At 51.6% G+C, this 230,686-nt stretch carries 239 protein-coding genes, 8 tRNA genes, 1 rRNA gene, 2 pseudogenes and 2 riboswitches (2 of these 252 only partly in view); of the genes and pseudogenes, 33 read left to right on the top strand and 217 right to left on the bottom strand.

The features are described from left to right. Window positions 1-608, top strand: the 3' portion of a protein-coding gene (locus L1F29_RS05635; RefSeq protein ID WP_258387382.1) for a hypothetical protein. 61 nt of this gene lie to the left of the window's left edge; 608 of the gene's 669 nt are visible here — the last part of the coding sequence; its start codon lies beyond the left edge, outside the window; the stop codon is at window positions 606-608. Window positions 609-779: 171 nt separating this feature from the next. Here L1F29_RS05635 and L1F29_RS05630 read toward each other — a convergent pair whose 3' ends face one another. From L1F29_RS05630 to L1F29_RS05525, 22 genes are all read right to left on the bottom strand, one after another. After that, window positions 780-1,019 (bottom strand): hypothetical protein, encoded by a 240-nt coding sequence (locus L1F29_RS05630; protein WP_258387381.1) that lies wholly within the window; start codon window positions 1,017-1,019, stop codon window positions 780-782. Between the two features lie 17 nt (window positions 1,020-1,036). After that, on the bottom strand, window positions 1,037-2,209 hold the full coding sequence (locus L1F29_RS05625) for a DUF4062 domain-containing protein (RefSeq protein WP_258387380.1): 1,173 nt from the start codon (window positions 2,207-2,209) through the stop codon (window positions 1,037-1,039). Between the two features lie 173 nt (window positions 2,210-2,382). Continuing rightward, window positions 2,383-3,594, bottom strand: a complete 1,212-nt coding sequence (locus L1F29_RS05620) for a M24 family metallopeptidase (RefSeq protein WP_258389616.1) — start codon at window positions 3,592-3,594, stop codon at window positions 2,383-2,385. A gap of 90 nt (window positions 3,595-3,684) precedes the next feature. Then, window positions 3,685-4,170 (bottom strand): hypothetical protein, encoded by a 486-nt coding sequence (locus L1F29_RS05615; RefSeq protein ID WP_258387379.1) that lies wholly within the window; start codon window positions 4,168-4,170, stop codon window positions 3,685-3,687. Between the two features lie 95 nt (window positions 4,171-4,265). Further along, a complete protein-coding gene (locus tag L1F29_RS05610) occupies window positions 4,266-4,691 on the bottom strand; it encodes a hypothetical protein (protein WP_258387378.1) in 426 nt (141 codons plus the stop codon). Then, complete coding sequence (locus L1F29_RS05605) at window positions 4,688-4,834, bottom strand: hypothetical protein (protein ID WP_258387377.1); 147 nt, start codon at window positions 4,832-4,834, stop codon at window positions 4,688-4,690. Before L1F29_RS05605 ends, L1F29_RS05610 begins: the two co-directional genes overlap by 4 nt. A 28-nt stretch (window positions 4,835-4,862) precedes the next feature. Beyond that, window positions 4,863-5,015, bottom strand: a complete 153-nt coding sequence (locus tag L1F29_RS05600; protein WP_258387376.1) for a hypothetical protein — start codon at window positions 5,013-5,015, stop codon at window positions 4,863-4,865. 30 nt (window positions 5,016-5,045) lie between these two features. Then, window positions 5,046-5,936, bottom strand: coding sequence for a hypothetical protein (locus L1F29_RS05595; protein ID WP_258387375.1), 891 nt, complete (start codon window positions 5,934-5,936; stop codon window positions 5,046-5,048). A gap of 17 nt (window positions 5,937-5,953) precedes the next feature. Next, window positions 5,954-6,889 carry a type II secretion system F family protein gene (locus tag L1F29_RS05590; protein ID WP_258387374.1) on the bottom strand — a complete coding sequence of 312 codons (936 nt, stop codon included), beginning with the start codon at window positions 6,887-6,889 and terminating at the stop codon, window positions 5,954-5,956. Further along, on the bottom strand, window positions 6,883-8,283 hold the full coding sequence (locus L1F29_RS05585) for an ATPase, T2SS/T4P/T4SS family (RefSeq protein WP_258387373.1): 1,401 nt from the start codon (window positions 8,281-8,283) through the stop codon (window positions 6,883-6,885). Before L1F29_RS05585 ends, L1F29_RS05590 begins: the two co-directional genes overlap by 7 nt. Next, the gene (locus tag L1F29_RS05580; RefSeq protein WP_258387372.1) at window positions 8,283-9,125 is read right to left on the bottom strand and encodes a CpaE/TadZ family protein; all 843 of its coding nucleotides are present in this window, start codon (window positions 9,123-9,125) and stop codon (window positions 8,283-8,285) included. Before L1F29_RS05580 ends, L1F29_RS05585 begins: the two co-directional genes overlap by 1 nt. Further along, window positions 9,122-9,853 (bottom strand): SAF domain-containing protein, encoded by a 732-nt coding sequence (locus L1F29_RS05575; protein WP_258387371.1) that lies wholly within the window; start codon window positions 9,851-9,853, stop codon window positions 9,122-9,124. The genes L1F29_RS05580 and L1F29_RS05575 overlap by 4 nt, the downstream gene beginning before the upstream one ends. 306 nt (window positions 9,854-10,159) lie before the next feature. After that, on the bottom strand, window positions 10,160-10,768 hold the full coding sequence (locus L1F29_RS05570) for a TetR family transcriptional regulator (RefSeq protein ID WP_258387370.1): 609 nt from the start codon (window positions 10,766-10,768) through the stop codon (window positions 10,160-10,162). A gap of 58 nt (window positions 10,769-10,826) precedes the next feature. Then, window positions 10,827-11,987, bottom strand: coding sequence for a YhgE/Pip domain-containing protein (locus L1F29_RS05565; RefSeq protein WP_258387369.1), 1,161 nt, complete (start codon window positions 11,985-11,987; stop codon window positions 10,827-10,829). 414 nt (window positions 11,988-12,401) lie between these two features. Continuing rightward, the gene (locus L1F29_RS05560; protein ID WP_258389615.1) at window positions 12,402-13,961 is read right to left on the bottom strand and encodes an MDR family MFS transporter; all 1,560 of its coding nucleotides are present in this window, start codon (window positions 13,959-13,961) and stop codon (window positions 12,402-12,404) included. 36 nt (window positions 13,962-13,997) lie between these two features. After that, window positions 13,998-14,669, bottom strand: a complete 672-nt coding sequence (locus L1F29_RS05555; protein WP_258387368.1) for a bactofilin — start codon at window positions 14,667-14,669, stop codon at window positions 13,998-14,000. Between the two features lie 42 nt (window positions 14,670-14,711). Further along, window positions 14,712-15,392, bottom strand: coding sequence for a polymer-forming cytoskeletal protein (locus L1F29_RS05550; RefSeq protein ID WP_258387367.1), 681 nt, complete (start codon window positions 15,390-15,392; stop codon window positions 14,712-14,714). Window positions 15,393-15,404: 12 nt separating this feature from the next. Beyond that, a complete protein-coding gene (locus tag L1F29_RS05545; RefSeq protein WP_258387366.1) occupies window positions 15,405-16,028 on the bottom strand; it encodes a YhbD family protein in 624 nt (207 codons plus the stop codon). Between the two features lie 287 nt (window positions 16,029-16,315). Further along, a complete protein-coding gene (locus tag L1F29_RS05540; RefSeq protein WP_090581240.1) occupies window positions 16,316-16,666 on the bottom strand; it encodes a type II toxin-antitoxin system PemK/MazF family toxin in 351 nt (116 codons plus the stop codon). Between the two features lie 3 nt (window positions 16,667-16,669). Beyond that, window positions 16,670-16,951 (bottom strand): CopG family ribbon-helix-helix protein, encoded by a 282-nt coding sequence (locus L1F29_RS05535; RefSeq protein ID WP_204821574.1) that lies wholly within the window; start codon window positions 16,949-16,951, stop codon window positions 16,670-16,672. 337 nt (window positions 16,952-17,288) lie between these two features. After that, the gene (gene alr / locus L1F29_RS05530; protein WP_258387365.1) at window positions 17,289-18,473 is read right to left on the bottom strand and encodes an alanine racemase; all 1,185 of its coding nucleotides are present in this window, start codon (window positions 18,471-18,473) and stop codon (window positions 17,289-17,291) included. A 274-nt stretch (window positions 18,474-18,747) separates the two neighbouring features. Further along, entirely contained in the window at window positions 18,748-19,989 is a 1,242-nt protein-coding gene (locus L1F29_RS05525) for a DUF4367 domain-containing protein (RefSeq protein WP_258387364.1), read from the bottom strand. Window positions 19,990-20,072: 83 nt separating this feature from the next. On the opposite strand from L1F29_RS05525, the gene L1F29_RS05520 reads away from it, so the two are divergent. Then, on the top strand, window positions 20,073-20,228 hold the full coding sequence (locus tag L1F29_RS05520; RefSeq protein WP_258387363.1) for a hypothetical protein: 156 nt from the start codon (window positions 20,073-20,075) through the stop codon (window positions 20,226-20,228). Window positions 20,229-20,443: 215 nt separating this feature from the next. Here the strand turns inward: L1F29_RS05520 and L1F29_RS05515 are convergent, their stop codons facing one another. After that, window positions 20,444-21,040, bottom strand: coding sequence for a TetR/AcrR family transcriptional regulator (locus L1F29_RS05515; protein WP_258387362.1), 597 nt, complete (start codon window positions 21,038-21,040; stop codon window positions 20,444-20,446). Window positions 21,041-21,139: 99 nt separating this feature from the next. Between L1F29_RS05515 and L1F29_RS05510 the strand changes: the two genes are divergently transcribed. Together L1F29_RS05510 and L1F29_RS05505 are read left to right on the top strand one after the other, a co-directional pair. After that, window positions 21,140-22,288 carry a DUF418 domain-containing protein gene (locus L1F29_RS05510; protein ID WP_258387361.1) on the top strand — a complete coding sequence of 383 codons (1,149 nt, stop codon included), beginning with the start codon at window positions 21,140-21,142 and terminating at the stop codon, window positions 22,286-22,288. A 366-nt stretch (window positions 22,289-22,654) separates the two neighbouring features. Further along, window positions 22,655-23,787, top strand: a pseudogene (locus tag L1F29_RS05505) (aminopeptidase). 111 nt (window positions 23,788-23,898) lie between these two features. Here the strand turns inward: L1F29_RS05505 and L1F29_RS05500 are convergent. From L1F29_RS05500 to L1F29_RS05490, 3 genes are all read right to left on the bottom strand, one after another. Continuing rightward, window positions 23,899-24,609: a M50 family metallopeptidase gene (locus L1F29_RS05500; RefSeq protein ID WP_258387360.1), complete on the bottom strand. Its 711-nt coding sequence runs from the start codon at window positions 24,607-24,609 to the stop codon at window positions 23,899-23,901. A 227-nt stretch (window positions 24,610-24,836) separates the two neighbouring features. After that, window positions 24,837-25,304, bottom strand: a complete 468-nt coding sequence (locus L1F29_RS05495; RefSeq protein ID WP_258387359.1) for a hypothetical protein — start codon at window positions 25,302-25,304, stop codon at window positions 24,837-24,839. Window positions 25,305-25,391: 87 nt separating this feature from the next. Further along, window positions 25,392-26,516: a CobW family GTP-binding protein gene (locus L1F29_RS05490; RefSeq protein WP_258387358.1), complete on the bottom strand. Its 1,125-nt coding sequence runs from the start codon at window positions 26,514-26,516 to the stop codon at window positions 25,392-25,394. Window positions 26,517-26,605: 89 nt separating this feature from the next. Between L1F29_RS05490 and L1F29_RS05485 the strand changes: the two genes are divergently transcribed. Both L1F29_RS05485 and L1F29_RS05480 read left to right on the top strand, forming a co-directional pair. After that, on the top strand, window positions 26,606-26,794 hold the full coding sequence (locus tag L1F29_RS05485) for a Ger(x)C family spore germination C-terminal domain-containing protein (protein ID WP_258387357.1): 189 nt from the start codon (window positions 26,606-26,608) through the stop codon (window positions 26,792-26,794). A gap of 187 nt (window positions 26,795-26,981) precedes the next feature. Further along, window positions 26,982-28,118: a CobW family GTP-binding protein gene (locus L1F29_RS05480; protein ID WP_258387356.1), complete on the top strand. Its 1,137-nt coding sequence runs from the start codon at window positions 26,982-26,984 to the stop codon at window positions 28,116-28,118. A 211-nt stretch (window positions 28,119-28,329) separates the two neighbouring features. On the opposite strand, the gene L1F29_RS05475 is transcribed toward L1F29_RS05480, so the two are convergent. From L1F29_RS05475 to L1F29_RS05270, 42 genes are all read right to left on the bottom strand, one after another. Then, window positions 28,330-29,736: an MATE family efflux transporter gene (locus L1F29_RS05475; protein ID WP_258387355.1), complete on the bottom strand. Its 1,407-nt coding sequence runs from the start codon at window positions 29,734-29,736 to the stop codon at window positions 28,330-28,332. Window positions 29,737-29,756: 20 nt separating this feature from the next. Further along, window positions 29,757-30,584 (bottom strand): histidinol-phosphatase HisJ family protein, encoded by an 828-nt coding sequence (locus L1F29_RS05470; protein ID WP_258387354.1) that lies wholly within the window; start codon window positions 30,582-30,584, stop codon window positions 29,757-29,759. 15 nt (window positions 30,585-30,599) lie between these two features. After that, complete coding sequence (locus tag L1F29_RS05465) at window positions 30,600-31,376, bottom strand: DeoR/GlpR family DNA-binding transcription regulator (RefSeq protein WP_258387353.1); 777 nt, start codon at window positions 31,374-31,376, stop codon at window positions 30,600-30,602. A 79-nt stretch (window positions 31,377-31,455) separates the two neighbouring features. Continuing rightward, window positions 31,456-32,409, bottom strand: coding sequence for a CehA/McbA family metallohydrolase (locus tag L1F29_RS05460; RefSeq protein ID WP_258387352.1), 954 nt, complete (start codon window positions 32,407-32,409; stop codon window positions 31,456-31,458). Between the two features lie 30 nt (window positions 32,410-32,439). Then, entirely contained in the window at window positions 32,440-33,771 is a 1,332-nt protein-coding gene (locus L1F29_RS05455; protein ID WP_258387351.1) for an ABC transporter substrate-binding protein, read from the bottom strand. 112 nt (window positions 33,772-33,883) lie between these two features. Beyond that, a complete protein-coding gene (locus L1F29_RS05450) occupies window positions 33,884-34,705 on the bottom strand; it encodes a carbohydrate ABC transporter permease (RefSeq protein WP_258387350.1) in 822 nt (273 codons plus the stop codon). Window positions 34,706-34,730: 25 nt separating this feature from the next. Then, window positions 34,731-35,684 (bottom strand): carbohydrate ABC transporter permease, encoded by a 954-nt coding sequence (locus L1F29_RS05445; RefSeq protein WP_258387349.1) that lies wholly within the window; start codon window positions 35,682-35,684, stop codon window positions 34,731-34,733. Further along, complete coding sequence (locus L1F29_RS05440; RefSeq protein ID WP_258387348.1) at window positions 35,647-36,732, bottom strand: ABC transporter ATP-binding protein; 1,086 nt, start codon at window positions 36,730-36,732, stop codon at window positions 35,647-35,649. Before L1F29_RS05440 ends, L1F29_RS05445 begins: the two co-directional genes overlap by 38 nt. A gap of 239 nt (window positions 36,733-36,971) precedes the next feature. Continuing rightward, window positions 36,972-37,862 carry an MBL fold metallo-hydrolase gene (locus L1F29_RS05435; protein WP_258387347.1) on the bottom strand — a complete coding sequence of 297 codons (891 nt, stop codon included), beginning with the start codon at window positions 37,860-37,862 and terminating at the stop codon, window positions 36,972-36,974. Between the two features lie 384 nt (window positions 37,863-38,246). Further along, a complete protein-coding gene (locus L1F29_RS05430; protein WP_258387346.1) occupies window positions 38,247-40,337 on the bottom strand; it encodes a hypothetical protein in 2,091 nt (696 codons plus the stop codon). Window positions 40,338-40,514: 177 nt separating this feature from the next. Next, window positions 40,515-41,453 carry a carbohydrate ABC transporter permease gene (locus L1F29_RS05425; protein ID WP_258387345.1) on the bottom strand — a complete coding sequence of 313 codons (939 nt, stop codon included), beginning with the start codon at window positions 41,451-41,453 and terminating at the stop codon, window positions 40,515-40,517. Between the two features lie 22 nt (window positions 41,454-41,475). Beyond that, window positions 41,476-42,393, bottom strand: a complete 918-nt coding sequence (locus L1F29_RS05420) for an ABC transporter permease (RefSeq protein WP_258387344.1) — start codon at window positions 42,391-42,393, stop codon at window positions 41,476-41,478. Window positions 42,394-42,851: 458 nt separating this feature from the next. Next, window positions 42,852-44,366, bottom strand: coding sequence for an extracellular solute-binding protein (locus tag L1F29_RS05415; protein ID WP_258387343.1), 1,515 nt, complete (start codon window positions 44,364-44,366; stop codon window positions 42,852-42,854). 218 nt (window positions 44,367-44,584) lie between these two features. Further along, window positions 44,585-46,861 carry a helix-turn-helix domain-containing protein gene (locus L1F29_RS05410; RefSeq protein ID WP_258387342.1) on the bottom strand — a complete coding sequence of 759 codons (2,277 nt, stop codon included), beginning with the start codon at window positions 46,859-46,861 and terminating at the stop codon, window positions 44,585-44,587. A 309-nt stretch (window positions 46,862-47,170) separates the two neighbouring features. Then, entirely contained in the window at window positions 47,171-47,320 is a 150-nt protein-coding gene (locus L1F29_RS05405) for a hypothetical protein (RefSeq protein WP_258387341.1), read from the bottom strand. A gap of 77 nt (window positions 47,321-47,397) precedes the next feature. After that, window positions 47,398-49,581 (bottom strand): beta-glucosidase BglX, encoded by a 2,184-nt coding sequence (gene bglX / locus L1F29_RS05400; protein WP_258387340.1) that lies wholly within the window; start codon window positions 49,579-49,581, stop codon window positions 47,398-47,400. After that, window positions 49,582-50,388 (bottom strand): sugar phosphate isomerase/epimerase family protein, encoded by an 807-nt coding sequence (locus tag L1F29_RS05395; protein WP_258387339.1) that lies wholly within the window; start codon window positions 50,386-50,388, stop codon window positions 49,582-49,584. A 2-nt stretch (window positions 50,389-50,390) separates the two neighbouring features. Beyond that, window positions 50,391-51,377: an NAD-dependent epimerase/dehydratase family protein gene (locus L1F29_RS05390; protein WP_258387338.1), complete on the bottom strand. Its 987-nt coding sequence runs from the start codon at window positions 51,375-51,377 to the stop codon at window positions 50,391-50,393. 39 nt (window positions 51,378-51,416) lie between these two features. Continuing rightward, window positions 51,417-52,499 (bottom strand): Gfo/Idh/MocA family protein, encoded by a 1,083-nt coding sequence (locus L1F29_RS05385; protein ID WP_258387337.1) that lies wholly within the window; start codon window positions 52,497-52,499, stop codon window positions 51,417-51,419. Window positions 52,500-52,511: 12 nt separating this feature from the next. After that, on the bottom strand, window positions 52,512-53,345 hold the full coding sequence (locus tag L1F29_RS05380) for a phytanoyl-CoA dioxygenase family protein (RefSeq protein WP_258387336.1): 834 nt from the start codon (window positions 53,343-53,345) through the stop codon (window positions 52,512-52,514). 196 nt (window positions 53,346-53,541) lie between these two features. After that, a complete protein-coding gene (locus L1F29_RS05375) occupies window positions 53,542-54,429 on the bottom strand; it encodes a carbohydrate ABC transporter permease (protein ID WP_258387335.1) in 888 nt (295 codons plus the stop codon). Between the two features lie 21 nt (window positions 54,430-54,450). Then, a complete protein-coding gene (locus L1F29_RS05370; protein ID WP_258387334.1) occupies window positions 54,451-55,341 on the bottom strand; it encodes an ABC transporter permease in 891 nt (296 codons plus the stop codon). A gap of 86 nt (window positions 55,342-55,427) precedes the next feature. Next, window positions 55,428-57,044, bottom strand: a complete 1,617-nt coding sequence (locus L1F29_RS05365) for an extracellular solute-binding protein (RefSeq protein ID WP_258387333.1) — start codon at window positions 57,042-57,044, stop codon at window positions 55,428-55,430. A 168-nt stretch (window positions 57,045-57,212) separates the two neighbouring features. Next, window positions 57,213-58,652, bottom strand: coding sequence for a response regulator transcription factor (locus tag L1F29_RS05360; protein ID WP_258387332.1), 1,440 nt, complete (start codon window positions 58,650-58,652; stop codon window positions 57,213-57,215). A gap of 1 nt (window position 58,653) precedes the next feature. After that, window positions 58,654-60,378, bottom strand: coding sequence for a sensor histidine kinase (locus L1F29_RS05355; RefSeq protein ID WP_258387331.1), 1,725 nt, complete (start codon window positions 60,376-60,378; stop codon window positions 58,654-58,656). Between the two features lie 507 nt (window positions 60,379-60,885). Beyond that, window positions 60,886-62,190, bottom strand: a complete 1,305-nt coding sequence (locus L1F29_RS05350) for a CehA/McbA family metallohydrolase (protein WP_258387330.1) — start codon at window positions 62,188-62,190, stop codon at window positions 60,886-60,888. Beyond that, a complete protein-coding gene (locus tag L1F29_RS05345) occupies window positions 62,187-63,035 on the bottom strand; it encodes a Cof-type HAD-IIB family hydrolase (protein WP_258387329.1) in 849 nt (282 codons plus the stop codon). The genes L1F29_RS05350 and L1F29_RS05345 overlap by 4 nt, the downstream gene beginning before the upstream one ends. 65 nt (window positions 63,036-63,100) lie before the next feature. Then, window positions 63,101-63,973 carry a carbohydrate ABC transporter permease gene (locus tag L1F29_RS05340; protein ID WP_258387328.1) on the bottom strand — a complete coding sequence of 291 codons (873 nt, stop codon included), beginning with the start codon at window positions 63,971-63,973 and terminating at the stop codon, window positions 63,101-63,103. A gap of 9 nt (window positions 63,974-63,982) precedes the next feature. Further along, window positions 63,983-64,855, bottom strand: a complete 873-nt coding sequence (locus L1F29_RS05335; protein WP_258389614.1) for an ABC transporter permease subunit — start codon at window positions 64,853-64,855, stop codon at window positions 63,983-63,985. 74 nt (window positions 64,856-64,929) lie between these two features. Continuing rightward, window positions 64,930-66,330 (bottom strand): extracellular solute-binding protein, encoded by a 1,401-nt coding sequence (locus tag L1F29_RS05330; protein ID WP_258387327.1) that lies wholly within the window; start codon window positions 66,328-66,330, stop codon window positions 64,930-64,932. A gap of 1 nt (window position 66,331) precedes the next feature. After that, entirely contained in the window at window positions 66,332-67,369 is a 1,038-nt protein-coding gene (locus L1F29_RS05325; RefSeq protein ID WP_258387326.1) for a LacI family DNA-binding transcriptional regulator, read from the bottom strand. A gap of 314 nt (window positions 67,370-67,683) precedes the next feature. Continuing rightward, window positions 67,684-68,364, bottom strand: a complete 681-nt coding sequence (locus L1F29_RS05320) for a DUF4956 domain-containing protein (protein WP_258387325.1) — start codon at window positions 68,362-68,364, stop codon at window positions 67,684-67,686. 18 nt (window positions 68,365-68,382) lie between these two features. Next, window positions 68,383-69,090, bottom strand: coding sequence for a polyphosphate polymerase domain-containing protein (locus tag L1F29_RS05315; RefSeq protein WP_258387324.1), 708 nt, complete (start codon window positions 69,088-69,090; stop codon window positions 68,383-68,385). Window position 69,091: 1 nt separating this feature from the next. Further along, entirely contained in the window at window positions 69,092-72,205 is a 3,114-nt protein-coding gene (pelG, locus tag L1F29_RS05310) for an exopolysaccharide Pel transporter PelG (protein WP_258387323.1), read from the bottom strand. Next, a complete protein-coding gene (pelF, locus tag L1F29_RS05305; RefSeq protein WP_258387322.1) occupies window positions 72,206-73,621 on the bottom strand; it encodes a GT4 family glycosyltransferase PelF in 1,416 nt (471 codons plus the stop codon). It lies immediately after the preceding gene. Window positions 73,622-73,625: 4 nt separating this feature from the next. After that, window positions 73,626-75,461 (bottom strand): DUF2194 domain-containing protein, encoded by a 1,836-nt coding sequence (locus L1F29_RS05300; protein WP_258387321.1) that lies wholly within the window; start codon window positions 75,459-75,461, stop codon window positions 73,626-73,628. A 1-nt stretch (window position 75,462) separates the two neighbouring features. Beyond that, window positions 75,463-76,356, bottom strand: a complete 894-nt coding sequence (locus L1F29_RS05295; protein WP_258387320.1) for a hypothetical protein — start codon at window positions 76,354-76,356, stop codon at window positions 75,463-75,465. Next, on the bottom strand, window positions 76,349-78,529 hold the full coding sequence (locus tag L1F29_RS05290) for an NAD-dependent epimerase/dehydratase family protein (protein ID WP_258387319.1): 2,181 nt from the start codon (window positions 78,527-78,529) through the stop codon (window positions 76,349-76,351). Before L1F29_RS05290 ends, L1F29_RS05295 begins: the two co-directional genes overlap by 8 nt. A gap of 265 nt (window positions 78,530-78,794) precedes the next feature. Further along, window positions 78,795-81,377 (bottom strand): right-handed parallel beta-helix repeat-containing protein, encoded by a 2,583-nt coding sequence (locus L1F29_RS05285; protein ID WP_258387318.1) that lies wholly within the window; start codon window positions 81,375-81,377, stop codon window positions 78,795-78,797. A gap of 184 nt (window positions 81,378-81,561) precedes the next feature. Next, window positions 81,562-83,160, bottom strand: coding sequence for a methyl-accepting chemotaxis protein (locus L1F29_RS05280; RefSeq protein WP_258387317.1), 1,599 nt, complete (start codon window positions 83,158-83,160; stop codon window positions 81,562-81,564). 36 nt (window positions 83,161-83,196) lie between these two features. After that, complete coding sequence (locus tag L1F29_RS05275) at window positions 83,197-85,227, bottom strand: chemotaxis protein CheA (RefSeq protein ID WP_258387316.1); 2,031 nt, start codon at window positions 85,225-85,227, stop codon at window positions 83,197-83,199. Between the two features lie 14 nt (window positions 85,228-85,241). Next, window positions 85,242-85,670 carry a chemotaxis protein CheW gene (locus L1F29_RS05270; protein WP_258387315.1) on the bottom strand — a complete coding sequence of 143 codons (429 nt, stop codon included), beginning with the start codon at window positions 85,668-85,670 and terminating at the stop codon, window positions 85,242-85,244. Window positions 85,671-86,244: 574 nt separating this feature from the next. On the opposite strand from L1F29_RS05270, the gene L1F29_RS05265 reads away from it, so the two are divergent. Next, window positions 86,245-86,802: an NADPH-dependent FMN reductase gene (locus L1F29_RS05265; protein ID WP_258387314.1), complete on the top strand. Its 558-nt coding sequence runs from the start codon at window positions 86,245-86,247 to the stop codon at window positions 86,800-86,802. Between the two features lie 152 nt (window positions 86,803-86,954). On the opposite strand, the gene L1F29_RS05260 is transcribed toward L1F29_RS05265, so the two are convergent. From L1F29_RS05260 to L1F29_RS05195, 14 genes are all read right to left on the bottom strand, one after another. Further along, entirely contained in the window at window positions 86,955-87,551 is a 597-nt protein-coding gene (locus L1F29_RS05260) for a phage shock protein B (RefSeq protein ID WP_258387313.1), read from the bottom strand. A 135-nt stretch (window positions 87,552-87,686) separates the two neighbouring features. Beyond that, complete coding sequence (locus L1F29_RS05255) at window positions 87,687-88,685, bottom strand: alpha-amylase family protein (RefSeq protein WP_258387312.1); 999 nt, start codon at window positions 88,683-88,685, stop codon at window positions 87,687-87,689. A 353-nt stretch (window positions 88,686-89,038) separates the two neighbouring features. Further along, window positions 89,039-90,298, bottom strand: a complete 1,260-nt coding sequence (locus tag L1F29_RS05250) for an alpha-L-fucosidase (RefSeq protein WP_258387311.1) — start codon at window positions 90,296-90,298, stop codon at window positions 89,039-89,041. Window positions 90,299-90,524: 226 nt separating this feature from the next. Next, window positions 90,525-91,424: a carbohydrate ABC transporter permease gene (locus L1F29_RS05245; RefSeq protein WP_258387310.1), complete on the bottom strand. Its 900-nt coding sequence runs from the start codon at window positions 91,422-91,424 to the stop codon at window positions 90,525-90,527. A 16-nt stretch (window positions 91,425-91,440) separates the two neighbouring features. Further along, the gene (locus L1F29_RS05240) at window positions 91,441-92,331 is read right to left on the bottom strand and encodes a carbohydrate ABC transporter permease (RefSeq protein WP_258387309.1); all 891 of its coding nucleotides are present in this window, start codon (window positions 92,329-92,331) and stop codon (window positions 91,441-91,443) included. Window positions 92,332-92,406: 75 nt separating this feature from the next. Beyond that, window positions 92,407-93,804 carry an ABC transporter substrate-binding protein gene (locus L1F29_RS05235; RefSeq protein WP_258387308.1) on the bottom strand — a complete coding sequence of 466 codons (1,398 nt, stop codon included), beginning with the start codon at window positions 93,802-93,804 and terminating at the stop codon, window positions 92,407-92,409. Between the two features lie 223 nt (window positions 93,805-94,027). Then, entirely contained in the window at window positions 94,028-94,924 is an 897-nt protein-coding gene (locus tag L1F29_RS05230) for an AraC family transcriptional regulator (RefSeq protein ID WP_258387307.1), read from the bottom strand. Between the two features lie 229 nt (window positions 94,925-95,153). Then, a complete protein-coding gene (locus L1F29_RS05225) occupies window positions 95,154-96,002 on the bottom strand; it encodes a phytanoyl-CoA dioxygenase family protein (protein ID WP_258387306.1) in 849 nt (282 codons plus the stop codon). A 216-nt stretch (window positions 96,003-96,218) separates the two neighbouring features. Further along, window positions 96,219-96,914, bottom strand: a complete 696-nt coding sequence (locus tag L1F29_RS05220; protein WP_258387305.1) for a histidine phosphatase family protein — start codon at window positions 96,912-96,914, stop codon at window positions 96,219-96,221. A gap of 19 nt (window positions 96,915-96,933) precedes the next feature. Continuing rightward, a complete protein-coding gene (locus tag L1F29_RS05215; protein ID WP_258387304.1) occupies window positions 96,934-97,794 on the bottom strand; it encodes a sugar phosphate isomerase/epimerase family protein in 861 nt (286 codons plus the stop codon). Window positions 97,795-97,881: 87 nt separating this feature from the next. Beyond that, complete coding sequence (locus L1F29_RS05210; RefSeq protein WP_258387303.1) at window positions 97,882-99,474, bottom strand: extracellular solute-binding protein; 1,593 nt, start codon at window positions 99,472-99,474, stop codon at window positions 97,882-97,884. Window positions 99,475-99,507: 33 nt separating this feature from the next. Beyond that, window positions 99,508-100,410, bottom strand: a complete 903-nt coding sequence (locus L1F29_RS05205) for a carbohydrate ABC transporter permease (RefSeq protein ID WP_258387302.1) — start codon at window positions 100,408-100,410, stop codon at window positions 99,508-99,510. Further along, window positions 100,404-101,348, bottom strand: a complete 945-nt coding sequence (locus tag L1F29_RS05200; protein WP_258387301.1) for an ABC transporter permease — start codon at window positions 101,346-101,348, stop codon at window positions 100,404-100,406. The genes L1F29_RS05205 and L1F29_RS05200 overlap by 7 nt, the downstream gene beginning before the upstream one ends. Window positions 101,349-101,650: 302 nt before the next feature. Next, window positions 101,651-103,333: a helix-turn-helix domain-containing protein gene (locus L1F29_RS05195; protein ID WP_258387300.1), complete on the bottom strand. Its 1,683-nt coding sequence runs from the start codon at window positions 103,331-103,333 to the stop codon at window positions 101,651-101,653. A gap of 947 nt (window positions 103,334-104,280) precedes the next feature. On the opposite strand from L1F29_RS05195, the gene L1F29_RS34345 reads away from it, so the two are divergent. The 4 genes and pseudogenes from L1F29_RS34345 (at window position 104,281) to L1F29_RS05175 (ending at window position 106,291) form a co-directional block, all read left to right on the top strand. Then, window positions 104,281-104,382 carry a MerR family DNA-binding transcriptional regulator gene (locus tag L1F29_RS34345; protein WP_373876476.1) on the top strand — a complete coding sequence of 34 codons (102 nt, stop codon included), beginning with the start codon at window positions 104,281-104,283 and terminating at the stop codon, window positions 104,380-104,382. Between the two features lie 196 nt (window positions 104,383-104,578). Next, window positions 104,579-104,704: pseudogene (locus tag L1F29_RS05185) on the top strand (polyketide cyclase); the annotation flags it as partial. A 30-nt stretch (window positions 104,705-104,734) separates the two neighbouring features. Beyond that, window positions 104,735-105,205, top strand: coding sequence for an SRPBCC family protein (locus L1F29_RS05180; protein WP_258387299.1), 471 nt, complete (start codon window positions 104,735-104,737; stop codon window positions 105,203-105,205). Between the two features lie 270 nt (window positions 105,206-105,475). After that, entirely contained in the window at window positions 105,476-106,291 is an 816-nt protein-coding gene (locus L1F29_RS05175) for a hypothetical protein (RefSeq protein ID WP_258387298.1), read from the top strand. Between the two features lie 394 nt (window positions 106,292-106,685). Here L1F29_RS05175 and L1F29_RS05170 read toward each other — a convergent pair whose 3' ends face one another. From L1F29_RS05170 to L1F29_RS05155, 4 genes are all read right to left on the bottom strand, one after another. Beyond that, window positions 106,686-107,081, bottom strand: coding sequence for a hypothetical protein (locus tag L1F29_RS05170; RefSeq protein ID WP_258387297.1), 396 nt, complete (start codon window positions 107,079-107,081; stop codon window positions 106,686-106,688). Further along, window positions 107,065-108,297, bottom strand: a complete 1,233-nt coding sequence (locus tag L1F29_RS05165; protein ID WP_258387296.1) for a hypothetical protein — start codon at window positions 108,295-108,297, stop codon at window positions 107,065-107,067. Before L1F29_RS05165 ends, L1F29_RS05170 begins: the two co-directional genes overlap by 17 nt. Before the next feature lie 127 nt (window positions 108,298-108,424). Continuing rightward, the gene (locus L1F29_RS05160; protein WP_258387295.1) at window positions 108,425-108,691 is read right to left on the bottom strand and encodes a hypothetical protein; all 267 of its coding nucleotides are present in this window, start codon (window positions 108,689-108,691) and stop codon (window positions 108,425-108,427) included. Then, entirely contained in the window at window positions 108,688-108,861 is a 174-nt protein-coding gene (locus L1F29_RS05155; RefSeq protein WP_258387294.1) for a hypothetical protein, read from the bottom strand. The genes L1F29_RS05160 and L1F29_RS05155 overlap by 4 nt, the downstream gene beginning before the upstream one ends. 130 nt (window positions 108,862-108,991) lie before the next feature. Between L1F29_RS05155 and L1F29_RS05150 the strand changes: the two genes are divergently transcribed. After that, entirely contained in the window at window positions 108,992-109,195 is a 204-nt protein-coding gene (locus L1F29_RS05150) for a helix-turn-helix transcriptional regulator (RefSeq protein WP_258387293.1), read from the top strand. A 40-nt stretch (window positions 109,196-109,235) separates the two neighbouring features. Further along, window positions 109,236-109,607, top strand: coding sequence for a YhjD family protein (locus tag L1F29_RS05145; RefSeq protein WP_258387292.1), 372 nt, complete (start codon window positions 109,236-109,238; stop codon window positions 109,605-109,607). Window positions 109,608-109,707: 100 nt separating this feature from the next. Here the strand turns inward: L1F29_RS05145 and L1F29_RS05140 are convergent, their stop codons facing one another. From L1F29_RS05140 to L1F29_RS04860, 57 genes are all read right to left on the bottom strand, one after another. Beyond that, window positions 109,708-110,655 (bottom strand): DUF3800 domain-containing protein, encoded by a 948-nt coding sequence (locus L1F29_RS05140; RefSeq protein ID WP_258387291.1) that lies wholly within the window; start codon window positions 110,653-110,655, stop codon window positions 109,708-109,710. Then, window positions 110,652-111,362 (bottom strand): peptidoglycan recognition protein family protein, encoded by a 711-nt coding sequence (locus L1F29_RS05135; protein ID WP_258387290.1) that lies wholly within the window; start codon window positions 111,360-111,362, stop codon window positions 110,652-110,654. The genes L1F29_RS05140 and L1F29_RS05135 overlap by 4 nt, the downstream gene beginning before the upstream one ends. A 64-nt stretch (window positions 111,363-111,426) precedes the next feature. Beyond that, the gene (locus tag L1F29_RS05130) at window positions 111,427-111,864 is read right to left on the bottom strand and encodes a hypothetical protein (protein ID WP_258387289.1); all 438 of its coding nucleotides are present in this window, start codon (window positions 111,862-111,864) and stop codon (window positions 111,427-111,429) included. Continuing rightward, on the bottom strand, window positions 111,861-112,124 hold the full coding sequence (locus L1F29_RS05125) for a hypothetical protein (RefSeq protein WP_258387288.1): 264 nt from the start codon (window positions 112,122-112,124) through the stop codon (window positions 111,861-111,863). Before L1F29_RS05125 ends, L1F29_RS05130 begins: the two co-directional genes overlap by 4 nt. An 81-nt stretch (window positions 112,125-112,205) precedes the next feature. Beyond that, window positions 112,206-112,436, bottom strand: a complete 231-nt coding sequence (locus tag L1F29_RS05120) for a hypothetical protein (protein WP_258387287.1) — start codon at window positions 112,434-112,436, stop codon at window positions 112,206-112,208. A gap of 5 nt (window positions 112,437-112,441) precedes the next feature. Then, window positions 112,442-116,287, bottom strand: coding sequence for an LPD38 domain-containing protein (locus tag L1F29_RS05115; protein ID WP_258387286.1), 3,846 nt, complete (start codon window positions 116,285-116,287; stop codon window positions 112,442-112,444). Continuing rightward, complete coding sequence (locus L1F29_RS05110; RefSeq protein WP_258389613.1) at window positions 116,284-116,730, bottom strand: glucosaminidase domain-containing protein; 447 nt, start codon at window positions 116,728-116,730, stop codon at window positions 116,284-116,286. Before L1F29_RS05110 ends, L1F29_RS05115 begins: the two co-directional genes overlap by 4 nt. Beyond that, a complete protein-coding gene (locus L1F29_RS05105) occupies window positions 116,700-118,124 on the bottom strand; it encodes a hypothetical protein (protein WP_258387285.1) in 1,425 nt (474 codons plus the stop codon). The genes L1F29_RS05110 and L1F29_RS05105 overlap by 31 nt, the downstream gene beginning before the upstream one ends. A gap of 11 nt (window positions 118,125-118,135) precedes the next feature. Then, window positions 118,136-118,288 carry an XkdX family protein gene (locus tag L1F29_RS05100; protein ID WP_258387284.1) on the bottom strand — a complete coding sequence of 51 codons (153 nt, stop codon included), beginning with the start codon at window positions 118,286-118,288 and terminating at the stop codon, window positions 118,136-118,138. A 1-nt stretch (window position 118,289) separates the two neighbouring features. After that, a complete protein-coding gene (locus L1F29_RS05095; RefSeq protein ID WP_258387283.1) occupies window positions 118,290-118,610 on the bottom strand; it encodes a hypothetical protein in 321 nt (106 codons plus the stop codon). A 12-nt stretch (window positions 118,611-118,622) separates the two neighbouring features. Beyond that, on the bottom strand, window positions 118,623-118,919 hold the full coding sequence (locus tag L1F29_RS05090; RefSeq protein WP_258387282.1) for a hypothetical protein: 297 nt from the start codon (window positions 118,917-118,919) through the stop codon (window positions 118,623-118,625). A 13-nt stretch (window positions 118,920-118,932) separates the two neighbouring features. After that, a complete protein-coding gene (locus L1F29_RS05085) occupies window positions 118,933-119,361 on the bottom strand; it encodes a hypothetical protein (protein WP_258387281.1) in 429 nt (142 codons plus the stop codon). Between the two features lie 3 nt (window positions 119,362-119,364). Further along, window positions 119,365-119,688: a hypothetical protein gene (locus L1F29_RS05080; RefSeq protein WP_258387280.1), complete on the bottom strand. Its 324-nt coding sequence runs from the start codon at window positions 119,686-119,688 to the stop codon at window positions 119,365-119,367. 5 nt (window positions 119,689-119,693) lie between these two features. Beyond that, complete coding sequence (locus L1F29_RS05075; protein WP_258387279.1) at window positions 119,694-121,253, bottom strand: hypothetical protein; 1,560 nt, start codon at window positions 121,251-121,253, stop codon at window positions 119,694-119,696. Next, entirely contained in the window at window positions 121,250-121,804 is a 555-nt protein-coding gene (locus L1F29_RS05070; protein ID WP_258387278.1) for a phage adaptor protein, read from the bottom strand. The genes L1F29_RS05075 and L1F29_RS05070 overlap by 4 nt, the downstream gene beginning before the upstream one ends. Before the next feature lie 32 nt (window positions 121,805-121,836). After that, entirely contained in the window at window positions 121,837-122,115 is a 279-nt protein-coding gene (locus tag L1F29_RS05065; RefSeq protein ID WP_258387277.1) for a hypothetical protein, read from the bottom strand. Between the two features lie 48 nt (window positions 122,116-122,163). Beyond that, on the bottom strand, window positions 122,164-123,096 hold the full coding sequence (locus L1F29_RS05060) for a N4-gp56 family major capsid protein (protein WP_258387276.1): 933 nt from the start codon (window positions 123,094-123,096) through the stop codon (window positions 122,164-122,166). 15 nt (window positions 123,097-123,111) lie between these two features. After that, window positions 123,112-123,966, bottom strand: a complete 855-nt coding sequence (locus L1F29_RS05055) for a hypothetical protein (protein WP_258387275.1) — start codon at window positions 123,964-123,966, stop codon at window positions 123,112-123,114. Between the two features lie 91 nt (window positions 123,967-124,057). Further along, window positions 124,058-125,794, bottom strand: a complete 1,737-nt coding sequence (locus L1F29_RS05050) for a portal protein (RefSeq protein WP_258387274.1) — start codon at window positions 125,792-125,794, stop codon at window positions 124,058-124,060. Between the two features lie 29 nt (window positions 125,795-125,823). Continuing rightward, entirely contained in the window at window positions 125,824-127,644 is a 1,821-nt protein-coding gene (locus tag L1F29_RS05045; protein ID WP_258387273.1) for a glycoside hydrolase family protein, read from the bottom strand. 12 nt (window positions 127,645-127,656) lie between these two features. Further along, a complete protein-coding gene (locus tag L1F29_RS05040; protein WP_258387272.1) occupies window positions 127,657-129,045 on the bottom strand; it encodes a terminase large subunit domain-containing protein in 1,389 nt (462 codons plus the stop codon). Further along, complete coding sequence (locus tag L1F29_RS05035; protein ID WP_258387271.1) at window positions 129,033-129,452, bottom strand: helix-turn-helix domain-containing protein; 420 nt, start codon at window positions 129,450-129,452, stop codon at window positions 129,033-129,035. The genes L1F29_RS05040 and L1F29_RS05035 overlap by 13 nt, the downstream gene beginning before the upstream one ends. A gap of 11 nt (window positions 129,453-129,463) precedes the next feature. Beyond that, a complete protein-coding gene (locus L1F29_RS05030) occupies window positions 129,464-129,694 on the bottom strand; it encodes a hypothetical protein (RefSeq protein WP_258387270.1) in 231 nt (76 codons plus the stop codon). A gap of 107 nt (window positions 129,695-129,801) precedes the next feature. Beyond that, on the bottom strand, window positions 129,802-130,056 hold the full coding sequence (locus L1F29_RS05025) for a hypothetical protein (RefSeq protein ID WP_258387269.1): 255 nt from the start codon (window positions 130,054-130,056) through the stop codon (window positions 129,802-129,804). Window positions 130,057-130,060: 4 nt separating this feature from the next. Then, window positions 130,061-130,219 (bottom strand): hypothetical protein, encoded by a 159-nt coding sequence (locus L1F29_RS05020; RefSeq protein WP_258387268.1) that lies wholly within the window; start codon window positions 130,217-130,219, stop codon window positions 130,061-130,063. A 586-nt stretch (window positions 130,220-130,805) separates the two neighbouring features. Beyond that, window positions 130,806-131,228: a sigma factor-like helix-turn-helix DNA-binding protein gene (locus L1F29_RS05015; RefSeq protein ID WP_258387267.1), complete on the bottom strand. Its 423-nt coding sequence runs from the start codon at window positions 131,226-131,228 to the stop codon at window positions 130,806-130,808. A 15-nt stretch (window positions 131,229-131,243) separates the two neighbouring features. Then, window positions 131,244-131,405, bottom strand: coding sequence for a LytTR family transcriptional regulator DNA-binding domain-containing protein (locus tag L1F29_RS05010; protein ID WP_258387266.1), 162 nt, complete (start codon window positions 131,403-131,405; stop codon window positions 131,244-131,246). 27 nt (window positions 131,406-131,432) lie between these two features. After that, on the bottom strand, window positions 131,433-132,521 hold the full coding sequence (locus tag L1F29_RS05005; protein WP_258387265.1) for a coiled-coil domain-containing protein: 1,089 nt from the start codon (window positions 132,519-132,521) through the stop codon (window positions 131,433-131,435). Window positions 132,522-132,762: 241 nt separating this feature from the next. Continuing rightward, entirely contained in the window at window positions 132,763-132,912 is a 150-nt protein-coding gene (locus L1F29_RS05000) for a hypothetical protein (RefSeq protein ID WP_258387264.1), read from the bottom strand. A gap of 14 nt (window positions 132,913-132,926) precedes the next feature. Beyond that, window positions 132,927-133,349 carry a RusA family crossover junction endodeoxyribonuclease gene (locus L1F29_RS04995; protein WP_258387263.1) on the bottom strand — a complete coding sequence of 141 codons (423 nt, stop codon included), beginning with the start codon at window positions 133,347-133,349 and terminating at the stop codon, window positions 132,927-132,929. Beyond that, entirely contained in the window at window positions 133,349-133,900 is a 552-nt protein-coding gene (locus L1F29_RS04990; protein ID WP_258387262.1) for an HNH endonuclease, read from the bottom strand. The genes L1F29_RS04995 and L1F29_RS04990 overlap by 1 nt, the downstream gene beginning before the upstream one ends. A 220-nt stretch (window positions 133,901-134,120) precedes the next feature. Then, window positions 134,121-134,498 carry a BC1872 family protein gene (locus L1F29_RS04985; protein WP_258387261.1) on the bottom strand — a complete coding sequence of 126 codons (378 nt, stop codon included), beginning with the start codon at window positions 134,496-134,498 and terminating at the stop codon, window positions 134,121-134,123. Window positions 134,499-134,501: 3 nt separating this feature from the next. Next, window positions 134,502-134,930 carry a YopX family protein gene (locus L1F29_RS04980; protein ID WP_258387260.1) on the bottom strand — a complete coding sequence of 143 codons (429 nt, stop codon included), beginning with the start codon at window positions 134,928-134,930 and terminating at the stop codon, window positions 134,502-134,504. A 47-nt stretch (window positions 134,931-134,977) separates the two neighbouring features. Next, the gene (locus L1F29_RS04975; RefSeq protein WP_258387259.1) at window positions 134,978-135,130 is read right to left on the bottom strand and encodes a hypothetical protein; all 153 of its coding nucleotides are present in this window, start codon (window positions 135,128-135,130) and stop codon (window positions 134,978-134,980) included. Window positions 135,131-135,133: 3 nt separating this feature from the next. Further along, window positions 135,134-135,364, bottom strand: coding sequence for a hypothetical protein (locus L1F29_RS04970; protein ID WP_258387258.1), 231 nt, complete (start codon window positions 135,362-135,364; stop codon window positions 135,134-135,136). Further along, window positions 135,361-135,483, bottom strand: coding sequence for a hypothetical protein (locus L1F29_RS04965; protein WP_258387257.1), 123 nt, complete (start codon window positions 135,481-135,483; stop codon window positions 135,361-135,363). The genes L1F29_RS04970 and L1F29_RS04965 overlap by 4 nt, the downstream gene beginning before the upstream one ends. Before the next feature lie 166 nt (window positions 135,484-135,649). After that, a complete protein-coding gene (locus L1F29_RS04960; RefSeq protein ID WP_258387256.1) occupies window positions 135,650-136,546 on the bottom strand; it encodes a DnaA ATPase domain-containing protein in 897 nt (298 codons plus the stop codon). Beyond that, on the bottom strand, window positions 136,431-137,285 hold the full coding sequence (locus tag L1F29_RS04955) for a conserved phage C-terminal domain-containing protein (RefSeq protein WP_258387255.1): 855 nt from the start codon (window positions 137,283-137,285) through the stop codon (window positions 136,431-136,433). Before L1F29_RS04955 ends, L1F29_RS04960 begins: the two co-directional genes overlap by 116 nt. A gap of 119 nt (window positions 137,286-137,404) precedes the next feature. Further along, complete coding sequence (locus tag L1F29_RS04950) at window positions 137,405-137,611, bottom strand: hypothetical protein (RefSeq protein WP_258387254.1); 207 nt, start codon at window positions 137,609-137,611, stop codon at window positions 137,405-137,407. Window positions 137,612-137,776: 165 nt separating this feature from the next. Then, on the bottom strand, window positions 137,777-137,959 hold the full coding sequence (locus tag L1F29_RS04945) for a hypothetical protein (protein ID WP_258387253.1): 183 nt from the start codon (window positions 137,957-137,959) through the stop codon (window positions 137,777-137,779). Window positions 137,960-138,123: 164 nt separating this feature from the next. Then, window positions 138,124-138,351: a hypothetical protein gene (locus L1F29_RS04940; RefSeq protein WP_258387252.1), complete on the bottom strand. Its 228-nt coding sequence runs from the start codon at window positions 138,349-138,351 to the stop codon at window positions 138,124-138,126. A gap of 58 nt (window positions 138,352-138,409) precedes the next feature. Further along, window positions 138,410-138,808 (bottom strand): hypothetical protein, encoded by a 399-nt coding sequence (locus L1F29_RS04935; RefSeq protein WP_258387251.1) that lies wholly within the window; start codon window positions 138,806-138,808, stop codon window positions 138,410-138,412. Window positions 138,809-138,911: 103 nt separating this feature from the next. Continuing rightward, window positions 138,912-139,592: an ERF family protein gene (locus L1F29_RS04930; protein ID WP_258387250.1), complete on the bottom strand. Its 681-nt coding sequence runs from the start codon at window positions 139,590-139,592 to the stop codon at window positions 138,912-138,914. A 2-nt stretch (window positions 139,593-139,594) separates the two neighbouring features. After that, window positions 139,595-139,804 carry a hypothetical protein gene (locus L1F29_RS04925; RefSeq protein WP_258387249.1) on the bottom strand — a complete coding sequence of 70 codons (210 nt, stop codon included), beginning with the start codon at window positions 139,802-139,804 and terminating at the stop codon, window positions 139,595-139,597. 15 nt (window positions 139,805-139,819) lie between these two features. Next, window positions 139,820-139,978: a hypothetical protein gene (locus tag L1F29_RS04920; RefSeq protein ID WP_258387248.1), complete on the bottom strand. Its 159-nt coding sequence runs from the start codon at window positions 139,976-139,978 to the stop codon at window positions 139,820-139,822. After that, a complete protein-coding gene (locus L1F29_RS04915; protein WP_258387247.1) occupies window positions 139,975-140,115 on the bottom strand; it encodes a hypothetical protein in 141 nt (46 codons plus the stop codon). Before L1F29_RS04915 ends, L1F29_RS04920 begins: the two co-directional genes overlap by 4 nt. Next, a complete protein-coding gene (locus L1F29_RS04910; protein WP_258387246.1) occupies window positions 140,112-140,408 on the bottom strand; it encodes a hypothetical protein in 297 nt (98 codons plus the stop codon). The genes L1F29_RS04915 and L1F29_RS04910 overlap by 4 nt, the downstream gene beginning before the upstream one ends. Continuing rightward, window positions 140,405-140,644: a hypothetical protein gene (locus tag L1F29_RS04905; protein ID WP_258387245.1), complete on the bottom strand. Its 240-nt coding sequence runs from the start codon at window positions 140,642-140,644 to the stop codon at window positions 140,405-140,407. Before L1F29_RS04905 ends, L1F29_RS04910 begins: the two co-directional genes overlap by 4 nt. After that, complete coding sequence (locus L1F29_RS04900) at window positions 140,644-140,991, bottom strand: hypothetical protein (protein ID WP_258387244.1); 348 nt, start codon at window positions 140,989-140,991, stop codon at window positions 140,644-140,646. Before L1F29_RS04900 ends, L1F29_RS04905 begins: the two co-directional genes overlap by 1 nt. A 2-nt stretch (window positions 140,992-140,993) precedes the next feature. Further along, on the bottom strand, window positions 140,994-141,197 hold the full coding sequence (locus L1F29_RS04895) for a hypothetical protein (RefSeq protein WP_258387243.1): 204 nt from the start codon (window positions 141,195-141,197) through the stop codon (window positions 140,994-140,996). After that, window positions 141,181-141,360, bottom strand: a complete 180-nt coding sequence (locus L1F29_RS04890) for a hypothetical protein (protein ID WP_258387242.1) — start codon at window positions 141,358-141,360, stop codon at window positions 141,181-141,183. Before L1F29_RS04890 ends, L1F29_RS04895 begins: the two co-directional genes overlap by 17 nt. Window position 141,361: 1 nt before the next feature. Beyond that, a complete protein-coding gene (locus L1F29_RS04885) occupies window positions 141,362-141,634 on the bottom strand; it encodes a hypothetical protein (RefSeq protein ID WP_258387241.1) in 273 nt (90 codons plus the stop codon). A 3-nt stretch (window positions 141,635-141,637) separates the two neighbouring features. Next, the gene (locus tag L1F29_RS04880; RefSeq protein WP_258387240.1) at window positions 141,638-141,829 is read right to left on the bottom strand and encodes a helix-turn-helix domain-containing protein; all 192 of its coding nucleotides are present in this window, start codon (window positions 141,827-141,829) and stop codon (window positions 141,638-141,640) included. After that, window positions 141,826-142,008 (bottom strand): hypothetical protein, encoded by a 183-nt coding sequence (locus L1F29_RS04875; RefSeq protein WP_258387239.1) that lies wholly within the window; start codon window positions 142,006-142,008, stop codon window positions 141,826-141,828. The genes L1F29_RS04880 and L1F29_RS04875 overlap by 4 nt, the downstream gene beginning before the upstream one ends. A 23-nt stretch (window positions 142,009-142,031) precedes the next feature. After that, window positions 142,032-142,265: a hypothetical protein gene (locus L1F29_RS04870; protein ID WP_258387238.1), complete on the bottom strand. Its 234-nt coding sequence runs from the start codon at window positions 142,263-142,265 to the stop codon at window positions 142,032-142,034. Then, window positions 142,262-143,020: a phage antirepressor gene (locus L1F29_RS04865; RefSeq protein WP_258387237.1), complete on the bottom strand. Its 759-nt coding sequence runs from the start codon at window positions 143,018-143,020 to the stop codon at window positions 142,262-142,264. Before L1F29_RS04865 ends, L1F29_RS04870 begins: the two co-directional genes overlap by 4 nt. A 47-nt stretch (window positions 143,021-143,067) precedes the next feature. Further along, window positions 143,068-143,310 carry a helix-turn-helix domain-containing protein gene (locus L1F29_RS04860; RefSeq protein WP_258387236.1) on the bottom strand — a complete coding sequence of 81 codons (243 nt, stop codon included), beginning with the start codon at window positions 143,308-143,310 and terminating at the stop codon, window positions 143,068-143,070. A 141-nt stretch (window positions 143,311-143,451) separates the two neighbouring features. Between L1F29_RS04860 and L1F29_RS34175 the strand changes: the two genes are divergently transcribed. Further along, the gene (locus tag L1F29_RS34175; RefSeq protein ID WP_309252380.1) at window positions 143,452-144,120 is read left to right on the top strand and encodes a LexA family protein; all 669 of its coding nucleotides are present in this window, start codon (window positions 143,452-143,454) and stop codon (window positions 144,118-144,120) included. 423 nt (window positions 144,121-144,543) lie between these two features. Continuing rightward, window positions 144,544-145,128 carry a hypothetical protein gene (locus L1F29_RS04845; RefSeq protein ID WP_258387235.1) on the top strand — a complete coding sequence of 195 codons (585 nt, stop codon included), beginning with the start codon at window positions 144,544-144,546 and terminating at the stop codon, window positions 145,126-145,128. Between the two features lie 187 nt (window positions 145,129-145,315). Here the strand turns inward: L1F29_RS04845 and L1F29_RS34340 are convergent, their stop codons facing one another. Continuing rightward, window positions 145,316-145,372, bottom strand: coding sequence for a hypothetical protein (locus L1F29_RS34340; protein ID WP_373876527.1), 57 nt, complete (start codon window positions 145,370-145,372; stop codon window positions 145,316-145,318). A gap of 25 nt (window positions 145,373-145,397) precedes the next feature. Between L1F29_RS34340 and L1F29_RS04840 the strand changes: the two genes are divergently transcribed. Then, on the top strand, window positions 145,398-146,750 hold the full coding sequence (locus tag L1F29_RS04840; protein ID WP_373876526.1) for a site-specific integrase: 1,353 nt from the start codon (window positions 145,398-145,400) through the stop codon (window positions 146,748-146,750). Window positions 146,751-146,851: 101 nt separating this feature from the next. Here the strand turns inward: L1F29_RS04840 and groL are convergent, their stop codons facing one another. From groL to L1F29_RS04795, 9 genes are all read right to left on the bottom strand, one after another. After that, window positions 146,852-148,480: a chaperonin GroEL gene (gene groL, locus L1F29_RS04835; RefSeq protein WP_258387233.1), complete on the bottom strand. Its 1,629-nt coding sequence runs from the start codon at window positions 148,478-148,480 to the stop codon at window positions 146,852-146,854. Window positions 148,481-148,581: 101 nt separating this feature from the next. Further along, window positions 148,582-148,863 carry a co-chaperone GroES gene (groES, locus tag L1F29_RS04830; RefSeq protein WP_204821517.1) on the bottom strand — a complete coding sequence of 94 codons (282 nt, stop codon included), beginning with the start codon at window positions 148,861-148,863 and terminating at the stop codon, window positions 148,582-148,584. 107 nt (window positions 148,864-148,970) lie between these two features. Continuing rightward, a complete protein-coding gene (locus L1F29_RS04825; RefSeq protein WP_258387232.1) occupies window positions 148,971-149,327 on the bottom strand; it encodes a GyrI-like domain-containing protein in 357 nt (118 codons plus the stop codon). Between the two features lie 215 nt (window positions 149,328-149,542). Then, window positions 149,543-150,334, bottom strand: a complete 792-nt coding sequence (gene tatC, locus L1F29_RS04820) for a twin-arginine translocase subunit TatC (protein WP_258387231.1) — start codon at window positions 150,332-150,334, stop codon at window positions 149,543-149,545. Between the two features lie 97 nt (window positions 150,335-150,431). Beyond that, window positions 150,432-150,668, bottom strand: coding sequence for a twin-arginine translocase TatA/TatE family subunit (locus L1F29_RS04815; RefSeq protein ID WP_258387230.1), 237 nt, complete (start codon window positions 150,666-150,668; stop codon window positions 150,432-150,434). Window positions 150,669-150,778: 110 nt separating this feature from the next. Further along, window positions 150,779-151,807, bottom strand: a complete 1,029-nt coding sequence (locus L1F29_RS04810; protein WP_258387229.1) for a molybdopterin-binding protein — start codon at window positions 151,805-151,807, stop codon at window positions 150,779-150,781. Then, window positions 151,804-152,298, bottom strand: a complete 495-nt coding sequence (locus L1F29_RS04805; protein WP_258387228.1) for a MogA/MoaB family molybdenum cofactor biosynthesis protein — start codon at window positions 152,296-152,298, stop codon at window positions 151,804-151,806. The genes L1F29_RS04810 and L1F29_RS04805 overlap by 4 nt, the downstream gene beginning before the upstream one ends. A 33-nt stretch (window positions 152,299-152,331) precedes the next feature. Next, on the bottom strand, window positions 152,332-152,805 hold the full coding sequence (gene moaC, locus L1F29_RS04800) for a cyclic pyranopterin monophosphate synthase MoaC (protein WP_309252379.1): 474 nt from the start codon (window positions 152,803-152,805) through the stop codon (window positions 152,332-152,334). A 35-nt stretch (window positions 152,806-152,840) separates the two neighbouring features. Next, a complete protein-coding gene (locus L1F29_RS04795) occupies window positions 152,841-153,449 on the bottom strand; it encodes a 5-formyltetrahydrofolate cyclo-ligase (protein WP_258387227.1) in 609 nt (202 codons plus the stop codon). A gap of 220 nt (window positions 153,450-153,669) precedes the next feature. On the opposite strand from L1F29_RS04795, the gene L1F29_RS04790 reads away from it, so the two are divergent. Then, window positions 153,670-155,610, top strand: a complete 1,941-nt coding sequence (locus L1F29_RS04790) for an ABC-F family ATP-binding cassette domain-containing protein (protein WP_258387226.1) — start codon at window positions 153,670-153,672, stop codon at window positions 155,608-155,610. 962 nt (window positions 155,611-156,572) lie between these two features. Here L1F29_RS04790 and L1F29_RS04785 read toward each other — a convergent pair. From L1F29_RS04785 to L1F29_RS04745, 9 genes are all read right to left on the bottom strand, one after another. Further along, on the bottom strand, window positions 156,573-157,394 hold the full coding sequence (locus L1F29_RS04785; protein WP_258387225.1) for a class I SAM-dependent methyltransferase: 822 nt from the start codon (window positions 157,392-157,394) through the stop codon (window positions 156,573-156,575). Between the two features lie 65 nt (window positions 157,395-157,459). Next, window positions 157,460-159,055: a 2-isopropylmalate synthase gene (locus L1F29_RS04780; RefSeq protein ID WP_258387224.1), complete on the bottom strand. Its 1,596-nt coding sequence runs from the start codon at window positions 159,053-159,055 to the stop codon at window positions 157,460-157,462. Between the two features lie 1,106 nt (window positions 159,056-160,161). Next, window positions 160,162-161,190 carry a tRNA (adenosine(37)-N6)-threonylcarbamoyltransferase complex transferase subunit TsaD gene (gene tsaD / locus L1F29_RS04775; RefSeq protein ID WP_258387223.1) on the bottom strand — a complete coding sequence of 343 codons (1,029 nt, stop codon included), beginning with the start codon at window positions 161,188-161,190 and terminating at the stop codon, window positions 160,162-160,164. Beyond that, a complete protein-coding gene (gene rimI / locus L1F29_RS04770) occupies window positions 161,177-161,635 on the bottom strand; it encodes a ribosomal protein S18-alanine N-acetyltransferase (RefSeq protein ID WP_258389610.1) in 459 nt (152 codons plus the stop codon). The genes tsaD and rimI overlap by 14 nt, the downstream gene beginning before the upstream one ends. Window positions 161,636-161,657: 22 nt before the next feature. After that, window positions 161,658-162,602: a tRNA (adenosine(37)-N6)-threonylcarbamoyltransferase complex dimerization subunit type 1 TsaB gene (gene tsaB / locus L1F29_RS04765; protein WP_258387222.1), complete on the bottom strand. Its 945-nt coding sequence runs from the start codon at window positions 162,600-162,602 to the stop codon at window positions 161,658-161,660. Then, the gene (tsaE, locus tag L1F29_RS04760) at window positions 162,599-163,087 is read right to left on the bottom strand and encodes a tRNA (adenosine(37)-N6)-threonylcarbamoyltransferase complex ATPase subunit type 1 TsaE (protein ID WP_258387221.1); all 489 of its coding nucleotides are present in this window, start codon (window positions 163,085-163,087) and stop codon (window positions 162,599-162,601) included. The genes tsaB and tsaE overlap by 4 nt, the downstream gene beginning before the upstream one ends. 12 nt (window positions 163,088-163,099) lie before the next feature. After that, window positions 163,100-164,176, bottom strand: a complete 1,077-nt coding sequence (gene thiL / locus L1F29_RS04755) for a thiamine-phosphate kinase (RefSeq protein WP_258387220.1) — start codon at window positions 164,174-164,176, stop codon at window positions 163,100-163,102. A 383-nt stretch (window positions 164,177-164,559) separates the two neighbouring features. Then, on the bottom strand, window positions 164,560-165,429 hold the full coding sequence (locus tag L1F29_RS04750) for a YitT family protein (protein ID WP_258387219.1): 870 nt from the start codon (window positions 165,427-165,429) through the stop codon (window positions 164,560-164,562). A gap of 412 nt (window positions 165,430-165,841) precedes the next feature. Beyond that, window positions 165,842-166,036: a hypothetical protein gene (locus tag L1F29_RS04745; RefSeq protein ID WP_258387218.1), complete on the bottom strand. Its 195-nt coding sequence runs from the start codon at window positions 166,034-166,036 to the stop codon at window positions 165,842-165,844. 153 nt (window positions 166,037-166,189) lie between these two features. On the opposite strand from L1F29_RS04745, the gene ku reads away from it, so the two are divergent. Beyond that, window positions 166,190-167,140: a non-homologous end joining protein Ku gene (gene ku / locus L1F29_RS04740; protein WP_258389609.1), complete on the top strand. Its 951-nt coding sequence runs from the start codon at window positions 166,190-166,192 to the stop codon at window positions 167,138-167,140. 260 nt (window positions 167,141-167,400) lie between these two features. Here the strand turns inward: ku and L1F29_RS04735 are convergent, their stop codons facing one another. Then, window positions 167,401-168,330: a F510_1955 family glycosylhydrolase gene (locus L1F29_RS04735; protein WP_258387217.1), complete on the bottom strand. Its 930-nt coding sequence runs from the start codon at window positions 168,328-168,330 to the stop codon at window positions 167,401-167,403. A 97-nt stretch (window positions 168,331-168,427) separates the two neighbouring features. Then, window positions 168,428-168,676: a hypothetical protein gene (locus tag L1F29_RS04730; protein WP_258387216.1), complete on the bottom strand. Its 249-nt coding sequence runs from the start codon at window positions 168,674-168,676 to the stop codon at window positions 168,428-168,430. A gap of 261 nt (window positions 168,677-168,937) precedes the next feature. Here L1F29_RS04730 and L1F29_RS04725 point away from each other — a divergent pair, with 261 nt between their 5' ends. Then, window positions 168,938-170,605: a multicopper oxidase family protein gene (locus tag L1F29_RS04725; RefSeq protein WP_373876475.1), complete on the top strand. Its 1,668-nt coding sequence runs from the start codon at window positions 168,938-168,940 to the stop codon at window positions 170,603-170,605. A gap of 52 nt (window positions 170,606-170,657) precedes the next feature. Here the strand turns inward: L1F29_RS04725 and L1F29_RS04720 are convergent, their stop codons facing one another. The 6 genes from L1F29_RS04720 to L1F29_RS04695 all read right to left on the bottom strand — a co-directional run bounded on the left by L1F29_RS04720 (window position 170,658) and on the right by L1F29_RS04695 (window position 174,963). Further along, a complete protein-coding gene (locus L1F29_RS04720; protein WP_258387215.1) occupies window positions 170,658-171,290 on the bottom strand; it encodes a TraX family protein in 633 nt (210 codons plus the stop codon). Window positions 171,291-171,314: 24 nt separating this feature from the next. Further along, the gene (locus L1F29_RS04715) at window positions 171,315-172,058 is read right to left on the bottom strand and encodes an urease accessory protein UreH domain-containing protein (protein WP_258387214.1); all 744 of its coding nucleotides are present in this window, start codon (window positions 172,056-172,058) and stop codon (window positions 171,315-171,317) included. A 13-nt stretch (window positions 172,059-172,071) separates the two neighbouring features. Beyond that, a complete protein-coding gene (locus tag L1F29_RS04710) occupies window positions 172,072-172,785 on the bottom strand; it encodes a cytochrome c biogenesis CcdA family protein (RefSeq protein ID WP_258387213.1) in 714 nt (237 codons plus the stop codon). Window positions 172,786-172,942: 157 nt separating this feature from the next. Further along, entirely contained in the window at window positions 172,943-173,809 is an 867-nt protein-coding gene (locus L1F29_RS04705; RefSeq protein ID WP_258387212.1) for a M56 family metallopeptidase, read from the bottom strand. Beyond that, window positions 173,788-174,210, bottom strand: coding sequence for a BlaI/MecI/CopY family transcriptional regulator (locus tag L1F29_RS04700; protein ID WP_258387211.1), 423 nt, complete (start codon window positions 174,208-174,210; stop codon window positions 173,788-173,790). Before L1F29_RS04700 ends, L1F29_RS04705 begins: the two co-directional genes overlap by 22 nt. 279 nt (window positions 174,211-174,489) lie before the next feature. Further along, entirely contained in the window at window positions 174,490-174,963 is a 474-nt protein-coding gene (locus tag L1F29_RS04695; protein WP_258387210.1) for a C40 family peptidase, read from the bottom strand. Between the two features lies 1 nt (window position 174,964). Then, window positions 174,965-175,099, bottom strand: a riboswitch (cyclic di-AMP (ydaO/yuaA leader). Window positions 175,100-175,327: 228 nt separating this feature from the next. Between L1F29_RS04695 and L1F29_RS04690 the strand changes: the two genes are divergently transcribed. Further along, window positions 175,328-176,266 carry an ATP-dependent DNA ligase gene (locus L1F29_RS04690; RefSeq protein ID WP_258387209.1) on the top strand — a complete coding sequence of 313 codons (939 nt, stop codon included), beginning with the start codon at window positions 175,328-175,330 and terminating at the stop codon, window positions 176,264-176,266. Window positions 176,267-176,344: 78 nt separating this feature from the next. After that, a complete protein-coding gene (ligD, locus tag L1F29_RS04685; protein ID WP_258387208.1) occupies window positions 176,345-177,244 on the top strand; it encodes a non-homologous end-joining DNA ligase in 900 nt (299 codons plus the stop codon). A 357-nt stretch (window positions 177,245-177,601) separates the two neighbouring features. On the opposite strand, the gene L1F29_RS04680 is transcribed toward ligD, so the two are convergent. After that, entirely contained in the window at window positions 177,602-178,120 is a 519-nt protein-coding gene (locus L1F29_RS04680; protein ID WP_258387207.1) for a general stress protein, read from the bottom strand. A gap of 250 nt (window positions 178,121-178,370) precedes the next feature. Between L1F29_RS04680 and L1F29_RS04675 the strand changes: the two genes are divergently transcribed. From L1F29_RS04675 to L1F29_RS04655, 5 genes are all read left to right on the top strand, one after another. Beyond that, complete coding sequence (locus tag L1F29_RS04675) at window positions 178,371-178,697, top strand: STAS domain-containing protein (RefSeq protein WP_258387206.1); 327 nt, start codon at window positions 178,371-178,373, stop codon at window positions 178,695-178,697. A gap of 30 nt (window positions 178,698-178,727) precedes the next feature. Next, window positions 178,728-179,207 (top strand): anti-sigma B factor RsbW, encoded by a 480-nt coding sequence (gene rsbW, locus L1F29_RS04670; protein WP_258387205.1) that lies wholly within the window; start codon window positions 178,728-178,730, stop codon window positions 179,205-179,207. Then, window positions 179,204-179,989 carry a sigma-70 family RNA polymerase sigma factor gene (locus L1F29_RS04665; RefSeq protein ID WP_258387204.1) on the top strand — a complete coding sequence of 262 codons (786 nt, stop codon included), beginning with the start codon at window positions 179,204-179,206 and terminating at the stop codon, window positions 179,987-179,989. Before rsbW ends, L1F29_RS04665 begins: the two co-directional genes overlap by 4 nt. A gap of 146 nt (window positions 179,990-180,135) precedes the next feature. Further along, a complete protein-coding gene (locus L1F29_RS04660; RefSeq protein WP_258387203.1) occupies window positions 180,136-181,341 on the top strand; it encodes a magnesium transporter CorA family protein in 1,206 nt (401 codons plus the stop codon). Further along, complete coding sequence (locus L1F29_RS04655) at window positions 181,338-181,469, top strand: hypothetical protein (protein ID WP_258387202.1); 132 nt, start codon at window positions 181,338-181,340, stop codon at window positions 181,467-181,469. Before L1F29_RS04660 ends, L1F29_RS04655 begins: the two co-directional genes overlap by 4 nt. A gap of 119 nt (window positions 181,470-181,588) precedes the next feature. Here L1F29_RS04655 and L1F29_RS04650 read toward each other — a convergent pair whose 3' ends face one another. After that, entirely contained in the window at window positions 181,589-182,749 is a 1,161-nt protein-coding gene (locus L1F29_RS04650) for a PP2C family protein-serine/threonine phosphatase (protein ID WP_258387201.1), read from the bottom strand. An 87-nt stretch (window positions 182,750-182,836) separates the two neighbouring features. Then, window positions 182,837-183,412 (bottom strand): DUF948 domain-containing protein, encoded by a 576-nt coding sequence (locus L1F29_RS04645; protein WP_258387200.1) that lies wholly within the window; start codon window positions 183,410-183,412, stop codon window positions 182,837-182,839. Window positions 183,413-183,618: 206 nt separating this feature from the next. Between L1F29_RS04645 and L1F29_RS04640 the strand changes: the two genes are divergently transcribed. Continuing rightward, on the top strand, window positions 183,619-183,786 hold the full coding sequence (locus L1F29_RS04640; RefSeq protein WP_258389607.1) for a DUF1328 domain-containing protein: 168 nt from the start codon (window positions 183,619-183,621) through the stop codon (window positions 183,784-183,786). Between the two features lie 219 nt (window positions 183,787-184,005). Continuing rightward, window positions 184,006-184,788, top strand: a complete 783-nt coding sequence (locus L1F29_RS04635) for a lipase family protein (RefSeq protein ID WP_258387199.1) — start codon at window positions 184,006-184,008, stop codon at window positions 184,786-184,788. A gap of 84 nt (window positions 184,789-184,872) precedes the next feature. Here L1F29_RS04635 and L1F29_RS04630 read toward each other — a convergent pair whose 3' ends face one another. Together L1F29_RS04630 and L1F29_RS04625 are read right to left on the bottom strand one after the other, a co-directional pair. Then, window positions 184,873-185,223 carry an MmcQ/YjbR family DNA-binding protein gene (locus L1F29_RS04630; protein ID WP_258387198.1) on the bottom strand — a complete coding sequence of 117 codons (351 nt, stop codon included), beginning with the start codon at window positions 185,221-185,223 and terminating at the stop codon, window positions 184,873-184,875. Between the two features lie 26 nt (window positions 185,224-185,249). Beyond that, window positions 185,250-185,768 carry an MmcQ/YjbR family DNA-binding protein gene (locus L1F29_RS04625; RefSeq protein WP_258387197.1) on the bottom strand — a complete coding sequence of 173 codons (519 nt, stop codon included), beginning with the start codon at window positions 185,766-185,768 and terminating at the stop codon, window positions 185,250-185,252. Window positions 185,769-185,959: 191 nt separating this feature from the next. On the opposite strand from L1F29_RS04625, the gene L1F29_RS04620 reads away from it, so the two are divergent. Next, complete coding sequence (locus L1F29_RS04620) at window positions 185,960-186,283, top strand: helix-turn-helix domain-containing protein (RefSeq protein ID WP_258387196.1); 324 nt, start codon at window positions 185,960-185,962, stop codon at window positions 186,281-186,283. On the opposite strand, the gene L1F29_RS04615 is transcribed toward L1F29_RS04620, so the two are convergent. The 9 genes from L1F29_RS04615 to L1F29_RS04575 form a co-directional block, all read right to left on the bottom strand. Further along, the gene (locus tag L1F29_RS04615; RefSeq protein ID WP_258387195.1) at window positions 186,280-187,521 is read right to left on the bottom strand and encodes a GIY-YIG nuclease family protein; all 1,242 of its coding nucleotides are present in this window, start codon (window positions 187,519-187,521) and stop codon (window positions 186,280-186,282) included. The genes L1F29_RS04620 and L1F29_RS04615 overlap by 4 nt on opposite strands. Window positions 187,522-187,684: 163 nt before the next feature. Continuing rightward, a complete protein-coding gene (locus L1F29_RS04610; protein ID WP_258387194.1) occupies window positions 187,685-191,884 on the bottom strand; it encodes a SwmB domain-containing protein in 4,200 nt (1,399 codons plus the stop codon). A 189-nt stretch (window positions 191,885-192,073) separates the two neighbouring features. Next, complete coding sequence (locus L1F29_RS04605; protein ID WP_258387193.1) at window positions 192,074-192,625, bottom strand: MEKHLA domain-containing protein; 552 nt, start codon at window positions 192,623-192,625, stop codon at window positions 192,074-192,076. 77 nt (window positions 192,626-192,702) lie between these two features. Beyond that, window positions 192,703-192,924, bottom strand: a complete 222-nt coding sequence (locus L1F29_RS04600) for a hypothetical protein (RefSeq protein WP_258387192.1) — start codon at window positions 192,922-192,924, stop codon at window positions 192,703-192,705. A 403-nt stretch (window positions 192,925-193,327) separates the two neighbouring features. Next, window positions 193,328-194,794 (bottom strand): MDR family MFS transporter, encoded by a 1,467-nt coding sequence (locus L1F29_RS04595; RefSeq protein ID WP_258387191.1) that lies wholly within the window; start codon window positions 194,792-194,794, stop codon window positions 193,328-193,330. Between the two features lie 30 nt (window positions 194,795-194,824). Further along, the gene (locus L1F29_RS04590) at window positions 194,825-195,262 is read right to left on the bottom strand and encodes a MerR family transcriptional regulator (protein ID WP_258387190.1); all 438 of its coding nucleotides are present in this window, start codon (window positions 195,260-195,262) and stop codon (window positions 194,825-194,827) included. Window positions 195,263-195,725: 463 nt separating this feature from the next. Beyond that, on the bottom strand, window positions 195,726-196,538 hold the full coding sequence (locus L1F29_RS04585; protein WP_258387189.1) for a nucleotidyltransferase domain-containing protein: 813 nt from the start codon (window positions 196,536-196,538) through the stop codon (window positions 195,726-195,728). Window positions 196,539-196,590: 52 nt separating this feature from the next. Beyond that, window positions 196,591-196,764, bottom strand: coding sequence for a hypothetical protein (locus tag L1F29_RS04580; RefSeq protein WP_258387188.1), 174 nt, complete (start codon window positions 196,762-196,764; stop codon window positions 196,591-196,593). Between the two features lie 146 nt (window positions 196,765-196,910). Further along, window positions 196,911-198,536, bottom strand: a complete 1,626-nt coding sequence (locus L1F29_RS04575; RefSeq protein WP_258387187.1) for a glycoside hydrolase family 26 protein — start codon at window positions 198,534-198,536, stop codon at window positions 196,911-196,913. A gap of 238 nt (window positions 198,537-198,774) precedes the next feature. Between L1F29_RS04575 and L1F29_RS04570 the strand changes: the two genes are divergently transcribed. After that, window positions 198,775-199,716 (top strand): hypothetical protein, encoded by a 942-nt coding sequence (locus tag L1F29_RS04570; RefSeq protein WP_258387186.1) that lies wholly within the window; start codon window positions 198,775-198,777, stop codon window positions 199,714-199,716. A gap of 70 nt (window positions 199,717-199,786) precedes the next feature. After that, window positions 199,787-200,005 carry an NHLP leader peptide family RiPP precursor gene (locus L1F29_RS04565; protein ID WP_258387185.1) on the top strand — a complete coding sequence of 73 codons (219 nt, stop codon included), beginning with the start codon at window positions 199,787-199,789 and terminating at the stop codon, window positions 200,003-200,005. Window positions 200,006-200,038: 33 nt separating this feature from the next. Here the strand turns inward: L1F29_RS04565 and L1F29_RS04560 are convergent, their stop codons facing one another. Then, window positions 200,039-201,952, bottom strand: coding sequence for an ATP-binding protein (locus tag L1F29_RS04560; protein WP_258387184.1), 1,914 nt, complete (start codon window positions 201,950-201,952; stop codon window positions 200,039-200,041). A 216-nt stretch (window positions 201,953-202,168) separates the two neighbouring features. Here L1F29_RS04560 and L1F29_RS04555 point away from each other — a divergent pair, with 216 nt between their 5' ends. Next, window positions 202,169-202,987 (top strand): M15 family metallopeptidase, encoded by an 819-nt coding sequence (locus L1F29_RS04555; protein ID WP_258387183.1) that lies wholly within the window; start codon window positions 202,169-202,171, stop codon window positions 202,985-202,987. 77 nt (window positions 202,988-203,064) lie between these two features. Here the strand turns inward: L1F29_RS04555 and L1F29_RS04550 are convergent, their stop codons facing one another. The 15 genes from L1F29_RS04550 to L1F29_RS04480 all read right to left on the bottom strand — a co-directional run bounded on the left by L1F29_RS04550 (window position 203,065) and on the right by L1F29_RS04480 (window position 217,153). Further along, window positions 203,065-204,504: a nicotinate phosphoribosyltransferase gene (locus L1F29_RS04550; protein WP_258387182.1), complete on the bottom strand. Its 1,440-nt coding sequence runs from the start codon at window positions 204,502-204,504 to the stop codon at window positions 203,065-203,067. A 172-nt stretch (window positions 204,505-204,676) separates the two neighbouring features. After that, window positions 204,677-205,219 (bottom strand): cysteine hydrolase family protein, encoded by a 543-nt coding sequence (locus L1F29_RS04545; RefSeq protein ID WP_258387181.1) that lies wholly within the window; start codon window positions 205,217-205,219, stop codon window positions 204,677-204,679. A gap of 56 nt (window positions 205,220-205,275) precedes the next feature. After that, a complete protein-coding gene (locus L1F29_RS04540; RefSeq protein WP_373876474.1) occupies window positions 205,276-206,025 on the bottom strand; it encodes an NUDIX domain-containing protein in 750 nt (249 codons plus the stop codon). Window positions 206,026-206,385: 360 nt separating this feature from the next. After that, on the bottom strand, window positions 206,386-206,718 hold the full coding sequence (locus L1F29_RS04535) for a DUF1904 family protein (protein ID WP_258387179.1): 333 nt from the start codon (window positions 206,716-206,718) through the stop codon (window positions 206,386-206,388). Window positions 206,719-206,748: 30 nt separating this feature from the next. Next, complete coding sequence (locus tag L1F29_RS04530; RefSeq protein WP_258387178.1) at window positions 206,749-206,913, bottom strand: hypothetical protein; 165 nt, start codon at window positions 206,911-206,913, stop codon at window positions 206,749-206,751. Window positions 206,914-207,168: 255 nt separating this feature from the next. Beyond that, a complete protein-coding gene (locus L1F29_RS04525) occupies window positions 207,169-207,954 on the bottom strand; it encodes a DeoR/GlpR family DNA-binding transcription regulator (protein WP_258387177.1) in 786 nt (261 codons plus the stop codon). Between the two features lie 30 nt (window positions 207,955-207,984). After that, on the bottom strand, window positions 207,985-209,016 hold the full coding sequence (locus L1F29_RS04520) for an aldose 1-epimerase family protein (RefSeq protein WP_258387176.1): 1,032 nt from the start codon (window positions 209,014-209,016) through the stop codon (window positions 207,985-207,987). 21 nt (window positions 209,017-209,037) lie between these two features. Beyond that, window positions 209,038-209,586, bottom strand: a complete 549-nt coding sequence (locus tag L1F29_RS04515; RefSeq protein WP_258387175.1) for a D-lyxose/D-mannose family sugar isomerase — start codon at window positions 209,584-209,586, stop codon at window positions 209,038-209,040. 124 nt (window positions 209,587-209,710) lie between these two features. Next, window positions 209,711-210,961: a carbohydrate kinase family protein gene (locus tag L1F29_RS04510; protein ID WP_258387174.1), complete on the bottom strand. Its 1,251-nt coding sequence runs from the start codon at window positions 210,959-210,961 to the stop codon at window positions 209,711-209,713. 1 nt (window position 210,962) lies between these two features. Then, window positions 210,963-212,135 (bottom strand): Gfo/Idh/MocA family protein, encoded by a 1,173-nt coding sequence (locus L1F29_RS04505; protein ID WP_258387173.1) that lies wholly within the window; start codon window positions 212,133-212,135, stop codon window positions 210,963-210,965. Then, window positions 212,132-212,977 carry a class I fructose-bisphosphate aldolase gene (locus tag L1F29_RS04500; RefSeq protein WP_258387172.1) on the bottom strand — a complete coding sequence of 282 codons (846 nt, stop codon included), beginning with the start codon at window positions 212,975-212,977 and terminating at the stop codon, window positions 212,132-212,134. Before L1F29_RS04500 ends, L1F29_RS04505 begins: the two co-directional genes overlap by 4 nt. 376 nt (window positions 212,978-213,353) lie before the next feature. Continuing rightward, window positions 213,354-214,052 carry an NPCBM/NEW2 domain-containing protein gene (locus L1F29_RS04495; RefSeq protein WP_258389606.1) on the bottom strand — a complete coding sequence of 233 codons (699 nt, stop codon included), beginning with the start codon at window positions 214,050-214,052 and terminating at the stop codon, window positions 213,354-213,356. Between the two features lie 90 nt (window positions 214,053-214,142). Further along, complete coding sequence (locus L1F29_RS04490) at window positions 214,143-215,945, bottom strand: NPCBM/NEW2 domain-containing protein (protein ID WP_258387171.1); 1,803 nt, start codon at window positions 215,943-215,945, stop codon at window positions 214,143-214,145. Continuing rightward, window positions 215,938-216,645 carry a hypothetical protein gene (locus L1F29_RS04485; protein ID WP_258387170.1) on the bottom strand — a complete coding sequence of 236 codons (708 nt, stop codon included), beginning with the start codon at window positions 216,643-216,645 and terminating at the stop codon, window positions 215,938-215,940. The genes L1F29_RS04490 and L1F29_RS04485 overlap by 8 nt, the downstream gene beginning before the upstream one ends. Before the next feature lie 31 nt (window positions 216,646-216,676). Further along, window positions 216,677-217,153, bottom strand: a complete 477-nt coding sequence (locus L1F29_RS04480) for a DUF3574 domain-containing protein (protein ID WP_258387169.1) — start codon at window positions 217,151-217,153, stop codon at window positions 216,677-216,679. A 157-nt stretch (window positions 217,154-217,310) separates the two neighbouring features. Between L1F29_RS04480 and L1F29_RS04475 the strand changes: the two genes are divergently transcribed. Beyond that, the gene (locus L1F29_RS04475; protein WP_258387168.1) at window positions 217,311-217,913 is read left to right on the top strand and encodes a TetR/AcrR family transcriptional regulator; all 603 of its coding nucleotides are present in this window, start codon (window positions 217,311-217,313) and stop codon (window positions 217,911-217,913) included. Between the two features lie 233 nt (window positions 217,914-218,146). On the opposite strand, the gene L1F29_RS04470 is transcribed toward L1F29_RS04475, so the two are convergent. The 17 genes from L1F29_RS04470 to L1F29_RS04390 all read right to left on the bottom strand — a co-directional run. Next, entirely contained in the window at window positions 218,147-218,878 is a 732-nt protein-coding gene (locus L1F29_RS04470; RefSeq protein ID WP_258387167.1) for an MgtC/SapB family protein, read from the bottom strand. Window positions 218,879-218,884: 6 nt separating this feature from the next. Continuing rightward, window positions 218,885-219,886, bottom strand: a complete 1,002-nt coding sequence (locus L1F29_RS04465) for a PHP domain-containing protein (protein ID WP_258387166.1) — start codon at window positions 219,884-219,886, stop codon at window positions 218,885-218,887. Continuing rightward, window positions 219,883-220,662 (bottom strand): DeoR/GlpR family DNA-binding transcription regulator, encoded by a 780-nt coding sequence (locus L1F29_RS04460; protein ID WP_258387165.1) that lies wholly within the window; start codon window positions 220,660-220,662, stop codon window positions 219,883-219,885. The genes L1F29_RS04465 and L1F29_RS04460 overlap by 4 nt, the downstream gene beginning before the upstream one ends. A gap of 369 nt (window positions 220,663-221,031) precedes the next feature. Next, the gene (locus tag L1F29_RS04455; protein ID WP_258387164.1) at window positions 221,032-221,904 is read right to left on the bottom strand and encodes an MBL fold metallo-hydrolase; all 873 of its coding nucleotides are present in this window, start codon (window positions 221,902-221,904) and stop codon (window positions 221,032-221,034) included. Between the two features lie 91 nt (window positions 221,905-221,995). Further along, window positions 221,996-223,102 (bottom strand): PQQ-dependent sugar dehydrogenase, encoded by a 1,107-nt coding sequence (locus L1F29_RS04450; protein WP_258387163.1) that lies wholly within the window; start codon window positions 223,100-223,102, stop codon window positions 221,996-221,998. Between the two features lie 117 nt (window positions 223,103-223,219). Beyond that, complete coding sequence (queF, locus tag L1F29_RS04445) at window positions 223,220-223,717, bottom strand: preQ(1) synthase (RefSeq protein WP_258389605.1); 498 nt, start codon at window positions 223,715-223,717, stop codon at window positions 223,220-223,222. A gap of 256 nt (window positions 223,718-223,973) precedes the next feature. Then, window positions 223,974-224,019, bottom strand: a riboswitch (PreQ1 riboswitch). Between the two features lie 133 nt (window positions 224,020-224,152). Further along, window positions 224,153-226,105, bottom strand: coding sequence for a S41 family peptidase (locus tag L1F29_RS04440; RefSeq protein ID WP_258387162.1), 1,953 nt, complete (start codon window positions 226,103-226,105; stop codon window positions 224,153-224,155). A 347-nt stretch (window positions 226,106-226,452) separates the two neighbouring features. After that, window positions 226,453-227,010, bottom strand: a complete 558-nt coding sequence (locus L1F29_RS04435; RefSeq protein ID WP_258387161.1) for an SLOG family protein — start codon at window positions 227,008-227,010, stop codon at window positions 226,453-226,455. Between the two features lie 97 nt (window positions 227,011-227,107). Next, window positions 227,108-227,184: transfer RNA gene (locus tag L1F29_RS04430), tRNA-Pro, on the bottom strand. 9 nt (window positions 227,185-227,193) lie between these two features. Further along, window positions 227,194-227,270: transfer RNA gene (locus tag L1F29_RS04425), tRNA-Arg, on the bottom strand. Between the two features lie 3 nt (window positions 227,271-227,273). Then, window positions 227,274-227,348: transfer RNA gene (locus L1F29_RS04420), tRNA-Gly, on the bottom strand. A 2-nt stretch (window positions 227,349-227,350) separates the two neighbouring features. Further along, a tRNA-Leu gene (locus tag L1F29_RS04415) sits at window positions 227,351-227,437 on the bottom strand. 13 nt (window positions 227,438-227,450) lie between these two features. Further along, window positions 227,451-227,526: transfer RNA gene (locus L1F29_RS04410), tRNA-Thr, on the bottom strand. 17 nt (window positions 227,527-227,543) lie between these two features. Continuing rightward, window positions 227,544-227,620, bottom strand: a tRNA-Asp gene (locus L1F29_RS04405). A 35-nt stretch (window positions 227,621-227,655) separates the two neighbouring features. Then, window positions 227,656-227,732, bottom strand: a tRNA-Met gene (locus tag L1F29_RS04400). A gap of 7 nt (window positions 227,733-227,739) precedes the next feature. Continuing rightward, window positions 227,740-227,814: transfer RNA gene (locus L1F29_RS04395), tRNA-Glu, on the bottom strand. 162 nt (window positions 227,815-227,976) lie between these two features. Beyond that, window positions 227,977-230,686: ribosomal RNA gene (locus L1F29_RS04390) — 23S ribosomal RNA — on the bottom strand; it runs 221 nt beyond the window's last position.

Below are 230,686 nucleotides of genomic sequence, written 5' to 3'. Positions count from 1 at the left end.
GAATCGCGATTGGTTTTTATGTTTACAATCAAGCGGATTACAGGCATGAATCGAAGGCGGACTTAGGACCGTTGGACAAGCGGCTGCACATCGTTATCGAATCCGCCAAAAAGAGCAAATCCTTCGAAATTGTTCATTATGAGGATGTGGAGGACGGTATGATGGTTTTCACCAAAAATACCGGCGGGAATGCACCGGCCAATTTAAGCGCGAATCATATAACGGTAAATGCAGAGGATAAGCTGGAGTGGTCGTGGGGCGGCGATTATAGCGCTAGCGCCGGTACGGAGACTGCGGATATCTACTTCCAATACATAGGCAAGAACGAGAACGGTCCCGAGACCGCCAAACCGTCGCCCTTCCCGCTTCTATACGGTGAACTGTTCAATCCCGCGATTACGGACATTGTCGTCTCGAATGGAGACGGACTCCGCCAACCGGCCAAAATAATAACCACGGGGAAGGACAAGCGCATATGGGTCGCTTATTTGCCGGATTCAGCGGAAGGCACTTCGTTCACGATTGAGGGGCTGGACCGCAGCGGCAGCCTGATCGCCGCCGGAGAATTGAAGGATGGGACGATGGGGATGTCGAAGCCGGCGCCTTGATGGTCATGAAACGTACGTTTCATGATCGAGTCGAGTGTCTTGCTCTTCAATAGCTCAGCTTCATATCTAACTTTATCGGTCTAGCGAACAAAAACTCCCTGCCGGCTCAAGTTCATCCGGAGGGAGTTTCTTATCGTTTTTTATTCATCTGCTTTGAGTAGAGGGCAAGTGTCAGTAATCGCTTGTCAGTTTCCTTACACCGCGGAACGGAGCGAGCGGCTGAACGCGGTTCATCCATGTCCGGCCTGCGGAGCGTTCCTGATCCCTCCGTTCATCCCGGGCAGGCGGCTGTTCAACGGTCAGAAGGGAGGCAATACCGGCATAAGCGGACGCCAGCTGGTGCTGCTGCTCACGGATCACATCGTCAATCGTCAGATTCACCTGCGCATGATGCTTGGCTTGATTACTCATATAATCGCCTCCTGCTGTTACAATATATATCGGATTAAGTTCAGAATATCACCGTTGGCGCGTATTTTCAACAATCCGGCGTACAGCTCGTCCACTCTCTCGTCGAACAGAGCGCTGTCCACCGACTGCTCCTCAATCGGAAAATGAACCGTAAGCACATAGCTGCCGAACACGTGGCACAGGTAGATCGTCCTGTCCGTATAGAACACGCCGGATGACGTGAGCTTCCCCTCCTCCGGCTGGGAAGATGCAATCGCTTCCCTATAAGCCAGCGCCACATATGAAGTCGCATCCTCCTGCGGAATGCGAGTCTGCCGAGGATTCGTCAAACCGGACCTGGCGATAAGATCAAACGCGCCGCTGCCGTCATATAGATAGAGAGAAGTGCCGTCGCTGTTCCCCACCTTGACCAGCTCCGAAATAATGCCCGCGCCTTCGTCAAAGTAAATCGTGCCGCCCTTCAGGCTCCTCTGGGCTTTGCGGAGCAGATCGTCGTAGCGGACCATCTTGATCTCGTCGATTAAGGGGAAGAACTCATCCAGAAACCGATTGTACAGCTGGAACCTCTCGGAGGCCGTAATGACGCTGTCCAGCGACTGAAGCTGCCGGTTATTGCGGAGCGTAATATGATCCTCGAGCGTCGCGCTCAGCTCCTTCTTCAATACGCGGATAATATCGTCCGAGCTTTGAAATCCGAATATCCAAGGCACGACTTGATAAGCATCGTTCAGGATGGCGAGCACTTCGCGCTTCACGGATAAATTCCCCATCCTTGCTATGACCTCATCGAATGCCGGCGCCGCCGCGCTTCCGTCATCGGAATCGCGCGTACGCAGCTGGCGGAAGATACGCAAATATTCTTTGAAGTAAATATTCTTAATGTAATCCTCTACAAAGACATATAGGGTTTTGTTCGTCGCGATGGCCTTCTTCAATTCGAGGTGCGTGACGCTTTTATTTTGCTCGGGTACGACATACCCTACTTCATAGCCGATGATAAGGATGTAGATGTGCGACTGCTCGACCGCCCGCAGGCAGGTGGCGAGCATCGATGCCGATTGGTTCTTCGCGAAGGCATCGGCTTCGAACAGTACCGGCTCATGCCCGGCTTGCCCGATGAATGCGCCGACCTGCTGGCGAATCTCCTCGAACCCGCTGGATACCGAGCTGACAAACAATTTGGTCGCCAATCGCTCTCGCCTCCGATTTCATATAGGAAAGATGGGATTCTTAATTGAAAAAAGAAACCAAACCATCCCGTTCCATCGACGATGTGCGCCGGGAACAGAGAAACGCTCTCGAATCTGCCTGTCATGCGCTCGCTAAGCTAAAGCGCGCGGCTGTGCGCCGTCCTTAGGCAGGCTCAAGGCACAACAATGAGCTTCTCGGGCGACTTCGTAAGCTGGCGCGGGCCCCGATCCGTGACGACATAGCTGTTCTCGATGCCGACGACGCCCCGCCCGGGAAACGTAAACTTCGGCTCGACCGCAATGGTCATGCCGGGCTCGAGCGGATCCGCGAAGCCGCGCGCCAAGACCGGCCATTCGTCGACCTCCAGCCCGATGCCGTGACCGAGAAATTTCACCTGATTCATGCCATGCCCCATAAAGTTGGCGGATAATCCCGCTTTCGCCGCTTGTTCAATCGCCGCGGCGTAGAGCAATTCGCTTGGCGTTCCCGGCATCATGAGCCGCTCGGCCTCGCGGATTATCGCTACCGACTGCTCATAGGCGGCAGCCAGGCCGTCCGGCAAGCTGCCGATTACCGCCGTACGGGTCTGATCGATTACATACCCGTCGATGCAGCAGCCGATATCGATCAGTATCGGCTCCCCGCGGCTGATTAACCGCCTGCTGACGCTTTGGGGCGCAGCCGGCCCGAGCCCCCGGCCCCCGGCCGGACCGTCGAAGGCGCTCGGCTCGGCTGCGGCTTCTCCCGCTCCCACCATGCCGGTCATAATCTCCATATTATAGCTGCGCGTACGCATGAGTCCGATATGGCCGCGCATGCGAAGCCCATACTCGATACGAGCCATTAACGCCAGCTCGCTCATCCCTTCCTTCAGTTCGGCCGTCGCCTCCTCCAGCGCTTCCGCCGTGGCGGCAGCTGCCGCTTCGATTCGGCCGATTTCATACGGCGACTTGATCATGCGCAGCCGTCTGATCATCGCGGAACCGTCGGTCAAGACGCTTCCGTCCCCGCCGGCTATCAATTGGGCAAGCTTCGCGTAGGTTTGCGCAGGGAGCACATCCATCTCGGTCGCGATCGTTGCCGCCCGCCCGGAAGCGAACAGCTGCGGATAATCCCGCTCGAGCATCGGCCTGAATGCGCGCAGGGTAGGAAGCGGTTCCACGCGAACGGCCGATTCGTCTTGGGCCCGGTCAACGCTTCGCCTCACATAGAATGTCGCGTCTCCCGCTGTGGGTACGAACGCGAAGCCGGCTTGCATGGAACCGGTCAGATAATAAAGCGCAATATGCTGCGTCACCAGAAAACCGTCCGACCCTTGGGTACGTAAGGACTGCTGGAGCCGATCAATCCGCGAAAGAAATTCATTCTTGCCGGGCACCTGCATATTCACTAATGAATGGTCATCCACCTTCATACTCCACCACTTCCACAATTAACGTATTCTTCCTAATTAGAACAAAGAGCGGCTGGCTCGTCAATGTGCAACAAGCTCGGCCGCTCCTTTTATTTGCCATTCGATCGGTTCCAGGACGGTAAAGATCCGTGGATACGTCAGCTTGAGAATCATGATGACGCCGGGACGGTACAAGGTCACCTCATAGTCATACCGATCGTTCCGGTATGTGTAGGGGAATGTCCTGTCGTCGTTAATAACCTCGAAAACAGCCACCTCCGCACGATCCCGCCAGTAGGTGCCTGGCAGCGGCTGTCCCGTCTCATCCAGCAGCAGGTTCGCCTGCAAGTAGAGGGCGGCCGCATTCGAAGCCGCTATCTCGTCGATGTGCAGCCGCCCGTCCGCAACCGCCTCCTTCTCCAGCTGCTGCGCGGCTGCGTGAGCCGCCCGGTTAACCGCATGCTTGCCTTGAAATAATGCCGCCATCGCCATCTCCTCATCGGTCTGCAGCGCATGCATGAGCATCCAGACCACCATCATCAAGACCGTCAACACAAGCTTGTACATCTCCCTACCGCCCTCATTGCCGCATTCTTTGAACTAACCGCCTTCCAAGCCAAGTAGACCTCTTCGTATTGACTTTCGCACTGCGCGCATCTCCATTACGGCACATATTCACTCATCTTAAGCCCGGTTGCCCGCATGCGGGCATCGGCCGGAACGGGTTCCACGCCTATGAGCCGGTCAATCTCGAACAGCCCTTCCACCGGATAGCTAAGCGTTAATGAAAGCCCCACGCCCCGCGGCAGCGGCGCAGCCGCATTCGTTGCGTCGGAGCCGTTCGTCGACGTCACGACATATTCAACCTGATCCGGCTGCATGCCGAACCGGGCAAGACGCTGTTTCGATTGCTCCACCATGTGTCCATCGATATATCCGTGATCGCCGTTCGCTGCAACTTCGAGCATATAGTCCACTTCCTGCTGAAGCACCGCTTGCCGGACGATCAGCACGTGCTTGTATATTGGAGAGAACATGAACCAACACATCATCGCGGCAAATAATATAAACACCAACAGGCCTTTCACGGGCTCATCCTCCGAATCGATTCGCTCATATGTTTGCCCGAAGACTTCAGCTGCTCCTTCGTTCCCTGCTCGCCGCCCGTCACGTTGGTGTAGATGACGATGACAACGACGACCATTAAGAGCGACATTAATATGGCCCTCATACGCACCACCTCTTCTGCTGTGCTGCTCCTAGTCCAGCGTCAATGAACCGATCTTCGTATTGGCCGAAGTGCCCTGAGACTCGATTTGAGCCTTCGTGCCAGTCGTATCCTTCGAAATAATCGTGTTAAACAGCAGAACGACTACGACCAGCATCATGACAGTCATTAGAATATTTCGCATTCTCTCACCTCCCTGACCCGAATATGTCAATCAATTCAATGACTCGAACAGCTTCTGCCCTTCCCGTACCCAGGGATAGATGAAAATTTGGAACGTGTACAGAATGGGAATACCGGCCAGCACGAATAGAATATAGGATGCCGATTCCTTCCGGCTTTCTTTGGCGAGCTCCAGCTTCTCCTTATAGTCTTGAATCCGCTCGCGCAGCAGATCGTAATAATGCTCGCTCTCATGCAGACGAAGCGAATCGATCGTCTCCGCAAAGCTGAGCCCCTCCTCCGTTCCGATCCGGAGCTTGAACCGGCGAAGCGCGCCCTCCGCATCGTGGTACCATTCACCGAGCAGCAGCTGCAGGTCCGTACGCATCGCTTTGGTGAAGGATAAGCATCGCATTAATTTGGCATGGATATGTAGAGAGGAGCCGGCCAAGTACAACAGCTGATTGCTGACCATGTAAATTTCCTTCGTCATCCGCTCCGTCCGAACCCGTCGATAGGCGTCAAGCCATGGCCTGTCCCATAACAGCATCATAATTGACACGGCTAATACCAGAGGGGCAGATAAGGGCGGTACCGGTCCAACGGTTACTTGCGATAATCCGTATGCCGCTGCGGCAAGCAGGGGAGACGCAATGAAGAAGAGCCGGCGTATCACCGCATACCAGCCCGCATCCCAAGTAATTCCGCAGCCGGCCAGCAATCGTTCCCGTTCTTTGAATGAGGGCTCATTCCTCGTTAGCCGCACGAAGCGAAGCCACGCCTCCGGAACCTGCTTGCTCCGCCATCGCCCCATCATCAGGTGGGCGAAGCGCGGCCTCCGCTCCAGCAGAGCCCGCAGCAAATAAACGGCAATTATAAATCCAAGAATATATTGGCCGGCCATAGCCGCCCATATAACGATACGGGCTGCGGAGTTATCCATTCGGCCTCACCTCCTCCTTACATTTTTTTGCGGGACAGCCAGAGCCCCATAAGAAAGGAAACAAAAATGAGCACGACCGCATTCAGCAGCAAATCCCGCCCCTTCGGATCCACCGCGTAATACAGATAAGCATTCTCCGGGTTATAGCGGAAATTAATGCCGATGAACAGGGCGAGGAATAGAACCGGCGAGAAGTTCGCCAGCCGGATCTCGAGCAGCTTGTTGCGCTCCTGCTGGTTAGCCCTGCGGGCTTTTCGCATATCGGTGATGAGCTCCTTCAGGTTGTCATGAATCGGATGACCCTCGGAGAGCCCTGCACGGACTATGTTGACAAAGTAATCGGCCCACACATGCCCGAGCGATGCCGCGAAAATCCGCAGACTCGCATCGTCGTCGCCGCGTACCGACAAATTACGGTAGAGCTGTTCGAATACCGATTGCATCGGACCGAGCAGACGTTTCTCTTCGACGGTGCGCTGCAGCGCGGTCCGGATCTGACGGCCGCCGCTGACGAGGCAGCATTGGTAGAACAGCTCCACGGCCGGCAAAAAATCAATGCGCGTCTGCAGCTGCCGGTGAAGAAGCAGCATGCGAAGGAGCGCATAGGGCATCGATGACAATATACCGCCTAGCAGCAAGGTGCCTTTGACGCTTTGAAACAGCAGCGCCCCGGCCGACATCCCGGACAGCAGCAGCAGTGCGGTGGAAACAACCACGGCTCCCGGGCGAAACGGAATGTCCAGCGACTCCAACAATTCGGCCAGATGGCGATAAGGACGTTCATATCGCGCAAGCAGCCGGGCGAGCCGGTTCGGCAGCCGATTATCCTGGCGGTAATCGAGACGGCCGGCGAGCATCCGCCGTGACGACCATAGCTGCAGCAGATGCCGGAAAGCGACAAACAGCGATACAAACAAAGCCGCAGCGCATAGGATAATCGCTAGCTTCAGCATGAACGCAGATCGCTCCTTTCTGTAACGAAGGCTGTGGCTGCATTCGCAGCAGCCAATCTGGACATCGCTTGGGATGACGGAGGATTCGGATACTTCCAATCCCCGGCAGCCTCATTAAAGGCAGCCCAGTCGCGGACCGTCACTCCCCCGCTCTGCCAGCCGATCTCGGCAATACGAACGACTCGCCTGCGGCCTGCCATATAGCGCATCTCAATGCCGATTTCCGTTACATATTCGGCGATCCGCTTCGTCAGCCGTTCCGGATTCATGCCGCGGCCATCCAGCATGCACATATCCGTAATCGCCTCCGGCACATCTTCGAGCGCATTGGCGTGTACGGTCGTCATACTACCGGAATGTCCGCGCGTACAAGCACGAACATATACATTCGCATCCGCGTCGCGAATTTCGGCATGTACGATACGCTGCGGCGATTGCCTCAGCGCCAGCTTGAAGGCCTGCGTCGAATGATGCAGCTCATCCTCGTCATCCGTCTCGTATTCAATCGCATTCTTATTGGGAAAATCGCGAGCGAGCATCAGCTCGCGCCGGCTCTCGATCGTGACGATCCGTTCCCCGTCCGGCAGTTCGCCGATAAGCGCCTTCATGAGATGCGTCTTGCCCGAGTTGGTCGGGCCGATCAGAACCAGATTGAATCTTGCCGCAAGAACGGCGAGCAGCATCTCGCGAAGCGTTCCGTTAATTGTTCCGTATTCGCCTTCACTCAAAGCTTGCAGTCCGAACCGCCGGACCGTGTAGAACCGCAGCGTCAACGTCGGCTGGGCCGTAAACCCGAAGCCTGTCATTGTAACGCGCGTCCCATCGCTCAGCATGACCTCCGCCCAACGCTTGCGCGGGTTGATCCGGTCGTTGTTATACAGCACTAAATTCTGCTGGATGCGTTCCACTTCTCGCTCCGTCTCGAAAGCATAGGACGAAGGTCTGCAGCAGCCGTCCCGGACCTCGAATATGCGCGTACCAACCACTTGTATTTCCTCGAGCCCTTCGCGGTTCCGGAGCACAAGCTCTAGGACGCTCATCCCGATTACCTCGGCAAACAACGCTTCGGAAAGCGATGCATACGGATGCTTGTATCCTGCAATGTCGTGAATACGCTGGCGGAGCAGCCGGTCCGAAATAACCGCGAGCAGATGCTCCCGATCCTCCTTGTATCCAAGCACCGCACGGTTCAAGCGCTCATTATATGAGCGCCGCTCCTCCTCCGTCGCCCCCCTCGGCATGGCCAGATAGGTGCGGACATCTTCCGCGAGGCGTCCGAAATCCCGCTGGGCCTCTTCCTCCATTCCCTCCTCGGGTCCGTTACTCCCCATTGCTTCCATTATTCGCAGCTGAGCGGAGAACGCAGCGGGCGAGAATCTTCCGCCGGCCGGCATTATGAAATTCTCCCGCCCCGGTGTGTCATCAGCTTCTTATACCAGGGCTGAACCGCCATGACCGGCCGCCGCTGCAATCCGTAGCGCTTCATAATTCGCTGTGCCGGTTCCGTCATCGCTTGTTTGCCCTGCTCGTCATAAGCCAGCCATTCATCTATCGTTCCGCTGTCCAGCTGGGGCAGCAGCTTTTCACTTAATCTCAGCTCACCCATTAAAGTCACATCCATTTCTTTGCATATGTCTTTGGTTTGGTAAACACATGTTCGGTGCGGGGGGTGAATGACAATCAATTCATAGGCATCGCCCGGAATGCCGAACAAAGGCGACATTTGCTTCATCCAGCGTCTCCCGTCCTCCTGGAAGTGGGATAAAGCCGGCGTCGTAACGAGCAATCTCGCGTCAGCCCGCCTCAGAGCGCAAACGGTTGCTGCATTATCCCAGTAGGCGCCTACGTCCGCGATGACGATATCGAAGGTCCGCTGCGCCGTATCGAGCAGATGCTCGATCTCCGGCGGAGTGAAGTACTCCGCCTGATCGCGCATCATATTGCCGAAGAGCACCTTTAGCGACTCGTTCCCGCTGACCGCTTGCATGGCATGCAGCAGCTTATCCGTGTTTAACGATCCGGTTGCAAGCTCCGGCCGAAGCGAGTCGAGCATCGTCTCCGGTTTATCGTTGCCCAGGTAACGGTGCGTCTTCGCGCTTTTCAGATTAAGGCATAAATATCCGACCGATCCGGTACCCTGACTGGCCAGACGATAGGCAAGCGCGAATGCGGCTACCGTCGTGCCGATATTCGGGGTCGTCCCGACTATGGCAAGCAAGGGTGCGGGCGCACTCACGGCGCGGCTCCCGTCCCGGCAGCCGTTTCGACGATATCAAGCGATTCCGGGGAATAAGCGATAACCAGCTTGCTCTGGCCGTCCTTGCAAAGCGTATCCAGCTTCAGCCATTGTTCTTCGGTCAAATTCAGATTAATATAGTCGATCATGCCGTTGGCATCCCTTCTGGAAGCGTACATTCTTTCTTTATCGCCGCTGGCGAGCGACAGCAGATTCGGATTATCGGCATCATCGATCTCCACATTGGCCGATGTTTTCACCGATGCGACCGTAACCGGTTTCACGAACAACCGCTCAGAGGCCGCGTTCTTTCCCGATATGTACAGGATGACCTTGTCGCCTGCCCGGATTCCGTTGGACACCGACAGCACATAATCCCGCGGTACCTGGAAGGTCGATTGCTGCCGGTCCGGCAGCAGCCGGTACCGGTCAACCTTCCAGTTCAGCAGCGGCTCGCTGGAACCAAGCGGCACAACCGTCTCCATTCCGACCGCTTCCTTCGGATCAATCAGCATGTCCGGAACATACGCGGCCCGGGAAATTTGCTTCAGCTCGAGCATATCCGGCGCCAGCTGCTCCCCCGCAGGAATGAACCGCTTCGGAACGACCACTCCGATCGTTTCCTGAAACCGGACGTGCCGCAGCTGAAGAACGTAAACCCCATACACGAGCAAGGCAGACATAAGAGCCGCCGCGATGCTAATATACACATTGCGCTTTCTGTTCATCGCCACTCCCTTCCGCAGCGCCAAGCGTCTGACAGAAAAAAAAGAACGCAGCTGGGGCATAATGCCCAAGCATGCGTTCTTCGCATAGCCGACGCTATTCAACTGCTCGATAATATTGACCTTATATTAGCAGACACCCTAAAGTTTGTCTATAAAAAATATTCTCTTTCGAACGACGGAACTCCAATCGCACGGTTGTGGCGCTGTATGAAGGTGCAGATTAAGCGAAGGATTCGAACGCAGACTCTACTCCGTCATAACGTCTGTACGATCTCACCATTACTCCTCAAACATTGCGTTATCAGCTTAGCTTATACTGCCCGCATCATAACACAATCCCCGCATGACAAATTCGAATAGATCCTCGATGAACGTATCCAAGTTATCCGGCTCTTGCTCGAGCAGCGGAGCAAAATAATAGGTCTGCTTGTGGAAGAGCATCACGCCGATTACCGACATGAAGGTACTATTCAACGAACGGAATCGAAACAACCCCTGCTCGCGCCCATCCCGCAGCAAATCGCGGAGCTGTCTCCATACCGGAAACGCATGGTCTTGTATCAAGGCAATACGGGGGGAGTTCAACGCGATTTCCTGCTGCAGCAGCGCGATCATCTCCGGCTCCTTCAAACGGAACATCGTCACGCCCCGAATGATTTCTCTGATCCCTTCAACCGGTTCGTAATGCTGAAGCAAATATGCCTCCATCTCCTGATTCGGAAAATAAGTCTCGAACAGCGCTTGGAACATATTTTCTTTCCCGCCGAAATAATAAGATACCAACGCGACGTTCGCGCCTGCCGCTTCGCATATTTGCCTTACGCTGGTGCCATCGTAGCCTTGTGTGGCAAAGAGCCGTTTGGCTGCTTGCAGCAGCCTCACCTTAACATCCGGATCATTAGGTTCCTTATGCATAGCCGCCTCCTCATGTTATAAGTATGGCCGGGCTAAGATCAAAAGGCAAATCTTTGTTTCACTGAGCGCTCGAGAGCAATGAAGGCTGAGCGATACGGTTCTTCCGCAGCCCAACGGCGACGGCTCCAAGCGCCAAGGAGGCGGCCATGATCAGGAGCAATCCCGTAACGGCGCCCCCGTTGCCCGCTCCGCCGAAGAGAAGGTTCATGTCTCCTTCCACGGCGTAGGTGGCGGGCAGCACTTTGCTTAATCCCAGATAGAAATCGGAGAGCAGCTCACGCGGCACCATAGCGCCGGAAGAAACCAGCTGAGCCGACAGCACAATAATATTGAGCAGCATCCCGCCTATGCCGAACAGGAGCAGGAACAGCTGCGATAGAAACATGAAGGTCAGAACGAACAGCGCCTGGAAGCCCCACACCGCCAGGAATCCATGCTCCAATTGCCCGCCTAGCGCAAGAACGAGCGATGATCCGACAAGCGACACGATTACGGCAGCTGCTATATTGATGACATTGCGCGCGGCGAACCGCCGCCACTTGCCAATCCCGGAGGCTGCAACCGCTATGGACGACTGCTCCAGATTCATCCCCATAATCATGGCGCCGACATAAGAAGCAAGCACCATCATCATCGGCACCATCTGATTATTCATCCCTTGGACAGGATTCGAATAAGCAAAATCGGAGGTTACGCGTTCGGAGAGCGAAGCCGCCGCGCCTGCCGCTTGCTCTGTGGGAAGCTTCGCTTGCGTCAAGAGAACTTGAACGCCTTGGCCGACCGCTTCCTTGTTCGCCGCTGCGGTCACTTGCGCCGCAATGGAGCTCATCAAGCTCTTAATCAAAGCCGGATTCGATTCATTAATACTGTAGCGGATGGAGGCCGTCCCTTCCTGGGACTTCAGCGATTCGGTAAAATTCTGCGGAATCGTTATAACCATTTGGAGCTCGCGCTTATTCAGCAGCTGCTGCGCTTCATCCTCTTCCAGACGATGCGTCTGAACAGGCAGCGATTGCGCCAGCTTCTGGGCAATGGCAGGTCCCGACTGCGAATCAAGCGTCACAATGCCGACATGGAGCTTCTTGAGCCGCTCCGCATCCGTAATCCCGTCATAACCGGACATCCATATGACCGAAAAAATGACTTGAAACATAAGTGCCGTTAAAACACCCACAATCGTTGTCGGCCGTTTCAGAAAAGCCCGCAAAGCATGACTCATCTCTCTCCACTCCTTGATTTTCTCTTTTTAAACAAATGTTTTAATCAACTGTTTAAAATATAGAGCGGAGACTCTCGTCCTGTCAAGACTCTCCCGAAAATAAGCTCCAGCCTCTTCGGCTTTTCAACGGCTAGGGCGCTTCTGTTTGGAGCATTTGGAGCAGTCCGTAGCCCGTCGCGTATCCTCTGAACGTTACAATACGATCATTCTAAGCAGGCTCACATATTGATAGGTACAAGAAACAACGGCTCGCGCCGTTATTATCGGCGGAGACCGTCCCTTACACAGACCTTATTGAAATCGGCAGGCATGAAACTTAGATAAGGATAGCAAAAAGACTCCCCATATGGCACCTATGGGAAGCCTCCTCGCTATAAATTTACCGCTCGACCAAGATTACGGCATTGGTGCAGCTTATTCCGTCTGCGCCCCTGGCTTCACTTTCGCGCCCTTGGCAGCTTTGCTTGGTATCAATAGCCTTGCATCGCCCATGTACATGACCGAGACGAACGCCAGTGCAGCCGGTATAAGCGCCCACATAAACATGGTCGAAATCGAGCTTGACAGCGCGTCAACGATTTTGTCCATGACTTCCTTCGGGATGCCTGCTCTTCCTTCGGGCGTCAGGATCTCTCGGATATTGCCGAGCGATTCGCCCGCAGGCATACCCGCCCCGACTCCGGATCCTCCGCCGGCGAACGCTTCCTTCATGTTGTCCGTCAGCAGATTCCGCTGAAGGATACCGAACACCGTCAGACCGATCGTCATCCCAAGCGAGCGGACGAATGCCAAGGTTGAGTTGGCCGAGCCCCGCTGCCGCATGTCGAAGTGGTGAATTCCGGCCATGCCAAGCACGGAGAACGAGAAACCGACACCTAAACCGGCAACCGCCATATAAACCGACAGCATCAGTCTTGTGGTATCAGGCGTGATCGTGCTGAGCAGGTAGGTCCCGAGCACGAACACGACCGCTGAGAAAATCATGATGTTCCGATAAGACGTTCTCGTCGACATGATACCGCCGATTTGCGCAGCAAGAACCGAACCGAGTGTCATCGGAAGCAGAATAAGGCCGGAATTCGTAGCGGTCCCTCCCGTAACGCCCTGTACATACATCGGAATGTACATCGCGAACGTTATGAATGCAGCCCCGTAGAACAAAGCCGTTAACGTGCTGGCCGCGAACAATCTCTTGCGGAACATGTCATAGGAGATTATCGGCTCGGCAGCCTTCGTTTCCACGAACAGGAATACCGCAAGCAGCACCGCTGCTGCCGCAAACAAGCCGAGGATGACACCCGAATCCCACGCATATTCCTGGCCGCCGAGCTCGAGCGCAAACATGAGGCTGACGACTGCTCCGACAAGCGTGGCAGCCCCCCACCAGTCGATCCGCTGCTTCGAATGCTCCATCGACTCTTTATAGAACAGGAATACGAGCCCGAATGCGATCAGGCCGATCGGCAGATTGATGTAGAAAATCCACCGCCAGTCAATATGATCCGTAATATACGCACCGAGCAAAGGACCGAACAAGCTCGACGTGCCGAAGACGGCGCCGAACAATCCGCCCATCTTACCCCGCTTCTCCGGCGGAAAGATATCGAACACAATCGTGAAGGCAATCGGGACGAGCGCGCCGCCCCCGATTCCTTGAATCGCCCGGTAAATACTCAACTCGACGATCGATGTCGCCGTGCCGCATAGTACCGATCCGAGCAGGAATAAAAATATGCCGAGGACAAAAAACCGTTTTCGGCCGTACATATCGGACAGCTTGCCGAATATCGGCATGGCCGCCATCTCGGTAACCAAATAGGCCGACGTCACCCATACAAACTTATCGATGCCGCCCAGATCGGCCACAATCGTCCCCATTGCGGTTGCGACGATCGTATTGTCGACGGCCGCTACGAATATGCCGAGAAGCAGCCCGACGACTACGAATCCTAATCTGCTTTTCTGTTGTACCATCATCCGTTTGAACCCCTTCTCCAGCAAGTAAAAACTCTATATTATAGACTCATGGCGCACGATAGCGCTCTTGCTTTTTTTAAGCGTATTCCTGTACTCCACTCGGCCAATCTTGCATCCGGGACCGATGACGACATGGTTCCCCCGGACACGCTCCGCATGGGTATGTTCAATGTATATGTTGTCGCCTTCAATCGATTCCGCCGTCAGCTCCATCGGACCTTTCCCGGAGAACCACCGCTTGATTCCCAAGACCCGGCTGCGGCGCACGTGAATCCGGCCGCCCCCGATTTCTCGGGCTACGCAAGGTCCGAATAGACTCACATCGATTTGATCGGCGCTTAGCAAGCCTTGGATCGTGAAGCCTCCCTTTGCCTGAAAGGAATCCGCCCCGCAGCCTCCATCTACTTCCAGATGCCCGTGAATTTTGAGCGTGCTGCCGTGGACATGTCCGCGCACATTCAATTGGCCGAGCGCCTTCAGCTGCTTCACCTGCATATCGCCCTCCACGATCCCTTCGCCCTGAAGCCGGTATTCTCCCGTCTTCAGGTTGCCCTTCACGATGCAGTTGCCCATGCATTTGAACGACTCCGCTTCCGTTGCGCCATATAGCTGGCCCTCGCCCATAATGTGAATGCTATCGAATACGCCGCCTGACGACTGGCCCGAGCCCGTAATCCTCACTTTCGGCTTCGCCACTTGATCCATCCGTTCATCCCTCCATTTTTATCCCGGGCTATACCGCTTCGTTCAATTCTTGAGCTTCTCCGTCACCTTGGCATCCGGATGCACGATTAGCTCCGTCCGGTATTCCACCCGGCCGATCTTGCAGCCTGCACCGATATAAACGCGGTTTCCGCGTACAATCTCAGCTGTCGTAGCTTCCAGTTGGACCTCGTCCCCTTCGATCGTCCCGGTCGTTAAATGGGGATTAAAAGCAGGGATAAGCCGTTTAAGGAGTCCCCTTCCGGACTGACGGTCCATCCGCTGGACATGAATCGTTTCGCCGCCGATTTCCGACGCTTCACCGCGGCCTTTCAAACCGATATCGATCGTCCCGGCATTGAGCAGGCCTTGTATGGCAAATCCGCCATGAGCGGTAAACCGCTCCGCTTCGCAATCGCCCTGAAGCTTGAGAACCCCATGTACCGTGATGTCGTCTCCCTGCAGCCTGCCGCGCAGATTGGCATGACCTTCAATGGCGGCCGTATCCGCACGGAGACTGCCGATCCCGGTAAATTTGCCATGCATCTCGAACTTGGCCGCGTTTATGCTTCCCTGAACCGTCACAAGGCCGCTAACATGAATCGTTTCGCATGACAAATCGCCCCGCACCTTGGCAGTTCCCTCAATCATCACCTTTCCGTATTCCCCGCCGGATGCGCTTCCCATGCCGCTAATGACCAGGTCCGGACGAACCTGCTCCGTCATGTCACATTCCTCCTACGCCAGCTTCATTTTCAACTCTTCCAGACATGCCGTCATGGATAGCCGCGCGATTAATTTGACCTTCGATTCGTAGTAAAGCTCGCTCGATGCCGTTATGAGGGCGAATGCGGAGATCCCCATCTTGCGCGTAAACACGAGGTCGCAGCTCCTGCCATCGAACTTCGAGAAATGCTCCCGAAGCGTCTGCACCAGCTGCCCGCCTTCCTCCAGATTCATCTCTCCGGTCTGCAGCAGCTTATCCGCCGTGAACAAAATGAGCATCCGCTCGAAGGAATACATGCCGTCCTCGTCGGCACGGTTGCCCAGCCGGTCCATCACCATGCTCGAAACAATGTTACGACCGATAATTTCTTCTCTTCGCAAACGAAGGTCGTACAGCAGCGGCGACAGCTTGCCGGCCACCTCGTCGAGCGACAAGTCATCCTTCATCGCAATGATTTTCCCGATACGGGACAGAATTTGCGCCTTCGGAAAGAACGTCTCCTGACCGGTGAAGGTCGACTTCCGGATAAACCACTCTTCCGGAATGAGCTGCTTTCGTTTCCAACGGTAGAGCTGTCCGTATGAGATATTCATCTGATCAAGCAGGTCCTTCTTCGAAATCAATTCCGTATCCATCGTCATCTCCTCCGCCCCAAACGTAACATTGTTACGTTATAAAGCCAGAAGTATCCATACCCCATGGATTGCTTCGCCCCTTAGTATATACGCGATCCGTCGCCGCCGACAGAGACGCTGGAAGTAGATCCTTCTCCGTCTAGAGACGTAAGACCACCACTAGAACGGCTTAGCAGCCTTCACCGGCCCATCCGCCCCTCCTGCTCGCAACGGATAAACAACAAACCCGCCAACTGCCCAGGAAGCAGCTGGCGGGCGTAAAAAATATTACACATGCCGTTCTACGATTAGAAATCGATTAGCCCAACGCTTATTTGAAGAGCTTCATCCACTTTACGCATCGTTTCGTCGTCCAAATGCGTAATTTTATCGGTAAGCCGCTGTTTATCGATCGTTCGAATCTGCTCCAGAAGAAGCACCGAGTCGCGGTCGAAACCGTGCAGAGCCGCATCGATCTCAACATGAGTCGGCAGTTTGGCCTTCTGAATTTGCGCCGTTATGGCAGCCACGATCACCGTCGGACTGAACCTGTTACCGATATCATTCTGAATGACCAGTACCGGGCGAACGCCCCCCTGCTCCGAACCGACGACCGGGGATAAGTCCGCAAAAAACACATCGCCGCGTTTAACGATCAAGCTTTACACCCCGCTTACGAGTCGGCCGAGCGTGTCGCCCGCGTCTTCCTCCGCTTGAAAAGCTTCCGATGCCATGCCTAGATTAATCATCGCCATCTCTAAATATCCGCGCTGCATCGATTCGCGAATTTGGCGTTTCTTACGCTCCACTAAATACAACTTCATCGCTTGTCGAATAAATTCACTCCGGTTCGAGTTTTCCCTGGCGACGATTCCGTCAACTTCCTCCAGCAAATGATCCGGTAAACTGATCATAATCCTCTTGGTGTTCTGCATATTGGCCACCGAACTCGCACCCCCAAAACATTTCACCGGCGTAAACGGATACTGCTCCGCTAAGCGGCAGCCGTTTATATCGCCTTGATTCAGCTGCACGCACCTGCGTCAAGCCGGACACACTGAATCCTATGAAACACGCACTAACAGTATTTCATCGTTTTCATTGAATTATACTCCATCATTTGTATGCAGCGCGCATGTCATCTATGCTGTTTGCTTCGATAGACGTGCCATTTGCTGCCTAAACCTATCTCTACTTATTCGCGGCAAAACGTCAAATTCCTCTTTAAAGCGATTATCCACATACAACAAAATATTCCACGAACAGCGGGCAAAACCGGCATTATATGAGCGGATTCGTCACGGCCGTAACCCGGCCGTCCCGCACATACACCCGCGGGACGCGAGCGGCGATCATGCAGATCACTTCATAATTGATCGTACCCAGCTTATCGGCGACCTCTCCGGCAGTAATGACGGAGCCTTCCTGTGCTCCGATAAGGACGACTTCTTCGCCGGTACCGACGGGATTCCCCTCCGTACCTGCCGGATCCAGCGCGATCATACATTGATCCATGCAGATCGTTCCGCGCACCGGGACGCGCTTTCCTCGCACAAGCACCTCCGCTTTTCCGGTCAGCATTCGGCTGAACCCGTCCGCATAACCGACCGGCAGCGTACCGATCCGTTCCTCGCCGCGGGTCACATATCGCGTTCCGTAGCTGATTCCCCAGTCCGGCGGCGTTTGCTTGGTCATTACGACCTCCGTCTTCAAGGAAAGCACCGGTTCAAGCTCAACCCGCTGCCGGTTGACTTCCTCCGAAGGATAAAGGCCGTACATGCTAATGCCAAGGCGCAGCATGCCGCCTCCCCATTCAGGCGTATCGATGCCGGCCGCGCTGTTGGCGGCATGGATAATCGGGATCTCAATCCCTCTGCGCCGGACTTCTTCCTCAACTGAGGCGAAGCGCTCATGCTGTTTGGACGTATACTGCTTGTCGGCCTCATCCGCGCAGGCGTAATGCGTAAACATGCCCTCGACGTATAGACGCGGCTCCCTCGCCGCCCGTTCGATAAAGGACAGTGCTTCCGGGCCCGGAAGCAGTCCCAACCGGCCCATGCCGGTATCGATTTTGATATGAACGTTAAGCTTCTCGCCATCTCTTCCTTCAGGCAATGCCGCAGCCGCCAATAGCGTATCCTCGCGGAATAAAGCGATCGTAATCCGAAGCTCCCGAGCGATCGCGAGGCCTTCCGGAGGCACATAGCCCAGCACGAGAATCGGGGTGGCAATGCCGGCTTTGCGCAGCTGGACCGCTTCATCCAGAAAAGCGACGCCCAAATAATCGACTCCGCAGGCTTCGGCTTCGCGCGCTGTTTCCACGGCTCCGTGGCCATAAGCGTTGGCCTTCACGGAAGCCATCAATCGCATGCCTTGCGGTATTATAGAACGAAAGGCTTGTATATTGCGGCGCAGCGCATCCAGAGAGATTTCCGCCCTGGTCGGGCGATAATATGCTTGATCCAACCGTCTCCACCTTCTCCTCTTTCCCTACATAAACATAAGGCAGGTCCAGCGCATGAACGAGCACGGCGCGGGTGATCGTATCCCGCGCCAGGCCGAATATGGCGTTCAATCGCGACCATTGCCATCGTTATGTCTATCGGAGCCAGAGGTCTGTTAAGCTCTGACTCGTTAACAACACATAACCTTTATGTTATACGTTCGGGCTTTCGAATGTCAATGAAATGGAGAGCTGGAAGAGAGGTTTCCAGGCTGGAAAATATTCCGCTGCCCTTGTTTACTTGCCTACTTCATCCTGAACGGACTGGGCGATCTTCACCATCTCCGTTTCCGGCAGCGTACCGCTCGTCAGACGGTATTCCATGCCGTTATAGGTCCAGGTTAATGTTTTTTGAATGCCCTCCTCGTCACCGCTGAGCGAACCCAATGTGTGGCCGAGGTCCACCATAAGGCCAGGCATCATGGATACGGCAACATCGCTTGGCTGCGTCTCGATCAAGGTATATTCATAGGTGCCGGAATAGCGGAACATGACCCCTTTATTGCCCCCGAACTCAATATCCTGTGAATCCAGCTGCGCTACGCCTTCCGGCAGATAGGAAGGCTCCATCGCCGTAAAGCCTGCCGGGGCCGCTTTCTGCCCTTCATCCGCTGGAGCTAACGTGTCCTCGGCGGGCTCGCCGGAGGAAGGCTCTTCTTCGCCCGATGCTCCGTCAGCCCCCTTGTCGGCGTCATCGCCGGCCGGCTTCTCCGCATCCGTATCGGCATTTGCGTTATTACCCTGCACATCCGAATCGCCGCTTGGCGTTACAGCCGCATCCTCGCTCGCCGGATCGCCGTTGCCCTCGTCGAGGCCGCCCATCGTCGGCTGCTCGGCCTTGCCGCTGCTGCCCATGTTGCGCTGGGTATCGAATACGCTCTTGTCGAGCTTTGAATCGAATTGGAACTGATTGAATTTCACCTCTACCATAACGGCGGCATTCGCATCGCTTACTTCCACTTGAAGCGGCCGGTAATTGGATTTATCGAGCCATATCTTTTGACGTGCCAGCGAGCCGTTCTGGTAATTCGCCATGACATCGAACACATATGAGTCCTTATCCACGGCAAACTGGCGCGTACTGTCGTTCAGAATGCTTTGGATGAGCGTCTGATACAGGTACACCTGGCCTTGATTAGCAGGCCAATCGCTTTGGAAGCGGAATACTTTGTTGAGGCGCGGCGTCAGGACGAACACGCCTTCATCGTTCCGCAGCACGATTTGCGTAATATCCTTCTTGGCATTCGTAAGCTTGATCCGGTAATACTGCGGTTTCTGATATGAGACCTCCACCTGGTACTCAAGCGGCTGCTGTCCGGTATGAAGCGTCATCGTACCCTTGCCTTGATAGCTCTCCATACTGCTGACGACTTTGTCCAGTTCCTTGACAACCGATTCCGCGTCCTTCGTGCCGCAAGCGGCGAGCAACGCCGTGACACACATAAGAATGGCCGCAATTAGACTGATTCGACGACGCATGAAATCCACCCCTCATCACATGGTATTTGATGTAGCCGTGTACACTCGACTGCTAACATGTCTATGAGGGGACTTGGACATTTATGCAGACTAGCATGACAAGCCAAGATGAGCGTCGTTCGATCCGGAGGCTGCCATCCCTTCACGCGCCCGGACTCATTCCTGTTTCGGTCATTATCGATCACGGTAGTGAATACGGCCTTCTCGGGCATATGAAGAAAAAATCCGTTACGGTGTAACCGAGGGATATGCCACGGGGATATAAACGGAATTCGGGGAATTCCAGCGAAGCGCATCTGCACGTTCAGGTGTCGGATGGCAAAGACATATTTAATTCGCGTTAAAATCCAGTGGAAGGATGGAGTCAGCCCTGTCCGAGGGGAGAACCTGAAGGCCGGCTAACCATGCTGGTCCGCACAGCCCAAGGGCGAGAGACCAGCATGATTGCATATCGCTATTCCTCCGTACATAGTGTATTCAAGTGATGCTCGAGCAGAATGCTTATCCGCTCCGCCGGCATCTCGTCCGGACGCATCAGGCAGTGAATAGCCAGACCGTCCACCAAAGCATAGAGCCGCTCAACTTCAATTTCCGCGTTCAAACCGGGCCGTGCCAGCCGGTAATGATACAAGGCGTCGACAGCTTGCTGACAGGCTCCCTTCAAACCATCGTACATCTCGCCGCTCAGCGCCTTCAGCTCCGGATAATACAACGCTTTTGTTACAAAAGAAAGCCACACCTCCATCTCCATTCTTCGTTCCTCATCCATTGGAATGAACTGCATCAGCAGCCGCTTGACGGCATCCAAGGGAGGACCCGAAAAGTCGATTCCCGCAATCCGCTCTTCGATTCTGTCCAGAAACAGCTGCATAACGAAAGAGAACAGCTGCGCCTGGCTGGAAAAATAGTGCCGCATCGAGCCTACGGACAATCCCGTTTCCTCGGCGATTTTGCGTACTGTCGCATGCTCCAGCCCATCCTTTCGAATGACGCGCAGCGCCGCCTCGGCGACCCGCTTTCTTTGTTTTTCATGATCTACGATTTTTGGCATGGACAAATTATAGCATATTGATTTTTTTAATACGATGTGCTAAATTGTTTATCATACATTGTACTAAATAAAATCGTGAACCAACAGGAGGCATCCTTCATGAATGCAGGCACGGCAAGAATCCCATTGATCGATATATTGCGCGGGTTCGCAATATTGGGAACGCTAGGCACGAATATATGGCTGTTCGCCTATCTGGGGGATCTTAACTACATCGTGACGTTTCAGCAGCATGAATGGTGGGGTTCCGCCGATACGTTCCTGCGGACGCTCTTCCTGTCGCTCATCAACGGCAAGTTTCTCGGCCTGCTTGCCATCTTGTTCGGCGTCGGACTTGAAATGAAATATAAGCAGGCGCTTCGCAACGGGCGCGCATGGCCCGGCACTTATTTATGGGTTTCTCTCGTTCTTATGCTGGAGGGACTGCTCCATTTTCTACTTGTAATGGAATACGATATTCTGATGGGCTATGCCGCCGCAGCCATAATTGTCGCGTTGATCGTCAAAGCCGGAGATCGGGCGATTAAACGCTCGCTCCTGATCATCGGCAGCCTGCATATTCTCCTTATCGCCTTGATTTTTATCGCGATGACCGCACTGCGCATGTCGGGAGGCTCGATCTCGATGGGCGACATGGCCCCTGTCGTAGAGCTGTATAAACATGGCAGCTGGTGGGAGCAGGTGACCGCCAGGGCGGCCGGCTTCATCGCCCTGCGGATCGAGGTCATGTTTACCATCCCGCTGAACATCTGCCTGCTGTTAACCGGCCTTCTTCTGTTGAGGTCGGGCGCCTTCTCTCCGGATGAGCGGGGCCGGAAGCTTCGCAGCCGCCTGCTGAGAATCGGGCTGTCCGCCGGACTTCCGCTTAATCTATTACTGCTCGTTCCCGGGGGCTTGTTCGATCTTCCGGTCCGTTACTTGTTCGCCCCGCTGCTGTCTCTCGGGTACCTGGGTTTGATCGCGCTGGCAATCGAGAAGCGGAGCACGCTGCGGCTCTGGGGGTGGCTTGCGAATACCGGGAAAATGTCATTAAGCTGCTACGTCGCGCAGAACGTGATCTGCTCCGTCATCTTTTACGGATGGGGGCTGGACTTGGGCGGCAAGCTAGGCGCCATAGGCGTCATCGGCATGTGGCTGCTCATAAGCGTGATGCAAATCTTGCTCGCTTCCCTCTGGCTCAGCAGGTTCAAATTCGGGCCTATGGAGGCTTCCCGCCAGAAGGTGCTCCGCCTATTCACATCTGCATGAGATTTAAGACAAGGGACCGCCCTCAACCTGGCCAATAAGGCAGGCTGCGGGCGGTCCCTTGTTACATATGGTGTATTGCGTTTTGAACGGCTTGAACGAACATCATTATTGATTATATAGTAAGAACCGCTTATATTTATATTATTAGGGATATATGGGAGGTTTTTCATTCATGCCGTTGTTCCAGTAATGGTAAGGGAATTGTACGATTTATCCTGTATTATTAGACGGGATTCGTGCGCCCTTTTTTGACCGTTACCAAGGAATGCGGTACGAATAACCTTTGTTGTGCATGTAACAAGGATTAGTCGGGGCTGCCTTTTTTGGCAGCTCCTTTTTAATTTTCCATATCCCTAATACGCATGAATGAACATAGGAATAATCAACCCCGGGAGGGATCCTCATGAAAGACCCGAGAATCGAACAGCTGGCCAGGAACGTCGTCCGCTACTCTGTCAGGGAGAGAAGCTGCTCATTGAAGTAGAGGGCCATGATACCGTATTAGCAAAAGCTATCGCATTGGAAGCCTATCATGCGGGAGCATATCCTTTTGTCGTGTTCACGGATAAAGATATTCTTCGAACCCAACTGCTGCACAGCCCGCCGGAACAATTGGAATGTCTGGCATCCTATGATTTTGTCCGGATGAATGACATGGACGCCTATGTCCTCATTCGAGCAGATGCCAATGATAGCGAGCTATCCGATGTTCCGCCAGAAAAAATCCATCAATACTGGAAAGTATATTATCACCATGTGCACGGGCCTAGGTGGGAAAAAACAAAATGGTGCATTCTGAGATACCCCAACGCCGCTGCGGCGCAGCGCGCGAAGATGTCGACGGAAAAATTCGAGGAGCTGTATTTTAGCGTATGCAATCTGGATTATTCCAAGCTCTCCGGGCAAATGGATGCCTTGGTGCGACTGCTAAACCAAACCGATAAAGTGAGGATTACGGGGGAAGGGACTGATCTGACCCTGTCGATCAAAGGAATGCCCGTCCGAAAAGATGCAGGCCTGCAAAATCTGCCCGACGTCGAGGTGTACTGCGTTCCGATAAAGGACTCCGTCCATGGATCGATCTCCTTCAACACGCCCGTTAATTTTAGAGGGACTACATTCGATAATATCGCATTAACCTTTGAACATGGAAAATCGTCGATGCGCAAGCAAACGACACGGCAAAGCTCCTGGAAATTCTGGAAATCGACGAAGGAGCACGATATATCGGTGAATTCGGCATTGGTCTGAACCCGTACATATGGGAGCCCATGAACGATATCTTGTTCGATGAGAAAATTTGGGGCAGCATTCACTTGGCTATCGGCAGCGCCCCCGTCCAATGTCAGCATTCCAATCTGTCTTCGATCCATTGGGATATCGTCTGCAACCAGCGTGCCGAATACGGCGGCGGGCAACTATGGCTCGATGATGTCTTGATACGGGATAACGGTTACTTCGTTACGGAAGAGCTTGATGGATTGAATCCTCAATTATAAAATCCAGTCTATCCCGTATACCGCATAGATAGCGTCCAGAATTCGCTCAGTAAGGACAGGCCTTCTAAAATCGCCACCTTTCGAACAACCTAATAGGTGCAGTCCCTCGATTTAGGAGGAGACTGTACTTTTTTTATGCGGAACCGCTCCCCGTCTTCCGAACCCGCCTCTGAACAGCAGTCCGGTAGACAGCTTCGCGCACCATAGCGAGAAGGCCGTGAAGAAAAGCCCCCAGACGAAGGCCGGCACGAATGTAACCCGGCTTAGATTAGCCGCATCGCCGGCAGCACCCGGATCGAGAATCGAAATCGTCAGAATGACGAAGGAGCTGATCACGGATTCGACCAGGCAAATGAACGAAATAAGCAAATAATAGCCGGTTCGCAGCCAAGGAGGAGCTATCGCGCAGATCAGCGCGGTCAGGGCGGCAAACCCGGCACACCAGACCATGCCGTACCCGTTGCGGACGAACAGCGCCAGCCCGACCGCCGCCAGAACAGTCACGACGATCAATCCGGCCCGCTCCCGCCTGTAGGCATGAAGGAGAAACAGCAGCAGCGCGAACAAGGCAGAACCCATATAGCCGGCAAGCGAGATCGGGATCGCCATCCAAGCGTCGGTATATGCCGACAGCGTTACCCCGCTTTGATTGCCGAACAGATGAATATACATGACGCTGCCCGACAGCAGCAGCGTAGCCAGTGCGTGTGCCAGCTCATGAACCAGCGTATCTACACTGCGGAAAAACGAAGAGAACGGGATGAATCGGGTCAGAATGGCGGTGACGGCAACGATTCCCGCCATCTTCAGCCAATCGCGCATAACAATCCCTTCTTTCTGACTTTTAGTGTACTATACGTGGACCTGAGAATTGCGTTACGACGATCATATCACACTGCGGGAAGCTGCAGGTTTCCTTGCTCATGAGGCGGCGCCGTTCCCCCTGAACGATTCCGTGAATAAAACGGCGACCTCTTCCCGGTGGAGTACCGAGAGAAGATCGCCGCAACTAAGTCCATCCTCTAATAGGCTTACAGCACCTGGAAAACTTACTTGGACGCTGCCGCCCCGTCTTTCCCTTTGCTCTTGCCCGCGCGCGCATCATGGATTTCCTGGCAAAGCTGCTTCATGGATTTGCCTTCGGTGGAGATGCCAAGACTCTTCGCCTTCTCCTGCAGCTTGGCCATGCGCATTGCTTTATGCTCAGCCTTGAACTGCTCCCACTTGGCCTTGTCCTTCGTACGGGCCGCCTTCAGCTCCTCATGAAGCTGCTGAGCGGTCTTGCCTTCCGTGGAAATGCCAAAGTACTTGGCCGCTTCCTTCAAATGCTCCAGCTTGCGCGCCTTATGCTCCTCGCTGCCCGCCTTCCCCTTGTCGCGATCCATGTGGTGGTGCTCGGCTTGCGACGGCTCACCGGAAGGCGGATGGGTACCGTTCTGGGCGAATGCCGGTACAACCGATAGCAGAAGCGCTCCTGCAGCGGTTAGTACGATCGAATTGATCCAAGTTCTCTTCATCCACTGTCACTCCTTCATTCATTCGTTCGTAACAGTTGGACAGTTTATCCAGAATGGATGCATTCTATCCGGACGACACCCGTTTTTCTATTCTTCCTCCGGATCTCCCGGCTGCTGCCTGCCCTGCCGCTGAAGCCGCTCCAGCTCCTGGAGGAGCTCTCCTTTGGCAAAATGCTCTCCTATGAAGACCGCAACATCATTGACATGGGACTGCGGGGTAATGCGCATGAAATCCAGCTCGCGATAAGCGTATTGGAACAGAAACCGGCTGTTCGTATCCGCAAAGGTCAGAATCCCCTTCGCCCGGTAGACTTCCTTCGGCAGCTTGGCCATGAATTGCTCGAAATCATGACTGTCGACCGGCCCCGTCAAATAGTGCGTCAGCGCCATGACATGCTCGTGAGACGCATGGGGGTGGGTCCCAGCGGCGTCATGATCAGCATCGGTATTGTGTTCATCTCCGGCATGATCGCCATGGGAACAGTTCGCTCCGCATACATGCCCGCTATGCCCGGCGGGAACGATCCTCTTACCGTTAGCCGATTCCCGGCCGGGGTCGAAGATGCTCATCTCCGTCACGCAGCGCACGGTGACGGTCAGCGGCGCGTATTCATTGAGCTCCCGGACGAGCTGCTCCACCTCGATCAGCTCTTCAGGCGCGAGCTTGTCCGCTTTATTGACGATCAGATCGGTCGCGCAGCGGATCTGCTCCTGCATGAGCCTGAAGGTCCGTCCCCCCTTGCGTCTGCGGCTGAGCAGCTCGGGCCCGTCCACGACCGTGACGACGGTACGCAGGTCGACGAGCGCATACATGGCCGTCTCCGTTACCGCATCCATAATCTCCATCGGATTGGCGGCTCCGGTCGATTCGATCAGAACCACATCCGGCTTGTATTCGTCCAGAAGCGATTTCAGCTCCAGACTTAAATCGCCGCGTATGGTGCAGCACAGGCAGCCGCCCAGCATCTCCGCCATCGGCACGTCGTCGCCGATGATTTGTCCGTCCAAATTCACGTCGCCCAGCTCGTTCATAATGACAGCCGCCTTGACGTCGGCCGCTTTATAATAATCGATCACCTGATTGAGCAGCGTCGTCTTGCCGCTTCCCAAAAAACCGGAGAGCAGGTGGACCGGCACTGTTGTTCTCTGTTGATCCTGTTGATCCTGTTGATCTTGTTGAATCTGTTGATCCTGCTGATTCTCTATCGTCATCTCGCTCTTGCCCTCCCGCGCCGGTAAACCGGTCTCGAATGCTTCATTTACGATTGTAACGTACTTATTCCCTATTTAACAGGCCGGGGGTGCGAGAGACAGCCGAGCAAATCAAGCTGGAACGCAGCTTGGACCGGTATGTGGAGCAGAAAGCCGAGGGGTTCATCTGCAAGCTGCAAGCCGTGAAGTCCGATCCGATCGGGCTCGGATTATATGCGCGCACCAAGATGAGTTATACAGATTCGCCCGCGCCAGCATTCATGTTAAAGCGGATGTAAAGATCAAGGATATCGGCAAGCTTCAGCAGTAACGGCTCGTACCGTTTTGACCGGCTATCGCAGTCCCTTCGTGGAGGGGTTCTCCACACTCGCGATGACATACCATTCATTTCCCTCAAGGCGCAAAAGTCCGGTTCAGTTTTTGGAATCGGCGCATACACTTACGAGGATGAAAGGAGTGTTGGCGATGATGGAGAAGTCCCCCATCCCGGTCATTGTGATCAGCGGGTTTCTCGGCAGCGGCAAGACGACGCTGCTGCTTCGGCTGCTGAATGGAGCCCGAACGAGCGGGCTTCGCGCCTGCGTGGTCATGAACGAAATGGGCGCCGTCGATGTAGACGGCAAAGTGGTAGGCGGCGAGGCGGCTAGCCAGATGCTGGAGCGCGTAACGGAAGGCTGCCTCTGCTGCACGAAGAAGAGCGAGCTCGCCCACTGTCTGGAGCGGCTGGTCCTGCGGCAGCCTGACGTGATCTTCATGGAGCTGACGGGCGTAGCGAATCCTGAAGAGATCGCCGAAGCGATGAGCGAACCGTCCGTAATCGGCAAGGTGAAGCTCCGTCATATCGTGACCGTCCTGGATGCCGAGCATGCCTTGGATTACAACAGCATCTTCTCGACGGATCGTGAGCTCGTACATACATTAAGGCGGCAGATTGAAACAGCCGACCTGCTGCTCTCCAATAAAGCGGATTTGGTCTCGAACAAAACCGCAGTTAGGGTGGAGCAGATGGTCATGGCCCGCAACCCCCACTGCCGGTTTATCGCAACGGAACGCTGCGATATTGACCCAATGCTGGTCTTGCGCGGCATCCCTTCCCGCGGCGTGCAACCCGCACCTGTTGGCCGGATTCGCGGAGCGGTACCCGTGAAGGTGAACGGCTCAGCCTTAGCCGATAGCGCGGGCCGCGGCGCAGGCGGCGCTGCTGTTCCGCCAACCGTACGCATTCGCGACAGCAGCTCCGCTGCCCTGTCGCCGGCGTCTCAACCGGGCGGTACGCCGATGGTCGCCAGCCCTTCCCGCTCCTACACCCGCATCCAGACCGTGGCAATATATCCGGACATAGCGCCGCATGTAACCCGCCGCGCCTTCGAAGCGTTCTTCAGCGGACGAGGCCAGGCATGCCTGCGGGCCAAGGGCTACATGCCCTATGGCACGAACGGCGCGATGCTCCTCTTCCAATTAGCGGGCAAGCGAATCGAATGGCATCCGACCGATTATTCGGGGGCGCCCTACTTCGTCATGATCGGCATCGACCTGGATGAAGACCAAACGGTGAAAGAATGGCAGAAGCTCATGCGGCGGCAGCCGCACGCCCATTTTTGATAGGCAAGGATCACCGTCCATTAGGAAGCAAGGCGGTTAGCATCACATTAAAGGCATGGCGGCATCGTTCGATGGCCTTGCTCCTAGCGTTTAAGACCCCTCTCCAATGCATGGCAGAAGAACCTTCCCTACCACTCGAATAGGAGCGGTAGAGAAGGTTCTTATCGATTCAAGGGCTTGTTCATTTCCTTGTTCGAGCCATGGAAGAAACTTACCCGGTCAAGCCTTCGCGCCCGCGAGCCGGCTGGTGTTCCGCTTCGCTCTCCACCAGGTTGTTCTGCCACCGGTTCGACCGGTAGCGGGTATACCCGATGACGGCTTTGGCGATCTCCTCGGTCGTGTACAAGCCGTATACGACTTCAATCGGCCAATTCATTACCCCTGCCCCGATAAACGTGAGCGGAATCCCGATCAGCCAGGTCGAAGAGAGAACCATCCAAAGCGAGAACCGGGTGTCGCCGCCGCTCCGGAATACGCCGACAATCCATATATTATTGAGAAAGTTGAAGACAAGCGTCAGCGACATGATCCGTATGACTTGCACCGCCTGCTCATGAAGGTCCGGACTGATCTGGAACAGACGGATCACAAACGGCGCGAGCATAAACAGCAGCAGGCCGACGATGCCTGCCGAAGCCGTCCCGATGATCGTGAACCGCTTCGCATAAAGCTGTGCCTGCATAGGCTTCCCTAGTCCGATTCGCTCGCCGATCATGACGGTTGCCGCCTGGGAAAAGCCCTGAATGCCAGTGCTGACAAAATTGCCGATCATCTTCGAAACCTGGACGATCGCCAGCGCGGACGTGCCCAGTAAGCCGAAGGCTACCATGTACATCGTCATCCCCAGCCCCCAGAACGATTCATGAATGATGATCGGCAGCGTAACCCGCGAGACCTTCGCCATCAGAGGCCGGTCGAACCGGAACAGATCGGCGAAGGAGATCGCGATCTTCTTCTCCCTCACGTACACGAAGATCAGAATGAGCAGCATCGCCACCGCCTTCGAACAGAGCGTTGCAGCAGCCGCGCCGTTCACACCCATGGCGTCAAAGCCGAAATGGCCATAAATGAGCGCATAATTCAATAACGTATTCAACAAAAGCGCCAGGATGGTGATGTACATGATCTCTTTCACGATGCCGACGCACTTCAAGCTCAGCGAGAAGGCCATCGTAACAGCCGATGCCACGAAGCCGTAACTGACGATCGACATAAAGGATGCGGTCATGTCCAATAGCTGGTCGTCATTGGTAAACGGCATGAATACATAAGGAGAAAACACGTTGACGATCAGAACGTACAGCGAACTGATCGCAAGGGCACAGAACACGGTCATGCCGATCAACTTCTTTATTTGAGCGTAATTCCGCAAGCCGTAATATTGCGCCATGAATACGGCCGGACCGCTTAAGACCCCGGCCAGAATCATGCCCAGCAGAAATTCAAGCTGTCCCGCAATTCCAACGGCGGCTATCGCCTTCTCGCCCAGACTGGCCACCATGAGCGAATCGATCAGAGAAAAAGAGGATGTGAATAGAAATTGCAGCGTCAGCGGAATCGCCAGCCGGTATAATTGGGGATAAAAATCATCCTGAACCCGTAGTGTCTGTTTGCTCATGCTGATGATAGACGCTCCTTCTAAATGGCAACCAGCTGCGGAACGCGGTTCTTAAACTGGACGATCTCCCGGATATTGAAGGATTTCAACAGCTCGATTGCCTCGCTGAAGCCTTTCTCATAATGGCTTAACCGATGCGCGTCCGATCCGAGCGAGAACAGCTTGCCGCCCATATCGATATACATCTTGAGCAAATAAGAATGCGGGTGTATCCAGCCCTGGCGGAACAGTCCGGCCGTGTTCAGCTCCAATGCCTTATCCTTGCTTATAATGACCTTCATAATGTCATAGAGGATCGAATGCGCTTGTTCATAATGCTCCACGCCGATGGTACGCTTGGCGTATCTGACGAAATAATCGAGATGTGCCACGACATCGTAATTGTCCATTTCATTAACCGCATGGAACACATGCGTGAAATAATCGGCAAATACGCGCTCCAGCGGCTGTTCGTGGTAGGCGTCCTCCGCGAAATCCAGCACGCCGTTATTGTGGACGGAGAGCAGGACCAGGTCGAACGAATATTGCCGTAAGTAGGCGTTGATTTCATTGAAGTAATCCTGACGGTACCCGACCTCGATACCTTGCCGGATATCGATATCGTATTTGCTGCGCAAAAGGGCCGTTTCCCGCTCGTATTCCGGCATGTCAATCAGAACGTCTTTCTTGAAAAACTTGCAGTCATAATCAAAATGATCGGTCGTGACGACAAACGGCTTTCCCAGCGATTGTGCGTGACGGACGATCGCCTCCAGCTCCTCGGTCGAATCGGGGGAATACCGGGAATGGACGTGTTGGTCTACGATGTTCGGCGATACTTGCATGGTTAGATCCTTCCTGCATCTCATATTGGGCTTCCTTCATCATGCTTTGGTCCATTGAACCCCTTCGCTTTCCAGCTGCTTGATCCAGTCGCTCGGCGGTTCGCTGTCGCATATGACATGATTCACATCATTGAATTCGGTATATTTGTACATCGATTTCGCATCGATCTTCGTATGATCGACGACAAGGTACACTTCGCTCGAGCGCAGAATCATCCGCTTCAGAAAATTCCCCTCGTCGATATTGTAGGTGGTGATGCCGTTGACGATGGAATAGCCGTTCGCGCCGATGAAGGCTTTGTCGATATTCAACCTATCCAGCATATCCATCATTACGGTTCCGGTTGCGAACATCTGATCCGTATCGATTTCGCCGCCCAGGAAAATGATTTTGCCGGTGAAGAAGCCGGATTTCTTCCGTTCGATCAACTGGTTCAGGATCGAGACGCATCCGACGATAATGGTCAAATTATGCTTGTTCTGCAGATGCTTCGCGATCTGGAGCGTCGTCGTGCCTACGCCGAACGCGACGACATCGTAATCCTGAATAAATTCCGCCGCTTTCTGCCCGACCTGCTTCTTCTCATCGATGTTGATGTCATGTCTTTGATTGAAGGGCGCTTCATATAATCTGAAGTTCGGCTTGATCGCGCCGCCATGAACGATAAGCAGCTTGTTCTCCTGATTGAGAAGCTCCAGGTCTCTGCGGATCGTGACCTTCGATACCATCAGCCTCTCCGCCAGTCCGTTCACCGTCACTCTGCCGTTCGCGTTCAATTCGGCCAAAATCAGACTCATCCGCTCGACTTGCAGCATTCGTTACTCCACGCCCTCTCAAATTCATTCGGTGAGGCCGGAAAACCACGCGCGGACGCGCCGTTCCCCGGCCTGACGATTACCTTTCATCCAGATAGATCGGATTGGTATAAGCACTCTTGCCGTACTTGTCGATGCACTCGATCCGGATATATTTCTCCGTCCCCTGCAGCTTCTTTCTAAACTTCGTTACATTCTCGCCGATCTCGCTTTGATATTGGTGGCGGTCCCCGTTCACATAAATCCGCTGAACAGGCGAGCACTCGAAGATGACCTCGTCATTGACGATCCGGAAATCATAAATTTCGGGACCGGTCGAGGAATAGAAGCTGCCTTGAAGCAGCGCTTCGATAATCGCATTGCGGGACAGCTCCTTCGCCTTGACGACGACCCAGCCGCCGAAGGAATCGTTGTACGGCGAATCGAGCGGAATCCGGTTATGATTGTCGTCCGTAGCCGTGCCGTACAGCCGCTTGCCTCTGCGGAGCAGGCTGTCCCACAGAATCTTCGCATTGCCCATATTCTCCTGCCATTCAGAGCAGTGGTTATAAATCTCGATGGCGAACAGATTGTCCAGCTCGATCAAATCCTGCCACTCGACGATGGACCAGTGCGGATGGTTGAACATGACGATGTTGCCTCTGGCGACCATGTCGTCGATGAATGCCTGCACCGTGGAGTAGTCCTGCCATTTCTCCCACTTGATCGTCTGCATATGCTTCAGCGGCTCAAGCGTCGCATTCCGGATATGATCGTCGGTTCCCATAATAACATGCAAATGGTAGACGCGATAGTCGCCGGCCGGCATGCGGATGCCCACCTCGCTGGCAGGAAGCGTAATAAAGTCCGCTTCATTCTGATCCTCGAAATTGGTGAAGAAATCATGCTCGGAGTGAGCCAGAAAATGATAGCCTTTGTCTTTATAAGCTGCCCGAAGCTGATCGGTTGTCAAATCCCCGTCGGAAAGTGTGGAGTGACAATGCAAATTCCCTTTGTACCAGCTGCCTTCGTTAAATCCGTTTACTGTTCTCAATTCGCTTTGCCTCCTGATCGCCTGGCTTGCTTATTTGTTTTCGTCCATAATTTGCTGGGACTTCTCCGCTGCCTTCTGAATCAACTGCTTCGGATCCTGGTTCGTGTCGATCAAAGCAAGACGAAGATCCTCGACGATTGTCGTATACATCGCCCGCCAGTTTTTCTGCCATGGACGCTTATGGGCATACTGCAGCTGATCAATGCCTACTTTGTACTGCGGGAATTCTTTATACAAGGCTTGTATCGCTTCGGTTTCGAGCGACGACTTCGTAATCGGGAAGTAGCCGGAATTTTTGAAGAACGAAACGACGAATTCATCATTGGCCAGAAATTCGAAAAATTTGCCTGCCGCTTTCTTCTGCTCTTCCGTCGCTTTGTCCAGAATGATCATGTTGGCTCCGCCGGTCACCATCGAATGCTTCTCGCCCGCCGGCTGGAATGCGACCTGCAGATCGAACGACTTCGTTTCTTTCAGCAGCGGCCCGAGCGAACCGGTGGAATCCAGCATCATCGCCGCTTTGCCTTCTATAAACTTCTGTTTGACCAGATCGGACTGGCTGTCCTGCGAGCCATAAGGGCTGAACATAACCTTTTCCTTGACCATCTTCTGCCACAGCTCCACGATCTTCCAGCCCTTCTCATTGCCGAACTCAACCTTGGAGCCATCCTCGCTTACAATCTCGCCGCCGTACGAATAGACCGCCGACTCCCAGAACCAGGCATCGCTGTCCCAATGGGAGGCGAATCCGTAGATTTCTTGATCCGGCTTGGCGACTTTCTTCGCAAATTCATAGAGCTCGTCCCATGTTTTGGGGCCTTCCGCCGGCAAGCCGGCCGCTTTGAGCAAATCTGCGTTCAAGTACAGGATTGGCGTGCTCCGGTTCATCGGCGCCGCTTTGAATACGCCGTCCACATAGCTGGAGCGGGTCAAGCCTTCAATATAGTTGTCGATCGTTTCTTTGGACATATATTTGCTCAAATCGGCTGCGACCGGATGATAGCGGGTAAGGAACGATTCTTCGATTTGCGCGATAACCGGGGTCTTCTTGGCGACCAAAGCCGCCTCCAGCTTCTCGGCAACGCCGTCGTATCCGCCTTGGCCCGAAACGACGATCTCAATCCCCGGATTCGCATCATTGAACTGCTTCGCGGCGTCAAAGAGGAATTTGCCGTTCGCATTGCTGGAATCCCAAATCGACCACATATCGACGACGACCTTCTCTTGCTTGCCGCCATCGGCGCTTCCCTCTTTCCCCGCATTGTTTGCCTTCGGATCGGTACTGCCGCATCCAGCCAATAAACCTACCGCCATTGCGCCTATTAAGGCAAGTGAAGACATTTTCTTTACAGTTGGTCTCATCGATTATTTCCCCTCCGTTGATAGATGCCCTTCTTACACGCTTTTTCCGCCAAATCATTCCATGAATATTCCCTTTGCCGCAATGACCGCTAGCAAACACCTCCTTAATAAACTATTTAATTCCGCCGTATACGAACGCATTCTTGATGAAGCGGTTCGCGATTAAATAGAGGACGAGTACGGGAGCCATCAGCAGCACATTGCCCGCCATCGATATATTCCACTGATTGACTCCGTCGCCGACATCCAGCAAGCCTTTCACCGCAATCGGCAGCGTCCGTACCGATTCGGAGTTCGTCAGAATGAGCGTCCAGAAATAGTCGTTCCACTTCCCGATGGCCGTGAACAGCATGACGGTGATAATGTACGGCTTGGCGATCGGCAGCATGATCCGGACCATGATTTTCAGCTCGGTCGCCTTGTCCAGCCTGGCCGCGTCCAACAGCTCGCTGTTGATTTGCTTAAACGCCTGCGTCATGAAGAAGATCGTGAAGGACGAGAATGTGAACGGAACAATGAGTCCCTGATACGTATCGATCCATCCGAAATCGCTGAGCAGCACGTAGATCGGAACGAAGGTGACTTGAGCCGGCAGCATCAAGTCGACCAGGACCAGCGCGAAGAAGAACCCTGACAGTGCGAACTTCTTCCTGGCGAATGCGTACGCAGCGGGCACGCAGACGAAGAGCTGGCCAATCATCGTCAGAACCGTAACGATAATGGAATTCATGCCGAAGTGGAAAAATCTCACTCTCTCCCATGCCTCGGCATAGTTGCTGAACTGCAGCGACTTCGGCAGCATCGCCGGCGGAAATTGAATGGATTCGATATAGGTTTTGAGCGATGTACTGATCATCCAAAAGAATGGAAAGATAAAAATAAGCGTCAGTACAATCATGAGCAGGTAACGTAGTAAACGGATCGTCAGTTTCATCGCTTGCTTCTCTTCCTCCGTTCGATTAATAATGAACTTTCTTGGAGAAGAACATAAAGTTCATCAAAGAAATAAATCCGATCAGAATGAGAAAGAGTACGGATGCCGCCATTGCCTTGCCAAGCTGGAATTTCAAGAACCCGATCTGATAGATCCAATGCACGATCAAATTGGATGAGCCTTGCGGGCCCCCGCCGGTCATCAGGTTCACGACATCAAACGAACTGAATGCGCCGATCGTGGACGTAATCAGCATGAAGAACAGCGTCGGTGACAATAACGGAATCGTAATCCGGAACAGCGTACTCCATCTGCCCGACCGGTCCAATTTCGCGGCTTCGTAAATATATTTCGGAATGCCCTGCAGCCCCGCGATAACGAGCATCGCGCTAAAGCCGATTCCTTTCCAGATCGAGACGATCACGATCGACAGCAGCGATGTCTTCGGACCCATCATCCACAGCTGGGGCTCGAAGCCGAGCATCTTGAGCAAGTAATTCACAATGCCCATCTGCGGGTCCAGCAGCCACATCCACATGATTGTGACCGATACGAACGAGACGATATGGGGCGTAAAGATAACGCTCTGCACGAGATTGGTCAAGAAAGTGCTCTTCTGCAGCAGAATGCCGATGGCCACGGCGAATACCAAGCCGAAGCATACGGTAAAGAACGCGTAGATCAGCGTATTCTTCAACACCTGTATGGCATCGGGATCGGCGAATATGGACCGGTAATTGTCAAGACCGGCGAAGCTCTGCTCGCCCGTAACCACGTCCCAATTCATAAAGCTGACTTTGACGGCGAACAAGATCGGGTATACGGAGAAGAGCGACGCCAGGATGACCGCCGGCGCGATAAGCACATAAGGATTCTGCAGCACCTTGTTCAGCGCGCGGGACAGCAGTCTGCCGGGCTTATTCAGCGAAGGGCCGCCCTTCCTATAGTGCAGCTGCTTCGACGGAATGTTCTCTTGCAACGTACACGCCCTCTTTCACTAGAATGGATTGCGTCAACTGCAGAATGCGCCCGGCATCCCGGATGCGCTGCTCATGCATATCGAAGAAAAACATGTCCTGCTCCGCCACATATACACTCACGTTATCTCCAAACTCGCGCTCTTCCTCGGACTTCACGAGGATGATGCCCATATTGGTTCTCACATGGTACAAGCTGTCCAATCCAAGCGTTTCGCGCGTCACGATCTCACCCGGGAAGACAACCCCCTGGAATCGTTCCGGCATCGTAAACTTTGCCTTCTGCGGCCTGAACCCCAATTGACAAGTCATCCGCAACGGAATGATGTTCATGCCCGGATCTCCGATGAAGGTCGCGACGAATACATTCTCAGGATCGTTATAGACCTCTTTCGGCGTACCCGTCTGCATCACTTTGCCTTCGTTGAAGATGACGATATCCGTGCCCATCGTCATCGCTTCGATCTGGTCATGGGTAACGAACACGAACGTAGCCTGCAGCTTCTGATGGAGCTGGATCAGTTCGCTTCTCATCTGATTACGCAGCTTCGCGTCGAGATTGGACAACGGTTCGTCCATCAGGAAGACGCCTGTCTGCTTGGAAATCGCCCTCGCAAGCGCGATCCGCTGCCTTTGTCCCCCGGACAGCATGGATGGCATCGCATTGGTATATGATTCCAAGCCAACCTGTCTAATGACATGGTCCAGACGCCGTACGATCTCTTCCTTTGACAGCCCCTGATTCTTCAGGCCGAATTCGATGTTTCGCTTCACGGTCATATGCGGGTATATCGCATAATTCTGAAAGACCATGGCAACATCGCGATCTCCCGGCTCCAGCTTCGTAACGTTGGAACCTCCGATGCGGATCGTACCGCCTGTCACGTCCTCGAGTCCTGCAATCATGCGCAGCGCGGTCGTTTTCCCGCAGCCCGACGGCCCGACAAGCACCGTAAACGAGCTGTCGCGTATTTCCAGATTCAACTGTTCAATGACTGTTTTGCCATTCGGATACGTCTTCCGTACGTTTTCGAATTGAATCGCAGACATGTTTTATTCCCTCCTGCTTCGATGAAGTGAGCCATTCGTTTATCTCCCTCACATAACCAAAGCTTACGCGAGATTCGTAAACGGAAGATTAACGATGAATGTTTATTTTGTTAAGATTACTTTTTTGTTCCTTTTTGTTCTTTTCAACTGTCTGAGCACATGTAATACAAAAAAACAGCACCCCCGGCCAAGATGAGCCAGAGGTGCTATTTCTATACAGGGAGAGATGATGTCCGTTCCTATTCGATCGCCATCCCATCGAATGCTACGATGACGGAAACCGGCGACGTGCGGTCGAAAGCTTCCTGCAGCTGATCATGATGCAGCGGATGCTTGTGGTTAATATGCGTCGCATATACCTTCGTATCCTGGTCTATCGTGCCGTTTGCGAGCAGCCGGTCCAGGACAAGATTGAAGTTTTTCAAATCCAGATGCCCCATCACGTAATCTCCCCGGGATTCGTCTCCGCCGAAGGTACATTCCATGACTAGAATATCGAGCTTGACCTCCTCCAAATACGCGAAGGTTTCCTCAAAGTAATAGCCGGTATCCGAAGCATAGTAGAACATGCGGTTATCCGGCAGCGCGATCAGATAATTCGCGGCGATCTCGCCCTCGCCATATCCGCCGTGCGAGCCTTTGAGCGGCGTAACGGTGTAGTCCGCGACCGTGACCGGCTCGTAATAGGGCAGCGCGATGATCGGGAATCGCTGCTGCCACTGCTGGTATACCTCCTCATTATTGGCATAGTCGCCCATCACGCATTGCCGGAACATATTCGTCGCCCACGTATAGGCGGTTTCCGATACATAGATCCGGATCGGCTTGTTGCCATTCGTGACGACCGCGCAATCCTTCAGCAGCATCTCAAAGAAATTCAAATGATCCGAATGCGTATGTGTAATCAAGACATCCGTCAAGTCATGCACATCCAAGCCCGTTTTCACCAATTGGTGAAACAGATCCGGTCCCAGATCGATATGCACGTTCTCATCCAGCCGGAATGCGGAACGGGAACGGATATCCTTCCCTCCGTGCTTCCTGGCATGCTCGCAATACTCGCACCGGCAGAAGAAAGCAGGTATGGCCTCCGCGGCGCCCGTTCCCAGAAAAATAAGTCGATCGTTCATATTCCCACTCCCGATGGCAGTATCCATTCTCACGGCTTTAAGCCGCGGCATGGCAAGTATAGGCGTCCACGATAAGCCTTACATTAAACCGTTATGAAGGTTGTGTAAAGACTCGCTAGGCTAAGGAGCCATGAGCCCATACTTTATTTTGATGCGGTCCAGCTTCTCCAGCATGGGCCGCGACAGGATGAAGAGGAAGACCACCGTAGCCATCGCATGTACCATGTCGAACCAGAATCGAAATATAAGCGGCCAGCAGCGCCTTCCACGACAATGAGGACGTAAACATCAGTAAGGATCCGATATTAATGTCCCAAAAAGCCATTCCGGGTGGCTTTTCACCCGGATGGCTTTCAGGAAAGCTCTCTTTTCCGGCTTTCGGGCTTATCCCCCGTTCTCGTGAATCGCTTCCAGACCGGTATTGACGGTTTTCATGATTTGGACCATTTCCGTATACGGTTGATCCTGTTGGTTGACGAGACCGAGATTGAAATTTTCGTTGTCTCTCCGCCCGGTAACGGCTTGATCGTAATAAGAAAACCAACCCGAGCCGACAAATAGCGGGTGCGCCGCCTGACCTTCGACGAAGCCTTCGAATGCAAGCCCTCTCTCCTTGATGCTGGATACGCTGGTCAATGCGTTGACCGGCGATATGCCGCGCTGCGGCGTGCTGAACGTAAATTCCAAGTTGAGAAGCGGCTTGTTGAACGATTCATACCGGGTGATCCAGTTTGGATCGTTCGTATAGTTATCGACGGAGAACGCATCCACAATGTCCATCGCCGCGGAGTCCCAGTCGAGGCTGGTCCTCCAGGTCGGCACGACCGACGAGCCGAGAAACAGATGGTTCGAATCGTATTTTTTGATAATGCCTTTAACCGTCGAGAAGTAGGTGCGGGAAGCGAGCCGAATGTAGTCCGACACCTCTTCTGCCGGCACGTTTGCGATATTAATGGACGTATCCTTTAATGCGTCGAACGATTCGGCGCTGGTGCCGAGAACCTCGTTGACGGCGGCGATGTCGTTATTGTATTTGGCGGCGATATGGTCGACAAAAGCGACTTTCGCCGCGGAGTCCGACCCATAGGTCAAGACGGTCTTGACGATATCGGCGTTCCAGCCCGCTTCATTGTCGTACGTATAACCGATCAGCCACCGGTCGTTCTTTTTTTCTTTTAGCCGCGGCGCAAGCGCTTGTTCGATGATGGACGGCGCTTGCGGATCGAATACATCATAGGTCCATTGAATCCGCTTTAAATTTATCGGATCCTGCAGCAGATCGATATACGGAAAATCGCTTATAAATCTCGGTTTGGTCCATTTGGTGAAGGCATTGAACCCCCAATCGATCAGCCGTTTTTTCGTGATGTTCTCCCACTTCGTCTCGAAGCTGCTGCCGTATTTTTTCATGACGTTAGCTATGAGGAAGCTGACCCTTTTGCCGTTGATATCGTCGGCATAGGCCGGAGCATACGTGCCGGGATCGGGAAGCTCCTCGAAAACCCGCCTCGGCGTGCCGTCCGCTTTATGATACGGCGTACCGTATCCCCATTCCCATATGCTCGCGGCATCTACCCCCTTCAGGAAAAATTTGTATCCTTCCGGCGTAATGAACCACCATTTTCCGCCGATTTGCTGCAGCCTGAAATAATCGGTGCTTGCAAATTTCCCGCCGCTCTTGATCCCGCCGTACTGGTCGTACTTTCTCCGGTCCGGCTTTACATTCGCCAGCGCGCCGGCCTCCGCCGCGTATTCCTGCCGCAGCTGATCGTCGGACGTCACCTTGCCGTCCCACGTTTCATAAATCCATTGTCCGTACTTATCCACCATCATGGCGTCCTTCTTCAGCTCGGCCTGCATTTGCTCTACCGTATAGGGGGGACTCGGTAACGTCCCCTCTTCGCCCGTCCCTTTATAAATTTGAACTTCCGTCAGCGGGATATGCTGATAGGAATGCGCACGTCTCATATCGATCATGATAAACCGGGCCGTCTTGTTGCCCACCGGCAGGTTGATCGAATTATTCAAGGAGGTTCCTATCCTCACATACTTGCCGGCGATATAATAATAGTCCGGCGTCTCTTCGTTCCGATATTTGACCGTAATTTCTTTGAACCCCCAATAGCTGTTAGGCGCGTTCATGACGACGTTGATAGAGTCAATCGGATAATCCTTCAGCAAGTCGATGACGACTTGAACAGTTCCGACGGCGGTCGCGCTCCCAAGCCATCCGGCATAGGTTGTCATTAAACCGTCCATAATGACGCCGTTCTCCGAAGATACGAGCCCCGTGGCTCCTTTATCCGGTAGTTGGCCCGCATCCGGAGCAATGCTGTAGTAATAGTTTCCGGTTTTCAGCAGCTCGCCTGCCGCTTTCGCATCTTCCCATTTAACCGAAACAGCCGGCACCAACATGACGAGCACCACTATCAGCATTCCTACCCATCCCGCATACCACTTCTTCCCGCTTCGCATCGCGGACTCCCCCTTTCATGATCCGAGACAAAACAAGACAAAATGATGCGTTAATCTCTCCCTAAATCATATGGATTCCCCCTTTCCCCGCGATCCATGAGCGAATCGGCTTGCGAACGATTGCGCTTCGTCCACCGGATCCAGCACCCGGTGCCGCAGTGACATGATCATTCCCTCCTATCCTTTAACCGCTCCGATCGTTATCCCTTTTATGAAATACCGCTGCAAGAACGGGTACAAAAAGATGATCGGCCCAATCGTAATAACGACTGCCGAAAGCTGCACGCCTGTAGCGGAGACGGGAATGTTCACGTTCGTGTTCAAATAGTCCAGATTTTGCGAATTGGATACGATTCTGCGGAGCATCATCTGCAGCGGCTGGTTATGCGGATCGTCGATGAACATGAGCGCGTTAAACCAGTCGTTCCAGTACGAAAGCGCGTAGAACAACGCGATCGTCGCAATAACGGGCATGGAGACCGGCCAAATAATCCGGAAAAAAATATACAGCTCGTGCGCGCCGTCCACCGTTGCCGCTTCATTAAGTTCAAAGGGCAGCGTGCGGAAATACGAGGTCATGAGAAACGAATTGAAGGCGGAGAACAACAGCGGCAGCAGCAATGCGAGCAGCGAATCCCGAAGGCCCAGCCAGTTGGAAATAAGCAAATAATAGCCAACCAGGCCTGGCGGGAACAGCATCGTGAAATAGATATAGAATGACAGCACATAGCGGTATTTGACTTTCGGATGAGCGGCCACGTAGGCGAACATAGATGTAATGAGCACCGCTCCGGCGGTACCGACAACCGTAATGAAAACCGAGACGAAGCCGCTTTGATATACTTGGCTGCCCTGCAGCAGGAAGCGGTAAGCGTCGAGCGTAAATTTCGTCGGAAGCATTCGGAACCCTTGCACAATTTGGCTTTCCGCCGTGAACGAACCGATATAGACAAGCCAGAACGGAATGAAGCAAAACAAGGCAAACGCGCCGATAAAAACATAAGCGACCAATGAAACGGCAAGCTGAGACGTATCCCGCTGCTTCGCCAGCTTTATTTGCTTCGATCGCTCCGATTGCCTCGCCAGGCTAGTCAGCTTCGTTTGATTTGCAGTCATAGGCGGACCTCCTTTTCCGGAACTAAAACAGCTTCGAATCGTTGTCGACCCGGCGGACGACCCAGTTGAAGAACAGAATCGTAATTAAGCCCATAACGGATTGAAACAGCGCGACCGCGGCAGCATTGCTGTAGCTGTTCATATTCGTCGACCGGAGCGAACGGTACGTGTACGTATCGATGACGTCCGTTGAATTGAAGAGCAGCGAGTTGTCGCCGATAATGCCGTAAATCAAGCCGAAATCGCCGTAAAAGATACGTCCCAGCCCCAGCAGCGTCAGCACGATGATCGTTGGCCGCAGCAGCGGGAGCGTAATGTACCATATTTGCTGCAATCGTTTGGCGCCATCGATTCTGGCGCTTTCAAAGTATTCCTCGGAGAAGCCGGTCAAGGTGGCCAGGTAGATGATCGAGCCCCATCCGGCGCCTTTCCAGACAAATATTATCGTCAGCAGGCAGGGCCAAACAGCCGGCGTCTGAAACCAATTAACCGGCTCGAAACCGAGCTGGCTGAATATCCGATTAATCATGCCGTCTTGGCCGTTGAAGAAATTTATGACCATCAGGTTCACGATCACAATGGAAATGAAATGCGGTAATATAACCAGCGATTGCGATACCTTCTTGAAATAGGCATGACGGATTTCATTCAGCAGCAGCGCAATGCATAAGGAGCAGATCGTGCCGGCTGCAATGAACAGCAGGTTCAGATAGATCGTGTTAACCGTCACACCTAGCCAGTCAGGGCCGGTGAAAAAAAATGTGAGATTGTCGAGTCCTATCCACTCGCTGCCCCACAGCCCTTTTCCCGGGCTAAACTGCTTGAAGGCCAACAGATGGGCTGACATCGGCACATAGGAAAAAATAAAGACGTATACGACAACGGGAAGCGACATTGCGTAAAGCCATTTGTTTTTGCGGAGCTCTCGCCATATTCTCATGATCGGTTCCCACCTTTCGTTAAGGATGTACCTGAATGTTATGCTTAATCCGCTTCGAACGTACAGTCTTGTTTTTATCAATGAGTATGAACGGCCATACGCTCCGGCGGTATGAATTTTATTAACGGCGGGAGTACGGATTTTACCGCAGAAACTCCGCTCCGTTTGCGCCATGGGCCGATCGCCTTCATCCCCAAATCACTCCTGTAATTGAAATGGATGCAGTCATGTACCCTCAGAGTAAAACCCGGTTTGGGACTCAGAGTGATGATCTACCAAAAAAAAGTCTCGGCCTGTGACCTGCAGTTCCTGTATGGAACAAACAGACTCACAGGCCAAGACATTTCCGTTCATGATGGTGACCGTCAGGCCCTGTTAGTACGGGACAGTCCTATGTGACGGTTGACCGTCAAAGAGCGCCGTCTGCATGCCGAGGGATGCGCACGTTGGATGATCGCCTACTTCTTCTTGCTTGCCAGATAAGCGTTCAGTTGCTTCTGAAACTCCGCTTGCACCTTTTTCACATTGTCGTATGCCGCTTTTTTAAACTTCGCGAGCCCTTCGTTCGGTTCCGTCACACCCATTACGAGCGGGTCGTAAAACTCGCTCCCCGCATTGTTCAGCTGCGCCACCTCGTTGGCTACCGGGCTCGGATCGAACGTAAAGCCCGCCAGAATGTCCGGCGTAAAATAGCTCGGATCCCGCTGCCACTGGTTCAACGCGATAACATCCTTGGGCAAGCTGGCATCGATGCGATCCAGCTTCGGATTCCAGCCCCAAGCGAACGGAATGCCCGCATAAGGATTCGCCTGAATCGGTTTATAGAGCCCTTCGCCTGAATCCTCCCAGTTTTTACCTTTTATCCCATACGCCAGCAGATCGTAATTATCCTTCTGGTTCAGCCAGTTCAGAAACTGAACGGCGCGCTCCTTGTTTTTACTGACGACCGGTACCGCGATGAAATTGCCCGCTTTGTAGGTCGAATTCAGTTTCATGTCCGGGCTATAAAGCGTGAACGCTTCCGCAGCCGCTCCCGGAACCGACTTTTCAAGCGTGGTGCGGGTGCTGAGATTGACCCCGAAATCATTGAAGGTGGATACCGCCGCCTTGCCTTTAGTGAACTCCGAATTGCGCAGCGTCAGGGCGTCTTTGGCCAATATGCCGTCCTTGTACAGCTTGTAGTTCTGCTCCAGAGTGCTCATGATGAGCGGGTCCATGTCGTCGAAAATATTGTAAACTTTACCGTCGTTCCCTTTCGTGTACAAGCCGGGGTAGTTAAGCACGGCCGCCAGATTGGCCGACGGGTCGAGCATCCCTGCCAGCTTTAAGCCGATATGTTCGCTGCCGTTAGGAATATACGGCGTCAAGCCCGGCTCCTTCTCTTTCACCAAATACATAAAGTCGATCAGTTCGTCATAGCTGGTGATCGGTTTGACGCCAAGCTTCTCCCGAATATCTTTGCGGATAACGAACGTCCACGGACGTATGAAGTTCACCTCTAGCGGAACCGCGTACAGCTTGCCGTTCACTTTGTTCGATTCCATCAGCTCCTTCGAGCGGACGGCCTTAATGTCGGGACCGTATTGATCGATCAATTCGTCCAGCGGCTCGTATAGGCCTGCGGCGATATTTTGCACCGGGTTGTTGTCCCAGATCAGATCGTAGTCCTCCGCGGAGGACAGCGAAACCTGACGCTTCTGGCGGACATCGGACCACGGGATAAACACGACGTTCAGCTTCACGTTCAGCGAGCCGGCCATTCGGTTCTCCGTCTCCGTCTTTACTTCGTCCCAGTTCGCTGGCGGATCTCCGGGAAACATGATTTTGAGCGTTACCGGTTTTAAAGTTCCGGCCCCGGAAGCTGACGGATCGCCGCTTTCAGAAGGCCGTGTTGTCCCACCTGTACTGCAGGCGGACAAAGCCGCCGCGAGAATAAACGATGCTAGCAAGAACCCTTTTCTACCGAATCTCATAGCCTAGCCCTCCCCATTGATCCACCGGACAGCGGTTGCGGCATGCGGCAGATGAAGCTTCATGATCCGCTTGCCCGGCTCATGGGTTCGATCATACCCGGCTGCTAGGCATTCCGTACAGTACGGTATTCATCAAACGGTACGGAAATTGACAATGAAGACAGTAGCGATTTTGCGGATGCATCCGGTACGTCCACTCTCGCTTCGCTAAGTCTGCTCTACAGCTTCGCTTTCTCCAGGCGGTATTGGCCTGGCGTCATGCCGGTCGCACGCTTGAATAACGAGAAAAATGTGCTTTTTGTTTGAAATCCGGACTGCTCCGTAATATCCGCTACCGTCCAATCGGTCGTCGTAAGCAGGTGAATCGCATATTTAATTCGCTGATCCGTTATATAATCGGATAGAGAAAGCTGATAATGCTCCTTGAAGATTTGCCGGGCATAGTTGACGGATATGCTCACGTGCTCTGCAATATCGTCTACGGAAAGCATCGGATTGTGCAGATGATTGCGCACGAATTCCATCATTTCGGAGACGAACTCTTCCTTACGGCCTGAACCGCTTCGCGGACGCTGCCGATCCATCATCTGCAGAAGCTCTTGCAGCAGCCAGATCTTCACTTCGCCTATGGTGGAAAACCGCTCAAGGAAAGCATGGATGCTCTTCATCCCTTGAAACGTCTTGCCGTTTTTGAAGCTTTTCATAAGCGAATAAATGATATGAGTCAGCTGCAGCTTGCATTCTTCGTAGCTTAGCCCCTGCATATGCCGGGTCAGGCTGTCCAGATCGGCGCCTAGCGCGTCTGCGTTCCGAAGGCGGACGGTATGAATGGCTTGCTTCAGCAACTGTTCGTCTGGAACGCTTCCTTCACCTGCCTGATACCGCTCCAAATCGCCCATGGTGAATACCCGATCGTCATCGCAAAGAAAAGCCAGCAGCGTCAGTTCGTAAATACGGTCATAGACCGGTTGGAGATTGGACCCTTCGTCAAGCTCGGGACTGACTGCCGCCTGCAGCTCCAGCTTCAGCCAGCGCCTGATTTGAACGCGCACGTCTTCCATTGCTTCCAGGACGCGGGCCTCCTCATCATCCGAAGCAGAAGAGGAGATTAGCGCCACGATATGATCGGAGCCGAAATCGACCGTTTCCGCGGCGAATTCGTGGTTTGCCAGCACCTCCGCCATCATGTTCCCGAGCGCATATCGCAGCAGCTTGCGCGACGTGAAATCGTAGTATTCTGTGAACCGCCCGTACGATTCCAGACGGATAACCGCGATACGGAACGTTCCCGTCCGAAGGATAACGGTCTGCTTTCTTATAAACTGCTCTGCAGGGCCGGAAGCTTTCGAGCTGAGGATCCATTGCCGCAGCAGATCGTCCTTGATAAGTGCCTTGCTGCTCTTCAGGGACATGTCCAACTGCTCAAGCCTGCCTACCAGCCTATCAAAGCTGGAATCGAGCCAGGCGATCTCGTTGTCGGCATGCGCCGAATCCGCAATCGGCTCCTTGAGCCCAAGCTTGGATTGAAGCCGAGCAGTCAAGTCGCTTATCGGCTTCAAACGTCGATACGATTGCCAGAACAGAAACAACAGCAGCGCAAGGACAAGGACGACGGAAGAGACGATAATGTCGATCCGGATACGATCGATTTTAGCTTGCCATGCCGAGATAGGCGACAAAAGGTAAACCTTCCACCCTTCGATCGGCAACTCTGCCGTCTGAATCGACCAGGTTCCTTCGTCAGTGGCCCATTCCCAGCGCGACGAAGCCGATGCAGGCTTCTCTGCCTTCGCCAGCTCCGACGCCAGCTCCGCATCGGCATTGCCGAGAATGAACGCTTTGTTCGGGCCTTCGACGATCATTTTCTTCTGGTCCTGCCCGGAGATTTGCAGCATATGCTCATTTAGCAGCGGCTTGCTGAAGAGAATCGTCACGTACCCGCTATAGTTCCGGTTCGGCCCGGCTGCCGGCACGACAAGCACGAGATACGATTTGCCCTGCACGTTATGATCGAAAAATTGCAAGTATGGCGTCGTCCCTTTGCTTTTTATTGCGTTCAACATGGATTGGTCGTAGTAATCTTGCGGTGTATAGAGACCGGCTTCAGAGGAGGAGTAAATTTGATTCATCTTGAAGTTGAACAAACATATGCTATGGATAAAAGGTTCGCTGTGCACAAATTCCCGCACGCTTGCAGCCGCTTTATACAACGACAACGGGGAGTAATTGTCCCGGTTCATGTTCAGCCACAGCGCAATATTTTCTTCTGAATATACCCTAAGCGCGAACTGGCGTAATTTCTGCAACGTAAATTCCGACGTTTGCACGACCTGCTGCATTTTGTCCTGATTGGATGTATTGATTTCCTCCATGGTGCTTTGCACGAACAGCCGGCTTAAGTACATCGTGAACGCCAAAGTAAGCAAGCATACGGCTATGCAGGAGTATAAAAACAGGCGGGAATACATCTTCCGTGGCTTAATCCGACTCCACATTCTTTTCTCCCCCGCTTCCCGCGTTCCGTTTTTAATCTGATAGCCTCCTCCGACTTGTCCAATATGAAATCTATTCCTAAAGTACGGATACTATTACACTGCAACGCTTACGATCATGCGCGGAAAGCACACGGAAACCGGCCCTCCACCTAGAAAGGAGGGCTTCCGAGGAACAAACCGCCCTCCGAAGCCCTGCAGCAGAACCGAAAACGAAAAAGAAACCCAATGTTTAAAAAAACGTGGGTTTCTCTACAACCTGACGGGAAGAGCTAGTATAGCCCTTCCCGTAAAGGAGCTTTTGCCGCATGATTAATTCGAATAGACATCTTGACCGGGGCCTTCTCCCAGCCATAACGATTTGAGCGGCACCATCGAATCCTCGGGGACGTAATACTTGAGGCAGTTGCTGCTAATATCGCCAAGCAGCTGGCGCCGGATAGGCGAAGCGTCTTCAAGCATTTTGGCCGAGGCCTTAGTAATAGATTTTGCTTCCCCTTTATAGGCTTTTAACTATCCTACAAAGAAAAAAGACTCCATTAAGGAGTCTTTACAACCTCATTTACAGCCTCATTTACAACCTCGTTTACAATCTCGAATTGCCCTTCCAGTCCGTCATCGCTGTTCGGTCCCACCCAAACACGGAATGAGCCCGGCTCGACAACAAACTGATGATCGTTATTAATGAAGCCCAGCTGCTTCGCCGTCAGCTCAAACTCGACGACTTGCGTTTCGCCGGCTTTTAGCGCGATTTTCCGGAAGCCCTTCAGCTCTTTCACCGGTCTCGTTACCGACGCCGCTTCGTCGCGGATATAGAGCTGCACGACTTCCTCGCCGTCCATACCTCCCGCATTGCGTATGCATGCCTGGACCGTCAGCCCTTCTTCAAGGGTAGCCGCAGACTTGCTCAACGTAAGGCCGGTATATTCGAATTGGGTATAGCTCAGCCCATAGCCGAACGGATACAGCGGCGTGATCTGCTCATCCACATACCGCTTCATATGCGGTCGGCCGGTATTCTTGTAATTGTAATAGATCGGAACCTGTCCTACGCTGCGCGGGAACGTAACAGGGAGCTTCCCGCTTGGATTGTAGCGGCCAAACAGAATATCGGCCGTCGCCATGCCGGCTTGAATGCCCAGATGCCACGTTTCCACAATGGACGGTATATGCTGCTGCGCCCATTCGATGGAGAGCGGCCTGCCATTGGCGAGTACCAGAACGACCGGAACGCCTGTCTCATGGATAGCTTTCAGCAGCGTTAATTGGCTGTCGGGGAGCTCCAGCGATACGCGGCTGTTGTTCTCGCCGCTCATATACGCCGTTTCGCCCAATACGACAATGGCAACCTCGCACTGCCTCGCTACGGCTGCCGCGTCCTTCCGTTCCTGTTCCGCGCCTTCCGTTACATCGCAGCCCTTCGCATACAAGATCTCCGTGCCCGGCTCGGCCAGCGACCGTATGCCTTCGAGAACCGTAACGACATCGGCGCTTCTGCCTTGACCGCCCCAGCATCCGAGAAGCGCATCGCGGTCATCCGCCAGCGGACCGATCACGGCCAGCTTGCGAACCTCCGGCTTGATCGGAAGAAGCGCATCCTCATTCTTCAAGAGCACGATGGACTGTCGCGCCATCTCGCGTGCCGTTTGGATATGATCCGGAGCGAGCATCATCGAGGAAGCAAGCTTCGCATCGACATAAGGCTGGTCGAATAAGCCCAGATGAAACTTGATACGCAGAATACGGGCAACCGCATCGTCGATGAGCGATTCGGATATCGTTCCCTTCTCGATCAAATTGATCAGATGCTCGTGATAGACAAGGGCGTGCATGTCCATGTGCATGCCGGACTCGATGGCAATGAGAGCCGCTTCTTCCCGTGATGCCGCGAAGCCATGCTGCTTCAGCTCATCGACGGATTCCCAGTCGCTGAGCACCACTCCTTCGAATCCCCATTCCTGCTGCAGCACATCGCGAAGCAGAAAGCGGTTGCCCGAGCACGGAACGCCGTTCAGCTCGTTGAACGCTGCCATAATCGTGCCTGCACCGGCTTCAAGCGCCGCTTGAAATGGCGGAAAAACAAGCTCTCTTATCCGCGTTTCGGACATATCGACCGTATTATAGTCTCTTCCCGCCTCCGCAAACCCGTATCCGGCAAAGTGCTTCGGACAGGCCATCATATGCGGGCGGTCGTTCCAATCATTCCGTTGGATGCCCTTCACCCGCGCACGCGCGACCTCGGCGCCCAGAAACGGATCTTCCCCCGCACCTTCGGCAATCCTTCCCCATCTTGGATCATGGGTAATGTCCACCATCGGAGCGAGAATCCATTGGATGCCTTCTGTCGACGCTTCCCGCGCTGCGATTGCGGACGTCTCCTCGATTAAAGGCGAATTCCAGCTGCAAGCCTCCGCAAGCGGGATCGGAAAGGTAGAGCGGTAGCCATGAATAACATCGTCCGCGATAAGGAGCGGTATGCCCAGCCGGGATTGCTCCACCGCTATGCGCTGAAGCGCATTAACCGACTCCGCGCCTCTTACGCCGAGCAAAGAACCGATCATCCCCTCGCTGATCAGTTCTTCGTCGGATTCGTCGAACGTTCCAAGCTGCGTCATCTGACCGATTTTTTCCTGCAGGGTCATCTTGGACAGCAGATCGCTTATTTTTTTCTCCGTTTCCGGGTTGCTTCGAAATGGTTGTACTTCCTGCGACGACAAGCCCATTTACAGACTCCTTTCGATGTTGAGCAGCGACTTCAAATAATCGACCGATCTCCGGACATCTTCAACCATGGTCCGGACAGGACGGTTCTCTTCGCTGTGGAGCAGCTCGAAGGCCAGCCAGCCGTTATACCCGATATCCTTCAGCGCTTGAACCAGCTTCGGCATATCGATCTCGCCTTCAAGGAGATCCTCCGTCGGAATCCGGCCCGCTTGATTTCTCAAGTGGAAGGCATAGATGCGTTCCGGATAGGTCCGGATCCACTCGATCGGGTCATATCCGGCTACATGCGCCCAGCCGGTGTCTACGCACAGGCCGACATCGGAACTCGCGTACTCGATGACGCTGCGCAGATCGCCTTCCGCATTATGCTTCTCGTCCGCATGGTTATGCATGCTGACCTTCAGCCCCCGCTCCCGTGCAGCTGCCGCAATGCGGGTCAAATGCTCCCCTTGACGCTTGAATTCATCCTCCGTCTTCGGGAGCGAGACGCCCCAGCCCCCTTTGGGATCCGCATTCACGATCAGATCGCTGGCTCCGGCCTCCGCCAAGCCATTGATCAGCGGAAGAACGCTCTCCTCGAAAGGAATGGTCTCTTCATGCAGATTAAGCCCGATGTAACCGCCGGATACCGCTAATCCGTAACGCTTAGCCAGAAGCATCAGCTCCGGCGTCGGTTCGATTTCAACGGCATTCATTCCGGCTTCCGCGCACTCTCTGAAGATGTCGCCCAGCGAATCTTCCCTTTGGTCAAGACGATAACTTTCATGCCAGCCGTACATCCCTGTCGAAAATCCTTTTATCCTCATTGTTAACGCTCCTTACGCATCCCGATATATCGGTCTATGATGGCGTCTTCCCATGTCTCCTGATCCGAATCAGGGATCCGTCCGCTTTGTTCCATGGCTTCAATGACCTGCCGCATTCCTTCTTCCAAGGATACGGTCGGAACAAATTCCGGCACATCGCGGCGTAATTTCGCAGAACTGTAATACGTGTTATTCCCGAAAATTTCACGGCAAATATCGAACCTCTGCGGATCGATTGCGAGCAGCGTTTGCAGCGGTACGCCAACAAGCTCCACTTCCCGGTTCAACACCTTCATGGCGGTACGATGATAATCCTCCCATGTTATGAAGGCCTGTGGAACCAGATGATAGACTTGTCCGATACAGCCCGGCTTGCCGAGAACGCCGGCAAATCCTTTGGCCGCGTCGGATACATGCAGGAAGGAATGAAGCGCCTTGCCGTCCCCGCTTATAAGGATCGGCTTCCCCTTGCGAATCCGGTCGATCCAGGAAAAGTCCCACGCCACTTGGCGAAGCATGCCCGACCGCGGTCCGTAGGTCGTCGACGGCTTGATGATCGTGACCGGGAACCCTTCCTTGTGATAAGCGGCAAGCAGCGCATGGTCCGCCGCAGCCTTATCTCTCCCGTAACCCGAGATCGGCCGCAGCGGGTGATCCTCGGTTACGGGGAACCAGTCGTAATCGATGCCATACGTGCATACGGTCGAGCATTGAACGAATTGACTGACCCCGCGGAAAGCCTCGATGCTGGTCAGAGCATCCTCTTCCGTAAAGCTGATCATATCGATCGCCGCATCGAACTTCTCCCGCTGCATCGTTTGAATGAACGTATCCTTGTCATGCCGGTCGCCAACGATCACGTTGACGCCGGCAGGAACCTCGCCGCTCTTGCCGCGGTTATAGCACGTAACTTCATGTCCCAGCTCCAGCAGCCGGGTTACGATGCTCTCGCTAATATTACCGGTGCCGCCTAATACGATTACCTTCATAGCTACTCCACGCTTCCCGTATATAATAGGATGGATTCGTTAAGCACGCAACTTGGAAACCGTCTTCGATGATCCCGATTCCGCGCATTCATAGATCGCCTGCATGCACAAGAAATTAAACACAGCCTGCTCGTTAATGATCGCACGCGTTTCCTTGCCTTTCACTTGCAAATAGAAATAGTATATCGGATGGTCCATGATATTATATAGTCCCGTATAAGGCAGCTGACTCTCTTTCGCATCCACTTGCCCTTCTTTATCCTGCTTAAAAACAATCTCGTCGGATTCAAAATACGGCGACCATTTCACGGCGCCGAGCGTGCCTTCCACCTCGACATGATGGTAGGCTTCCCCATGCGTGCATGTTGCCCGCTCATACTGAAGCCATACGGATTTGCCATCAGCCAGGTTATATTTGATCGTCGCGCCGACATGGCCTTCAACATCGTACTTCGTATCCGTCGGGTCGATCTGCGTCTTTGGCTGGCTCATCCAAGCCGCGACGACATCGACCGACTCCGGCTGCAAGAGGTCATTCAACACCGTGAAGTCATAAGGACCCCAATCGATCAAGATCCCGCCTCCGCCCTTGGAACGGTCCAGAAACCACTTGCTCTCCGGCTGATATTCCACGCCCGAACGGCCGCGTTGAACCCGGTAAACGAAGGAGATTTTGTATACGTCGCCCAAAGCTTGCGACTGGAGCAGCGATTTGACTTCTTCTGTCTTGGGCAGGCCAAGGAAGCGGTCGCTGCAGCAGCCCAGCAAGCGGTTCTGCCGTTTCGCGATTTCCAGCAGCGTCTTGGCTTCTTCGGCGTTCATGACAAGCGGCTTCTCGCACAGCACGTGACGGCCCGTCTCCAGCGCCATCCGCGCCAATTCGAAATGGGTGAACGGAGGCGTGCCGACCACGACGATATCGTCTTCATTGGCTTCTTCAGCCAGCATCGCCTGCGCGTCGGAATAAGCGGTCGCCTCCGGATAAGCTTCTACGAAAGCGGCAAGCGCCTTCGGGTTCGGATCCGCAACCTTCACTTCAATGGCATCCTCGGCAGGAAGCTTCCGAATCGCTTCCGCATGAGCTTTTCCTATTACGCCAGCACCAATTAGATATATTCTCATGATCTTCTCTCCTTATTCCCAAGGCATCTTGGCTGGGAAGCCGATTTTTTCCGTACGGAAGGCTTCCTTGGCCTTCTGCGGCAGCTGGTCATACGTCTCCTGCGGAATTTGAATGTAAGAGCCTCCGCCATACCAGCCTCTATTGAAGATCATAGCCAGGTTCGTGCGGCGGTCGTCGGACTTGTTCGGCGTGCCGCGATGCCACATGCGGATATCGCGGATCACGATCGATCCGGCGGACATGAGCACCTTCTCGGAAAGCATATGTTCAGCCGCACGGACAATATGAAGATGCGGATTTACGCTGCCGTCGAGCGTATCGTGATTCGCCATATCCGGGTTAAGATGCGTACCGCCTGGCCATATTTCAAGCGGTCCGTTCTCTTCGGTAACGTCGACAAGCGGTATGTTGACGACGAGGCCGTAGATCGGCAGCGGAACCGACAGCTCCGGGAAGAGCGGCATAATGTCGCAGTGCACGTTCTGATAATCCGAGCCCGGCATTGGCGTATCGGAAGCAAAATAGGTGCAGCGGTTTCCGGCGCCAAGAATTTTATCGATCACGGCGGTTGCGATCGGGTTGCAAATGACGTCCTCGTCTATGAACGGCTGCATGAAAGGCAAGAACATCTGCGCCCGGTTCGTCCCGGTATTGTATCCTTTGCGCTCAATGAATTCATCGAACAACGGGTCGAAGGACTTGCGGATCGTTTTGATTTTCTCTTCGCTCAATACTTTATCGAACAGGATATATCCGTTGGTCTTCACTTGCTCCACCGCGATTTCCAACGTTTCCGGATTTAACTGCTTGGAAGCCAATTCTTGCTCTGTCAGTTGAATTTTCATTTTGAAATCCTCCCTTAATCTTTTTTAGTATATCGATTGAACGAGTAGGAAGAATAATTCTGGAGAAGCGATAGTTCCCGGATTTCATCCTTTAATTCGATTTCAAAGAAATCCGGGAGCAACAGCGATCGGAATAACATTCTGCCTGCGCAGCGGTAAGTGTTTTAACCATTCATTCAATCGATATAAACGTGCGCTATTCCTTAACCGAACCGAGCATGATGCCTTGAATGAAAAACCGCTGCAGGAACGGATAGATAACGAGAATAGGCAGCATGCCGATCACGATTTTCGCCGCATTCAAGGTCTGATTGGACAGATTCTTGAACATCTCGATTCTTTCCTGCGATGATATATTTTGCATGTTCGTCTGCACGACAAACTGCTGGATATACGTTTGGAGCGGATAGTTCTCCATGCTTCGCATGAAGATCAGACCGTCGAAGAAGGAATTCCAATGGGTGACGATACTGAACAGCGTTACGGTCGCCAGCGCCGGAGCGGAGAGCGGGATGAAGATCTTCACCAGCATGTACCACGGTCCCGCTCCGTCGATATGACCGGCTTCCGAAAGCTCTTTCGGAAGGCTTCGGAAGAAGTTGATCAGCAGGATGACGTTAAAGACGGGTACTGCAGTCGGGAGAACCAACGCCCAGATCGTATCGAACAGACCCAGATACTTCATTAGGATATAGAGAGGAATAATCCCTCCGCTGAAGAGCATAGTCACAATAATGGTCCACATGTAATAGTCGCGGAAACGGAATTCCGAAACTTGACGGGATAGCGGATATGCCATTAATACGGTCATCAGAAAGTTGATTAAGCCCCCCAGGAGAACCCGCTTAACCGATACGAAGAATGCATTAAGAAAATTTTCGTCGCTTAGAATCGTGCTGTATGCCGCCGTATTGAAGCCGACGGGCCACAGCGTTACCTTGCCGGCCGCAGCTGCAGCTTTATCGCTGAAGGATACCGCGACCGTATATATGATCGGAGCCAAAGAAAGGAAAGCGATCACTGACATTAAGACATATAAGCTTCCCATTGCAATGCGCGCCGTCATCGATTTGTTCTGAACCATATGAGTACTCCCCCTTTCCGGTTAAAAAATGCGATAATTGGCAAATCTAGCAGCCAATCGGTACGAGATCACGATCAAGATCAGCCCGATCACCGATTTCATCAATCCGACCGCAGTTGCCAAACCGAATTGGGCTTGAACGATACCGACACGGTACACGTACGTATCAATAATATCGCCGGACTCATAGACAAGCGGATTGTACAAGTTGAAGATTTGATCGAACCCGGCATTCAGAATGTTGCCGATGCTGAGCGTTCCAAGAAGCACGATGGTCGGTGCGATACCTGGAAGCGTAACGTATCTCAGCTTTTGCAGCCATGTAGCGCCATCGATTTCCGCCGCTTCATACAAGGTCATGTTGATGCCGGTCAGTGCCGCCAGATATATAATTGCGTTAAACCCGAATTCTTTCCACACATCGCTGGATACGATAATCCACGGGAATAAGCTATTGCTGCCAAGAAACATGATCGGCTCCATCCCGAAGGCTTGAAGCGCATTGTTCACTACTCCATCGAGCGAGAGCAGGTCGATAATAATGCCGGATAGAATAACCCAGGACAAGAAGTGAGGCAAGTAGACGATCGTCTGCACCCAACGCTTGAAGGCGAACTTCCGTACTTCATTTAATAAAATGGCAAACGTTAATGGAACAAGGCTGTTCGCGATAATTTTCCAAAAAGCAATGTTAATCGTGTTGAAGAAGATGGTTTTGCTGTCCTTCATTTCGAACATATACTTGAAGTTATCAAAGCCAACCCATGGAGATTTCGTAATGCCTAGTCCCATCTTGAAATCCTGGAACGCAAGCACAATGCCGACCATCGGAATGATGCTGAATATTAAGAGCAGGATCATGCCCGGCAATAACATTAGATGGTAGTGCTTTTGAAACATCTTATGCTTCATTAATTTGGCGCCTCATTTCTGAAAGAAACAAGCCATGGACATAAAGCGCCATAGGCTTGCTGTGGCGCTTTATGCATTCCATTGCATTATTTCTTTATTTCGTCCTCAATTTCTTGAATAATCGTACTGCCGCCTTCAGCCTTCCAGTCTTCGACGAACTTGTCGAACGCATTCAAGTCCAAGCTTCCGAGCACGATCTTGTAGAACGTTTCATTCTCCATCTTCTGCAGGTTGGCCCAGCGGCGCTCCATCGTTTTGGTCGTCGCGCCGAATGCCGGATCGATCGCGTTCATCTCTTGCTTCAGTACGCCGGCGCCGATCAAGTAAGCGGCAGGTCCAGCCCACTCGTCCGCATTCGCTCTTGGATTGGCTTTATCCTTAAGCGCCTGATCGTATACGATCTGCATTTCTCCGTCCAGCTCTTCTTTCTTCACCTTGCCTGCGAGCGCATCGACGAGCATGGTGTGCTTCTTCGAAGCCGCATCCGGGTAATCCGTAATCATCGTCAATGGCCATAGGGAATGACCGTTGATCAGCTTCTTGGCTTCATCATCCGGCGTATGCGTAATTTTGTCGTACAGGTTCGCGTACACGGCAGCCGCCTCCGGATGCTCGAAGCCTTTCTTCACGACAAGGTAAGACGACGCTGCAGGCAGCGATGCAATGTTAACCTTGCCTTCTTTGTCCTTAATCATATAAGCCTGCCAGTCCGCTTTCGGATCGTTCTTGACCGATCCGGTCAATGCCCAAGGCGTCCACCATGGTCCGAAGAACGCACCCGCTTTGCCGCTGGCTACAAGCTCGTCCGGACTCTTGCGCAGCGCAAATTCTTTGTCGATGAGTCCTTCCTTGTACATATCGCGGATAACGCCAAGCGCTTCCTTCGTTCCAGGCATCGTCGAACCGTATACGACTTTACCGTTTTCGTCCTTCACCCAAGTTCCCGGATAGGCATTGAAGGCGTTGAAAATGCCTTTGAAATCATGCAAGCCCCCGCCGACAGCGGAGAGATTCTGGTTGTTGCCGGTTAAGCCGATCGTATTGGCTTGACCGTCGCCGTCAGGATCCTTCTCGATAAACGCCTTCAGCACGTTCTTCAATTCCCCGACATTCGTCGGAGGCTGAAGACCCAGCTTGTCCAGCCAATCCTTGCGGATCCACAGCATGGAAGGCGCATCGGCCTGGATGGCTACGCTTGGCAGTGCCAGCAATTTACCGCCGTAAGTTGCGGCATCGATGACTTTATTGTCGGTTGCCGCGTAGAACTGCTTAATTTCAGGCGAAACATATTTCTCATAAACATCAGTCAGGTCTTCAAGCTGATCTGCGGCCGCCATAGCACGGAACATCGTCTCATTCACGACCATCATGTCAGGTATGTCATTGCTGGCAACGGCCAACTGCAATTTTTGATCATAATCCGTCGAGGAAGCATACCACATGACTTTCGTTTTAATATTTGTCCGATCGAATACAAATTTGGTGTACTCATTGTCTTCGATGGTTTCGCCATCCTTCATTTCCAGGTTCGGCGGAACGGCTTTCGTGACCTTGACCTCTACCGGTTCAGGCAGCCGGAACGGATCCGTCAGTTCTTTGCTCCCCGTCTGTCCCTCCGGCTTGGAGTCTCCAGAGTTGCTGCTGCATCCGGTAATGACAAGAGACGCTACTAGTACAAGCCCTAGCATTTTCTTGATGTTCATTTCCCCACCCTTTTCTAGGTTCTTTGTTGCTGCTCATTCATTATAAAATAAAAAAACTCCCTTCCGGGAGTATCCAGCGTCTTTAGAACCGTATACGATCGTACTTTTGTATACGGTATTATTACCAGGCCGCAGATCCGTATAAGCGATATTTTGGATGATCGTGCGCTATATACCGGATGTTTGTATACCTGTCTGACGCTGCTGGCGATATTCACTTGGTGTCAGGCCGATCTGCTCGCGAAACAGCCGGCTGAAATATTTTTCGTTCGGGTACCCGATCATCTCCGCGATCCGGATGATGGGGATCGTAGTTTGCGACAGCAGCTCTTCGGCCTTCGCAATCCTCTGGTCGCGCACATATTCGTTGTAGGGCTTTCCGACTATATCCTTGAAGCAGGAGCTGAAATAGCTGCGGCTCATGTTTACCGTGTTTGCCATCTCGACCAGGCTGGTTTGCTGCGAAATATCTTGAGCAATCAAATCGACCGCTTTCAATATGCTGTCCACAATCGGCTTCGAATATAAAGATTTATTCGTTAATTCAATCAAATGATTTCTGGTTTGGCGGATCCATTCCACCCATTCATACCAATAAACCAGGCTGCCAATCCGGCCGCTCTCCGTAATCTCCTCCGTCGACAACGTCCGCTCCCATTCGCGTGTAGCGGAATAGAAGATGCTCTCCAGCTTCTCCTTCGGCAGCCTCATCTGTTTCAGCTCGCCCAGTCTCTGGTTGAACATATCGTCGTGGTTGACCCAGCGAAGCGTTGACCACCACTTATGCATATCGAGCACGTCGTCTTCGAAGACGATCGGCCAGCTCTGCTGCTCGGCGACAATCGATATTTCATACAGCCGCTTGTCCGCTTCCAGCTCATACATCAGTCCTCGGCTTCGGAACTCGCGCAGCCACTTCATGACCTCCGTCTTCTTGAAGCCGCTAATATCCGGTAATTTCAAGATGACGATTGCAGGATCCGTTATCAACCGTTCGTGAAGCTCCTCCCCGAGCTGCCGGCCGGAATCATCGTTATCCGGAGCCCAGAGCCAAATATCCGGTTCAACTTCCTTGAGGCATTCCACGAACTTTGCCGGCAGAAGGTCCATCCACTGGTTGCCCGGCTCCGGAAGCAGGGAAAGCAGCGCAATACCGCAGCTGCTTAGGAACTGGTTCTTCTCCCCGGCTGTTTCCTGCTGCACCCGGCTTGCTTGCGGATGCTTCCCGTTCTCATCGTTTATCCGCCCCATAATACGGGAGAGAACGTCCTCCATCTTCTCCTTCTCCAGCTGCGTCTTCACGATGTAATCGATCGCGCCGAGCCGTAGCGACTCTTGAATATATTCAAAATCCTGGTGGAAGGTTAAGACGACCAGCCATATATGCGGATAACGGATCCGGACCGTCCGCATTAATTCGATCCCCGACATAACCGGCATGGCCAAATCGGTAAAGACCACATCCACTTCATGATTCTGCAGAAATTGAAGAGCCGCCTCGCCATTAGCCGCTTCGCCAATAACCGTCAGGCCGAATTGCTGCCAAGGCATGAGGACCATTAGCCCTTTCCGGACCAGCTTGTCGTCATCCACGATCAGTACGTTCAACTTATTTACCTTCTTTCTTTAATGGCAGCCGCAGCAGTACGGTGGTTCCTTGGCCTTCGCTGCTCTTAATTTGCAGCTCCGCTCCCGGGCCGTAGCGTGACGAAAGAATACGCTTGACGTAATTGATGCCGATTCCGAACCCCATCTTTTTGTGCTCTCCGCGTTCATTGTGAAGCAGCTTCTGAATCGCTTCCTCCGAAAGGCCGATTCCGTTATCGGACACCGAGACGATCACATGCGAACTGTCCTCCATGCTGACATGAACCTCAATAACCCCATCGTCGCCCAGCCCGTGATATAATGCATTCTCGACAAGCGGCTGCAGAATAAACCGCGGAATGCTTAAGTTCTCGGCAGTCTCGTCGGCCTCGATCTTCACGCCAAAGCGGAAGTCATAGCGGATTTGCTGCAAATTCAAATATTCCTTCAGCGCGCCGATTTCCTGCTTGATTGTCGTGTCTTGACCCTGCTTATCCAGATTATAATGGAGAAGCTTGTTAAGCGATGTGACCAGACGGTCGATCTCATCCTGTCCGTTCAGGCGTGCCAGCCAACAAACCGTATCAAGTGTGTTATACAGGAAATGCGGGTTGATCTGGTACATCAGCTTCTCGACCTCGAGATCGGCTTTTCGTTTCTCCTTCTGCTCGACCTCGGCCAGCAGATCCCAGATCTGTCTGCGCATATGCCAGAATTGGTGCAGCAGATGATCGAACTCCGGTATTTGCATCATCTTGATTTCGGAATGGAAGTTCTTGTTCGCAAGCTGCATAATCTCATTATTGAACTTCGTAAGGGGCACGTACATCATACGCCAGAGCAGCCAGCCCAGCAGCAGGCTGACGGCAATCGTCAGCAGCGAGAAGCCAGCGAATTGCATGATCCACTCCGTTATTTCCTTGTTGTACTCCGATTTGGCGATAACAGACACGACACTCCAGCCTTGATTGCTTACATTCTGGAATAAATAATAGCCATTATGCTTGACTAATTTTCCCGGCTCGGTGTCTGCAGGGTAAGCGGCGCCAATTGGAAAAGCATCCGAATTCTCGCTGTAGCTGACGATCCCCTTATCATTCACAATCAGATGATCGACATGCATGCCTTTCGGATTGCTCTGCAAGATTTTCTCCGCGAAATTAAAACCCGTTTCCACATAGACGTAGACGTCATCCCGGTCCGGAATATTGGCTTGCCGGAATACGGAGATTACGCTGCTGTCATCAAACCGGTTGCTCGCTTTATGCGGGCCATAATACGTAATGCTGTCATATTGCTGCAGAATGGGCAGTTTGTCCAGATCGAAATCTTTCTTGATCGGAAAGTTCTCGAATAGAAAGCGATGGTCGTTCTGAAAATAATAGAATGTCAGCCCGATCGTCGGATTGGCAAAATTGATAATGTTCAGCTCGTTAACGAGCTCCTTCTCCAAGCGGGACTTCTCGTATACATTGGTCGAATCCAGATACTGCTTCAAATCGCGTCCGATGCTACCGTTGAACGCCAGCTGCTGCGTGACATGATTCAAGTTCGAAAGCGTATTCGATAGCGAGAGCTCGACCTGTTGCAAGTTGTTTTGAACGCTGGACTCGATCTTGTTGTTGAGCATGGAATACATTTTATAATACGAGAGCGTGCCTATTAATCCCAAAGGGAGGAGCGAACTGGTCAGAATGATAATGAGAAGCCGCTTCTTGAGCGATAGCTTGGTGAATATGCGGTTCAATATTATGCGCCTCCTAGCTTCAATCGAAAGACGAATCGCGGGGTGCAAGGACGAAAAGGCTTCCCAACCGATAGTAGCTGAGACGCTGATCCTGTAGTCCCGGAAGAGACATCTTTCGACAAATCAAGGCCAGTATATCAGACCTCCGATGTGTTCACAATCATTTCGCTTTTAAATAGAATGAACGAATAACTAGTAAAGCAACCTGATAGCTGATCAGAAAGATCAATAATTACAACCTGCTGCGCTCGTTGTTAATATTATTTCTTCATTATATATCGGTTGAAGGCCTCAGAACAAAGAGGACCCGCCGGCGGCTCCTCCAACATCAATCTTATGGTCTGCATAATAAAAAAGCCTGGAAAATCGCAGGCTTTCCGCTGTTACATGCTGATCGGTCTGATCGGTTCATTTTCAGTCCAACAAGCTTCCGCTTCATTGCATGCCAAAAAACTGCGTCACCTTCAATTGTGCGCAGTCTTGTTGAAATCCTTATTACGGCTCGGCTTAACGAAAATATAGCGGGTTGCTGATTGCCGCGGGCAGCATCGCATTGGCTTGGTCGAAATGGCGCCATACTTCAACGCGGTAAAACAGCTTATTCTGGATCGGCAGGGTAAACGTCTTCGCTCCAGTTTCTTGAGCCGTATCGACGTATTCTTCACCCATGTCGGAAATCACCTTAATCACGTCCCCGGGCTGAATCTGGTTCAATTCGAATTGAACCGGATAATTAGCGGCATCTTCCCCGTTCAGCCGGATGTCCTCCAGGCAAACCGTATCGCCCATCACATACGGACCGCTTGTAATATGAATCGTCGGCCCTTCCGGCGCATAGGTCAGAAATACTCTGCCAAGGTCGATGGACTGCAAAATTCCTTCTACCGAACGGGATGGACTATACGTCCATGTCGTCGGCGTACAGTGCTGCACGAAAGCCTCCGGACGATGCACGTCGCTGCCGCCGACCGCGACGATCTTCTTCCCTGAAGCCAGCTCGCCTTGCCACCAATCCAGCGTCTTGCGATTATCCTCTCGCCAAGGTCCGTTCCATATTTCAACCCAATCGAACTCGACATCGAAGCCCCAGTGCCAGCCGCAGTTGCGGCAGTGCGGATGATTCAATACGATTTTGGCCCCGTTGCTTCTCGCTTCGCGTATACGCTCCTTGGCCTGTTCCGCGGTATTCGCCCTGAAATCGCGGATCGGATAATCGACGCCGAGAAAATTGCAATGGCCGTAATACGTCGTCAGCTCCATGCCCGGAATGGTCACGACCGAGGTTGCCCGGGGAGCCGCAAGGTTTTGGCTCGTCGTATTGTGATCCGTCAGCGCGACGAAGTCGCCATTCATCTCCTCGATCAGGCGCACCTTCTCCTCCAGCGTGAAGCTGCCGTCGCTATGAACGCTGTGCGTATGCAGATCCCCCTTTAGCCAACGGTAGAACTCCAGCTGGCATTCGATGCGGACCGTAACCCGGCATCCTTCCGGAGGAATTGCGTAAGCACCCAGAACGACCGCCCAACCCGTACCGGCCTGCAGCTTGCCCCTCATATAACCGGGAGTCGCATTATCCAGTCCAAGAACGAACTCTTTTCTCGCGCCGCCGCTCCAGCCGCGGATGCCGTCCGCGTCCTTGATTCCCAGATCGACCACGCATCGGCCGTCTCCCAGAGGCGAAACTTCATAGGATACGCGCACACTTTCGCTTCTCTCCGGCATATCGAATGGGACTTCCACATAGGTATCTTGTTCCTCATGTGCAATCACTCGTTCGATCGTCCATATGATTGTATTGTTTTCTTGAGTCAAGATGACTTCATCTCCTTTTCCTTCGCTCCGCTTGTCAGTCCGAGCTTCTGCACATAAGCCGCCACGCCGTCTTTGTCGTTGGAGACGGTACGATCCCTCGCGATGGCTTGAATGTGCGGATCGGCATTCCCCATCGCTACCGACCACCCGCTGCTCGACAGCATCATCCAATCGTTCATGCTATCGCCGAATGCGATGACTTCATCCCCGCCAATCCCCAATTTCGCAAACTGAATCTGCAGGCCGCTCCACTTCGAAACGCCTTTTTTATTCAGCTCGATGCTGTTATCGTTCATCCGAATGACTTCGACCAGCTGTTCCATGGCTTTCATCTGTTCGTAGATGGCGGTGATATCCTCCTCAACCACCATCAGCTTGAACAACTGCATGGTTCCTTGGCTCAGGCCGTCCCGCACGAGACGTTCGGGAAGCGCCTTGATGTCCGGCAGGCGAAGCCGAAGGAATGGCATATCCTCCTGGACGATGACGATCCCGTTATCGCTGGCATGCAGCTCGTAGTTGGCTTTTGACCGCCGTAATTCCGTTAATAGCTGCCCTGCGATTTCGCTTGGTATCGCCTCGCTGTGCATGATCGCAAAATCATGGCCGTAGACCGACATCCCGTTGCTGCACACATATCCGTCGAATGGAAGATCGCCGCACACCGCTCTGGCCTCGCTCAAATTTCGGCCCGTAGCAATGATTAGCTTCATGCCGGCCTGCTTCAGCTTCAGCAATGCGGATCTATTAGCGGCCGATATCACTGCATCCGAATTGAGCAGCGTTCCGTCCAGATCAAATACAAACCCTCTTACACGCTCAGCTATAGCCGCAAATGTATTCATTCATCTGATCTCCTATCCCAAAACCGATGGATGCGTGCTGCGCTGGCACCATCAATAACGGCTTGTTATTCCTTGGTCGAACCGAGCATGATCCCCTTCACGAAAAACTTCTGTACGAACGGATAGATGACAATGAGCGGAATGATGGCAATCATGACACCAGCCATACGCACGTTCGGCGTCATGAAGAAGTTGCTCGACGTCGCATCGGATTCAACGACCAGCGACCGAAGCGCAATTTGAAGCGTGAGCTTGCTCTGATCGGTAATATACAATAACGCCGGAGTAAATTGGTTCCACTTGCCGACGAATTCGAACAGCGCAATCGTGGCCAAGCCCGCCTTAGCTAAAGGCAGGTACATCCGTACAAAAATCCACATGTTCCCCGCCCCGTCGATTCGCGCCGATTCGTTCAGCTCGTAGGGAATCGATAAGAAATAATTGCGGATCAACAGCACGCTAAATCCGGAAACTAGCCCCGATACAACCAGCGAAGTCAGCGTGTTGAGCAGATCGAGCTCCTTCACGACCTGATAGACGGGAATCATAATCGCTTCCCCTGGAATGGTCATCGTGAGCATAATGAGCGAGATCATCAGATTTCTGCCCGGCAGCCCTCTTTGAATGAGCACGTAACCGGCCATGGCGCTCAGCACGACATGGAGCGTCGTACCCACCACCGTGACGATCGTATTGTTGAGGAAGGGCTCCCACAGCCTTACCGTTTTCCAAACCGTCTGGTACCCCTCGAAGCTGAACTCCGACGGCCACATCTTCAGTCCGACCTCCATCGAAGACGCATTGCTCGACAGCGAGATGACCAGCGTGTTCCAGATCGGGATCAGCATCGTTGCGACCAGGAATAATAGAAATAAACCGTTCAATAGCTGTACAACCGGATTCGGCTTATAGCCGATAGGCCCGTAATTGTTCTTCATTAGTACACCTCAATCCAGATCGTCGTAACGAATCGCCTTACGAATCACATAGGCCAGCACGAGCGTCAAAATTATGACAAGGTAAGCAGCCGCGGTGGCGACCCCCATCTTGAAATCGATAAACGTCTTCTGATACGTATAGCCCATGACGACATCGACTTGTCTGGCAATGACTCCGTTGCTCATCACGACAATTTGATCGAATATCTTAAAGACACCGAGGAGATTGATCAGAAACACGACTTTCATCGTCGATTTTAACTGCGGGATTGTTACATAGCGGATCTTCTGCCATCTTCCCGCTCCATCCATATCTGCCGCTTCATATAATGACGGATTGATGCTGACCATCGCCGCCAAGTACAGAATGCAGTTATAGCCCATTTCCTTCCATACATTGCTGAAAATCATGATCCATCTGGCGTATTCCTTCTCTGCCATAAAATGAATCGGTTGATCCATGCCCAGCAGCTTCAACAGCCCGTTGACTAAGCCGTTATCCGGCGACAGCATATATATCCAGATCCCGCCGACCACAACCCACGAGAATAGATGCGGGAAGTAGATGACCATCTGGGTAAACTTCTTAAAACCCGCGCGGATGACTTCATTCAGGGACAACGCCACGATGATCGGGGCAATAAAACCGATAATCAGCGTGCCTCCGCCGATCAGGACCGTATTGACCATCGTCTGCCAGAACACAGGATCTTGAAGAACGATCGCATAGTTGCTGAAACCGACGAACGGCCGGTCACCGATGACACGAAACTCCTGCATACTGATGATCAAACCCCGCACGAGCGGGTAGAACGTAAATAGGATGAAGTATGCAAGGACCGGGATAATCATGACGTAGAGCGATCCGTACCTCTTTATCACATTCAATGGTGTTACACCTCGCCATAGATTAATAAAGGGGAGTCTCGCTTTACTCCCCTTGCCATCATGTTGGATTAATCGATCAGATCGGCCGCCTTCAACTCATCGTTCATGCTCTTGACTGCCTCGGCAGCAGGCATCTTGCCCATCATCGCCTGGAAAGCATAGTTCTGAATGATTTTCTCCGCATCGGCCCAGCGTTCGGTTCCGATTTCAACCTGCGCATTATTATCCAGAATGATCTGTCTTGCTTCCATAATGCCCGGCAATACGCCGAACGGATTTTTGAAGTTCGTGTTGTATACGAATGGAGCGCCATGATCCATGCTGTGGCTTTCACCTTCGGCAGTCAGCTCATACTTGCCGTTCGCGACCGTATAATCATGCCCTTCGATCCCGATCGTGCCCAGCAGGTTGCCTTGCTCCGAATGCCAGAATTCCAGGAACTTCATTGCCAGCTCCGGATGCTCGGCATTCACCGGAATGCCCCATACGGAAGGCTCGCCGCGCCGCAGAATGATCTTGCCGTCCGGACCAAGAGCGCCGGCAATTCCTTTCGCTTCAAATTTCGGATTGTCCTTCTGGCCCAGGTTGTTGAATTGGCCGACCCAAGCATCCCAATACGTGACCATGCCTACACGGTTCGTCAAGAACAAGTCTCTCATCTTCTTGGTGTCATTCGTTGCAAAGTTCGGGTCCAGAATGCCTTCCTTGTACAGCTTCGCGAACCAATCGTACATCGGAACGGCTTGTTCGGTCGCGTATGGAATGGTACGCTTGCCATCGCTGTCGATCACATATTTATACTTCAATCCGGCTGCACTCATAAAACCTTGGATATCATACAAGCCTGAAGTAGACAGACCATACGTATCGTCTTTTCCGTTACCGTCCGGATCCTGCTCCTTGAAAGCCTTCAGCACATTGTAGAATTCATCCAATGTCTTCGGCTCCTGCAGGCCGAGCTTGTCCAGCCAATCCTTGCGGACTATCGGAAGCGTACCGCCCTCGAACTTGTTGAATACACTGTAAATTTTATCGTCATACTTGATCATGTCCCATTCTTCGGCCGGAATGACGGCAGGATCGCTCAGTACTTTGGACGCCTCAATTTGACTGGTCAGATCCGTCAGCGCACCCTGCTCGACAAGCTTGTCCATTACGCCTTGATTCATATAGACAAGGTCATATTTCTCGCCATTGGAGATGGAAGTCAGCAGCTTCTTGTCGTAGTCGGTGCTCGGCTTCTCGATCGTCACCTTCATGCCTGTGAGACGCTCTACTTCCTTCTGGAACAGATCATTCTCTTCCGGGGTCTTGCCGCCGACGACCCCGCTCAGAATACGCAGCGTTCCTTGCTCCTCGCTGCCCGTTTCGGCGCTATTGGACGGTTTGTATTCTCCCCCGCAAGCAGTCAAGATGGAAGAGAAGAGCAGAACAGCAGCAGTTCCCAGCATAATGCGTTTCTTAAACATATCAGTAATTGCCTCCTAAAGGTTTTATAGGTCCGCAGGAATCGCGAATAATCAATTCGGTTGGAATAAGGATGCGTGTAGCGATCTGTTCACCCTGCTTTAATTGATCGATCAACAGCTTGGCGGCCGCGCTGCCCAGCGTTTCACCGTTCAATCTGACACCCGATAAGGATGGGGTAAATTCATGCGCAAAGATCGAATCGTTGCTGAACGCAAATACAGATAGATCGGACGGGATCGATATATTCATCTCCTTGGCTCCCTGATAGATGCCCAGAGCCACCTTGTCGGAGTCTGTAATAACCGCCGTTATCCCATGACTCGCGCTCATCATCTGTTTCATATAAAAATAGCCATACTCCGCGGAATGCAATGCATCGTCTTTGTACACGATAAGATTGGAATCGCTCGTCAATTTTAATTTTTTGAAGGCTCTGAGATAACCGTTCGCCCGGTCCTCCGAGACCGTCCGCGATCTCGAAGCGTTCAAGAACAAAATTCGGCGGTGTCCAAGCTCAAGCAAATATTCCGTCACCTTCTGGGCCGTATGCAGATTATCATTGTCGACGTAGCAGATGCGGGACTCGAATTCGAACGATGGTCTGCCGATGACGACAAGCGGATGCTCCTGCAAAACCAGTTCGCTGATCCGCGGATCATTCTGGGATGGATCAAGCAGTATTTCCCCGTCCACCGGATTGGACGACAGATGCTCCACTTGGCTTAAATACTCGCCCGACAGCGTGTTGACCAGCAGTCGGTAGCCGTGATCGTAGCATTCCTTCAATACACCGTTCATGAGCGTAAGATGAAATTGGCTAAACTTGATTTTTTCCCCCTGCATGTTAAGGCCTATAATGTTGGTCGTCTTGTTGGTTAACGTTCTGGCCCAAAAATTCGGCTTATAGTTCAATTGGTTCGCCACGACGAGAACCCGTTCCGTTACCTCCTTGCTGATCGGCCTCTTTCTGCTGAACACGCTAGATACTGTGCTTTTCGAAACCCCGGCTGCTTTCGCTACATCATCAATCGTAGCCAAGTGTTTACCTCCTTGCTTCGGACTAACGCAGGAATAATTCCTAACGCTATGTTAAACCGGTTTTGTTACAACAGAGTCAACGGCATGTTGAGTTTAAGTAAATAAAGCTTAAGAATCAGGCGTACGGACGCCTTTCTCCTCCTTATTCAACAGATTATTCCATTCATTCATTAAACCCGTTTACTTCGGTTTTGCTCGCGGTACAGTCCATACAACAGAGAAAGACCGTGATTCTCTACTGTATGTAGAAAACCACGGTCCTCCTGTTGCCGGAGATCCTGCTCATCCGTTTGCTGCTTATGGCTAACGTCAGTCTACTGAGCGTAATCGCCCGTATAGTTGACAAGGGATGCATCATGCACGCCCTCGATATTCGAAATCGTATGCACGAATGAAGTATTGTCGTCGCGAAGCATCACTTCGACCGTAACCTCCGTAAAATCCTTGCGCACGGTCTTGGACTTCAGCTTGCCGTCCAGCTTGCGCAGCTGTACGCGAATCTCGTCGGCGGCGATCTCCGAATGGCGGATAATAAGCAGATACGCCTGCTCCTTAATCTTGCGCCGGGACAGCCAGACGATGATTAAGCCGATGACCAGAGAGCCGAACAAGGCCAGCGGGTACAGCTTCGCACCGCTCGCGATTCCTGCCGAGATCGCCCAGAACATATATACGACATCAAGCGGATCCTTGACCGCCGTACGAAACCGGACGATGCTGAGCGCACCGACCATCCCGAGCGACAATACGATGTTGGTACTGATCGTCATAATAATAAGCGAGGTGATGACGGCCATCAATACGAATGAAACATTGTAATTATAGCTGTACACGACGCCTCGGAACGTCTTGCGGTAGATCCAATAGATAAACAATCCGATAGCGAATGAGCATAATAATCCCAGCACCATGTCGACATAGGAAATATTGCGGAATGCCTCCAGATGAAGCATGCTTTTCTTGATAATATCTTGAAAATTTACCGTTTCTCCCACATTAGCACCTCTAACTCTCTATTCTTTAAAATGGATAATGCCCGCTTCCCGGCAGAGGACATATTTGGAGATGGATGAGCGATTATGGCTTTCAAGCTGCATCAGCTTGCGTATATGATCCGGGAGAAAGGAATCGTATTTAACCTCCAGAATAGTCAGAGGAGCGGATAGAACCTCCTCGAGCACCAGGTCGGGATGAAACAGATTGCAGGTGTTGATGCCAGCGCTTAACCGCTTATCGAATGTAATCCGAACGTTGCCAGGCTCGTAGATATAGGCCTCCCGAACATAATTAACGATCGTAATGGGCCGGAATCCCCGGCTCAGCGCGGCATAAAACTCCTGCAGGAGCGCGCTCTCCCGTTCTTTCAGAAACGTATACGAGCCGCTTAGCAGAGCACCGTATTCCTGCCGCGTGATAGGAGCGGACTCTTTGCATACGTACTCCCCGAACTTGCTCTTGCGCTCCACCGTAATTTTGGCGTCGGAGCCATTGTAAATCCGGATGCGGTACTTTTCCCGGCTAAAGATGCCATCGTTCTTATCATGCAGCGAATGCCTGTGAGGACCGTCGAAATACAAGCTCCGTATTTCGTAACCGTCCGCATCAACCGAGTTCCGGTCCATGGTCAGCAGCTGGGAAACTTTATGTCTTAAGGCCATGTAGTCATGGGTATGCAAGTAATACTTATACTCATGTCTTAGTTTCTTTCCCTGGAACTCCATGCTACTCCACCTCAAATTCTCTCAGCCCGTAGTAATAGTCGCCTTCTTCGTTCAAGTAATAATCGAATGCAACCTGCTCATGCCCGCTAGAATCCCGGGCAATTACCTTCCAGTAATAGGTGCCCGATTTCAGCGCATTGATTGAAACGCTGTTGAGTTGAAGTCCTTTCTTCTCCGCCACGACCTGCGTAAATAGTGGGTCTTTGGCGACTGCGAGATCATATGTGAGGTCTTCGCCTTGAAAATCATACGAGATATCCCATGCCAAGTTTAATTTATCGCCGTCGAATTCGACATCATGAAGGAAGAACGGCCTTGGCTTCTCGAGATCATCCAGATACCGCTGCTTACCTCGTTCCGGCGTATTAATTAAGAGCTCCAGCTCTTTATCGAGGTCTTTATTTACTCCCGGCAAAAATTGAATATCCGGATGCCTGTACAAGTACGGCTTGACTGTCTCCCGGTATTTGTCAATTTGCTTGGCGACGGTATCCTTATTAATATATTTCTGCGAGAGCTCCTCAATCTTATCGGTCAGCTGCTGAATATGCTCCTGCGTGCGGAAATAGCGGTTATGCAGCGTATTCGCCCAATAGTTGCTAAGCCCATTCTGATACAGATGGATATCATTCTTCTTTCTTTGAAGCTCCCAGCCTCCGTCATAATCCCAAGGCATAAAATACCATTTATCCGAATTCAGAGGCGAGTATAAGTAAAAGTTGTTAGCATCGGTGTCCATATTGTCCATCAGAATGTTCATGGCAGTCCACGTCAGCAAATTCTCGAGATCGAAATGCTTTTCGACGACATCATCGATCGGAATTTGCATATTATTCAAGTCATCCAGCATGCTGATTAATTTATCGTGTTCTTCCCGGCCTTTAATTTCAAGAATGGTCTCGAAGGCTTTCTTGTCATAGGCGGGGTCGTTATGCGACTTAATCTGCTCGGGATAGCGCTGGAATTCGAAGAACGTAACCTTGTACAAATTGCCGTTCGGATCAAGCCAATGCGATTTCAGAAACATCTCGTTCGGCTGTTCAATATGCGTATATAAGCCGTAATCCTGATAGGCCGCATTGGCGCCCCCTTCCGACAGGTCCTTGACATAGAGCTGAACGAACTGCGTCCGCAAGCTCGTCATATCCGGAATCGTCTCCATTAAATCAAAGCTCAGTTTGTTTCTCAATCTGGACAGATCCATAATATGCTTGTTGAGATTGGGCGTCCGCTGATTCTGCCAAAGTCCGGCATCGTCATAGAGTTTAATTTTATAAGACTTCTGCGAGGCATACCGCGCCGTATTACCCCTCAAGCTTATTTTGGCATTCGCGCTCGTTTGGCCATAGCCGAACTCGCCTTGCGCCGGTCCGCTGCCGCCCGTTTTGCCTTCCTGAACGATGACCTCCAGGTTCTCTTCGCTATAACGGTCCGTCATGCGGTTTAGCGCGTACCAATTAACCGGCTGTTCGTTATCCTTCTTATCTGGCAGGATCGTGATGTATAAGGCCTTCAGAGATCCGTCCTCATCCCGGTCATAGATGCGCTTGTCTTCCGTCAGACCGTCACTGGGAGCGGCTGCCGTAACGGGTGCACCGACCTCGGCGGTCTTTCCTTCCTTATTATCGGTGGCTTCGCTTGAGCAAGCGGACAGCAGTAAAGCCATAACAATCATAGTGGACAATACCGTAGATGATTTGACAATCGGCGTTTTCGTCATCGGCACCTTCCCCTTCGTCATGAGCGGCTGCGAGCAGAACGTAAAGTAATCAATATTGCGCAGCACGTACAGCAGCCGGAGAATAACAGCGGCCAGACCCGTGAATGCCGCAATAAACATCCCGAGACCGTCGTCTCCCCGCATCATCGTCCAATACGTGAATCCCGCGCTCATCAGAACGAATAGGCCGCTGATGCCAAGGACGCCTTTCCGGTCATCGAAGTACATAAGAATATGCAGAAATACAAACATCATAATAAAGAGGAAATAGCCCAATACGAGGACGATGAACACATCCAGTTGCGCCATCGTAAACCCGATTTTCGGCAGCAGCTTCATGCCGATCGCGATCGACAGGACGGTGAATAGCAATTGAACTTCCATTAAAAATCCGATCTCCCGGATTAATGTGCGCTGCATCGCTTTCTTCGCTTTATTGATTTCCTGAAGCGTCCCCCCGTCAAGCACCTGAAGGTAATAAACGCGAAACTTCTCGTAGAAAGACGTTTCAATCGAAACGACGAACAGGACGAGCGACGGCACTACCGACAGAAACGCGTAGAAGACAGGCAAATCATAGATCGGCATAATGAGATATTGATTCGCGATTTCTCTCCCGTCCGGACCGAACCAATAGATGAAATTATGAATGTACACCCCCGCGTACATGAAGCATCCTGTAAAGAAGAGCGCCGGATATTTCTTGAAATACGAAAGAAACGAAAAGAACAGCTTGCTCTTCGATCCCGGAAACATTTGTTTAAAGTGTTGCATCGACATCGTGCATATGACAAAAAAGCCGACATCAATGGATAAAAGAGCTGCCGTGGTGGATTGAAGCTCCGTAAAGGAAAATAAGAGCCAGCCCGAAGCCAGCGCCGCAACCACACCGATCGCAAAGCTGCGGACAATGCGTACATAATCCTTCAGCGCAGATAAGTAAACGCTCTGAATCCAGATGATAATAAGCTCCATGAAGAAGAGATAGGCCCCGATCTTATACCCGGTGCTTGCCGTAACACCCTGCAGGAAGATCCACGCGGCCAGGCCGCCAAGCGGCAAACTGACTATAAGCGCTCCGTAGAAGGAAGATAGCATATGATCGAATTTCTTCTGATAAAGCATGTCGGCCAAGAAGCGGGTCAGTACCATGGAGATACCGCTCGTAATAACGATGGAGAAGATAAAGCAATAGGTTACCGTTGCGATATACAGCTCCCACTCCAAATAACTCGCATCATTCGAGGACATCATCCTTTGGAGCGCAATGATCAGAAACATACATAGAATCATCGGCCCAATCGTCGTTAAGGAGGAGTAGGCATAGGCACGGACATGATTGATTAATCCTTGCCCTTGAAATAACTTGCGCAGCTCGAATCCGATCCCTGCCATCTATGCTCTCCTCCCCAGCGATTGATATAAATCGTGATAGCCCGTTATAACTTCCTCGTGCTTGTAATACTTCTTCACGCGTTCGCGGGCGTTGCGCCCCATCGACTCGCGAAGCTGCTCGTCCTTGCACAGCTTGATGACCGCATTGGCAATCTGCTCGTAGTGCATAACCGGCGCGATGAATCCGGCAGGGCCGATCCCGTCGTCCGGGCCTTCCAGCAGCTCCCTGCAGCTGCCCACATTGGTGGCCACGAAAGGCTTGGCGCAAGCCATGCCCTCCAGTATGGCGAGCGGCTGCCCTTCACTGATACTGGTCAGCATGAGCACATCCATCTGTCCCAGGTAATCCTTCACCCGGACGGAGCCGGTAAACCGGACATCCCGGACTTCAAGAGCTTCGATCATCTGCAAGCATTCTTCGTAGTATTCCGGATCCTCTTCAAGCGGGCCCATAATAATAAGCTCAGCTTGCGGTACTTCTTTCTTGATTAAGGCGAAGCTTTGAAGCATCGTCTTAATGTCCTTAATCGGCACGACACGCACAATAGCTCCGATCCGGATTTTGCCGTCCTTTGGTGCCGGAGTCAGGGCGGCATAGTCATCGCTGTTTACTCCGTTGGGAATGACGCTGATCTTGTCAGGGCTGCACCCCAGCTCAATCTGAATTTTTTTATTCAGGTTAAACAAGGTGATGACTTGATCCGCAGCCTCATACGCGCAGCCGGACAGCCTATAGAAGTATTCAATCCACAGGTCCTTGAAATACCCCTTCACCCAGTCCGCCTTAATGATCTCTTCTTCCCGCTCCCGCGAATAAATGCCATGCTCGGTGAGAAGGAACGGACTCCCGTGAACATGCTTGGCCAGTGCCCCGATTACGCCTGCATATCCCGTCGATACGCTGTGGTACACATCGGCCTTCGGAATCTCATGCCGCAGCGTTAATAGCAGCGGCAGGATCATGGAGCGCACCGTCCAGAACATTTCCGTAAACGGCACCAGGTTATATTTGGTCTGACACAGCTCTTCGAGAATATCGAAGTAATCCTTGCTCAATAAGAAGTCGGACGCCTGACGGAATTGATTGCTGCGCAATAAGTCGAATATATTGGACCACACAATCTCTTCCTCTCCCCCGAGAAGCGCGCGTACGTCACGCTTCTTGGCGGCGGAAAGACGGAACCGGCTTCCCCAATCGCTTTCCTCGAAGAGATAGGCATCCAGGAAGATTTCCTTTACCTCAACGACATTCGGAGGCAGCTCGTACTTGAACTGCCCTTGCTGCGAGCTTTGGGCGGCGATGGCAAAAATAATGAATTCCGTGGATGGCATCTGTGTGATGATCGAGTGTATCCAGCTCGAAACGCCGCCCGTTATGTAGGGATATGACCCCTCTGCGATAATACATATTCTCATGCCGCTACCCGCCTAATCCAATTGCAAATTTTGATTGATGCGCCGTGACAAGAAATGTATGGGTGTCTATTTTCTTGACCGTGCAATTCACTTGCTTCGTAATCTTGCGGTCCGTTCTTAAGATGTAATACAGATCATGACCTTGAAAATTATGAATTTCACCCGCGATGCTGTTCTTATCCTTCTTCCAGTTCACGCTTGAAATCAGCGTTCTGCCCATATCCAGCGCGCCATCCGTCGAGGTCACCGCTCTAAGCCAAGGGTACGTTCGCTGAAGGCGGTTGAGATTCTGCGTATATTGCTCATAGAGCTCTTTCCAGGTCAAGAAATTGCTGCGCTCTTTATCAAGAACGTCATCGGGATGAAAGAAATGAGAGAAAAAGCCGTGCGATGTGACGGTATTGGCTTCCGCCCAGCGATCATACGCTCTTTCGAAGTAACCCGATGTGACGCGGGGCATCTCGAGAACGCCGTCATCGGCGATTTCAAATTCCTGAACATAAGCCCGTCCTTCCGTGTCCTCGTTATATAACGACGAGATCACCGTTAGATCCGGCCAAGCCGCCTTCAATGCTTGCCGCCCTTCCGGGCCAAGCACATTCGATGGCGGGATATAGGACATCAGTTTGTAGCTCGGGAAGGAACGGCTCGTAAAATCGATGACTTCCTTGATGGACCTCTCCATGTTCGTCCGATCGCCCCAAGGATTGTACCCGTAATAATCCGCGATTTTCTTGCTCGTTTGCAAGGATTGATGATTATAACCGTGCAGGCCGATTTCCCCCCCGCTCTTGATAACTTCCCGTCCGAACGTAATCAATCCGTACCGGTCTTCGTCAATCGGATATTGAAACGGCGGCTCCACTTCGTCGTGATAGGTTTGAATAAGACCTGTCGTGTATTTGACGCCGTAATTTTTGGCGGCTTTCAGCATGTCCGGCCACCATATATCCTTGAAGAATGTCGGTATATCTCGCTGATATGCCTCATAGATAGCAGGCTCGATCCCCTTCTTGATCGGAGATGGAAAATCATCGATATAGAACAATTTAGAATTGAAGACGGGGTAGATAAAATCCGGCTCTAATAAGCTGATTGCCCCCGCTATAATGCCTCGGTTGATTTTCTCCGTCAGCATCGTCCCGTTAAACATCATGAAAGCGCCTTGTCCGTATTCATGTTTCCAAAGAAGCGGCGTGCCCTCGTTCGTTTCTGCGAGCAGCTGCGCCGAGCTGTCGAGCTCGACCGCATTGGAAGAATTGGCTATAAAATCATCCTTCATGACCAAGTTACTCTCGCCAATCAGCACATTAGAGGTCAGTTTAATGCCTGTCGTCAAAAAGGGATCCCCGAATGAAGTAACCCCCAGCTTGCGGTATAAGAGCTGATATTGATGATTGGCTTCAAGGGCGCTCATCACGAATACATATCCGCCGTTATGAACGTAATCAACAAGGCTGTCCACATCAAGGCTGTCAGGCAATGTCTCGAGTGCGATCACGACCGTTTGGCAGCCTTTCGGATCGAATGCCTCATTGTTGATGTCCACTTCATGGACGGGCTTCTGCATATACTGAAGCATCTTCTGCGCATTATTCTTCATTAACCGGCTGTACTCATACCCGGAGGAATAGAGAATACAATACGGTGCACCGGTTATGAAGCTCTTGTCTTCCTTCTTGGCAGCGGTCAGCAAGATATCCCGCTGTTCCAGCAGATCGCTGTTCTGTTTGAACTTCAGCACGTATTCGGAACGCGCGATCTGAATAATGCCGGCTAATACCAAGATGGCGATGAGAATAACGTATACATTTCTCGTAAATCGTACTTCTTTATTCATTCTAAGCTCCTTCCGACCAGAACCTGACCAATGTCAATGCATGGTTAGAAAGTTTCAGCGGCGACTTCTTGAGTTTCGAGAACGTGTGCTGCAGCTTCTCGGCGGATTTAATGGTGAAGTATACCTTCAGATAACAGAGATAAACCTCCTCGATATGCGAATATCGCTGCTCGAACACGCGGCAGGTTTCTTCCGCTTCCGCGTACCGCTTCAGTTCAAGCTCCAGATCTACCTTGTCCACGAAAGCTTCACAGGCATTCTCGGCGATCCCGGTGTACCGCTCAAGCACGCCGAGATAGATAAATTTATATTTGCGAAGGGTACGGTCATCGAGAAATCCGCTCCGCAAGTAGCCCTTCAGCACATCGGCATACGCGCTAAGCACATGCACGTCTTCTTTGTTGTTCTCATATTGAACGGAGAGCTCCTGCAGCGATAGCGTCAGCTTGCGCTTGACTTCCATAATCGCACTTACAGCATAGTGGGAGGTCTCCGTATCCTCATTGCTGACCGCTGTTTGCAGGATCTCCAAATAATTGATCGCATCCTGCTTAAGAACATCGATCATGACCTTCCGGCGCGTGCTATGCTCGCTGACGAGCAGCGCCTCCTCAATCGACAAGACGTTCAGTTCCTTCTCGGTTTCAAGCTTCGAATATATGCCTAAGTGCTGTACCGACATTTCCTTCTGTTGAGCGGCAATATAATCATCGAGCTTGCCGCCGGCATCCTTAAACAGCCTTCTTGGCCAGAACAAGGGAAACAGCCACCCGATAACGGGAAACACCGTGACGACAACCATCCGAAGGAGCCACTCTCTGGGCGATTGCCGATATAACATGCCTAATATAACAGCCGATAGCAGGATATAGATGCCGAATGCAAGGCTAATCATGTTGGAGCTCCGCTTCAACGATATGCAGAGGCAAGCCGCGGCTGGCAAACCGGTTCAAGACATGACCCGCATCCTCTTCACCCGTATTGGACAGCAGAATGACGATTTCCTCATCCTCATTCAAACCGATATAATCCGTCTCCCGCAGCATGCCGGCGATCTTCTCGGAATAATCCTCGACGCCAAGCGTGCCGTCCGCCGAAATCAGCACCAGATAAGGAGTGCTGTGGTTCATCCTCGCCAGGCGCTTGCTTTCCAGAATTGACGCGAACGCTTCCTTGCGCAAGATCGGTGTCCCCGTTACGTAACGCTGGCTCTCGGTTGCCTCGATATACGCGAATGCCCGTGTAAGCGCGGATGAAACAAGCTCTGACGTGACTTTGAACAAGTTCTGATAGTAGAGGGAGAATTTATGGAATGCCATGCCGTCAATGGTAATGACCGCTTTGATTTCACCGTTATAGAAGATTGGAGCGATCATGAGCGGAGCGCTGCTGTCCAGCTCCTTGTTGACGAATACATTCCCTTCCCGCAGCACCCACTGCATGCTGGAATGTTCATCCACTCTTAACGATTTGGCTGCTTGTCCGGCATAATCATTGGAATGCGCAATCATCCGCATGTAAGTTCCGTATGGATTAACCGAATAGATGGCTACCGATTCGACGGCCATAATCGATTTCACGACGTTCACGGTAGAATTGAACACCGTTTCCGGCTCCAGACTTTCGAGCTCCTTCGTAATGGAATAGATCTTCCCGAAGCTGTCGCCGCTGTTTAGAATACGGAGCTGCAGCTCGTCTTTGACCTCGCGGACTTCTCTGTACATGCCGTTTAGAAAATCGTAACGCTCTTCCAATTCATCCTTCGTTCGTGCCGTCGCCTGGATGATGGCATTCTTCCTCTCGATCGCATAGCCGACCACGAGCCCGATAAACAAATAGATTGCAATCTGGAAGAAAACGTCCGTATCATAGAGCAGAGATATAAACTCCCGGCCGTCCAGCAGTTTCTGATAGACAAATAAGCCGATCGACAATACAACCGCCAGGATCGATTGCCTGCTCCCGTACATAATGCCAATAATCGTAATGTAGAAGAGCTTGATGTCGATCGCGCTGTAATCATTCGTGATTTGAGTAAGAGACAGCCATGCCGTCAGAATAAAGGCCAGCAGATTTTCCCCATACGGCATATATTTTTTTAGCCACTGCTTCGCTGCAGACGGCTTGGACTCAACCATCGATGAAGCCGCACTTTCAAGCTCGCCGTGCTTCTGTTCGAACCAGCCGTATGTCCGCTGAAGCCCTTCCTCAATGCCGTACATAGGCGCCCAATCGAGTTCATGCTTTACTCTGGCGTTGTCGAGTATGGAATGGGTAATATCGCCGGGCCTCTTGTCGGTATAGGTAACCCCTTTGACGGCATGCAGGCCGCCGATCGTCTCGATGATGGCATTAACGCTGCACGCCTTATTCGTCGAGAGGTTGTAGATGCCCGACAGATTGGAATAGGACATCCTGAATATTGCGTCCGCGACATCCTCCACATATATAAAATCTCTTGTTTGATTCCCATCGCCGAACACGTACAGCTGCTGCTCCGATAGTACTCTGTTCATGAAAATGGAAATGACGCCACCCTCGCCGGAAGAGCTTTGACGCGGTCCGTATACATTCGAGAACCGGAAGCAGGCCGTATCCAGCCCATACAGCTCCTGCCACTTCAAGCAGTACGATTCGCCCACCCATTTGCTGATCCCGTACGGCGAGATCGGATCGCATTCCGCTTCTTCGGTCAGCGGCAGCTGCTCATTGGTTCCGTACACAGCGGCAGACGAAGCGAAAACAAACTTCTTCACCTTGAATTTCTGTGACAAATTCAAGATGTTCACCAGACCTAACACATTGGACTCGGAATCCAACTGGGGATTTGTATTCACGCTCGCTTGCGCCGCTAGGTGAACGACGGTGTCAAATTGATTGGCTTGAAAAATCTCCTCGCATTTCGAATCCTCAACCGCTAAATGATACCCCTTATGCTTGAATGTCACATTTTCAAGCTTCCCGGTCGTCAGGTTATCGATGATATAGACTTCATATCCCTCTTTATGAAACCGATCGGCAACATGAGAGCCTATAAAACCATACCCGCCCGTTATGAGAACCTTCATTGCTATCACCCCATCTATAGACAAAATATTGCAACTATTTACAATAAAATCTAACTATAGCATCACGTTCTGAACAATTTCTGAACAAAATTTAACAAAACTCGATACGTTTTACACTTTGGCCTGCGCAATTCGTCGAATCTTCGGGGGTTCGACGTGCACCTTGCGAATGGACAACAAAAAAATCCCGATACCTGTTGGAATCGAGCTCCGAAGAGACTCAATCCCGAGGTATCGAGATTTGGTTAGTGGTTATTTCCTGTATTTATTTCAACGTATACGATGCCATTGCCCCGCTTGCCGGCAGCTGTGTGGCTTTGGAATCATTAAGGACGATACAAACTCCAATCGTAGCCCCAGGCGAGATATTCAGAGTCTTAAGCGGGATCGATGCTTCCGCCAGCTCTTCATTCACAATGTAGCCGGCGATGGATTTCAGCGCGATCACTTTCTTCCAGGACCAATTCTTGCCGTCGCCAGAATATTGGTACAGCGTTCCGTTCTCGATCAAATAATCCGCTCCGCCTCCGCTCCAATAAGAGGCCTTATAGCCGCTCGTGCCGCTGTTGTCCGTATCCAGGTAAAATTGCGTTTTGCTGGACAGCTTGCTGCCTTCAACAAGGACATACAAGTTTTCTTTGTCGTTGGCGGCTTTTAACGTTCTTGGATTGGAGCTGCCGGTTCGGAGCGCAGCCGTTCCTTCCCAATCCGCCTTACTGCCGTCAATCGTGAATAACGGAGGCGCCGGCTGCGGCGGAAGCGGGATCTCGTACGTGATGAGCTCTCTCGTACTGGGGAGCTTATGCTCGGCCGAGTCCTTCCATACGTAGCCCATACGGAACGTCCCGCCTTGCCTGATCCCCATATCCGCCAGCGCTAGCGATGCCTCGATCACCGTATTCGTGCGAACGAAATTAGAGGTTCCTTTATACACTTTCACTTCCTGCCAGGACCAATTCGTTCCGCCGGTTCCGCTATACTTGTATAAAATCCCGTTCTCCAGCAGGTAGTCGATTCCGCTGCTGCTCCAGAAAGGCGCCTGAAAGCCCGTTTCCGCGCTGCCATCCGATTCGATATATAGTTGGCCCTTCTCTTCCAGCAGCGTTCCCGTAACCAGCACTTTCAGATTAGCGCCGGCAGCAAGTGCTTTAATACGCTGTACATTGGAACGGCCTTCACTTAACGCCGGAATATCGCTCCAATCCGATATATCGCCATCAATCTTAATGGTTCCGTTCCCAGGGGCCGGACCCGGTTCCGGTGTCGGTTCTGGCGTTGGCTCCGGTGTTGGTTCCGGCGTAGTGCCCGCCAAGAACTCGTAGGCACCGATGTCCACCGTTCCCCCTGTTATTCTTGCATTGCCGTCGAAATCATGCATGCCAAATGACAGGTCATTCGATCCTCTGTCTATCGCCGGCGATCCGCTCCGCAGATGAACATCCTGGTTCGATTTATTCACGAACATCGGATCTGCAAATAGGGAATTCGCATCGAAGCCCGTCGCTTTCTTATATTCGCTCCATGAACGGTATTTGGTTCCGCTCCAATACCATGGGCTTCCATTTTCCCCATCCGGTTTATAGTATAGGTTGTAATCGCTAATGTTGCCTGAACCGCTTTGATTTAATTTTTGCACGAAGGTTTTCCCCTCGCTGCTGTAAAAAATATTATTCGAAATGATATTGTTGTACGTATGCTGCTGTAACGCGATCTCGCCAAACCCTCGATTCCAGGTATCATTCTCGACGATCGTATTGTTAATAATCTTGTTATCTACCGCTCCGCCATTCGATAAACCCGAGCCGCCCATGACGATGCCCGCATTTTCATTATGATGGATGTAATTATTGCGGACGATAATACCGCTCGTATTCTTGCCCGTATTCTCGCTTCCGATGCTGATCCCGAAGTCGCTCGCATAGATATGGTTCAACTCGATGACGACATTGGCCGAACCATCCGCATATATGCCCGGGGCGGAATTGGACTGATTATAGGCCGGATTCACGTACGAATCGATATTATAAACGGTATTGCCCGATACCGTGCCATTGCGCGCCTGGTCTGTGCACGGGTTTGCGCATGCACCGTAGAAACCGGCAATATCGATGCCAATGTTGTTATTGTCGTGTACGATGTTATTGTCCACAGAGAAACCGTCCACATTACCGTTAACCGTAACCGACTCGCTCGAGCCTGTTATTAAATGATGAACCTCGTTTCCGCTAATGCGGATATTCGTCAACGGCTCAGTCGAGCTGCCATACACCAAGATCCCGTGAGCGTTGCCTCTGCTGGAGCTGTTCACGATATGATGGACGTCATTATTAAGAATATGGATGTCGCTGCCGCTCTTCTGCACTTTTATGGCGGCCGGATATTCCGAGCTGCTGGCAGTCGACAGATTCCGAAGCTCGAAGCCGTCCACGATGATATAGCTGACGTCCGATAGACTGATCAATGCGCTCTTGCCGCTTGAAATCGCAAGCTCCGAACCGTCGATGACCGGCTTCTCGCCCGGATAAGCCTGGAACGTAATATAGCCTTGGCTTTTGGAGCCGGATGTTCTGATCTTCACGAACTCCTTATATATGCCGCCTCTGACAATGACGGTGTCTCCGGCAACGACGGTATCGGCCGCCTTCTGAATCGTTCGCCAAGGGGAGTCTATGGAGCCTGAATGACTGTCGTTGCCGTCGATGGATACGTAATACACATGTCCGCCGGCCGCTGAAGCCATTTTTTTAGGAGGAAGAATTTGGACTGCAGCTATCATCATGATCATTAGCATCAAATAGAACCACCTTATGTATTTAAAGCCAGGAGCATGGTGATCGACCTTCATCATGATGGATATCTCCCTCCCTTCTTCCAATTTTTATTTATTATAACAGACCGACTGCCGTTGTCCATTGCGAAATACCGCAGCTATTATACGAGGCCTACAGCCCGCTCGAGAGAAAAAAGTGAAAACGACCGCTCCCTGCAGATCTCAGGGAACGGTCGCAGCATAACATTTTCGTTACAGATGCTTACCTCGCGTCGTTGATTTTGAAGATGGATACGGCGTTCTGAAGCTCCTCCGAAAGCTTCGCAAGTGACTGCGCCGTGGCGGCCGTCTCCTCGCTGCTCGCAGCATTTTCTTCCGTTGCGGCGGAAATATTCTCTACCGCCAAAATAACGGACGAAGCTTGGGCAGCTTGCTCTTCGCTGGCGGCGGCAATCTCCATCACCATATGCCCGGAATCGTTAACCATCGTTACGATTTTACGGAAGGCATCTTCCGTCTGGCGGGAGAAGCGGACGCTTTCCTGCACGGCATTGACGCTCATCCGCGTGTTGTCCTGCATGCCCTTAATAATGCCCGCAATTTGCTTCGTCGCATCGCCGCTTCGTTCCGCAAGCTTGCGGACCTCGTCGGCGACCACCGCGAAGCCGCGTCCCTGCTCGCCGGCGCGGGCCGCTTCGATCGCCGCATTCAAGGCCAGCAAATTGGTCTGATCCGCAATGTCCTCGATCACCTCGATAATTTCCCCGATGCGCTGCGAATCCTCCTCAAGTCTGGACATTTGCGTGCTCACCGCATTCATGCTTTCCGCAGAGGATTGGATGACGTCACTGCCTTCTCGCGCTACCGTCACCGTAGTATTGGACAACTCGGAAGCCGCCTCCGTATTCTGCGCTACCGAATGGATCGCGGAGGACAAGTCGCTGAACAGCTCGTTGATTGCTTGCGCAGCATCCGCCTGGCTCGCGTTTCCGCTGGCAATCTCCTCGGTGCTGGCATAAATCTGCTGAGAAGCAGCCGATACGTTCTCGGAAGAATGGAGGATGCTGCCGACGATCCGGCGCAGATTATCGACCATCCCGTCGACCGATCTGGCCAAGTGCCCAATCTCATCCTTGGTGCGGATATTGAGCCGTTCATTGAGATCGCCTTCGGCTACTTTGCCGACTACGTTCATAACCTTGTTCAACGGTCTTGATATAATCCTTGCGATCATAGTGCCGAACACGATGCATAGGATCGTAGCCGCTATAACAATGGAAATCGTAATGATGTTCGATGACTTGTACAAGGCTTTTCCATCTCTATTGAATTGGTTGGCTTCATCGATATTATATTGGACAAGCTTCTCGATTAGCGCCCGTATCTCGCCACCCGCTTTAGGCAAATCTTCCGTCATAAGCTGGAGCATCTCGGCCTCCTGTCCGACAAAACTAAGATCGACCGCTTTCTCATAGATGTCGTTATAATTTTTCCATAGGCCGTCATAGGCTTGCATTGCCTGCTTGGAATTGTCGCTAAGGACGGTATTGTTGAATTTATCCATTTGCTGCTCGATCTTGTTCTTCACGTTTTTATAGCTCTCGACGTTCGCTGCTCTCTTCTCCGGATTCTTATGGATATACAAGTCTCTGATGATCACGCGCATCTCATTTAAATCCGCATTCGTCTGTATCAGATAGGAAACCGGCAGAAGATTATTGTCGTACATATCCGTCAGATTATTGTTTAAATTCTTGAGATTGCTCATACCGTATAGACCGACAAATATCATGACCATGGATAAGATCAAGAACGAAGCGACGAGCTTTACGCTCGTTTTCAAATTATAAAACCAGGACATGTCCTTCACCTCTTGTTGGTTATAATAAGGATTTCTTCAATAGCTGTTTATGTTCATCTTGATAATGCTTCCGGCTTCCAGAATCAGCGCCAGCTTACCATTGCCGAGAATCGTCGCTCCCGAAATGCCTTCTACCTTCCCGATAAATGAGCCTAACGATTTAATGACGACCTCCTGATTGCCCAGCAGCTCATCGACGGCCAGAGCGATCCGCTTCTCGGCGCGTCCAATGATGACAATTGGAATATGCTTTTTGGTATGGTCTGACCGCTCGTAACCGAAATGATCATGCAGCCATACGATCGGTATGACCTGATTGCGGATGAAGAGGACGGGTACTCCCTTCACTTTCTTGATCATGGCCGGATCGATGCGGACAATTTCGGTCACATTGGTCATCGGAAGGACGAAGGTTCTGCCGCTAAGCTGGACCAATAGACCCGTAATGATGGCAAGTGTCAGCGGGAGCCGGATCTTGAATATCGTCCCTTTGCCTTTCTCCGTGACAATCTCGATCAAGCCGTTCATCCGTTCGATATCAGTACGAACGATATCCATGCCTACTCCTCTGCCGGATATGTCGCTAACCTTGGAAGCCATCGAGAACCCCGGGTGAAAAATAAGGTTGACCGCTTCTCGTTCGGTCATCGATTCCGCTTCCGTCTGACTGATCATCCCCTTGGCCGCCGCCGACCGTAGAATCTTATCGGCATGAATGCCTGCACCGTCATCTTCAATCGTAATCATCACCTGGTTGTCCTCATGGGCGGCGTTGATGCGAAGCGTACCCTTGGCGGGCTTGCCCGCTTCTCGTCTAACCTCGGGTGACTCGATCCCATGATCGACCGCATTGCGGATAATATGGATGAGCGGATCGCCCAGATCCTCGATCAGCGTGCGGTCCAGCTCCGTATCGCCGCCTTCGAGGATCAGCTCCACCTCTTTGCCGAGCGTGCGGCATAGATCGCGGATCATCCGGGGAAAGCGGACGAACAGCTGCTCGATCGGCAACATGCGTACCTTCATCACACTTTCCTGCAGATTGCCGATCGTCCGCTGCAGATGATCCGACAGCTGCTCCAGCTCCTGCGTGGCTTCATTCGAGCCGAATTGCTGCCGAAAATCTTTGTCCAGCTGCTGCATCCGCGTCTGATCAATGAGCAGCTCCCCCACCAGGTTCATCAGATGCTCCAGCCGGTCCACATTGACCCGGATCGTCTGCGCCTTCGTCTTGTCCCCGATTACAGGTTCTGCGGGTTCCTGCAAGACGGCTTCCTTTTTCGGGGACAGTTCACTTTGAAGCTGCTCCATTCCGCATTCCTGAATTTCGATACCTTCAACCTCCGACAGTCCTTCCAGCCGGGCCGCAAGCTCTTCGGTCGTGAGCGGGCACCCAATCAAGCAATCAAGCTGCCTATGATTATCCGGTTCATCCCACTCGGCGGACAGATCCGGAATCGTACAGAATAAATCAGCCGTTTCACACACGCTCATCTCAATCAGCTTCATTCTCGCCTGCTTCATCCCGCAGTCCGCAGCAAGCGTGAATTTGACCCATTTGAACTGCACTCCTGAGCTGGAAGCCGCTTCTAGACGGGAGAGCAGTTCGTTTGCTTTCGCTGCGGAACGGGGGACTAGCTTAGATGAATGAGGAGCCTCTTGAACTTGCAATTGCTCATGTTCATGTTCATGCATATAGTTGGCAAGCAGCAGTGTCATCGCATGAATATCCGACATTTCCTGATTATGCTGAACAATTTCCTGCTGGAGAATCTTCATCAGATCAACGCTTTGAAAGAATAAGACCGTCAGCCTGTCCGTCATTTGGAGCTCGTTATTTCGGACTTTGTCGAGCAGATGCTCCATCTCATGCGTTAAGGATTTCATCTTGAAAAATCCCATCGCTGCCGAGGAGCCCTTCAACGTATGGGCCGCCCGAAACAAACGTTGAATCCCGTTTTCCGCAGAGCCGGCTTTCTCAACGCGAAGCAGCTCTTCTTCCATAATCTGAATCTGTTCATCGAGTTCTTCTAAATAGACGGATCGAAATTCCGATAAATCGAGCAATGAACCTCCCCCCCTTATTCTCTGATCAGCACTTCATCCAGCTTTAATATCCCTACCAGTCCTGCTGCAGCGATGCCGATTCCGACAAAATAAGTCTCGCTTATGCCGCCTACGCGTTCTGGAGGCGTTTGAATATCCGCATAGACCGCGACTTGATTCACGCGGTCGACAATGATGCCGACCGAATCGTCCTTATGGTGGACGACCACGATCCGCGTCGTCTTGGTGAAAGGCTCTTCCCCGATCGCGAATAAGCTGCGCAAGCTGATAATCGGAACGATCCGCCCCCGAAGATTGATCACACCCTCCACATAATAGGGACAGTTGGGAATATCTGTTATATCCTGCATTTTAATAATTTCGTGCACATCCGATATTTGGATTGCATAGTTTTCTTCTCCGACGCCAAACTCGACATACTGCTCATGTGCCGAATGATTCATGCCATCCACCTCTCTTGATGAAACTCGTGCTCGCGCACCTTTAACAAAAGAATAATAATAGCCGCTTTACTTTCCGTTTTTTTCTGACGATAAAGAATAGTAGATTATTGTATACCGATTCCTATTTGTTCTGCTGTAAATAACATAAGAGGTGGTTTATTCGACATATTATTACATATTTCGACATCTCATTTTGTAGTATATGCTAGTATAGGTTAATTTTGCAATAGATTTTATTGCTTATATGAATGTCTGATAAAAATTCTAAACATCATAGTGTCGAATTTATCTTCATCATGGTACACTTTAAATATAAATTGAACTAACTTATTGTTAGCTGCTTGACAAAATGTATCCAACTCGCTTATTATTATCTCGTGTTCAATATGCTTAATTTTAAGACAGTTGTGCTGTGATGACTCAAACTTTGGTTTGAGAATAAACGATGCCGACTGGGAACAAGATAAGGCGATATCGTAAATTCATCGTTGTTCATTACTATTAAGCAGAAGAGCTTATAATTGCAGAATCACTTTGTTTGTTAGTGGAAACAATAACAGAGGAGGAAATCATAATGTCGAAATTAAATATCGGAATTATTCTTGGAAGCACGCGTCAAGGCCGTCTGAGCCCGCAAGTAGGGGAATGGGTAAAGAAAATCGCCGATCAGCGCGGTGACGCAAATTATGAAATCGTCGATATTGCGGACTACAAGCTTCCGCTGTTGGGCGAGGCCGATGCTTCCGAGCAAGCGGCAGCGTGGAATGCCAAGCTGGCCAGCTTGGACGGCTTCGTATTCATCGTTCAGGAATACAACCACAGCATTACGGGAGCATTGAAGAACGCGCTTGATTATGCTCGTGATGCTTGGAACAATAAAGCGGCAGGTATCGTGAGCTACGGTTCCGTAGGCGGCGCCCGCGCAGCCGAGCATCTGCGCGGAATCTTGGGCGAGCTGTCCGTAGCGGACGTTCGCATACATCCGGCATTGTCCCTGTTCACCGATTTCGAGAATCTCATGGATCAAGAGAAAGAAACGGTATTCAAACCAGCCGATCTGCATCTCGTCAACTTGAACGGCATGCTTGACCAAGTTCTTGCATGGAGCGGCGCATTGAAAACATTGCGCTAATACAAAGATCCCCAGCCTCTCACTTCATAGAGGCTGGGGATTTTACTATTTGCAGCCCCGTATCCGGGTAAGGCTTAGCGCATAACAATGAGACTTCTCGGCGAGTCCGATGACGGACTCAAGAGAAGCCTCTTATAGAGAATGATCCTGCATTATTGCACGACATACCAATTTGCGCCGCTCTTGCGTACCGTTACGCGTGCTGCCTCAATGTCGGACCAATCGATCTTCTTGCCCATCGTATCCGAGGTCCGGTAATCGAATCGCACCTCGAACAGATACGATCCGTCTTTCTGTTTGACGCCCTTGCCGATTTTGTAGCGCTCCAGCCAAGGGCTGGACACGCCCGTCATCCAATCGCCGGCCTCGAACATTTTCAGCTGGCCGGCGCGGTTGTCAGGATGGAGCATCGCGTATTCCCAGGCGCCATTGCGGGCGTCGATCGCGGCTGCCCACATCTCGACTGCTTTCTCCGGTGTATCCGCCGCCAAAGCTTTCTCCAGCATGCGGATCCGCTCCTCCAGTCTGTGCACGCGCTGATCCAGCCGCTTCAATCTGTCCGCATCGTCCTTCGTCAGGCTCGGCGGCTGTTCCGCGGGTTTCGTTCCGGCCGCCGCGATTTCCGGCTGCACGATCGCGCCATTCTCCAACGGCGACGCTTCGTCCTGTCCGGAGGACGGCACCGCCCCGCAAGCCGTCAGTCCGATTGCGCAAGCGAGCAATACGACGGCCTTCGATATTTGCTTCACATCTATCTCCCCCTTCTTCTTCCACTACTGGAAACTGACGACATGACGCCCCGAATGGTTGCACCTCGGCCTCGTTCAAGCCTGACAATTTCCAATAGATGAAGGGACTCCGTACTCTTGTGCCTCTTGTGCCGCTTAACCCCGAATCGTCGCCTTAATCGCTTTCAGCTGCTCCAATTGCTGCGGATCGATTTGGCCGAACCGGTTCACTTTCGTATCCAGACAAACGCTTCCTTCCTTATCCGTTACTTCCTTTACCCAGCCTGTGAGCTCCTTCGTATCGAAGTTTACGCCTTTATTGCCCCAGCCTGCCCAATAAGGATCGAACGAACCGAGAAACGTAAAGATAAAGTACTGGATGCGCTCCGCGGCGTCTACCCATCTGCCGTTCGATGGAACATGCCCCGGGGCGTTGGTTTCGCCCGCCGAATAATCCTCGTAAGGGGTATAGGACGCATTCGTCAGCTCGACGCCCGGATTAAACGTAATAATGCGATTGGCGTTCCCGCTTCTCGCGGCTTCGGCGAGCGTCCCGTAATTATACCGGTTGGACGGGTCGTCGTAAGTGCCCTTCACGACATGCGGAAACAGCCCGTCGAACCACCAGCCCGCCAGCTTGGCGCCGTAACGGTCCGACCATTCCCGGATGACCGCCTGCCACTTTTCCTGCGTTTCCTGGGATGGCGCCCCATCCATGCCTGGCGTATAGCCGAACGCTTTCGTAACGGCATAATCGCCTTCCCTCTGGTGGGCCGAGTGAGGCGGATTGACCGGAAGGTAAAGCATGAGCCGTATTCCGTACGGTTCCAAGGCATCGGCAATGTCCATCGGCAAGTCCCGCCTTGAGCATCTCTCGCCGGGCTGCAAGCCCGCAATCCGGTCATAAGCTGCATTCGGAGACAGATGGTACCCGCTATTCTGCCCGAGCGTCAGCAAGACGAAGCCAGCTCCGCTCTCAGCCACCTGTCTGGCATAGCCGGCCGCGTCAAATCCATCGATAACGTCGTCCCAGCTCTCCGTGTCCTTCCATTGCTCCTCCGGACCGCTTGCCACACGGTTGATATAGTTGGAAAGAAAGTGATGCGAAATGCCGTACTTGGCCTCTTTCAGCCAATCCGTATTCGGATTCCCCATATTCGGCGCTCCTTCTGGATAAGTCCGGTGAGTAAGCCCTCTTCGTCCGGTTCACCGGTCTTCATGGTTTTTTTGAAAATCTTCCTGAATTTTACTATTAATTTCATCCGCGTTCTAGTGCTGAATAAGATACTCGGCGATTGACGCAGCGCATAATAAAAAAGAAGTTTCTCGTCGGGTTCAAGTTGAACCCGGGAGAAGCCTCTTCAACTATCAATATAGTCAAACGGCGTTCCCCCTTGCGGAAACCATTGACGCTGCAGTCCATTGAGCCTAATTTACATCATGCCGCCCATCACATCCCCCATTTCCACCATCGCCGTTAAAAAGCCATATCGGTTGTTCACGTTATCTTATATGGATTCAGCTTCGATTTCCGCTACCCGCACGACCAGATTAATCCCGTACGGATACCCCGTTGCGTTAAAGGTAAATGAACCAGCAGATTCATCCTGCTTGAATTGCAGCTTTTCTCCATTATCGAGCCAACGAATCGAACTGATTTTGCGCGAGAGCCCGGTGAAGGTTTTGTCCCCAGCTCCTCCGCCGCCAACGGTTACATTGTCGTGGCCGCTAATTTTCAAATTGTAGATGAACGCATACAGCTTACCGTCCAACGTTTCCAGAACGAAGTTGCTCCCTTCGCCCTTCACGTCGCTTGGTTTGCCTTCGTAGACCGGCTTGTTGTGAAGGGCAATCCACTCGCCGACCGTCTCCAGCAAATGTTGCTGAATCGGCACAATGCGGCCTGTTGCGGTTGGCCCTACGTTCAACAAATAGTTCGCCCCCACTTTGCGGCAGGCGCACAAGCTCTCGATCAAATACGGCACTGATTTGTACGCGAAATCGATGCTGCCGATGCCCCAATGATCATTGATCGTTTCACACATTTCGGCCGCAACGTATTTCGGCATGCCTTCCCGGTTCATCGGCTCAGGACGCCCTTGCTCATAAGTCACGCTATCGATTTCCGGGTGTCCCGTCGCTCCGCGTTGATCCAGCCCCGTGTTATTGATAATGAGCGCGTCTGGCTGAAGTCGTCGAATCATGCTGTACAGCTCGTCAAGCTTCCAATCTGCATCCGGTTTGCTCCAGTTGCCGTCAAACCATAATCCGCCGATTTTCCCGTAATGGGTACACAAGATTTCAACGGACTTGTACAAGTATTCGAGATAGGCGTCGAAATCGTTTTTGAAGCTTTCCTCATGCCAATCCAGTGTCGTGTGGTACAGCATCGGAAGCAAATCTTCCTCACGGCAGGCCGTTACGAATTCGGCGATCAAGTCGCGTCCAGCCGGGCTGTGCGGTGCGTCGTATTCATTCAGCCCCCGCGTGTCGTACAAGGAGAAGCCGTCGTGATGGCGGGTTGTAATCGTAATATAGTTCATGCCGGATTTTTTGGCGATGCGTGCGATTTCTTTGGCATCAAAGTCGGCAGCGGTGAACGTGTCCTGCAGCTTTACGTATTCCGGCATCGGGATGCTGCCCAAATGTTGAATCCATTCGCCTTGTCCTAGCTGTGAATATAAGCCCCAATGAATAAACATTCCGAAGCCCAACTGCTCAAAATGTGCGATTCGGGGCTCCGGTATCGGTATATTGTTATGTGTCATCATCATATTCCTCTCATTATGGATCAGATATGACTTTATTGTAACCGTTACCCTGAACGATTAAGGATGCATAAAACTAACGTTCATTTATACAAAACTAAGTTGTAACCCACGCATTTGTGGGATTGCAAATTCACGATTGCCGTGTCGATTCTATCGAATGGATTCATGATCCATCATACTGTATGCGTTTCATCGAGTTTTACAATAATGTCCAATCGTCTTATTAAGCCTTAATCCCGGTCAATACTACGCCTTCGATGAACTTCTTCTGCGCTAAGAAGAAGAACGCGATGACAGGTATGATCATAATGGTCGTCGCGGCCATCATCATGCCGATCTCACCCTGCGAATTGCCCGTCTGCTGCTGAAAAACCCTCAGACCCAGAGAGAGTGTGAATTTCGACTGATCGTTCAAGTAAATGAGAGGGCCTACGAAATCATTCCATGCTCCCATGAATTGAAAGATCGCTATCGTCATAATTACGGGTTGTATTAATGGAAGCATAATACGGACATAAATCGTCGCATAGCCGCCCCCGTCAATGAAGGCGCTCTCTTCAAGATCCCGCGGAATCGACATGAGAAACTGACGGATCAAGAAGACGTTGAACGCTCCTCCCCCAAACCAGGCAGGGACCCATAGCGGCAAGAACGTGTTGACCCATCCCAATTGATTAAAGAGCAAGTATAGCGGAATCATCGTCACTTGACTTGGAAGCATCATAGTTGCAAGCAGCAGCATAAACGACAGATCGCGGCCAGGCCATCTTAACCGGGCAAATGCATATCCGACCAGAGGCGCCGTGACCAGAACGCCGGCCATGCTGAGCACGACAATGATCATCGTGTTCTCAAGAAACTGAAAGAACGGGAAGTACGTCCACATATCGACATAATTGCTCCATTCGAACGGTTTCGGAATCAACTCCGGAGGAACCTTGAACACTTGAAGCTCGGACTTCAGCGAGGTCGAGACCAGCCACAAAAGAGGAAATACGAAGATGATGCTTCCCGCCAATAGAACGGCATGCTGAACGGCACTGGACCATCCGGCCCGAAATCCTTTCGCCGAATATCTGATTGTCTTGTCGGCCTGGCGGTTACTCAAATCCAGACTAGCCATTCACGTTTCCCCTTTCTTACATCTGATCATAGTGCACCCATTTTTTTGAAAGCTTGAAATTGATCCAGGTAAAGACCATGATAATGACGAAAAGCACCCATGCCAGCGCTGAAGCGTAACCCATCTTCCAAAAGCGAAACGCATTGTTATATAGATACAAAACATAGAATAGCGTCGAATCGTTCGGGCCGCCGCCCGTAATCATGAACGATTGGGTAAAGACCTGAAAGCTTCCGATAATCCCGATAATCAGCTGAAAGAACAGCGTCGGGCTCAAGAGCGGCAGCGTTATTTTGAAAAACCGGTGGATGACGCCGGCTCCGTCGATTTCCGCCGCCTCGTAATATACTTTCGGTATATTTTTCAGTCCGGCCAGATAGATGATCATGCCTCCGCCGGCGCCCCATAACGACATTAAGATCAAGGAGTTCTTCGCCCAAGCCGGATCGGACAACCAGCCGGGCGCCGGCAAACCGAAGAATTGAACGATATTGGTCAGGATCCCGAAATTCGGATCGAACATCCATGCCCATAAAATCGATGCCGCTACAAGCGGGACAATAGACGGCATATAATACAAGGTCCGATATAAGGCAATTCCCTTAATATCGGCATTAAGCAGCATGGCAATCGCCAGTCCGATGATCATCGTCAGCGGTACGCTCAGGAAGACGTAATAAAAGGTGTTGTAAAGCGAAATCCAGAACAATTCGTCTTGAAACAGAGCTTTATAATTATCGAGACCGACCCAGACGGGAGGCTGGAGGATATTGTAATCCATGAAACTGTATCTTATCGATGCCGCAATAGGAAACAATGTAAATAAAACCAAGCCGATAAACCACGGGGAAGCAAATAAATAACCGACCATCGCTTCCTTGCGCATCATGCTGTTCCGTTTACCCAACTATATCGAGCCCCTTCCCACAGACAGTGGAGAATATGATGAGGCACTGGGCCTCATCATATCTCTCTCCCTTCTTTACTCGATGCTCTTGTTGTTCTTCCAGAATTTATCGAGCTCTTCCTGTACTTTTTTCGCAGCGGCGTCCAGAATCTCTTGTGGCTCTCCCTTATGGTAGATGGCTTCGTCAATTGCCCTCGCATGCTCGGACCATAAGAGCTGCCCGACCGGAGATACCGGCAGGCTGATGGAATGCTCGAGAGCGTCCATGGAAAACTTGACGGCATCTTTAATCCTTTGATTGTCCAGCTGATCCACATACTTTTCCATAAGGAATTGGTTCGTGTCTATATTGGCGGTCCAAGACGGGATCGTAATCCGTTTTTGTTCGGCATTATACTTGGCTGCACCTTCAGCACTGAACTTCGGACCTTCGGTTGTCAGCCAGCTCACCACTTCGAAGGCCGCTTCGGGGTTCTTGGCTCCTTTCGGAATCCCCCATGACCAGCCGCCGCTCCATGTCTTGAAATCCGCGCCTGTCGGTGTAGGAGGCATCGCAACGCCGAAATTGAGATTCGGCGCGAATCTCGCAATATCCGCAATCGCCCAGTTGCCGTTCGTTACCATCGCAACCTTGCCCGTCAGGAACGGATCATTCGCCCCGCCTTGAAAGGTGGATGAATAAGCGTTAATCTTCTTGGCTCCGCCCAGCATATCGTAGCCTTTGACCATAAACTCAAGCGCTTCGACATTCTCGGGCGAATTCAGCAGTACTTTCTTCCCTTCGTCATCCAGGTATTTGCCGTTATTCTGGATGGAATACAGATAGAGCCAGCTGTTCCCGAAGTTCGGGATGAATCCGATTTGTTTGAACCCGCCCTTATCATCCTTGATCGTCATCTTCTGACCGTATTCGAGCAGCTCGTCCCATGTCACAGGAGGACTTTCGGGATCAAGGCCGGCGTTAGCCATCATGTCTTTGTTGTAGTACAGAATACGATCGTCGATACCGACCGGGAGTCCCCATATTTTCCCTTGGAACGTCATCTCCTTCACGGTATACGGGTAAAACCTGCTCAAGTCGAAATTGGACTTCTCAATATATTCATCCAGCGGCATCAGGATCCCCCGCGAAGCGACTTCCATAATAAACGGGGCATTCAAATTGACGACATCCGGCGGCGAACCGGAAGCGATAGCCGCGGTCAGCTTGCTCAAATCTTGCGTATCGTATCCGCCGGACCCCGGCATCGATTGCGGGACAATCTCAATGCCGGCATGGGTCTTGTTAAACTCTTCGATCATCTCTTTGTTGCCGCTTCCAACTGCCATCGGATCAAGACCCCATACGATGACTTTCGTTTTCCCCCCCGATTTGCCGTTCGAGTCTTCCGGTTTATTCGTGGAAGAGCTGCAGCCCGCGCCAACAATAAGAACCATTAATGCAACCAATGCGCTTAATAATATTTTTTTCACTGCTTCGACCCCCTAAACTGAATTAGAGAACGCTTTCATTTCGACAGAAAAAGAAAAACCTTGCTTCACGGACCGACTATTTCCTCTCCTCTCTCTCCTTTATTGCAGTTCAAGCTCACGAGACAATCTGATTATATATAAGTATCTTCAAGTTGTATTTTTAGATTTCTGCCCGAAAATTAAACATTTTCACCATTTCGACACATTTCTACATAAATTCATGCTATTTAACTACTTTCGAGCAGATATTCTGCTTGCGGTATTCAACCGGAGGAGTACCTGTGTGCCTTTTAAAAAAAATACTGAACGTATGAATGGAGGTGAAGTTCAGTGTTTCCGCAATCGCGCACACCGATTCGTTCGTTTCCCGCAGCAAGTGCTTGGCTTTATCCAGACAAAGCGATCGTATATATACGCCGATGTTTACGCCCATGTGCTGCTTAAATTCGCGCGCCAAATGAGAGCGGCTAATATGAAACCGTTGACTGAGATCTGCGACATTGTGATCGGCCCGAATATCGGAATGCAAATAATTTAATATATCGATGATGACCGTTGCCAGCTTTCTCCCTTCCGTGTGTCCCTTATTGTCCGCATTATAGATTCGCACGATCGTGACCAAAAGCTGAATAAACATCCCTTCGACCATCATCTTGCTTAGCTGGCGTTTCATGCGAACCTCGTCGACAATGCTATCGAATAAATATTTAATGAAATGGTTCTCGTCTTTTTCCACGCGGTTAAAGCCGATTCGGTAATATTCGATCTCCAGGCTTCTCATCTGTTCGAGATTGAAACCGAGGTAATAGAGGCGAAAAGGCAGCTCCCCGGAAGCCGCTCCTTGATGGCTCTCGCCGGGCTTAGTCAGGAATAAATCGCCTTTACTCACCGTATACAGCGAGTCATTAATGGTGAACCACCCTTGTCCGCTCTCCACATAACACAGTTCAAAGTGCTCATGGTGATGTTCATTTACTCCCCAAGTTTCGTGAAGAACCACGCCGATATACGATAAATTTTCAAAATCCATTTCGAAAGGCAGTTCGAAACGGATTTCCCTTTCCGATTCCATTAAATGCGCGTTCTTAGGCGTAGAAAATTTATCGGATTGCTTTGGCATTGTAAATTCCCTCTCCTCTACAGCATGATCGATTACTATTATTTATTTAAGCGGATTTATTATTGTCCCCTCCTATACCCTTATTACTCTTTTGCCCTAGGACCCTAAATGCCGCAACAAGGGAAACATCAGGTTGATCATATTCGACAAAGACCGTTCCTCCCATTCCGTTTGGACGGGAAGAACGGTCTTGTATCGCTTCACAAGCATTGACTTTCGAATCGTAATTTCAATCAACCGATCCGGCAGGATAGAGGACCGGCCAGTTCTCGCCCTGGAATCGTTCTCCATCTTTCCCCTTCATCATTTGGGCGTTAAAGTGGCCATCGCCTTTCTCCGTAGAACGATACCGGGTCTCGCCCGACATCAAATGAACCGCCATGGACCGACGCGCGTGATCGGTTGTATTCGGACCGCTGCCGTGGATCGTCAAGGCATGATGAAAGCTGACCTGACCGGCCTTCATGACTAACGGAACCGTTTCGAACTTTTCGTTAGCCGGAATGTCCATCATATCCCGCTGTTTCTCCAAGTTTTGCTCGAAAAAGTTATTGACACTCAACAATCCCCATTGATTGCTGCGGGGCACCACTTGCATGCAGCCATTGGACAGATCTACATCCGTAAAGGCAACCCAAGCCGTAACCAGCGTCGGCTCCATGCAGCATTGCCAGTACACATAGTCCTGATGCCAGCCGACGTTCGCCGTTTCTTTGGCCGTCGCTCTGCCCGGTTTATAGAGCAGTTGATCATGAAACAGCCTAATGCTCTCAGCTCCAAGAAGTTTACCGGCTATCGCGCCTATCGTAGGGTCTGTCGCTACTTTTCGAAGCGTAAGGTCCGACCAATGGGAATTATCCGTCTTGCGCAGCGATCTCGGATGATCGCGGCCTTCCAGCCAATTGCAAATCGGCTCCCTTCCGGTTTCATAATCACCATGGTACATTTTATCTTGATGTTCAACAATTTCAGACAACTCATCGGGTGAGAAAATGACAGGAGAAACCCAGTAACCGTTTTCTTTAAAGAAGGCAGCATCCTGCTCCGTAGGCAGGCAATTTTCCAATGCAGTGAACATGGTATACACCTCGCATGTACTTTTTAAATATATGATTCATTGTACATGGGATGAATCGATACGTATTTCTCAAAATCATGCATAAATTTAAAGATTTTAACCAAAAAAAGATCTAGGAAATGAATACCGCCCGGCAACAAAACAAATAAGATCTGCCGCTCTTAAGCGGCAAATCTTATTTGATTACAGATCCGTTCTATCACTGTTTTCGTCGCTTCAAACATCATTGGCCAAAAGTCCGGCTGTCGAGATTTTCAGCCCCGCTTCATGAAGATGAGCTATACTTCCCAAGCCGGTACAGCGGGGAACCGCCCATTCCCGACTCCTCTCCTCGAACAAAACCGTGGTAACGGAGCTTGGCGGGAACCAAAATCCGCTCCAGGCGATCGGCAAAGGGATCTCGAGCAAATGGGCCAGCCAGGTCACCCCAAACCCGTGATGGCAAAATACCGCGATCGTTTCGCGGTTAGGCGACGCTATGCGGTACCTGCCTTCTTCTCTTACATATCCATGACGCTTTAAAAAAACGTCGGAATCCGCATTGAGCTTATCGTAATCCTGCGCGTAATCGCGATATGGGGTGCGCTCCCGCCATATTTCATGGCCGGGGTAAGGCTGAATGCCCCTCACGGTTTCACCGGGAATATTCCAGGCCGCGATTTTGCTGCCTTCGAAAATAACGGGATTCAAGCTCAATTCACGTGTCCACGGTTCGATAACCGGTTCGATTCCGAGCAGCTCGGCGGTATACTGCATCGTATGGAGCGCTCGGTTGACCGGAGAGGAATAGATTCGGTCGATCCCTTCCTTCTTCAGCCTTTGAGCAAGCGCCTGCGCTTCCAAATGCCCCGCTGCCGTAATGGTATCGTTGGGGTAATCAGGATCGGCGTGACGGATTATTAATATTCTCATTCAATTCCCCCCATTTCTCTTATTTCAGAGAGATTACATAATTGCCCAGATCGAACGCGAATTTCAGGCCGGCATCCCGTATCCCGTCGGGAAGCTTGTTTACGCCATTATGCGCTTCATAGGTAAAATCGCCGCTATATCGGATTTCTTTGAGCGCCCCCACCAGCTCGGTCCAATCAATTGTGCCTTGATACGGAAGGAGATGCTGGTCACTTGCGCCGTTGTTGTCATGGATGTGAGTCGCTTTCAACCGGCTGCCGAGTATCCGGAATGCAGATGCCTGTTCGATCTTTTGCACATGGGCATGACCCGTATCCCAGCAGGCGCCGACCAGCCGATGATCGAGTGCGTCGACGAGCTGTGCGAGTTCTTCGGCATTCGCGAAGAAGCGGTTATAACCTTGAACATGGCACACGTTTTCAAGAGCGATGCCTACTCCCGTTTCTTCAAGCACAGGAAGTAAACGGCGATAGAAATCAATATTGAAGTCCAGTATTTCCCGGTAAGTTTCTTTCCCGTCTTTAGAGATATCGGATGGGTGAAATACAACCCAGGGAATACCCAGAATAGCAGCCGTTCGCAGAGATCTCTCCGCAAGGCCGATAAACGAATCGAGCGTCAACCCTGCTGCGAGGTTCTTAAATGTCCCTCCGTGAACAGGCCCGTGCATCTGGGTGAATCGGACTCCCCATTGATCCGCGTAAGCACGCATTTCCTTCGCCCACGCTTCCTCCTCGCTCCAGCTGATTTGCAGCATCTGCCCCTGCAAATCCCAGTAATTCATGTCCAAAACTTGAAAGCCGGCTGCAGCACATCTTCGCAGCGCTTCCATCCTGGATACGGAAGAACCAAAGACGTTTAATGATGTAGATACTTTCATCGGATAAAAGCTCCTTCCCCAATTTCGCTTGTTCGAATGAGATAACGAGCCCCCTCCTGGAAGAAGGGGGCTGTCATCGGAATCCTCCTACTTTTTGTATCGCTCATACGCGGCTTCGTAAATTTCCATATATTCGTCAAGACCCATTTTTTTCAGAGTCTCCGTATATTTGTCCCATTCCGTAAACGGAACGTTGCCTGTAATGAATTTGGCTTGCATTTCCGTCACATACGTTTCGATATCGGCTTTTAACGCCGACATTTTATCCGTTTCCTCCTGCGTGTAAACGAAAGGCGCCCAAATCTCTTCAGGGAATTGAGACTCTACTTTCTTAACGGCCTCGACGGAGGAAGGCATCCCTTCCGATCCTTTAAAAAATTGCTGCTTCAGAATGCCGGGATAACCGCCGCCGGGCCAGGTCAAGTATTGCGCTGCAGCTTGGTCCTGCGTCAAACCTTTCGGATTGTTTTTGATCTCATCCACGAATTCATATTGACCATCCGCCGTTTTTTTGTAAGTCACGTTTTCAAAGCCCATGAAGAACATTTTTGCGCCCTCGTCGCTGTACAAATAATCGACCCATCTCATCGTAGCTTCGGGATATTTATTGTTACTGGTAATGACAAATTGTCCGGACGATCCAACCGTCGCTCCCACATTCGCATATAATTGATCCCCGTGCGGCCCCGTCAAAGTCAAACCGCCGGTATATCCTTTTTGCTTAAACATGGCTTCCGGATTATAACCCGGGTGCACGACATACTTTCCTTCAATACCATTGGCAATCGCTTGGTCGGCGTTTGCCGAGAACGTATCCTTGTACAGCAGTCCTTCGCTGTAAAGCTTTTGTATATATTGCAGCATCTCCTTATACTCCGAGGCGACTGGAATAAATCGCAAATCTCCCGTTTTCGGATCCACGTCAACGTTCGGATGAGACGCCCCTCTGTTCCCGAGCCCCCATGAACCTTTAATATGACTGATTAAGTTGTCAATAGGGCCGCCGCCGATCGGGATGGCATTAGGGTCCTTTTCTTTCACTTGCTTGAGGAAGTTATATAGCTCTTCCGTCGTTGTAGGCATTGATACGCCTAACTTATCAAGCCACTCCTGTTTATACCACATGAAGGTACCCGAACGCATGGCCGTAAAAGACGGATCGGTTATTGTCGGAATCGCGTATATATTCCCGTCAGGCATTGTCATTGCTTTCTTGATTTCAGGATTTTGATCCAGAATACGTTTGATATTAGGCGCATGATTCTCAATCAAGTCGTTGAGTTTGATTAAAATGCCCTGCTGGCCGTACTTCTGCTGATCCGAGCTGGAAAAACGGCTTCCATAAAACACATCCGGATAATCCCCGCTGGCCAGAATAATGTTTTTCTTCTCCACTAATTGCTCCCTGATGACATCATTCCATTCCACGTTGATATTCGTCATTTTCTCATATTCGTTCCAGAGCATGATGTCGTTCAAGTTCTGCGATGCGAATCGCTTCGGGGCGAAAAATTTGATCGTTACCGGCTCTTTGACAATCGGCATCCCTGATTCCGTCAAATTGGATTTGGTTTCCGTTGGTTCAGCCTTTTCCGTTTCCGGTGTTTTGGCGCAGCCGCCAAGAAGCGAAGAGATCATCAACGTTCCGATTAAAAAGCAAGTCCATTTCTTCATTTTCATTGTAGATCCTCCTGGGATTGGTAACGACTCGTCTTACCCTTTAATAGCACCTATCATGATTCCCTTGGTAAAATATTTTTGCAAAAACGGATAAAGCATCAGAACCGGCAGGTTCGCAACGATAATGACGGCATATTTGATCGTTTGCGCGTATAAAATCTGATCTGTCAACGCATCCGCGCTTTCCGACATTTGCTCCATTTGATTCTGGATCAAAATTTCTCTTAATATTAACTGAAGCGGGAACCGGTCCCGATCGGTCAAATAAATGAGTGCGTTGAAAAACGAATTCCAATGACCGACGCTGTAAAACAACGTCATGACGGCAAGGATCGGCATCGACAGCGGCAATATGATCTTCAGAAGCAAATGGAAATCGGAGCTGCCGTCGATCGCCGCCGCCTCATGGATCTCGGACGGAATGCTTTGCTGAAAAAAGGTGCGCATAATGATAATGTTCCAAACCGATACCGCGCCCGGAATGACCAGCGCCCATACCGTGTTTAACATGCCGAGATTTTTGACCAGCATATAACTTGGAATCAGTCCGCCGCTGAAGAACATGGTAAAGACGAACATGGCCATGATGGCATTTCTTCCCGCCAAGTCTCTTCGCGATAAAGGAAATGCCGCGAGAATCGTCATGACGAGATTGATCGACGTACCTAGAACGGTATACATGATCGTGTTAAGATACCCGGTTAAAATCTCTTTGTTCTGAAATATTTTTTCATACCCCAGGAACGTGATATCCTTCGGCCACAGCCACATGTTCCCGCTGTTGACCGCTTGCGGATCGCTGACCGATGCGCTTGCTACGAATAGGAGAGGGTATAGGATTAGAAGAAGGATGATGGTAAGCAGCGCATAGTTCATCCATTCAAACACGCGATCCCCTCTAGTCTGACGCGTTACTGCATCCGCATCGCTTACCATAAACTGCTCCCTCCGGCTCTTCTGGCAATGAAGTTGACCGTTACCAGCAAAATAAAATTGATAACGGAATTAAACAAGTCGACAGCCGTTGCGAAGCTGTACTGGGCTTCCAACATTCCGCTGCGATAAACGAAAGTGGAGATCACGTCGGAACTTTCCATATTCAAACTATTTTGCATCAAAAATACCTTTTCAAATCCAACTCCCAATATGGAGCCCGCTTTTAAGATGAGCAGAATAACGATGGTCGGCATGATGCCGGGAATATTGATATGCCATATTCTTTGCAGTCTGGAAGCCCCGTCGACTCTGGCCGCTTCGTGCAGCTGAGGATCGATTCCGCTTAAGGCGGCCAAATAAATGATCGAGCTCCAACCCATATGCTGCCAAACGCCCGACATGACGAAGATCGATTTGAACCATTCCGGTTCCGTCATAAACCTGATCGGCTCTCCGCCGAATAGCTTGATGACCTGATTGACGATCCCCGTTTCCGGAGCCAAGAAGATCATGATCATGCCGACCAGAACGACAGTCGATAAGAAATGAGGCATATAAGTGACGGTCTGGATGAGCCGCTTATAAAACTTATGTCTCACTTCATTGATCATAAGCGCCAGAATGATTGGGATCGGAAATCCGACCGCGAGTTCATACAAGCCGATGCTTAGCGTGTTTTTAATTAGCCGCCAGAAATAATAACTGTCAAAAAAACGTTCGAAGTGCTTGAATCCAACCCACGGGCTTCCGAATATGCCATTCGTCGCGATAAAATCTTTGAACGCAAGTTGAACGCCATACATCGGCCAATAATGGAAAACGAGAAAATAAAGGATGACTGGGGCGAGCATGACATATAACCGCCAGTTTTTAAGAACCGATTTCCACACTCTTCGATGGTTTGGATTCGAAATCTCGCTTGCAGGCAATGCTTTCATCGATATGCAAACACCTTCCCTGTTTCTTGACTATTGGAACGTTCCTGATATCCACAGTAATCGTTCATACAAATTTCCGCCATCGGCAGAGATTTCGTTCATCGGCTTTTTTTTACAGCAGCATGATAGGGTACGGAACTGCCCGCATAAAGTAAGCATTTGCAATCATCATCGTCTATTTGAAAATTACAATCGGCAATTCTTTTATTCATCAGCTTATTTTTACAAACATGCATGACCCATGCGTTTCCGAGCACGAAATAAAAAATAGGACCGGATTTCTCCAGCCCCTCAAATACCGTTCAAACTATGATTGCGGATTCCGCCTCCGACGAGCTGCCTTTGATAATCTTTCTATACTCCATCGGCGTAATGCCTTCGATTTTTTTAAACTTTCTAATGAAATTGGTTGAATCGACATAACCTACTTCAACCATAATTTCCTTTAACGTCAAATCAGTCGTTCCGATTAATTGTTTGGATACATCCATTCTTAGCTGATCAATATAACGCATGATTGTATAATCCGTATGATCTTTAAAAAATCGGGTAGCGTATGAAGCGGAAATTCCGAACGTATCGGCTATCCTGTTCAAATCAATCGTATTGTCCCGGAAATTGTCGTTAATATAGGCTTTGATGTTTTCAAGCAGGACAAAATTTTTGCTTTCCTTCTGATATATAATGCGATCGCATACATTACGGCAGAAATCGATAATAAAGCTTTCCAGTTCTTCTATGGTTTCAAAACGCGGTACGTATAGATCTTCCAACAATTGTTCAATCCCTTGATCGGTTTCGATATTCAATTCCATTAGAGCCTTCATCATCGTATTGCCAATGTTAAAACAAATAAACTCTACAGCCTCAAGCGACATTTGCCTGGTAAGGATGTTGTCCATCGTGCTTCTTATTAGTTTCTGTATTGCTCCGTCGTTTCCTTGCTTGATTGCCTTCAGCAGCTGAATTTCCAGCTCGAGGGGATACCAGGCTTCGCTTTTCTTGGCGTTTTGCAGCTCGCTGTAGCAAATGACCTGGTCTCTTCCCCTAATAAAACGATAACGCATCGCCTGTTTGGCCTGTAAAAAAGAGTGATGAATCATCGAAAAATCGGTACAAATATCTCCGATGCCAACGGTCAGCGTCATATGGAAATCTTGTTTAAAGAACTGTTTGACTTTATCCGCCAAACTTGCAATATGCTCGAGCTTAGCTTCCTCTTCGTTCATATTCAGCAAAATGACGATTGCCCGATCATCCGTCAATTCCGCTCCTAACCCGTTCCCTAGCTCTGAAGACAACTCTTCCGTAACCTTGATTAAACTATATTTTAATATCTCTTGCATGGATTTGGGATATTCTTGACTGAATTGATTGTAGTTATCGATCCAAAATAACAGGACGACAAAATGCGATTTATCCAGCTGCAGGCTCGATATGGCCGTCGCCGTATCCGGCTGCTCCTTTTCATTAGCTCTGCCCTTGACCAGCTTAAGCAGGGATTGTTCTTTGACGATGCTTGACTGGCTTTGCAGCTTATGCGTTAAACCTTCACATTCTTTGCTTATTTCCGATACATAATCCGTTATCATATCGAGTTCATTTGTTTTTTTCGATAAAACCGTTAACGAGGTACGCGGACCGTGACTTATAGACGCGATCAACTTTCTAAGCGGCCTGTAATTTCTTTCCGAGAAGGATACGGCCATCAATAATCCCAGTATAAATACAGCGGCTATTGTCCAATTGAATAATTCTCTGCTTTGATCGACTTTGTTCATTACTTGCTCTCGCGGCAATACGGTGACATAAGACCATCCGTTAAAGTCGGATTTCACATGAATGACGGTATACGGATTATGATTAATTTTCGCTTCACTCACGAGAGCCGGTTCCGTTTGCGATTCGATCCATTTCCGGACATGCGCCTCGTTTTGCTCGCTATCACCATTCGAATGATGCGCAATGATATCGCGGCCGTTCATAATATATACGAACCCTCGATTATGACCCAATACATTTTGAATTAAATGGTTTATTGTCCGTTCCTCAATGAAGAAGAAGACAGCGCCATACGGTTTTGCCGAATTAGATGAAATAGGATAAACATAAGTAGATATATTCGTGGACGTTCCGCTAACACTAACCCGCTCTAACGGCCGCATAACAGGCGAATCCATGGTGGGCAATGCATTTAAAAAACTCTTTAAACTCCAGTGCTCGTAGTTATAAATGGAGTTAAAAAAGTTATTCGTATCGTAAGTTCCGCTCGCTGCGTACATTGTTGTGCAGGACGGGCAAGGATAATATAAAACGATGTCACCGATAAACATATTGGTTTTTTGATATTTTTTCAATTCTTTCACCGTTCTGTACGATGAATACCCATCCTCCGAAACCATAAAAGGAGATAATGAAGACTCGGAGGCGATTTGCTCAGCCATCCGGTTCATTTCGCTAATTCTTGTGTCCATATCGTCTTTAATTTTACTCATCGTTGTAACCGTGGACGTTTCGATTTCATTGCTTAACGTAGCAAAAAAAGATTTATATACCGCGCCCCCGACAATTACAAGAATGGTTACGACAATCAATATATAGGAGAGTAAATAATGATAAAACCGGTTCGTCCATTTTAGATTTCCGATAAACCCCACTAATTTCCCCACAGTCATTTCCCCCATTCCCACCGAACAATGCTGCCGTTTTCCGCCAGAAGGAAGTATCTACGTTAATTTTAATACGTTAATTATAGAGAGCTTTTCAATTTATTTGTTTTAAAGTATTGTAAACCACCGTCCAGCTTTACGTCTACAATTTAACCCCGCTTGAATCTCGCTGGAATATTCAACGAGTTGCTGGAGGGCAACTGCATTTTAACACTTGCACGTAACGTAACGTCATGTTTTAAAATATAGTTACCGGTAAACAGATGCGCAGCCACAAAGAGGTGATTATGAAGCGGCTTTGGAAGGTGGGAGAGCTTGCTAAGCTTACGGGACTCACGATACGAACGTTGAGGCTTTACGATTAGATCGGCCTGTTTTCTCCGTCGACGCGGGCACTTCAGTCCGCTGGAAATCGTGTCGCTGCAAATCGCCCGTTTGAACGAAACGATCCTGATGCAGCAGAAGCTTTTGGACGAATTGGAATACATTTCCAGGCTGATGCATTTGAAACAACCCGTGACGATCGAAGAGTTTACAAAATTATTGGAAATGATGAAGGGCGGAGGCACAAAGCTGATTTTCACCGAGCAAGGCGTCTTCCTGGACGGCCGCGATACGCCGGCTCAGCGCGAGCACGGCACCAAGGAGATGCTGGACAAGCTGGGTGTGCAGCTGGAGATCGCCTAAACTGCTTTAACATGCAGAGGAGGAACGGACATGACAGAAAACCGTGCGGCAAATAACGAAATCAGCGCAGCGGAAGAATACGAATTGGTAACAACGCGGGTGGTGAATGCATCCCCTGCTCTCGTTTACGAAGCCTGGTCAAAACCAGAGCATTTAGCGCAGTGGTGGGGTCCGAACGGGTTTACGAACACTTTTCACGAATTTGATTTCAGGCCGGGAGGGATATGGGAGTTTGTGATGCACGGACCGAACGGAGTCGATTATCCCAATAAAAGCGAATTTGTCGAAATTGGGCCTGAACGGATCGTGCTGCGGCATCTTTGCGCACCCCATTATCAGCTCACGGCAACCTTCGAGGATCTTGGCGGCAAAACCAGACTGACTTGGCGCCAGCTTTTCGAAAACGCTGCCGTATTCAATGCCATCAAGAAAATCGCAGTTCCAGCCAACGAGCAAAATCTTGACCGGCTCGAAGCGTGTTTGAAGAAGATGTCTGTCTGAGAAGCTGAGTACCTTTTTCCACGAGATCGCGGACCGGCCGAAAGGCCGGTTTTTTCATGTGCAATGCCATTCATCTTCTTGCTGCTATTAGAAATAAATTTGGCATAGCTCTGGTCCGGCATGTACGGCTTTGGCACCTCCTCCGGCACAGCTGGCTCGGTTCCGCGCCGGCAACATTGGGCAGTTCATTACTATTGATACTGACAAGCGTACAAGCCTCACTAGGAATCTATGAATATATTATCTCATCTTATTACAGGTGGTGAGATAATGATCGATAAGTTGAAACAGAAACGGATTGGCTCGATCGTTGGCGGTCGAAAAAGTATGCCTACAGCACGGAAACGGTTGGACACGAATTGCGGATGCGAAGCAGGCGGTCAAAAAAAAGTAACGCCAGCGCAACAATTTGTTCGTTGCTTGGTATTATCCGTATATGTTGCGCCAGGATCAACGTTAACCCAAACTACCTTTATTACGCACTTGAGAACGCTGATTAACCTATATAGAGGGTGCGGGATTACCTTCAGGTTTCGTTTTTTCAATGCGAATGGAACTCCCGTTTTTAGGCGTCTTGGCGGTCCTATAGTGAATCCCGGAGCATTTCTTTGCGGTCCTCCATACGAAGATCTCCATCCTTATTTTCGTGCGTGGTTAGCGTTTAGACCCGGCAGCTTTACTAGAGATATTGCCATCTACTATGTCGCCGGGCCATTGGTCGGCAGTGGTGCTGGCGTTACGGTAGGGTGCGCGCCCTTTTTTACGCCTAACGGCGTAGCCGTCGTCGTTTCGAACGGTGCAACAATACAAACTCTAGCTCATGAAATAGGTCATGTATTAGGTCTTCCCCATGTGCTCAATCGGAGCAACTTAATGAATCCAATTTCGTTTCCTGAATCCACTCAACTAACAGCCAATCAATGCGCAACAGCCAGAAACAGCAACCTGCTCCAGCTTTGTCCATCCGGGTCGCTGAAGCCGCCGAAAAGACTAGGAAATAAACTGCCGCAATACAGGAAACCTAATTCATCGCTTTCTATTCCTAAAGGGAGAACGTTTAAGAAGGCCCGTTACCCCCGCCACTGACGCTACACATTTATACACACGTTTCAGAGAAGATGCAAAAAGATGCCGTCGACAAAGTAAACACCTACTTCGCGGATATCCTGAAGACTCCAGCTTGCAAGGAATGTGAGTTTTTCGTGGGTTTTATAAAAAAACGGGACCTCGAAAGGTCCCGTTTTCCTTGATATATAGGGGTTATGATGTAGTGATTACATCATGCCGCCCATGTCCTAATGCTTTATTATGCTTCACTTTATGTCAGTCTATCCCCTTATTTATCAAGGGTTTCCCTCATTTCAATCACATTACTTCACTCTACTTTTGGCTATTCACATGACCAATCCGATGACCAAAATGACCAAATGGGTATAAAGGGGCTTTAGAAAGGCAATATCCACATGTTAACAACTTCCCTTTAGAAGCTCTTAGTAACAATCAAATCCCTTCCATTAATATCGAACCCATTCCGGACCGTCTCCGGCTGCTGGCCGGTGATGACAAGGAATTGCGGCAAGATCGTCTTACTGCTCCACCCTTGAAATGCAGCTTGTTTGAAATGGCCGGCATTGAAATAGGTGTTATAGTAAGCCCACTTTGACCGCGCCCACTTGCTGCCGGTCATCGGCGTTAACTGCAGCTCACATACGTACACTTTTCGCTCATGGACGAATATACAGTCCGGTGCCCATACCAGTTCCCGGCCCAGGTGGGTAAACCGTTCAATTGGTTCATACATCCAATACTTTGGCCGCAGCGCAAAATACAGATTAATCACCGCGAGCGCATGGTCGATCTTAGTCGGCAATCTCATCGGAGTACGTTTCAGCCGCCATATCTTTTGTTGACCATGGTAACGAGACTGTATTTGTTTGTCGTCCTCCAGCTCTCTTAGCAGCCGAGACGCCTTTTTGTTTGGATCCAGCGAATCGTTCAGTGTGGCCAGCTGGCGTGTCGTCGCGATCGGCACCTGTGTAAGAGCCTTCAATATAGCTTCGTGATGCCGGGGTACGGTGAGAGCTTCCATCGTTCAATACCTCCACCTTCAACGGGGCCAATAACTGCTCCCATTCATGATCGGATTCGCCAATGAACGGCACCTGAAGCGTCTGCAAAGTTTCGCCACGGAATAGGCAGCGTCCGGGCGTGGCAACAGATATGCGTTCGGCTCCCGGTGTATTAAGGATAATCCGGCTGTCATAGTCGGTATGGGTCCGGAACGCAACGGTTGCCTCTACATTGCTCTTTACCTGGCCGTTTATGATCGTATGATCCGGTCGCTGCGTGCAGTAAATGAGGATCACTTTCGGCTCTCGTCCCTTCTGAGCCAGCCGGGCGACACATTCATCACAATACCGGGCATAGTCCCTCATGCGTCCGCTGTGCATCTTCGGAGCGATTTGTGCAGCCTCATCGATAACGACGACATTATAAGGAAGTGATTTTAAAACGTGTCGGTTTCGGGACCGGATTACGAGTTGTTCGCGGCGATCTAATTCGGCGCATGCATCGTTCAAAAGGTCCGCAGTATCGGGCAGATTTTTAACGACTTGAAAGCCCGGTAAAGCCTCGAACGGAAAGAAGCTGAACCCCTTCAAATCGGCAATCTTTACGACCGCGCCCATGCATGCCATCTGATACAGCACAAACCGCAGCCATACTGTTTTACCGGAACCGGAAGCGCCGCCCGATAGTAAATGCATCATCCGGTTATAAACGGGCCGGAATAACCGATCGTATCCAATAAGCAACCGATCCGGCCGCAGGTCATCCATCTGGAATCGCATGCGCTGCGGAAAGTCCTTCTCCACCACTCGAACGATGACCGCGCCGCCTCGATCAATCAATTCCACCGGGGCCCCAACAGCGGACACAAGGGCGTCCAAACGGTTCTGAACATCAAGGGCACATCTACCCATCGGCAACCGAAACGCATGCTCAGAGCCACACAGGACGGGCCTAGACTCGATATAACGGAAACCATCGGCGATCTTATTTAGCGCAAGCATTAACTTCTTTTCAATACGCATAGAAAGCCTCCTATAAGGATACCGGAGTAAATAAAACGATGTATCCCTTGGGAATCGGGCTGAACAAGCTGCGAGCAAGTCATAGCCTGAACATCACAGGTTGTTTGCTGCAGACAAGCGGTGATTGTTAGAGTTGTCCGGTCATCACCATATTGAGGAATCCAGGAGCCAGCTTGTTAAACAGGACGTACGCGAGATGAAAGCCGCCGTCATACCACCAGAAACAGAGCCACCAACCAATAAGCACGACATCGATCGCAATAAAAGTCCGTATGGCTGAGTGCATCATTTCGCGCTTGGCTTCTTCTTTTCGTTCGTCGTAGACCATGCCCTGAACCGGAGCCGTCGAGTCGAAATCGAAACCGTTAATTTTCACCCTCGCAAATTGACTCATTTTAGATCCTCCAATCGCTTCTCGATGTGTTGTTTCCGATCCATCAAAACGGCGCGTATAGCCGGCGAATGATCTCCCCCAACCAGCTGCACATTAAGGTCCGCCAACATCCCAATAAAGCCAAGTCTCATCGCCTCCGTATCGAGGTAATCGTCTGCCTTTTTTCTCATGCTGTTTGCCTCCCGAATCATTGATGATTATAGGTACGATGATTCGACATTATTTATGCAAGTCCATCGATATCTTTCGAGAAGGATTTAAACTACTTTAAAGCGAACTTATCCCATGAGGTGATCCGGGATGATAAAATGCACGCTTAAAGTCATATTTGCGGAGCGAAATATCAAACAAAGGGAGTTCGCGCAGAAGGTCGGAATCAGCGAAACAACATTGAGCTCGCTGGTGAACGGAAAACAGCTGCCGACGTTAGAAGTGGGGTACAGAATTGCGGAGGAATTGGACCTGAATATTATGGAGATTTGGAAACTGAATCCCCCTTCATAAAGAACGTTTGTTCGGGTATACTGTTGATGAGGTGATCATCATGCAGTGGAGACCCAACATACCCACGCCTGAAGAGATAATAGCCATTCGTGATTACGTGATCCTGCCTTATATGCTCGATATGGTCGAAGTCGATCGGCAAAAGCTCGAGAGTGATTCGGTATCATTGAGGCTGCTTTTCGAAGCCGCTAACGGCAAGCTGGCCGATCAGATTCATAAAGAACTGGTTGAGGTGCGAAAGTTTCTGAAGGAGCGCCAGATCAAGGTGATTGAAGAAGGGCTATTCGAAAGTGAAATGCGATACAAGTTTTGGGTCCGGGGATATGAGGATCATTTTACGCTTATGCGTGAGGTTGCACGATCGGAGCTTAGTACGCGATTCGGGAAGTATATCGCGAACTTTTGGAAATAAAAAAACCGCCTAAAGGCGGCTGTAAAATAAAGTTAATGTTGCATGATATTCGACAACGGGGTATATTATAGGTAGATAAAGCCCTGTCATCTCCGAACGCTTAAGTTCCACTTAGGCCAATATGTAGGAGTGATGGGGTTTCTTTCTTGTACTCAGGTAGCACTCTGTGTTCATTTGGTATGAAAAGCCAATGTCTATAAGGATGATGCCAACGATCCGTAATTCTTATTGCACCAGTAGAAACTCCGATATTAAAATTCGGGTATATTTTTCGAATTCGTCGGTTAATGTGCTGGTAAAGGTTATCCTTGGCAACCGTTCTCTTCCCTCTGCGTTTTTCCCCTTCTGGTTTTACTTTATGAAATTGGTTTAATCTAAAATACATAGCTCCCAAGACGATGTCCATGTATTGCAGTAGAACGTGCTGATTAGATTTAACTTCAGTTACATCCTCTTTGTTTATCTTCAATCTTGCTTCAGAAAACTCCTTCGTGTATTGAAGGCGTTCAATGAACTCCTTAAACTTAGTAGCTTTTTGTGGTGCAACGGGCAATTCATCAAAATATATTCGAAGTGAAATATCACTACTCTTGCTCATATTTGAATATCTCAATCCGAATGCATGCTTAAAAAATTGATAATAGAGCATCTCATATTCACTTGCTCGTTGCTCTTGAGTGAGGTTTATCGCTTCACGATTATTCTGGGTAAACATAACACGCAGTTTTATAATGTCCATCTCAATTAAATCGAAAAAAACATCAATTAGATCCATATACTTCTCGAGGTAATTTAAGGTGACTTTTTGCCATTTAACCTCTCCAAGCATATTGTTCTTTACTTTGGTACTCTCGAGCAAGTCCACAACTCGCATATAATCTTTCGATCGAACCAATGCCCCGCCATAAAAATTCCCGTAGTATGGACCCTCATCGTTAGATTCATCCATATAAATAATATACTGCAACCGACTTCCCCCTATTTGCCCATTTGCAGATAATATTTCCATATCTGAATCTAGTATAACAAATACAAGGGCCTCTGTCATAGCAGGCCCCGTTCATTCATTAATGGTTCAAACAGCAGCAGCTTCCGCACTCCCTCCGACGAGTAAACCCCCGATCCCATCGCCGTCTTGTATATCTCCAGCACACGATTGACGACTCCCAACGGTGTTTTGTCGCCGCCCACCACATCTATGACCGGATACAGCCATTCAAGTTTCATCTCAGCAGCTTCACCCCACTTCGGGTCTTTTAGGCGGCTACCCAACTCATTGACACGCTCTTTTATGGCATAGCATCGAACGCATTCAGCCGATACCGATCCAGCATAATCCTCCTGTTCAGCTATCTTCTTCTTCAGAAGCTCAATGTCAGACCGGATAACCTTCATATCCGTACATGGGCACGATGTCGCGGACACTTCATTATGACCAACGATGGCCGCATTCGGCCAGATCTCGAGCAGTGTAAGAATGCCGGCATACAGCAGTTGACGTTCGGTTTCGGTCATTGGCCGTTTCGATAAGTCGGCTTTGACCGCAATTCCGATGGAATCGGTATTAGCGCCCTTGGCATGCGTCGTATATGATAACAGGTCATTCGTCTGGTACAGGACGCCATCCGACACGCACAATTTATACGCGATTCCCGGCCAGTGGTGAGAATTAACGTGATACAGCGCCTGATTCCTCAACGGGGCCTCAGAAGCCATATGATGGACGACAATGCGTTTGATATCGGTAAAGGACATTCGGCCCCATGTCTTGATTGAGTGCTTCGGGAGCACATCCGTAATGTCCTGAATCTCAGTAACACTAAACGGAATGTGTTTTCTCAGCGTCAAGCCCCGAATAGTCGTAATCTTTTGCGACGTCGTTTGCAATTGGAGTCACCCCATTCATTTTAGCCTCTTTGATATCCTTGATCCCCTTGCCGGTTATTACAGCTGCAGCGATCCCGGCCACCCATAGGACATCTTCCGTTTCAAGTTCGAATCCGGCGTATTGCGTGAAGCCGATGATGCCGCAGGCAACAAACATCGTCACCAGCTTTGTGCTGTTCCAAGACGGTTTCTCGCCGTTCTTCATCTTCTGGATGTCCTCGGCAAGCTGCACAATAATAAAATTGACCGTCACCCCGATGGATGCGGTCAATTCGATTTCGTCTAAATTCCATAAGAATTTACGGTTCAGCGTGATAGCCGCCATGGCGATTAGGCCGGCTATAAACTTCGGGTCAAGATATTTGCTCAACTCGCATCACGCTCCTTTCTGCCGCCCGGGGCCTCGCCTCCGGTTATGAGGAAAGCCATTTCCTTCAGTTCGTTAGATCCGGATTGCATGATCTGATCGAAGCTAAAATTTAGTTCGTCATCCGGCACCTCGATTTCATACGTAAAGCCATTGGCCGCTTCTTGGCCGAAATCCTCAATCACTAAGCGGTGAAAATGACTGTTCTCGACCGGCACATGCTCAACCTCACACATTCGCACGACCATTTTTATATCGCCCATAATTTCCCCCTGAACACAGAAAAAGCCAAGGGGATGCTTTCCCACATGGCTCGTTCAATAGTATATTCGATTCTTCATGGTTTATTTTATCAGCTTTTTGTATCGCTCAGGTACAGCCCACTTAGGATTAAAAACCGAAATGGCTATAATGACCGGAAAAAGTACAATTACTATGACGAAACCTATTACTTTCTTCGCGATCCGCCACAACAAACCGAACACATTCCCCGGACTTTCGCCATTTAATAATCCACCGATCACGACCACCACGACAAAAACTCCGATCAATGCCATCAATCCCCAGATGTCCACGCTTGTTACCCCTTCCGTTTAGGCACGCCCAACTCTTCCATGCGCTGTATTCCCTGAATACGCAAAAGGTTGATCTGTACTTGGGTTTCCCGCAGTTTTTCCGATCTCTGCTTGGAATTAAGCGTTGTATCGCGCTGAATCGCTTTCTTCTCCGCGTTTAGTCCGCTAATACGTTTCGACAGGCTATCTTTCTTCTGGCTCGTGACCTCATCATACACGGTTTGGTAATAACCTGGCAAGGGAACACTGTTTCGATCGTTAGCTGTTTTTGCCATGCCAACCGAATCGACATAGCCGTAGAAGTCGTCAGCGATACGGTTTACCATTACCGGGTCTTCAAGCGCCTTGAGCCTTGAGAGAATACCTTCTTCGATGGTTCCAACCACGTCTCCTCGCCCGGCTTCGGAAGTTGCCGGCAGACCGATCTTTCCCACGTCTCCCAAGAATTTACGCCCAAGATAATCGAATGTGAAAGCGTCCATGCCCAAATGTTCTGCCGCCCACTTCCCGGCTGCGCTTGTCGTTTCGTTGAACTGGAACTTCGTCGGATCACCTTGATACTCACGCGGTACAATGTCGCGCCCCCCGTAATCCTTGCTCGTAGCCCATGCAGAAAGAGGCTCTAAGACGGTGCTTCCGAGTGTTTTTACCCCGGCTGTTTTCAAATCCACCGCCTTTCCTTCGGTTGTGAACGCGGACAATGGGCCGGAAGCAAGCGAAGGTAAATAAGCATTTAGACCTTGCTGGACCATCTTTTTTCCGCTCGGCATCTTCTCACCGTCTGCCGCCCACTTGTAGAAGTCGAGGACCTGACGAGCAACGAATGCTTCTGTCGGATCGATTTGAAACACTCTGAATTTGCCGTCTGCCGTTTTCGCATAAGGGACCGACGTCGTTTCCTCTCTGCGGTTCTGGTAGTCGGGGTCGTTTTTGAATTTCTCGTATGCGTAAATCATCGCTGCGGCGTTCGCCATGACAAGTGCAGCTGCTGATACTGGTTGTTCTTTCCAACGTTTAATGAACCGGTAAGTGCCTTGGGTCGCGGCATTCGTATACCCTGCTACAGATTCCACGCTGCGGGTATGATATCCACTTCTCGACCAGTTAACCGTTGCCTCCCGAGCTTCCTCGACTGCCCTGCGCACGTTCTGAGACGAACGGTCCCACCTTGTTTTGCGCATATGCGCGGCGAATGCAGCAATACGCGGGATGTTCTCCAGCGCATCACTGAATCCCTTTAGCGGTCGGAATGGATTATGCTTCCTCACGGATTTCAGCATGTTTCGCCCTGACAGTATAGGGTCTTTCGTCAGGTCCGCGCTCATTGAGCGTATATGCGAATCGCCCTTCAAAGCCCGTTCGTAACCACCGCCGGCCCGGTAGTACTCACGCGCCAGATTACCAACATTTTTAGCCCCAGGCACGAAAGCCGGTAACCAATCGCCAAATTGACTAACCATTGCATGACCGACGTCCGTAAGGAATCGCACTTTGTTCTTTGACTGCGCCGCTGCAATGGACAAGTCACGCCCAAACATATACGTACCTTGGATAGGAGCCAGAACGCCCGTGGCGGCTTCTTTTATCAGCCTTGTGATATGCTCAGCGACTTGTAAGACGGGATTCAACTGTGCCGGGCTCAGACTCTCGATCATTTTCAGCATGTTTGCGTCTTGTATTCGCATTTTACGCGGCTCACCGTTGTACATGTAGGTGACCGCTTCACCGTTGCCCGTTGCTTTTTTCTTTAAACGTTGCGAAGCTTCGGCAGTTTCCGCGTTCAAAGTATCGACAATACCTTCCGTGCCTTCATCCGCTTTCAGTTTGTTCAGCGCATTAAGTTCAGCCTCGCTCAACTCTTCCAGTTCAATGACGCCTTTAAACCGATCAGGATTCGCACGGATAATGTCGTCTAGATCCATCATTGCCCGATTCCGCAGGAGGGCATTGTACGTCACCCCTTGCTGCTGAATCCTGCTTTGCAACGGATCAATGATTTTCTTTTTGCTACCGACTGCCCGTTTAACCGGTGCACGTTGACCGCTTAGTCCAGACTTTGCAGCTATGCCAGATGATCCACGCCCCAGCTTAGTGCGTAAACTCATTGCATCCTGCTGCCTGTACATCGGTACATAGTTAGGATTCGTATGCCGCAGTGTATCAACGAACTCTTGTGACTCCAGCCCGTAACGTACCCATAGGTTTTGTTCGTTGCGGGTGAATCCGTTAGATCCCTCCCCGAATTTATTTAGCCACGGGTATCTCTCTTCAAGTTTGGCAACCTCTGCCGCAGCTTCTTGTGACGTCTTAGGGAACCATGGTTCATCTCCGAATACCCTTATGTTCCGGTCCATCCGGCTTACCGAGTCACGCAAAACAAGATACCTGTCTGCGATATGCTTCTGTCCTCGCGGTATCATGCCGTATATGTCCGCTAGAGAATCGCCAATGACATTGCCCTCTAAATCGATTTGCTTATCCTTAATCGCGATATTCGCAAGGTTATTTGCCCTTGAAGTATCGGAGGCAGCGTCATAGAACCGCTTGTCAATGAGTTTCGCCGGGGTGAACTTATCGACAAAGTTTTGATCCGCGTCCATCAGTGTTTGCTTGCCCTTTTCAAGAATCGAACCAGGCGCTACAGCACGGGACGTTATGTGTGTGTCAATCATTGTTTTGCCGCTTTTCGCCCCTGCTATGATGCCGATTCCCTGATTACCAAACAACTCGCTATACCAGTCTCCGGTTGCTTTCTCCGGCTTGGTTTCAACCTTCTTAATGAACGATCCGATCTCGTGATTGAGTGGCCGCTGACGAACAGCCTGCACACCGCGTTTCACCGCATTTCCAAGGCCTGATAACGCAAGGTCACCAGCAGCCCCCAACGCCACCCCTTCGAACGCGGCGCGAGCCAGTTGACCCGCATCCGTTTCACCTCTGACTCCAGATATCGCAGTATTCTGAATCCCGCCTGCAACAGCCCCGGTAAGGCCTCTCTCAGCCAACTTACTTGCCGCGTCTTCGGATACCTTTGGAATCCTTCCAATGCCGCGTGAAACAGCCCTCTGAGCCGCTTGTCCGCCTCTTGTGGCAAGCAGCGATTCAGCGGCCCGATACGGACCGGTTAGAAGGCTTTGTTCGAGTGCTGCCGGGTTAGTCGTTAAGCCAGCGATGTTCCCGCCGAGCTCAGCGGCCTTGCCTAAGATACCGCCTGTTTTTGGTGCCGTGCTCGTCTCAATGTTAAGAGCGTTGCCTGCGCCCTGCTGGAAGTCTGCGAGACCAGGCGTATACGCTTGAATATAGTCGATACCTGAAGCCAGCGGCTCGCCAATATTACGCGTTATCCAGCCGCCAATGCCTTCCTGCGGGTTAAGCTCCTTCCGCCTATCTTGCTGCGACTGGATCCATTCTTGGCGCGTCATCGGCTTTGCTTCCGGTAACTGCTGCTGTCCCTGCCGGAGCAAGTCCACCCCTGACGGCATGCCCTGTTTTATCAGTTCTTGCTCGCGCCGGGATTGCTGTGCTTTGCCAGCTTCTTGAACGGCTCCGGCCACGCGTTGGACAGTTGGGTTTGAAAGGAGGTTCTTGACCGCTGTTACGGGCTTGTTTTCCTTGAATGCTTCAACCACCTGATTCGCGTTCGGATTTGGGATAATGCCAAGTTCCATTTGCCGTTGGGTGAAGAAATCGCTGCCGGACTGAGATGGTTCCGAACGTGATTGGGGGGAAGGGGTGAGATCCACCCCGAGTTCCCGAGCACGCTGCTGAAAGTAGGATTCACCGGCCTGCACTTTACCAGTTTCCGGAACATCGATCCCTAACTCTTTAGCTCGCTTTTGGAAATAACTCACCCCCTCACCCCCTTAAGCATGTTGTAGAATTTCGTAACACCATTAACCCAATTCTTATTTAATCCAGTTGGGTCGTTTGCCGCACCAACCGGAGCATACTTACGTTGGATTTGTTCGATGGTTGTTAGTCCTTGATCGATGTACAACCGTTTTAAGTTGCTTGCCATCGCGTCAATTCCTTCATCAAGGCTTCCAAACTCCATCAAACCGCCTTTTCTTCGCATCATTCCGCCGACGTTGTTTTTGCCCTTCACTGCGCTTGATGTGCCGTTACCTGTCTCATGCATGGCAATCGCTGCAAGTAATATCGGATCCACGCCGTACTTTTTACCTGCTGCTTCGAATGCCGAACCGGTATTTTGAAGGGCACCGCCTAATGATTTGCTGTTAAAGGTTGTGGCATTCCCCCTTCCTACTGATTGACCTTTAAACTTTGTTCGTATTCGTTCTGGAGTTCCTTAGGTACCGGTATTCCGTACATGTTATAAAGCTGGACGGCAACCCTCGGATCTTGCGTCTGTGTTACAATCATGCCTTCGATTTGCTTGCGACCTTCGGGAGACGCGACATTGAAGTTTTTCCCCATTGCGCTGATAGACCGGTTGATATTCTGCGAAATGCTGCTTGCTGTTGGGGCATTGGAATTTGCTCCGGACTGCTTATTCATGTAATTGAACAGGTCTGAATCAACGCCTGATTCGAATTGATCCTGCAAACGATTCTCCTGCGACCATTGTATAGATTGATTAAAGGCGAATTGTTTTGCTTGCATCGTCTGTGATCCTCTCGGGATTCCGTAAAGGTCTGCCAACGAGTCCGGAATCGTTCCGGTCGCATCCGCCACCTGCCACAGATTTTGCAGTTCTTGCTGCTGCAGCGCATTTGTCTTCTGTCCGTTTGGAAGATAGCCGGTTAAACCCGCCATAACTTGCATTTGGTCCATTTGCTGCCCTTGTCCGGCCAGATTCAGCGGTGTATTTTGGTTGGCTGCTTGTCGGAATAGACCACTCCAATCACCTTGAGGTGTTATCGCCTTCCCTGTAGCGGCACCTACGCTGAGCGCAGCATTTAGATTTGCTTGTTTGTTCGCCAAGCCCTGCGCCTGACCTGCCAGTGTCTGTTGGCCGTTGAATACACCTGTCAGGTTAGCAGTATCTACGGTTCTGCCCCAATCTGCATTTTGGCCAACTAGGGTTCGCCGCCCTTTGTAATCACCTGTCAGATTAGCTTCGTCTATTGTTCGACCCCAATCAGAATCTTGCCCCGCTAATGTCCGTTGACCATTGTAATTACCAGTTAATCCAGCAGCTGACAATCCAAGTTGATTTTGCCCCATGTACTCAGCGAACGCCTGCTGCCGCAACCGATCGGCACGATCCTCTGACCGGTCAACCATCGCCTGCGCCATCTGAGCCGCTGTCGATGCGCGATTCGCCTCAAGATTAGCGATATTGTTCGCCGCGGCAATCCCAACTTTATTGATCTGATCAGCAGCAAGTCCGGAATGTGCTCCACCGCGATTTGATGCGATCTGCCCGGCGTTTAGCGTGTCTGCACGCTGCTGAGACTTCACGCCTTCTACAGCGCGTCCGAACGACGGATCAAGTTGAGCATTCGCACGGCCAAGTGCATCATCGTAGCTCATACCAGGCGCTCCTTGAGGGACGAATTGCGGCATAGCCTGCGTTGCAGACATACCGGCATTCGGGTTCTTCTGATGTTCCTGAACCCTTTGGATGGCCGGTAACGTGTTGGACGTTTTAGGCATTTGAATTTCTGGCTTCGGTTTTGCTGCTGGTGCTGGAACGCCTTTAACTGCTGAAGTCCACGATGCCATTCACGACCCTCCTATGCTGCAGGCGGCGTATAAACGTCACCTGTGATTTCTTGATACTGTTCTGGAGTAATCCATCCAGCGACAACGAAAACCGCGACATCGGCCTTTGTGTAGCGCCCTGCATCGTAAAAACGTTTAATCGTCGGATACCAGTTAATCGGCATGTTATACCCCTCCTGTTGCAATCATGAGCATAAGGTCCGCTAGGGCCTGCTCAGTTTGCGTTAGTTTAATGTTTGTCCCGGCTAACTCCATCATTAACGCGGCGTTATCCGTCTCTAGTTGTTCTACGCGTTGTTCTAGGTAAGATACAGGCTCTTCCGGTGTTTCAGGGTCAAGTCGTGTCCATTGTCCATTCTGATAAACGTCCCCAATTTGGACGTCTAATCCATCGACCAAGATTAAATCATCCCGGATGACAAGATCATTCAGAAAGGATATTCCTATACATCTTCCCGTTTGTGTATCAATTAGTGCATATTTCACGTATACACCTCCTCAGAAGTATTCGACGACCTGCCATGCGACTTCTGCCGGCATTGAATTTGTAGATCCACCTGTGAGATGTTTTATCGTTATCTCTTTCTCACTCGACAAATAAACAGATATATCATGCCACCCTGCTTGACCTGCTTCATAGGTGAAACAACTGGTTAGGATGACGACAGACTTATTCATTTTCACTGGTGAAATGGGTACGACGACTGTACCAGCAGTAGAAGAAGCGACCGTAATACCCCTCTGTACGCTCTTTACTGCCGAATCATTACCGTTCCTTCCCGGAAATCCTGACATCCACAATCCCCTCCTATCCGGTGTAACTGCCGCCAATAGCCGAAACAGCAAGACCAGCTGAAACTGCTGTGCCGATCGTCACATTGATTTTGTATCCTGGAGGAAGCACAAGCTGCGGCAAATCGATCCCATTGAAATTTAGCCATGTGTCATTCTGTGCAGCTGCTTCATTTGCCGTGGTTACCGGGCACGTAACCTCATGGAATAGAATGTTATTGGCCGGCGTGCTGTTGACCAATCCATTATTGATGAAGATCCGCAGCACCGTTGCCACATTCGCGCCTAACGCCCGAACCTTAATAGCATCCACCCGAGCGCCATCGGCACCAGCGGTGAAAATTGTCGCTACTGTACCGGAGCCATCCTTACCTGTGTTTGCGCTGTTAAGAGTCGCCCATGAAGCAACGGGCGTTTTGGGAAAAACAGGCTTCGTATTTACCATGTGTCACCATCCTCCTGCGTTTTGATAGAGATAGAGTTTGCTTGCTACGTCCGCAATGTCCATCTGTTCCTGCAGGTCTGGCGTAAGCTTGCTATAGCTGACCGCCCCCGCCTGCAGCATGGCATTGGATATCGTTCCGTCCGGAACAACGCCGTCCTGTAGCTGCTGGACCTGTGTTTCAAGCAGATTCGTAAGCTCGACGTTTTGCGTTAATATCGTGTCCTGCTCGTTATGCGCGGTGACGAGCTGATCAAGCTCTTCGTCAACCTGAGCCGATCGAATCTTTTGCCCGGGCTGGAAATTGTATTTCCGAGATATTTGAGCCAATCGAATCACTTCGCTTTCTTCAGTTTGAATAGGGAAACGATCTGGAAGACCGTTAGAGGCTCATCGAGTGTGGCATGGGTGACTTCAAACTGTATCGTCTTGCCGCGCTCAGAAACCCTCAGGCGCTTCTGTACGACGTCTTTGAAGTCCCAATTCACCTCGTCCCAATCGCCTTCGTCCCATACGCCCGATTCGTCCGTAGAGATGCTGTTTATCTCGCGGCGGATATCATCAATGATTATGTTGAAGTCGAACGTCGAGGATTCGGAATCGTACTGTTTCGCCACGATCCAGAACCGTTTAAACTTCTTCACCTGAACAGGGAATCCGAAATCCAGCCGCTTGGTCCTGAACATTCCCGAGATTTCCGCACCGTCATCATTAAGCGCCTCCGGATCGAGCTTAAAGATAAAGCCGGTATCAGACGAGAAATGCAAGTAACCATCCCGTTCAAGGAATGAATTGGCTTTGATATTGGAAAAGACGGTCCATGAACCGTATTTATTCATAGGCGAGGGCAGCGTCGTGTCCAGTACAAGCGTCGTTCCGTCAGGGAAGGATAAATAATACTTGTTGTCATGGAAAGCCCCTACGGCCCGTTTACGGTCTTCTAACGGGATCGCCTTAATGGTGTTTTCGATGTCGCGGCTCACAATCTCGGCTGAGATATAATCCCTTTCTGTGCTGAATAGGGCGTATACATGAGTGTCCGATAGATAGAACAGGTTATTTCCGACATAGGCGACCGAATCTTCGGCCAGCAGGCCGCTCGGAACGTTGATCCGCTTAAGCTCATAGTCTGTAACGGTCCGGCCGTCGCCGTAAAACGCCCACATTGTGCGCCTGTTGAAGACGATAATCGCATCCCGGAACGTCCGCAGTGTGATTGCTTCGTCGTTTTGCTCACTCACCATGTCATAGAAGTGCGTAGCCGGCCAGTAATCGTAAACCGCGTACCCTAACCGGGGGTCATGATGGCAGAAGCTGAGCCGGTTTTTGACAGTCGGGTGAGCGAGCGCATAAATCCGGTCCTGTTTAATGGCGATAGAGCGGAAATTGGTTAGATTCACAAGATCATTCAACCCCGGATCCTCCGGCTCATTGATGTTATTTCCGCTGTCTACGACCGGCACATGTGGCGTAACCTCTTTGACATCTGTCTGATTGTAGACCTTCAGCTTGCCGCCGTCCGCGACCAATACCACATCATCGAGCGTATCGCGCGCCTTGTACGTCAGCATTTGCGTTTTGCTGGAGGACAGGGCATTGATGAACGGGATTTGTTCAAGAGCGCCGGCCGACTCTTTAAACAACAGGCCGTTTGAGACGCCTAGCAGCTCGTTAGAGCCGTTGTTCTTGTAGAAGGTATATATCTGCCTCAATGAGCTGCTGATCGGTGCAGTGGTGTGTTTGACGTAGCCGTGACGTAGTTTAATTCCACCACGATCAATGATGAAATTATTCACTGCCGTTAGCGCCTGGTTGGGTATCAAAGAAGGGTCATCCCGGTCATTCAGGCCATACGAGAAATCATTCAGCGTCACGGGCGGCATTTTCTGCGTCATGGGTATTCCATCCTTATGAACGACGGCGGTAATTGACTGATCTTATACGCCGCGTATTCTTCTTTTCGTTGATTGTATTTGCCCATTGCGTCAGGCCTGTCGTACTCTTCCTCGGTGAATTGGATCATGCCGGCCGCGTAATGAATGAGTAAATCGTGATATTCTGGCTCTATTTCCGGCTCGGCTTCCATCTTATCCGTGCTGAGATGCTTGAGCCGGCGATAAAAATAAAGGTCGATTGTGCCAGATGACGGAACAGATCCCTGTAACGACAGCTTTCCGGCCCATTTACGGTATCCCGTGCTCTTCCGGTCAGATAATGGCCTCTCATTCCACTGGTAATCGTTCACCAGCAGCATGGCGTCATTGTGATAGTCGGCCGGTAAAGGGTAGCTATTGGCGCTATCAATGGAATATGAGATGTAAGCCTCCATTTTGGCGATCGGCGTCAGATCATCGAGAGCTCGATTCACCCATCCGACGATAGTAGCCGCGTCGTACTCTTCTTCTACATCCCCGTTCACCTGAGAGACGATTTCTTTCAATTGCACGTTCTCACCCCCATATACAGAAAAAAGCCGAGCTAAATAAGCCCGGCTTGTTCGAGGATTTCCTTGACGGTTTCCGGCACTTCGACTTCTACGCCTTTTTGAATTTGGAAGTTATGCCCGTTGATACTCACAAATTCAGACGGCCATTCCACTTTTTTGCCGGCTTCTTTTGCACTTTCAAGGCGCTTTCTTTCGTCGGGAGCCAAGTAAATCTTAATTTTAACCTTCGGTTGCTCCCGAAGCAGATCAGCCGTCGTTTTCGTTATTTGATCCATTTCGCTTTCAGTGATAGCCGCTTTTTTCTCTGCCATTATATTGCCTCCTAGAGTTTGTTGAGGGAGGGAAACCCCTCCCGTTAATTAGCCGGATACAGTGTGTTCGATACGAACCATAGCCGCTTGTTCAATGATTTTTGCGGTGAACATAGCTTTCCAACCTACCGAAGAACGTTGATCCAGCGCATCGGCCGTACCGGAAGAACCAAGTGGTTTGACGATGGTCTTAACCGCGCTCGATCCGGCTACGTCGACAACACCGTAAGCGTCTCTACCGAGTACGATCGTTGCATATACGTCAACCGCGGCCGCGCCGGCACCCGGGAATTTCTTCGCGTTGGTTGTCTCAACGAAACGAACGCCGTACAGACGGCCGATCTCACCGGAGAAAATTTGCCGCGATCCAGCGTATTGAGCAGCTTGTTCCCATTTTGGATCGGATTGCAGGTCGTAAGTGGTACCCGGTTCAACAATAGCAACGTAATCCCCACCTTCTAGCGGCTTTACATTGTTACGTTTCAGCGTCCGCACAGCCTTACGGATCTCGACCACCGTCAGGTTATCGCCAGCTGCGACCGTTACGCGGGATACCTTGCCGTTTGCATATTGAACACTTGTGCCTGATGCGATAATGTCGCGGCAAACCTTGTCCAACGTGTCAGACGATTGTTCGCCTAAGACGTCAGTGGATTCATCGATGATAGGATCAATCGCGACCATATCGAGAACGTCAGAGAACTCGATGAAATCGCCGTATTGGCTCGGGGTTGCGGTGATGTTGATCATCGTCACGCCGTTTCCGCTTGGCGTAACGCCCTCTGCAAGAGGTGTTGTTGCTGCAGGGAGTGACTGCATTTTGCGGAAATCGATCGATTTACCACCATTTTTCGGAATAGGACGTTTCTGACCGAATTGAAGATGAACGAAATTCGCGATCAGACGCGCCAGAAGCTTTTTATCGTAATAAGTTTGAATTGTTGGTGCTAATCCAGCTGTGCCGGTTGTTTGTGTAGCCATTGATTATCCATCTCCTTAAGATAAAGTGATGCGTTCTCCCCGTCTCACCCGTTCAGAAATCGCCTGAATTTCCGCGTCTGACATGTTGGCCGGGTCAAACTGCACGTTATTAGGTTGATCAGTGCTTGGAAGGACCTGTTTTCCGTCTCTTCCCGTGACTCTTGCTAGAACTTCCTGTTCTTTCTGGCGGAATATCGTTTCTTTGTTTGCCAATTCGTACGCATGAACGGGCTTATAACCCATTCCCACTAGCTCCTGCATCTCCGGGGTGAACCATTCCGGCGCCTTGCCTTCGTTGAAAGCTTGTGAGCTCTCAGAAAGGGCTGGATACGACTCGTAAAGTGCACCCCAGTCCTTCTGGCGCTGTTGCTGCAGCTGCTGTTCGCTTTGCTGTTGCCGGAACGTCTTTACTTCATTCCGTAGCTGGCTCAACTCGTCATTGACCGGCGCGAAATACTGCGCGTACGTTTCAGGATCAATGCCCATGCGGTCAGCTTCCTGATCAATCCATTTCTGTTGTTCGTAAGCATCAAGGGCTCTTGTGTACTCTTCGACTGTAGCAAAGCCGGATATTTTTGCCTGCTTCTCCAGATAGGAGAGTTTACCTTGCACTTCCTGATCCCACTTGGTTCGCTCCTCGGCCAGACGTTTATCCGTCTGTTCCTTCAATCGCTGCGCAAACGATTGTTGTTGGTCGATCTCTCCAGTGGGCTTTACATCTTCTGCAGCCGGTGTAGGGGCGTTCCCATCACCCGAAGGCTCTTGGCCTTCTGTCACAACGCTAGACGGCTCAGACGTCGTTTCTGCGGCCTCGGGAGCACTTCCGGCCCCGATATCGCCTTCTTGCTCGTAAAACGGATATAAACGCATGAATAATCCTCCTTGTGTGGTGGGCGCAAACCCACACGCTCAACGCCCGTATTTTCTTACCGTATATAGGAAATAGGCCCCCAAAGTCTCATTAGGAGCCAGTTTTAAGTGCTGCGATCTGCAGCTTGGTGTTGTTATCCATTTCCTTCAAAAGTGCTTGTTGCTGGAACTTGTTCATCTCTTGCTGCTCAGCCTGCGCCTGTTGCTCCTGCTGCTGAATCATCTGCTGTTCCATCGCCGCTTGTTCGGCCATTGGGTCAGGCGGCTGTGCGGCCATTGCGGCCTGCTGTTTCTGCATGTCCTCTTGCTCTCGAAGATAAGCGACCACTTTTTCTTTATTAGGTAGTCCATCAAGCATTTCTACATACATACTCGCCGGTAAAATACCTTGCTGGAACAAATCGGCACCGAGTTGATGAATATACGCCTTGCTCGTCGGTGTTGAAGCACCTGCGCTTACCTGTACATCGAGGTCAATCTCCGCGTACTTCGCGCCAATGAACGGTTGAAACTGGTAACCACCATTTTCGTCAGTGATGCGGATATACCGTTCTTCGGTATAATTTTCCTTCACAAGCTCGATTATCAGCTCATATACGTCTTTGATGGCGTGATGCAGGTTCGTCGCGATCCCCTTGATCGGGATGCTACCTTGCTCCACGAGCATTTGAATAGCTGCTGCCGCCGTAACACCGCCCGGAGTTTCGCCTGTGTTAGCATCGTATACCCCGGACATACGTTCGATGAACTCTTGGAACTTCTCGATGATATTAGGCACGTCAGCGCTGATCTGAGGCGGTTGAAACCAATCCATGACCTTTGCGCCGCTCTTCAGCCCACGGGCCAGCTGAGTGACCCCCGGCTTCGCTGTGAAGGTGTCTGGATTAATGCCGCTGGTATCGTCAATGAGCAGAATCGGATTTGCGGTGAGCATGGTGTTCCGCGTGAACATCTCAATAAATTTGTTAAGTATTTCTTGGTTGTCGATGATGTTGCGCGGCTCTCCGATCCCTGTGAGGCTCTTACGCTTCTTCTTGGGCACGAATGCAACAAACGGATACCGCCCGTGTTTGTACACTTCGGGAATCCGCTTGAGAACTTTACCGCCGGCGGCGTATATGACGTTGATCGTGCCTTTCTCCTTGTACCAATACTCGTAAAGCATGACACGATTATTCGCTTGATTGTCGCTAGGACGATCGTAAATCTCGGTTTGAAACGACTGTTCGGCATCCACCTTCACGCCGAACTTTTCTTCTACCCATTCAACCGTCTTTGGTACGGCGTAAATGATATAGCGGCAATCCTCCACCTTATGAGCCTGCGGATCGTGGTAGATATTCGCCGGATCTGGCGCTTCGACACATACATCACCCTTCCACACCGTACTTTTCGGTGGGTATTCGTCTGGCCTGTATTTGCCACCACTCTTACTGTTATCCCAGTAGACTTTAAACCACCCGATCCCGAGCAGCAGACCGGTAGGAACAACTTCTGTAATCGTTTCATCCAGCCCCACACGCTCCGCAATGACGTCCGTTACCTGGGTAAATAGCTTCGCGACCTCTTCATCACCCTGTGCCGTGGGAAGAATAAGACCCCGGGGCCGATTATTGGTCAGCTGCGGGGTCTTTTGATCGACGACATAGGCGACATAGTTCACGACCGGATTCGGCATCCATGAGGGCCGCTGCGTGTTCCACTGTTTGGCGAGATAGAATTCATCGTATTTCCGCCACAGGGCGTGATCCTCACTCAAAGCGCTGAGTGATGCCCGAAAACCAGTTTCGATGAGTTTGAACTGTGATTTGTCGTCTAATTCAGGCAATGTGTCACCTCCTTGATGAACATAAGCATCTACAACCTTCTGGCGACGACATCGTCAAATTGAGCTGCAACGGCCGAAGCTTGGAGCCCTACATGCGTTGAACCTGATTGATTCAAAGTCTCAGTAACTTCTCCGACATATTCTCCATTTATAAAAGCTGTAATCTTATCGCCTCTGCATTCGACCTCTATGCGATCACCATTCGCAACTTTTTTGTTTGTTGTAAGAAGCACAGTTGCGGTTCCAGTGACTACCTTCCTAATGATGAGTGGTTGTCCGTTTGCCATCGCTCCGACTCCGAGGTAGTTATTATCCGTTGTATTGAATCTCACCAAGAGCCAAGCTTGCGTACTGAAATTCTTAATATCAGCAGCAATAGCATGATCTGAGACTCCTGAATCACGGATAGCCCTATTGTTCCCGGCAACTGCAGGGGACGCCATGCCGCCAGCTATAGCAAAGGTGCCAACGTTATTGACCCATCCTGCACCGAGTCCCGTGGCATCGTCTGCTCTGTTAAATGTATCCCCGAATACAAATGGGTCATATTGATTCAGAGCTGACATTAGATTTAAGTTCTTTTCTTTCTTGAAGCTGAGCGTTTTATCCTCAAGGTAAACCCTTGTATATCCAATCTTCCAGCCGAATGAGCCTTGCGCGGAATACCATAGTGCAAATTCTAACCCGCCGTTTGTAATCATAGGGAGGCAGCACGATTTGTACATTCCATTCTGCCAGCTGCCCGTTCCAGTTCCCTTTAGTATCGGGAATGATGTTCTCTCCCAATTGATACCGTTTGTCGACTTGGCAAGGTGTAGATTTCCTGATGCTCCATCTGTCAAATTGTCCTGAATCGTCATGAAATACGTGCCACTGTAGTATTGAACATCAATATGCCAAATTTGACGGCCTGCATCAGGCGTGATGTCCGTTTCCACTGCGTCTGACCATGGTCCGAATAGTGATTTTGATCTTCTCATGAAGATTTTTTTCGGGCTCGCCAATAATTCAACGTACCACATAATGAATTGATTGCCGTCCCATGCAAATCCGGGTGAAATCGGTCTTGATACTACTGGATTATTTGCTAATATCAACTGTTTCGGGGACCAATTAACCCCATCCGTAGATGACCTCACATAAAGTCGTTCGTTACCCACTGGATCCGGTCCGAATTGCCTGAAAATGAGATGTAGTGTGATTCCGTCAGGGTCTTTCAAAAATACCGTATCTGAGTTGTAACCGCCGACAGGAGCATACTCCAATGGATTAGATATTCCAGTTGGAACGATCCAATTAACCCCATCATTTGATGCAACAACCGAGGGATTTTCCGTCTGATTATCACTTTGCTTATAAGGCGTGAATGCCATCCAATAACGGTATCCATTCCAACCAAGCGGGTAATAGCTCACTGATGGGTGGACAGCTTCGTCACCTATATAAGTCGGAACATTCAAGAAATTATCCCCGAGCCTCGCTTTAGCTTGTTTGATGCTGACGTCCAGGATCCCCTCAGGATTTCCCACATTCATCAAAGAGACGACCCTATTCAAGTCTGTTTTGTAGCTAATTGCCTTCACAGTGATTTGTTGCGTCCCTGCGGCTGCCTGAATCGTGAATGAGTTATAATCCACATCACGTACCCACTCTTTACCTGGTGCGATGGTTTGATTGTTGTACGCGCCTACCGACAGGGTTACATTACTTACCCCATCATTCTTTACCTTGAGATGATTTTGAGGACTCTTAAACATCCATGTTGTGCTTGTCGTACTCGCTGTATCTACAAAGCCCGTCACACTCTCGCCATTATTAAATTCCCGTGCTTGCGCCGTAACTAATGGCACTTTCACCCCTCCTTAATAGTCCGACCAGTTCATAGGCCGTTCTTCTTCTCTTAGCGCCCATGGTAGGTGGTCTTGGGTGCTGGCGCGTGACGCTACATTGTCTATTGACTCGTATTCCCTCGGGTCCGGACAGCTCATCACGCCATATCGCAGCGTGTCGTAAGCATGGTCTTCTGCGTCTGTATCGACGTCCTCAACGTGTGTTTGATGTAGCGGCAGAGACGGCATCGTTCGAATGAGGTTCCGGCAATTCTCAAACACTCTCAACCGGCTGTATTTCCTGCCTTTGTTGTCTTCTAGCACCTTGAGCCATGCGTGTACGCGATCCTTGCCATTGATCCGATTCTTACTGGCTTGATCGCAATAGACGCCAATGTCTGAGTACGTGTCTGCGATACTCTCGCCGTGCTGGTTTGGTATCCAACATGCGGAGTCGAGCACCGTGTATTGGATGCGCTCGCCATCGCTGAGCTCTTTGATGAGCTTTGCCTGATCTGTGGCATCCAGGCCGGCTTTATATGCCTCTCGGTAAACGTATATGTGATGGTCCTGATCCATTGCGAACCATAAACAACAAAAAGGAGCCGACCGACCGTAGTCAATGGCTCTGAATCTCTTCCATGTGTCCGGTATTTGAAACGGCTTCACGATGTGGATTTCCTTATCCCATTCACTGAACGCCATGCCATCGAACGAATCCCAATTTCCATCTAGAAGCTGCCGCCTAAGCGCTTCAGGTAAGTTCTCTAGACGTTGCAAGTAGCCGGGGTCAGCTTCCATCAGCTTAGTATTGTCCTGCAGCTTAGCAGGGATAAAGCAGCGCGTACCTGGTGAAGGTTCATCAGCAGATGGTGTCGGTCTATGGATACGTTCGTATTCACCGATATCGATGAATCTTTCCTTTACCCATGCATGACCAACGCCACCGGGGTTAGTCGCCGCTTTGATCTGACGTTTAATGGCCGGGTTGGATCCACGGAGCCGCGATATCATGTAAGTGTATTGATGCAACGTGAAGTGCGTTAACTCGTCCCAATAGATAAAGTCGTATTCCGCACCCTGATAGTTGGCGACGTCAGACTCTCGTTTCATATATGCAAACTCAATCGTGCTACCGTTGATGAATGTCCAGCGCTTCTTGGCCTCATTGTACTTCCCGACTGATTGCGGGTAAATCGCCCGTGAACGCAAAATAAGCGAACGCTCCAGGTCAGGGAACGTACGCCGAAACATGATGATCTTGCAATTGGGATATTTGAGTGCATTTTTCAGAGCATCGTGTAACATAGCCTCTGACTTACCCCCACCGGCTGCGCCACCATACAGCACTTCATCGGCCGGGCAGGAGTGGAATAGTTGCTGTCGTTTCTGTGAGAGATAATCGAGTACTATTTGTTCCATTGGTCTTCACTCGCTACGTCAGGCATATTTAAAACGACATTAATGCCGCTGCCGCCAATATTCTGCGTGTTCTCGCCCTGCATGAGCGCCATCTTGTCGTACATGGTGCCGTAGAAGGTTGAAACTTGGTTGAGTGGTATTTCTCGGGCACCTTGCTTCGCTTCCTTGATCATCGAGTGACCAAGGTCAGCAGCGTCCACTAAACTAGCCCAAATTTTGTCGATCATTTGCTGCTTTTTATCCGTTCGTAATTGTTCGAACTCGTCCGGTTTTTCATCTCTGATCTTCATTACCGTGGATGGAGAAACCTTGAACTGCCTAGCAATTTCGCGTACGTTGTTGTTCGAAGCTAGAGCAGCCCGTATCTGTTCTTTTAGTTCATCAGGCGTTTGCTGCCCTCTAGCCATTGCTCCACCCCCTACCGTTTATTTTCCTGCAGTTCTCGATTGTATAAATTCGAATCATCATTATCGACCGGCTCATACACCGGAACCTCATCCGTCATCATCCTGTACTCAGTGAAGTCCCGCGCTTTGATCTTATCCGTCAGCGCATCAATCAGCCTGTCTCGTCGCTCGTCATGGATGTAATGCGAATACTCCCGGACGATGAATGCGGCCAATAACGCGATTATCGCGACAATGCTCACTCGTCATTCCCTCCTTCCCGAAAGTAAATCCATATTGCATACCGAAATAACAGATATAGCGGTATGGTGATGAGCCAGCTTTGTATGCAGTCTGATAGGCTCACATGTTATTCTGTCTCCGACATGCTGAAATTTTCTCCAGCACTTTCGTAGATTTCCACTATTTCATCAGCAGAAAAACTGTAATAAGCGTGAATGCCATATTTGTCACCGTTCGTATCCCAGCAGTCGAATGAATAATGTCGATGATCGTCGTCTCGATTGCTGATGCCTCTGATTTTCACTGTTCGCATCGTATTTTCGTAGTGTTCGTTCAATGCAGAGAATACCCTGTTATCTAGATCAGTGTAATCTGTCTCCATCTCGTCACTCCTCCATCCAATCTTTCATGACCATCATTTTTGCGTACTCGATTGTACCGAGTATCTCAGGAAAGCTCATTTCGTCCTCGTTGAGGAAATCAATCCTGCCTGTGACAACATCCACTTCAAGAACAATCCGTTTTTTCAGACTGACGTTTTCCATGGGTCACCTACAATTCAACGTAGTCGCGTTCTGTGATTCGAAGTTTACCCTCATCCACATAATACTTAGCGTCCGCAATGAACCTTGACCCGTCTTTTAGAAAGACATCGTACGACGCATCCCTACACCCATCGCCTGCACCCGATGTGTATTTCTCTATGGTGTATCCTTCATACTTTCTGTTTATCTCAGCGGCGATAATAGCGTCGATTGCTTGGCAATCCATCATCTCATCTCCCACAACGCAAAAGAGAGCCAATCGGCGGCTCCCATGCGGTCTGTAACTTGGATTTGAAAAATCGAATTTTTGGTACGTTTTAGACGTTGTGTAGCTCAGAAGGATCGTATATGTGATGCGCGGTTTACTCGCTCCTCAACAATTGGACCGCACTCGTCACCATGATAAGCACCGAGTTTGCTGACTATCTGTTAGTCACCCGAAGGTGCGATAGACTCGGTGCATCCCTCTCGGCCAAGGAACCTTGTGAACGCCGACCGCGCGAATAGCTATCAGCGCTCATCATCGATTCCCTATGTTAATATCTTAGCACTTGCCGTGTTGCATTTGCGTGCATAAATGCGGCATTTACGCGGTTTCGACGTGTTTCCAAGTCGGGTCAAACATATGATCAACGTTGTTGATCTCGCGTTCATCTGCGGATAACGGCTGGAGAGCGATTGTGAGCCGCCTGATTGCCTCTGTGTGCCATCGCGATACCGTCGTCCGGTCTTTGTGCAGGATGTCTGCGATCTCGCTCAGCGTCAGCGTATTGCGGTCCAGATACTTGCGGCTGATGACCGTCCGTTGATCATCGCTCAGCACATCCTCGACAGCGCCGGTAATCATGTTCACAATGCGGTGATATCGATCTTGATCCCATCCATTCAGATTGCGCCGGCGTTCACTGTACAGTACCGGGAGGCGTCCTTCTGGTTCGCCGCAGTTCTTGGCCGCATATCGGTAACTGCGATAGTTCTTCAGCAGCTCGGTTACTTGGTCGTGATTCATACCGTTCCCTCCTCACTAATGCGGTTCGATGTATTCGATCTCATCCACGTTGATCAGCACTTTATCAATTCGGATGAATTTGCTCTTGTTCAGCTTTTTCTCGACATCTTCTAGCGTGCCGTAATTCAGTCCGAATCTGAATTCCTTACCGCTTTTGAGTCTGATAATGAAATCCATTCCATATCCCCCGCAGGGAGGCAGCCGTTAGGCCGCCCCGTACTTCAATTTATTCAAATCGCTGACTACAACTTCCGACAGGTTAGTCAATGCATCTACTCGATTTTTCAGCGCTTCGAATTCCGCTCTTGTGACTGGCGTCTCCACCACCTCTGGTAAAGACTGCTCTCCACCACCGGGGTTGTTGTCGTTCGGTACTTCGGGCGAGCCGGGAAAAGTAACCTCCGGTGGATTTACTACCAGTGGAGGATCAGGTACAGGCGATGTTTCCACCGGTCCAGGATTGTTGGCTTCTTGTTCGGCACGAAATCGCTCGGCTTCTTCCGCCGACACCTCCAGGTACTTCCCTTTTTCTAGGAAGCTGAACTTGACGTTCTCACCAGTGAGCAGCTCCGCTTGTAAGAAGCGTCCGCTGTTATCGCCTTCCACTGCACGAATGCCCGTTACCTTGATCCGGGAATCGCGCCATTTCCGTTCAGCCTCTTCCTTCGCCTTTTGGATCTCTTCCTCGGAAATCGTCCTGATGGCGTTACGGGCGCCGTTGGCAATCTCGAGACGCAGCGTGTCAATGTGCGCTTGCTTCTCAGCCGTTAATGCACGCTCGGATTCCAATTCTCTCACGGCTGCATCACGCTTGGACGTGATGTCCTCGATCTCGGCTTGTTGTTGTTCAACGGTCCGCTTAAAGACCGCCAGTTCCTCGTACTGTGTATCTTTCGCTCGCTGGATCTCTTCACGTTCCGACTTCTCGTTCAACAGCTGTTCCCGCAGGCTGCTCTCAACAGTCGCGAATTCTCCGTTAACCTGCTCAACGTGATCACTCAGCGCGCCTTGCACCTGTATCCGGACCATCTGATAGGTTTCTTCGTCGATGAAGTATTCGCGGAGTGGCACGCCGCCGACTTGAATCGTGTCGAAAATGTAAGCCACTTTCTCCTGGGACTTGATGACTCGTTCTTCAGTGACGGCTTTCGTCTCGACTGCAGCTATTTGCACCTGAACGGCTTTGATTTTCTCATTCAGCCGGCTTACCTCGACTTGATCGACGCTGCTCTGCTCGAACAGCTGCGCTTTCTGTGCTTCCAGATCAGCCAATTGTGTTTGTAATTGGTACATGTTATCCCTCCGAATTTTGATATTTCCGAATATTCAATCATTTAACTCTAGAATACCATAATTTGTGGTATAAATCCACTATTTACGCCGTTTTACACAACATATTGTGTCCTTACTCCCGTTTGCTCAAATTGTACAATGCGATTCTGCCGGCTACCCAGATCGACACGACGACCCAGATTTGGATGATCTCTAATGCAGTTTGCCACACATTCAACCCTCCTTGTTATGTAAACCTTGTTCAGGCGCTCTGAGAGCCCGTTTTAGCGATTTGTTGCTTGATCCGCCGTAACTCATCTTTCAGCCTATCGCGGCCCGTACAATCGACGTTTATGAGCTCCAGACGCTGTTCTATTCGCTTCATCTCGGCTATGAGTTGTTCACGTGTCATGCCGTCACCTCCTCCTAGAATACTGGCGTAACTTCCATCTCGATCTTGCCGGTGTGTCCATATACCTTTTCAGCTGAGCAACGGGCAACCAGGTTATCATCCAGCCACACGATTTTGTTTGCTGCATCGAACAATCCTTTGAGTAAGTTATCGATGTCCGGTTTAACGGTGACGTGCTGCCCGATGTGCTCCGTCTTTTTCTTCTTTCCCCAGCTAGGCGGCACCGGAAGCGTGAACCGCACATTGACATCCACTGCGTAAGGTAGAGGCTCCTTGAACACCTGCCGTAGTTTCCACGCTGCCGCCTGCTTGTAGGTGAGGTAACGTTGGGCTGCCTCGCTCGTCCATTTCCCTTTACGCGTCATTCTGACGGCTCCCATAGGTGTCATCGACAGTTCTACTGTGTACACGGTTTTCATGAGCTCTGTAGCTTCCATTAGGCGATCGGCCTCCTTTTCGGTAAGGCTTCCTGTGAGAATGGCATTAATTCCGCCCTAGCCGCCTCGATTGCAGTCTTCGCTTCTTCCAAGTCATCGAAATATCCAATTCTTTTGTATTTCCCATTCAGCTTTACTCGCGCATCCCACTTCTTTTTCTCCTTATGCCAACTAACCCCACGCACACCACTCTTACTGTTCGATTGTGCACCTTGACGATTTTGTAAATTCTGAGCGATTGTAAGTAGACGGAGATTACATGATTGCCGGTTGTCTAAGGTGTTATGGTTAATGTGGTCAACAACTAAATGGGATGGAGCGTTTGTAACCCATCGGTGAAGCATTGCCGGTTTCCATTTATCACCAACCTTGTGCATCCCACCAACATAAAAATTTTTTACTTCTGAACTCCAATGGGCAAACCATGTGTTTGGAAACTCATTAACGCTTTGCAAGTCATCGGTGTCTATTAAAGTCTCTAAGACAGTACCGTCTTTTCGCCGTAGGAAAATCACTGTAATTGGTCCCCTTATTTCGTAATCGTTTTTCACGTTGATACCCTCCTTTTTGGCATCGTCATGTGCCCGGATTTGTTTTTTCTTCCTAGCGGCATTTTTGGTGGTCCATATCTCTCGATGAGCGCCAGCCTTTCGTGCTCGGGCAGCGTGTACGTCCGTTCAGTCCGTCTCGTACGCTCCGCCTCTGTCTCGGGTATCAGCGGTCTGTCACTAGCTACCGGCATAGGGGCTGCGGATTGTTTGCGGTAGTTGGTCACACAGATTCCTCCCCGTTAAGAGCAAATAATAGAGCTGCACGGCATATCGCAAGCGGTGCTGTCTTTCCGTACGCAATGTATTTATTCGCCTTCACAATCGCTTTATAAATGCTTTCTTCGTTCCATGGGAGTTTTATATCGTGCATTTTTGTGATTTGATGAGTCGGGAATCTCTCCAGCACTTCCCATGCTGCGGCTATGTCGGTAGAAGGTTGGAATCCGGGGTATGACGTTTGTTCCCAAGTACGAATGCTGTATGTGTCTACTAACCAGTAGCTTCCATCAGTATCCTTTGTCCACATCATCACTTTCTCCGCCACCAGCGCATCCAACTCACGCCCCGGCGTCATCGCCAGTATCTCTTCTCGGGTCATCGGTTATTGCTCCTCTCGAATGAGCTCTGGATTATTGTATATATTCCCGACTATCTCAAATCTGCAATTCCCGTCATCCTGGAGATACTGCCACAACGGGAATGCGTTATAGCGAATAAGCACGGTGTTAGTCTTCTCGACCCTGGCTTTGAAGAGAGCCTTACTGTCATCCCACCGAATGGAATAGGTCGCATGTTCTCCGACCGCTATATCCCCCTCGTAGACGTCCACCCCGTTACGATCCTTTAGGCCGGTGTATTGACCTACCGTTTCCGGCCTCACTGCATATGCGAAGGGCGCTCCTGCTGCATTAGAAATATAATGACCTGCTTTGTTTCCTGTTGACCTCAAGTCTTTTAATAAAATTGCAAGGTTTCCATGAAACCATCGACCTTGTAAATCCATGCCCCGAAACTTAATCTCTCTGCTCATTCTCTTTTCTACCTCCCTCATGGATTAAACCCTTATACGGCCTTGGATTATTCGGTCGTCCCGATGCCCTCCGGCCGTTTCTCGCATTCTTCGCATAACGGCGGATCGATCGGCAGACCCATGCAACCACACATCCATCCACTGCAGCAATATTCCGGTTCGTAATCCTCTATTTCAGCGTTGCACTCTATGCATTTCATCCCTCACGCCTCCTTCGCGATCATTTCGATCATTTCAGCTTGCCTCTCCAGCACTTTTATCCTCAGCGCTGTCAAATAATGCACCTGGTCAACAGCCTCTTGCATGGCATGGTCGATCAGCTCCAATTCAGTCCATGACGCCGGGTTGAGCGGCTCCGGATACTTCTGCCGGCCTTTCTCAATCTGCTGCTTCTGTACCTCTTGGAAATACGCGAGTGCCTTTCCGTAGATCATGCGACTTCCTCCGTCTCGCCCTGTTCATGCTGCGCTTCCCACTCGAATGCCTCCCGGCCGCGCCGGATAAACTCGTCGAAGTCTTGGTCAATCAGTTCGTAATCGTCGATTGGCTGCATTCCAACTCCTCCTTTATTTGCTGAGTTATTTCAATCTCTCGCGCATACTTTTTCTTGGATATCTCAAACGGCACACCGTCAATCCAGTCTTGCACCATCCCTCGCTGCGTTTGCCTTATCATGGCGAAGATCACGCCCTTTTGCTCAATCGTCATATCTGCTAACCTCACGCCGTCTCATCCTTCCGCATTCGTTGTATCGTCCTCCTGCGGTCGGTACCGATCATCTCGACCAGCTGGGCCTGTCCCATAATGCGGCTGGCGATCTTTCCGCCGTTCACTGGCAGTCGCTTTTCAATACGACCCGTTGCGTAATTGCTCGTTATGATCGTGATTTTCTTATCGTTGACTCGGGCGTCCAGGATGCTGAATAGCTTCCCTTCCGCCCATTCGGTGTATTGTGTGCTGAAAAGGTCATCGATCAGTAAGATTGGGATGGTATAATAACGCCGCAGAACGTCCTGTTCGCTTTCATCGCTGTCCCGGTTATAGGTGGATTTGATGTCCCCAAACAACTTTTCCTCGTTCACGTATATGGCCGGCAGTTTCCGGTTTGTCAGTGCATTTGCGATGCATTGCATCAGGTACGTTTTGCCGGTCCCGTATGCGCTAATTTCTTTCCCGGTCTTGTCGGCTAAATTCTGAGCGCGGACACTGTCGCCGTATATGTAAAGCCATGTTCCCCATTGCTGGTGCTTATCGATGGCTTTGATAAAGTCGACGGCGATTTCAAAGTTTGGACGGTTCTCGTCGTCGATCACGGCGTTCTTGAAAGTGTGCTCGCGCTCTTTGTCACTGAAGCCAGCCGCTGCGTTGTACTTCTCCAACTGCTTTTCAAAGTGGCAGGAGCAATTCTCGACATGGGCGACTTGATGCTTCACGGGTTGTCCTTTATAGGTGTAGTCCTCATCCTCCACCCATCGGAATGTGTTGATCGTGCCGGTGTCCTTACACTTGACGCATCCAAAAGTCTGCGCTGCTTGCTGCGTTGTGCTCGGCGTCTTTGTCCGCCAGTCTTCGATCTTCCTCAACATTACCCGCATTGCGTCGCCCATACTTTCCATCGCTTACACCACCTTTGATAACTGTTTTTTGGTTGAGATACTTTTCGAACTTGGTTCCAAATAGGGTATCAGGGCAGAGGTACTGCTCCATATCCGTACCAATCCATTCGGCACATTTCTTATCGATAACGGCTTTAAAGTCATCTATCCTGTAGCCGCTTGTCCATCTAGCGTTGATATGACGCTTTGTTGCTTCAGTTGATGCTCTGTATCGGGTCCCAACCTTTTCATTCAGGTAAGTTATGATTTCAGAAAAAGGAACAATATCTTTTATTTCTTCTACTTCTTGTTCTTCTTCTTGTTCTTTTTCTTTTTCTTCTTCTTCCCCCAAGTCTATGGATACCGTATCGATACTGTATTTGTACCGTTTGCAAAGCGTATAGAAGATCTCGATAAATGCTGGATTCTTCACGGTTTTAAGCTCTTTGACGATGCACGCTTTAACCTTCGGACTATTAATGCTGTTGTAGCGCAGCCAGTTTACAACGATGATCTCCTGGGTCTTTTCGTGGTACTTTATCTTGTTGTAATTCACAAACCGATCCAAAAGCTTATCTACCGTCTCCCGGTTATATCCCGTTTCCATCTCGATTACTCGCTTCGGAAGTTCATAAATCCCACACTGGGTTGTCTTGCTATTCGTCATTAGGTACAGATAGAAATACTTTTCTTCCGGCGTCAAACTTAGAACAAAGCCGTCTTGCCAGAATGTTGTTTGAACTTGTCGATATGTTGCCACCTCGTCCCCTCCCTATCTCCTCAATCTCACCCATGCCCATACGGCTGCTGGTAGCCAGCGTATACGGTCTGTCCAATGCATGGGCATGCGTTTTAGTGCGCCGGACTCGTTGGGATGTCTCATGCTGTCTCCTCCGTCTCAAAATCTAATAGTATCTGTACCGGTTCAATTCCGCCCCCAGCCTCACGTACATATCCTTTCTCGTACCAACTCAGCGGAACGGTTGTCCTGTACGCCTCATATACCGGTTGGCCGGCCACTCTATCGGGGTGCAGCGACTGGGTCAGTTCCGTCCATACCCAATGGGACTTCGTCTGCTTGAACATTTCTCCACTCCTGTCTGAATGTATTGGCGTAATGTTTGATCCATAATGCCGCTGGATAGCTCAGCGCGGTCACAAGGTACAGCGCGGACATGACCAGGACTAGTGTGTTATGCATGGTTGGTGCCTCCTACGTAATGGTTTGTTCATTTTGTTACGACACATGAATTAGTCTTCTTCTTCTTCAATCAAACCGAGGTTTTGTAAATCATAATCATCTACGTATTTCCGCAACTCTTCTTCGGTTATTCCAGACTCTTTCAGAATTTGCTCTGAATCACTGCCGAATCGTCTACAAAGTCCCGCGGCATATGCAACACCTTGTATAAACCCTATCTTTCGTCTATCCATTCATGTACACCGCCTATTCATTGAGTTTTCTTCGCGACTAGACAAATAAGTGGAAGAGCCTTGATTTCTAGGACCGACCAGCCTGCCGGACGATGAAATTCTAAACCGATACTCCAATTACTCCATTTCAGACCAAACGCTATTTTCAAAGCGATGTTCACCGCCTATTCCTGGTTTACTTCCCTTAGCCCCAACTCTTCGAATATCCCCTCAACTAGCCGGTTGTGTTCTGGTCGAGATATAACATCTGGACGGCTGTGGATGGATGCAGATACATCGTCGAACCTTCCCTTCATCACGTTATAAGCGACCCATTTCATCGCCACTTCGTTTGATGTGGTTATTTCACTTTCGAGCCAATCCAGCAGCTTCTTTTTATTGATCCGTTCCATCTGTTCACCACCATTCAGATTTAGGGAGAGAGAAGGGGATTAACCCTCTCTCTGCCTTTTAACCTAATCGCTCTAAATCCCCGTTTCGCTGCTGCTTAAAGGACTGGATTCGCCTACCTGTCTGACCGAATATGTAAATGTCGCCTTCCATTCCCTCGTAATAAAAATTGACTGCCTTTTCACTTGTGTCGATTTCACAATACTTGATGAAGTCTTTGGCTGGTGTGTAGCCTCTGTTGTCAAAGGAGAACGGTACGACATTTTTATCTGTGCATGTTTTCGAAATGCCTATGCGGCGATACTCGGAATCCCAATATAGGTATAAATCTGTTTTGTCCTGTACACCGAGCTCTCGCATAAGTGAAGCGCTCAAGCAAACGCGTTTCATTTTATCGGCCGTGATGCCAAAGCCCACTGTCCTTCCGTCTGTTTTACTGAAAGGTTGTAAGAATCCCATATAATGCCTCCTATAGACCGTTTACTCGTTATGACGCCCAACTTTCAACGGTCGTACACTCTGATATATTTTTATTTTTAACGGGTAATTTTTACGAGTCTCATCACACTCCGGCAGGCTGATGCTGATAAGTCTTCAACTCTTTTGCGATGAGCTCCCATTCCTTTTCATCCTGTAGCGCAGTGATTTTACCGTTGATCTTCCGGCCTAAAACTCGTTCGGAAAAGCTTTGCAATTCGTTCCAATTCATAAAGAGTGATTCGCGAAGGTTGTAAACGTCTCGCTTAAAGCTGTGTGGCGCATTAGATTGCCCTGTAGACGCTGGTGGACGTTGTCCGCTAGGTTGATGCGTTGTCCCCTGTGGCGCGCTCTGTGCGGCTCTCTGAGGCTGTGAAGCATGGTTTCCGTCGTCGTCCTCTCCAGTGGATAGCGAGAGCATCGAACAGAGGCTATATCGCCGGGCGTATGTGATGCAGCTCCCCACGCCTTGAGGATCGTTCTTGACCGGACGCATGACCAGCGGTTCAGACTCCATCCATTCGCCGGATTCATGCAGCAACATCGTCTTCATGCTGACCGTCTCGCCGTCGCCGGATGGGATTTGCATCACCGTGATTCCGTGTTTCGAAAGGACCGGGCGGATCTCTTCGATGATGTTGTCGAGTGAGGCGTATTTATTCTTGAAATGAGGGTTTTTCGCGTCCTTGGTGATCGTTTCAACTTCGCCGTTGAACTTTACCAGGGCCATCGCGATATTCCCGATAGTTGGACTCATCTTGCACATGGTCATTCCTCCTCCATTGCTATTCGAATCGAAACCGGTTCGTATTGCTCCGGTTGTTCCGGTACATAAATACTCGCATTGAGCCAGACACTAAGCTGCTCCTCGTCATACCATCGCCATGCCTTACGGAGAGACTTGGTTCGTTCCAAATCTCTGCCGTAGTATAATCCTGTGGGCTTATGGCGAAGGACTAATGCTGTCCATGTTTCCATATCCATCACCCTGTGTTAAAATGGATCGTAAGTATTGTTTTGAACTGGTCCCTCTGCAAAGGGGCCTTTTTCATGTCTTGGTGCATAATTCATAAGTTGTTCTATTTCCTTCAATGCTTCCGCGTAGGTCAGGTTACGTTCTTCAGCCCAGCGTTTTACAATCTCGAGTGTCACGCGCTCACCTCCTTCGCCTTCTCGATCGCGTGATGCCGGCGAAGGATAATGAACATTCGGCGCGATCCCTTCGGCTTCCGCTTCTTCAGCCATCGAGCTTCTACGCAGTATTGGCACATGCAGCTGTAGTTGGTCATGCGGATTCCTCCTTGCCGAGGGCTTGGCGGGCGCTTTGTCCTCTATCACTTACAACCGGCGAATGACCGCGACCGAATGAAGGTAACTCCCAATTTTCTTTATCCGCGTAAAATTCCAGCGCCTTTCCCCGTTCTTCTGCGAGATTTTGAAGTTCTGTTATTTGGACCTCAAGTTGTCGAATATGATCACCGTTATATACTTTCAGATAACTTGATGGCGCTTCGTAAAATGCGTGTTTTGCTTCTTGAAACTGTCCTTCTGGTACAGCGATGTAAAAGTATTTATCACTCATGCCGCCTCTTCTCCCTTCTCAATCTCCTCGATATGTTCACGCTGCAGCCGTTCTTGCTCATGCTGGATTTCCTGTTCTGCCTCATACTCCCCATATGGCAGGATACGACTTGCATAGACTCCTCTCTCGACTAGCTGCCGGATCAGATCCTCTAGATCGGTTGCGGACCATATGAAGGTCCGGCCGTTCGTGGCTTGCACGTAGTATTCAACGGTTGGTGATGCTGCGGTAAGCATTAGGCGTTCACTCCTTCGATTTCGATATTAAGAGTATTAAGCGTGAATATGATCCCTTGTAGGTAGCCGATATTACTCGAACTATAATCGCCATGGCGACTAATATATTTGTTCCTCACCTTATCTTCCGGCGTTTCCTCTACTTCACAGCCGTTGACAAGGGCTGAGACGATGTATCCGATTCTCCTTGAACGATCGCTTTCACAATAATTTTTAATCGCAAACTGCTCGCCAGCATAATCTTGGCTGTAGATAATATCCATTACAGCCCTGATAGGGTAAGCACAACTCTGCTTAAGACTTTCAATAGCCTCCGCCACCTCACGCGGCAATTTCACCTTCTCCATCGTTACAGTCTCCTCACTTGAACATATTCAGCGCAATCAACGGCTTCCAGCATGCACTTTTGGCAATGGGCCTGCTCATTCTCGTCCTCGTACACCATGTATTTCGCGATCTGGCCGCAGCCGCAGCCTTTGCCGACGATACGATAGGCAAGTTCGAAGTCGTACCGGGGTGCCGGCTTAAGCATGGGGTTATCGATTAGTAGCATGGCTTGGGTCCTCCTTGTAGATGACAAGCAGAATAGAACCGCTATGTTCTGCTTGGAACTTAAAGTCAATAATCTCGGCATCTGGATTGTTTTCCGTCCACTCTTCGTATTCATTGAGATATTCAAAATTTCTTATCTTTATCTCACTCGCCTTACCGATCATTTCACATCGCTCCTTTCCGGCTCATGGCCGATACTCGATTGATTTCAGCTTCTATCGTGTCGTACAGGTCTTCGTGATCCCATTCATCGTGGGCCGTTAAAAAGCCCTCTAACGTCGGCTCCATGCCGTCCTTGATCGTGATGTCGGTATACGTGGATACATGGGAGAGCAACAGGTCCTTTTGGTCATCCTCCGGTACGTTACCTCGTTTAAGGGAGGCCCGGAAGTATTCTGCTGTGCTGATGCGACTCAGGTCACGTTGGGCTATGCTCATGGGTTATGCTCCTCTCTTTGATTCCTGTTTTAGTTGTTCTAAGAAATCGTCCCTCAACAAACGGACCATCTTCCCCTGCTTCCATACCGGTCTGTGCGGTTGCTTCATGATTTCGTAGGCTGTATTGATGTGACAGGAGCATATCTGAGCTACATGCTTGGCGGTTAAGAGAGGTGGATATTGTTCGTCGCTCATTTGGAGTCCTCCTTGGATGAAGTGTCCTTGCGGAATTCTTCTTGCTCGATAATCGGGATGAAGATTGATTCGAACGTTTTCATCTTTTGTTCCTTCAGGTGAACTACGACACGTTCTCCGGTGACCCTTCGAAGACCGGGTATGTTGCGGAGACGTTCAGGGAGTTGATCTTTTTCCATGTTCGTTCCTCCTTGATTATTTCTTACTTGACCAGCGTGAGCTTCGGCCTATCGAATACATCTCCATCAATGTTTTCTTCTGACAAGCCGATGCCTTTAGCGAAAATTCTTGCGTATTCATAGCAATCATCGATTGTATCAAAACCTTTGGTGACAAATATGTCTCCATGGTCATCGCTTGCAACTACGATAAGTTCCACAAGGTCCGTATTGGGGATCTCTTCAATGGTTACAAACATTCCGGTAACTTTCCTCATGCTGTCCCTTCCTTGTTCTTGAATTTATTCACGAAGTAAATCTGACCCTTCCCGGTTATCTTCGGGGTTCTTGTCGGCTTGCTCGTTCCATCTGAGCCCATTCGAGTTCCTACTTTAATTTCCATGATGCCGAGATCCATCGATCTTTGCGTGGGGAGGTTGTATTGCTCGCCGCGACCCATGAGATACCCTTCTTCTCGTAGAATGCGGAACAATCGAGTGCCTCCAATATCGATCCCGTTCTGTTTAAGAAGCTTCGCCAGCTCACCAACTAGAATCGAATCTTCCGATACTTGGAGCGATTCAGCGAACACGACCATTGGCCTTTGCATATCTAACTGAAGTTGCGCAGCGTCCGCTCTTGCGGATTCGGCTTTAAGGTGGGTTGCTAACTTAATGATGTAATCTGGATCGAACAGCGTCTTTTCGATTGTCTCCGGTGTCATGTATGCGCCGTGCTTGCGAATGGATGGGATGACTTCACTGGTAATCCACTTTCGGAATGCTTTTGCTTCCGGCTTCCGGCTTTCGAGGATGACATCGTATAAGCCATCTTCGTTGATGATAGTCGTGTCTTGCGGTCGGCCAAGTGAATCAGGGATGGCGTATGTTGAACATACGTCATCAGAAAGCCTTTGCCTTACAACGCGATGCGCAAGATCAAGTACCCCACATGCGTCCTTAAGTACAAACCACGGTTCGCCGTCCTTATCGACTGTACGAAGTTGATTCCCTTCGAATTGAAATAATTGCATGTTTACACACCCTTTCGAATTTTGATTGGTATGATAAAATAAACTCATCAAGCGCTTCTGTGTACTTTTGTCAATTGCTCAGTAAAAATTTTTTCGAAGTTTACATTAAAATACGAAAGCATTAAGCCGATTACTTTTGATCCCGGATTCCTCTTGCCACGCATTAACAAATTGAACATTGATTCAGATATCCCTATTTGTCTCGCCAGTTCATTAAACGACTGGATTCCGCGGCGTTTCATCTCTTTCATAATATAATCACGATTCAATACAATTTTAACCTCGTTCAACTAAATCACCTCGTTTCGTGTACTTTTGTCATTGACTTAAGTACATAATAACCCGCATATATACTTATGTCAACACTAATTTTGAAACTAATTTATTTTTGTCAATGACAATAGTACACTGAGAAAGAAGGTATGGCTGTAATGGAGGTGCATTTGAAATTGCGATCATTTGGTGAGGTGCTGCGTGAATTGAGAGAGAAGCGAGGTCTCGCAGTAAACCAACTTGCATTATATTCAGGAGTTAGTCCTGCTTTAATTTCGAAATTGGAAAATGGTCATAGAGGCAATCCCAAGCCTGAGACGATTGAGAAATTATCAAAGGGATTGAAAATGGAATATGCCGAGTTAATGCGTCTGGCTGGATATATTGATCATGGAGTCGAGAGTAAGAAGAAATCGGATAATCTTATTCCTTATGATGCCAGCAACCTGGTTCAAATACCTATCTATGGCGAGATAAAGGCGGGATACAACTCCTTGGCTAAACAGGATATTATTGGGTACGAATACGTATCCCAAAGTGATGTTCAGGACGGAGAATACTTCTATCTCATCGTCAAAGGCGACTCAATGATCGAAGATGGCATTATTGAGGGAAGTCGTGTTCTTGTTAGAAAGCAAGGGTTTATTGAGAACGGGAAAATTGGCGTAGTACTATGCGACGATGAAGAAGCTACATTGAAACGAGTATTTTATGACGGGGACAACATTATATTAGTGGCAGCAAATAAACTGGTACGTCCAAAAACATACAGATTGGACGAGATACAAATACAAGGACAAGTTAAAAGCTATACTGTCGACGTATGATTTCTGTTTACTACATCGAAGATATGGATCATGGTTTCGTCCCCACGACCTTGACATTACGAATTGATGATATTAATTGGAACAATACAATTCACTATTTTCCTGTACAAGGGCCTTTCAGACGCATTACGCCTGAGGATGTTTCTGAAGAAGTCTTGAGCTTATCGATATCGTTCGGTGAACTTTGCATAAATTACAACAAACCGGATCACATTGGTATTTATTTACCGGCAGTAAAGAAAAGAGTGAACCAAATGAGGGGCCGCGGCGAATTCCCTTATTCACTCTTTGAAATACGTAAATTCCATATTCATATGACTAATATCGAAGATATCTTAGCCATAAATAGATTTGAATTATTTTCTTGGAGTTAGGCAGCAAGTTCCCCAGCCGATGGGGAAAGTGGAAGGGGTTTCTTTCCCTGTGATAAAAGTAAACACGAGTCGTCTGTATTGGATGGCTGGATTCGGCTGGTACTCTGTTATTATAGCTCTTGTACTTTTTTATTTTTATCGTGTATCTTCAGGTTGGTTGTTCTGGCTATCTGCATCGTCTTTTTATTTTTTTATAGTGTTAATGGTTTATAGATTTTTCAGATGGAACGGATCTCCGTGGAGAAGGATTCATCACCGAGCTATGCTCATGTACGCAGGAATAGCCGGTAGGGAAGCAGGATTAGCAGCAGTTGAACAACGTGAATTTGATACTGTAAATGCTTGCAGACAACTCCTTTACGGTTATATAGGAAATCACAACTATGATACAGCAACTGAAATGATGCAGTTTATTCAAGATAACCAAGGTGAATTCTACTACCAGCTTCTCGAAAGACATATAAGATCGCTTTACCCTCGCGCATCTGAAACTGATATTCAAACTGTCTTGATTCGAGTTTCGAACGAACCCCTTACACCTCAAATGGCAATCGCTTGTCTAATATTAAATAAATATGGAGAAAAAGAGGCGGCCAAGTATGTGATATCATTTTTGAAAGGAGAAGCTGCCTGAATCTCAAGTTTACATGCATTTTGTTTGCCCCTATATTTACACGTCTAAAACCCCTATGATAAGATTAAACTAATAAAGGGCCGCAGATGCTGTAACATCTACGACCCGGGCACACAGCCGCTTTAAAGGGCGGTTGGCTATCGGATATGTGTGATCATGAAATGACCGTCATCCTAGGCAGGGGCGGTCATTTCCTTTTGTGGAAAGAAAGTATCAACACAACCAACGTCGCGAATGAAATCATCAGCGTCAATGTTTGGTATACCTCCATGGCATCACCTCCCTTCCGGGAGATTAGCCTACCGCCCTTGCAAGCCTTCTATGTACTTGTCCATATTATATCACGCCCCCAGCATATGGGGGTTTTCTATTTATATGGACAAGCCTATAATAGTTGCATCGGGGAGGTGAACAAAATGGCATACTTCGAGAAGCGCGGTGAGAAGTGGTACTTCACTATTTCTCTTGGTCGAGATCCGGTCACCGGGAAGTTGAAGCAGCTCCGGAGAGTTGGAGGCAAAACCAAAAAAGAAGCGCAAGCCGCGGCGACAGCCCTTGAACATGAACTTGCTCAAGGAACATTCGTCAAGGAAACCGAAATGACATTCGGGGTCTTTGCCCAAGATTGGCTGCAGCAGCATTATAAGGGTGTGAAGATAGGTACAAAACGTGTGCGCGAGAAAGAGATCAAATTGCTCAACATCTATTTCGAGAACGCAAAGCTGAAGGACATAACAAAAAAGGCATACCAGGAAGCACTCGACGATTTAATGGTCCGTCCGCGGGAGATGAAAAAAGAAACCGTGAACGGATACGCATACACCACCGTCTCAGGCGTTCATGGTACCGCACGGATGATCTTTTCCAAGGCAAAAGAGTTTGACATGATTAAAATAGATCCTACGGAGTTTGCGAAGGTCACACGACCACAGAAGACTGTCGAGGAATTGGAAAGCGAAGATGAAATTCCGAAGTACCTAGAAAAAGAAGAGCTCTCCTTATTCTTAAGGACAGCTCGAGATCACGGTTATGATTTAGATTATACTATGTTCTTGATGCTTGCGTATAGTGGTATGCGTGTTGGCGAAATGGTAGTGTTGAAATGGTCTGACATCGATTTTGATAGAGGCACCGTCAAAATCACAAAGACATATTACAACCCATTGAATAATGCTGTAAAATTCACGCTCGTACCACCTAAGACCAAAAGCTCCAAACGAGAAATCGATTTAGAGCCGATCGTACTCGATGAACTGATCAAACACCGCGCTCAGCAGCGGATATTTAGGATGGCGATGCGTGACCGGTATTTTGACGAGGATTTTATTTTCACGATGACCGGTAAGCATCCAGGATATCCGATATTTGTTAAAACCGTACAGAATCACATGACTCGACTTTTAAAACTGGCTGAACTGAATACGGCTTTGACACCCCACTCTCTGAGGCATACGCATACCTCGCTACTCGCGGAGGCTGGGGCTGGCCTAGAAGAGATCATGGAACGGTTAGGACATAAAAATGACGATATAACCAAAAGCGTTTATCTTCACGTCACAAAAGATCGGAAAAAAGAGGCATCAAGGAAGTTCGGTCAACTCATGAACAACATCACTTCATGATGACCAAGATGACCAACTCCAGGAGCATGATGACCAAATAATGACCAAATAGCCTTATAACAAAGAAGAAACCCCTTGATATCAAGGGGTTTCAGTCTTTATTACATCATGCCGCCCATTCCGCCCATGCCGCCCATGTCAGGCATAGCTGGCTTATCTTTCTCAGGCTTGTCGGCAACAACCGATTCGGTTGTCAGGAACATAGCCGCTACGGAAGCTGCATTCTGAAGTGCAGAACGCGTTACTTTCGCAGGGTCAACGATACCTGCTTCAAACATGTTTACCCACTCGCCGGAAGCAGCGTTGTAGCCGATGCCGATTTCTTCTTTCTTCAGACGCTCTACGATTACGGAGCCTTCTTGGCCCGCATTCGCTGCGATCGTACGAACAGGCTCTTCCAACGCGCGAAGCACGATGTTCACGCCTGTTTGCTCGTCGCCGTTCGCTTGAACTGCCGCAACGGCTTTGAATACGTTCACGAGTGCCGTACCGCCACCGGATACGATGCCTTCTTCAACCGCTGCACGGGTGGAGTTCAGGGCATCTTCGATGCGCAGCTTGCGCTCTTTCAATTCGGTTTCCGTCGCTGCGCCAACCTTGATAACGGCTACGCCGCCAGCAAGCTTCGCCAGACGCTCTTGCAGCTTCTCGCGATCGAAGTCGGACGTCGTGTCTTCCAGCTGCGTGCGGATTTGGTTAACGCGTGCCGTGATGTCCGCTTTGTCGCCGCTGCCGTCAACGATGATCGTGTTTTCTTTCGTGATACGAACTTGGCGAGCGGAACCGAGCTGCTCAACCGTCGTCGATTTCAGCTCAAGGCCGAGCTCTTCCGTGATCACTTGGCCGCCAGTCAATGCAGCGATATCTTGCAGCATCGCTTTACGACGGTCGCCGAAGCCTGGAGCTTTGACAGCAACGCATGTGAACGTGCCGCGCAGCTTGTTCACGATAATCGTCGCTTGCGCTTCGCCTTCGATGTCTTCTGCGATGATCAGAAGCTGCTTGCCGGATTGTACGACTTTCTCCAGTACAGGCAGAATCTCTTGAATGTTCGAGATCTTCTTGTCTGTGATGAGAATGTACGGGTTGTCCAATACGGCTTCCATTTTGTCCGTATCGGTAATCATGTAAGGGGAAACGTAGCCGCGGTCAAACTGCATGCCTTCAACCACTTCAAGCTCCGTTGCAAATCCTTTGGACTCTTCAACGGTGATAACGCCGTCGTTGCCCACTTTTTCCATTGCTTCTGCAATCAGTTGGCCGACTTCGTCGTCCGATGCCGAGATGGAAGCAACTTGTGCGATCGATTGCTTGCCTTCGATCGGCTTCGCGATTGCTTTCAGCTCTTCAACTGCTGCGCGAACCGCTTTTTCGATGCCTTTGCGGATAACCATAGGGTTAGCGCCCGCCGTTACGTTCTTCAGACCTTCACGGATCATCGCTTGCGCAAGAACCGTAGCTGTCGTCGTACCGTCACCGGCAACATCGTTCGTTTTGGTCGCAACTTCTTTAACAAGCTGTGCGCCCATATTCTCGAATGCGTCTTCCAGCTCGATTTCCTTCGCGATGGAAACGCCGTCGTTCGTGATCAGCGGGCTGCCGAATTTCTTCTCAAGCACCACGTTGCGGCCTTTTGGACCAAGTGTAACTTTAACAGCATTAGCAAGAGCATCGACACCGCGAAGCATTGCGCGGCGAGCGTCTTCGCCAAATTTGATTTCTTTAGCCATGTTCAATTACCTCCTAAAATGTTGTAAGTATATACATACGAAAACTTGCTATCGAAAGCTTAAATAGGAGCGTGCCATGTATGTCGTATCACGGGAGACGATTATCCCAGGATCGCGTGAATGTCGCTTTCTTTCATAATCAAAAGCTCTTTGCCTTCATATTTGACTTCGGTTCCGGCATATTTAGAGAACAATACGCGGTCGCCTTCCTTCACTTCAAGCGCAATGCGTACGCCGTCCTTGAGCGTGCCGCTGCCTACTGCAACAACTTTGCCTTCTTGCGGCTTTTCTTTCGCCGAATCCGGCAGTACGATGCCGCTGGCTGTTGTTTCTTCTTTCGCAATCGGTTCAATCAATACGCGTTCACCCAAAGGTCTGATCATGAAAATAGCCTCCTTTTGATTTAAGTTGCTGAAATTGTTTTTATTAGCACTCGCAACTGTTAAGTGCTAATAACCATTTCTAATAATACCGATTTTGCATTCCAATTTCAAGTGGTTCGAACGTTTTTAACATGATTTTTACCGTTTGTCCCTCTAACCGGATTGATAGGCATAACCGGGAGGCGGAGAATCGTCCTTAACTTAGACGGCGCCGTCTTGCGAGGATCGGATACATATATTTCGTGATGCAGCCCATTCTGGATCAGGCTATGTTCCTTCATATACATATGAAGGGCCGCCAGCGTCTCCGGCTCTGCAGCGTAGGGGCCAACATGAAGCATTTGCACCGACAATCCCTCACAACGGTTGTTCATGGTTACCCGGCGAATGGAATCCAGCGTCTTCTTCTTGGCGGCATTCGCTTGCGCGGCTTGAAAGGCGGTACCGATAATATAATCGGGCAACCGCACGAGCAGCTGCCACAGCCACTCTTCTTCCCCTCTCCATTGTCATCGTCGCATCCAGTATAACTATGCCATCCTGACAGCTGTCTATCAGGATTCGAAGACCGATGACGGCTCGACATTTTTCTACAAGCTCAAGAAACAGCAAAGAGGCCGCCCTGTATTCACACAAGACAGCCTCTCAAGAAGGGTTATTCCGTTGCCTATACACTCTGCTAGATGCTGCCCTTCGCAAACTCTTCTTCCCAGGCCGCATCCGCCTTCAGCTGTTTCCGGTACACGACCCCTGACAGCAGAAGACTGACCTCATACAGCAAAATCAGCGGCACGGCTACGAGCAGGTCGGAGATGAAATCCGGAGGGGTAATCATCGTCCCGATAATGATGAGAATTAAATAGGCGATTCGGCGCATCTTGCGCAGCCGGATTGGCGTCAATATCCGCAGCTTCGTCAAGAACATAATGACGATCGGCAGCTCGAAGAGCAGTGAAATCGGGATCAGGATATTGAACATGAAGGTAAAATATTGCGTAATCCCGTACGTTTCCTCCAGATCCAGATGCCTAGCCACGCCCGTTGTGAATTCAAACGCCATCGGAAACACGATAAAATAGGAGAAGGACAGGCCCAGTAAAAAGAGCACAAGCGCCATCGGCACGAAGCCGAGCGCAGCCCGCTGCTCATTCACGCGCAAAGCCGGTTTGACAAATGCCCACATCTGATAGAAAGCAACCGGTATGACGAGTATAAGCGCGATGACAAGCGCAAATTTCATATACATGCTGATCCCGTCCCAGAGCGAGAATGCATGTAGAGGAAGACCGGCTACCGGCTCCTGCTTCATTAAATAGTCGTAGGCCGGGTCTGCCAGAAACAGCCCGATGATCATGCCGAGCACGAGCACGACGAGAACCCAAATCAATCTGCGACGAAACTCGCCGACATGCTCGAATAAGGTCATCGCCAGCTCTTCGCGTGAATAAGCCTTCTCTTCGGATTCGCTCATTGTACCTCTTCCTCCTTTCCTGCTTGCCTAGCTGCGGCAGTTCGTTCGTTTCTTCCCCTTTATCTTAAGCTCAGTCCACAAAAAAAGCGATCCCCGATTACTCCGGGAGCCGCTTCGTGTCCGCATGATCGTCGTTCTTACGATTCACTTCAACCCGGGTCGCTTGATTGCGATCCTGATTGTCATCGTCCATCAGATCCTTCGCTCCTGCCTTAAACTCCTTCAGCGTCCGGCCGAATGCCCGGCCAAGCTCTGGAAGCTTATTCGGTCCGAATAACAGCAGCGCAACCAGTACAATGAGAATAAAACCTGTAACACCTATGCCTCCTAGCATCTCTTCTACCTCCCATCGACTGAATATTGGTCAATAATAAGCTGTACGTCCGTCGTTCAGCGGCTAAGCTTACTCTTTCAAGCATCTAATGTCGTACAGTATTTAGTTGATTAACAACCGTGAAGCCCGCCATAGCCCATATGAACAATATCCGCTCTCGTTATCGTGTCGCCTGCCAGTATGCGCGGCAGCAGCACGTTGAATGAGGTATACGGATCGTGCATGACGCAGCCGGGCAGTCCCATAATAGGCACATTGTCGATGTAGCCCATCAGAAGCATCGATCCAGGCAGCATCGGTGTGCCGTAGCTGACAATGTCCGCCCCTGCCTCCTTGATGGCGGCCGGCGTGCGATCATCCGGGTCCACAGACATACCGCCTGTAACCAATATCATATCATATCCTTGCCCAAGCAAGGAATGGATTTCTTTCACAATAATATGGCGATCATCCGGCGCGAAGCGCTGCTCCGCCACCTCGGATCCGTACGATTCCACGATTCGGCGTACCGCCGGACCGAACTTATCTTCAATCCTGCCAGAATATACTTCTCCGCCTGTCGTCAGCAGCCCGGCGCGAAGCTTGCGCAGCGGCCTTACGCGAAGGGGCCCGCCGCCATGCAGCTCCCGATAGCTGTCAATGAGCGATTCCACCCGCTTAATCTTCTCTTCCGAAACGACAAGCGGAATGACGCGCGTAGCTGCAAGCTGCCCGCCGGGCATGACAACCGAATGGGTCTTTAACGTAGCAAGCGCGATCTCGCCGATTTCATTTATGCTGTGAACAAGCGTCTCGTCAATCTGAGCCAAGCCCGGCACGGCCAGGTCGGATTTGATGGCTACTTTGCCTTCATGAGGCTCCGTCAGTCTCGTACCCTCTCCCTGCAAAGCAGCCGCCATCCGTTCTGCAGCATGATCCTCATGGAGCTCGCCTTCTCCCAGCTCCATGATATAGATGTGCTCCTTGCCGATATCAAGCAGCTTCGGGATGTCGGCTTCCGTGATCACGTGGCCTTTTTTAAACAACCGTCCTTTGAATTGGCCGGGCACGATTTGCGTCAAATCATGCGCCAGGCGAAGCCCGACCGCTTCGCCCACCGGCACTTCCTTCAGAACGGTGCCGCTCCTTTGCTCACTCATGCGTTATGCTCCCCCATCTGACCGGATAGAATAGCGAGCGCATGCGGCAGTTGATCCATAATGGCCATTAAATTCTCATGAACGCCCTTCGGACTTCCCGGCAAATTCACAATGAGCGTCCGCCCTCGGATTCCGCAAACGCCGCGGGAGAGCATCGCTTGCCTCGTCTTCTGCATAGCGCCCATACGCATGGCTTCTGCAAGCCCCGGAACAACGCGATCGATGACCTTCAACGTCGCTTCCGGCGTCAAGTCGCGCATGGCCAGCCCAGTGCCGCCCGTCGTCACGACGAGGTCGGCCTTGTAGTAATCCGTCATTTCAATAAGCGCCGCCATAATTTCATCCTGCTCATCAGGCACGATGCGATAGTCGACAATCTCGCCGCCGAGCTCCTCCTCCACTAATTCCCGGATAACTTGAGCGCTCGTATCTTCGCGTTCGCCCCGCGAGCCTTTGTCGCTTGCCGTAAGCACGGCCACTTTCCACTGCATGAACTCTCCCCCAATCGCCTACGATAATTATCGCTATTCCTGGAGCTTATAATCGCCGCTCTTGCCCCCCGTTTTTGACACCAGCTGTGTCGGCCCGATGACAATGTCCTTCTGCAGCGCCTTGCACATATCATAGACGGTAAGCGCTGCCGCCGTTACCGCGGTTAGAGCTTCCATCTCGACGCCGGTTTTTCCTGTCGTCTTCACAGTTCCTTCTATATAAAGCTCATCAGCATCATTATCGTTAAATTCAAGATTGACTCCGGTCAGCGGCAGCGGATGGCACATCGGAATCCAGTCCGACGTCTTCTTGGCTGCCATAATGCCGGCAACCTGGGCAACTGCCAGCACATCGCCCTTACTAATCGTTCCTGCTTTAATGCGGGCAAGCGTTCCGGGAGCCATCTTAACCGTTGTAGAAGCTGTAGCGGTTCTTGCCGTTACCTCTTTGCCTGTGACATCCACCATACGCGCCCTGCCCTGTTCGTTGAAATGCGTCAGCTCCATAATCGGCTCCTTTACGATCGTAATGAGAATATCGGTTACACTGCCCCAGTATTATATATGCCTTGCTCCGTGATGACCGCGCTAACCCGTGCATCATGAATCTCCATCGGGACGGCTTCGACCCATTGCGCTTCATAACCGAGTCCGATCCACGGGGGAAAGGCTCCGCCCGCATTCGCGGCGGATGCGGCCAACCGATCGCGGAAGCGGTCATAGTAACCGCCGCCATAACCCAATCTGCCTCCGCTTCGATCAAATGCAAGCCCGGGTACGAATACGGCCTCAGGCATTTCCTTATCTATATCAAGCCTAATAGCCTTCGTTGGATCAGGCTCTAGAATTCCATAAGCGCCCGGCTTCAGTTCCCGCCAATCGCGAATCGCAAACAGCTCCATGGAGCGGTCTTGGGGTATGCAGCGCGGAACGATCACGTTCAGACCGCTTTGCCATCCCCATTCAATCAGCAGACTAGTGTCCAGCTCCGTGCGAAATGACACGTAGACCATGAAGCTTGCCGTACGATGATGCTCCAGCCAGCTTACTGCCGCTTCGCAGGCCGCCTCGGACCATGTCTTGCGCTGCTGCTCCGGAAGCGAATCGCGGCGCGCAGCGGCGGCGTTTCTCCGTTGTTTCTTTCGTTCCATGTTGGAATTCGGTCCACTGAACTGTCCCATCTCGACGACATGCCTTTCTATAAGCGCTTCATTGTTTAATTAGTTTACCACTGTTGCCCAGATTTCGCCAATGGTTAGACAGACCAATAAGCTCGCCTGGCAGCATTGTCGTTTCGCGTATCTTTCTGTAAACTAATAGCAAGATGCTAAGCCCATCGCCAGACTTGTTAGCCGGAGGTTTGATGTTGTTATGCTACTGCAAGTATCGGATTTATCCAAAAGCTACGGCGCTCAGCCGATTCTCTCTTCCATCACCTTTCAAATCCAGCCGCGCGAGCGGGTCGGTCTCGTAGGCGTTAACGGCGCAGGCAAATCGACGCTGCTGCGGATTATCGCAGGCGAGATGTCTGCCGATTCGGGCACGATCTATAAAGCAAAGGAAACGACGATCGGTTATTTGGCCCAGACGAGCGGACTTCAATCCGACCGCACCATAGAGGAGGAGATGCGAGCCGTATTCGCGCATCTGCTCGACGCCGAGGCCGAGCTGCGTTCATTGGAGCACAAAATTGCGGACCCTGCCCTTCAAGAGGATGACAAGGCGTATGCGGATACGTTAGATCGTTATGCCCGGTTATCCGACTGGTTCCGGGAGAAAGGCGGCTTTGAGATCGAAACGAAAATCCGCAGCGTGCTTCATGGGATGAACTTCGGCAGCTTCCCGATGGATACCGTTGTATCGACCTTGAGCGGCGGTCAGAAGACACGGCTCGCCCTTGCCCGCATTCTGCTGCAAGCGCCCGATTTGCTCATGCTCGACGAACCGACCAACTACCTGGATATCGCGACGCTTACCTGGCTTGAAGATTATTTGCGCAGCTATTCCGGCGGTATTCTGGTCGTCTCCCATGACCGGTATTTCCTGGATGCGGTTGTACAGACGATCGTCGAGATCGAGCGCCATACGGCCAAGAGATACACCGGTAATTACAGCCGGTATATCGACTTGAAAGCGGCTGAATACGAATCCCAGATGAAAATGTACGAGAAGCAGCAGGACGAAATCAGCCGGATGGAGGATTTCATTCAGCGCAATCTCGTCCGTGCTTCGACGACGAAACGGGCACAGAGCCGGCGCAAAGCGCTCGACAAGCTGGAGCGCATCGACAAGCCGCTCGGCGATTTGAAGAAGGCTTATTTCTCCTTCGAGATCGACCGTCAAACCGGCAACGACGTCCTGGATGTCAAGGAGCTGTCGATTCAATTTGACGAGAAGAAGGAGCCGCTCTTCCGCAATGTGACATTCCGGCTCGAACGAAGCGAGAATGTAGCGCTTATCGGACCGAACGGCATCGGCAAATCGACGCTGCTCAAAGCGCTTGTCGGCGATCAGCCCGTCCTGGACGGCTTGATTCGCTGGGGCACGAATGTGAAGATCGGTTACTACGATCAGGAGCATACCGGTCTAAACCCGTCGAATACCGTATTAAGCGAGGTTTGGAACGCCTACCCTCATCTGGAGGAAGCACGCATTCGGACCGTGCTCGGCAACTTTCTATTTAGCGGCGACGACGTTCAGAAGCGGATCTCCTCGCTCAGCGGCGGCGAGAAGGCCCGCGTTTCCTTATCCAAGCTGATGCTTGCCCGCGCGAACATGCTTATACTGGACGAGCCGACCAACCATCTGGATTTATATAGTAAAGAGGTGCTCGAATCCGCTTTGCTCGATTATGACGGTACATTATTGTTCATTTCGCATGACCGTTACTTCTTAAACAAGATGGCGGAACGCATTGTCGAACTGACACCGAATGGGACGCATCATTTCCTGGGAAATTATGACGAAATGATCGAGAAAAAACGTGAAAACGAAGAATTGAAGATGGAAGCCTTAACCCAGACTCAAGGAAAAACGGGGAAAACAACCGTCGTTGTTGAAACTTCCGTTACTTCGACGTATGAAGCCGACAAACAGGCGAAACGCGACGAACGGAACCGGCAGCGCAAGCTGGAACAGCTGGAGCAGGATATTGCCCGGCTGGAAGGTGAAATTGCCGTTCTTGAGGAACAGTTGACGGATCCGGATGTATACAATGATTATGTGCGGATCCAATCCATTCAAGCCGAGATCGACAGCTATAAACAAGAGCTTCAAACCGCCTATTCGGCCTGGGAGACGATGCTTGCTTAGATTGGCTGCTCCATAGAAGCCATACAAAACCGAACCGGACCTGCCCGGTTCGGTTTTGTTGCGTTCCCGCCCTCCAGCCTTCGGCCGGTTGCTCCAAGGGAGCGTAGAGCCTGGCAAGTCGAGGCTTCAGCTGCTTAGAGGGTGGCTTGCAGCTTCTTCCTTTGTTTGATCAGCAGGAACGTTTCAAGTAACGGTCATGAACGAGACCAAGCGGAGCTGCTGAGCTATATTCTGGACATAGGATGCGTTATTCGCGATCTATTAGCCGATTTACGATGGTTGCGGACACCAGATTCTTTATGGACATGAGATCCATCCATTTGGGAGAGTTTGGGCTCATATAACGGCTTACATGTCCGCAACACCCGCAATATTCCCTTTAATGATACAAATAAAGGATTTCATGTCCGTTCGCTTGTTGGTACTGTGCGGGTGTCGAATTCGAAATAACAATCGGATCTCATTTCAAGATGTTTCAATCCTTCATGCTTGCATGCGGCCAACCGAGTCGGTCAGCTTTCACACCGCGAGACAGGAACAGGGCGTGGCGCGAAAGGATAATCACTTATCGTTGTAAACATGAATGCGGCGCTGGCGAATTGAGGTCCATCTGTCGAATTCGACATGGATGCCATGAAGTCCGTTGTCGAAGGCGTAATCGACTATTTTCAAACTATCCACGTTGTCCACAGTGTTATCCACAGCGAATCGTGAATTGTTACGCAATTCTGGCACTAAGGTCATGGGTTCCATTCAGATTTCCCGGCTATTTTTACTTCCCGTTCATACATGTGGATAGATAAGCGACTTATTTACACCCATTATCCACATTATCCACAGACGACCTGTGAAAAACTTATCCCATATTTGTACACATTGTAAATGCCCGGTTTCCTTGACATTCGCGTGTTTATGCACATTTGCGTCCGGAGTTGTTCATAACCCTGTGGATAATTGCATTGTCATACCGCTTCCATTTTCCTGCCTATATACATGATATGAGAGGAAGCCCCCAGAATATAAGGACTTTCCGCGGCTGTTACAATTCTCTCAATCACTTTCCGGTATACATCGTCACCCTGCATGCGCCAATAATCCCACTGCTCCACGGTCATGCCGCCCGCTATACTTCCGGAAGCGATAAGCTTCTCGCATGCGAAGCCTGAGCTCTGCATGAACGGCTCGATTTCCTCGATTTCAGCAAAATAAGCGCCCGTAAACCGGCCTTCGTCATGATGATCGAATATCCCCGACTCAAGAAATGAATCGATCCCTTCTATTGTATGATTGGGCTTCCACGCTTGCGGGTACAGAATGGACGTCGTCAAATGCCGGATTCTGCTCATAAACGCAGCGAATACAAGTCCGCCCTTCTTCGTGACCCGGTTCATTTCGGCCGCCGCTCTTATCCGATCTTCCTTATTCTGCAGATGATACAGCGGACCCAACAGGAGGCAGGCGTCAAAATGTTCATCCGGCCATTGCCCGAGATCTCTGGCGTCCGCGACATGAAAGCCCACGAACCGCTGATCCAGCTGCAGCTCGGCAGCCCTGCTGCGCGCCTGCTCGACCAGTCTGGGGACCAGATCGATCAGCGTTACTTCATAGCCCGCCTCGGCCAAGGCAAGCGAATACTTGCCGGGTCCGCCGCCGATATCGGCTATTCGGCCGCTGGATGGCAGATGCTGCCGGATATGCGCGGCGTTAACGATAAATTCCACGGGCTCCCGGTCCAGTCTGCCCCATTCGTCAAATATTTCATAGTATTTCACGACATGATCCACCACGCATCCTCCTCCCGTTATGTCGAACGGCTGATCCGCATGGATCAGCCGTTCGACGTGAAATTTTACACGATATCTTTGTTAAACGCCGACGGAGTGGTTTTCCGCGCCTGCGAGCTCATCAGCTGTTGATTGCAAGCCGCCACATACGCCTGAGCTGCGGCCAGTATAATGTCATTGTGAATCGCCGTGCCGCGGTATCGTTCATTATTGTGCACAATGCTGACCACGGCTTCGCCTCGCGCATCCTCTCCTGTGGATAACGAGTGCAGCTCCAGATCCTCGAACTCCCCCGCCGCCGGTATCGCCTGCTGGATACAGTGGATAACGGCTTCCAGCGGTCCTGTCCCCGATCCGGTATACGTTTGCTCCTGCTGGGAATCGCGCTCGCGGATCGTTACGGATGCAATGCGGGAGCGCTGTGTCCCGGCCAGCACCTGCAGATCGATCAGCGAATACGGATCCTGCTGCTGTTCCGTCGTCTCGCTGGCCAGACGGATCAATACGTTATCCGGTACGAGCTTCAGCTCGTCGGCCTTTGCAATAAACCGGTCGTACACATCATTCAATTGAGTGTCGTCCAGCTTAACGCCATATTCGTTCAGACGATGCTTGATGGCATGACGGCCGGAATGCTTGCCGAGTACAATCATGTCGCGCGGAATGCCCATCGCTTCGGGATCCATAATCTCGTAGGTATTACGGTTCTTAAGCAAGCCGTCTTGATGAATGCCCGATTCATGCTGAAAGGCGTTGCGGCCGACGATCGGCTTGTTGTACGCGATCGGGAAATTCATCGCGCGGCTGACCATACGGGAAGTCTCGTAGATTTCGCTCGCCACGATGCCCGTCTCCGCGCCAATCGCCGACTTCCTCGTTTCAATCGCCATGACCAGCTCCTCGAGCGAGCAGTTGCCCGCACGTTCGCCAATGCCGTTCACCGTGACCTCGATTTGCGTAGCGCCGGCGCGGATCGCCGCCAGACTGTTCGCCACCGCAAGCCCCAAGTCGTTATGGCAGTGAGCGCTGTAGCTTACTTTGTCGCCGCCGCGAGCCTGCTGCCTGACGACCCGGAACATCTCCCCGTACTCTTCCGGCATCGCATAACCGAGCGTATCCGGCAGGTTAATAATCGTGGCGCCCTCGGCAATGACGGCTTCCACCATCTCGATGACGAACTCGCGCCCCGAGCGGCTGGCGTCCATCGCCGAGAATTCAATTTCGTCTACGAATTGCTTGCCGTAGGCCACCATTTCGCGCGCGATCTGCACGACCTGCTCGCGCGACTTGCGCAGCTGGAAGTCCAGATGAATGTCCGAGGAGGAGATGAACAGGTGAAGCCTTCTCCGCGCGGCATCCCGGGTTGCTTTGACCGCTGCATCGATGTCGACCTTCACCGCCCGGGCGAAGCCGGCAATCTCCACGTTCTGCAGCTCGCGCGAGATTTGCTGCACCGCCGCAAAATCTCCAGGGCTTGAGATCGCGAAGCCCGGCTCGATCACATCAATGCCAAGCTTGGCGAGCTGGCGGGCGATCACGATTTTCTGCTCCGGCTCCAACGATGCGCCGGGCGATTGCTCCCCGTCACGAAGCGTCGTATCGAATATGCGAATGCGCTTTGGCGTATCTGCTTGATTGTTCACGTTGTTATTAACCGTCATAATGGTCAACCTCCTAAAGGATATGGATATGGTATTGAACTGCTTAACTTGCAAACATCGGACGTCTGTCCTTTCACGACAAAAAGCCTGCCGTCTCTTGTATGATTCAAGAGACGACAGGCTTTTCAAGGCGTGCCGCGGTACCACTCTCGTTGCCCGAACCGTCAAAGGTCCAAAGCCCGCTTATGCAACCGGATGCGCGTCATGTCCCTCCTTGCGAAACCCGCAAGGCTGCACGGCCCAACCGGGCTATGCGCATCTTGGTTGCACCCGATGACGGAGGTCAGCCGTTCCGGGGTACGATGGATGACATGAGCCGCAATAGCAGCAGCTTATGTCCCATTTTCCTCCGGTCCGCTTCCAGGCGAGTTCGGACTTCCGTTCGGCTGCGTCGCACCACCCCGCAGCTCTCTGTGCGATGACTCCGCGGCGTATACTGTTCCCCGCGCTGGCATCGCATGTTTTCCCGGATCGTTCCTACTGCTCCTGTTCATAGCGTTTGATCTATGTTCAGTTCTGCTTCGTTTTGATTTAGCCTATGTGAGGTCTCCACTGCTTAGACTTTGCTTCATGTCTTGCGACTCTAACACACGCGTTTCAGGCAACAAAAAAAGCCTGCCGTCTCTAATTCAAGAGACGACAGACTGTGTTAGCCCGCGCGGTACCACCCTTGTTGACATCTCTCATTCACTTCGTAACGAGGAATGCCCACCTTTATGCACGGCCGCCGACTCTAGAAATCGCCGGTCGTACACCCGATTACGGGGGTTAGCCGTTATGACGTACCTGCCACGATGACGACCTTGGCCTTCGGCCGATCATCATGCGCTCTCCGTCATTCCGCTCCCAGGTGAGCTTCAGGCTGCCTTCGACTGCGTTGCACCTGCCCGCAGCTCTCTAATTGGCCAGCCGCGCGTTCGCTGCAGCTGCCATGTTCCCGGCTTACACCTTACTGTTCCTGTTCTTCGCGTTTGAGAAGTATAGCCGGCATTGCGTATCCCTGATAGAGGTCGCTTGCCAGCAGGATGTGTTGTGTTGTTGCTTATTATATGCTTATTGCAAATCGTCTGTCAATTCTAAAAAAATTTTTTTTTCGCGGGATGGTTTTAGCCGCGCACCGACCACTGCTCCAGAGACAAACCCGGCTCCGCCTTCATGTCAAGCGGAGTGAACTCGCCATGCTTCCACTTCAGATGGGCGGCGGCCCCGATCATCGCCGCATTATCCGTGCATAAGGAATGTGGCGGTATGAGCAGCGGCACGCCTTCGGCTTCGCAGCGCGCAGCCAAAGCCGCGCGCAGCCCGCGATTGGCCGCTACCCCGCCGCAGAGCAGCAGCTGCTTGGCGCCAACAGCCTGTACCGCACGCAGAGCCTTCGTCACCAGCACGTCGATGACCGACGCTTGAAAGCCGCGCGCTAACGCCTCGGCCTTCAGGGGCTCGCCCTTCATCCTGGACTGGTTGATCGATGCCAGCACGGCGGATTTCAGCCCGCTGAAGCTGAAGTCGAAGGAATCCGGCTCCAGCCAGGCGCGCGGCAGCACGATCTCCTCTTCCGCCTCGAGCGCAAGCTTGTCGACATGCGGACCTCCGGGGTAAGGAAATTGCAGCGATCTCGCCACCTTGTCGTACGCTTCGCCAACCGCGTCATCCCGGGTTCGTCCAATAATACGGAACACCCCTTCGCTCTCCAGCACGACAAGCTCCGTATGACCGCCTGAGACGACCAGCGCTACGCTCGGATAGACGATGTCATGCACAAGCCGGTTCGCATAGATATGGCCGGCAATATGGTGAGTGCCGATGAGCGGCAGATCAAGCGCCATCGCCAAGCTTTTGGCCGCCATAATGCCGACGAGAAGCGCGCCCACGAGTCCCGGCCCTTGGGTGACGGCTATGGCGGACAGATCCCGGAAAGAAGCTCCCGCTTCAGCCATGGCCTGCTCCATAATGAGCGTGATCGACTCGACATGCTTACGGGAAGCGATCTCCGGGACCACACCGCCAAACCGTTCATGCGTCTCGATTTGGCTGGATATGAAGTTGCTTACTATTTCGCGGCCGCCGCGGATGACGGCGACTGCCGTTTCGTCGCAGCTCGTCTCGACGGCCAGTATCAGTTCATTCGTATTCATCGTTGCTCTCCGTCCTCGCAGAATCCAGCTCCGCCCACATGATCAGGGCATCCTCTTGATTATCCGTATAATAGCCCGGCCGCACGCCGGCCGGCTCGAAACCCAGCTTGCGGTACAACCGCTGCGCAATCTCATTGCTTACCCGCACTTCCAGCGTCATGCGGGACGCGCCGAAGAAAACCGCCGTTTGCTGCAATTCCGTCAGCAGCCGCTTGCCGAGTCCCTGCCCCCGGTAATCGTAGCGGATGGCGATGTTCGTAATATGCGCCTCGTCCATAATCGTCCACATCCCGCCGTAGCCGATGACTTCGTCATCGTGGACCATGACCATGTACCGGGCGAAATGATTGTTCGTCAACTCATTCACGAAAGCTTCCGCCGTCCAAGGACCCGTGAATGCTTCCTGCTCTATGGCTACAATCTGCGGAATGTCCGTGAGCGTCATCGCACGAAACACGAGCCGTTCCTTATCGGTCGCTTCCACTGCGTTCACCTTCTTTTTCCCGCGATTTGGCTTGCAGCTTCACTTCCGCTTCCGTCAGCTGCGTATAGTTCGGCACGAAGGTATGGACATCGTCGCCCTCCCCATTGGCCAAGCGCTGCGCACCAAGAACAGCGACGGCCCGCCCTTCCATGACGGATGGAAGCAAGCGGACATCGCACAACGCAGCAGTCCCACAGGCATTACCGCTGTCGGAGCCGGATGCCGGACTCCCGTCTGCGGCGGGCTTCGCTCCAAGACATTCCTGCAATCGCAGAGCCTCCGCTTCGTGCAGCGACAAATCCCCGACAAACCATATGCGTTCCGGAGCCTCGCTTCGCTCAGCGGCTGCATGAACCCGATCGGCAAGAACATCGACCCAGTCCTTCATAAGCCGAACGCCGTCTTCCGCCAGTCTCGTCCATCCGCCGTTCTCTGAAGCAGCGAACAAAGCCGTATAAACCTGGCCGCGCCGCGCATCCATAAGCGGGACGTACCAATCCACTGCTCCGGCACCGGGCTGCATCGATCCGAAAGCGAGCGCTTCTAGACTAGAGACGCCGATAAGCGGCTTTTTCCAGACCCAGGCGAGCGTTTTGCCTACAGAGACGGCTATCCGCATGCCGGTGTAAGATCCCGGACCCCGGCCGATTGCAATTCCTCCGAGCTGCTCCGGCGTAACCCCGCAATCATCGAGCAGCGACTTCAGCTTCGTCACCGTATATACAGAGTGGTTGCGCTCCGCCATCGATTGCACGCTGCCAAGCGTTTCCTCCCCGCGTACAAGCGCCATCGCCAGCAAAGCCGTCGAAGTATCGACCGCAAGTATAATGGGCTTCCCGGCCGCTCCGGCGGAAGTTTCCGCGTGCGAGTCTTTCCCGCCAGAGACGGAATAACCGTTCTCGCGCGTGTTCTCCTGTTGATCGTTCATTTCCCGTCGACTCCCATTCTTCCGAGTTGCTCACACCACGCGGCATAGGGGACTCCAATACCCGTTAATGTAATGCGGCGCGCTTCGCCGCCGAGGTGCTCAATATATAGCTCCAGCCGCTGCGGCGGGAGCAGATCCCGGATCAGGCTGGCCCATTCTACAATCGTAACGCCTTCGCCAAAAAAGTACTCATCGAGCCCCAGCTCGTCCGCTTCATCCTGCGAGAGCCGGTATACATCCATATGATAGAAGGGCAATCGCTCGCCCTCATATTCTTTAATAATAGTAAACGTAGGGCTATTCACGACAGCGTTCACGCCTATTCCCCGGGCGAATGCCTGCGAGAATCTCGTCTTGCCCGCCCCCAAATCGCCATCCAGCGCAAGCACTGTCCCCGGCTCCGCCCAGGAAGCGAGCAGATCCGCCAGACGGACGGTATCCTGCTCGGTCGCCGCCATCCAGACAGCCTGTCCCGTTTGATTCATCGTCATTCCACCCTATGCAAAATGATTGTATCCCTTCGGCCGGATCGGCTCCCGCCGCTCTTTCGGCCTGCCCGCACCGCCGCCTGATCCGTCAGCCGTACGGATCAAATCCACTCCGGGTTCGCCAGGCTCTACGGACCCGATGAGATACATCGGCATGCCTTCAGCAGCCATTGCCGATTTGGCCGGCGCCGCATCCTCTGCGCTGATGGTGCCAAGAAGCACATAATCCTCCCCGCCATACAGCAGCCAATCAAGCGGGTCGAGCCCGCAGCTGTGCGCATAAGCGGCAAGGCTCCCGCTGACGGGGAGCTGCGATTTCCGCAGCGCCAGCTTCACCGAAGAGGCGCCCGCGATTTCCCACGCCTCGCTTGCGAGACCGTCGCTGACGTCGTTCAGCGACGTCACCGTGCCGCGGGCGGCCAGCAGCTGAGCCGCGCGCACCGATGGCGACGGCCGGCGGTGCGCCTGCACGAGCGACGCCGTTCCGGCCGCTTGCGCCGCGGCAAGCGGCACCGCTTCATCGCCGCTTTGTCCCGCGGCGAGCAGCCAATGCAGACCGGCCGCGGACATGCCGACCGGCCCGGTCACGAACACGATGTCGCCGGGCTTCGCGCCCGCCCGGCTAATCGCCTTGCCGGCGCCGACGGTGCCCACCGCCGTCACGGCCACAACGAGCTGCGCCGGCGACGAGGTCGTGTCGCCGCCGATTACCGCGACGCCGTAATGCTCGGCGCACGCGTACAGCCCATCATAGAGCCGGCGCATACGAGCCGGCTCCCAAGACCGCGGCACGCTCACCGAGACGAGCGCATGCCGGGGCACGCCGCCCATCGCCGCGAGATCGCTCACGTTCGCGGCGAGGGCTTTCCAGCCGACGTCGGCTTCGCTCATCGTCGCCGAATTGAAATGGACGGTCTCCACCATCGTGTCGACCGCCAGCAGCCACTGCAGCGCGCCGCTCTCGCCCGGCGGCGCTTCCACAACGGCAGCGTCGTCGCCGATCCCGATGACGACGCCCTGCGCCCGCTGCCGCTCCGCAGCCTGCCGGCCATCCGTCCAATGACGGATGCTAGCGAATTCGTCCATTGATTGGCCTCCTAATACGCTGTCTTTGGCGGTGAACCGAGTACCTTCCCTTGTTTTTCGACCGCCAACGCTTCTTCCGCTCCGCCCGTTATGTTCTTTCGTTCAATATCTATAGCTTCGAGTGCAGATTTTCCGTAGATTTCGTCGATTCGGGCTCAATGAACTTATTATATCGGTCCGTCTGCAAAGCCGCAAGAAACCGCGTGCGGCATCAAGCTTACCGCCGAGATTTCATCGGGCAGCGAGCCGTGCCGGAAACAGATCCGTCCTATTCGCCTTCCATTAGAAAGTACTGCTTCCCTGTCGCCTCTCCGCGAACAAAACAAAAGGCAGGACCCCCGCAAATGCGCAGCCCTGCCCATCTATATATAATCGCATCAAAGCTAGTGAATATCCCGCTTCTTGAAGCGGCCGCCCTTCACATCGTGAATGTTGCCGACAGCCAGAAACGCGACCGGATCGAGCTCCTGCACGATCGACTTCAGCTTTGCTTCCTCCAGACGTGTGATCACGCAGAAGATGACGCGTTTGGATCCTCCTGTAAAGCCGCCTTCTCCGTGTAAATAAGTAACGCCGCGACCCAGCCGGCTCATAATCGCATCGCCGATTTCTCTCGCTTCCTCGCTGATGATCCATACGGATTTCGACTCATCGAACCCTTCGATGGTGATGTCGATCATCTTGAAGGCGATGTAATAGGCGATAAGCGAGTACATGGCGCTGTCCCACGAGAAGACGAAGCCTGCGCTTCCGAGAATAAACAGATTCATAAACATAACCACTTCGCCGACGGAGAAGGGCATCTTCTTGCTTAATAGAATGGCCACGATTTCCGTGCCGTCAAGCGAACCTCCGAACCGGATGACCAGTCCGACGCCAATGCCCAGTAGCACCCCTCCCACGACAGGAGCAAGGAACGTGCTGTATGTAAGCGGATCCACTGGATGCAGCAATGTCGTTCCGATCGACAGTACCGTGACTCCGTACAGGGTGGATATGGCGAAGGTTTTTCCAATTTGCTTATACCCGACAATCAAGAAAGGAACATTAAGTAAGAATAAAAAGATGCCCAGCGGAAGACCCGTTAAATGCGAGACGATAATGGAGATCCCTACAATGCCGCCATCGATAATATTATTCGGGACAAGAAAAATTTCCAACGCTACAGACATGAGCAGCGCACCCAACGTTATAAAAATGATACGGCGCAGCAGCTCCATCTTCGTCAACTTATGATGATGATGTTTACCCATATGTTCCCCCCAGTTTTATCGCTAATAATTTCATTATATCGGTTTTTCCGTCATTTTTAAAGTAAAATACCATGATGTCGATCATTATCCCTCATTTAACTTACTATTTCACCTCTTTTCATATTTTCATTTTAGCAATGTAATACGATAAAGGGGCTATAAAAAAAATAGCTGAGCCCAATATTCGGCCTCAGCTTCCTTCCATTATATTCATCCTTCCTCGCCAGTACGACGAGGAGGAACACATATTCAAACACCGAATAGTTCAGCATGGATATGCCTGCAGGATTGTGTAATGAAAATAGCCGCCCCCTGTGAGGAAATGGCGGGGGGCGGTGTGCTGAAGCGGCGTTAATTAACTTTCACGTTTATGCTGAGGTTCGGGCTGCAGCTTGGTGCGGGCAACCCATCGTCATCCATTCAAATTATCCCGTTCTTCCTGCTCCATCGTATCGGTCGCCGATTCGGCTATCAAGCCGTTGTGAAGCGTAACTTGACCGCCTCCCAGCCCTTCGTTGATCATCCGGTCGATATCCATGAAACAATCGTCGCGGTCTTCATTCATGACATCATCGCTCGAACCCGTCGGGGAATTGCCTCCTACCATGAATATCCCTCCTCCTGCTGGTCAAAAAATAAGGTTTCTTACGAAAATATGCCCGACTTGATTGAGTTTCATGCATTCGGGGAACCCTAGTAGCATAACTTGGTACTGATACGCCTTTTCGTCTTTACGCGACCAATTTAGGAGGAATCAATGATGCATACCGTTTGGAAAGGAGCTATCAGCTTCGGACTTGTCCATGTGCCGGTCAAGATGTTCTCCGCTACGGAGGATAAAGATATCTCCATGCGGCTCATTCACCGCGATTGCGGGAGCCCTGTATCTTATGTCCGCAAATGTCAAACCTGCGAAACCGAGATCGATTGGGATGCCATCATCAAAGGCTATGAATATGAGAAAGGCCACTTCGTGCTGTTCGAAAAAGATGAGCTTGAGCAGCTGACTGACGATGCCACGAAAACGATTCGGATTTTGGATTTCGTCGATTTGAACGAAATCGACCCGATTTATTTTCAGAAAACATACTACCTCTCTCCCGATCAGGCAGGCGGCAATGCCTATAATTTGCTGCTTGAGGCTATGCGCCAATCCGGCCGGATCGGTATTGCCAAGATATCGATCCGCTCCAAGAGCTCGCTGGCAGCGATCAGGGTAATCGACGACTGCCTGGCGATGGAGACGATCTTCTATCCGGATGAGATCCGCCCCGTTCAGCAGGTGCCCGGCTTGCCGGAATCCGTTACCGTTAACGATAAAGAGCTGACTATGGCGCGGATGCTTATCGAGCAGCTGTCCACACCGTTCGAGCCGGACAAATATACGGATGATTATCGCGGCCGTCTGCTCGATCTCATTCAGCATAAAATTGCCGGCGAAGAAATTAAGGTCGCTCCTGAAGTGCAGCGGACGAACGTGCTTGACCTGATGGCCGCCCTCCAAGCAAGCCTCGAGGCGGTCCGTGTCTCGCCTGAAGCGCCTGGAAGCCTGGATACCGGTGCAGCCGGCGGCAGTCCTGCAGCCGGAAGTCCGCAGGAAGCTGGAGGCGACGCCCCAGCGGCGGGCTCTTCCGACCCGGATGGTGCACCGCCCAAAGCTGCCCGGTCCCGCAAAACGAAGAGCGGAGGCAAGAAAGAATCGGTCTCGTAATCAGCGGGGCGCTGTGTAAAAAAAGGCTGAACAGGATCTCCAACCCTGTTCAGCCTTTTTAGTTTGGGTTTATTGCGGCCTGTCGGGATCCGTCAGACGGCCGCTTGCTCTCCAGGTGTCTTACAGCCATGGATCGGAGACGCAGGCTCCTCATTCGGGCGCTGTAACGACCAAAAACGGCGTTACAGACTCCGCCCGCGGCGAGCGCCCTGTTGTAAGACCGTTTTTCGGTCTTACAGCCGCGGATCGGCCGATGCTAACTAAGCTTCATTGCTCGTATTGCCTTGATCCGCAATCGTGGACCATTTTCCCCCGCCATCTTTGGTCAAATAGATCATCTTGGAGAATGTCGTCACGACGACCTCGTTCCCGTCCGCAGGATTCTGGGCGATATACGAGATCGCATCGTCTGCGGGAATTTCCGGCGTACGGATCATAGTTTCTGTCCTTGCATCCACGTCAAACTTTATGAGCACATTCGCCGCGTTAATTCCCCCAACATACAGCTGCCCGTCCGGGCTAAAATGCAGCGCTGTAACCTGCAGACCGGGAAGCATGCTTTCAAAGCTTTGTCCGTAATCCCGTGAGACAAATACGCCGAGGTTGGTTCCAATGGCGACAACGCCGGGCTTTGTCGGATGAGCTGCAATGGCACTCGCTTCACCCTGCAAGCCATCAAGCTCCCCCTCGCTCCAACTCACGGCATCATCATCGCTATAATACAGTCCTGCCGAAGGCATTTTGTTATTCGGCCCTTCATTCATAACGTAAATCGTATGAGTCGTGTAACCGATACTCATGAGATGAAAATCGGATACCCCTGAAAGCCCCAGCGTCTGAAGCGGATCTTCAATCCCGCTCGTTTTGACAATCCCCATCGGATTGCTCATATCTGAATCGGGTGCAGGGTGTCCGCTGCTGTAAAAGCCGTTATCGACAACTACGAAGCCCATGTAATCATGCTTGTCGCCATTTGGAACGCTCCATTCGCCGCCTTCAAAAACACGGATCCCGTCATGGGCCGGAACCCAAACTTGTTTGCCGTCGGACGAATACCCGAGTCCATGAATATGCGTCAGCATGCCGTCCGGATCCTCTTCCTCGCCGGATTGTTGAACAGCAAGAACAATTCCGATGACCAGAAACAGTACGGCCAGCGCCGGTAGTCCAATCCACTTGAAATTACGCATACGTACATCCTTTCGTCTATTGAATTTTATATCTCAAAGCAGCCGGCAATCTTACCGTTTATGCTCTGAATAGGCATCTGTGCCGGTAAACTCATAGTTATGCCCGTGATAAGCAGCTGTTGTGCCGGCCAGCCACATCGTCATTGCGCGCGATGATCGCTTCTCTTACCGCATGTGGATCCAGATCGATGGACATGCACAGCATCTCGAACCATTCCGTTTGAAGAAAGTGCAGCGCTTCTTCTTTGGCCTCGTAGCTGGGTCCCCTTCTGCTGCATTTTTTCGTTGCATCCATTTGCGCCAATAGAATCACTTCTTGAACGAGAATCATATACCCCGATGGCAACAGAGCTCCGTCCTTTCGGATTAATATAGAGATTTGGAATAATATCCACCGAATATTAAATACTACTTCATGTAGTTCGTTTATCACACTACGAATTGTAGTCACTTGCTGTCTGTACGTCAACTAAAATTATCGAGGATGGCTAAAGTTCACTTTTCATTCACAACTCGAGTCCATTGCAGGCTGGATACTCACAGCTTCTACACATCTTTAGGTTAACCTAGCCATGTAGACGTTAAAATCAAAGGAGTGGATCCTATTATGAAACAAGGCTGGAAGCTGAAAACGACAGCGGCCATGATCGGTGCATTCGCCATATTGTTAACGGGATGCATGAACGGCAACTCGATGGACGGCATGGACCATTCAACCATGAATATGAATGACGGCTCAACGTCAGGCAAGCAGGAAACGTCGAATACCACAGTCAAGACCGCTAAATTGACCGGCAAAGAATTTACCCTCACGGCGGCAGCGAGCAGCCAGGAAATCGCACCGGGAAAAACGCTGCCGGTCTGGACGTTCAACAATTCCGTTCCAGGCCCGGAAATCCGCGTAAAACAAGGCGAAGACGTTACCATCCATCTGAAGAACGAGCTGCCTGACCCGGTTACGATCCACTGGCATGGCATTCCGGTACCGAATGCGATGGATGGAATCCCGGGTGTAACGCAGAATGCCGTACAACCGGGGAAATCGTTCACTTATAAATTCACTGCCGATGTCCCCGGGACGTATTGGTATCATTCCCATCAGGACGGCGTCAATCAAGTGGACCGCGGTTTATACGGATCGTTCATCGTAGAGGGAAAGGATGAAACCAAGGTCGATCGCGACTATACGCTGGTGCTGGACGAATGGATCAGCTCCGGGATGAGCATGGCGGATATGGATATGGATATGTCCAATATGTCCGAAATGGACCATAGCCAGATGGAAAAGTCCGATATGTCCGATATGTCCGAAATGGACCATAGCCAGATGGATATGGGCGGAGACGACAGCGCGGCCGGCGCCAGCACCAATGATTCGAAGTCCGCGGGAATGGAAATGGAACATGATATGAGTATGTACGACCTGTATACGATCAACGGCAAATCCGGCTCCCTTGTCGAACAGCTGGCTGTGAAGGAAGGAGACAAGGTGCGGCTTCGTCTCGTCAATGCCGGTTTCATGTCCCATCGCATTCACCTGCACGGGCACAAGTTTAAGATTACGGCATCCGACGGCCAGCCTTTGAATCAGCCCGGCATTCTGGAAGACAACATTGTGACGATCGCGCCGGGGGAAAGGTACGATATTGAGTTTGAAGCGAACAATCCCGGCCAATGGCTGATCGAGGAGCATGGCGATTCGGAAGCCGTCAAAGGCATGAAGGCCGTCATCGCTTACGAAGGGGCGGACGCCGGCTCCGACAAACCGAATGAGAGAGCCAAGCTGACGGCGGTAGATCTCAGCAAGTACGGTCAATCGGGCAAGAGCGCGTTTACGCTAGATCAGAAGTATACGATGGAATATACGATGGATTTGAATACGAAGAAGGAGAGCGGCAGCACGGTCTATACGATCAACGGAAAGACATTTCCGAATACCGATAAGCTCAACGTCAAGAAAGGCGATACCGTCAAGGTCCGCCTCATCAATAATTCCAAGACCGACGATCATCCGATGCATCTACACGGACACTTCTTTCAAGTGTTGAGCAAAGACGGCAAGCCGCTGGAAGGCTCGCCGGTCATCAAGGATACGATCAATCTGAAGCCCGGCGAAGAATATGTGATCGCCTTCCAAGCGGATAACGAAGGCAATTGGATGTTCCACTGCCACGATCTTCATCATGCTTCGGCCGGCATGGTGACGAAGCTGGAATATACGGATTTCAAAACCGATTTCGTAGCGGATCCGAAGGCCGGCAATAAACCGGAATAAGCCTTATAACGGCTGAGGGGGAACGGAGCATGCTCCGTTCCCCTTCTCATGTCTAGTCCATCCATGCCTGAAGGATATAAATCAATGCCAGATGTGCAGGATAAAACCCGCGGTAAATCCACCTGAGCACCCGATTCATATTCATCCCTTTGAAGGATTGGCTAATGTAGATGAGCAGCGTCCCCAGAATGCTGTAGAGCTGAATGCTGGATCCCAGGCCATATTCAAATAAGAAAGATACATTAATAATTGTATGGCCGATAATGATTTGAAACCCCTTCAAGTATCGGAATCCGAGCACCAGCATCAGCCCGTAGAGACCGTAATCGATCGGGACACCCATCAGGAAGAGTGCGGCGCCGATGATAAGAAGCGTTTTATAGATACTCTCTATCCTGAGATCCAGTACATATAAGCATATAAGAGAGATGATCAGCGTAAAAATAACGTTTAATTCCCATTGCTGCAGCGCAAGCATATAAGGAATTTGCGAGAGGCAAGCGAGCCCCAACAGCCGGAGCAAATACCTTTTTACATTTTTCGTCAGCAGATAACCTTGTACGAGAAACCAGCAATACAGCGGAAATGCGATTCGGCCAATAATCCGGAATATGGCGTAATCGCCGAAAAACACGATGCCTATATGATCGATAGCCATCGTCGCCAGCGCAATCAGATGCAGCATCGCGACCGCCCTCCCGCCTCAATATCAATATAGGGTCCAATAGGTAACCGTGTCACTGATGCCGAGCAGCAGAAGTGCCGCACCCGCAAGCTTCTGAATCCGGATCCCCCACTGCTTCACTCTCTTCACTATAATCCGATCCAGCGTCAGACCGGCGGCAAATCCAGCCAACAACAAGAAAGGCATTGCCGTCCCGATTGCAAATATGGAAGGAAGTACGCTGCCGTATGAAGACTGCATGGCCAAGGGCATTAGCGAACCGAAGAACAACAGGAACATGGTCGGACAGAAGCCGATCGAGAAGGCAAATCCCATCACAAAAGCGCCGACTTTGCCTCCCGCTCGGCCGGCGGCATTATGCAGGGCGCCCGTCACACGGGCACCAAGCTGAAAAGGCAGGCGCAGCCACCCGAGCAAAAATAATCCGATGATCACAAGTAACGGTCCCAGCAGCTTTCTTGCAAATGCAAATAGCGGAATGAAATCCCGTGACAGCTGCTGTCCGAATAACCAGAACAAAACGCCGAACAAGCTGAACAATACGATTTTCCCTAGAAGATACATTGCGATTTCGGGCCAAGATTGTTTGAATTGGACGTAACGATTGCCGAAATACGTGATAGCCGCAGCGTTCGCTGAGATTTGACAGGGAGCTACCGCTCCGACAAATCCGAGAAACAGAGCGGCGACAAACGCAATATTGGATTCCGTCGCACCCAGGAAAGGCTCGCTTAAGTAGGAGCTGAGCTCGCTTAAGAATGCGTACATAACCGTCCCCCTCCTAGAATCCTGTAAACCCGCCGTAAATCTGAATGAAGAAGATCGTAATGTCCGTCATTTTATCGGTATAGAGCAAGACTCCGGTCAAGATCATTAACGCTCCCCCGATCTTCATCATGCGGTTCGAATAGTTGAGCATCCATTTCATCTTTCCAATGAAGAAGGCCATGATGAAGAACGGAATGGCAAAACCGATCGTGTATGATGCGGTATAGATCATCGCTTGGCTCGGATTGCTTACTCCCAGAGCCAACACTGCAGCCAATATAGGCCCGACGCATGGCGTCCACCCAGCCGCGTAGGTGATTCCGACCAGAACGGATCCCAGATAGCCTACCGGTCTGCGTTTCCATTCGAAACGGATATTTTTCATGAATAGCTTCGGCGTAATGATGCCCATCATGACCATTCCGAACACGGCGACCATAATACCGCCAAGCTGCCGTATTAAGTCCTGGTTCTCCGAGAAGAGACCCCCGACCAGACTGGCCGATAATCCCAACGCAAAGAAGATGATGGAAAACCCGATAATGAAGAAAACCGTATGCAATAAAGCTTGCTTCTGAACCATGCCGCCGCTTTCCTTCAAATCCTCGACCGATACGCCTGTAATATAAGACAGGAACGAAGGATAGAGCGGCAGACAGCAAGGCGAAATGAACGAAAGAAATCCGGCGCCGAATACGATCCACAGCGTTAGATCAGCAGCATTCATGAGATATCTCCTTTATTTCATAGTAGCAGGAACAGGCTGGGATACGATAGTCCCTCCGAAACCGTCCGTTTTGTAATCAGGAAGCTCCGCCTTCAGCATGAGAGATCAGCCTGCCATTTAACTACACTAAGTAGTGTAATGACCGCGAAGAAAGCGGCTATGCGCAGCCGCTTACAAAAATATTGCTAATGATAAAGATCATGAGCGAGGATATCGATAACGGAATGATATTCAAGATCGGGACGCGGATTTTACTTTTGGGCTCGATCAGCTGCTGCAGGCGGTAATTGATCGCTTCATCGGCGAACCCGACGCCGACGAGGCTTCTTTGGCTAAATCGAGAGTACCGCAGCAGCACGTTCGCCAGATCGATCGGCGATTTCATCTGTTCAATCGCGTAACGGTCCGCCTCCAGCTCTACCCATACCTCGATATAATGCGACATGCGATGTAAGACCGGAATGAACGGCAAGCTGTCCTTCATCATCTTCACCAATAACAACCGGAGAGGATCGTAATTGCGGCAATGACTGACCTCGTGGAGTACAATGGCATCCATTTCACGTTCCGTAAAATTGGAGAGCAGCGCGGTCGATACTAGGATTCTCGGCCGGATAAACCCAAAGGTCAGCGCCAGCATGGAATCATGGCGGATTACCGTGATTTCATAGCCGAGCGAGCGGTACTTCCGGTTCAACTGCTTGGACAAGCGGTTATGGCGATTCATCTTCATCCTTGCCAGCCATCTTCTCTCCATGACAGCCTGCTGACCGATGAACCATATGATCATTCCTATGCTGTAGGCCATGATGCCATTCAATCCGATTAGCACGATTTGATTCAGCACCGTCTGTTCGCTTACCGCGGCGACGCAGTATTGCAATAGATTCCATTTGGGCCGGAGTCCAAACACCTCATGGAGAAGATAGATCGCCATCTGAAGCCAGACAAACGCGCTGATGGCCATCATGCTCACAAATACGAGGCGATGCTTCTGGAATCTCATGATTTGCCACGCTTCCACTCTTCTAGTCGGGCCTCCAATAAATCCATCAGTTTGGGGTCCGCCTGCTCGACAGCGTTGAATAGATGATTCAGAACGATCGGTCCGTACTCGTGAACAAGCCCCTCCGTAACGGCACGTGTCTGCTCTTGAATAAACTCTTCCTTGCTCTGGACCGGCTGGAAGGAGCTCAATCTATTTCTTCCTTTGCCGGTTATCGTTTTCTTCAAATGTCCTTTATCGGAAAGGCGATTCAATACCGTCATTACCGTATTGAAGGAAAGCTCTTCATCAAGCGATGCCTGGACTTCCTTGATCGTGACCTCTCCGCGGCCCCATACGATCTCCATAATTTGGGCTTCAAGCGACCCGAAGAAACGGTTCAAGCCTTCTTCACTTAGTTTCATCCGCTGAACCTTCACTTTCAGCCCCCCTATTCCTGCTTCGATATGTCACAGATTGAGTATCTTCGCTCGCATGTATACAACGAATTGTAGTTGTTGTCCGTATCTTACGTCAATATACATGTGAAATTCCATGAGACAGGATGGGGCTGAGCACGAAGTTGCCCGCCTGAGCCTTTAACATGCATGAAACGCGGCTGGACAGCCCTCAACCTGTCCAGCCGCGTTTCTTATTCCGGACGCTGCTGCACCAGCGTCCGTCTTTGTTGCGGATCCAAACCTATCCCGACCTGCAGTTTAATGGATACTATTCATCATGCTTTTATAGACTTGTTCCGATACGACACGGCGGGCCGTGACATATCTTTTCTTATAATAGGAATCCGACAGCCCGCTTATGCGCACCCCTTTGCTGCTGGAAGAATGGGCAAAATTCCCGTCTCCGACGTAGATGCCCGCATGCGAGATTCCTTTGCCATCCGTATTGAAGAAAACGAGATCGCCGGGACGGAGATCGTCCTTCTCCACCTTTTCTCCGGTATTCGCCTGGGTCTTCGACGTTCTCGGAAGCTTCACATCGAACTGTTTGAAAATGTGCAGGATGAAGCCCGAGCAATCGAAGCCGTCCGTCGTCGTACCTCCCCATTTGTATGGCGTACCTACGACTTCATTGACGGATGCGGTCAGCTTCGGCTGATCTGCATATACACTGCCGGCGCCCGATGTGAATACGGCCAGCGCCCCTACTATCGCTATAATCGTCTTCTTCAACTTGTTCTCCCTTCGATGCCTACGAGGTTAGCTGATGGCTCGGTTGAAGGTTCCCTATAATTCCTTGGATAGCTGGAATTAATTCACCAAAGTGGTTCCCCCGCTTTTCACACAGAAAATTCGGCAAAGCTCCTTTTTATATTACATCGTGTAGTATTATTCTTTTTTTCTCATCATTTTCCTTCCTCTCAAAAATTAGAATCTTATCATTTTCTCCATATTGGTCTTCTGCAGGCCCGAACCGAATAGTTTAGTTTCATGAATGCGCAGCATGTTGAAGCCGGCTTTTCGTCAGCTTGTCCGGTATTTTAACAGCTTTCCTTGTCTACACTTGTAAGAAGTCCTTCATTAGGAGAATGCAATGATGAAGCTGGAACCTATCATTCCTTTTGAACCTGTTGCTGCAAGTGAATTTCCCAAGGGAGATCAATGGACGGCCCAAATTAAATGGGATGGCGTCCGAATATTAAGTTATTTTGACGGCGAACGTACGAAGCTATTTAACCGAAGGCTGAATGAACGAACATTGCAGTATCCCGAATTGCTGCAGGCCGAGTCCTATTGCAGCGCAGACTCTTTCATTCTTGACGGTGAAGTGATCGCTTTCGAGAATGGCAGCCCTTCCTTTCATGAGGTCATGAAACGGGACAGCTTAAGAAGCGCGCAGCGGATTCAAGAGCAGAAAGGTACTGTTCCCATTACATACATGATCTTTGATTTGATTTATCTTAACGGCGTATGGGTTAAGGACAAGAAGCTTCGGGACCGCCAAACGCTGCTGAGCAGCATTATTCGTCCGAATGTGCAGGTGCAGGTCGTTCCAAGCTATAGCGACATTGCCGGTCTATACCGGGTTGCAGAGCAGCATAGGCTTGAAGGCATTGTGATCAAGGATCTGAACAGCACCTATTCCATCGACGGCAAAGACAAGCGCTGGATGAAGAAAAAAAATGTTCAGGATCTAATCGCGGTTGTCGGCGGCGTAACCTTACGGGATGGCATTGTTAATGCGTTGCTATTGGGCCTGTATGATGACGCAGGACGCTTCTGGTACATCGGGCATGCCGGTTCAGGAAAATTAACGATGAATGACTGGCGGACATTGACGCAGCTGATAACGACAATGACGGTTCGTTCCATGCCTTTCGCAAACAAGCCGGAACGTTACAAAGACGCTATATGGATAGAACCGCGGCTGACGGTCAAAATAAACTATATGGAATGGACTTCCAATAAAACGCTGCGACAGCCGACGATTCAAGCTTTCTTGGATGTTCCCCCACAAGAATGCACGTTTAGTTAATTCACTTCCCCCTTCCCCGTCATTGCCGGCCAGCCAGAATCGGGAGAAGGTAATGCGGCTGCCGAAGGAGGATCTGCCATGAGCCGGAGCGTGAAGGGCACCATCGTCGTTGAAGGACAGGAACTGGTCATCAGCAACCCGAACAAGCTTCTCTGGCCCGAAATGGGCATTACGAAAGCCATCTTCCTGCAGCAGCTGACCGCGCTTTCCCCTTGGCTGATGAAGCACTGCCAGGACCGTTATTTGACTACGATCCGGTTTCCGGACGGCGTGCACGGCAAATCGTTCTATCAGAAGAACTGTCCGCAGCCCGCACCGGATTTTGTTCACGTTTCGGAGCATGACAATATTTCCTATGTAAAGCCGGATTCACTGCCGACGCTATTATGGCTGGGCAATCTCGCCTCGTTGGAGTTTCATGCTTCGTTCGACCGGATAAGCGATCCCGCCCATCCAACCGAATGGGTGCTGGATCTGGATCCTTCCCTCGAGGAAGAACCTCGTATTATGGAAGCGGCGTCGCTGGTGGGCGATCTGCTGCACTCGCTGGGCATTCAATCCGTTCCCAAGACGTCGGGAGCCACCGGCGTCCAAGTGATCGTGCCGCTCATTCCCGACCTGACCTTCGATGAGCTGCGGCGGATCGGCGAGTTCGTGGGCAAATACTTGTCGGATAAGCATCCGGGGCTATTCACGATCGAGAGACTGAAGAAAAACCGCGGGGACTTGATCTACATCGACTATTTGCAGCACTATCAGGGAAAAACGATCGTCGCCCCCTACTCACCGAGAGCGCGTATCGGTGCTACTGTCTCTACGCCTCTCTTCTGGGAAGAGGTTAGGCGCAATGCAGCCATAACCGACTATAACCTGCTTAACATTATGAGCCGTTTGCATCGGGAAGGCGACCTTATCGACCGCACGGCACCCCAGTCGCTTCGCCCGATTCTATCCTTTATCGACAATAAAGGGCGTTAAATCGGGATCGGCATAAGAGGCTTACGAATACGAAGAGGACAGCCGCTTGACGAACGGCTGTCCTCTTTCTTCCTGCTTTCATGCTGTCAACGTTGCAAGCGACCGACATATGTGCGGACGGACAATGGTTCCGTTATTTCAGATTTCACGCGGCTTCTGTGCGTGCCTGCGGACATGAAAGCCGTTATATGAGCATCAATGTCCGGTTTCGTCTGTAGCCAATAACGGAACTCATGTCCGCAGTCCACAGAATACGGCGCGAATGCTTCCAATCACGCAACCTATGTCCGTAAGCTCTGCGCACAAATGCGAGGCCGCCCTTATAGAGCTGGTATGCGCAGTGCCATGTTCCCGCTGCTACCCCAGGATACGTTCAGCTCCGCAGCGCCGGAATACGGCCTCGGCAGGGCCTGCCGGACCGAGGTCCGGTCCGCCGTCCGAGCGGTCTTCGCTGGTCTCAACCATCAGGACAAGCCAGCCTTCGGCAATGGCGTTACGGCACTCCTTCGCGTCGTCGTCGTCCAGACCCAGCCAGCGCAGCGCTTCCCCCATCGCACTGCCGTCCCCCCAGATATCGCCTGCCACTATGCCGGCTGCGCGGTCTCCAAAGGCCGTCCCCGTGAAGCCTCCCGCCGCCGGGCCGCTTCCGCTTGCGATACCGGCCGGAACCACGACGATGCCGCCATCGCCCCTCATATCCGTCATTTCGTTCAATTCGTCCGCATCCACCCCGGTCTCCGCTTCAATGCGCCGAGAGTGCTCGCTGCCTTTGACAAACACCTGCAGCTCGCGCTTCGTGAACCCTTCCTTCTCCAGCTCCTGCACCGCATCGATCACCTGCTGCTGATGCCTGAATAACCCCAGCTTGTATGCCATCTTGAATCGCCTCCTGTTCGATAAGCGCACATGTCCAATCCTTCGGTCCGCAAGAGGTCCGAAAGCGCCGTGTAAGGTTGGTATACCCTGTTAATGGAAGATTAAATCGGGTACAATAATTTCCGCATCCGCCCTGGTTCCTATCCTTGTTTCAATCCGATTGGCTGTGGGTAAATAACGATATCAGAGAACCTGCATGAACTTTCTTAATTGACCTCGCAATTACTTTTTAGAAACGGGAGAGGACGTCATGAAGCAAACCGATAAATTATTTTTGCGAACAGAGAATAAAGAAGGTAAATGCATCGTGTATGTCGGAGGCGAGCTCGATTTGGAATCGGCCGCTCAGATGCGGGCCGCAATGACGACCCTCGTCGAATTATCCGACCGCGAGCTCATTATTAATCTGCGCGATCTGCGGTATGTGGACAGTACCGGCATAGGCATCCTCGTTTCTATCTTGAAGGCACGGCATGCCAACAACGCCCCATTCGCCGTAGAAGCCATCCCGCCGAATATTCGCAAGCTGTTCGATATGACGGGCATTACAAACTTTTTGCTGAAGCAGCAAGCCTGATTTTGACGAAGAAAGGAACGAGACTACGCCATGAAGGAAAATGAAGAGGTCGTATTGCTGCAGGTCCCGGCATCCGCAGAATATATCGATTTGGTTCGGCTCACGCTCTATGGGCTAGCCGTCAAAATCGGATTTTCATATGAAGAAATCGAAGACATGAAGGTCGCTGTATCCGAAGCTTGCAATAACGCTGTGTTGTACGCTTACGGAGATTTGCCTCATGGTTCAACCACATCCGCGCTGGAGGTCGAGCCCCGGATCGAGGTTCGTTTTGTCAAGCAGGCCGACGCGCTCTCCATTATCGTCAAGGACGACGGCCGCAGCTTCGACGCTGCGGCTGCAGCCCGCAAGGCCGAGCCGCTGCACGGCAAGTCGGTCGACGAGCTGCAGGCAGGAGGACTCGGGCTTTATTTGATGCAGGCTCTTATGGACCAGGTTCAAGTCAACAGCGATATAGGGACTGAAGTGGTCTTAACCAAACGTCTGGTCCGAAGTGGTGAGATGGCATGAATGTACAACCGGCCAAGCAGTCCCCGGCATCGAATGCGGAGCTTATTCTGATCTACCAGAATAACCCCAACAACGATACGGCTGCCCTGCTAATCGAGCAATATGAGCCGATGGTCCGAATGGCGGCCGGTAAAATTTCGCGTAATCGCCCTGATTTGTATGAAGATCTGATGCAAGTGGGTCAGATTGCGCTCATCCGCCTATTCCGGCAATTCGATACCAATTTAGGCGTTCAATTCGAACCCTATGCCATGAAGAGCATCATCGGTCATATGAAAAACTATTTGCGGGATAAATCCTGGTATGTTCAGGTGCCGCGCCGCATCAAGGAGAAGGGAATTGCCGTCCAGCAAGCGGTCGACGACCTGACGGTCCAGCTCGAACGGTCGCCCCGCGTAGAAGAAATCGCCGCTTACATGGAGCTCTCCGTCGAGGAAACGACCGAGATTTTGGCAGGACGCGAGCTGTATCATTACGTTTCGCTCGACACGCCGATCTCCGAGGAAGAGAATACGACGACCTTGGGCGATCTGATCGGCTCTCCCGCCGATGATTTTGAGACGGTCGACAAGAAGCTGGATCTTCAAGCCGCTATGTCCAAGCTGAAGCCGCAGGAGCAGCAGGTCCTTCTCCTTGTTTATCAGGAAGGGCTTCCACAGCGGACGATCGCCGATAATCTGGGCGTCTCGCAGATGAGTATTTCCCGTATTCAACGACGGGCGATCGAGAAGCTGAAGCAGCTGCTAAGCGAGAGCCATGACGGCGAAGAAGATGTATACTAGCTGTGACATGAGCACGTCCAGTTCGGATCTATCCGGGCAAGGCGTGCTTTTCCTATGCGGCCCAGGTTGTGCAAGAACCGTGTTCGCGTTATGATGGTAGCAATGAACAACCCCCCGAGTGTAAGTAGATCAGGAGGACCGACGATATGATGCACCGGATGCTGCGGTTTCCTTCCCAATGGGAGTGGCACGTGCTCCATAACCAACGGCCGGAACCAATCCGTTTAGGCCGCCGCCGACAATCGGCCGCTAATTCGCAGCCTCCCGCTGCCCATGCGCAGACCGGCTATCGGATGAACGAAATCGCAACGCCTCTCCAGCATGCCGCGAACGAATCAACCGGCGGCGAGGACATCGATATTCCACAAGACCCGTCCGAAGTACGCGATGCCTTCAAGAGAGCTCATCCCGAGCTTATCCATTGGCTTCATGAGTCCGAGGACTGCAATCACAATCATATATCGGTCTCGGAGCTTCCCGGCGGAGAACCCGTGATGTACGGGACACTGCTCTTCCAAGCTTCGAATGACCAGCAGGATATTATCCCGCTTCACTTCTGGATGACCCGCAAGAAGCTTGTGACGCTCCAGACCGATCTGAGGCTGTCCGTCCGCCTCCAGGCCGATCCCTGGAAGGAGAAGCTGGACCGCTGCCAATCGTCGCCGGAAGCGTTCTTCATCATGATCAGCTGTATCTTGGAGAACTTTCATGCCGGCTTAGACGGCTTCGAGAAGCGGCTTGGCGAGCTGGAAGAGATTATGCGGTACCGCAACCGGACCGGGCTGATGAACACGATATTCGAACGGCGCTACGATCTGCTCCATTGGAATCATCTGTTTATACCGATCCGCGAAATTCAAGGAGCGGCCAAGGAAGCTTTTCTGGAAACGCTGAGTAATCAAGAAGATTTCAAACGCATCGAACATAAGCTCGACCGCATCGAATCGCTCCTCGTGCATTATGCGATGGAGATCGATACGCTGCTCACGATGGACGACGCGATCTCTACCTTCCGGGGCAATGACATCATGAAGACGCTCACGATATTCACCGCCTTATTCACGCCGGCAACCGTCGTAGGGGCGCTGTGGGGAATGAATTTCACCCGGCTTCCATGGACCATGGAACCATGGGGATTCGTGGCCATGTGTCTGGTCGTTATTGTCGCCACGCTCATCATCTACTGGTGGCTGTGGAATAAGGGCTGGACGGGCGATCTGCTCAAGGGGAAGCAGGCGCATGCCGCCTCGGCCTTGCCTTCGAAGAAGCGCCGCCGCAGCGGCCGAGGCGGATCGAACCGGACGGAGCCCTCTCCGAATAAGCGCAAAAAGGGAAATGCACCTCCCGGATGACCACGAAGCGAAACGGCTTCATCCCGGGTGGCATTTCCCTTTTTCATTACTTGCAAGAAAGCGGTATGGCTGGAACGAATGAAGATACGACGAGCGGAGCAGGAAGAATGATTCTGAAGAAGCGTTAGCGGTCGCCTTTGTTCCCGGATTCCAACCTATAGATATCATTCCAGGAAGTCCGGGAACAACAGCGATCGGAAGAACATTCTGCCTGCGCAGCGGCTTGTATCCTATTCATTCGTTCCATCTATCGAATGTCGATCATGACCAGACACCGGTCGTCCTGCCGGTTCGAATTATCCTCGCGAAACAGCGACGCCTCTAGTTCTTCCTGCGGCAAGCTGCTGCCGAACGGCCGCAATGCCTCCGTAAGCCGCAGCATCTGGTCTTCATCCTCGGTACCGACCAGATCCAGTATCCCGTCTGTGATCAGCACGATCCGGTCGCCAGAGCGAATATTCAGCGTATGCTTCTCTACGGCAATGTCATCGAACAGGCCAATCGCAACTCCGCCCCGTTCGAATGCAACGACGCCTTCGTCCTCCCGGATAAGCATGCCCGGCGGATGGCCCGCATTGACATAGTCGATCGTGCCTTTCTCCAGATCGACGACCATATACAAGCCCGTAAAGTAGTACTGAATCAGCTGATCGGCAAACTGCAGCTGCTGGGAGCGGCGGTTCAGCTCACGGACCACACGCTTCGGATCCACCATCTTGGTCATGGCTTCCTTCAATACCGAGGCGATGAACATACACACCAGCGAAGACGATATGCCATGTCCCATCGCATCAATGACGGCAACGCCATAACGGTGATCGTCGATCCGGTGCCAGGCATACAGATCGCCCGACAGCTCCTCCGACGGACGGTACACGGCATTGATGCGGATACCCTCATCCTCGACCGACTGCGGCAGAACGGCGCTCTGCACCTCACGGGCAAGCTGAAGCTCCTCCCGGACGCGGCGGTCGCGCTCCTTATGCCAATCCTTCTGCTCCTTAAGCCGAAGCGCGACGCGAATACGCGCCAACAGCTCGATTCGATTGATCGGCTTCGTAACATAGTCGATAGCGCCCGCATCGAGCGCTTCGGCCAGCTTCTTCGAATCGCCGATCGCCGTTACCATGATGATCGGGATGTCCCGCAGCCGTGCGGACTGTGAAATGGCACGGCATGCGGAGATTCCGTCAATCCCCGGCATCATCATATCCATCAAGATAAGGTCGACATTGCCGTGTGGAGCAGGGCCTCCTTCCGACTCCGCGCCTTGACTCGTCAATCCGAGCTGTCCGAACAGCTCGACTCCGGACGATGCGGCGACAATATCGGTATAACCGGCCCGTTTCAATATTTCCTGCACGACGGTAACATTCATGGGGTTATCATCCACGACTGCAATACGCATCTTCCATCTCCTAGCCATGCGATCTTCTTTTGACATCATCATTTCATGAATTCTTCTCCTATATTACCTTGCCGCGCCCGCCTTTCGCTAGCGCTGATTCGCAATTACGCGCGCCACTCTCACGCCGGTCTCCATCCAATCGAGCCAAGACGGAGAAAAGCCAGTCTTACCCGCGTGCTCCGGTTCTACGGTATTGTGATGCGGAACTTGCAAGCGGTCATGACCCGCACCCATGCCGATCTCCGGCATATCGTCTGCTGCGTAAGCTTGCATGCTTGCGGAAGCCGCTTGTTCACGCGCATCCTTCGCCTGCTGCTTCGCGGCAGCCGCTTCCGCGCGGCGCTTCAGCCGATCGGTCCAAAGCGAAGAGAAGTTATGCGCGACGCTGGCGACTTCATGCAACACCTCGCCTGTTTCGCGAACGGTCTCCACGAGCGGGTCGATTGCCGTCAGCTTCCCTTCGGCTTGATCGGCGATGCGTTTGGCGCTGTTGACGATTTCCCCGACATCGCCTTTCACCGTTTGCACCACCTGCTGCACCTCGGTCATCGTTCGGGTTGCTGCGTCGAGCGAGGTTTGCATCTTCTTGAGCGTCTGGATCAGGAATACGACTAACGCGGCTACGGATAATCCAATGATAAGCATCGCTATTTCAAACAACATCGGCAGCCCTCCATCTTGTTTAACGAATCTTGCAGGTTCTGTATTCGTTACCCGCCTGAAGGCGTTTTGAATCGTTGTTTCAAGGCGCTCCCGGAACGGTTAAAGTCCGAACAAGCAAGGACGGAACGTCTCACAGCCGGAGAAATCATCACCTTCTGCCGCCTGGCGAATCGTTCTATCCCCAATCGAAAGGTCTGGTGATCGTTATGTTACGATGGGCAGCTATTTTCTTTATTATCGCCATTGTTGCAGCTGTATTCGGGTTCGGAGGCATTGTTGGCGCAGCCGCGGGCATCGCCAAAATTCTGTTCTTCGTGTTCTTGATTCTGTTCATCGTCTCTCTTATTACAGGACGCCGAGACTCATCCTTATAACCAGGGAACACAGGGGCATAAGAACGGCCGAATAAGTAAACGGCAGCCTTCCGGCAATTCGGAAGGCTGCCGTTTTTCATGTATGAGAATATCCTGACAAGAGCCTAACAATCCCTGATGGTTCTAGGCTATATGCCCAGATTTCGAGCCATATGCCTAAAGCACAACGGCCTATTCCCGCATATATTGGAGTAGACCGCTCTTTAGGAGGCAGCCCTTATGGATCAACCGAATACGATGGACATCCGGACGGCCCTATTTCTAGCAGCCGTCTGCGGGCAAACCTATACGCAATACGAATCCGCCGAACAGTGGTTTCTCGTGCCCCAAGGGTACCGCACCGTCGGCACGTTCACCGCGACGGCCTACGACGGTGCGAGAGTGCCATTCGGCTTCGTGCTGGAATCGGACCGGTCGGCTATCCTGGCCTTCCGCGGAACAGGCTCGGCCGTCGAATGGGTATCCGATCTGATTGCCCAGCAGACGCCCTTCAAGCCGGTACGCGGCGGCGGTCTAACCCATCGCGGGTTCACCGACATCTATCTGTCGGCGCGCGAGCGAATCTTCAAGCTGCTCGATGCGCTGCCTAACGATAAGCCTTTATTCATCACCGGTCACAGCTTGGGAGGAGCGCTTGCAACGCTGGCGGCTTGCGACGTCGCGTCGAACCGGTCTCATGACCAGCTGATCGTGTATACGTATGCGTCGCCGCGGGTCGGCGATCCGAAATTTGTCCGTAATTATAACGCAATCGTGCCGATTCATGTCCGCGTTCAGAATGACTTCGATGTCGTGCCTTATCTGCCGCCGCTCGTCTATCAGTCGCCGAACACGGATAAATCGTATTATTATTTGCACGTCAAAGGCGATGTGCAGCGCAGCTTCCGCAAAGGCTCGGTTGGAGGCAATCACATGCTCAGCAGCTATTTCTCCGATCTGGCCCGAGACGATCCTGCCTTTGCCGCCGCCATTTGCTCCCAGCCTCCGGGCTGGTGTCCGTAATAGCGTCATTCAATCTCTCATGCTAACGTCTGGCGCAGCTTCAGCCTTCATCATCCTGATGCGCCCGCTGCACCACTCTTCCGTTCATTCGTTACCGGAAGCTTGCTCTAGCCGATTGCGCACCGTCTTCGGGAGACTCTTGAACACAAGCTCGTAGGAATGGTCGATCATATCCGTCAGCTCATCAAGAGCCAAAGCCCCGTCCACATGAACCGTGTTCCAATGCTTCTTGTTCAGATGATAGCCTGGCGTTACGGCCGCATGCTGCTCGCGCAAATTCTCGGCAATGACCGGATCGCATTTCAAGGAGATGTGATCCGGGCTAATCAGCGCGAACATCTTCCCCCCGACCTTCATCACCAGCGGCTGCGGCCCGAACGGATACGTCTGCTCCGCTCCGGGCTTGCACGAACAATATTCCGTTAAAATCTCCATGCCGGTAAGGCTCCTCTCTTTATCGTTCACTCGCACTTCCGGTCCCGCTGCTCCTTCGGCCGCTCCCTGCAAGCCAGCTCGTAAGCATGGTCAATCATTCCTCTTAACTCCTCTTCCGGAATCGAGCCGTCGCAGCGTACCGTATTCCAGTGCGTGGAGTCAAGATGGTATCCGGGAGTAACCGCATCATACCGCTGCCTAAGCTGCTTGGCCAAGCCAGAATCGCACTTTAGCAGAAGGCTGCTGGATCCGATGAATGCGAATATTTTGCCCCCGACATGAACCGTCAGCGGTTCGTTGCCGAACCGATAATCCTTATGGACGCCTTGCTTGCTCAGGCAATAAGCCGCTGCAGCGATCGTTGCCATCCCCTCTATATCCGGCAGCAGGTTTTCAGCTTCTTCAAGCCGATGCTCCGCTTCTTCAAGCCAATATCGAACGCTGCGAACCCTTGCGCGCCATCTGAAGTGCAGTGAGAGCAGTATAATAATAGCAAGCGGACCCGCAATCAGGATGATATACGGGTCGATTGTTGTTGCAATCACAATTGCCTCTCCTTCATTCAGTAATTATCGTTCATGAATCATGAACTTATTTTACCGTTTATTCCCCCGATATTCAACTAATAATAACATGTATCGTGAACTAACCGTTCAGTTGGCTTCTTCGCTTCCGGAAGCCGTGTACAATCAAAGAAGAAGCAATCAACCATTATCGGACCAGAAGAGATGATAGCATGATCGGTAAACAGCTGCGTCAGCTGCGCAAGAGCCATGAGATGACCCAGGAGCAGCTAGCAGATTTTCTGCAAATGGCCAAATCGACCATATCCCAATATGAGAACGATATTAACGAACCGGACCTGAACACCATCGTCCGCATCGCCGATCTATTCGGCGTGAGTCTGGACGAGCTCATCGGCCGCAGCGATGCATACAAATCGCCTCAAGACCGTTCGGGCAATGAGCTTCTGCGGGAGCGTCTGACCGAGGACGAATCGCAGTACTTGCGCGACAGCTTGCAGATGTATCGAAAATGGATCAAGAAGAAGCAGGATTAGACCGGCGCCGGTCTTCCGGCTTCTTCAGCATGCCGCTGCCGGTCCAATCTCAGCTCGTAGTTCGCCTTGCACAGGCTCAGCAGCTCGTATTTCAATCCGCGCTTCGGCAGCGTGACCGTTACCGGAGCCTTTCGCCGATTGCGAAGAGCGGCCATAACCGCCTTGCGGTCGCCGATTTCGTTCACGATGATTTCATCCGGTCTGTTATGGCGGTAACGCCCGATCAAGAACCGGTCGCATGCTCCGCCGTCCTCCGTCCTCTCCCAATCGAGCAGCTCGACATGACGAAGCATCCCCTGATGCACGCTCCCCACAAGCACCTTGTTTTCGCCAAAATAGACGACATCCTGGTTGACATTGGATTCACGGTCGACAATCTGCTTGTCCGGCATGCGTTCCAAGATCCGTATATGCCGAAGCATGCTGCCCGCCCTCTCGAATAACAGCTTCTCCGCATAACTTTCCATCTGGGCATACATCGCCCCGATCAGCTTCTCCCCGCGATGGTCGAGCAGCGCGGCCGCTTGACGCGCCGTCTCCCGGTAATCCTCCTCGGAGATCAACCCCTCGCAAACACCGCTGCACCGTCCCAGATGGTAGAGCAGACAAACCTTCTTGGGCATCGTTGTACAGGTACGCAGCCGGTAATGATCCGTTACGAACGTAAGCAGCGCGTCGCGAAACCTCGCGCTTGCGAATGGCCCGAACCGCTTCTCCCGCGAATTCGAAGCAGCAGCCTCGGCCGCTGCAGCGGCTTGCCCGGCAGATAGCGATAGCTCGGCGGATGCTGCCGCTTGCGCACCGTCCTCCGCTGCAGCGCTCTCCTGCCCGGCTCCATGGGCAATCAGCCAGCCTTCGGAGGCTTGTCCCGTCCCCCGTCTGTCGCGGTAATACACATCCAGCCTCGGGAGTCGCTCGTCCGTCATTTTCAAATAGGCATAGCCGCTGTTGTCCTTCTTCAAGGCCCGGTTATAAGGCGGCTTATGCATCTTAATTAAATTATTCTCCAGCAGCAGGCTTTCGTGCTCGTTATTCACGACGATGACTTCTATCGCGGCAATCTCCTCCACCAGAAGCGCAATCCGCTTATGTGTCACCCGGCCGCTGAAGTAGGAGCGGAGCCGATTGCGCAAAGCTTTGGATTTGCCCACGTAGAGTATTCGGCCTTCCGCGTTCTTCATCAGATAACAGCCGGGTTTATTCGGAAATTCCGAAGGGTTAAAGGAGTATGCCGGCACCTTGTTCTCCTCCCGCTATGAATTCATAATGGCAAACATACATTCTGTTCCCAGTTTACCAATATGGGGTTCTGCGGGCAAGACCGCCCTGCCTGGACCGGACTTGCCTCCGAGCGCCCTGTCCTAAGCTCAGCGCAAGGCACAGAGCGCTCCTTCCGCGAATTCATCCGTCTATTAATCCCGCGTAACGCAGCAGCCGCCCAAGAATAACCGCAGCCTGCGCCCGCGTTGCATTCGCCCCTGGCATGAAAGACGTCTGCGAGCCTCCGGACATGATGCCGGCTTTGACGTCCGCGATGATCGCATTCCGTTCCTCCGGCGATACCGTACGCAGATCGGTAAACTTATCGATGTTCGACCGGTCGATATTGGTGATCGGAATCTTCTGCCCGGCAGCCTGCACCGCCCGATAGGCCATGACCGCCATTTGCGATCGGGTAATGGGCATTCCCGGCTCAAACCGCTCCGCAGGGTCTATAATTCCATTCTCGTAGGCGATCATAACGGCAGCGCGGAACCAGCTTTGACCGGGCACGTCATCGTAAGGCAGCTCCTTGGCGGCCCCCGAACCGGTCAACCCCATCGCTCGGGTAAGCATCGTGACGAATTCCGCCTTCGTAACCGCTTTATTCGGCCCGAACGCCCCTGCCGATACCCCGCTAACGATAAGCTTAGACGCGAGCCTCTGCACATCCGCCGCAGCCCAGTGCGAGGCCATATCAGTGAACTGCCGGCTGCTCTTCACCGCCATATAAGCTCCGTTCGTCATATGCATGATGGTGGCTGAAGGCCGATTGCCTTCGGTATACAGCAAATTCGGAACGTAGGCCAGCCGCTTCATTGACGCATCATACCAGACGATCGTCGTATCCTGCGCCGTAATCTGCTGGCCGATGTAGAGCTGCCGGGGGATATATTGGTTGAACGACTGAAGCGGGAATGTCCTTCCTGCCCCTTCGACCATGACTTCATAGAATATTGGCCCCCCGAGCGTCTCCAGCCCTCCCGCTAACGCCGCGGCCGTCATTTCCTGCGTCAGGGCGGCATCCGCTTGCCGGATGACGATCCCTACATAGATATCGTCAGCCGGCACCTTCAATTGATTCGACAGCGCTTCTGCATCCACGACGTCTGCAGGGAGCCGATACGCTCCAAGCGGCGTTGTGACGACGAATTGATCGGCGCCGGCGCTTTCCGGGGCGGAATGGAAAGCAGATGACGGTATGCGCACTTTGAATGCCTTCGAAGCATTCAAGCCGCTGCCCAGCGCGGCGAACCCTACCGCCTTCCGCTGCTTCCCGTTACGCTGCTGCAGGGCGCTCTTGATTGTACTGCCCTCTAGGGTGTATACGGCAATCGATTCCCCCTGCGCCGTCGTTTCAGTTGTTTGCCGGGCATCGCCCGCCGCCAGCATCACTTCCGGTTCCTCCCATGTGCCTGCGTTTCGGTCAATCTGCTGAATGGGGGCGGCATCTTCCGATTCTAACGAGGACTTTGCCATGACGACCGAGCGGCCCGTGAAGGCAGCTGCGGCGGCGCCATCCTCGTCCTGCAGCTTCGTAAGCCCTGGCTTGTAGGACACTCGCACATTGGCCGAAGATCCCAGATCGGCGCTAAGCGTTAATTCCACGTTGTAACCGTCCACGTACACGTCCGTTATCTTGCGGGCGCTCCCGTTAACGGTCACAGTGAAGCTCCCCACATCCGGTACGGACGATTCATCCAGCATCCTTGCGAAGGTGAGAACAACCGTACGGTCATCGCCCTTGGCACCTGTGACGGTCAGGGAGGCATTTGTCATCTTGACGCTGTAATTACTCACGGATGCGGCCTGGTTCCCGGCTTTATCCTTAATCGAATTGCTGTAGCCTGCCGTATAGGATAGGGTAATCGTTTGTCCGCTCTTGATCGGGCTTTGAAGCGTCAGCGTGACGCTTGTTCCGCTAATCGTCACTCTGCTTACCGGAATCGTCGTATCGCCCGACTTTACAGTATACTGCGACGCATAGGGGACGGAACCGCTGTTCAGCGTTTCGTTATACGTGAGCACGATCGTGGATTGGCCGCCGCTTACTGCAGCTGCGGTCAAAATAGGCGGCATGATGTCCGAGCCGTTCCTAACCTGTTGGCTGTATAGATTGGCAGCCAAATTACCGTTCATATCCTGCAGCGCGCTGCCATTATACGGCTGTGAATAGCTGACTGTGAGCGATTCCGAATCGTCAGCCCGGGTTCCCAGGATAAGCGTGACCATCGTTCCGCTTACGGTAACGTTCGTCACCGCACGGTAGCCGCTCCCGTAGATCGAGAAGCTGCTAACCGGAGGAACATAGGCCGGATTGAGCGCTTTGCTGTACACCAGCGTGAGGATCATGCCGTTAATCGAAGCGGAAACCAGCGTCGGCACGGTTGCGTCCGTTTGATTCGTCACGGTCTGCTGGGATAGCTCCGCGGCCTTATTGCCGCTTAAATCTTGAATCGGATTGACGTTAGGCGGCGTATACGTCAGCTTGACCGCATCATGAATGGCCACTGCCGACGACATCAATGTCAAGGTGACAACCGTCCCATTAACGGAAACATTGGAGACATTGCGCGGATAGCCTCCTACCGTGACCTGAAATTGGGATGCCGACGGTACCGTATTGGCCCGCAGCGTTTCGCTATAAGTAAGCTTAAGGACCGTCTTGTTTACAGTGGCGGCCGTCAGAACCGGAGGCGTCTGATCAGCCGTGCTCCCGACAGCCCAGTTCGAGAAGGAAGCGGCTGCATTGCCGCTGACGTCTTGGATCGGTTTCACGCCTGGCTGTGTATAGGATAACGTGATGGGCAAACTGCCGCTCCAGCTGCCCGTGAGGCTAAGTCTCACCTCATTACCGGCAATCTGCACGCTGGAGACGGCTATCGTACCGCTCCCGTTGGCCGCGCGAAAGCTCCCTGTCGAGGGTACCGATGCGGAATGAAGCGGTTCATCATATTGGAGGATGAGCGTCCTGGATTCCAGCAGCACGCTGATCAGCGCCGGAGCCGTATGATCGTTCCCGCTGTCTACGGGCTGCCGTACCAGGCCTCCGGCCAGATTGCCGCTGCTGTCTTGAATTCCGTTATTTGCCGGCACCATATAGGTGACCGTAATGGAGCTGACCCCAAGGGAAGGCCCGCTCTCCAGCAGAAGCGAGACGGTCCGGTCCGCTATCGCGACGGATGACACTGCTCTGGATTCTCCGTCGACGAATACCGAGAAGCTGCTGCGGCCGGGAACGGACGAGGCGTTAAGAGGCTCGTTATAAAGAAGCTGCACATAGGCGCCATTCATGCGGGCACCCGTCAGCTGAGGCGGGCTGACGTCCGACCGGTTTAACACGTTTAAACCGGAAACCGCCGCTACCGGAACACCTGCCGCGCCGAGCAGCGCATTAACGGCTGGCGGGTTATAATCAAGCTTAACCGATGGGCTGGCCGAAACCGGGCTGTATAGCGACAAGGTAAGCACGGAACCGGAAATCGTTACGCGCGATACCGCCACATGTGACGAATCGGCCGTAACGTTAAAGCTGCTGACCGGAGGGACGGACGCTTCGTTCAAAGATTGATTGTATGTAACCTGCAGCTGCGTCCCGTTCACGATTGCCGCCGTAACCTCCGGCGGGACGGCCTGCGCTGCATTCAGAACCGGCGCTTCATAGATATTGGCGGCGTCATTCCCGGCGAGATCTTGAATCGGATGAATGCTGTGCAAATAGGTCACCTGCACGGTTTGGCCGGTCCCGATCGGTTCAGCCATAGTCAGACGGAGCGCTGCGCCGCTTACCGAAGTGGAGACGATGGATCGCGAAATCCCGTTTACCTTCAATACGAAGCTTCCGGGTGCGGGAACGGAGTCCGGATTCAGCTGCTCATTGTATTGCAGGGTGACAGCCGTACCGTCCGCTGCTGCATGCACTAATAATGGCGGCGAGGAATCGGGGCGAGTTATGGCGTGATCAATTAAGCTAGGGGCGGTATTTCCCGATATGTCACGGATTGCAGGATCACCCGGCAGATAGGTCAGCACGACCGGCTGTTCCGGAAGCGGCGGATTAAGCAGCGTAATATACACGATGCTGCCGGTGATCTGAATTCCCGCAATCAGAGCGGCTTCATTGTTGGTCTTAACGTACATCGTGTTGACATCGGGGACTCCGTTCTCATCTAACGGTTCGTCATACACCAGCCGTATGACGGCCCCGCTAATATCCGAGCTCTGCAGCATCGGCTTCCGGTCATCGAGCGCATATGCCATATTCTGAGGCATGATACATACCATAAGCAGCATAAAAGCAGCCTGCAATGAAATCGCTCTCAACAATTGTCGCAGCAGCAAAACACAAGCCTCCTTATTTAAGGATGTTCTTCATGTAATCGGTTGAATAAGTTGTGCAGCGACATAAGATGAGCAAAAGACCCGGTCTTTTCGTAATTCCCTCCATTCGCATGTGTTGTCAATGATTACCTTTAGTATAATCGATCGGACGTTCGTGAACCATATGACTTTTTGTAAAGAAGCCGCGCATTATACGTACGAATAGTACGCAAACGCAGCGGCTTGTCCATAGTAATGGCCGTTATGGTCTGTCAAATTAAATACGACGGCTTCCTGAATCCGGAACCGGCAGCCCGTGCTCGATATACGAATTCCTTGATATGTATCGATATAGCCCTTCTCCGCTACCGCCTGCAGAAACTGCTGGCGTTCCTCCCGAACCATCGGTTCCGCGGTCAGCCGCGACGGCGTTCGGGTGAACGTATCCCAGTCCATCTCCCATAAATCAATCGCAGCCCGATTCCCGTAATTCAACACCGGATCGCTCTCCACGCCGTGCGACAGCACGACGATCGGCGACGCGAACAACGCATCCGCCGCCTTCTCTCCGCGAGCCAGCGTCAGAAGCGGTTTGCCGAGCAGCCGGACGTAGCTGTCCAGAATGATCTGCGCATGCAGTTCGGTCGCACCGGCCCCTTGCAGTGATTGCAGCTTTATGATGGCGAATTCCCCCTTTACGACGATGCTTGAAATATTCCTATCCTTTACAATAACATAACCGTTACAGAATGTGACCCTCATCTAAGCTCGCACCGGTTGATATAAATAAAAATCGGAGAGCAGCTATGCTGCCTCCGATTTCACGGGTTAACCTTGGATTAAACGCCCATTTTCTTGCGCTGGTTGTTAACCTTCTTCGTATTCTGGCTCTTCATCGTTTGTTGATTGCCGCCAGGACCGAATTTTTGCTTGCTGTTGTTCGCCTGATCCTGCTTCTTCTGAGCCAGCTTCTGTTTCACCGCATCAGCCAGAGAGATTTTCTTTTGCCCTTGCTGCTCTTCATTCTCTTGCCCTTCCGGGGTTACTTGTTCCTCTGTCATGAGATCACCTCATCTGCGTATTCTTTTCATATTGTATCGCTTTTTCGCAAAGCTTACCAGACGTCATATGGACGGGTTACATTTCTCGCCCTCCTTCTTAATACCACATGCGCTTAGGTGAAAAACACAAAAACCGCGGGCGCATCCGCCCGCGGTCGTAGAAATTGAGTCCGTACTGCCGGTTTGCTTTAAGAAGCATTCCCGCAAGAATACGAAATCAAAACCATTTCACCATCATGAGGCCGTCGATGCCGATCATTATGCATGTGCGACAAAACAACTCGGGTCGTCATAGCATTGTATTTCACGGTCATCTGCCTCCTTTTGCTCATGTCGATTAATGCCACTATCATAGTTGAGACGCCAGCTTTTGTCAATCCCTTTTCTCGGCTGCCCGGCCGGGTTATTTCGATACTGTCGTCGGCTCCAGAAACGACTCGCTGACGGGCTTATGCTCTTTTCGAAGCATGAATGTGAAGGGAATCGCCAGCACGACAAGCACAATACCGATAATGAACACTTCTTGAATGGATTTGGAGAGCGCTAGTTCAGCTGCCATCGGCGCCTGCGCATCCACCCCCTCCATATGCGTCATCGTTCGTGCGGTCAGAATACTGCTGAAAATACTGACCGATAGCGCCGCCGATCCCTGTCTGATCCAATTGGTTACCGAGGATGCATGCCCTGAGAACGCGCTTGGGATTGCGGTCATGGCAGCGTTCGTAACCGGCATGTTGCACAGCGCGATCCCGATATAACGGATGGCCAGCCATGTTGTGATAAAGAATACCCCCGTGAGCAGATTCATACGGCTAAGCTCCCACGTGGCATATCCCATAATAATGGTACCGGCCAGAATTAACCGGAACGGTCCGATCCTGTCGTAATATTTGCCGACGAGGAAAGAGGAGAATGCGAGCAGCAGCGATCCGGGCAGCATCACGAGCCCGGTGTGCAGCGTAGTCGCATGTTGAATTTTCTGCATGTAGATCGGCACCAGAAACGTCCCTGCATAGAGCGATATCGTAATAATGCAATTGATTATCAGGCTGTAGGTAAACCGGGGCACCTTCAATACATGTAAATTCAACAACGGGTTGCTGATCTTTAACGTTCGTTTAATGAAATAAGTCAAAATGAGGATACCTGCGATCAGCAAGGTGATGGTTTTCCACGATAACCAGCCCCAATTATGCCCTTCGCTGAAGGTCAGCAGCAGCGAGCTTGTGCCCAGGATCACCGCGATGAAGCCAATAACGTCGAGCTTGATGCCTCGGCTCAGCCGATAATAAGGGATGAACCGCAGAGCCATGACGATGGCGATAATACCAACAGGTATATTCATAATAAACAACGATTGCCAGCCGAAAAATTCGGTCAGCCAGCCTCCGAGCGTCGGCCCGAAAGCCGGTGCCAGCATAGCCGAAACACTCCAAAGTCCAATCGCCAGCGCCTGCTTATCCTTGCGAATGACCTGATAGATAATCGTCATCGTTGTGGGCATAATAATGCCGCTAAATAAGCCTTGCAGAATTCGGAACACAATGAGCGATTGTATATTCCAGGCCAGGGTGCAGAGCGCCGAAGTCGCTGTAAAACCGAGTAAGGCGTATACGTACAGCCTTTTGTAGCTCAGCTTGTCGCCCATAAATCCGATAATCGGCGCAATAATTCCCGTCGCCAGCATGAAGCCGGACATCATCCATTGCACCGTATTCAGTTCTGCGTCAAAGTCCGTCATAAACACCGGCAGCGCCACATTGATCGTTGTCGTGCTCAGAACGGCCATGAAATTGCCAAAGAAGACGGCGATAATGATGCTCCAGAATGATTGCGATCCCAACGCTTCGTCCTTATCCTTATTACTCAAACTGTTTCCCTCCAACTTTGCCTAAGAAGTCTAATGGCCGGTTTCATCCTCATACTTGCGGATTGCCTCTTGAACACGGCCGGATAAGGATAGAAGCTCATCCTTAAAGATTTCCATCCTCCTCATTTTTGATTCGATCATCTCAATCTCGCTCTGGAGCACCCCGCCAATCTCAATGAGCTTCTGCAGCCTCTCGGACCGGTCTACCGTGGATCTTACCGAATCCTTATACCGGTCGATGGTCTCATTCATCTGGACGAACTGCTGGAGCTCGACAAGCGTGAATCCGAGCACCTCCTTAGCCAGCACGATTTTGTTCAAACGTTCGATATCTTCCTCGGAATAGATCCGCATGCCGCCCTCTGTCCGATCCAGCGTCTCAATGAGTCCCAGCTCTTCGTAATAACGGATCGTGCGTTTCGTCAGACCCGTCTTGGCCGCGGCTTCTTCGATTTTGTAGGTTGCCATTGCAATTTCACATCTCCCAGTTTCTTGTAAGTAATAGCATAATCTTATTTAACGTTAACGTCAACGTTAACTTTGTCAGACACGTACTTCAAAGCTCACGACCAGACGCATTGACTGCAACGGTTAAATTAGGCTCTATAACTCTCATGCGAAAGCCCGCCCCAATCCAGAGTGTACGCTGTTGCAACGCCTTTTGGCCATACAGCGGCTGCGTGCGAATCCACGATACAGACGCATGCGACGTAACGCCTTTTTAGGGCCTTACAGCCCTAGCGTGGCCTCGACGCATAGGCTGTAACGCCCTTTTGGGGGCTTACAGCGGCTACGTGCGAGAACACGAGCCACGCGCATGCGCTTTAACGCCCTTTGAAGGCTGGCGCAGACTGCTGCAGCCAAAAAAAAAGCGGACTTGCGCATCAGCGCAAATCCGCCTCCAATCATCAACAAAGGGTATGCCTCCGCCCTACGTCGAGCTCCAAGCTTCATGCAGTGCCGCCCGAAACAGCTCATCCAGACGCGAATCCATATCGCCGGCACTGCTGGGCAGCGTACCTGCGATTTGTTCATACTCGGCCATCTTGCGCTCCACATATTCGTTAATGATGCCAATACGCGGTCCTAAGTCGAGCTCAACGCCTGCCCGCTTGCGGACAAGGAGATCATCAATCGCCCCCATCAGCGCAGTTTGCGGCGGAAGCATCTCCCGGACCAAGGTTTCGAAGGCGATGGGCGGCATCGTCCCTCTCTCCGAAATCCACGCGCAGGCCAATACCGGACGCAGCACATAGAAGTATTTTTTGATTTTGACCAGATCGCCCTGCAGATATTCGCGGTAATTGCCCCGGGCCATATGCAAGTAGTGATGCATGCAGGATTTGGGCGAGAACGTCTCTGCAGACAACGCGCGGATTTGTTCAGCAGCGGAATAAGGCTCCGCGTAACAAATCGGCGATTGCAGCCATTCCAGCAAGGGCGGGTTTGATTTACGAAACAGGTTCAATGCCTTCCTCAAATCCCATCCGTTGATGTCCAGCATATCGTCGATCGGACGTTCGATGACGTCCCGCCGTTCGAAGATCGACAAATACCAGTCTACAGGCCGGATATAGATAAATCGGACATCATAATCGCTATCTCGGGACGGGAACCCCCACGCCCGGCTGCCGGACTCGCATGCGTACAGAATCCGAACACCCTCCTGCGCTTCGATCGCAGACAGCTCCTGCTTTATTCTCGCTTGAACATCCACTATCGGCCTTCCCCCTCCACATCGCATCCGCACCCTCGGTACGATCTGCAATAATCAACGACACTCGCTTGCTAAGGCGCTATTCCCGAAGCGCATCCTTCAGCTTCGTCGCCATCTTATCCTGGGAATGGCTGCGCAGCACGCCGCGAAGCTTGATAATATCCTGCTTCAGCCGTTCATTCTCCGCTTTCAAGGCGGCGATCTCCGCCCTGGCCTGTATTAATTGTTCATTTGCCTGCTCATTCGCATCCATTGCAGCCAACCGCCTCTCTCATCCATCCGTCCTTAAAGTTTGTAAGCTACATTGTAGCTTGAATCAACCCGGACGACAACCTTAGACGGCCGGCCGTACTCGTGCTCGCCTGCTGAGCTTGGCCACCGGCCGCAGAAGAACAGATGCTAGTTGGTCACCGTGACGGGTACGCGCTGCGTGGTCACCAGCTTGTTCTGGTTGTTGTAGGCTTTGACGATGACTTCGATTTTCTTCCCTCGGTATGGCGTAAAATCGACATGAACCGTCCATGGGAGCGAAACCGCGGTTCCGACATTACGGCCGCCAATCTCGTACGTAACCTTGGCAAGCGTAGGAGACCATGTCTTGACGTATGCGGACATCTTCTGCTTGCCGGCAGCTACCGCCGCTCCGCTGATCCGCTTATAGGCGACCGGCGATTCTTCCCCGATGGCGCCGAGATAGAACGGATTGGCAATGGAGATTTTATAGGCGTCCAGCAGCTTCTTGTTCGCGGACAGCATATAATATTTGATCCGGTTGGAGGAGTCATGATTGCTGTCGAACCAGAATACCCCTTTCACCTTCGGATACAGCATGGGCAGCGTTGCGTAGAACTCTTTGGTTTTGTAGACCGCCCAGTCGGTCTTATCCTGCTTCTTCTCCGGATACATATAGGCGACGCCGCCCTCCGAAATAAAGATCGGCTTCCGCGCTGCGTACTGCTTGTAAATATAGTCGAACTTCTCGACATGGCTCGAACGGTCTTCGCCCTGCTTCAGCGGATCGAAGGCCGGATTAAAGATGCTGTACAAGCTGACGCCCACCCAGTCGACATAGGCATCGCCGGGATAATAATCGTTAATGTTATGCTCCGGGAGCCGGTCCGGCGACCATACCATGACCACATTGTCCGGCGCCTCCTCCTTGAACACCTTGGTGACCAGCCGGAATTTCTCGATATAGGCTTTGGGATCGCCATGCCATGGCACCCAGTCCCCATTCATCTCGTTAGCGAATCGCAGGAACACCGGGATACCGGCTTCGCCGATTTCGCGGGCAAGCCCGCGCAAATATGCGTCGTCCTTCACCTCCGACAGCCCCTTCATCGGCTGCAGACCGAGCTGTAGCGCAGTTCCGTTCTGAACCGCCTGGCTAACATGATGCTTCAAATTCGAGAATGGCTTGCCGTATGTAAAATACAGCAAATAAGCCGCATGCTTCTTGCCGGTCAGTTCCGGAAACCCGGTGGTATAGAAAGGTGAACCGTTGGCCGGGTTATGAACAACCGGATCCAGTTCGGCGTAGGCGCCGAGCAGTGCGCCGTTCTTCGGTTCATACTTCGCGCCATGATCATTCGCTCCGCCGGCTGCCGCCGCATTCGTCTCGATAAACAGCTGTGCCGTGCTGCGCAGCATATCGGCCTTCCGTTTGGCCGCAAGGCTGACCTGTGTCTGTCCCGCCTTATTCGCATAGGACGATTCCAAATCCCAGCTTGCTACGGCATCGTCGTAACGTTTCAACAGCACATAATTGTCGCCGATCCGGCGGTACATATTCGTCGCGTTGCCATATTCTTTCTGGACGGCGAATTCGGCTGCCGCCTGCTTGTACTTGGCGATAGCGCCCGTGTAGTCTTTCTTCTTCTCCAGCTTCTGCGCTTCACTCACCAGTCCCCACACATTGAGGGCTTGAACTTCAACGACATTCGCCATTGTCATCATCATCGCGATGACAACTAACGCGCATGTCATACGCCCAAATACCTTCACAAACTTCCCGGAATACATCATCCACGCCTCCATTAATATAGGTCTTAAGTCTATTAATGGTTTTATTTTACTATAGAAAGACAAGAAAGGAAGACCTTCCGCTCCATATATTGTGAGAATTTTATGTTGGTATGGATATTCGCCCGCTGAAGATGTCATAGGACAATAGGATTAATTTTAAACATGTACAAGCCGATTAAATTTTGGTATGTATGTAATATTGTTGTTCATTCTAACCGTTATCGAAGGGGTCTAGCGCATGAAGGAATGGAAGTCTCGCTATGATGAGGATTTACGGGCCGTCTTTACAGAGGCAGCCGGTTGGATCGATACCTATCCGGATCCGCTTAAAGAACGCGCCCGCCTCTATCTGGACAAGTTCAACCCGCTGCTTAAGAACAGTACGAAGAACTACATATGTTATCTGCTTCCCTTCTGGATGCAGCCCATGACCGGGGTAGATACAGCGGCGTGCAGGAAGCTCTCGCTGGCTAATATATTCGGCATGCTCTATTTCTTTATCCAAGACGACATCATGGATGCGGAGGCACCCGGGGAATGGAAGGAGCAGCTGGCGCTCGGCAATATGTATCACAGTACCTTTCTCCGTCTCTACCGGGAACTGTTCAATTCTGCCTCGCCTTTCTGGAAGTATTTCGATACGTACATTGCGGAATGGGCGGTCAGCGTGGCATCAGAAAGCGCAATGAACGACTTGGAAGCCGACCCATGGCGACTGGCGAAGAAATCCGGTCCGGTCAAGCTCGCGAGTACGGGTTCATTTCTACTGAACGGCCGCACGGGGCTGATCGAAGCAGGGGAGGTTTATGTCGACCACGTGCTCCTGACTCTTCAAATGGTCGATGATTGGATCGACCGGGAGGCTGATCTGGCAAGCGGAAGCGAGAACAGTCTGCTGTCCTATATTTGCTCCGCCGCCGGTCTTAAGAACAGAGATGCTTTAACGCCCGGGCTCGTTCAAGAATACCTCTATACCAAGGAAATCCTGCATGGATTCGCTCTCAAGGCGAGAAGGCGTCACGAGCAGTTGTCGGCCCTCTCTCATGATTCCCCGGACCTATACCGCTTCCACGAATCATTGACGGAAGACCTTGAACAGGCGGCGCAGACAGCTGTTATGAGGAGAAAATTATTGCGCGGCGGGTTCTCGAACTGGTTGTCAGAAAATATCATATTTTAGTAGATTTTCGCAAATCCCTATAGTAAAATAGTCTCATGTTACGAATATAAATAGAGGGATGGGCGATCACATGACACAGAAACAAGACCTGTACAATCAAATTATCGAAAAAGCGTGGAATGACCCGGCATTTAAAGCAGCCCTGTTAGCTAACCCGCATGCAGCGATTCTCGAAGCCTTCAACGTTGAAATTCCTGCTTCCATCCAACTGACCGCTCTGGAAGAAACGCCGGACAAGTTCTACATCGTCATACCGCCCGCCGACAATACGGTAAACGGTCAATGGTAATTTAGAAATACATAGTCAAGAACGGTGTCCATTTCATTGAAATGCGACACCGTTCTTCGTTTCGTGGCTTACCGACGGGAACCGCAGCATGGCTACGGTACCGACACCTTTTTCACTCTGAAACTGCAGCTTGCCGTGCATCAATTCAATAATCCGGAACGTAACCATAAGGCCCAGCCCCGTTCCTTTCGTCTTGTTCGAGAAGTAAGGCTCTCCGAGCTTGGCAAGAACCTCCTTATCCATCCCTTCGCCGTTATCTCGAATTTGGAGGATAACCTCGCCACCCTCTTCAAAGGCCGATAGCTGAATAAGTCCATTCCCTTTTAACGATTCGATGCTGTTCTTAATAATATTGATCAAGGCTTGCTTGAATTTCGATGAATTCCCTTCGACGAACAAATGCTTCGGAACGGACAACTGGATCTTGCCGCCCTGGAGGTTAGCAAGCGGAACGATAATTCCTTCGACCTGTCTCAGCTCGTCATGCAGATTTAATATCGTCATCTCTTCCAATTGGGGCTTCGCGAACGTCAAGTAGTTGGTAATGATGCTCGCCGCCCGGTCAAGCTCGTCAATCGCCAGCTTCAAGTAATTCCGTTCCCGATCGAGCTGCGCATTCTCCCCTAACAGCTGCAGGAATCCACGGGTGACCTGCATCGGATTTCGCACCTCATGAGCGACGGAAGCTGCAAGCTGACTGATGATCTCCATCTTCTCCGACCGCTGGAGCTGGTGATTGTACACTTCAAGCTCTTGGGAATACTTGACAACCTGCCGGTGGTTATAAGCCAATCGCCGGCCCAGCAGCACGAGCAGCGCTAGAATAAATCCGACCATTCCCCACTTCCACATGTACAGCTTGTAATGGCCGTCATTCATGTAGTACCAGAACAATTCGCCGACCGCCGCCGCGGCGAATATTCCGAATCCGGACGAAACAATGATGGCTTCCTTGTTTCCCTTGACTGCATATGTAATCGACATGCTGATTATGAGGATGATCTGCACGAGCGCAATCAGGCCCACCAGCGTCACGGTCACCAGATCGTACAAGCCGAAATAGGTATAGGTGGTGAAGTCGTTAATAATGGTAGCCGCTAAACAAAGACAGGAATAGTAGATCTGGAATTTACGGAACTTGCGTACGATCCCCTTCGGCCCTGCGCCGAAAATACTTTCAAAAAAGTAGGTGAGCGAAGGGATGAACAAATAGAGCGCGATATCGAAGAGATCCAAGAACAAGGTGCCGTACTCGCCATAATGGATGTACAGAAACGGTGCATACGTAATGATTAACACGCCGATGGCCAGAATGACCAAGCTCAGCGATATCCAGCTCTTCCGCTGCTCCTTGCTTAGAAAGACCGAACAGATGAGCATTACGGCCGACATGAATAAGAACGCGAATCCCAGAACAATGTCCAGCAAATCGGCCTTGCTGTATCGGGTAAGCATCTGTTGATAGTCCCCGACCAGAATCTGCTGGTATAGCCCAAGCGATGCCGTATGCGTCTTCCCGAAGATCATCACCGTCTTGCCCGAGTCCTCCGCGCTTAGAGGCAATAGAAAACGGTTATTCTCATGAAGGTTCGACCTGTTGTAGGAATGGATGCTGGCTCCGTCCACGAAGATTTCAAAGCTTTGCCCGTACATTTTTTCGATCAGCATGCCGCTTTCGGCGTCAATTTGAGGCAGTTCAAACTTGATCCACATCGACGTGAAATTCGAGGGCCTGTCCGGAATCCCTTCACCCGAATCGACTGTAACCCAATTAGCGGATTCCCGTGGCATTTGAGAGGAGTCAGGATCATTGGTCCATTGAATCTCCCATTCCGCTATCGGCTCGGCAGCCGGCTGCGGTTCAGCAAACGAATAACTTGGGAGCAGAATGAAAAATAAAATAGTTACTGCAGCTGAAACCCACCATCTTATGCGCACGGCATTCATTCAAGCACCTCTGGTCGTCATGTTAATACTTATTTCGACAAACTTCGATAAATGCCTCTCGATAATCCTAGTTATTTTTGCTATTTTTTATTTACACATATCCATAATAGACTTTTACTTCCTGCGATTGTTACAAGATTGAAACAAGTTTCATATTTTGTCGATATATTTGCCTTCTATAATTGAGGTATAGCATCAATTAGGAGGCATTATGAAGTGAAAAATGGTAAACGCAAGTCTATTCTATCTTATATTGTGATTTCTACAATAGGCGCTACTCTACTATTTTCGGCCGCGTACCATTCGAAGTCAGGGGCCGCCGGCAGTCCGGATCCAACGCCTGCTCCCCGTACCGCCGTTAAAACGGCTGCGGCAGTGAAATCGTCAGGATCCACCTTTTTGCGCGATAATGCGCCAAGCCGGACAGGCACGAAGAACCCCTCCGGTACGGTCGTCGTGTGGAATCTGTCGAGCACCGTCGTGCTTGTGAATAAGGAGCGCACCCTGCCGTCAAGCTACGTGCCGAGCGATCTTGTTGTGCCGAACGTCCCCTTCTCATTCTCCGGCAGCAATCCGAAGAAGCAGCTGCGCAAGCCTGCCGCAGCCGCTCTGGAGAAGCTGTTTGCCGGGGCCAAGAAGGACGGGATCTCATTAAAAGCGGTATCGGGCTATCGATCTTACGCCACGCAGCAATCGATCTTCGCGCGCAATGCGAAGCTGAAGGGCGAAGCACTAGCCAACAAGACGAGCGCGCGCGCCGGACAAAGCGAGCATCAGACCGGTCTTGCGATGGATGTCTCCAGCGCCTCGGTGGATTATACCTTGGAGCAGAGATTCGGCAAGACGAAAGAAGGCAAGTGGTTGAAGGCCAATGCGGCCAAATACGGCTTCATTATCCGTTTCGGGGAAGGCCAGGAGAAGCTGACCGGCTATTCCTATGAGCCATGGCATATCCGCTATGTAGGCGTATGGATTGCCGGCGAGATTACCCGCCAAGGAAAGACGCTGGAACAATATTTGGAGCAGTTCGATTAACAAAAGAAGAACGCACCGGCCTGCATGGGCGCTCGTGCGTTCTTCTTTCTTTTATCCTGCGATGGGATAAGTTCAGGCTACGATTTATGCTGCTGAATAAGATCCAGCTTCTGCTGCCAGGCAGTCAGGCTCAGATCGACCGGATAATGCTCGGGATTCAGCTTCCGCAGATGCTCCGGCCAGAACAGCTCCAGCTGCCCGCGGTGGTAGGCGCGGATCTGATCCAAATCCGGCATGGCCGCGGCCAGCTCGCCCCGCAGGAATACCGGCTTAAGAAGCGGAATGGCATCATACTTGCTAATCACCTTGCTCAGATACGGATGAACCGGGTCAAAGAGGGTGAGCGGCTCTCCGTTCTTGACATCCTGCTCCTCGATCAGAGCGACATAGTCGGCTTCCGCCTTGCCCGTATCGCGATTGACGATCCGGTAGACCGCCTTGATCCCCGGGGTCGATACCTTCTCGGGATTGCCCGAGATCTTGATGACCGGAATCATCGCGCCGTCCTTCTCGCGGGCTACCAGCTTGTAAACCCCGCCAAGCGCCGGCTGATCCGCCGCCGTTATAAGCTTCGTACCTACTCCCCAGCTGTCGATCCTCGCTCCCTGGGCCTTCAGGTTGAAGATCAAATTCTCATCCAGATCATTCGAAGCCACAATCTTTACATACGGCAATCCGGCCTTGTCCAGCATGGCTCTGGCCTGCTTGGACAAATACGCCAAGTCGCCGCTGTCGAGCCGGATCGCATCCATCCGTTTGCCTTGAGCCTCCAGCTCCTTGGCAACGCGAATCGCATTCACTACGCCGCTCTTGAGCGTATCGTACGTATCGACGAGCAGGGTCACCTGGTTCGGCAGCGCCTTGGCATAAAGCCGGAACGATTCCAGCTCCGTCTCATGGCTTTGCACCCAGGCATGGGCATGAGTCCCTTTGGTCGGAATGCCGAACATCATGCCCGCTCTCATGTTCGAGGTGGCGTCGAATCCGGCTATGTAGGCCGAGCGGGCTCCCCATACGGCCGCATCCGCTTCCTGCGCCCGCCTTGTGCCGAATTCAAGCAGAATATCGTCCGGCGCAACCTGCTTAATGCGCGAAGCCTTCGTGGCGAGCAGCGTCTGGAAATTGATAAAATTCAGAATAGCCGTCTCGACGAGCTGCGCTTCGAAGATCCGCGCTTCCACGCGAAGCAGCGGTTCGTTCGGGAAGACCAGGGTTCCTTCCGGTACTGCATACAGATCGCCGGTGAACCTAAACGCGCGCAGCTCCTCGAGGAAGCCTTCGTCATACTGCTCCTCCTGCTCCCGCAAATAAGCAATCTCTTCATCGCTGAAACGAATATCCCGGATATAGTCGACGACCCGCGCAAGACCGGCGAAGACGGCGTAGCCGTTGCCGAACGGCAGCTTCCGGAAGTTGACTTCGAAGGCTACCCGCTGGTTCAACGAACCGTTCACCCAATGCGCATACATCATATTAATCTGATATTTGTCCGTGTGAAGCGTCATGTTCATAGTCATCGTATATAATCCCCCGATTGCTTGCAGTTTGTACCGCAGCTGACAAGAAGAAACGGCAGATACCGTCTTTGGCGGCGAACTGAGTTTCTCCCCTCAGAAATATAAGCAAAGTATCGCGGAAACTTATACTTTCTTATATTTTTGACAAATGGCGGCGTTTATAACGCCTCCGTCAAAACCCCTGTACGACCTGTGCGCCGAGCACGTTCTCAAAGTGATTCAGTGCCCATTCATGTCCTGCTTTATTGAATGTTGCCGCGGCATCCGCATGGATGACGATCCGATACCCTTTGTTATAAGCATCTACAGCGGTATGCAGCACGCAAATATCGGTACACACCCCTGCCAGATGCACTTCCTCGATTCCCCTCATCCGCAGCTGCAGCTCTAAGTCCGTTCCGCAAAAAGCGCTGTACCGCGTTTTGTCCATCCAATACACCGCCTGCCGGTTCGCTTGGTAAACCGTATCCAGCTTGCCGTACAGCCTTCTGCCTTCCGTCCCTCTAATGTTGTGAGGCGGAAACAGCTTATGCTCCGGATGAAGAGTATCGCCCTCATCGTGGAGATCCACCGCCATGACGACAAAATCATTCGCCTGGATAAAACGCTCGGCCAGCCCGGCGATCCGCTCCTCGATTTGAATGGCCGGATCGCCGCAAGGCAGCTTTCCCGTAACGAAATCGACCGTATAATCGATCGCTATAAATGCTCTCATCCCATACACCTTCCTCTATTCGAAATGTAAGTGCAGTTTCGCTAGTCCGGGTTTCCTTACCGGTAGATCGATAGCTGCGGCACGTAATCCGTGAAGCGGTACAGCTGCGCGGCCCGCTGCGAGTGGCGGTTCGACAGCGCGAGCTCGCCTCCGGGCGTCCTCACCTCTTCAATGATCCCTCTCCGGCTCTGCGTAGAAGTAATTTTGCGTATAAAATTGCGCTCCTCGAAATCCGGCACGACCGTTTGGAGAATCTGATACAGCTCGCTGATCGTGAACTCCGCCGGAAGAAAGGATTTGGCGATTGTCGTCGTTACCATCTTCTCGCGGATTTTCGCAAGCGCATCCTGCAAGATGGCGTTATGGTCGAAAGCCAGTTCCATTCCGGCTGCCTCGCTAACCGGAAACAATCTGACCTCCGCCGCATCGCTGGCCGCCTCCCGGGACGCCAGCTCCGCTTCATTCACGAGCGCGAAGAACGCATGGGAGATCATCCACCCCCTCGGATCCCGATTCGGGGCGCTGTATGCATTGAAATATTCCATGTGTACGTCCTTCACGCCGGTCTCCTCCCACAGCTCGCGCTTCGCGCACTCGTGGACCGTCTCCGTTTCATTCGTGAATCCGCCCGGAAGCGCCCACTTCCCTTCGAAGGGCCACCGTTTCCGCTTGATCAGCAGCACCTGCAGCTCCCGGCGGGGCAAGCTCTTCTTCGCCTTGGCTCGGTCCGTCGATGTAATCGTAAAGATGGCGATATCGGTAGGGGCACCGTCAGGCGTCCGGTATTTGCCCGAATTATAGTTCATTGTCGATGCATCCGTAACATCTTCATCGTCTAGGTTTATCTGCATGCTCTCACCTGAATTCTAATATTGTCGATTTGATATTGTCATTATGACAAATTAAAAATAAGGTGTCAACCTTTAATTTCGGAGAGAGATGGCCATAGCTTATTATTTCCATGGTTTGCTTGGAAGGAATGAAATATGCGGCCAAGATGAAACGGAATATGCCGTTCTCTCTTTTTTATTGCTCTCGCGGCGAAGTTCGTTTCATGGTCAGATGCGGGGCAAATGATCATAAAAAAAGACCACCGATTCATACTGGCGGTCCGTCAGCCGCTCGCCGCTAACGGACCCGTTGAATCGGCAGCCTGTCGGCTGAGTTTATGACCCGCAAGACTGCCCATTAATATAATAAGCATCCTCGCTGTACACTTTGAACGCCACTTCTACCTCCGCAACCCCGGCCTTCCGAACATGCCGCGTTATCGCATCGGCCAATCGGTCGCGAACCGCCGGCCCGCGCTCGAACCAAGCGACCTCGATAAACGGATACGTCTCTGTCTGTTGTCCCTCGAATACGGATATCACCTGCATGAGATCAATCGTGAAATTATCCGTTCCGCAGCCGCAAATCTCCGCAAGCTCATGAACAAGCGGACCGCTAATGCTTGCGATCCGGTCAAGCGCCATTCCTCTAACCGTTAATTGGGGCATCTTACGCCTTCCTCCTCCGGTGAAGCCGGATTATTGATATTTTGCTGCCAAGTCAAACAGCTTTACCTCATGATACACGAACTCAGCGTCGATTTCCTTGCCCCACTCCTCGATCATAAAATGCGGCGTTTTGCTGAAGCCCTCTTTATTGCTGAAATAGTGGATTTTACCCGCTTCGTCCCAGATAGCCCGCAAAGAAAAATTCCCCTGCGTTCAAGATAAGTACCGACAGCATATCATCGTTCTTGGCTACTCCCCTGCACCGCGTTCGTCCCGCCATCATCATAGATTTCCCGCTCCTTGACCGGCATCGAAAATAAAAAAGCGAGTCCTCCGCCGAAGTTTGGCGTGGCTCGCTTGCTATGGATGGCGCTCGGCTAAGCGCCAGGCTGACAAAAACGCCGATTCGGTATAGCGGTGATTGGATATCAGCCGATTCCGGCCAAGGGACTATTCGTCAGCCTTTACAAGCTCGACCGAAGCCTCCCGGCACGCCTCCAGCAGCTCCGCATCGGGAAGCCTGTCGGCAATAATGCGGTCCGCCTTGGCGAGCTCTGCGAACGAGACGAGCACATTCGCGCCGAACTTCGAATGGTCGATGACGATGTTCACCTCGGATGCTTGGCGGATTGCCATCTTTTTAATTTCGGCCTCATAAACATTGGAGTTGCTGAAGCCGTGCACGGCGGAGACGCCGGTTGCGCCGAGGAAGACGCGATTGAATGCCATGGAGGAAATCGTCTCCGACGTGATCGGACCGACCAGCGTCGAGGTCGATTCCAGGATCGTGCCGCCGGCGACGATCGTCGGTATGCGCTTATCCAGCAGCTCGCCCGCCACATTCAGCGCGTTGGTCACGACCGTAACGCCAAAGCCGGGCTTGAGCGCCCTGGCGATCTGCAGCGTCGTCGTCCCCCCGTCGATAAATACGGACTCGCCCGGCTCGATCAGCTCTGCCGCCTTACGGCCGATGCGAATCTTCTCCTCCGTCATATAAACAACCCGCTCCTGCAGCGACACATCCTTGCCTACCAGTATCGCACCGCCGAAGGTGCGCCGGACGGCGCCGGTCTGCTCCAGCTTCTCCAGATCGCGCCGGATGGTCATTTCCGCGACGCTGAACAGCTCCTTCATCTCGATGACTTTAATCTCTCCGTCCATTTTCAGCCGCTCCATCATCTGTTGCTGTCTGGCATTCAACGCGATCGACATGCTTGGCACTCCGTTTCCGTTCATTAATATAATCTTCTCTATTATCGCTTCCCGCTACCCGATGTTCAACTCCAGCTCATAACGAACCTGCTCGCCCGGCTGCAGCTTGACCCGCAGGCGGTCGGCCTCATCCGGCGGAGCGCCGTCCATGCCGCAGTTCGCCGGCTCGATGCCCAGCACATGCGAGCCTTCGCCCGGCAGTTTCCACTGCACCAGCTGCGGAAGCGTATCCGTCCCCCAGCTGAGCGTAACCTTCAGCGGGATATGGCGTCCGCCCGCCTGCGGGAATTGAGGCTGTCGGATACTCGCCGCGGCACGCTTCGGAGCATCCGGTTTATGATAATAGCAGCGCTCCATATAGCCGGCTGTCGGCGCCTGCCAGCGGTCGTAATCCGCCAGCGGCGTCTCTTCCTCCCGGGGCTTGACGGCGCCTGAAGGAAAGGCAAGCTCTGCGCTCTCCGTCAGCAATGGGAATCCGAAGTTGAAGTGATACAGAATCATATGCGGGCATGGCTCGAACCCGGCATTTTCGACCGTGTCGGTTATCGTAATCCGGTTCTCCCCGAGCCGGCTGCGAATTTCGCGGCGCATCCGGAGATGTCCGCCGAACAAGGCCGTCTCTTCCATCGTGCCGCTAATCCGCATGTCATAATCATCCCCGTTCCACTGCCCTTCGGCAGCGACCTGCCGAGCCGGCGTATGGTGGACCCGGCCATGAAGCCCGAATCGCTGGCCGTCATGCTCCGCTGTCCATCCGGCATGCATGAGACCGCAGGTCATGAGCAGACCGCCCGAGGCCGTCCGCAGCCACCCCGCCCCCTCCGCTTCATAATACATCGGGTGGATATCGCCGCCGGCGGACTGCCAGCTGATCGGCGTCCCGCCGAATTCAGCCAGCGACAGATCGAGCCCCTTCGTCGGCGTGACGGTATAGCTAAGTCCCGCGCCCGTACGGACCTGGATGATCTCCGTCCCTTTCTCCGGGCCTTCCGCGCATTCGAAGCGGCGAATGCCGCCGATCTGCTCCAGCTTCCCGATACGCGCCTCCAGCTCGCGCCGCGTCCATGATCGCCCGAATAATTCCATGCTTATCCGCTCCTCCTCCCGTTAGTCCTCGATAATAACCGGCATCCGCTCCACATTCGGGTCGGTGAAGATATCGAATTCATCGCGGCTTGTGCTCGAGAACTCCGATACGATCGCGCCTTCTTCGCCGGCTTGAAACCAATGAAGCGTCCCAGGCTCGATCGTATACTGCTGGCCCGGGCTTAACTCGATCTCATGCATAACGGTGTAATAGTCCTTGCTCGCAGCCGGAACGGTCGCTTTAATATTCGGCGCCGCTTTCCCCTCGACGTACAGGTACACCTTGCCCCAGCGGCACCGGAACGTCTCCGTCTTGCCTGGATCGCTGCCGACCGGCGGATGAAGATGCTCCGGGCAGGTTTGTCCCGGGAAGAGAACGAGCTCCTTGGCGCAATAGCGGTCGTTATTGATGTAGGTAATGAGCTCCAGCCCCTGTGTCTCCAAATCGTTCAATCCGAACGATGCGACTTCAATTCCGGTTTGTTCCTCCGGCGTAAGCACAATGCCGGCTTGCCGGAACAGCTCCGCTGTCCGCAGCTGCGCTACCCGAACCTGACTACGCTTTATCATGGTCATCAAGCCTCCTTAATTGAGTGGGTATCATTCTTTCTGCTTCTTTCTTTGCTTACTTCAATCGAATCGTTCGTTCTATTTTGAAATGATTGCATTACTGCTTACTTACCTTTATACCGTTTTAGGCGTAATGAGCGTCTCCCTGCCCAAGCCAGACATGGACGCCGCTTGCCGCACCGCTACCGGTGTCCGCAGCCGCAAGGCGGCGGAACTGCTCCATCCCCTGCTTCGGCGGATGCTGGTTCCATCCCGCTTCGATACGCGCTTGAACCGCGCTCCACGGCAGAACGCCGCTCGTCGCATCATGCTGCTCGACGTTGCAGGCGCCTACGGCTACCGCGCTGACGACCGCCGCCTCCGGCGGGAGCTGCTGCATCATGCCGGACAGGAAGCCCGCTATCGTGCAATCGCCGGCTCCGGTCGTCCCCGCAACTGACACCTTGAAGCAAGGCGCGTACAGTTCCCGGTCCGTCCATGCCGCAGCATCGGCCGGCTGGTAGCGTCCCATGCTCCGGATGCGCTGCTCATCGGCCGTCGTTCGCATATACAGCCCGAATTCGCCCAGCTTAAGAACGACGACAGCCGCCCCCATTCCCAGCAGCTCGTCGGCCAGCTCGCGAAGCAGTTCTCCGTCTGCGTACGGAAGCAGATCCGCGGAGCCGTGTTCCGCCTGGAGACGGTCGGACAACCCGCGCTTCAGCATGAAGAGCACTTCTTCAAAGCTGGGAAGGAAGACGTCGACCGAAGGCAGCGTCCGCGCCAGAATGGCACGCCAATCCGCTTGCCCCGCCGCCGAATCGGGATCCGGCTTCGCCAGGTCGAGCGACGTGGTCGCGCCCGCTTCTTTCGCCTGTGCCATCATGCGCTCGAGCTCCCGTCCTTCGTCCGCATACATCCGCCGCATGAGAGGCGGATAACCGAAGTGGAACAGCCCCGCCTCGCGCAGCAGCTCATCCTTCAGGTCGTCTGCGCCGAAAGTATCGTTCGCTCCCGTGCAGTGCAGGAAAATCCGGTCTACGCCGGGAGGGCTGATCACAATCGTATACGAGCTTGCTTCGCCCGGCGCAATGATCATCCCTTCGGCAAGCGCAGCGTCCTGCTTGCGGACGATCTCGACGATGGCGCTGCCGAACAAGTCATCCCCGACCTTCCCCATCAACTGCGTAGGGACCCCCAGCCGGTTCAATGCCAGCCCCGTGTTGGAAACCGCGCCTCCGGTGGACAAACACGCCGGACCGATATCGACCAGCTTGCCTGGAATTAGAATCGCTTCCATGCCGGACTGCCTCGCATACAGCGTCGGGATGACATCCAAACAAATATGGCCTCCTACGACGACCGGGTACGGAAGCTGCTTGTGCTCTACGGCCACCTTACTCCCCCCATTGAATGTTCATCGTTTGTCCTGTCCGGTTGGACTCCAGGGCAGCCGTGAATACGCGATGGCTCCCCTTCGCCTCCTCAGGCGTAGCGCAGCGGAATGGCTGCAGCATCTGCTCCCTGTTGACCAGCTCGTCGCAGAACGCCGCCCACATCTGCAGAATCGAATCCGAGAAGCCGAATTCGAATATGCCGCCTGTTATCGTGCCGTATGCCGACTTATAAGGTACATCCGTGACGTGCCAAGCCTGCTCTCCGCCCGGCGTGTAGGGCAGCGATGCGATTTGCTTCGGATTTTTCGTGGAAAACTCGGCTGACATCGCGGTGCCTTGAATGCGGATAAACCACGTGTTCGCATGTCCGGGAGCGATCCGCTTCATCGACAGCACCATAGGGAAGGCTTGATCGCCGGTATCGACATCGCATGCGAGAATCGCATTGTCCCAGGTCTCGCAGGGAACCATATCCCCTTTGCCATCCGGCCGTTCCTCGACGATTTTGGATAGCAGCGACCTGACGCTGCGGGGCTTCCAGCCGAACCGGAGCGGAAGGTGCAGGACATGCATGCCAAGGTCGCCCATGCAGCCGTATTCGCCGTTCGTGGCGATGCGACGTTTCCAATTAATCGGCTTGTTCGGATCCAGATCGCTCGAGTGCCAGAAGCCCGCTTCCACCTCGATGATTTTGCCGAAGCGTCCCTCGCTTACCCACTTGGAGATTTGGAAGGCGCCGGGGAAGAACGGAAACTCCGAGGAGCAGCGTACGACGACGTCCGGATGCTCCGCCATCGCCTGCATGATAGCCTCATTGCCTTCCTCGTCGATGCCGAACGGCTTCTCGCCGAGAAGATGCTTGCCGGAACGAATAATATCGGTATAAATTTGCGCGTGCAGATTATGAGGCACCGCGCAATATATCGCATCGACATTCGGGTCGGCCAGCAATTCCCGATAATCCGAATAAACCTTCTCCACGCTCGGCACCGCCTGCTCGAACCAAGCGGCAGCAGCGGGATTCGCATCGCATACGGCCGTTATGCGGGGGATGAAATCAACATCGGTCAGATGGCACCACCGTGCGGCTGCGCTAGCGAATTCCTTGCCCATCAGACCGCAGCCGATGACGCCGAAACGGATCACCTTCGCATTCGTTGCGGCTGCCGTCATTGCCCTTCACCGTCCCCGCTCAATATCGCCAGCGCTTCTTCTGCGGTGGCGCCTGTATGGACAATCGCCATCAATGCGCTTGTCATGCGGGCAGGCTGCGGATGCTGGATGACGTTCCGGCCGTATACGATCCCAGACGCTCCCTGCTCCATCAGCTTCACCGTACGGTGCATGATTTCCTCATCGGAAGCACGGCCGCCGCCGCGCACCAGAACCGGTACCCCGGAGGCAATTTCGATTACGCGATGGTACTCGTCGACATTGTCGCACGGATCCGCTTTAATGACATCGGCGCCAAGCTCGACCGCCTGACGAACGAGCGGCATGATTTTCATAATGTCGCCATCGACCATGTAGCCGCCCTTGGCTTCATTCGGAAGCATGACCAGCGGCTCCACCATCAGCACCATGCCATACCGTTCACACTCGGATTTCAGCTTCATGACGTTCTTCACGCACTGGTAATGCAGCTCCGGCTGATTCGGAAGCAGCAGCAGGTTGACGCACACGGCAACCGCATCCATGCGTACCGCATGCTCGATCGCGCGGTCGATCGCTTCGCTGAACAGATAGCGAGGAAGCGCCGAGCCGTAGATATTAGCCGCATCCGTACGGAGAACCAGTCCCGGCTTCTTGCCCGGCAGCGCCTGCAGATGCTTGGCCTGCCCCAGACTGAGCTGAATGCAATCCGGATTCGCATCTACGATCGTTTCAATCGCGCTGTTCATATTCTCAATGCCGGATAAGAAGGAAAATTCGTTAAAGAAGCCATGATCAATCGCAACGTCGAAGCATTTGCCTTGCTCGCTGAACATTCGGTTCATTCTCGCACTTACGGACACATTGGACACTCCTTTGGTTTTGTTTAACACAAACAGTGAATGTTTGTTTATAACATGATACTACCGGAGATCCGCGACATTGTCTATAAAAATGTTTGTTTCGATCATTCAGCGGCTGTAAGGCCATCCTTCCTTCAAGAATCGGCCAATAGGATCTATAGAAGAAGCGCAGTATGACAGCGCGATAAAAAGTGAGAAGCCCGTCTTAAGTCCCGCTACGGGCAAAACTAATGTTTGAATCGAACATCGCTCACGGAAACAACTCGCATACCATACCAAAAAGAAGGACCTGAACGACTGAAGATATGAAGCCTTCAGCGTTCGGTCCCCTATGAACCTTACTCCATGTCATGTACCTGCCCGCGGACTGCCTGTTTCATTTGATCAGCAGCGGATTGATAAAGTCAATATACGCCCCTTGACTGTGGCCTTCCTGTCTGCCGATCTCGATTTTTAACTGGACCACGCCTTTCACGTTAACCTTCAATGCCTCTTCCAATGTGCCGATCCCGATCACTTGCTGGGCTAATACTTTATTATCCTGATCGATGAACTTGACCGTTCTTGTAGCCCCTGAATCGGATCTGTCGTCCATCCCGAGCGAGAGAACCAGCTCGCTGTATTGCCCATTGAGATTGTACCGCAATACTTGCGGTTCATCGCCGCTGTAATCGTAACTATATACCTGCATGCCCTTGTTGTGGCCATATGATGTCTTATTGATCGTCATGGGTTGATTCTGGCCGATCGAATCATCTTCGCCGGCAATGAACTCCGCCGGGACTCCCAGAGCCTTCCCATCGATCTTCTCGCCCAGAATAACGGCATACTTCTCTTTATCCCATGCGACATCGACGCCTACGAGTCCGGCCACAACCTTGAGCGGCACATAGGTGACTCCATTGGCCACAATCGGCTTCTGATCTTGATCGGCAGGCGTTTTATCGATCCCGTTCTGGAACAGCTTCACGCCGAGATAAGCATCCAATTTCACTTTTTCGGCCGCGTAAGATACCCCTCCGAAAAAGACCGCCCCGACAAGAAAACCGCTGACTGCAATTTTCATATTTTTCATTCTGCTCAACTGTGATTCGCCTCCTTGGTTATTGAACGATTTGCTGGACATCCTGGCCGCCCGAATGGTGCAGAGCCATGAAGACGTTTTTTATTGCGTCAGAGTTCCATCCCCGATAATGATCCTCTGGACATCATGGCTGGGGCCGGGGGTTTGGGTCATGATAAACTGCAGCGTATGGATGCCCTCTATACTTACATCCAAGTCGACCGCAGCCGGTGCCGAGGATCCGAAAGCAAAGGTTTTCAGCACTTGCCCGTCGCCCATGATTTTGACCGCGCTGCTCCCGAAATCGCTTCCGACGGTCGTCTTGTCGACTCCGACTTTGGCGGTCAGCCGCTTGTACCGCTGGTTCAGGCTAACCGTGAAGGAAGGCGCTTCGGCCCAGCTGTTCTGTCCCTCGAAGCTGATTCCATCGGCAAAGACTTGGCCTGAAGCATCCGCTAGAAATTGCTTATCCCATGGATTAAACCGTTCAAACACTACCGCATCTTCACTCGGAAGTATAAGCTGATGAATCAACAGCTCTTTGCCCGGTTTATGCTCCTCCCCTGAAGCCAAATCGATATTCACCTGGATGCCCGCTATACCGAATTTCAAATACGTGGTGTCATTCGAAATCCGTCTGCCGCCCAGATCGAATACTGCTTTGAATTCCTTCGCAACCCCGGCGAACAGATCCTCATCCATGTAATCCTGCTTCGATAAATCGTTGGCGGGCACATAGAGGGATGCATCGGTCTCCAGATTCATATCTTCGCTTGCCGTCAGCTTCCCTTGGATGGCGACGATATTTTGCTGCACGCTGACGCCGCTGATCTCCACGTTCATCTTGCCGCTTGTGATTTTAAGGGAAGTCTGAAGCTCTTTATCCGGCAAAGCCGTTATCTCTTTAAGCGTCTGCGTCTCTCCCGCAGGACCGATATCGACTTTCTTATACGCTTCGTCTTGCTGCAGCCCGAAACGGTAATCGAGCCGGATAAGCGCCTTGTTCGGATCATCGGATATAACCTGATAGCCGATGGCATGATCGGGAAGATGGCGAAGCGTGATTTCATCGCTGGTTTCGGCGTTTCCGTCGTTGAATACGGCCTGAATCTTAGGAGGGAGCTCCTTGGCTGCGAAGCGCAGATCGCCTTCGTATTTATAGAAAAGCGCCAGCTCGTCGTCCTTGATTCCTTCGCCGAGGAACGTAATTTTACCGGCGGCATTTTGCAGGAGCACGATATTCCTTTGGTTATAGGTTGCCGGCAGCTCGATATATTTCGCTTTCTCCGTTTCGATTTTTGCCGAATACTCATCCGCGGCGCTCCCAACCAGCTCGGAGAAGCCGTTTCCGAGCGCGTACAGGACGGCTGCATTGCTCTCGGCCTTGTCGAACTCGAGCTTTCCAATATCAGCTTCGATTTCTTTTAGGAGCGGATCTATTTTTCGGGTTTTGACATCCTCGGCGAGTTGACTCCGCAGTTTCTCCAATTCGCCGTACAATCCGGTTGAAGAGAATTCCTCCAGACTCGAAAGAATATCGTTTAGTTCTCCGTTCACCTGGGCGATCTCTTCGGCCTCCGCTTTCTCCATGTCCAGGCTGCCGACATTTTGTTTCACGGTCTCCGAACGCGACTTTAATTCATCTAATTTGCCTTTTAAGTCTTCCGCATCCTCCAGAAGCTCATTGACGATGGCGATCCGTCCTTCGCCGTATTGCAATTGATTCGGATCCATCTCGGCTATTTTGCGGTATTGGGCAATGGCGGTATCGACGTCCAGACTCTCCATAGCCTGATCGGCTTCGGCCATCAGCTTGCCGTACCCTCCATCGTCGCCGCCGCTGCAGCCCGATAGCAGCCAAGTACAACTAAGCAAAGCGATCCATAGGCGCCTTCTGTTACGCATTCGGAATGCCGCCCCCTTTCCCGCCGGACTTGAATGTCCGAAACAATCCTCTTCTGAACATAAAATAGAGAACGGCTGCGATAACCAACAGCGCCAGCGCAATAACCCAGCCGATCGACGGCATATTCGAAGAAGGCTCATAAACGATAGCTACAGAATCATCGTTGAGGAGAAGACTTCGCGGATTATCTTCCGTAACCGTTCCGCCGGCAGCATACAAAATCCTGCCCGGCACCGTAACCGTTATTTCCGTCTCGTCGTCTATATTCAGGTAGACGACCGGCTTATCCCCGATCTTGTCGAGGTCTTCCGGTTTTATTGCGGAATGTTTATCGACATCGATTAATGCATCCAACCGCTGCGGGTCAAGCCGTCTGATATCATCCACCGTCACGAGCAGCGTGTCCTTTCCCCCGCTCAATGCGGTGAGGCTATCGAAGGCGACGGTCGCGCTGGCCATCCCGTCCTTCTCCTCGAATTCCTCCAGCCGGATGACTTCTTGGCCGGCCTTATCGTTGACCTCTGCCAACCCCTTCTCAATTCCCTCCTTTACATCCTGGGCTGTGAATTTGCCCGTTAGTTCAACCTCATACTTCCCCTCTCCCGAACCGTCCTCATGGATGACCAGGTCCAATCGTCCGCATCCCGTGAGGACCATGAGAAGGATTGCCGTCAGGATTATAGCGTAATAATGTCTCACCTGTTTCCTCTTCTCTCCTCTCCAAATTACGTTATTCGATAAAATACATCTTTCCGTCTACTTCAAGGGATATCGAAGACTGTGCAAGCTTCTCTTTCATTTGCTTCGCGTAATCGACCACTTGATTAATGGCTTCTTTGTCCAGCTTCTCGGCAAAGGCATATACGATCGTCACTTTTTCCTTGATCAGCTTCTTATTGTCATCGACCCAAGCACCCTCTCCCTCGACAGCCGTTGCCCCGCCAAACATGTTGGAAAATTTCGTTAGCGCCTCGTCGACGAACTTTTCATGCGCTTCATCGGTGATCGGAATATCCCCTTTCACTGTGGAAGGGACATAGATTTTCACTTCATGGCTAAGATGAAATTGATCGTTCAGCTTGCTGCCGACGATCCCGTTCACGCCCGCGTTTCCTTCTGCCGCACTGAAAGACTGCTGTACCGGGATAATCAGGAAGGCCAATAATAATACAAAAGACAATCCAACGAGCCAACTTTTCTTCTTCATTCTTCGAGTCTCCTTTTTTAAGAATCCCGAGTGGTTAACATGCAATAAACAGCTATCTGATTTAAATACCAACCAGTCGGTATATCGGAAATAGTGTATACTGCAAATTATGTTATAATCAATGGGAAATAAGGATTATTTAAAGGGGAAATTTGGTATGGCAAATCATCAACAGCAGTCGAAACAAACCATCGAGAAGTTGATTGCGTCCGGAGTCGAGTTATTCTCGCGCCAAGGCTACTCCAATACAAGCATAGATCAAATCGTCAGACACGCCGGATATTCGAAAGGGGGATTTTATGCCCATTTCTCCAGCAAGGAAGAGTTCTTGCTGACCATCATTAAAGAAGGCATTGATTTTTACTTTGAGGATCTGCAGAAAGCTCTTGAGCGGAAGGACCGCGACCTTCTGACCAATTTTCAACAATACTCGATCCGCCTGGTCAATGAGGCATACAAAAAGGGCGCCTCTCCTTTGCTCATTCAAGGCTGCATGATTTCCAACGAGCTGCCTCAGATCAAGGAGAAGCTCATCTCGCAGATGGAGGAATGGCGACAATTTCTGACACATTTCTACCAGGTCATGAAGGACGAAGGGATTATAGGAAGTCCGTTGGATGCGAGAACGTTGGCTATCGCGTCTATGGCTCTCTTTAATGGAATCAACCTGCAGCATTTTGTCGATGAAAGAATTCCGTTGGAGGAAATGCTGACTGTTCTTATGGAACTTCTCCAAATTCAAAACGCGAATAAAGAATGAGACCGCCATGCTACTTTAAGCATACGGTCCTGAATAAATCGTCGTACCATGGTGTCCGTATCTTAAAGCAGCTGATCCTAAGCACTTATTTGGGAGGAATCAGCACCGAAGAAATGCCCTCGAGTTATATGGAGAAGCAGGCCTATAGCAGTCCCCCTCCTATCGGTTGAAGCAGCACAAGCGCCCTCCGGCTTTGGAGGGCGCTGTTTATTTTGGTTTGCAAATTCCATCGCTTATAAGCTGTCGCCGGCTGTTTCCAGCCCCAGCACGCCTTCAATGGAAGAAAGAGCCATAAGCGCCTCTTCGAAGCGTTTGGTTTTCTTCAGCTTCACGTGCATGCGGATCAAGAGAGGACTCGTATTATTGGATGAATCCGATGCATCCTCGCTTTCAATGACCAGCTTGTCGATTTGAATGCCGAAGCTTTTCATCTTGACTACGATTTGATTCAGCCCCGCTGAGCCGCGATGTATTTTGAATAATATCTCATGATGCTTCTTCGCGCGCGAGAACACTTTCTCCACCTTATTCAATAAGAACAAACTGATCACCACCAGTAAGGTTCCAATCGCGGCACCGTAATAGAAGCCTGCACCGACCGCAAGTCCAATCGAGGCAACGACCCATAATGAAGCCGCTGTCGTCAAACCGGATATCGTCAGTCCCGTTCTTAATATCGTTCCTGCTCCGAGAAAACCAATTCCGCTTATAACTTGCGCTGCCAGGCGGGCCGGATCCATTCTCACATTCGGCTCAGCCGCGAATTCGGAGAAACCGTACATCGACAACAGTACGATAATCGATGATCCCAGACATACCAGTATATGCGTACGGAAACCGGCGGAGTGACCGCCGAGCTCCCGTTCGAGCCCGATTAATCCGCCCAGCACGAGCGCGAGCACGAGACGAATGGTCATCTCGGTGTAGCTGATTTGCCACACCTCCGGGTTAAACGTTAATTCCATACGCGGTCATCCCTTTAGGTTTACTGTCTTGCGTTCACGCTTGTCAAAATAGACGACTTCCTCATAACCGACCTCTCGCGCAAGGGCTGCCGCTTCATTCAGAAGCATCCCGATATCGTCCGGAAAGTGGGAATCCGAACTGAGCGTAATCGGAACGCCATGATCATGAATGATACGCAGAAACGAAGGACTCGGGCACATCTCTTTGACCGGGTAGCGGTAAGCCAGACCGGTGTTGATTTCCGTGGCCACTCCGGCCTCTTTCATGGCCGCCGCCGCTTCTTCATACATCGGAAGCAGAGACGCCTCGTCTGGCCGGTAATTGAACACCTTCAAATTGTCCGGATGCGCGATGATATCGAACAATCCGCTTCGTATAGACCCGAGCAGATGATCGAAGAGCCTGCGGTACATGGCGATCAAATCTTCGCCTTCAAACTTATATTCCGTCTGCGGGTTGTCGAACCCCCACCCGTCGATGAAATGAACGGAGCCGATCACGAAGTCCAGCTCATACCGGCCCAGCAGCCCCCCCAGCTCCTCTTCCCCGCCCGGGAAATAATCGGCTTCCACTCCCAGCGAGATCGGATAACCTTCGCCGCGAAGCGCGCGGATCGCTGCCAGGTACGGCTCGATCGAACCCGTACATACGCGGTCCAGCCAATAACGCTGCAGCTGTCCCAATTCGGTATCGTCGATAATCATATGACGCTCATAATAGGGACGGAATTCTTCGAACCGGTAGAGATGGTCCACAATACCGAACCGTTTGATTCCAAGCTGCTTGCCCCGTTCCAGATAATACATAATCCATTCCTTCGAGAAGCAGCCGCGCTCGATGCGCTGCGCAAGCTTATCTTGTAATTCTTCCACCCATTCCAGCGAGTGCGACCGATTGCGGAACCCGCCGGCTTCCTTCTCCAAGGTCTCGATCGCTTTGGCGGTTCTGCGAAGCCACTCAACGGAATAAGGCCCTTCTTCCAGATGAAAATGATGATCGACAATCACAATTGCTCCTCCTCTTCGGCGATTAGTAGTGTGGTTTCTTTGCTGGCTAACATCTGGATCCATTCCTCCGGACAGCCTCTATCGGAGATAAGAATATCAATATTCTTGAGCGGGCATATGCGGGCGAATGTCGTATTCCCGAACTTCGTATGGTCCGCCAAGACGATCGTTTCGCCCGCCCGTTCCATCATCTTGCGGGATAGATTGGCTTCGCTGAGCGTATAGTCCGATATGCCGTCCGTCATGGAAATCCCGCCGGCGGCAAAGAAGGCTTTGTCCGCTTTCAGTTGATTCAACATCCATTCGGCCAACGGGCCGTTCACGGATTGCTTCTTAACATTCAGTTCGCCGCCAATGAAGATGATCCGGCCTGGAAACTGTTCCATGGCCAGGCGCATAACCGCTGCGGAATGAGAGATGATCGTCACATTCTTCTTCGTGCTTAAGTAAGGAATCATTCCAACCGTCGTTGTACCGCTGCCGATCATAATGATGTCGCCGTCTTCGACGAGCGAGGCGGCTAAACGGCTAATTTCCTGCTTCTCTGCTGCATTGATGAGCGATTTCTGTTCGAAGGGCGGCTCCAGTGATGCCTGCTTCACAGCCCCGCCGTAGACTTTCTTGAGCATCCCTTCTTTATCCAGCCGCCCCAAATCACGCCGGATCGTCTCCGTCGAGACGTTCAATTCCTCCGCCATCGCAGGGATTTGAACCTTCTCATCCTTGGCCAGCTGGTCCAAAATTTTCTTCTTTCGTCCTTCGTACGATAATGACATCTTTCACATCCACCTATGCATTTGTTTCGCTAGAGTAACAGAAGAGAAGACTTCCTCGGCGAAAGGTAATATACCATTCTATTCCTGTTTGTCCGGTAAGATACCAGAATTTTCTCAATTCAACAAACTTACACGACCGTATTTTAGGATTGTTGTGACTTTATGTGTTTTCATTCAATATTATCTTAACGATGACACTATAGTCAACAACAATCGTAGTCTATGTTAAGTTTTCTTACATTTTCCCTTCGTTAGGGTGTATGGCGTCTTGGTTCTAGTTACCCCTCTTCCCGGGAGCCGCAAACAAAAAGAACGCCGTGCAGGCGTTCTTAGAACCCGTATTTAATAAGTATGGCTTGTCAACCGCAATTATTCCCGCATGAACGCACGCGCCGATACATAAACGAACCGTTCTCCCCGCGCCATCACATGGCACTTCTGCTCCGGGAAGAACTTGTAGGCGTAATCCACGAAATAGCCCGGATTTTCCGCATTTCCGGCAAAGATATCGTAATGCAGCGGGATAACCGTTTCCGCGCCGACTGCATAGGCCAGCTCCGCCGCTTCACGATAATCCATGTTGCCGATAATACCGCGGCTGGTCCGGAAATAATCGCGCCCGTTGATCGGCAGCATGGCCACATCCGGTTTATAGCTCCGCAGCTGCTCGACCAGCCCCGGGTACACGATAGTATCTCCCGCATGGTACAGCGTCACGCCATTGAGCTCAATCATATACCCGACATACCGGTGATTCCCCTGCTCGTCCTGCTCTAAAGCTTCGTGCGCAGCCGGAATTGCTTGAATGCGCAGCTTGCGGCCCTCCAGTGGCGAGCGCCACTGATTTGTATCCGCATTGATTACCTGTGTTTGCTCAATGCCAAGGCTTAGCAGCATATCCCGGCAAGCGGCCGGTGCCATAATGAAGGCGTTCGGATTCTGAGCCGCCAGCACAGGAACGGTGCCCCGGTCCAGATGATCTTCATGCTCATGCGTAATTAGGCAAGCATCGGCATTCGTTATATCCTCCGGCGCAATCGGCGCCGGGTAGGTGCGTACCGCCCCGGCTGTTTTCTCCAGGTAATCGGATACATAGGGATCAATATACAAGGTCACGTCGTCCCCCTTAATAATGACGCTCTCTTGTCCCAGGAACCAGATGGCCAGACAACCGTATGGAACCTCCGTCGCATTCACTTCCTTGATCAAGGCTTGACCGCTGCGTGACGCTCTTATACTCATCGAAGTGACTCCTCTCCTTCTACATTCCTGTTTATACCATGATCCTATCATAGCAAGATGGAATCGTCGATCTTGCATCACCGACTCTCTACTATTTCAAACGCAGCAGCCGGTCGTCCTTCTCTCCGGGTTTGCCGCGGCCGTCCGTGTTATTCGTGATTACGTACACGCTGCCCCCTTGGATTTTAACGTCCCGCAGTCTTCCCTCGCTTGTAACCATCACCTGACTCGAGCTTGCATCCGGCGAGAAGCGGACAAGCGATTGCCCCCGCAGGCCGGTCACGAGTATTTCACCAAGCTCGTTAACCGCGATACCGGAAGGCGCAAGCGTGTCGCTGCCCGTATGAAACATCGGCGTGATCATTCCTTTCTTCGTCTCGTCGCCAACGATATCCGGCCACCCATAATTGCCGCCGGCTTCAATCCGATTCAGCTCATCATGGCCTCCTGGTATGGACGATGGGCCATGCTCGGAGCTGATCAGCTCCCCCTTCGAGTTCCATGCCAGCCCCTGCGGATTGCGATGCCCATACGAATAGACAAGCGAATCCGGGAACGGATTGTCTGCCGGTATCGTACCATCCAGCGACATCCTCAGAATTTTCCCCGCCAGACTAGTCCTGTCCTGCGCAAGCTTCTCATGGGAAGCGTCTCCGGTCGTAATATACAGATGATTGTCCGGCCCGATCGCCAGGCGGCCTCCGTTATGCACCGAAGCACCCGGAATGCGCTCAAGCAGCGTCTTCTTCTCCGTCCAGCTGTCCCCGTTCGAGGCTTCCTCCAACACGACGATCCGGTTGTACTCATTACCTTCTTCCTCATACGTATGGTACGCGTAGGCCTGCTTCGTCTTGTCATAATCCGGTGCGAGCACAAAGCCGAGGAACCCTCCCTCGCCAATCTGCTTAACGGGCTTGTTTAGCCGTACCTGCTGCCGGATCAGCTTCCCTTCCGCAATCTTCGCGATAGTCCCTTCCCGCTCGCTGACGTAGATCGTATCGCCTGCAAAATCAATGGCCCACGGCGATTTCAGCCGTTCCGCCACCATTTCGTATCCAGGCGTATCGGATCCCTCCTTGGTGACCGCGTCCCCGCTGCCCACATCGACCGGCAGGACCTCCTTCTTCTGTGAGGATGTGCAAGCCGCGCCGACGAGCAGCAGTACAGCTATCATCGCGATCATCATAACTCGGTTCATTGGATCTCCTCCTCTATCGCTTCTTTCCTATCACCTCGATACAGAAACAGACTAACCGCTAATGGTTAGTCTGTTTGCTCGGACACTGATGCTTGTTTTCCAGTATACACAGGATGCTTACCGGTTATCAATCTTCTCGGGATACATATCATGATTCATCAAGCGGTGCTCGGCCATCTGCTCGTATTTGGTACCCGGCCGCCCCCAATTGCAGTAAGGATCGATGGATATTCCGCCCCGCGGCGTGAATTTTCCCCATACCTCAATATAGCGCGGCTCCATGAGCGCAATCAGATCATTCATGATGATGTTCATGCAGTCCTCATGAAAATCGCCATGATTGCGAAAGCTGAACAGATACAGCTTGAGCGACTTGCTCTCAACCATCTTGATGTCGGGAATATAGGAGATATAGATCGTCGCAAAGTCAGGCTGTCCCGTCATCGGGCATAAGCTCGTAAATTCCGGACAATTGAATTTGACAAAATAATCCCGGTTCGGATGTTTGTTATCGAATGACTCCAGAATGGCCGGGTTATATTCAAAGGTATAGGTAGTGCCCTGGTTGCCCAGCAGCGTCACCCCTTCGAGTTCTTCTTTGTGTCTGCCTGTCATCATATTTTGCTCCCTTCTTTGGCTGTCAAACAGGCGTCCCGCCCTCTGCCCGGAGCTCGCTAGCCGCAGCTGTCGGCAGGTGTTCCGTTCGTACAGATGGGTATCTCGTCCGTATGAACTCGAGCACGCCCAGCTTGCCGAGCTAGCTCCAACGTCTCTTCTTTGTTCTGGGGCATGGTCAAGCTCCTGTTTGTGCCGCTTGCTTCCTCTTCAATGTCCCCTTACGCAAAAAAAACGATAGCCAAGGAAGGTATCGTTTTCCTTAGTATTTTTATAGAGGGGGGATCGCGAACCTCTCCCGGTCCCATCTGAATGCGGGCTGCCGGTCTTAGTATTCAATTAAACGCCTTGAAGTATACCACATACGCTCCCCAAACAAAAGTGGAGCCTTTCGGCTCCACTCCACTTTCGATAATCCACGCAACGTAAAAAACACTATTCATATCCCAGCATGAGCTGCTTTAGGACATCTTCCGCTTTCTGCAGCTGCGTATCCAGCGTTGAAGGAGCTTCCGGCAAACGGACCTCGTAGTCAGGGACGATACCCTTCGAATGGATCCAATTACCTTCCGGAGTGAGCCATTTCGACTCAGTATACTTCACGGACGAGCCATCGTTATAGCCCTGTGTCGTCTGCACGACTCCTTTGCCGTAAGTCGCCGCTCCAACAAGAACAGCATCGGCCGATTCGCGAAGCGCTGCAGCCAATATTTCCGCGGCGCTGGCCGTTCCTTTATCGGTCAATACGACAATGGGTATTGGGCGCTCCACATCATTTTGCGTGATGTAGACGACCCGCGATCCGTCGCGGTATTCCAATTGAAACAGCGGTTTCTGATTCGGCACCAATACATTGCCAATTAACAATGCCGAGCTCATCAGCCCGCCCGGATTTTGCCTCAGATCCAGTATGAGCCCCTTCATCCCCTTCGCAAGCAGCTCTTTATAGTGCTGTTGGAACTCATCTACAGTCGGCTCGGACATCCGGACAATGTCGATTTTACCCATCGTACCAGATAACATCTTGCCGGCTACGGTTTTCTGGATGATGGTATCGCGCGTGACCGGGATGGTCAGCTTGCCATCCACGCCTGGACGCTGGACGATGAATTCCACTGCCGTCCCTTTCGGTCCGCGAATGAGCGACGCCAGCTCATCGCTGCTCATTCCCTTCACATCCGTTCCATTCACCTGCAGGATGATGTCACCTGTCCGAAAGCCGGCTTTCTCAGCCGGAGATCCGGGCAGAATGCCGCTAATGACAAGTTCCCCATTCTGCTCCTTAAGCGTCGTTCCAACGCCCTCGAAGGAAGAAGAGATCCCATTGTTGAAGCTCGCTGCCGCTTCCGGATTCATGTAGACGGTGTACGGATCGCCCAGCGACCTCAGCATTCCGTCAATCGCCCCATTCACAAGCGTTTCGTCATCGACCGCCGTATAGTAATCATATTTCAGCGACTGATATACGCTCCACAGCTTGGTCCACTGCCCCGTCCGGTTCAAGCTATCCTGATGGTCCGTGACGACATAGACGAAGGCAGCCAGCCCGCTGCCGTTCTTCACGTACCATATCCCGCTGCCGGGGACCGGGTCGCCATATACGGGCGCATTCTCCGCAAGCGGTACGATCTGCCCGTTTAGCAGCGTCACAGCACCTGTTCCCTTGCCGTCTGAAGCTGCAGGCGTGAAGCTCCCGACGGTATCTTCGTATAAATGGATCGCGAATGACGTATTATTTGCCGTGTGCTTCGTATCGAATATTCCGGTAGATGGATTGACCGGAACGTCAGCGAGAAGCTTGACGATGAGCTCGGCTACATCGGATCTCGTTGCGTATGCATTGGGTTTGCTGGCTGCAGAGACGAAGCCCAGATGAAACTTTTGGTCAGCCAAATAATAATTCGCGTACCACGGCTTACCAGGCTCGCCGCTTTGGCTTTGCTGCATACCGATCGAATTCATAAGAATCGCAATGGCCTGTGCATTGGTGATCAGCTTATCCGGCTCAAATTTCCCGTCCCCGGTACCTTGAATCCATCCGTGATTGACGGCAAAATTAATATACCTCGTCCCCCAGCCGGATACATCGCGGAATTCGCTCTTCGTACCGGACAGCTTGGCTGCTTCACCTTCATATCCTTTCCCTGCCACCAGCATCACAACAAACTCGGCTCTCGTAATGGTTTGTTCCGGCTTGAAGGATTGATCCACGTAGCCTTTAATGTAGCCCATGTGCTGCAGCAGCAAAATTTGGCCGAGCGCAGGGGAGGCGCTAATGTCCTTAAAAGGAAGCGATATTTCGTTCTCCGCTGCAAACGAGGATATCGGATTCATGAAAATTGCCGCTGCCAGGGCAATTGTTCCTATTGTTCGTGATATCTTTCGCAATGCGTCATCTCCTGTCGAATGGGTACAACTATCGTTATATTGTAGCGAAAAATCTCTTAATCTACCAGACCGCTTTGATAGATAAGAGCGCGGATCGACTACCGTTCAGAATGAAGCGCAATAAAAAAGAGCAATCCCGGGGCTATTCAGACCCGCAAGATTTGCTCCTCTGATCCGTAATTCCGCCATGAACCCAGTCCGCGAAGCTGCCGTCAATGGCAATTGTCTTTGGACTGTCAGCATTTTGCGGCTTGCTCACACATTGCAGTACCGGATATAGTCAACCAACTGGTTTCCTGCACGCTATTATCGATGACTAAATCACCGTAAAACAACCTGGTTCGGCTTCAATCATAAGCATTCAAGCTTTCTTCATCCGCCACGCTTTGAACATCCTCCGATGTTAAGCCGATGTACCGATAACCGTCCTGCTGCTGCTTTCGTAATGCCCTTTCCTTATGAAACTTCGGGCTTCCTTCGCCGGCATCCTCATCATAAAACAATAAAATGCCGTCCGTCTTTCTAAACAACAGCTCATCTCTGGCTGTGAATTGCCATACACCGCTATAAGGCTGCTTGCTCACCGAACCGTAATAGTCGACGCCCTTTAAAATCTGCCCGTAATATTCCTTCTTGGCATCGTTCCATTTCTCTTCCTGTTGGATAAATGCCGTCATAATGGACAGTTTCAAATGAGGATATTGCTCCTTCAAGGCAATAACGACTTCACACGCCCACAGGTCGACACCGTATTGGCCTGGCGTAATGACCCATTCCAACCCTTCTTCAACGAGGGGAATCAGCTTCCCGGCAATCGCCTTCTGGATATAACCAATGCCTTTATGCTTCTGATCAAAGATATTTAGTTCATGGGCACGGTAGCCAGTCACTAACAGATTCTTCATCATACAGTCCTCGTTCCTGGGCAGATCGAAATATAAAAAAGCCTGCATACGTATAGAATATACGTTATTGCAGACTTTGAATAGTTGTTGAAAGGAATGGTCGGGATGACACGATTCGAACATGCGACCCCCTGGTCCCAAACCAGGTGCTCTACCAAGCTGAGCTACATCCCGTTATGAAAATGGCGTGCCCTGAGAGATTCGAACTCCCGACCTTTTGATTCGTAGTCAAATGCTCTATCCAGCTGAGCTAAGGGCACTTATGGAGCGGAAGACGGGAATCGAACCCGCGACCCTCGCCTTGGCAAGGCGATGCTCTACCGCTGAGCCACTTCCGCATTGGTGCGGTCGAGAGGACTTGAACCTCCACGGCTGTTACACCACTAGAACCTGAATCTAGCGCGTCTGCCAATTCCGCCACGACCGCAAAAAAAATAAAATGGTGCCGTCGAGAGGACTTGAACCCCCAACCTACTGATTACAAGTCAGTTGCTCTACCAATTGAGCTACAACGGCAAGTGATAAGGTTATAATGGCGGAGCCGACGGGATTCGAACCCGCGGTCTCCTGCGTGACAGGCAGGCATGTTAGGCCTCTACACCACGGCTCCACATTATAAGTTTATTCGTTTGTAAAGAACGAATTTGGTTGCGGGGGCAGGATTTGAACCTGCGGCCTTCGGGTTATGAGCCCGACGAGCTACCGGGCTGCTCCACCCCGCGTCGTTAATGGTGACCCGTAGGGGATTCGAACCCCTGTTACCTCCGTGAAAGGGAGGTGTCTTAACCCCTTGACCAACGGGCCTTATGTACGATGCCTTAAATAAAGGCTTGCACAATTTCAGAAATGTTACACCCTGAAAACTGGATACGAGTTTGCGCAACTCTTTAGCTGATTTTTATCTGGGGTCCCCGCAAAGTACTCGGAATCAGCTTCGAAGCCGTTCGTCACTTTGTGGGGTATTTTTAGGATAAGCCCTCGACCGATTAGTATTCGTCAGCTGCATGCATTACTGCACTTCCACCCCGAACCTATCAACCTGGTCGTCTTCCAGGGGTCTTACGAATTGGGAAATCTCATCTTGAGGGGGGCTTCGCGCTTAGATGCTTTCAGCGCTTATCCCGTCCGTACATAGCTACCCAGCGGTGCTCCTGGCGGAACAACTGGTACACCAGCGGTACGTCCATCCCGGTCCTCTCGTACTAAGGACAGCTCCTCTCAAATTTCCTACGCCCACGACAGATAGGGACCGAACTGTCTCACGACGTTCTGAACCCAGCTCGCGTACCGCTTTAATGGGCGAACAGCCCAACCCTTGGGACCTACTTCAGCCCCAGGATGCGATGAGCCGACATCGAGGTGCCAAACCTCCCCGTCGATGTGGACTCTTGGGGGAGATAAGCCTGTTATCCCCAGGGTAGCTTTTATCCGTTGAGCGATGGCCCTTCCATGCGGTACCACCGGATCACTAAGCCCGACTTTCGTCCCTGCTCGACTTGTAGGTCTCGCAGTCAAGCTCCCTTATGCCTTTGCACGCTACGAATGATTTCCAACCATTCTGAGGGAACCTTTGGGCGCCTCCGTTACTTTTTAGGAGGCGACCGCCCCAGTCAAACTGCCCGCCTGACACGGTCCCTCCACCCGATTCAGGGTGGCAGGTTAGAACTCCGATACGATCAGGGTGGTATCCCAACGGTGCCTCCACCGAAGCTGGCGCTCCGGCTTCCCAGGCTCCCACCTATCCTGTACAGATCGTACCAAAGTCCAATATCAAGCTGCAGTAAAGCTCCATGGGGTCTTTCCGTCTTGTCGCGGGTAACCTGCATCTTCACAGGTATTAAAATTTCACCGGATCTCTCGTTGAGACAGCGCCCAAGTCGTTACGCCATTCGTGCGGGTCAGAATTTACCTGACAAGGAATTTCGCTACCTTAGGACCGTTATAGTTACGGCCGCCGTTTACTGGGGCTTCGGTTCACAGCTTCGGGTTACCCCTAACCGCTCCCCTTAACCTTCCAGCACCGGGCAGGCGTCAGCCCGTATACTTCGCCTTACGGCTTCGCACAGACCTGTGTTTTTGCTAAACAGTCGCTTGGGCCTTTTCACTGCGGCCCCCTCGGGCTATTCACCCTACCGAGGCACCCCTTCTCCCGAAGTTACGGGGTCATTTTGCCGAGTTCCTTAACGAGAGTTCTTCCGCGCGCCTTAGCATGCTCTGCTCGCCTACCTGTGTCGGTTTGCGGTACGGGCACCTTCACCTGGCTAGAGGCTTTTCTTGGCAGCGGGAACTCATGACCTTCGGTACTATAATTTTCCCTCCCCGTCACAGCTCAGCCTTATCGATGGGCGGATTTGCCAACCCATCAGCCTTGCTGCTTGGACGGACTATTCCATCAGTCCGCGTCACTATCCTTCTGCGTCACCCCATTGCTCATAACGGTTTACGGTGGTACAGGAATTTCAACCTGTTGTCCTTCGACTACGCCTTTCGGCCTCGCCTTAGGTCCCGACTTACCCTGAGCGGACGAGCCTTCCTCAGGAACCCTTAGGCTTTCGGCGGACAAGATTCTCACTTGTCTTTTCGTTACTCATACCGGCATTCTCACTTGAATGCAGTCCACCAGTCCTTACGGTCTGACTTCAACCCGCATTCAACGCTCCCCTACCACTGATCTTACGATCAATCCATAGCTTCGGTGGTGTGTTTAGCCCCGTTACATTTTCGGCGCAGAGTCACTCGACCAGTGAGCTATTACGCACTCTTTAAATGGTGGCTGCTTCTAAGCCAACATCCTGGTTGTCTTTGCAACTCCACATCCTTTCCCACTTAACACACACTTGGGGACCTTAGCTGATGGTCTGGGCTGTTTCCCTCTTGACAATGGATCTTAGCACTCACTGTCTGACTCCCGGATACAAGTCGATGGCATTCGGAGTTTGACTGGACTTGGTAACCCTTGGCGGGCCCCGCACCCAATCAGTGCTCTACCTCCATGACTCTTCAATTCCGAGGCTAGCCCTAAAGCTATTTCGGGGAGAACCAGCTATCTCCGAGTTCGATTGGAATTTCTCCGCTACCCCCACCTCATCCCCGAATTTTTCAACATTCGTGGGTTCGGGCCTCCAGTGCGTGTTACCGCACCTTCACCCTGGACAGGGGTAGATCACTCGGTTTCGGGTCTACGTCCACGTACTTAGTCGCCCTATTCAGACTCGCTTTCGCTGCGGCTCCGGCTCTTCACCTTAACCTTGCACGGGAACGTAACTCGCCGGTTCATTCTACAAAAGGCACGCCATCACCCCTATAACGGGCTCTGACTTCTTGTAAGCGCACGGTTTCAGGTTCTTTTTCACTCCGCTTCCGCGGTGCTTTTCACCTTTCCCTCACGGTACTGCTTCACTATCGGTCACTAGGGAGTATTTAGCCTTGGCAGATGGTCCTGCCGGATTCCCACGAGGTTTCACGTGTCTCGCGGTACTCGGGATCCGTCTCGGAGGGTGTTGACTTTTGGTTACAGGGCTTTTACCTTTTCTAGCGGGCCTTTCCAGACCTCTTCGCCTAACCAACACCTTTGTAACTCCATGTGAGACGTCCCACAACCCCAAGAGGCAAGCCTCTTGGTTTGGGCTAATCCGCTTTCGCTCGCCGCTACTGACGGAATCACTGTTGTTTTCTC

Source organism: Paenibacillus spongiae, from assembly GCF_024734895.1.
Lineage (GTDB): Bacteria > Bacillota > Bacilli > Paenibacillales > Paenibacillaceae > Paenibacillus_Z > Paenibacillus_Z spongiae.
The sequence above is the reverse complement of the archived record's forward strand: the minus strand, read 5'-3'. Positions and strand labels throughout refer to the sequence as shown.

Bases quoted from the DNA above. Each gene is read 5' to 3' on its own strand.
- L1F29_RS05630 (WP_258387381.1), bottom strand. From the start codon at position 1,019: ATGAGTAATCAAGCCAAGCATCATGCGCAGGTGAATCTGACGATTGAC.
- L1F29_RS05620 (WP_258389616.1), bottom strand. From the start codon at position 3,594: ATGCAGGTGCCCGGCAAGAATGAATTTCTTTCGCGGATTGATCGGCTC.
- L1F29_RS05615 (WP_258387379.1), bottom strand. From the start codon at position 4,170: ATGTACAAGCTTGTGTTGACGGTCTTGATGATGGTGGTCTGGATGCTC.
- L1F29_RS05605 (WP_258387377.1), bottom strand. From the start codon at position 4,834: ATGAGGGCCATATTAATGTCGCTCTTAATGGTCGTCGTTGTCATCGTC.
- L1F29_RS05600 (WP_258387376.1), bottom strand. From the start codon at position 5,015: ATGCGAAATATTCTAATGACTGTCATGATGCTGGTCGTAGTCGTTCTG.
- L1F29_RS05595 (WP_258387375.1), bottom strand. From the start codon at position 5,936: ATGGATAACTCCGCAGCCCGTATCGTTATATGGGCGGCTATGGCCGGC.
- L1F29_RS05590 (WP_258387374.1), bottom strand. From the start codon at position 6,889: ATGCTGAAGCTAGCGATTATCCTATGCGCTGCGGCTTTGTTTGTATCG.
- L1F29_RS05585 (WP_258387373.1), bottom strand. From the start codon at position 8,283: ATGCCGGCCGGCGGAAGATTCTCGCCCGCTGCGTTCTCCGCTCAGCTG.
- L1F29_RS05575 (WP_258387371.1), bottom strand. From the start codon at position 9,853: ATGAACAGAAAGCGCAATGTGTATATTAGCATCGCGGCGGCTCTTATG.
- L1F29_RS05570 (WP_258387370.1), bottom strand. From the start codon at position 10,768: ATGCATAAGGAACCTAATGATCCGGATGTTAAGGTGAGGCTGCTGCAA.
- L1F29_RS05565 (WP_258387369.1), bottom strand. From the start codon at position 11,987: ATGAGTCATGCTTTGCGGGCTTTTCTGAAACGGCCGACAACGATTGTG.
- L1F29_RS05560 (WP_258389615.1), bottom strand. From the start codon at position 13,961: ATGGTACAACAGAAAAGCAGATTAGGATTCGTAGTCGTCGGGCTGCTT.
- L1F29_RS05555 (WP_258387368.1), bottom strand. From the start codon at position 14,669: ATGGATCAAGTGGCGAAGCCGAAAGTGAGGATTACGGGCTCGGGCCAG.
- L1F29_RS05550 (WP_258387367.1), bottom strand. From the start codon at position 15,392: ATGACGGAGCAGGTTCGTCCGGACCTGGTCATTAGCGGCATGGGAAGC.
- L1F29_RS05545 (WP_258387366.1), bottom strand. From the start codon at position 16,028: ATGGATACGGAATTGATTTCGAAGAAGGACCTGCTTGATCAGATGAAT.
- L1F29_RS05525 (WP_258387364.1), bottom strand. From the start codon at position 19,989: ATGCGTCGTCGAATCAGTCTAATTGCGGCCATTCTTATGTGTGTCACG.
- L1F29_RS05520 (WP_258387363.1), top strand. From the start codon at position 20,073: ATGCAGACTAGCATGACAAGCCAAGATGAGCGTCGTTCGATCCGGAGG.
- L1F29_RS05515 (WP_258387362.1), bottom strand. From the start codon at position 21,040: ATGCCAAAAATCGTAGATCATGAAAAACAAAGAAAGCGGGTCGCCGAG.
- L1F29_RS05510 (WP_258387361.1), top strand. From the start codon at position 21,140: ATGAATGCAGGCACGGCAAGAATCCCATTGATCGATATATTGCGCGGG.
- L1F29_RS05500 (WP_258387360.1), bottom strand. From the start codon at position 24,609: ATGCGCGATTGGCTGAAGATGGCGGGAATCGTTGCCGTCACCGCCATT.
- L1F29_RS05495 (WP_258387359.1), bottom strand. From the start codon at position 25,304: ATGAAGAGAACTTGGATCAATTCGATCGTACTAACCGCTGCAGGAGCG.
- L1F29_RS05490 (WP_258387358.1), bottom strand. From the start codon at position 26,516: ATGACGATAGAGAATCAGCAGGATCAACAGATTCAACAAGATCAACAG.
- L1F29_RS05480 (WP_258387356.1), top strand. From the start codon at position 26,982: ATGATGGAGAAGTCCCCCATCCCGGTCATTGTGATCAGCGGGTTTCTC.
- L1F29_RS05475 (WP_258387355.1), bottom strand. From the start codon at position 29,736: ATGAGCAAACAGACACTACGGGTTCAGGATGATTTTTATCCCCAATTA.
- L1F29_RS05470 (WP_258387354.1), bottom strand. From the start codon at position 30,584: ATGAGATGCAGGAAGGATCTAACCATGCAAGTATCGCCGAACATCGTA.
- L1F29_RS05465 (WP_258387353.1), bottom strand. From the start codon at position 31,376: ATGCTGCAAGTCGAGCGGATGAGTCTGATTTTGGCCGAATTGAACGCG.
- L1F29_RS05455 (WP_258387351.1), bottom strand. From the start codon at position 33,771: ATGAGACCAACTGTAAAGAAAATGTCTTCACTTGCCTTAATAGGCGCA.
- L1F29_RS05450 (WP_258387350.1), bottom strand. From the start codon at position 34,705: ATGAAACTGACGATCCGTTTACTACGTTACCTGCTCATGATTGTACTG.
- L1F29_RS05440 (WP_258387348.1), bottom strand. From the start codon at position 36,732: ATGTCTGCGATTCAATTCGAAAACGTACGGAAGACGTATCCGAATGGC.
- L1F29_RS05435 (WP_258387347.1), bottom strand. From the start codon at position 37,862: ATGAACGATCGACTTATTTTTCTGGGAACGGGCGCCGCGGAGGCCATA.
- L1F29_RS05430 (WP_258387346.1), bottom strand. From the start codon at position 40,337: ATGCGAAGCGGGAAGAAGTGGTATGCGGGATGGGTAGGAATGCTGATA.
- L1F29_RS05425 (WP_258387345.1), bottom strand. From the start codon at position 41,453: ATGACTGCAAATCAAACGAAGCTGACTAGCCTGGCGAGGCAATCGGAG.
- L1F29_RS05420 (WP_258387344.1), bottom strand. From the start codon at position 42,393: ATGAGAATATGGCGAGAGCTCCGCAAAAACAAATGGCTTTACGCAATG.
- L1F29_RS05415 (WP_258387343.1), bottom strand. From the start codon at position 44,366: ATGAGATTCGGTAGAAAAGGGTTCTTGCTAGCATCGTTTATTCTCGCG.
- L1F29_RS05410 (WP_258387342.1), bottom strand. From the start codon at position 46,861: ATGTGGAGTCGGATTAAGCCACGGAAGATGTATTCCCGCCTGTTTTTA.
- L1F29_RS05405 (WP_258387341.1), bottom strand. From the start codon at position 47,320: ATGCTTGAAGACGCTTCGCCTATCCGGCGCCAGCTGCTTGGCGATATT.
- bglX (WP_258387340.1), bottom strand. From the start codon at position 49,581: ATGGGCTTGTCGTCGCAGGAAGTACAACCATTTCGAAGCAACCCGGAA.
- L1F29_RS05395 (WP_258387339.1), bottom strand. From the start codon at position 50,388: ATGAGGATAAAAGGATTTTCGACAGGGATGTACGGCTGGCATGAAAGT.
- L1F29_RS05390 (WP_258387338.1), bottom strand. From the start codon at position 51,377: ATGAAGGTAATCGTATTAGGCGGCACCGGTAATATTAGCGAGAGCATC.
- L1F29_RS05385 (WP_258387337.1), bottom strand. From the start codon at position 52,499: ATGAGAATATATCTAATTGGTGCTGGCGTAATAGGAAAAGCTCATGCG.
- L1F29_RS05380 (WP_258387336.1), bottom strand. From the start codon at position 53,345: ATGAAAATTCAACTGACAGAGCAAGAATTGGCTTCCAAGCAGTTAAAT.
- L1F29_RS05375 (WP_258387335.1), bottom strand. From the start codon at position 54,429: ATGGTTCAGAACAAATCGATGACGGCGCGCATTGCAATGGGAAGCTTA.
- L1F29_RS05370 (WP_258387334.1), bottom strand. From the start codon at position 55,341: ATGAAGCATAAGATGTTTCAAAAGCACTACCATCTAATGTTATTGCCG.
- L1F29_RS05365 (WP_258387333.1), bottom strand. From the start codon at position 57,044: ATGAACATCAAGAAAATGCTAGGGCTTGTACTAGTAGCGTCTCTTGTC.
- L1F29_RS05345 (WP_258387329.1), bottom strand. From the start codon at position 63,035: ATGAATACATTTGCGGCTATAGCTGAGCGTGTAAGAGGGTTTGTATTT.
- L1F29_RS05340 (WP_258387328.1), bottom strand. From the start codon at position 63,973: ATGAAGAACAATTACGGGCCTATCGGCTATAAGCCGAATCCGGTTGTA.
- L1F29_RS05330 (WP_258387327.1), bottom strand. From the start codon at position 66,330: ATGTTTAAGAAACGCATTATGCTGGGAACTGCTGCTGTTCTGCTCTTC.
- L1F29_RS05315 (WP_258387324.1), bottom strand. From the start codon at position 69,090: ATGGAGTTCCAGGGAAAGAAACTAAGACATGAGTATAAGTATTACTTG.
- pelG (WP_258387323.1), bottom strand. From the start codon at position 72,205: ATGGCAGGGATCGGATTCGAGCTGCGCAAGTTATTTCAAGGGCAAGGA.
- pelF (WP_258387322.1), bottom strand. From the start codon at position 73,621: ATGAGAATATGTATTATCGCAGAGGGGTCATATCCCTACATAACGGGC.
- L1F29_RS05300 (WP_258387321.1), bottom strand. From the start codon at position 75,461: ATGAATAAAGAAGTACGATTTACGAGAAATGTATACGTTATTCTCATC.
- L1F29_RS05295 (WP_258387320.1), bottom strand. From the start codon at position 76,356: ATGATTAGCCTTGCATTCGGCATCTATATCCTGCTATCGGCTGTTATA.
- L1F29_RS05290 (WP_258387319.1), bottom strand. From the start codon at position 78,529: ATGAAGGTTCTCATAACGGGCGGGTATGGTTTTATAGGCTCTCATGTT.
- L1F29_RS05285 (WP_258387318.1), bottom strand. From the start codon at position 81,377: ATGATGAAGGTCGATCACCATGCTCCTGGCTTTAAATACATAAGGTGG.
- L1F29_RS05280 (WP_258387317.1), bottom strand. From the start codon at position 83,160: ATGTCCTGGTTTTATAATTTGAAAACGAGCGTAAAGCTCGTCGCTTCG.
- L1F29_RS05270 (WP_258387315.1), bottom strand. From the start codon at position 85,670: ATGAATCATTCGGCACATGAGCAGTATGTCGAGTTTGGCGTCGGAGAA.
- L1F29_RS05265 (WP_258387314.1), top strand. From the start codon at position 86,245: ATGTCGAAATTAAATATCGGAATTATTCTTGGAAGCACGCGTCAAGGC.
- L1F29_RS05255 (WP_258387312.1), bottom strand. From the start codon at position 88,685: ATGGGGAATCCGAATACGGATTGGCTGAAAGAGGCCAAGTACGGCATT.
- L1F29_RS05250 (WP_258387311.1), bottom strand. From the start codon at position 90,298: ATGACACATAACAATATACCGATACCGGAGCCCCGAATCGCACATTTT.
- L1F29_RS05245 (WP_258387310.1), bottom strand. From the start codon at position 91,424: ATGGCTAGTCTGGATTTGAGTAACCGCCAGGCCGACAAGACAATCAGA.
- L1F29_RS05230 (WP_258387307.1), bottom strand. From the start codon at position 94,924: ATGCCAAAGCAATCCGATAAATTTTCTACGCCTAAGAACGCGCATTTA.
- L1F29_RS05225 (WP_258387306.1), bottom strand. From the start codon at position 96,002: ATGTTCACTGCATTGGAAAATTGCCTGCCTACGGAGCAGGATGCTGCC.
- L1F29_RS05220 (WP_258387305.1), bottom strand. From the start codon at position 96,914: ATGAGAATATTAATAATCCGTCACGCCGATCCTGATTACCCCAACGAT.
- L1F29_RS05215 (WP_258387304.1), bottom strand. From the start codon at position 97,794: ATGAAAGTATCTACATCATTAAACGTCTTTGGTTCTTCCGTATCCAGG.
- L1F29_RS05210 (WP_258387303.1), bottom strand. From the start codon at position 99,474: ATGAAAATGAAGAAATGGACTTGCTTTTTAATCGGAACGTTGATGATC.
- L1F29_RS05205 (WP_258387302.1), bottom strand. From the start codon at position 100,410: ATGGTAAGCGATGCGGATGCAGTAACGCGTCAGACTAGAGGGGATCGC.
- L1F29_RS05200 (WP_258387301.1), bottom strand. From the start codon at position 101,348: ATGAAAGCATTGCCTGCAAGCGAGATTTCGAATCCAAACCATCGAAGA.
- L1F29_RS05195 (WP_258387300.1), bottom strand. From the start codon at position 103,333: ATGAACGGCCGCGATATCATTGCGCATCATTCGAATGGTGATAGCGAG.
- L1F29_RS34345 (WP_373876476.1), top strand. From the start codon at position 104,281: ATGCGCAGCCACAAAGAGGTGATTATGAAGCGGCTTTGGAAGGTGGGA.
- L1F29_RS05180 (WP_258387299.1), top strand. From the start codon at position 104,735: ATGACAGAAAACCGTGCGGCAAATAACGAAATCAGCGCAGCGGAAGAA.
- L1F29_RS05175 (WP_258387298.1), top strand. From the start codon at position 105,476: ATGATCGATAAGTTGAAACAGAAACGGATTGGCTCGATCGTTGGCGGT.
- L1F29_RS05170 (WP_258387297.1), bottom strand. From the start codon at position 107,081: ATGAGATTGCCGACTAAGATCGACCATGCGCTCGCGGTGATTAATCTG.
- L1F29_RS05165 (WP_258387296.1), bottom strand. From the start codon at position 108,297: ATGCGTATTGAAAAGAAGTTAATGCTTGCGCTAAATAAGATCGCCGAT.
- L1F29_RS05160 (WP_258387295.1), bottom strand. From the start codon at position 108,691: ATGAGTCAATTTGCGAGGGTGAAAATTAACGGTTTCGATTTCGACTCG.
- L1F29_RS05155 (WP_258387294.1), bottom strand. From the start codon at position 108,861: ATGAGAAAAAAGGCAGACGATTACCTCGATACGGAGGCGATGAGACTT.
- L1F29_RS05150 (WP_258387293.1), top strand. From the start codon at position 108,992: ATGATAAAATGCACGCTTAAAGTCATATTTGCGGAGCGAAATATCAAA.
- L1F29_RS05145 (WP_258387292.1), top strand. From the start codon at position 109,236: ATGCAGTGGAGACCCAACATACCCACGCCTGAAGAGATAATAGCCATT.
- L1F29_RS05140 (WP_258387291.1), bottom strand. From the start codon at position 110,655: ATGACAGAGGCCCTTGTATTTGTTATACTAGATTCAGATATGGAAATA.
- L1F29_RS05135 (WP_258387290.1), bottom strand. From the start codon at position 111,362: ATGTCCTTTACCGATATCAAACGCATTGTCGTCCATCATATGGCTTCT.
- L1F29_RS05125 (WP_258387288.1), bottom strand. From the start codon at position 112,124: ATGGGCGATATAAAAATGGTCGTGCGAATGTGTGAGGTTGAGCATGTG.
- L1F29_RS05105 (WP_258387285.1), bottom strand. From the start codon at position 118,124: ATGGCATCGTGGACTTCAGCAGTTAAAGGCGTTCCAGCACCAGCAGCA.
- L1F29_RS05100 (WP_258387284.1), bottom strand. From the start codon at position 118,288: ATGCCGATTAACTGGTATCCGACGATTAAACGTTTTTACGATGCAGGG.
- L1F29_RS05090 (WP_258387282.1), bottom strand. From the start codon at position 118,919: ATGTCAGGATTTCCGGGAAGGAACGGTAATGATTCGGCAGTAAAGAGC.
- L1F29_RS05085 (WP_258387281.1), bottom strand. From the start codon at position 119,361: ATGGTAAATACGAAGCCTGTTTTTCCCAAAACGCCCGTTGCTTCATGG.
- L1F29_RS05075 (WP_258387279.1), bottom strand. From the start codon at position 121,253: ATGACGCAGAAAATGCCGCCCGTGACGCTGAATGATTTCTCGTATGGC.
- L1F29_RS05065 (WP_258387277.1), bottom strand. From the start codon at position 122,115: ATGGCAGAGAAAAAAGCGGCTATCACTGAAAGCGAAATGGATCAAATA.
- L1F29_RS05060 (WP_258387276.1), bottom strand. From the start codon at position 123,096: ATGGCTACACAAACAACCGGCACAGCTGGATTAGCACCAACAATTCAA.
- L1F29_RS05055 (WP_258387275.1), bottom strand. From the start codon at position 123,966: ATGCGTTTATATCCGTTTTACGAGCAAGAAGGCGATATCGGGGCCGGA.
- L1F29_RS05040 (WP_258387272.1), bottom strand. From the start codon at position 129,045: ATGGAACAAATAGTACTCGATTATCTCTCACAGAAACGACAGCAACTA.
- L1F29_RS05035 (WP_258387271.1), bottom strand. From the start codon at position 129,452: ATGGCTAGAGGGCAGCAAACGCCTGATGAACTAAAAGAACAGATACGG.
- L1F29_RS05025 (WP_258387269.1), bottom strand. From the start codon at position 130,056: ATGGAGACAGATTACACTGATCTAGATAACAGGGTATTCTCTGCATTG.
- L1F29_RS05020 (WP_258387268.1), bottom strand. From the start codon at position 130,219: ATGGAAAACGTCAGTCTGAAAAAACGGATTGTTCTTGAAGTGGATGTT.
- L1F29_RS05015 (WP_258387267.1), bottom strand. From the start codon at position 131,228: ATGAATCACGACCAAGTAACCGAGCTGCTGAAGAACTATCGCAGTTAC.
- L1F29_RS05010 (WP_258387266.1), bottom strand. From the start codon at position 131,405: ATGGATTTCATTATCAGACTCAAAAGCGGTAAGGAATTCAGATTCGGA.
- L1F29_RS05005 (WP_258387265.1), bottom strand. From the start codon at position 132,521: ATGTACCAATTACAAACACAATTGGCTGATCTGGAAGCACAGAAAGCG.
- L1F29_RS05000 (WP_258387264.1), bottom strand. From the start codon at position 132,912: ATGACACGTGAACAACTCATAGCCGAGATGAAGCGAATAGAACAGCGT.
- L1F29_RS04995 (WP_258387263.1), bottom strand. From the start codon at position 133,349: ATGGAAGCTACAGAGCTCATGAAAACCGTGTACACAGTAGAACTGTCG.
- L1F29_RS04985 (WP_258387261.1), bottom strand. From the start codon at position 134,498: ATGACCCGAGAAGAGATACTGGCGATGACGCCGGGGCGTGAGTTGGAT.
- L1F29_RS04980 (WP_258387260.1), bottom strand. From the start codon at position 134,930: ATGAGCAGAGAGATTAAGTTTCGGGGCATGGATTTACAAGGTCGATGG.
- L1F29_RS04975 (WP_258387259.1), bottom strand. From the start codon at position 135,130: ATGAAATGCATAGAGTGCAACGCTGAAATAGAGGATTACGAACCGGAA.
- L1F29_RS04970 (WP_258387258.1), bottom strand. From the start codon at position 135,364: ATGATCTACGGAAAGGCACTCGCGTATTTCCAAGAGGTACAGAAGCAG.
- L1F29_RS04965 (WP_258387257.1), bottom strand. From the start codon at position 135,483: ATGCAGCCAATCGACGATTACGAACTGATTGACCAAGACTTCGACGAG.
- L1F29_RS04960 (WP_258387256.1), bottom strand. From the start codon at position 136,546: ATGGAAAGTATGGGCGACGCAATGCGGGTAATGTTGAGGAAGATCGAA.
- L1F29_RS04950 (WP_258387254.1), bottom strand. From the start codon at position 137,611: ATGTTCAAGCAGACGAAGTCCCATTGGGTATGGACGGAACTGACCCAG.
- L1F29_RS04945 (WP_258387253.1), bottom strand. From the start codon at position 137,959: ATGGATAGACGAAAGATAGGGTTTATACAAGGTGTTGCATATGCCGCG.
- L1F29_RS04940 (WP_258387252.1), bottom strand. From the start codon at position 138,351: ATGGAACGGATCAATAAAAAGAAGCTGCTGGATTGGCTCGAAAGTGAA.
- L1F29_RS04935 (WP_258387251.1), bottom strand. From the start codon at position 138,808: ATGGGATTCTTACAACCTTTCAGTAAAACAGACGGAAGGACAGTGGGC.
- L1F29_RS04930 (WP_258387250.1), bottom strand. From the start codon at position 139,592: ATGTGCAAGATGAGTCCAACTATCGGGAATATCGCGATGGCCCTGGTA.
- L1F29_RS04925 (WP_258387249.1), bottom strand. From the start codon at position 139,804: ATGGAAACATGGACAGCATTAGTCCTTCGCCATAAGCCCACAGGATTA.
- L1F29_RS04915 (WP_258387247.1), bottom strand. From the start codon at position 140,115: ATGACCAACTACAGCTGCATGTGCCAATACTGCGTAGAAGCTCGATGG.
- L1F29_RS04910 (WP_258387246.1), bottom strand. From the start codon at position 140,408: ATGAGTGATAAATACTTTTACATCGCTGTACCAGAAGGACAGTTTCAA.
- L1F29_RS04905 (WP_258387245.1), bottom strand. From the start codon at position 140,644: ATGCTTACCGCAGCATCACCAACCGTTGAATACTACGTGCAAGCCACG.
- L1F29_RS04900 (WP_258387244.1), bottom strand. From the start codon at position 140,991: ATGGAGAAGGTGAAATTGCCGCGTGAGGTGGCGGAGGCTATTGAAAGT.
- L1F29_RS04895 (WP_258387243.1), bottom strand. From the start codon at position 141,197: ATGCTACTAATCGATAACCCCATGCTTAAGCCGGCACCCCGGTACGAC.
- L1F29_RS04890 (WP_258387242.1), bottom strand. From the start codon at position 141,360: ATGATCGGTAAGGCGAGTGAGATAAAGATAAGAAATTTTGAATATCTC.
- L1F29_RS04885 (WP_258387241.1), bottom strand. From the start codon at position 141,634: ATGAGCATAGCCCAACGTGACCTGAGTCGCATCAGCACAGCAGAATAC.
- L1F29_RS04880 (WP_258387240.1), bottom strand. From the start codon at position 141,829: ATGAGCGACGAACAATATCCACCTCTCTTAACCGCCAAGCATGTAGCT.
- L1F29_RS04875 (WP_258387239.1), bottom strand. From the start codon at position 142,008: ATGGAAAAAGATCAACTCCCTGAACGTCTCCGCAACATACCCGGTCTT.
- L1F29_RS04870 (WP_258387238.1), bottom strand. From the start codon at position 142,265: ATGAGGAAAGTTACCGGAATGTTTGTAACCATTGAAGAGATCCCCAAT.
- L1F29_RS04865 (WP_258387237.1), bottom strand. From the start codon at position 143,020: ATGCAATTATTTCAATTCGAAGGGAATCAACTTCGTACAGTCGATAAG.
- L1F29_RS34175 (WP_309252380.1), top strand. From the start codon at position 143,452: ATGGAGGTGCATTTGAAATTGCGATCATTTGGTGAGGTGCTGCGTGAA.
- L1F29_RS04840 (WP_373876526.1), top strand. From the start codon at position 145,398: ATGGCATCACCTCCCTTCCGGGAGATTAGCCTACCGCCCTTGCAAGCC.
- groL (WP_258387233.1), bottom strand. From the start codon at position 148,480: ATGGCTAAAGAAATCAAATTTGGCGAAGACGCTCGCCGCGCAATGCTT.
- groES (WP_204821517.1), bottom strand. From the start codon at position 148,863: ATGATCAGACCTTTGGGTGAACGCGTATTGATTGAACCGATTGCGAAA.
- tatC (WP_258387231.1), bottom strand. From the start codon at position 150,334: ATGAGCGAATCCGAAGAGAAGGCTTATTCACGCGAAGAGCTGGCGATG.
- L1F29_RS04815 (WP_258387230.1), bottom strand. From the start codon at position 150,668: ATGCTAGGAGGCATAGGTGTTACAGGTTTTATTCTCATTGTACTGGTT.
- L1F29_RS04810 (WP_258387229.1), bottom strand. From the start codon at position 151,807: ATGAGTGAGCAAAGGAGCGGCACCGTTCTGAAGGAAGTGCCGGTGGGC.
- L1F29_RS04805 (WP_258387228.1), bottom strand. From the start codon at position 152,298: ATGCAGTGGAAAGTGGCCGTGCTTACGGCAAGCGACAAAGGCTCGCGG.
- moaC (WP_309252379.1), bottom strand. From the start codon at position 152,805: ATGGAGCTGACGCATTTCAACGAACAGGGCAGGGCGCGTATGGTGGAT.
- L1F29_RS04795 (WP_258387227.1), bottom strand. From the start codon at position 153,449: ATGGAACGAAAGAAACAACGGAGAAACGCCGCCGCTGCGCGCCGCGAT.
- L1F29_RS04790 (WP_258387226.1), top strand. From the start codon at position 153,670: ATGCTACTGCAAGTATCGGATTTATCCAAAAGCTACGGCGCTCAGCCG.
- L1F29_RS04780 (WP_258387224.1), bottom strand. From the start codon at position 159,055: ATGACGGTTAATAACAACGTGAACAATCAAGCAGATACGCCAAAGCGC.
- tsaD (WP_258387223.1), bottom strand. From the start codon at position 161,190: ATGAATACGAATGAACTGATACTGGCCGTCGAGACGAGCTGCGACGAA.
- rimI (WP_258389610.1), bottom strand. From the start codon at position 161,635: ATGACGCTCACGGACATTCCGCAGATTGTAGCCATAGAGCAGGAAGCA.
- tsaB (WP_258387222.1), bottom strand. From the start codon at position 162,602: ATGAACGATCAACAGGAGAACACGCGCGAGAACGGTTATTCCGTCTCT.
- tsaE (WP_258387221.1), bottom strand. From the start codon at position 163,087: ATGAATCAAACGGGACAGGCTGTCTGGATGGCGGCGACCGAGCAGGAT.
- thiL (WP_258387220.1), bottom strand. From the start codon at position 164,176: ATGGACGAATTCGCTAGCATCCGTCATTGGACGGATGGCCGGCAGGCT.
- L1F29_RS04750 (WP_258387219.1), bottom strand. From the start codon at position 165,429: ATGGGTAAACATCATCATCATAAGTTGACGAAGATGGAGCTGCTGCGC.
- L1F29_RS04745 (WP_258387218.1), bottom strand. From the start codon at position 166,036: ATGGTAGGAGGCAATTCCCCGACGGGTTCGAGCGATGATGTCATGAAT.
- ku (WP_258389609.1), top strand. From the start codon at position 166,190: ATGCATACCGTTTGGAAAGGAGCTATCAGCTTCGGACTTGTCCATGTG.
- L1F29_RS04735 (WP_258387217.1), bottom strand. From the start codon at position 168,330: ATGCGTAATTTCAAGTGGATTGGACTACCGGCGCTGGCCGTACTGTTT.
- L1F29_RS04725 (WP_373876475.1), top strand. From the start codon at position 168,938: ATGAAACAAGGCTGGAAGCTGAAAACGACAGCGGCCATGATCGGTGCA.
- L1F29_RS04720 (WP_258387215.1), bottom strand. From the start codon at position 171,290: ATGCTGCATCTGATTGCGCTGGCGACGATGGCTATCGATCATATAGGC.
- L1F29_RS04715 (WP_258387214.1), bottom strand. From the start codon at position 172,058: ATGTACGCATTCTTAAGCGAGCTCAGCTCCTACTTAAGCGAGCCTTTC.
- L1F29_RS04710 (WP_258387213.1), bottom strand. From the start codon at position 172,785: ATGAATGCTGCTGATCTAACGCTGTGGATCGTATTCGGCGCCGGATTT.
- L1F29_RS04690 (WP_258387209.1), top strand. From the start codon at position 175,328: ATGAAGCTGGAACCTATCATTCCTTTTGAACCTGTTGCTGCAAGTGAA.
- ligD (WP_258387208.1), top strand. From the start codon at position 176,345: ATGAGCCGGAGCGTGAAGGGCACCATCGTCGTTGAAGGACAGGAACTG.
- L1F29_RS04680 (WP_258387207.1), bottom strand. From the start codon at position 178,120: ATGGCATACAAGCTGGGGTTATTCAGGCATCAGCAGCAGGTGATCGAT.
- L1F29_RS04675 (WP_258387206.1), top strand. From the start codon at position 178,371: ATGAAGCAAACCGATAAATTATTTTTGCGAACAGAGAATAAAGAAGGT.
- rsbW (WP_258387205.1), top strand. From the start codon at position 178,728: ATGAAGGAAAATGAAGAGGTCGTATTGCTGCAGGTCCCGGCATCCGCA.
- L1F29_RS04665 (WP_258387204.1), top strand. From the start codon at position 179,204: ATGAATGTACAACCGGCCAAGCAGTCCCCGGCATCGAATGCGGAGCTT.
- L1F29_RS04660 (WP_258387203.1), top strand. From the start codon at position 180,136: ATGATGCACCGGATGCTGCGGTTTCCTTCCCAATGGGAGTGGCACGTG.
- L1F29_RS04655 (WP_258387202.1), top strand. From the start codon at position 181,338: ATGACCACGAAGCGAAACGGCTTCATCCCGGGTGGCATTTCCCTTTTT.
- L1F29_RS04650 (WP_258387201.1), bottom strand. From the start codon at position 182,749: ATGCGTATTGCAGTCGTGGATGATAACCCCATGAATGTTACCGTCGTG.
- L1F29_RS04645 (WP_258387200.1), bottom strand. From the start codon at position 183,412: ATGTTGTTTGAAATAGCGATGCTTATCATTGGATTATCCGTAGCCGCG.
- L1F29_RS04640 (WP_258389607.1), top strand. From the start codon at position 183,619: ATGTTACGATGGGCAGCTATTTTCTTTATTATCGCCATTGTTGCAGCT.
- L1F29_RS04635 (WP_258387199.1), top strand. From the start codon at position 184,006: ATGGATCAACCGAATACGATGGACATCCGGACGGCCCTATTTCTAGCA.
- L1F29_RS04630 (WP_258387198.1), bottom strand. From the start codon at position 185,223: ATGGAGATTTTAACGGAATATTGTTCGTGCAAGCCCGGAGCGGAGCAG.
- L1F29_RS04620 (WP_258387196.1), top strand. From the start codon at position 185,960: ATGATCGGTAAACAGCTGCGTCAGCTGCGCAAGAGCCATGAGATGACC.
- L1F29_RS04605 (WP_258387193.1), bottom strand. From the start codon at position 192,625: ATGAGGGTCACATTCTGTAACGGTTATGTTATTGTAAAGGATAGGAAT.
- L1F29_RS04600 (WP_258387192.1), bottom strand. From the start codon at position 192,924: ATGACAGAGGAACAAGTAACCCCGGAAGGGCAAGAGAATGAAGAGCAG.
- L1F29_RS04590 (WP_258387190.1), bottom strand. From the start codon at position 195,262: ATGGCAACCTACAAAATCGAAGAAGCCGCGGCCAAGACGGGTCTGACG.
- L1F29_RS04585 (WP_258387189.1), bottom strand. From the start codon at position 196,538: ATGCGATGTGGAGGGGGAAGGCCGATAGTGGATGTTCAAGCGAGAATA.
- L1F29_RS04580 (WP_258387188.1), bottom strand. From the start codon at position 196,764: ATGGATGCGAATGAGCAGGCAAATGAACAATTAATACAGGCCAGGGCG.
- L1F29_RS04575 (WP_258387187.1), bottom strand. From the start codon at position 198,536: ATGATGTATTCCGGGAAGTTTGTGAAGGTATTTGGGCGTATGACATGC.
- L1F29_RS04570 (WP_258387186.1), top strand. From the start codon at position 198,775: ATGAAGGAATGGAAGTCTCGCTATGATGAGGATTTACGGGCCGTCTTT.
- L1F29_RS04565 (WP_258387185.1), top strand. From the start codon at position 199,787: ATGACACAGAAACAAGACCTGTACAATCAAATTATCGAAAAAGCGTGG.
- L1F29_RS04560 (WP_258387184.1), bottom strand. From the start codon at position 201,952: ATGAATGCCGTGCGCATAAGATGGTGGGTTTCAGCTGCAGTAACTATT.
- L1F29_RS04550 (WP_258387182.1), bottom strand. From the start codon at position 204,504: ATGACTATGAACATGACGCTTCACACGGACAAATATCAGATTAATATG.
- L1F29_RS04545 (WP_258387181.1), bottom strand. From the start codon at position 205,219: ATGAGAGCATTTATAGCGATCGATTATACGGTCGATTTCGTTACGGGA.
- L1F29_RS04540 (WP_373876474.1), bottom strand. From the start codon at position 206,025: ATGAACTATAATTCGGGCAAATACCGGACGCCTGACGGTGCCCCTACC.
- L1F29_RS04535 (WP_258387179.1), bottom strand. From the start codon at position 206,718: ATGCCCCAATTAACGGTTAGAGGAATGGCGCTTGACCGGATCGCAAGC.
- L1F29_RS04525 (WP_258387177.1), bottom strand. From the start codon at position 207,954: ATGAACGGAAACGGAGTGCCAAGCATGTCGATCGCGTTGAATGCCAGA.
- L1F29_RS04520 (WP_258387176.1), bottom strand. From the start codon at position 209,016: ATGGAATTATTCGGGCGATCATGGACGCGGCGCGAGCTGGAGGCGCGT.
- L1F29_RS04515 (WP_258387175.1), bottom strand. From the start codon at position 209,586: ATGATAAAGCGTAGTCAGGTTCGGGTAGCGCAGCTGCGGACAGCGGAG.
- L1F29_RS04505 (WP_258387173.1), bottom strand. From the start codon at position 212,135: ATGACGGCAGCCGCAACGAATGCGAAGGTGATCCGTTTCGGCGTCATC.
- L1F29_RS04495 (WP_258389606.1), bottom strand. From the start codon at position 214,052: ATGAAAAATATGAAAATTGCAGTCAGCGGTTTTCTTGTCGGGGCGGTC.
- L1F29_RS04490 (WP_258387171.1), bottom strand. From the start codon at position 215,945: ATGCGTAACAGAAGGCGCCTATGGATCGCTTTGCTTAGTTGTACTTGG.
- L1F29_RS04480 (WP_258387169.1), bottom strand. From the start codon at position 217,153: ATGAAGAAGAAAAGTTGGCTCGTTGGATTGTCTTTTGTATTATTATTG.
- L1F29_RS04475 (WP_258387168.1), top strand. From the start codon at position 217,311: ATGGCAAATCATCAACAGCAGTCGAAACAAACCATCGAGAAGTTGATT.
- L1F29_RS04470 (WP_258387167.1), bottom strand. From the start codon at position 218,878: ATGGAATTAACGTTTAACCCGGAGGTGTGGCAAATCAGCTACACCGAG.
- L1F29_RS04460 (WP_258387165.1), bottom strand. From the start codon at position 220,662: ATGTCATTATCGTACGAAGGACGAAAGAAGAAAATTTTGGACCAGCTG.
- L1F29_RS04455 (WP_258387164.1), bottom strand. From the start codon at position 221,904: ATGAGTATAAGAGCGTCACGCAGCGGTCAAGCCTTGATCAAGGAAGTG.
- L1F29_RS04450 (WP_258387163.1), bottom strand. From the start codon at position 223,102: ATGAACCGAGTTATGATGATCGCGATGATAGCTGTACTGCTGCTCGTC.
- queF (WP_258389605.1), bottom strand. From the start codon at position 223,717: ATGACAGGCAGACACAAAGAAGAACTCGAAGGGGTGACGCTGCTGGGC.
- L1F29_RS04435 (WP_258387161.1), bottom strand. From the start codon at position 227,010: ATGAAGAATCTGTTAGTGACTGGCTACCGTGCCCATGAACTAAATATC.